The 230,686-nt window shown below is 69.0% G+C and carries 162 protein-coding genes and 2 pseudogenes (2 of these 164 running past the window's edge); 84 read left to right on the top strand and 80 right to left on the bottom strand.

What is annotated here, in order from left to right:
* The 4 genes and pseudogenes from GC106_RS20320 to GC106_RS20265 all read left to right on the top strand — a co-directional run.
* The coding region annotated (locus GC106_RS20320; protein WP_173132893.1) for a type I polyketide synthase crosses the window boundary (this coding region is incomplete at its 5' end): on the top strand, nucleotides 1-7,026 show 7,026 of its 12,549 nt. 5,523 nt of the annotated region lie to the left of the window's left edge.
* A 50-nt stretch (nucleotides 7,027-7,076) separates the two neighbouring features.
* Nucleotides 7,077-21,548, top strand: a pseudogene (locus tag GC106_RS47915) (SDR family NAD(P)-dependent oxidoreductase); the annotation flags it as partial.
* Between the two features lie 65 nt (nucleotides 21,549-21,613).
* Nucleotides 21,614-22,804 (top strand): cytochrome P450, encoded by a 1,191-nt coding sequence (locus tag GC106_RS20270; RefSeq protein ID WP_173132890.1) that lies wholly within the window; start codon nucleotides 21,614-21,616, stop codon nucleotides 22,802-22,804.
* Nucleotides 22,805-22,814: 10 nt separating this feature from the next.
* Nucleotides 22,815-24,197 (top strand): NAD(P)/FAD-dependent oxidoreductase, encoded by a 1,383-nt coding sequence (locus GC106_RS20265; RefSeq protein ID WP_173132887.1) that lies wholly within the window; start codon nucleotides 22,815-22,817, stop codon nucleotides 24,195-24,197.
* A gap of 72 nt (nucleotides 24,198-24,269) precedes the next feature.
* Here GC106_RS20265 and GC106_RS49735 read toward each other — a convergent pair.
* Nucleotides 24,270-24,707 (bottom strand): annotated as a pseudogene (locus tag GC106_RS49735) (ATP-binding protein); the annotation flags it as partial.
* A 185-nt stretch (nucleotides 24,708-24,892) separates the two neighbouring features.
* Nucleotides 24,893-25,738: a MurR/RpiR family transcriptional regulator gene (locus GC106_RS20255; protein ID WP_173132963.1), complete on the bottom strand. Its 846-nt coding sequence runs from the start codon at nucleotides 25,736-25,738 to the stop codon at nucleotides 24,893-24,895.
* Nucleotides 25,739-25,911: 173 nt separating this feature from the next.
* Here GC106_RS20255 and GC106_RS20250 point away from each other — a divergent pair, with 173 nt between their 5' ends.
* The 5 genes from GC106_RS20250 (at nucleotide 25,912) to GC106_RS20230 (ending at nucleotide 30,126) form a co-directional block, all read left to right on the top strand.
* Complete coding sequence (locus tag GC106_RS20250) at nucleotides 25,912-27,306, top strand: MFS transporter (RefSeq protein ID WP_173132884.1); 1,395 nt, start codon at nucleotides 25,912-25,914, stop codon at nucleotides 27,304-27,306.
* Nucleotides 27,303-27,734 (top strand): GAF domain-containing protein, encoded by a 432-nt coding sequence (locus tag GC106_RS20245; protein ID WP_173132881.1) that lies wholly within the window; start codon nucleotides 27,303-27,305, stop codon nucleotides 27,732-27,734. Before GC106_RS20250 ends, GC106_RS20245 begins: the two co-directional genes overlap by 4 nt.
* Nucleotides 27,731-28,948, top strand: a complete 1,218-nt coding sequence (locus GC106_RS20240) for a metal-dependent hydrolase family protein (RefSeq protein WP_173132878.1) — start codon at nucleotides 27,731-27,733, stop codon at nucleotides 28,946-28,948. Before GC106_RS20245 ends, GC106_RS20240 begins: the two co-directional genes overlap by 4 nt.
* Nucleotides 28,949-29,023: 75 nt before the next feature.
* Entirely contained in the window at nucleotides 29,024-29,719 is a 696-nt protein-coding gene (locus GC106_RS20235; protein ID WP_173132875.1) for an arsenate reductase/protein-tyrosine-phosphatase family protein, read from the top strand.
* Nucleotides 29,716-30,126, top strand: coding sequence for an arsenate reductase ArsC (locus tag GC106_RS20230; protein WP_173132873.1), 411 nt, complete (start codon nucleotides 29,716-29,718; stop codon nucleotides 30,124-30,126). Before GC106_RS20235 ends, GC106_RS20230 begins: the two co-directional genes overlap by 4 nt.
* A gap of 70 nt (nucleotides 30,127-30,196) precedes the next feature.
* On the opposite strand, the gene GC106_RS20225 is transcribed toward GC106_RS20230, so the two are convergent.
* Complete coding sequence (locus GC106_RS20225) at nucleotides 30,197-31,030, bottom strand: helix-turn-helix domain-containing GNAT family N-acetyltransferase (protein ID WP_173132871.1); 834 nt, start codon at nucleotides 31,028-31,030, stop codon at nucleotides 30,197-30,199.
* Between the two features lie 98 nt (nucleotides 31,031-31,128).
* On the opposite strand from GC106_RS20225, the gene GC106_RS20220 reads away from it, so the two are divergent.
* Nucleotides 31,129-32,424: an NAD(P)-binding domain-containing protein gene (locus GC106_RS20220; protein WP_173132869.1), complete on the top strand. Its 1,296-nt coding sequence runs from the start codon at nucleotides 31,129-31,131 to the stop codon at nucleotides 32,422-32,424.
* A 214-nt stretch (nucleotides 32,425-32,638) separates the two neighbouring features.
* On the opposite strand, the gene GC106_RS20215 is transcribed toward GC106_RS20220, so the two are convergent.
* From GC106_RS20215 to GC106_RS20200, 4 genes are all read right to left on the bottom strand, one after another.
* A complete protein-coding gene (locus GC106_RS20215; protein ID WP_173132867.1) occupies nucleotides 32,639-34,012 on the bottom strand; it encodes a glycoside hydrolase family 43 protein in 1,374 nt (457 codons plus the stop codon).
* 84 nt (nucleotides 34,013-34,096) lie between these two features.
* Nucleotides 34,097-35,068 (bottom strand): arabinan endo-1,5-alpha-L-arabinosidase, encoded by a 972-nt coding sequence (locus GC106_RS20210; RefSeq protein ID WP_173132865.1) that lies wholly within the window; start codon nucleotides 35,066-35,068, stop codon nucleotides 34,097-34,099.
* A gap of 384 nt (nucleotides 35,069-35,452) precedes the next feature.
* Nucleotides 35,453-35,713, bottom strand: a complete 261-nt coding sequence (locus GC106_RS20205; protein WP_173132863.1) for a hypothetical protein — start codon at nucleotides 35,711-35,713, stop codon at nucleotides 35,453-35,455.
* Between the two features lie 70 nt (nucleotides 35,714-35,783).
* Entirely contained in the window at nucleotides 35,784-36,443 is a 660-nt protein-coding gene (locus GC106_RS20200; protein ID WP_173132861.1) for a lytic polysaccharide monooxygenase auxiliary activity family 9 protein, read from the bottom strand.
* Between the two features lie 445 nt (nucleotides 36,444-36,888).
* On the opposite strand from GC106_RS20200, the gene GC106_RS49355 reads away from it, so the two are divergent.
* Nucleotides 36,889-38,067, top strand: coding sequence for a vanadium-dependent haloperoxidase (locus tag GC106_RS49355; protein ID WP_217280718.1), 1,179 nt, complete (start codon nucleotides 36,889-36,891; stop codon nucleotides 38,065-38,067).
* A 127-nt stretch (nucleotides 38,068-38,194) separates the two neighbouring features.
* Nucleotides 38,195-38,395, top strand: a complete 201-nt coding sequence (locus GC106_RS20190; protein WP_173132858.1) for a DUF5708 family protein — start codon at nucleotides 38,195-38,197, stop codon at nucleotides 38,393-38,395.
* Between the two features lie 52 nt (nucleotides 38,396-38,447).
* On the opposite strand, the gene GC106_RS20185 is transcribed toward GC106_RS20190, so the two are convergent.
* Together GC106_RS20185 and GC106_RS20180 are read right to left on the bottom strand one after the other, a co-directional pair.
* Nucleotides 38,448-39,752 carry an FAD-binding oxidoreductase gene (locus GC106_RS20185; protein ID WP_173132855.1) on the bottom strand — a complete coding sequence of 435 codons (1,305 nt, stop codon included), beginning with the start codon at nucleotides 39,750-39,752 and terminating at the stop codon, nucleotides 38,448-38,450.
* A gap of 20 nt (nucleotides 39,753-39,772) precedes the next feature.
* On the bottom strand, nucleotides 39,773-41,245 hold the full coding sequence (locus tag GC106_RS20180) for an MFS transporter (RefSeq protein WP_173132852.1): 1,473 nt from the start codon (nucleotides 41,243-41,245) through the stop codon (nucleotides 39,773-39,775).
* A 46-nt stretch (nucleotides 41,246-41,291) separates the two neighbouring features.
* On the opposite strand from GC106_RS20180, the gene pdxR reads away from it, so the two are divergent.
* The 3 genes from pdxR to GC106_RS20170 all read left to right on the top strand — a co-directional run bounded on the left by pdxR (nucleotide 41,292) and on the right by GC106_RS20170 (nucleotide 44,787).
* Nucleotides 41,292-42,722, top strand: a complete 1,431-nt coding sequence (gene pdxR, locus GC106_RS20175; protein WP_173132849.1) for a MocR-like pyridoxine biosynthesis transcription factor PdxR — start codon at nucleotides 41,292-41,294, stop codon at nucleotides 42,720-42,722.
* A gap of 134 nt (nucleotides 42,723-42,856) precedes the next feature.
* Nucleotides 42,857-42,988: a hypothetical protein gene (locus GC106_RS48860; RefSeq protein ID WP_281368558.1), complete on the top strand. Its 132-nt coding sequence runs from the start codon at nucleotides 42,857-42,859 to the stop codon at nucleotides 42,986-42,988.
* 683 nt (nucleotides 42,989-43,671) lie between these two features.
* On the top strand, nucleotides 43,672-44,787 hold the full coding sequence (locus GC106_RS20170; RefSeq protein ID WP_173132846.1) for a S1 family peptidase: 1,116 nt from the start codon (nucleotides 43,672-43,674) through the stop codon (nucleotides 44,785-44,787).
* 76 nt (nucleotides 44,788-44,863) lie between these two features.
* Here the strand turns inward: GC106_RS20170 and GC106_RS20165 are convergent, their stop codons facing one another.
* Nucleotides 44,864-45,100, bottom strand: a complete 237-nt coding sequence (locus GC106_RS20165) for a zinc-ribbon domain-containing protein (RefSeq protein ID WP_173132843.1) — start codon at nucleotides 45,098-45,100, stop codon at nucleotides 44,864-44,866.
* A gap of 65 nt (nucleotides 45,101-45,165) precedes the next feature.
* Nucleotides 45,166-45,621, bottom strand: coding sequence for an SRPBCC family protein (locus GC106_RS20160; protein WP_312872751.1), 456 nt, complete (start codon nucleotides 45,619-45,621; stop codon nucleotides 45,166-45,168).
* Nucleotides 45,622-45,963: 342 nt separating this feature from the next.
* Between GC106_RS20160 and GC106_RS20155 the strand changes: the two genes are divergently transcribed.
* Complete coding sequence (locus GC106_RS20155) at nucleotides 45,964-47,031, top strand: terpene synthase family protein (RefSeq protein WP_173132840.1); 1,068 nt, start codon at nucleotides 45,964-45,966, stop codon at nucleotides 47,029-47,031.
* A gap of 554 nt (nucleotides 47,032-47,585) precedes the next feature.
* Here GC106_RS20155 and GC106_RS20150 read toward each other — a convergent pair.
* Complete coding sequence (locus GC106_RS20150) at nucleotides 47,586-50,471, bottom strand: AAA family ATPase (RefSeq protein WP_173132837.1); 2,886 nt, start codon at nucleotides 50,469-50,471, stop codon at nucleotides 47,586-47,588.
* 308 nt (nucleotides 50,472-50,779) lie between these two features.
* Between GC106_RS20150 and GC106_RS20145 the strand changes: the two genes are divergently transcribed.
* The gene (locus GC106_RS20145; RefSeq protein ID WP_173132834.1) at nucleotides 50,780-51,001 is read left to right on the top strand and encodes a hypothetical protein; all 222 of its coding nucleotides are present in this window, start codon (nucleotides 50,780-50,782) and stop codon (nucleotides 50,999-51,001) included.
* 30 nt (nucleotides 51,002-51,031) lie between these two features.
* Here GC106_RS20145 and GC106_RS20140 read toward each other — a convergent pair whose 3' ends face one another.
* From GC106_RS20140 to GC106_RS20125, 4 genes are read right to left on the bottom strand one after another with little or no spacing between them, the layout of a single operon-like run.
* On the bottom strand, nucleotides 51,032-51,994 hold the full coding sequence (locus GC106_RS20140; RefSeq protein WP_173132831.1) for an NAD-dependent epimerase/dehydratase family protein: 963 nt from the start codon (nucleotides 51,992-51,994) through the stop codon (nucleotides 51,032-51,034).
* 23 nt (nucleotides 51,995-52,017) lie between these two features.
* Entirely contained in the window at nucleotides 52,018-53,280 is a 1,263-nt protein-coding gene (locus tag GC106_RS20135; protein WP_173132828.1) for a nucleotide sugar dehydrogenase, read from the bottom strand.
* A 34-nt stretch (nucleotides 53,281-53,314) separates the two neighbouring features.
* Complete coding sequence (locus GC106_RS20130; RefSeq protein ID WP_173132825.1) at nucleotides 53,315-53,995, bottom strand: PIG-L deacetylase family protein; 681 nt, start codon at nucleotides 53,993-53,995, stop codon at nucleotides 53,315-53,317.
* 45 nt (nucleotides 53,996-54,040) lie between these two features.
* Entirely contained in the window at nucleotides 54,041-54,235 is a 195-nt protein-coding gene (locus GC106_RS20125; RefSeq protein WP_173132822.1) for a hypothetical protein, read from the bottom strand.
* A 265-nt stretch (nucleotides 54,236-54,500) separates the two neighbouring features.
* Here GC106_RS20125 and GC106_RS20120 point away from each other — a divergent pair, with 265 nt between their 5' ends.
* Nucleotides 54,501-55,163, top strand: coding sequence for an O-methyltransferase (locus tag GC106_RS20120; protein WP_173132819.1), 663 nt, complete (start codon nucleotides 54,501-54,503; stop codon nucleotides 55,161-55,163).
* Between the two features lie 31 nt (nucleotides 55,164-55,194).
* Here GC106_RS20120 and GC106_RS20115 read toward each other — a convergent pair whose 3' ends face one another.
* Genes GC106_RS20115 through GC106_RS20100 form a run of 4 tightly spaced genes read right to left on the bottom strand, consistent with a single transcriptional unit; the run spans nucleotide 55,195 to nucleotide 58,559 of the window.
* Nucleotides 55,195-56,271 (bottom strand): HAD-IIIC family phosphatase, encoded by a 1,077-nt coding sequence (locus GC106_RS20115; RefSeq protein ID WP_217280741.1) that lies wholly within the window; start codon nucleotides 56,269-56,271, stop codon nucleotides 55,195-55,197.
* A 32-nt stretch (nucleotides 56,272-56,303) separates the two neighbouring features.
* Nucleotides 56,304-57,413: an acyl-CoA dehydrogenase family protein gene (locus tag GC106_RS20110; RefSeq protein WP_173132813.1), complete on the bottom strand. Its 1,110-nt coding sequence runs from the start codon at nucleotides 57,411-57,413 to the stop codon at nucleotides 56,304-56,306.
* Nucleotides 57,406-57,696 carry an acyl carrier protein gene (locus GC106_RS20105; protein WP_312872750.1) on the bottom strand — a complete coding sequence of 97 codons (291 nt, stop codon included), beginning with the start codon at nucleotides 57,694-57,696 and terminating at the stop codon, nucleotides 57,406-57,408. The genes GC106_RS20110 and GC106_RS20105 overlap by 8 nt, the downstream gene beginning before the upstream one ends.
* Nucleotides 57,693-58,559, bottom strand: coding sequence for a 3-hydroxyacyl-CoA dehydrogenase family protein (locus GC106_RS20100; RefSeq protein WP_173132810.1), 867 nt, complete (start codon nucleotides 58,557-58,559; stop codon nucleotides 57,693-57,695). The genes GC106_RS20105 and GC106_RS20100 overlap by 4 nt, the downstream gene beginning before the upstream one ends.
* 302 nt (nucleotides 58,560-58,861) lie before the next feature.
* Between GC106_RS20100 and GC106_RS20095 the strand changes: the two genes are divergently transcribed.
* From GC106_RS20095 to GC106_RS20080, 4 genes are all read left to right on the top strand, one after another.
* Nucleotides 58,862-70,114, top strand: a complete 11,253-nt coding sequence (locus GC106_RS20095; RefSeq protein ID WP_415830056.1) for a type I polyketide synthase — start codon at nucleotides 58,862-58,864, stop codon at nucleotides 70,112-70,114.
* A 76-nt stretch (nucleotides 70,115-70,190) separates the two neighbouring features.
* Nucleotides 70,191-71,168, top strand: a complete 978-nt coding sequence (locus GC106_RS20090) for a nucleotide disphospho-sugar-binding domain-containing protein (protein WP_173132804.1) — start codon at nucleotides 70,191-70,193, stop codon at nucleotides 71,166-71,168.
* Nucleotides 71,165-72,454: a cytochrome P450 family protein gene (locus tag GC106_RS20085; protein WP_173132801.1), complete on the top strand. Its 1,290-nt coding sequence runs from the start codon at nucleotides 71,165-71,167 to the stop codon at nucleotides 72,452-72,454. The genes GC106_RS20090 and GC106_RS20085 overlap by 4 nt, the downstream gene beginning before the upstream one ends.
* Nucleotides 72,451-73,734, top strand: a complete 1,284-nt coding sequence (locus GC106_RS20080; protein ID WP_246366310.1) for an activator-dependent family glycosyltransferase — start codon at nucleotides 72,451-72,453, stop codon at nucleotides 73,732-73,734. The genes GC106_RS20085 and GC106_RS20080 overlap by 4 nt, the downstream gene beginning before the upstream one ends.
* Nucleotides 73,735-74,199: 465 nt before the next feature.
* On the opposite strand, the gene GC106_RS20075 is transcribed toward GC106_RS20080, so the two are convergent.
* The 4 genes from GC106_RS20075 to GC106_RS20060 are packed head-to-tail and all read right to left on the bottom strand — an operon-like array spanning nucleotide 74,200 to nucleotide 79,041.
* Nucleotides 74,200-75,390, bottom strand: coding sequence for a DegT/DnrJ/EryC1/StrS family aminotransferase (locus tag GC106_RS20075; RefSeq protein WP_173132798.1), 1,191 nt, complete (start codon nucleotides 75,388-75,390; stop codon nucleotides 74,200-74,202).
* Between the two features lie 17 nt (nucleotides 75,391-75,407).
* Nucleotides 75,408-76,757, bottom strand: coding sequence for a lipopolysaccharide biosynthesis protein RfbH (rfbH, locus tag GC106_RS20070; RefSeq protein ID WP_173132795.1), 1,350 nt, complete (start codon nucleotides 76,755-76,757; stop codon nucleotides 75,408-75,410).
* 2 nt (nucleotides 76,758-76,759) lie between these two features.
* Nucleotides 76,760-77,746 (bottom strand): Gfo/Idh/MocA family protein, encoded by a 987-nt coding sequence (locus tag GC106_RS20065; protein WP_173132792.1) that lies wholly within the window; start codon nucleotides 77,744-77,746, stop codon nucleotides 76,760-76,762.
* Nucleotides 77,746-79,041, bottom strand: a complete 1,296-nt coding sequence (locus GC106_RS20060; protein ID WP_173132789.1) for an NDP-hexose 2,3-dehydratase family protein — start codon at nucleotides 79,039-79,041, stop codon at nucleotides 77,746-77,748. The genes GC106_RS20065 and GC106_RS20060 overlap by 1 nt, the downstream gene beginning before the upstream one ends.
* Nucleotides 79,042-79,323: 282 nt before the next feature.
* On the opposite strand from GC106_RS20060, the gene GC106_RS20055 reads away from it, so the two are divergent.
* The 3 genes from GC106_RS20055 to GC106_RS20045 all read left to right on the top strand — a co-directional run bounded on the left by GC106_RS20055 (nucleotide 79,324) and on the right by GC106_RS20045 (nucleotide 95,578).
* A complete protein-coding gene (locus GC106_RS20055) occupies nucleotides 79,324-80,298 on the top strand; it encodes a nucleotide disphospho-sugar-binding domain-containing protein (protein WP_173132786.1) in 975 nt (324 codons plus the stop codon).
* An 82-nt stretch (nucleotides 80,299-80,380) separates the two neighbouring features.
* Entirely contained in the window at nucleotides 80,381-85,249 is a 4,869-nt protein-coding gene (locus tag GC106_RS20050) for a type I polyketide synthase (protein WP_446684938.1), read from the top strand.
* On the top strand, nucleotides 85,250-95,578 hold the full coding sequence (locus tag GC106_RS20045; protein ID WP_173132780.1) for an SDR family NAD(P)-dependent oxidoreductase: 10,329 nt from the start codon (nucleotides 85,250-85,252) through the stop codon (nucleotides 95,576-95,578).
* A gap of 9 nt (nucleotides 95,579-95,587) precedes the next feature.
* On the opposite strand, the gene GC106_RS20040 is transcribed toward GC106_RS20045, so the two are convergent.
* On the bottom strand, nucleotides 95,588-96,352 hold the full coding sequence (locus GC106_RS20040; protein WP_173132777.1) for a TetR/AcrR family transcriptional regulator: 765 nt from the start codon (nucleotides 96,350-96,352) through the stop codon (nucleotides 95,588-95,590).
* Nucleotides 96,353-96,453: 101 nt separating this feature from the next.
* Here GC106_RS20040 and GC106_RS20035 point away from each other — a divergent pair, with 101 nt between their 5' ends.
* Nucleotides 96,454-97,383: an ATP-binding cassette domain-containing protein gene (locus GC106_RS20035; RefSeq protein ID WP_173132774.1), complete on the top strand. Its 930-nt coding sequence runs from the start codon at nucleotides 96,454-96,456 to the stop codon at nucleotides 97,381-97,383.
* Nucleotides 97,380-98,177 carry an ABC transporter permease gene (locus tag GC106_RS20030; RefSeq protein ID WP_173132771.1) on the top strand — a complete coding sequence of 266 codons (798 nt, stop codon included), beginning with the start codon at nucleotides 97,380-97,382 and terminating at the stop codon, nucleotides 98,175-98,177. The genes GC106_RS20035 and GC106_RS20030 overlap by 4 nt, the downstream gene beginning before the upstream one ends.
* Before the next feature lie 206 nt (nucleotides 98,178-98,383).
* Here the strand turns inward: GC106_RS20030 and GC106_RS20025 are convergent, their stop codons facing one another.
* The gene (locus GC106_RS20025) at nucleotides 98,384-99,157 is read right to left on the bottom strand and encodes a thioesterase II family protein (protein ID WP_173132769.1); all 774 of its coding nucleotides are present in this window, start codon (nucleotides 99,155-99,157) and stop codon (nucleotides 98,384-98,386) included.
* 225 nt (nucleotides 99,158-99,382) lie between these two features.
* On the opposite strand from GC106_RS20025, the gene GC106_RS20020 reads away from it, so the two are divergent.
* Nucleotides 99,383-109,732 (top strand): type I polyketide synthase, encoded by a 10,350-nt coding sequence (locus tag GC106_RS20020; RefSeq protein ID WP_312872749.1) that lies wholly within the window; start codon nucleotides 99,383-99,385, stop codon nucleotides 109,730-109,732.
* Between the two features lie 107 nt (nucleotides 109,733-109,839).
* Here GC106_RS20020 and GC106_RS20015 read toward each other — a convergent pair whose 3' ends face one another.
* Both GC106_RS20015 and GC106_RS20010 read right to left on the bottom strand, forming a co-directional pair.
* A complete protein-coding gene (locus tag GC106_RS20015; RefSeq protein ID WP_173132765.1) occupies nucleotides 109,840-111,417 on the bottom strand; it encodes an AMP-binding protein in 1,578 nt (525 codons plus the stop codon).
* A 40-nt stretch (nucleotides 111,418-111,457) separates the two neighbouring features.
* Nucleotides 111,458-111,694: an acyl carrier protein gene (locus tag GC106_RS20010; protein ID WP_173132763.1), complete on the bottom strand. Its 237-nt coding sequence runs from the start codon at nucleotides 111,692-111,694 to the stop codon at nucleotides 111,458-111,460.
* 121 nt (nucleotides 111,695-111,815) lie between these two features.
* On the opposite strand from GC106_RS20010, the gene GC106_RS20005 reads away from it, so the two are divergent.
* Genes GC106_RS20005 through GC106_RS19995 form a run of 3 tightly spaced genes read left to right on the top strand, consistent with a single transcriptional unit; the run spans nucleotide 111,816 to nucleotide 116,901 of the window.
* Complete coding sequence (locus GC106_RS20005; RefSeq protein WP_173132761.1) at nucleotides 111,816-113,360, top strand: AMP-binding protein; 1,545 nt, start codon at nucleotides 111,816-111,818, stop codon at nucleotides 113,358-113,360.
* Entirely contained in the window at nucleotides 113,357-115,708 is a 2,352-nt protein-coding gene (locus GC106_RS20000) for a penicillin acylase family protein (RefSeq protein ID WP_173132758.1), read from the top strand. Before GC106_RS20005 ends, GC106_RS20000 begins: the two co-directional genes overlap by 4 nt.
* Entirely contained in the window at nucleotides 115,705-116,901 is a 1,197-nt protein-coding gene (locus GC106_RS19995; RefSeq protein ID WP_173132755.1) for a cytochrome P450, read from the top strand. The genes GC106_RS20000 and GC106_RS19995 overlap by 4 nt, the downstream gene beginning before the upstream one ends.
* Here GC106_RS19995 and GC106_RS19990 read toward each other — a convergent pair.
* The 4 genes from GC106_RS19990 to GC106_RS19975 are packed head-to-tail and all read right to left on the bottom strand — an operon-like array spanning nucleotide 116,891 to nucleotide 121,392.
* Nucleotides 116,891-117,805 carry an ACP S-malonyltransferase gene (locus GC106_RS19990; RefSeq protein WP_173132753.1) on the bottom strand — a complete coding sequence of 305 codons (915 nt, stop codon included), beginning with the start codon at nucleotides 117,803-117,805 and terminating at the stop codon, nucleotides 116,891-116,893. The two genes, GC106_RS19995 and GC106_RS19990, sit on opposite strands and share 11 nt — an antisense overlap.
* 14 nt (nucleotides 117,806-117,819) lie before the next feature.
* Complete coding sequence (locus tag GC106_RS19985) at nucleotides 117,820-119,079, bottom strand: pyridoxal phosphate-dependent aminotransferase (RefSeq protein WP_173132750.1); 1,260 nt, start codon at nucleotides 119,077-119,079, stop codon at nucleotides 117,820-117,822.
* A gap of 19 nt (nucleotides 119,080-119,098) precedes the next feature.
* Nucleotides 119,099-120,457 (bottom strand): KamA family radical SAM protein, encoded by a 1,359-nt coding sequence (locus GC106_RS19980; RefSeq protein ID WP_173132747.1) that lies wholly within the window; start codon nucleotides 120,455-120,457, stop codon nucleotides 119,099-119,101.
* 38 nt (nucleotides 120,458-120,495) lie between these two features.
* Nucleotides 120,496-121,392, bottom strand: a complete 897-nt coding sequence (locus tag GC106_RS19975) for a proline iminopeptidase-family hydrolase (protein ID WP_173132744.1) — start codon at nucleotides 121,390-121,392, stop codon at nucleotides 120,496-120,498.
* 151 nt (nucleotides 121,393-121,543) lie between these two features.
* Here GC106_RS19975 and GC106_RS19970 point away from each other — a divergent pair, with 151 nt between their 5' ends.
* Nucleotides 121,544-122,776, top strand: coding sequence for a nucleotide disphospho-sugar-binding domain-containing protein (locus GC106_RS19970; RefSeq protein WP_173132948.1), 1,233 nt, complete (start codon nucleotides 121,544-121,546; stop codon nucleotides 122,774-122,776).
* Nucleotides 122,777-123,040: 264 nt separating this feature from the next.
* Nucleotides 123,041-124,321 (top strand): acyltransferase family protein, encoded by a 1,281-nt coding sequence (locus GC106_RS19965; RefSeq protein WP_173132741.1) that lies wholly within the window; start codon nucleotides 123,041-123,043, stop codon nucleotides 124,319-124,321.
* 46 nt (nucleotides 124,322-124,367) lie between these two features.
* Here GC106_RS19965 and GC106_RS19960 read toward each other — a convergent pair whose 3' ends face one another.
* Nucleotides 124,368-124,859, bottom strand: a complete 492-nt coding sequence (locus GC106_RS19960) for an SRPBCC domain-containing protein (RefSeq protein ID WP_173132738.1) — start codon at nucleotides 124,857-124,859, stop codon at nucleotides 124,368-124,370.
* A gap of 24 nt (nucleotides 124,860-124,883) precedes the next feature.
* A complete protein-coding gene (locus GC106_RS19955; protein WP_173132735.1) occupies nucleotides 124,884-125,816 on the bottom strand; it encodes a LysR family transcriptional regulator in 933 nt (310 codons plus the stop codon).
* Nucleotides 125,817-125,946: 130 nt separating this feature from the next.
* On the opposite strand from GC106_RS19955, the gene GC106_RS19950 reads away from it, so the two are divergent.
* The gene (locus GC106_RS19950) at nucleotides 125,947-127,176 is read left to right on the top strand and encodes an MFS transporter (RefSeq protein WP_173132732.1); all 1,230 of its coding nucleotides are present in this window, start codon (nucleotides 125,947-125,949) and stop codon (nucleotides 127,174-127,176) included.
* Nucleotides 127,177-127,379: 203 nt separating this feature from the next.
* Here the strand turns inward: GC106_RS19950 and GC106_RS19945 are convergent, their stop codons facing one another.
* A complete protein-coding gene (locus GC106_RS19945) occupies nucleotides 127,380-128,123 on the bottom strand; it encodes a helix-turn-helix transcriptional regulator (RefSeq protein WP_312872748.1) in 744 nt (247 codons plus the stop codon).
* 56 nt (nucleotides 128,124-128,179) lie between these two features.
* Here GC106_RS19945 and GC106_RS19940 point away from each other — a divergent pair, with 56 nt between their 5' ends.
* The 11 genes from GC106_RS19940 (at nucleotide 128,180) to GC106_RS19890 (ending at nucleotide 144,687) form a co-directional block, all read left to right on the top strand.
* Nucleotides 128,180-128,545: a DUF4345 domain-containing protein gene (locus GC106_RS19940; protein ID WP_173132729.1), complete on the top strand. Its 366-nt coding sequence runs from the start codon at nucleotides 128,180-128,182 to the stop codon at nucleotides 128,543-128,545.
* 350 nt (nucleotides 128,546-128,895) lie between these two features.
* Nucleotides 128,896-129,771 carry a sulfotransferase domain-containing protein gene (locus GC106_RS19935; RefSeq protein WP_173132727.1) on the top strand — a complete coding sequence of 292 codons (876 nt, stop codon included), beginning with the start codon at nucleotides 128,896-128,898 and terminating at the stop codon, nucleotides 129,769-129,771.
* A gap of 592 nt (nucleotides 129,772-130,363) precedes the next feature.
* Nucleotides 130,364-130,570, top strand: a complete 207-nt coding sequence (locus GC106_RS19930; RefSeq protein WP_173132725.1) for a thiomuracin/GE37468 family thiazolyl RiPP peptide — start codon at nucleotides 130,364-130,366, stop codon at nucleotides 130,568-130,570.
* Between the two features lie 64 nt (nucleotides 130,571-130,634).
* Nucleotides 130,635-133,280 (top strand): lantibiotic dehydratase, encoded by a 2,646-nt coding sequence (locus tag GC106_RS19925; protein ID WP_173132723.1) that lies wholly within the window; start codon nucleotides 130,635-130,637, stop codon nucleotides 133,278-133,280.
* Nucleotides 133,270-134,175 carry a thiopeptide-type bacteriocin biosynthesis protein gene (locus GC106_RS19920; protein WP_173132721.1) on the top strand — a complete coding sequence of 302 codons (906 nt, stop codon included), beginning with the start codon at nucleotides 133,270-133,272 and terminating at the stop codon, nucleotides 134,173-134,175. The genes GC106_RS19925 and GC106_RS19920 overlap by 11 nt, the downstream gene beginning before the upstream one ends.
* Before the next feature lie 3 nt (nucleotides 134,176-134,178).
* Entirely contained in the window at nucleotides 134,179-135,231 is a 1,053-nt protein-coding gene (locus GC106_RS19915) for a thiopeptide maturation pyridine synthase (RefSeq protein WP_173132718.1), read from the top strand.
* A gap of 47 nt (nucleotides 135,232-135,278) precedes the next feature.
* Nucleotides 135,279-136,610, top strand: coding sequence for a SagB family peptide dehydrogenase (locus GC106_RS49350; RefSeq protein ID WP_173132716.1), 1,332 nt, complete (start codon nucleotides 135,279-135,281; stop codon nucleotides 136,608-136,610).
* Nucleotides 136,611-136,615: 5 nt separating this feature from the next.
* The gene (locus GC106_RS19905; RefSeq protein WP_173132713.1) at nucleotides 136,616-138,409 is read left to right on the top strand and encodes a YcaO-like family protein; all 1,794 of its coding nucleotides are present in this window, start codon (nucleotides 136,616-136,618) and stop codon (nucleotides 138,407-138,409) included.
* Nucleotides 138,402-140,312: a TOMM precursor leader peptide-binding protein gene (locus tag GC106_RS19900; protein ID WP_173132710.1), complete on the top strand. Its 1,911-nt coding sequence runs from the start codon at nucleotides 138,402-138,404 to the stop codon at nucleotides 140,310-140,312. Before GC106_RS19905 ends, GC106_RS19900 begins: the two co-directional genes overlap by 8 nt.
* 154 nt (nucleotides 140,313-140,466) lie before the next feature.
* The gene (locus tag GC106_RS19895) at nucleotides 140,467-142,599 is read left to right on the top strand and encodes a GDSL-type esterase/lipase family protein (RefSeq protein ID WP_173132708.1); all 2,133 of its coding nucleotides are present in this window, start codon (nucleotides 140,467-140,469) and stop codon (nucleotides 142,597-142,599) included.
* A gap of 207 nt (nucleotides 142,600-142,806) precedes the next feature.
* The gene (locus GC106_RS19890) at nucleotides 142,807-144,687 is read left to right on the top strand and encodes a Na+/H+ antiporter (protein WP_173132706.1); all 1,881 of its coding nucleotides are present in this window, start codon (nucleotides 142,807-142,809) and stop codon (nucleotides 144,685-144,687) included.
* Between the two features lie 21 nt (nucleotides 144,688-144,708).
* On the opposite strand, the gene GC106_RS19885 is transcribed toward GC106_RS19890, so the two are convergent.
* The 3 genes from GC106_RS19885 to GC106_RS19875 are packed head-to-tail and all read right to left on the bottom strand — an operon-like array spanning nucleotide 144,709 to nucleotide 147,110.
* The gene (locus GC106_RS19885) at nucleotides 144,709-145,524 is read right to left on the bottom strand and encodes a MerR family transcriptional regulator (protein ID WP_173132704.1); all 816 of its coding nucleotides are present in this window, start codon (nucleotides 145,522-145,524) and stop codon (nucleotides 144,709-144,711) included.
* A 15-nt stretch (nucleotides 145,525-145,539) separates the two neighbouring features.
* On the bottom strand, nucleotides 145,540-146,301 hold the full coding sequence (locus GC106_RS19880; protein ID WP_173132702.1) for an ABC transporter permease: 762 nt from the start codon (nucleotides 146,299-146,301) through the stop codon (nucleotides 145,540-145,542).
* A complete protein-coding gene (locus GC106_RS19875) occupies nucleotides 146,298-147,110 on the bottom strand; it encodes an ABC transporter ATP-binding protein (RefSeq protein ID WP_173132700.1) in 813 nt (270 codons plus the stop codon). Before GC106_RS19875 ends, GC106_RS19880 begins: the two co-directional genes overlap by 4 nt.
* Before the next feature lie 224 nt (nucleotides 147,111-147,334).
* Between GC106_RS19875 and GC106_RS19870 the strand changes: the two genes are divergently transcribed.
* Nucleotides 147,335-148,132: a hydrolase gene (locus GC106_RS19870; protein WP_173132698.1), complete on the top strand. Its 798-nt coding sequence runs from the start codon at nucleotides 147,335-147,337 to the stop codon at nucleotides 148,130-148,132.
* Between the two features lie 107 nt (nucleotides 148,133-148,239).
* On the opposite strand, the gene GC106_RS19865 is transcribed toward GC106_RS19870, so the two are convergent.
* Nucleotides 148,240-148,710, bottom strand: a complete 471-nt coding sequence (locus tag GC106_RS19865; RefSeq protein ID WP_173132696.1) for a cation:proton antiporter regulatory subunit — start codon at nucleotides 148,708-148,710, stop codon at nucleotides 148,240-148,242.
* A gap of 647 nt (nucleotides 148,711-149,357) precedes the next feature.
* Here GC106_RS19865 and GC106_RS19860 point away from each other — a divergent pair.
* Complete coding sequence (locus GC106_RS19860) at nucleotides 149,358-149,522, top strand: hypothetical protein (RefSeq protein WP_173132694.1); 165 nt, start codon at nucleotides 149,358-149,360, stop codon at nucleotides 149,520-149,522.
* 18 nt (nucleotides 149,523-149,540) lie between these two features.
* Here the strand turns inward: GC106_RS19860 and GC106_RS19855 are convergent, their stop codons facing one another.
* Together GC106_RS19855 and GC106_RS19850 are read right to left on the bottom strand one after the other, a co-directional pair.
* Nucleotides 149,541-150,374, bottom strand: a complete 834-nt coding sequence (locus GC106_RS19855; RefSeq protein WP_173132692.1) for a MerR family transcriptional regulator — start codon at nucleotides 150,372-150,374, stop codon at nucleotides 149,541-149,543.
* Nucleotides 150,375-150,418: 44 nt separating this feature from the next.
* Nucleotides 150,419-151,042, bottom strand: a complete 624-nt coding sequence (locus GC106_RS19850) for a TetR/AcrR family transcriptional regulator (RefSeq protein WP_173132690.1) — start codon at nucleotides 151,040-151,042, stop codon at nucleotides 150,419-150,421.
* A 144-nt stretch (nucleotides 151,043-151,186) separates the two neighbouring features.
* On the opposite strand from GC106_RS19850, the gene GC106_RS19845 reads away from it, so the two are divergent.
* Complete coding sequence (locus GC106_RS19845) at nucleotides 151,187-151,981, top strand: SDR family oxidoreductase (RefSeq protein WP_173132688.1); 795 nt, start codon at nucleotides 151,187-151,189, stop codon at nucleotides 151,979-151,981.
* A 42-nt stretch (nucleotides 151,982-152,023) separates the two neighbouring features.
* Here the strand turns inward: GC106_RS19845 and GC106_RS19840 are convergent, their stop codons facing one another.
* Nucleotides 152,024-153,010 (bottom strand): alpha/beta hydrolase, encoded by a 987-nt coding sequence (locus GC106_RS19840; protein ID WP_173132686.1) that lies wholly within the window; start codon nucleotides 153,008-153,010, stop codon nucleotides 152,024-152,026.
* A gap of 78 nt (nucleotides 153,011-153,088) precedes the next feature.
* Entirely contained in the window at nucleotides 153,089-153,838 is a 750-nt protein-coding gene (locus GC106_RS19835; RefSeq protein WP_173132684.1) for a GntR family transcriptional regulator, read from the bottom strand.
* Between the two features lie 112 nt (nucleotides 153,839-153,950).
* Here GC106_RS19835 and GC106_RS19830 point away from each other — a divergent pair, with 112 nt between their 5' ends.
* From GC106_RS19830 to GC106_RS19810, 5 genes are all read left to right on the top strand, one after another.
* Entirely contained in the window at nucleotides 153,951-155,216 is a 1,266-nt protein-coding gene (locus GC106_RS19830) for an MFS transporter (protein ID WP_173132682.1), read from the top strand.
* A gap of 10 nt (nucleotides 155,217-155,226) precedes the next feature.
* Nucleotides 155,227-156,171, top strand: coding sequence for a phosphoglycerate dehydrogenase (locus GC106_RS19825; RefSeq protein WP_173132679.1), 945 nt, complete (start codon nucleotides 155,227-155,229; stop codon nucleotides 156,169-156,171).
* Between the two features lie 19 nt (nucleotides 156,172-156,190).
* The gene (locus GC106_RS19820) at nucleotides 156,191-157,573 is read left to right on the top strand and encodes an acyclic terpene utilization AtuA family protein (RefSeq protein WP_173132676.1); all 1,383 of its coding nucleotides are present in this window, start codon (nucleotides 156,191-156,193) and stop codon (nucleotides 157,571-157,573) included.
* The gene (locus GC106_RS19815; RefSeq protein WP_173132673.1) at nucleotides 157,566-157,907 is read left to right on the top strand and encodes a DUF4387 domain-containing protein; all 342 of its coding nucleotides are present in this window, start codon (nucleotides 157,566-157,568) and stop codon (nucleotides 157,905-157,907) included. The genes GC106_RS19820 and GC106_RS19815 overlap by 8 nt, the downstream gene beginning before the upstream one ends.
* Nucleotides 157,908-157,989: 82 nt before the next feature.
* A complete protein-coding gene (locus GC106_RS19810) occupies nucleotides 157,990-159,411 on the top strand; it encodes a DUF6351 family protein (RefSeq protein WP_217280713.1) in 1,422 nt (473 codons plus the stop codon).
* A gap of 24 nt (nucleotides 159,412-159,435) precedes the next feature.
* Here the strand turns inward: GC106_RS19810 and GC106_RS19805 are convergent, their stop codons facing one another.
* Genes GC106_RS19805 through GC106_RS19795 form a run of 3 tightly spaced genes read right to left on the bottom strand, consistent with a single transcriptional unit; the run spans nucleotide 159,436 to nucleotide 163,153 of the window.
* Nucleotides 159,436-161,598 carry a xanthine dehydrogenase family protein molybdopterin-binding subunit gene (locus tag GC106_RS19805; RefSeq protein WP_173132670.1) on the bottom strand — a complete coding sequence of 721 codons (2,163 nt, stop codon included), beginning with the start codon at nucleotides 161,596-161,598 and terminating at the stop codon, nucleotides 159,436-159,438.
* Nucleotides 161,595-162,578 carry an FAD binding domain-containing protein gene (locus tag GC106_RS19800; protein ID WP_173132667.1) on the bottom strand — a complete coding sequence of 328 codons (984 nt, stop codon included), beginning with the start codon at nucleotides 162,576-162,578 and terminating at the stop codon, nucleotides 161,595-161,597. Before GC106_RS19800 ends, GC106_RS19805 begins: the two co-directional genes overlap by 4 nt.
* Entirely contained in the window at nucleotides 162,575-163,153 is a 579-nt protein-coding gene (locus GC106_RS19795) for a (2Fe-2S)-binding protein (protein ID WP_173132664.1), read from the bottom strand. The genes GC106_RS19800 and GC106_RS19795 overlap by 4 nt, the downstream gene beginning before the upstream one ends.
* A 106-nt stretch (nucleotides 163,154-163,259) precedes the next feature.
* Here GC106_RS19795 and GC106_RS19790 point away from each other — a divergent pair, with 106 nt between their 5' ends.
* On the top strand, nucleotides 163,260-163,946 hold the full coding sequence (locus GC106_RS19790; protein WP_173132661.1) for a TetR/AcrR family transcriptional regulator: 687 nt from the start codon (nucleotides 163,260-163,262) through the stop codon (nucleotides 163,944-163,946).
* An 18-nt stretch (nucleotides 163,947-163,964) separates the two neighbouring features.
* Here the strand turns inward: GC106_RS19790 and GC106_RS19785 are convergent, their stop codons facing one another.
* The 4 genes from GC106_RS19785 to GC106_RS19770 are packed head-to-tail and all read right to left on the bottom strand — an operon-like array spanning nucleotide 163,965 to nucleotide 168,767.
* Entirely contained in the window at nucleotides 163,965-164,312 is a 348-nt protein-coding gene (locus GC106_RS19785; protein WP_173132659.1) for a hypothetical protein, read from the bottom strand.
* Nucleotides 164,309-165,172 carry a hypothetical protein gene (locus tag GC106_RS19780; RefSeq protein ID WP_173132657.1) on the bottom strand — a complete coding sequence of 288 codons (864 nt, stop codon included), beginning with the start codon at nucleotides 165,170-165,172 and terminating at the stop codon, nucleotides 164,309-164,311. The genes GC106_RS19785 and GC106_RS19780 overlap by 4 nt, the downstream gene beginning before the upstream one ends.
* Nucleotides 165,169-167,400, bottom strand: coding sequence for a hypothetical protein (locus tag GC106_RS19775; protein ID WP_173132655.1), 2,232 nt, complete (start codon nucleotides 167,398-167,400; stop codon nucleotides 165,169-165,171). The genes GC106_RS19780 and GC106_RS19775 overlap by 4 nt, the downstream gene beginning before the upstream one ends.
* On the bottom strand, nucleotides 167,397-168,767 hold the full coding sequence (locus tag GC106_RS19770) for an AfsR/SARP family transcriptional regulator (protein ID WP_173132653.1): 1,371 nt from the start codon (nucleotides 168,765-168,767) through the stop codon (nucleotides 167,397-167,399). The genes GC106_RS19775 and GC106_RS19770 overlap by 4 nt, the downstream gene beginning before the upstream one ends.
* A 166-nt stretch (nucleotides 168,768-168,933) precedes the next feature.
* Between GC106_RS19770 and GC106_RS19765 the strand changes: the two genes are divergently transcribed.
* A complete protein-coding gene (locus GC106_RS19765; RefSeq protein ID WP_173132652.1) occupies nucleotides 168,934-169,122 on the top strand; it encodes a DUF397 domain-containing protein in 189 nt (62 codons plus the stop codon).
* A 42-nt stretch (nucleotides 169,123-169,164) separates the two neighbouring features.
* Here the strand turns inward: GC106_RS19765 and GC106_RS19760 are convergent, their stop codons facing one another.
* From GC106_RS19760 to GC106_RS19730, 7 genes are all read right to left on the bottom strand, one after another.
* On the bottom strand, nucleotides 169,165-170,034 hold the full coding sequence (locus GC106_RS19760; protein WP_173132650.1) for a helix-turn-helix domain-containing protein: 870 nt from the start codon (nucleotides 170,032-170,034) through the stop codon (nucleotides 169,165-169,167).
* A gap of 243 nt (nucleotides 170,035-170,277) precedes the next feature.
* Entirely contained in the window at nucleotides 170,278-171,858 is a 1,581-nt protein-coding gene (locus tag GC106_RS19755) for a glycoside hydrolase family 13 protein (protein WP_173132647.1), read from the bottom strand.
* A gap of 21 nt (nucleotides 171,859-171,879) precedes the next feature.
* Nucleotides 171,880-174,831 carry a CBM35 domain-containing protein gene (locus GC106_RS19750; protein ID WP_173132645.1) on the bottom strand — a complete coding sequence of 984 codons (2,952 nt, stop codon included), beginning with the start codon at nucleotides 174,829-174,831 and terminating at the stop codon, nucleotides 171,880-171,882.
* Between the two features lie 24 nt (nucleotides 174,832-174,855).
* The gene (locus tag GC106_RS19745; RefSeq protein WP_173132642.1) at nucleotides 174,856-175,716 is read right to left on the bottom strand and encodes a carbohydrate ABC transporter permease; all 861 of its coding nucleotides are present in this window, start codon (nucleotides 175,714-175,716) and stop codon (nucleotides 174,856-174,858) included.
* On the bottom strand, nucleotides 175,713-176,678 hold the full coding sequence (locus GC106_RS19740) for a carbohydrate ABC transporter permease (RefSeq protein ID WP_312872747.1): 966 nt from the start codon (nucleotides 176,676-176,678) through the stop codon (nucleotides 175,713-175,715). The genes GC106_RS19745 and GC106_RS19740 overlap by 4 nt, the downstream gene beginning before the upstream one ends.
* 1 nt (nucleotide 176,679) lies before the next feature.
* Nucleotides 176,680-178,047 carry an ABC transporter substrate-binding protein gene (locus tag GC106_RS19735; RefSeq protein WP_173132640.1) on the bottom strand — a complete coding sequence of 456 codons (1,368 nt, stop codon included), beginning with the start codon at nucleotides 178,045-178,047 and terminating at the stop codon, nucleotides 176,680-176,682.
* Between the two features lie 19 nt (nucleotides 178,048-178,066).
* Complete coding sequence (locus GC106_RS19730; RefSeq protein ID WP_312872746.1) at nucleotides 178,067-179,671, bottom strand: glycoside hydrolase family 13 protein; 1,605 nt, start codon at nucleotides 179,669-179,671, stop codon at nucleotides 178,067-178,069.
* Between the two features lie 168 nt (nucleotides 179,672-179,839).
* On the opposite strand from GC106_RS19730, the gene GC106_RS19725 reads away from it, so the two are divergent.
* Nucleotides 179,840-180,853, top strand: a complete 1,014-nt coding sequence (locus GC106_RS19725) for a LacI family DNA-binding transcriptional regulator (protein WP_173132634.1) — start codon at nucleotides 179,840-179,842, stop codon at nucleotides 180,851-180,853.
* A gap of 87 nt (nucleotides 180,854-180,940) precedes the next feature.
* On the opposite strand, the gene GC106_RS19720 is transcribed toward GC106_RS19725, so the two are convergent.
* Entirely contained in the window at nucleotides 180,941-181,579 is a 639-nt protein-coding gene (locus GC106_RS19720) for a hypothetical protein (protein ID WP_173132631.1), read from the bottom strand.
* Nucleotides 181,580-181,816: 237 nt separating this feature from the next.
* Complete coding sequence (locus GC106_RS19715) at nucleotides 181,817-182,860, bottom strand: hypothetical protein (protein ID WP_173132627.1); 1,044 nt, start codon at nucleotides 182,858-182,860, stop codon at nucleotides 181,817-181,819.
* Nucleotides 182,861-183,436: 576 nt separating this feature from the next.
* On the opposite strand from GC106_RS19715, the gene GC106_RS19710 reads away from it, so the two are divergent.
* The 4 genes from GC106_RS19710 to GC106_RS19695 all read left to right on the top strand — a co-directional run bounded on the left by GC106_RS19710 (nucleotide 183,437) and on the right by GC106_RS19695 (nucleotide 186,326).
* Nucleotides 183,437-184,288 carry an LLM class flavin-dependent oxidoreductase gene (locus GC106_RS19710; RefSeq protein WP_173132624.1) on the top strand — a complete coding sequence of 284 codons (852 nt, stop codon included), beginning with the start codon at nucleotides 183,437-183,439 and terminating at the stop codon, nucleotides 184,286-184,288.
* 203 nt (nucleotides 184,289-184,491) lie between these two features.
* Nucleotides 184,492-185,205 (top strand): GAF and ANTAR domain-containing protein, encoded by a 714-nt coding sequence (locus GC106_RS19705; RefSeq protein ID WP_173132936.1) that lies wholly within the window; start codon nucleotides 184,492-184,494, stop codon nucleotides 185,203-185,205.
* 137 nt (nucleotides 185,206-185,342) lie between these two features.
* Nucleotides 185,343-185,699, top strand: coding sequence for an STAS domain-containing protein (locus GC106_RS19700; protein ID WP_173132621.1), 357 nt, complete (start codon nucleotides 185,343-185,345; stop codon nucleotides 185,697-185,699).
* A gap of 102 nt (nucleotides 185,700-185,801) precedes the next feature.
* The gene (locus GC106_RS19695) at nucleotides 185,802-186,326 is read left to right on the top strand and encodes an ATP-binding protein (RefSeq protein WP_173132617.1); all 525 of its coding nucleotides are present in this window, start codon (nucleotides 185,802-185,804) and stop codon (nucleotides 186,324-186,326) included.
* Nucleotides 186,327-186,372: 46 nt separating this feature from the next.
* Here the strand turns inward: GC106_RS19695 and GC106_RS19690 are convergent, their stop codons facing one another.
* Nucleotides 186,373-186,993 carry a hypothetical protein gene (locus GC106_RS19690; protein WP_173132615.1) on the bottom strand — a complete coding sequence of 207 codons (621 nt, stop codon included), beginning with the start codon at nucleotides 186,991-186,993 and terminating at the stop codon, nucleotides 186,373-186,375.
* A gap of 17 nt (nucleotides 186,994-187,010) precedes the next feature.
* Between GC106_RS19690 and GC106_RS19685 the strand changes: the two genes are divergently transcribed.
* Complete coding sequence (locus GC106_RS19685) at nucleotides 187,011-187,193, top strand: hypothetical protein (RefSeq protein WP_173132612.1); 183 nt, start codon at nucleotides 187,011-187,013, stop codon at nucleotides 187,191-187,193.
* Nucleotides 187,194-187,225: 32 nt separating this feature from the next.
* Here GC106_RS19685 and GC106_RS19680 read toward each other — a convergent pair whose 3' ends face one another.
* Nucleotides 187,226-187,372, bottom strand: coding sequence for a hypothetical protein (locus tag GC106_RS19680; RefSeq protein ID WP_246366304.1), 147 nt, complete (start codon nucleotides 187,370-187,372; stop codon nucleotides 187,226-187,228).
* Nucleotides 187,373-187,459: 87 nt separating this feature from the next.
* On the opposite strand from GC106_RS19680, the gene GC106_RS49730 reads away from it, so the two are divergent.
* The 5 genes from GC106_RS49730 to GC106_RS19660 all read left to right on the top strand — a co-directional run bounded on the left by GC106_RS49730 (nucleotide 187,460) and on the right by GC106_RS19660 (nucleotide 191,055).
* Nucleotides 187,460-187,561, top strand: a complete 102-nt coding sequence (locus GC106_RS49730; protein ID WP_376777755.1) for a hypothetical protein — start codon at nucleotides 187,460-187,462, stop codon at nucleotides 187,559-187,561.
* A 235-nt stretch (nucleotides 187,562-187,796) separates the two neighbouring features.
* Nucleotides 187,797-188,693, top strand: coding sequence for an endo-beta-N-acetylglucosaminidase H (locus GC106_RS19675; RefSeq protein WP_312872745.1), 897 nt, complete (start codon nucleotides 187,797-187,799; stop codon nucleotides 188,691-188,693).
* Between the two features lie 106 nt (nucleotides 188,694-188,799).
* Complete coding sequence (locus GC106_RS19670; RefSeq protein WP_173132609.1) at nucleotides 188,800-189,381, top strand: TetR/AcrR family transcriptional regulator; 582 nt, start codon at nucleotides 188,800-188,802, stop codon at nucleotides 189,379-189,381.
* Between the two features lie 73 nt (nucleotides 189,382-189,454).
* Nucleotides 189,455-190,636, top strand: a complete 1,182-nt coding sequence (locus GC106_RS19665; RefSeq protein ID WP_173132606.1) for a Cmx/CmrA family chloramphenicol efflux MFS transporter — start codon at nucleotides 189,455-189,457, stop codon at nucleotides 190,634-190,636.
* A 14-nt stretch (nucleotides 190,637-190,650) separates the two neighbouring features.
* Nucleotides 190,651-191,055: a nuclear transport factor 2 family protein gene (locus GC106_RS19660; RefSeq protein ID WP_173132603.1), complete on the top strand. Its 405-nt coding sequence runs from the start codon at nucleotides 190,651-190,653 to the stop codon at nucleotides 191,053-191,055.
* A 10-nt stretch (nucleotides 191,056-191,065) separates the two neighbouring features.
* Here the strand turns inward: GC106_RS19660 and GC106_RS19655 are convergent, their stop codons facing one another.
* Together GC106_RS19655 and GC106_RS19650 are read right to left on the bottom strand one after the other, a co-directional pair.
* Nucleotides 191,066-191,362 (bottom strand): hypothetical protein, encoded by a 297-nt coding sequence (locus GC106_RS19655; RefSeq protein WP_173132600.1) that lies wholly within the window; start codon nucleotides 191,360-191,362, stop codon nucleotides 191,066-191,068.
* A 29-nt stretch (nucleotides 191,363-191,391) separates the two neighbouring features.
* Nucleotides 191,392-192,417: a hypothetical protein gene (locus tag GC106_RS19650; RefSeq protein ID WP_173132597.1), complete on the bottom strand. Its 1,026-nt coding sequence runs from the start codon at nucleotides 192,415-192,417 to the stop codon at nucleotides 191,392-191,394.
* Nucleotides 192,418-192,495: 78 nt separating this feature from the next.
* Here GC106_RS19650 and GC106_RS19645 point away from each other — a divergent pair, with 78 nt between their 5' ends.
* Genes GC106_RS19645 through GC106_RS19635 form a run of 3 tightly spaced genes read left to right on the top strand, consistent with a single transcriptional unit; the run spans nucleotide 192,496 to nucleotide 195,498 of the window.
* Nucleotides 192,496-192,963 (top strand): (2Fe-2S)-binding protein, encoded by a 468-nt coding sequence (locus tag GC106_RS19645; protein WP_446684939.1) that lies wholly within the window; start codon nucleotides 192,496-192,498, stop codon nucleotides 192,961-192,963.
* Nucleotides 192,960-194,972, top strand: coding sequence for a xanthine dehydrogenase family protein molybdopterin-binding subunit (locus GC106_RS19640; protein WP_173132592.1), 2,013 nt, complete (start codon nucleotides 192,960-192,962; stop codon nucleotides 194,970-194,972). Before GC106_RS19645 ends, GC106_RS19640 begins: the two co-directional genes overlap by 4 nt.
* A gap of 22 nt (nucleotides 194,973-194,994) precedes the next feature.
* Nucleotides 194,995-195,498 carry a MarR family winged helix-turn-helix transcriptional regulator gene (locus tag GC106_RS19635; RefSeq protein ID WP_312872744.1) on the top strand — a complete coding sequence of 168 codons (504 nt, stop codon included), beginning with the start codon at nucleotides 194,995-194,997 and terminating at the stop codon, nucleotides 195,496-195,498.
* Nucleotides 195,499-195,505: 7 nt separating this feature from the next.
* Here the strand turns inward: GC106_RS19635 and GC106_RS19630 are convergent, their stop codons facing one another.
* Together GC106_RS19630 and GC106_RS19625 are read right to left on the bottom strand one after the other, a co-directional pair.
* Complete coding sequence (locus GC106_RS19630; RefSeq protein ID WP_173132589.1) at nucleotides 195,506-195,769, bottom strand: hypothetical protein; 264 nt, start codon at nucleotides 195,767-195,769, stop codon at nucleotides 195,506-195,508.
* The gene (locus GC106_RS19625) at nucleotides 195,769-196,563 is read right to left on the bottom strand and encodes a DUF899 family protein (RefSeq protein WP_173132586.1); all 795 of its coding nucleotides are present in this window, start codon (nucleotides 196,561-196,563) and stop codon (nucleotides 195,769-195,771) included. Before GC106_RS19625 ends, GC106_RS19630 begins: the two co-directional genes overlap by 1 nt.
* 388 nt (nucleotides 196,564-196,951) lie before the next feature.
* Between GC106_RS19625 and GC106_RS19620 the strand changes: the two genes are divergently transcribed.
* Nucleotides 196,952-197,452 (top strand): pyridoxamine 5'-phosphate oxidase family protein, encoded by a 501-nt coding sequence (locus tag GC106_RS19620; protein ID WP_173132582.1) that lies wholly within the window; start codon nucleotides 196,952-196,954, stop codon nucleotides 197,450-197,452.
* A 49-nt stretch (nucleotides 197,453-197,501) separates the two neighbouring features.
* Here the strand turns inward: GC106_RS19620 and GC106_RS19615 are convergent, their stop codons facing one another.
* Both GC106_RS19615 and GC106_RS19610 read right to left on the bottom strand, forming a co-directional pair.
* Nucleotides 197,502-198,338: a hypothetical protein gene (locus GC106_RS19615; RefSeq protein WP_173132580.1), complete on the bottom strand. Its 837-nt coding sequence runs from the start codon at nucleotides 198,336-198,338 to the stop codon at nucleotides 197,502-197,504.
* A 34-nt stretch (nucleotides 198,339-198,372) separates the two neighbouring features.
* Nucleotides 198,373-198,867 carry a SigE family RNA polymerase sigma factor gene (locus GC106_RS19610; protein ID WP_173132578.1) on the bottom strand — a complete coding sequence of 165 codons (495 nt, stop codon included), beginning with the start codon at nucleotides 198,865-198,867 and terminating at the stop codon, nucleotides 198,373-198,375.
* 229 nt (nucleotides 198,868-199,096) lie between these two features.
* On the opposite strand from GC106_RS19610, the gene GC106_RS19605 reads away from it, so the two are divergent.
* Nucleotides 199,097-202,282 carry a S8 family peptidase gene (locus tag GC106_RS19605; RefSeq protein ID WP_173132576.1) on the top strand — a complete coding sequence of 1,062 codons (3,186 nt, stop codon included), beginning with the start codon at nucleotides 199,097-199,099 and terminating at the stop codon, nucleotides 202,280-202,282.
* Between the two features lie 56 nt (nucleotides 202,283-202,338).
* On the opposite strand, the gene GC106_RS19600 is transcribed toward GC106_RS19605, so the two are convergent.
* The 4 genes from GC106_RS19600 to GC106_RS19585 all read right to left on the bottom strand — a co-directional run bounded on the left by GC106_RS19600 (nucleotide 202,339) and on the right by GC106_RS19585 (nucleotide 206,405).
* A complete protein-coding gene (locus GC106_RS19600; RefSeq protein ID WP_312872743.1) occupies nucleotides 202,339-204,120 on the bottom strand; it encodes a serine/threonine-protein kinase in 1,782 nt (593 codons plus the stop codon).
* A 95-nt stretch (nucleotides 204,121-204,215) separates the two neighbouring features.
* Complete coding sequence (locus GC106_RS19595; protein WP_312872742.1) at nucleotides 204,216-204,941, bottom strand: lysophospholipid acyltransferase family protein; 726 nt, start codon at nucleotides 204,939-204,941, stop codon at nucleotides 204,216-204,218.
* A gap of 317 nt (nucleotides 204,942-205,258) precedes the next feature.
* Nucleotides 205,259-205,762: a hypothetical protein gene (locus tag GC106_RS19590; RefSeq protein ID WP_173132574.1), complete on the bottom strand. Its 504-nt coding sequence runs from the start codon at nucleotides 205,760-205,762 to the stop codon at nucleotides 205,259-205,261.
* A gap of 193 nt (nucleotides 205,763-205,955) precedes the next feature.
* The gene (locus GC106_RS19585; protein WP_173132572.1) at nucleotides 205,956-206,405 is read right to left on the bottom strand and encodes a MarR family winged helix-turn-helix transcriptional regulator; all 450 of its coding nucleotides are present in this window, start codon (nucleotides 206,403-206,405) and stop codon (nucleotides 205,956-205,958) included.
* Between the two features lie 66 nt (nucleotides 206,406-206,471).
* Between GC106_RS19585 and GC106_RS19580 the strand changes: the two genes are divergently transcribed.
* Nucleotides 206,472-206,846 carry a VOC family protein gene (locus GC106_RS19580; protein WP_173132570.1) on the top strand — a complete coding sequence of 125 codons (375 nt, stop codon included), beginning with the start codon at nucleotides 206,472-206,474 and terminating at the stop codon, nucleotides 206,844-206,846.
* 12 nt (nucleotides 206,847-206,858) lie between these two features.
* Here GC106_RS19580 and GC106_RS19575 read toward each other — a convergent pair whose 3' ends face one another.
* From GC106_RS19575 to GC106_RS19560, 4 genes are all read right to left on the bottom strand, one after another.
* Nucleotides 206,859-207,254 carry a VOC family protein gene (locus GC106_RS19575; protein WP_173132568.1) on the bottom strand — a complete coding sequence of 132 codons (396 nt, stop codon included), beginning with the start codon at nucleotides 207,252-207,254 and terminating at the stop codon, nucleotides 206,859-206,861.
* A 264-nt stretch (nucleotides 207,255-207,518) separates the two neighbouring features.
* The gene (locus tag GC106_RS19570) at nucleotides 207,519-207,725 is read right to left on the bottom strand and encodes an NIPSNAP family containing protein (RefSeq protein WP_173132566.1); all 207 of its coding nucleotides are present in this window, start codon (nucleotides 207,723-207,725) and stop codon (nucleotides 207,519-207,521) included.
* A 104-nt stretch (nucleotides 207,726-207,829) separates the two neighbouring features.
* The gene (locus tag GC106_RS19565; protein ID WP_246366302.1) at nucleotides 207,830-208,126 is read right to left on the bottom strand and encodes a YciI family protein; all 297 of its coding nucleotides are present in this window, start codon (nucleotides 208,124-208,126) and stop codon (nucleotides 207,830-207,832) included.
* A gap of 166 nt (nucleotides 208,127-208,292) precedes the next feature.
* On the bottom strand, nucleotides 208,293-209,180 hold the full coding sequence (locus GC106_RS19560; RefSeq protein WP_173132564.1) for an NmrA family NAD(P)-binding protein: 888 nt from the start codon (nucleotides 209,178-209,180) through the stop codon (nucleotides 208,293-208,295).
* Between the two features lie 81 nt (nucleotides 209,181-209,261).
* On the opposite strand from GC106_RS19560, the gene GC106_RS19555 reads away from it, so the two are divergent.
* On the top strand, nucleotides 209,262-209,993 hold the full coding sequence (locus tag GC106_RS19555) for a TetR/AcrR family transcriptional regulator (RefSeq protein ID WP_173132562.1): 732 nt from the start codon (nucleotides 209,262-209,264) through the stop codon (nucleotides 209,991-209,993).
* A 109-nt stretch (nucleotides 209,994-210,102) separates the two neighbouring features.
* Here GC106_RS19555 and GC106_RS19550 read toward each other — a convergent pair whose 3' ends face one another.
* Nucleotides 210,103-211,260, bottom strand: coding sequence for a sensor histidine kinase (locus GC106_RS19550; protein WP_173132560.1), 1,158 nt, complete (start codon nucleotides 211,258-211,260; stop codon nucleotides 210,103-210,105).
* A 115-nt stretch (nucleotides 211,261-211,375) separates the two neighbouring features.
* On the opposite strand from GC106_RS19550, the gene GC106_RS19545 reads away from it, so the two are divergent.
* Nucleotides 211,376-213,259 (top strand): prolyl oligopeptidase family serine peptidase, encoded by a 1,884-nt coding sequence (locus GC106_RS19545; RefSeq protein WP_173132557.1) that lies wholly within the window; start codon nucleotides 211,376-211,378, stop codon nucleotides 213,257-213,259.
* Nucleotides 213,260-213,397: 138 nt separating this feature from the next.
* Here the strand turns inward: GC106_RS19545 and GC106_RS19540 are convergent, their stop codons facing one another.
* Nucleotides 213,398-213,853, bottom strand: a complete 456-nt coding sequence (locus GC106_RS19540) for a MarR family winged helix-turn-helix transcriptional regulator (protein ID WP_246366300.1) — start codon at nucleotides 213,851-213,853, stop codon at nucleotides 213,398-213,400.
* A 94-nt stretch (nucleotides 213,854-213,947) separates the two neighbouring features.
* Here GC106_RS19540 and GC106_RS19535 point away from each other — a divergent pair, with 94 nt between their 5' ends.
* The 7 genes from GC106_RS19535 to GC106_RS19505 all read left to right on the top strand — a co-directional run bounded on the left by GC106_RS19535 (nucleotide 213,948) and on the right by GC106_RS19505 (nucleotide 222,540).
* Nucleotides 213,948-214,823 (top strand): alpha/beta fold hydrolase, encoded by an 876-nt coding sequence (locus GC106_RS19535; protein WP_173132551.1) that lies wholly within the window; start codon nucleotides 213,948-213,950, stop codon nucleotides 214,821-214,823.
* A gap of 107 nt (nucleotides 214,824-214,930) precedes the next feature.
* On the top strand, nucleotides 214,931-215,923 hold the full coding sequence (locus GC106_RS19530; RefSeq protein ID WP_173132548.1) for a LacI family DNA-binding transcriptional regulator: 993 nt from the start codon (nucleotides 214,931-214,933) through the stop codon (nucleotides 215,921-215,923).
* A gap of 9 nt (nucleotides 215,924-215,932) precedes the next feature.
* Complete coding sequence (locus tag GC106_RS19525; RefSeq protein ID WP_173132545.1) at nucleotides 215,933-217,270, top strand: extracellular solute-binding protein; 1,338 nt, start codon at nucleotides 215,933-215,935, stop codon at nucleotides 217,268-217,270.
* Nucleotides 217,271-217,291: 21 nt separating this feature from the next.
* Nucleotides 217,292-218,275 (top strand): carbohydrate ABC transporter permease, encoded by a 984-nt coding sequence (locus tag GC106_RS19520; protein ID WP_173132542.1) that lies wholly within the window; start codon nucleotides 217,292-217,294, stop codon nucleotides 218,273-218,275.
* Between the two features lie 5 nt (nucleotides 218,276-218,280).
* Nucleotides 218,281-219,171 carry a carbohydrate ABC transporter permease gene (locus GC106_RS19515; RefSeq protein WP_173132539.1) on the top strand — a complete coding sequence of 297 codons (891 nt, stop codon included), beginning with the start codon at nucleotides 218,281-218,283 and terminating at the stop codon, nucleotides 219,169-219,171.
* Between the two features lie 3 nt (nucleotides 219,172-219,174).
* Nucleotides 219,175-220,683, top strand: a complete 1,509-nt coding sequence (gene arfA, locus GC106_RS19510; protein WP_173132536.1) for an arabinosylfuranosidase ArfA — start codon at nucleotides 219,175-219,177, stop codon at nucleotides 220,681-220,683.
* Nucleotides 220,684-220,878: 195 nt separating this feature from the next.
* Nucleotides 220,879-222,540: a long-chain fatty acid--CoA ligase gene (locus GC106_RS19505; protein WP_246366297.1), complete on the top strand. Its 1,662-nt coding sequence runs from the start codon at nucleotides 220,879-220,881 to the stop codon at nucleotides 222,538-222,540.
* 7 nt (nucleotides 222,541-222,547) lie between these two features.
* Here the strand turns inward: GC106_RS19505 and GC106_RS19500 are convergent, their stop codons facing one another.
* Entirely contained in the window at nucleotides 222,548-224,332 is a 1,785-nt protein-coding gene (locus GC106_RS19500) for a helix-turn-helix domain-containing protein (protein WP_173132533.1), read from the bottom strand.
* Between the two features lie 145 nt (nucleotides 224,333-224,477).
* Here GC106_RS19500 and GC106_RS19495 point away from each other — a divergent pair, with 145 nt between their 5' ends.
* Complete coding sequence (locus tag GC106_RS19495) at nucleotides 224,478-225,866, top strand: MFS transporter (RefSeq protein ID WP_173132530.1); 1,389 nt, start codon at nucleotides 224,478-224,480, stop codon at nucleotides 225,864-225,866.
* Nucleotides 225,867-225,967: 101 nt separating this feature from the next.
* Nucleotides 225,968-227,551 (top strand): tannase/feruloyl esterase family alpha/beta hydrolase, encoded by a 1,584-nt coding sequence (locus GC106_RS19490; RefSeq protein ID WP_173132919.1) that lies wholly within the window; start codon nucleotides 225,968-225,970, stop codon nucleotides 227,549-227,551.
* A gap of 9 nt (nucleotides 227,552-227,560) precedes the next feature.
* Here GC106_RS19490 and GC106_RS19485 read toward each other — a convergent pair whose 3' ends face one another.
* Entirely contained in the window at nucleotides 227,561-228,601 is a 1,041-nt protein-coding gene (locus tag GC106_RS19485; protein WP_173132526.1) for an NAD(P)-dependent alcohol dehydrogenase, read from the bottom strand.
* A gap of 96 nt (nucleotides 228,602-228,697) precedes the next feature.
* Between GC106_RS19485 and GC106_RS19480 the strand changes: the two genes are divergently transcribed.
* A complete protein-coding gene (locus GC106_RS19480; RefSeq protein WP_173132523.1) occupies nucleotides 228,698-229,294 on the top strand; it encodes a TetR/AcrR family transcriptional regulator in 597 nt (198 codons plus the stop codon).
* A gap of 103 nt (nucleotides 229,295-229,397) precedes the next feature.
* Here GC106_RS19480 and GC106_RS19475 read toward each other — a convergent pair whose 3' ends face one another.
* Nucleotides 229,398-230,686, bottom strand: the 3' portion of a protein-coding gene (locus GC106_RS19475; protein ID WP_173132521.1) for a glycoside hydrolase family 9 protein. 1,597 nt of this gene lie beyond the right edge of the window; only the last 1,289 of its 2,886 coding nucleotides appear in the window; its start codon lies beyond the right edge, outside the window — the gene reads right to left on this strand; the stop codon is at nucleotides 229,398-229,400.

Raw genomic sequence — 230,686 nt, 5'->3', positions numbered from 1 at the left:
ACCCGGTGGTTGCTCGACAACGGCGTGACCACCTTCGTCGAGCTCGGCCCCGACGGCGTTCTCACGGCAATGGTCCGGGATTGTGTGCCCGAGCCCGACGAGGTGACCGCGGTGTCGTTGATGCGGCGGGACCGCGCGGAGACCGAGACACTGCTCGGCGCCTTGGCCGAACTGCACGTACGCGGGGCCGCGGTCGACATCGCCGCGGTGATTGGTCAACGCCGTCGGGTGGCGTTGCCGACCTACCCGTTCCAGCGCCAACCGTACTGGCCGGAGTCCCGTCCGGAGTCGCCTGTGGCCGGATGGCGCTATCAAATCGGGTGGGAACCGCTGGCGGACCAGGGTGTTCCGATGTCACTGGCCGGGTGGGTGATCGTGGCTCCGCCTGGCACGGATCTCGACCGGCTGGCAGCGAAGGGCGTGCGGATCGTCGCCGAGGCCGACGCGGCTCTCCTGCGCGACGCCCGGCCAACCGGTGTGCTCGCCCTGTGTAACAGTCCAAACCAGACACTCGCGCTGATCCGGTCGCTCACCGAGGCCCAGCTGGACGTGCCGCTGTGGCTGGCCACCCGTGGCGCGGTGGCGGCGCACCGTTCCGACGGCCCCGTGGACCCGGATCAGGCGATGATCTGGGGGCTCGGCCGGGTTTTCGGCCTGGAACAGCCGCGGCGCTGGGGCGGCCTTGTCGACCTGCCGTCGACGCTGGACGACACGGCGATCGAGCGACTCACGGCCGTGCTGTCCGGGCGGGACGAGGACCAGCTCGCGATCAGGGCTTCTGGTGTCTTCGTCCGCCGACTGCGCAGGGCGGCAACCGCCGGGGCCGAGCGAACCTGGTCTCCGAGAGGCACAGTGCTGATCACCGGCGGCACGGGCGGTATCGCCAGGCACGTGGCGCGCTGGCTCGCCGGTGCGGGCGCGGAGCGCCTGGTGCTGGTCAGCCGGCACGGGACGGACCCCGAATGGGCGACGGAACTCGACATCCCGGTGACCACCGCCGCATGCGATGTCGCGGACCGCGCCGCGCTCGCGACGTTGCTGAACGGCTTGCCGGAGCTGACTGCGGTGTTCCACGCCGCGGGCGTCAGCACCTTCTCCTCGACGGTGGACACGAGCGCCGAGATGTTCACCGAAACGACCAGGGCGAAAGTACTGGGTGCGGCCAACCTGCACGAGCTGCTCCGCGACCGGGATCTCGACGCGTTCGTGCTGTTCTCGTCCGTCTCCGGAGTGTGGGGGAGCGGCGGCCAGGGTGCTTATGCCGCGGCCAACGCCTATCTGGACGCACTCGCCGAGCGACGCCGTGCCGAAGGGCTCGTCGCGACATCGATGGCGTGGGGACCGTGGGCCGGTGGCGGCATGGCCGACGAAGGTGCCGAAAACCTGTCCCGGCAGGGATTGCCCGCGATGGCGCCCGATCGGGCACTGGCGGAGCTGCGCCACGCGCTGGACCGTGACGAGACCACGGTCGTCGTGGCCGACGTGAAGTGGGCCGTGTTCGCGCCGCTGTTCACCTCGGCACGGCCGCGCCCATTGATCAGCGGCGTTCCCGAGGCCAGGCCGGTCGACGAACCCGTTGACGACCAGCCGGAGCTGCGGCGTCGGCTGTCCGAACTGTCCGGCCCGCAACGTGAGCGCGCCATGGTGGATCTCGTCCGGGACGTGCTCGCGGCGGTGCTCGGACACCGCTCGTCGGACACGATCCCAGCGGACCGTTCCCTCGGCGAGCTGGGCCTGGATTCGCTGACCTCCGTGGAGGTCCGTACCCGGCTGGCCGCTGCCACCGGCCTGCGCCTGCCCGCCACGCTGCTGTTCGACCATCCCACGCCCACAGCGTTGGCCGATCGCCTTGGCGACGAACTGTTCGGATCGTCGGCTTCGGCGGCCGGGCCGGTGGTGCCGGACGGCGCGGGCAACGCGGAGGACCCCATCGTGATCGTGGCGATGAGCTGCCGCTACCCGGGCGGGTTGGACACGCCGGACCGGTTGTGGCAGTTCGTCGAGTCCGGTGGGGACGCCATCGGTGAGTTCCCCGTCGACCGTGGCTGGGACCTGGACGACCTGTACGACCCCGATCCGGACCGCGCCGGTCGCTCCTACACGCGTCACGGTGGATTCCTGTATGACGCCGCGAACTTCGACGCGGACGTCTTCGGCATCTCGCCGCGTGAGGCGGTGGCCATGGATCCGCAACAGCGTCTCCTGCTGGAGACGACGTGGGAGGCGTTCGAACGGGCCGGTGTCCCGCCGAAATCCGCGCGGGGCAGCCGAACCGGGGTGTTCGTCGGGGCGGGGTACCAGAGCTACGCCGGGGGCGACCTGCGCCGGTCCGGAGACGGGATGGAAGGCCACCTGCTGACCGGGAACGCCACCAGTGTCGTCTCCGGCAGGCTCGCCTACACCTTCGGGCTGGAAGGACCCGCGGTCACGATCGACACGGCGTGCTCGTCCTCCTTGGTGGCGCTTCACCTCGCGGCGCAAGCGTTGCGGCAGGGCGAGTGCGACATGGCGTTGGTGGGCGGGGCCACGGTGATGGCGAGTCCGGACGCCTTCGCGGCGTTCAGCCGTCAGCGCGGGTTGGCACCAGACGGCCGGTGTAAGGCGTTCTCGTCGGCCGCCGACGGCACCGGTTGGGCCGAAGGTGTCGGCGTGCTGCTGGTGGAGCGGTTGTCGGACGCGCGGGCCAATGGCCATCCGGTGTTGGCGATCGTGCGTTCCACCGCGACCAACCAGGACGGTGCCACGAACGGGCTGACCGCGCCCAACGGGCCCGCGCAGCAACGCGTGATCCGCCAGGCGCTGGCCAACGCCGGCCTGGCACCGGCCGACGTGGACGCGGTGGAGGCACACGGAACCGGCACCAGTCTCGGCGATCCCATTGAGGCACAGGCGTTGCTGGCGACCTACGGTCAGGATCGCGAGCGGCCGCTCCTGCTGGGGTCGATCAAGTCGAACATCGGGCACACCCAGGCCGCCGCCGGCGTGGCCGGTGTGATCAAGATGGTCATGGCGATGCGGCATGGGGTGGTGCCCAAGACGTTGCACGTGGACGAGCCGACGTCGCACGTGGACTGGTCCACCGGCGCGGTGGCGCTGGCCACCGAGAACCTGTCATGGCCCCGGGCCGGGCGTCCGAGGCGCGCGGGCGTCTCGTCGTTCGGGATGAGCGGCACCAACGCACACGTCGTCATCGAGGAGCCCGACACCGCCGACGTGCCTGGCGTCGAGTCCAAGCCGGGCGCGGCGGTTCCGTGGGTCCTGTCCGGACGGACCAGCCAGGCAGTGCGCGACCAGGCCGCGCGTCTGCTGGCCCATGTCGATTCCGACCGGAACGATGTGGCGTTCACACTCGCCACCACTCGGTCGCCGTTGGACCATCGGGCGGTGCTCGTCGCGGACGAGACGGAAGAGTTGCGGCTCGGGCTGACCGCGTTGGCCGCCGGCGAGCCCGTGGCCGGAGTGGTACGCGGCGAGGCGATACCGACGGGCAAGGTGGCCTTCCTCTTCCCCGGCCAAGGCTCGCAATGGGTGGGGATGGCGCTGGACCTGCTCGACACGTCGCCGGTGTTCGCCGAACGCATGCGTGAGTGCGCGGCGGCCTTGGCGGCGCACGTCGACTGGGACCTGTTCGAGGTTCTGCGCGACCCACGGGCACTGGACCGAGTGGACGTGGTGCAGCCGGTGCTGTTCGCCGTGATGGTCTCGCTTGCCGAGGTATGGCAGGCGCACGGTGTGCGACCAGACGCCGTCGTGGGGCACAGCCAGGGCGAAATCGCGGCCGCCTGCGTGGCCGGGGCGCTGTCGTTGGCCGACGCCGCGCGGGTGGTCGCACTGCGCAGCAAAGCATTGGCCGCCTTGGCCGGTCGCGGCGGGATGGTGTCCGTGCCGCTACCGGTCGACGAAGTCCGCGGACTCGTCGACGGCCTGTCGGTCGCGGCCGTGAACGGCCCGAGTTCCACTGTGCTGTCCGGCGATCCCGGCGCGCTGGAGACCTTGTTGGCGCTCCAGGACCGCGCGAAGCGGATTCCGGTGGACTACGCGTCGCATTCGCCGCAGGTGGAGGAGATCCGGGACCGCCTGCTCACCGATCTGGCATCCGTCACCGCGCAGCACACACCGGTGTGGTTCTGTTCCACCGCAAGCGAGGAACCGGCCACATTGGACGCCGAGTACTGGTACCGAAACCTGCGGCAGACCGTCGAGTTCGAACGGGCAACCCGGGCTTTGCTCGCCGAGGGATATCGGTTCCTGATCGAGATCAGCCCGCATCCCGTCCTGGCGGTGCCCGTGCAGGAGACCATCGACTCGACGGATGCCGGCGCCGTGGTGTTCGGGTCGTTGCGCCGCGACGACGGAGGCCACCACCGGATGCTGACGTCGCTCGCCGAGGCGTACGTGCGGGGCGTGTCGGTCGACTGGCGCCCAGCGGTCTCGGCGGGTCGGCTCGTGCCGCTGCCGACCTATGCCTTCCAACGGCAGCGTTTCTGGCTGACGGGCGGTCAGGCTCCGGCCACGGGCCGTACCGACCATCCGCTCGGCTCGGTCATCACACTGGCCGACGGCGATGGTGTGCTGATGACCGGTCGGATCGCCGTGGCCACACACCCGTGGCTGGCCGATCACCGCGTACTGGGCAACGTGGTACTGCCGGGGGCTGCGTTCGTGGAGATGGCCGCGCGGGCCGGTGGTGAGGTCGGGTGCCCTGGTGTGGAGGAACTGACTCTCCAGGCGCCACTGACCGTGCCCGAGGACCAGCCGGTCGAGGTGCAGGTGTCCGTCGGCGGCCCCAACGAGGACGGCCGGCGACCGATCACCTTGCATTCCACAGTGGACGGTGGAAGCTCGTGGACCCGCCACGCGACCGGCCTTCTCGCTCCGATCGCCGGGACGCCCGGCCCGGTGGCGTGGTCGACCGAGGACGCCACTCCCATCGACACGGCCGACCTCTACCGGGATCTCGCGGACACCGGTCTTGAGTACGGGCCGTCGTTCCAAGGGCTGCGGGCGGCGTGGCGCAGCGGCGACGACGTGCTGGCCGAGGTGACGCTACCGGAAGGCGCACGCTCCGGTGGGTTCGCGATCCATCCCGCTTTATTGGACGCGGCACTGCACGCGATCGCCGTCGGCTCGCTCGGCGGCGGTTCCGGGCAGCCGATGCTGCCGTTCTCGTGGCGAGGAGTCACGTTGCACGGGCAGGGCGCCTCGTCGCTTCGGGTGCGGTTGTCGCCGACGGACGGAGGTGTTTCGCTCGCCGCCACGGACGAGTCGGACAGGGCCGTGCTGTCGGTGGAATCCTTGACGCTGCGACCCGTTTCGACCGCGGAAACACCGAGCCGGGCGCTGTGGCGGGTGGGGTGGCGAGGGCTCCCGCTGGGTGCCGGGCAGGTAGGCGACTACACCGTACGCCACACTGTGTCTGATGTGGACGGTGTAGTCACTGCGACCCACGCGACCGTGCATGAAGTCGTCGAGTTGCTGCGGGCCCACGTCGAGTCGACCGATTCGGACAGGCTGGTGCTGGTGACGCACGGCGCCGTCGCCGTCGACGAGGACGTGTCGGACCTCGTCGGCGCCGCGGTGTGGGGTCTGGTCCGCTCGGCCCAGTCCGAGCATCCCGACCGTTTCGTGCTGGTCGACACGGACAGCGCGGAGGTGCCCGCGTCGCTGCTGGACGACGTGGTCGCCTCCGGCGAGCCGCAGGTGGCGATCCGCTCCGGGAAGGCTTACGTGCCGCGTCTGGCGCGAATCACCGCCACACCGGACCGGACGGGGGAGCCGGTGTTCGGGCCGGACGGCACCGTCCTGATCACGGGTGGCACCGGCACGTTGGGACGACTGGTGGCGAGGCATCTGGTCGAGACGCACGGCGTCCGGTCGTTGGTGCTGGTGAGCCGAAGTGGCGGCGAAGCCGGTGATCTTGTGGAGGTGGACGCCGACATCAGGGTGGTCAGCTGCGACACCGCTGACCGGGAGGCACTGGCGGGTCTGCTGGCGGGCATTCCCGACCTGACCGGAGTCGTGCACGCGGCCGGTGTGCTGGCCGACGGCGTGATCACGTCGTTGACGCCGGAGCAGATCGACACCGTGCTGCGGCCGAAGGTCGACACCGCGTGGCATCTGCACGAGCTGACACGTGACCGGAAGTTGCGTGCGTTCGTGCTGTTCTCGGCGGCGGCCGGGCTGTTCGGGAGCGTCGGCCAGGGTAACTACGCGGCCGCCAACGGTTTCCTTGACGGGCTGGCGCACCACCGGCGCGCGCTCGGGCTGCCCGCCACGTCGGTGGCGTGGGGCTTCTGGGCCGAACGCAGCGGCATGACCGGTCATCTCGACGGTACGGATGTCGGCCGGATAGCCCGATCCGGTGTGGTGCCGCTGTCCTCCGCGGAAGGACTGTCGCTGTTGGACGCGATACTGGCCTTGCCTGAGCCGCTTGCGGCCGCGGTGTCGCTCGACCTGGCCGCGATGCGCGCCGGGGCAACGGTTCCACCACTGTTGCGGGACTTGATCCGGCCGGCCGCGCCTCGATCCGGCGCTCCCGATCTGGCGGGCATGTCGGGACCGGATCGGGAACGAGCCCTGCTGAACCTGGTGCGTGGTCACGCGTCAGCTGTCCTCGGCCACGCGTCCACCACCGCCGTCGATCCCGCACGCGGCTTCCTCGACTCGGGATTCGACTCGCTGACCGCCGTCGAGTTGCGCAACCGGCTGACCGCCGAGATCGGCATCCGGTTGCCCGCCACGCTGATCTTCGACTACCCGACGCCGGCCGCGCTCGCCGAGTACCTGAACGGGCGGCTGGGCACGGCGGGCGGAGATCAGGCGATCGGTGAGCTCGACCGGCTGATGGAGGCCGTCGCGCGGCTGTCGGCCGACGAACAGACCAGAACGGTGGTCGCGGACCGGCTACAGCGGTTGCTCGCCGGGCTGACGCAGGCACCAGACGACGAGTCCGTATCCACTGATGTCGTGTCGGCCAGCGACGACGAGCTGTTCGACATCCTCGACAACGAACTCGAGACGCCGTGACGCCGCCGACTCGATCTCCTGGGGGAGAGCACGTGGACACTGAACAACGGCTTCGGGAGTACCTCAAACGGGCCACAGTGGACCTGAGGCAGGCCCGGCGGCGGCTCAAGGAGGCCGAGGAACGGGCCGGTGAGCCGCTCGCGATCATCGCGATGGCGTGCCGTTATCCGGGTGGTGTCCGCTCGCCGGAGGACCTGTGGCGGCTCGTCGCCGAGGAAACCGACGCGATCGCGGGCTTTCCCACCGATCGTGGCTGGGACGTCGACGGGCTCTATGACCCGGACCCGGGCCGGGAGGGACACACCTACACGCGGCACGGTGGGTTCCTCGATGACGCCGACCGGTTCGACGCGGAGTTCTTCGGCATCTCGCCCCGCGAGGCACTGGCGATGGACCCGCAGCAGCGGCTGCTGCTGGAGATCGCGTGGGAGACGGTCGAACGCGCGGGCATCGACCCGGACTCGTTGCGCGGCAGCCAGACCGGTGTGTTCGCGGGCCTGATGGTCCAGGACTACGTCTCCCGGCTCGCGCGAACCCCGTCGGGTTTCGAGGGATATCTCGGCAACGGCAACACGGGCAGCGTGGCCTCCGGCCGGATCGCCTACACCCTCGGGCTGGAAGGGCCCGCGGTCACCATCGACACCGCGTGCTCGTCGTCCCTTGTCGCCCTGCACCTGGCCGGTCAGGCCCTGCGCCACGGCGAGTGTTCGCTCGCACTGGTGGGCGGTGTCACGGTGATGTCGTCACCGGCCCTGTTCCTGGAGTTCAGCAGGCAGCGCGGGCTGGCTCCGGACGGCCGCTGCAAGCCTTTCTCGGCGCGTGCGGACGGCACCGGATGGTCTGAGGGCGTCGGGATGTTGCTCGTGGAGCGGCTGTCCGACGCCGAGCGCAACGGGCATCACGTGCTGGCGGTGGTCCGTGGTTCCGCGGTCAACCAGGACGGCGCGAGCAGTGGGCTGACGGCGCCGAACGGGCCGGCGCAGCAGCGGGTGATCCAGCGTGCGCTCGCCAACTCCGGCCTCACCGCGGCGGACGTCGACGTGGTGGAGGCACACGGCACCGGTACCGCTCTGGGTGATCCGATCGAGGCGCAGGCGCTGCTGGCCACGTACGGGCAGGGCCGCGAACGCCCGCTGCTGCTGGGATCGTTGAAGTCGAACATCGGTCACACGCAGGCAGCCGCCGGTGTCGGCGGCGTCATCAAGATGGTCATGGCCATGCGGCACGGCGTGGTACCGCGCACGTTGCACGCCGACGAGCCGACGCCGAAGGTGGACTGGGCTGAGGGCGCGGTGTCCCTGGTGGCCGAGGCGTGCCCGTGGCCGGGGGCCGACAGCCCTCGACGTGCCGGCGTGTCGTCGTTCGGCGTGAGCGGCACGAACGCGCACGTGATCCTGGAAAGCGTTCCGGAGTACCAAGCGCCGCAGACGGAAGGCGTGCCACCGGCCGTCGTGCCGTGGCTGGTGTCCGGCCGGACCGCGCAGGGACTACGGGATCAAGCCGCGAGGCTGATGTCCATTGGGAACGTGGATACCGTGGACGTCGGGTTCTCGCTCGCGACCACCCGTGCCACGCTGGAGCACCGCGCCGTCCTGTTCGGTGACAAACCCGCCCAGCTCGAAGCCCTCGCTGCGGGACTACCCGCCACCGGCGTCGTGAGCGGCTTCGCGTCCAGCGGCCCTCGTGAGGTCGTGTTCGTGTTCCCGGGGCAAGGTTCGCAGTGGGCCGGAATGGCCGTCGAACTGCTCGGGTCGTCACCGGTGTTCGCCGGGCGCATGGCGGAGTGCGCCGAGGCGCTGGAATCCTTTGTGGACTGGAAGCTGGCGGACGTGCTCGGGGACGCTGAGGCGCTCGGTCGGGTCGATGTCGTGCAACCGGCCTTGTGGGCGGTGATGGTGTCGCTGGCCGAGTTGTGGCGTTCCCACGGCGTGCACCCCGCGGCTGTCGTGGGACACAGCCAAGGGGAGATCGCCGCGGCGTGCGTCGCCGGTGTGCTCACCGTGGCGGACGGCGCCAGGGTCGTCGCCATGCGCAGCCGTGCGTTGGCGGCGCTCGCCGGTCGGGGCGGGATGGCCTCGGTGCCGTTGCCGGTCGATGAGTTGCCGCCCGTCGACGGCCTGTCGGTGGCGGCCCTGAACGGGCCACGGTCCACTGTGGTGTCCGGCGAACCAGCCGCGCTCGAAGAACTTCTGGCCCAAGAGGAGCGGGCCAAGCGGATACCGGTGGACTACGCGTCGCATTCCGCGCAGGTCGAGCAGATCCGCGAGCGACTGCTGACCGAGTTGGCACCTGTGCGGCCGAGAAGCGGCGAGATTCCGTTTGTCTCGACGGTGACCGGCGAGCGGACCGAGAACCTGGACGCCGAGTACTGGTACCGCAACCTCCGGGAGACAGTCCGGTTCGAGCCTGTTGTCCGGGCGCTGCTGGATCACGGGGCGTTCGTCGAAGTCAGCCCGCATCCGGTGGTGACCGTCGGAATCCAGGAGACGATCGACTCCGCCGCCGGCGACACGGTCGTCCTGGGGACGCTGCGCCGCGACGAGGGTGGTCTGGAGCGGTTCCTCACCTCGCTGGCGCAGGCTCACGTGAACGGCGTGCCGGTGGACTGGCGCCCGATGTTCCCGGACGCCCGCGTGGTCGACCTGCCCACGTACGCGTTCCAACGCGAGCGGTTCTGGCTCGAACCCGCTGATCGGCACCCGTTGCTCGACGACACGGTGGAACTGGCCGAACAGGGCGGAACGTTGTTCACGGGCAGGCTGTCCCTGGATTCCCAGCCGTGGCTCGCCGATCACACCGTGAACGGCACCGTGGTGGTGCCGGGTACCGCGCTGGTCGACATGGCGGTCCTCGCCGGTGAGCGTCTTGACTGCGCTTACCTGGAGGAGTTGACGCTCGAAGCTCCGGTGGTCGTGCCCCCGCACGGTACTGTCCATTTTCAACTCTGGGTGGGAGAAGCGGACGACGACCGTCGTCAGATACGACTGCACACACGCGTGGACGACCAGCCATGGAGCCGCAACGCAACCGGCGCACTCGGTAGGAATGCTGTCGTCCCGGAGCCGATCGAATGGCCACCAGGCGAAGCTGTTCCCGTCGACGTGACCGGGCTCTACGGGCAGCTGGCCGACAACGGACTGTCGTACGGGGCCGCGTTCCAGGGATTGCGCGCCGCGTGGCGACGTGGCGACGAGGTGTTCGCCGAAATCGCGCTCCCTATCGAAATGGACGACTTCGGTGTCGTGCATCCGGCTCTGCTCGACGCGGCGCTGCACGCGATCAGCCTCGGTGACTTCGTCACCTCCGTCACGACACCGTCGCTGCCTTTCTCATGGCGTGGCGTGGCGGTCGGCAACACCACGGCGCCGGTTCTTCGAGTCAGGCTCACCCCGGCCGGTACGGACACGGTCACTGTGTCGGTCTTCGACACAGACGGCCGAGTGGTGGCGTCAGTCCAATCGCTGGCTTTGCGGCCGCTGAGCACGAACCGGCACGACTCCCTGTTCCGAGTGGACTGGACCGCCATCGGCCAATCCACTGTGGACTCAGTTGAAGTCGTCCTTCTGGAGGACGCGCTCGGCGCGCAGGACTCGCCGTCCGGTGTCGTCGTGACCGACCCTCACCTCACACCGGTGCAGGTGCTCGAACTGCTACGGATGTGGCTCGCCGACGAACGGTTCACCGGGACCAAGCTGGCGGTGCTGACCAGCGGAGCCGTCTCGATCCGGCCTGGCGAGGACGTGACCGGCCTGGCGTCCGCCCCGGTCTGGGGACTGGTGCGGTCGGCGCAGAGTGAGCATCCTGGCCGGTTCGTCCTGGTCGACGTCGACTCCACACGTGCCACGTTGGCGTCGGCACTCGCACGGGACGAACCACAGATCGCGATCCGGGACGGCGTCGCGTACGTGCCGCGACTGGTGCGGGTCACCGATCGGCTGGTGCCCGGACCGGGCACCCGGTTGGACGTGACGACCGCGGGCACCCTCGAGAACCTGGATTTCGTGCCCAGCCCGGAAGCGCCGCTGGGTTCAGGGCAGGTGCGGATCGCGGTACGGGCAGCGGGCCTGAACTTCCGCGATGTGCTGATCGGGCTCGGTGTCTACCCGGGTGACGCCGAGATGGGCGCCGAAGGCGCCGGTGTGATCACCGAGGTCGGTCCGGACGTGCCGGATCTCGCGCCCGGCGACCGGGTTTTCGGGATCTTCCCGAGGGCTTTCGCGTGTGCCGCCGTCGCTGATCACCGTACGGTGGCCCGCATTCCCGAGGGATGGTCCGACGAGCAGGCGGCGTCCGTCCCGGTCGTCTTCCTCACGGCGTACCACGCGCTGACGGACCTCGCGCGGCTGACCGAAGGGGAGTCGCTGCTGGTGCACGCGGCCTCGGGCGGTGTCGGCATGGCGGCCGTCCAGATCGCCAGGCACCTCGGCGCCGAGGTCTTCGGCACGGCCGGCCCGTCGAAGTGGTCCGCGACCACCCTGGACGACGAGCACCTCGCTTCGTCCCGTGATCTCGGCTTCGAGCGGAAGTTCCTGGCCGCCACCCGGGAACGTGGCGTCGACGTGGTGCTCAACAGCCTGGCCGGCGAGTACGTGGACGCCTCGCTGCGTCTGTTGCCTCGTGGTGGGCGGTTCGTCGAGATGGGCAAGACCGACATCAGAGACGCCGCGCAGGTGGCCGAGCGGCACCCGGGCGTGGACTACCGTGCCTTCGACCTGTTCGACGCCGGTCCCGAGCGGATCGGTCAGCTGCTCGGCGAACTGCTGGTTCTGTTCGAACGCGGCGTGTTGCGGCCGTTGCCCACCACGGTGTGGGACGTCAGCAGGGCGCCTGAGGCGTTCCGTGTCCTGGCGAAAGCCCAGCACATCGGCAAGCTGGTGCTGACCATGCCGTCCACTATGGACCCTGACGGCACGGTCCTGATCACGGGTGGCACCGGCACACTCGGCGGCCTGGTCGCCCGCCACCTGGTCACCCGCCACGGCGTCCGGCACCTGCTGCTCGTCAGCCGCACTGGTGGCGCCAACTCAGAGCTCACCGACGAGCTGACCGAACTCGGCGCCACCGTCGCCGTCGCCGCCTGTGACGTGTCCGACCGCGACGCTCTGAAGCGGGTGCTCGCCGACGTCCCCACCCAGCATCCCCTCACCGCTGTCGTGCACGCCGCGGGCGTGCTCGATGACGGCGTGATCCAGTCGCTCACCCCCGCGCATCTTGACCGAGTGATGGCGCCGAAGGCCGACGCGGCGCTGCATCTGCACGAGTTGACGCGCGATCTCGACCTGTCCGCGTTCGTACTGTTCTCCTCGGCGGCAGGCACGACCGGCAACCCCGGTCAGGGCAACTACGCGGCGGCCAACGCGTTGCTCGACGCGCTGGCACAGCATCGGCGGGCCATCGGTCTGCCCGCTGTCTCGTTGGCGTGGGGTCTGTGGGAACAGCGCAGCGGTATGACGCAGGCACTGGGCGAGGCCGATCGGCGCAGGCTTGGCAGGTCCGGCACCGTCCCGCTCTCGTCGGCAGAGGGGCTGGCGCTGTTCGACGCCGCCCTCGCGATCGGCGACCCGGTGCTGGTGCCGATGCGGCTTGACCTCGCGGCGATCAGGTCGGGATCTGAGGCAATCCCACCGCTGTTGCGTGATCTCATCAAGCGCCGTCCGGCGTCGCTCGCAGGCAGCCGGGTCACTCCTGGCTCAACGATCAGCGCCGTCCCGTCCTCGGTGCCTCGCGCGGAACGGGAACGCTCGCTGACCGAACTGGTTCGTACCCACGCGGCGGTCACCCTCGGCCACTCCTCGCCGGACGCGGTGCCAACCAAGCGCCCGTTCAAGGAACTGGGCTTCGACTCGCTGACCGCGTTGGAGCTGCGCAACCGCCTGAACGCGGCCACCGGGCTCGCGCTGCCCGCCACGCTGGTGTTCGACTACCCCACACCGGCCGCGCTGGCGGCCCATCTGATGTCCGAACTGGACGGTGCGCCGCAACCGGCGGTTCCCGCCGAGCCCGTGGCCCGTGCCGCGGACGACCCGATCGCGATCGTGGCGATGAGCTGCCGGTTCCCCGGCGGCGTCGCCACCCCGGAGGACCTGTGGCAGTTGGTGGCCGACGGGCGGGACGCGATCGGACCGTTCCCGGCAGACCGGGGCTGGGACATCGACGCCATCCACGATCCGGACCGCGGCCGGGCCGGGAAGACATACGTGCGGACCGGGGGATTCCTGCACGACGCCGCGCTGTTCGACTCGGCGTTCTTCGGTATCAACCCCAGGGAGGCGCTGGCCAGCGACCCGCAGCAGCGGCTGCTGATGGAGGCGTCGTGGGAGCTGTTCGAACGGGCGGGCATCGATCCGGAGACCCTGCGCGGCAGCAGCACCGGTGTGTACGTCGGCACCGCGTACAACGACTACGGCTCGCGTAGTTCCGCCGAGGATCTTGACGGCTACGTGGTGACCGGGAACAGCGGCAGCGTCGCGTCCGGACGGATCGCCTACTTCTTCGGGCTGGAAGGACCGGCGCTCACTGTGGACACCGCGTGCTCGTCCTCTCTGGTGGCGCTGCATCTCGCGGTGACGGCTCTGCGGCAGGGCGAGTGCAGCCTCGCCTTGGCGGGCGGGGTGATGGTCATGGCCACGCCAAGCTCGTTCATCGAGTTCAGCAGGCAGGGCGGGATGGCACCCGACGGCCGGTGCAAGGCGTTCTCCGCCGACGCCGACGGATTCGGTGCGGCCGAGGGACTGGGACTGGTGCTCGTCGAACGGTTGTCCGACGCCCGACGCAACGGCCACCCGGTGCTCGCGTTGGTGGCCGGTTCCGCGGTCAACCAGGACGGCGCCTCCAACGGCCTGACAGCGCCCAACGGTCCATCACAACGACGAGTGATCAACCAGGCGTTGGCCGGCGCGGGACTCACCACCGCGGACGTCGACGTCGTGGAGGCGCACGGCACCGGCACCACGCTCGGTGATCCGATCGAAGCCGGGGCCCTGCTGGAAACCTACGGACAGGGCCGCCCGGAGGACCGGCCAGTGTGGCTCGGGTCGGTCAAGTCCAACATCGGCCACACCCAGTTCGCCGCGGGTGCGGCCGGCGTGATCAAGATGGTGATGGCCCTCCGGCACGGGCTGCTGCCCAGGACGCTGCACGCGGACGAGCCCTCACCACACGTGGACTGGTCCTCCGGCGCCGTGCGCCTGCTCACCGAGCCGGTGCCCTGGCAGGCCAACGGTCATCCGCGCCGGGCGGGAGTGTCCTCGTTCGGTATCAGCGGGACCAACGCGCACGTGATCCTGCAAGAGCCGCCACCGTCCACTGAAGACGACCACGCCGCTGACGACCACCCCGGTGACGGCAACGTGCCGTTGCTGTTGTCGGCCAGGACACACTCGGCGCTGCGCGCCCAGGCAAGCCTTCTGCTGGAACGGCTTGCCGCCGAGCCGGGTCCGTACCTGGACGATGTGGCGTATTCGCTGGCAACGACCAGGGCGACCCTCGAACACCGTGCGGTAGTGGTGTCCGACAACCGGGACGGTTTCGCACGGGGACTGCGGGCGCTGTCGGCGGGTGAGGCGGCCGACAACCTTCGTGTCGGCCACGCGGGCGACGACGACCGTGCGGTTTTCGTGTTCCCCGGGCAGGGCGCGCAGTGGGCGGGCATGGCCGTGGAACTGCTGGACTCGTCGCCCGTGTTCGCCGCGCGGATGGCGGAGTGCGCGGACGTCGTTGAGTCCTATGTGGACTGGTCGCTGTCCGACGTGCTCCGCGGTGTTCCCGGCGCGCCGGCATTCGACCGGATCGACGTGGTGCAACCGGCGCTGTTCGCGGTGATGGTGTCACTGGCCGGCCTGTGGCGTTCGTACGGCGTCGTCCCCTCGGCGGTGGTGGGGCAGTCGCAGGGTGAGGTGGCAGCGGCCTGTGTCGCGGGTGCGTTGTCCCTTGAGGACGCGGTGCAGGTGGTGGTCCTGCGCAGCCGGCTGTTCGCCGAAGAACTGGTGGGCAAGGGCGGGTTCGCATCGGTCGCCCTGTCCGCGTCGGAGGTCGCCGCGAGAATCGCCCGGTGGGACGACCGGCTGAGCCTAGCCGGTGTCAGCGGTCCCCGTTCGGTCAATGTCGCGGGAGAGTGGCCGGCACTGCGCGAGTTCGAGGCGGAGTGCGTGGCGGACGGGATTCGCGTCCGTGTCCTGGAGGCATCGATGGCCTCGCACAGCGCCCAGGTGGAACCGCTGCGGGAAAAGCTGATGGGCCTGCTCGGTGACGTGTCGGCGCGATCGACCGACGTGCCGTTCTACTCGACGGTGACGGGCGGGGCCATCGACACGGCGGAAATGGGCGCCGAGTACTGGTTCCTGAACGCCCGCCGGCCGGTGAACTTCGAGGGCGCGGTCCGGGCACTGGTCGGCGACGGATATCGGGTCTTCGTCGAGTCGACCGCACATCCCATCCTGGCCATGGCGATGCAGCAGACCGCTGACGACATGGGCGTACCCGTGCGCACGGTGGAATCGTTGCGCCGCAACGAGGGTGGCGTGGACAGGTTCCTGTTGTCGCTGGCTGAGGCACACACGCACGGCCTGCCCGTCAGGTGGACGGAGGCCTTCGCGGGGCGACCGGTCCGCCGGGTGCCGCTCCCGACGTATCCCTTCGAACGGCGGCGGTACTGGCTCGCCGAGTCCCGATCCGCCGGAGACCTCGGCGCGGCCGGGCTGGAATCAGCGGGCCACCCGTTGCTGGGTGCGGCCGCTGAGCTCGCCGTCAACGACGGACTGCTGCTCACCGGCCAGTTGTCGGTGTCCTCGCAGCCGTGGCTCGGTGACCACCGGGTGTTCGGCACGGTTGTCGTGCCGGGCCCGGTTGTGCTGGACATGGCGTTGCACGCGGCCGGTCGGGTCGGCTGCGATCACGTTGACGAACTGACCATCCAGACTCCGCTGGCCCTGCCCGAGCAGGGCACTGTCGACGTTCAGGTGACGGTCGGCGCACCCGATGACGCGGGCCGCCGCCCGGTCGACATCCATACGCGAGGGGACGACAAATGGGTCCCGCACGCCACAGGCGTGCTGTCGGCTGGTCTGCCGTCGCCGACCCACGCGCCTTCGTGGCCGGCAGGGGAGACCGTCGAAATCGACCCCGGATCGGTGTACGAGAGCCTCTCCAGCGCCGGTCTGGACCACGGTACTGCGTTCCGCGCTTTGCGTGCGGCGCGACGAAGCGGGGACGAGACCGCCGTGGAGGTCCGTCTGCCCGAGGAGACGGCAGTCCCTGGAATGTTCGGTGTCCATCCTGTGCTGCTGGATTCCGCGCTGCACAGCGTCCTCGGCGAACCGCTGCGGCTTCCTCAGTCGTGGCAGGGCGTGTCGCTGCATGCCCGAGGCGCGTTGCCAACACGGGCACGACTGTCGCGTACCGGGACGGACACCGTGGCGTTGGTGCTCACTGACGATTCCGGCCGTCCGGTGCTGTCGATCGACGCTGTGACGCTGAAGCCACTGCCTGCGGAGCAACTGCGCGCAGCGGGCCTACGGGACTGCCTGTTCGCCCTCGACTGGACCGAGTCACCAGGCGTCGGCGATCACGCAGGAACCGTTGCGGTTTCGGTCAACACCACTGAGGACGTCGCTGCGGTGACACATCACGTGCGGGAGGTGATCCGGGATTGGCCCGCCGAATCCGGCCGGTTGGTGTTCGTGACGTACAACGCCGTCACGGACCCGGTCGCCGCCGCCGTGTGGGGAATCGTGCGGGCGGAGCATCCGGACCGCTTCGGACTCGTCGACCTCGACGGGACCGACGAGTCCCATCGCGCACTGCCTGTGGCGCTGGCCGTCCCCGAACCTGAGCTGGCGATCCGGGCCGGAACCGTTCTGGTGCCACGGCTGACTCGGATCTCCGTCCCTGCCGAGCCCGGTCTCGTGCTCGACCCGGACGGCACGGTCCTGGTCAGCGGATCGGGCCCGCTGGCCGCCATGGTGGCCAGACATCTGACGACCGTGCACGGCCTGCGGCACGTGGTGTCGGCCGACGCAGCCGGCATAGCGCGAGACAGGCCGCTGACCGCCGTCGTGCACATTCCCGGCGAGCACGACGAGACCCGCGAGTTCGAAGCACTGGTGAACCTCGACAAGCTGACGAGGGACGCCAGCCCGGCGGCCTTCGTGGTGCTCTCGTCCGCCGCGTCCGTGCTCGGCGGGAGTGCGATCGACGCATTCGCCGAAGCGGTGATCAGACGGCGTCTGGCGGACGGTCTGCCTGGGCTGCTGCTGTCCTTGGGCGGCTGGGAACCCGGCACGGACGCCCTGGCGCTGTTCGACCTGGCGCTCCGCGCCGGTGAACCGGCCCTCGTCGCGACGCGCCTGGATCGTGGCGCCTGGCGGGATCGGCCCGTTCCGGCCGTGCTCAGGGCGTTGGTGGCGCCCCAGGTCACCACTGTGGCCCCGGCCGAGGAGGACCTGACCGGTCTGGCCGGACGACTGTCCCAGTTGACGGAGGCCGACCAGATCGAGCACGTGCTGGGACTGGTCCGCGGTCAGGCCGCGGCCGTGCTCGGTTACGACTCGGCGGACGAAGTGCCGGACGGGCGCGCGTTCCGTGAGCTGGGCTTCGACTCCATGACCGCGGTGGAACTGCGCAACCGGCTGGCGACGGCCACCGGGCTGCGGTTGCCGGTGACCACCGTGTTCGACCATCCCACAGCCAAGGCGCTGGCCGACTTCCTGCTGGCCGAACTGCTCGGCGCGCCCGAGGATGTGGTGGCACCGGCGGCCGTCGCGGCCCGCACCGACGAGCCCATCGCGATCGTGTCGATGAACTGCCGGTTCCCCGGCGGTGTGAACTCGCCCGAGGAGCTGTGGTCGCTGGTCGCCGAAGGCAGGGACGCGATCACCGAGTTCCCGGACGATCGCGGGTGGGACCTGGCGGGGATCTACGACCCGGCGCCGGGCCTGCCGGGCAAGTCCTACGTCCGCCACGGCGGGTTCCTCGATGACGTCGATCTGTTCGACGCCGAGTTCTTCGGGATCAGCCCGCGCGAGGCGCAGACGATGGATCCGCAACAGCGGCTGCTGTTGCAGGCGACGTGGGAGCTGTTCGAACGCGCGGGCATCGACCCGAAGGCGTTGCGCGGCAGCCAGACAGGTGTGTTCGCGGGAACGAGCGGACAGGACTACACCGCGTTGCTGGCGACGTCCGCCGACGGCCTCGGGGACTACCTGATCACCGGCGGCTCGGCCAGCGTGCTGTCCGGGCGCCTGGCTTACGTGTTCGGGTTCGAAGGCCCGACGTTCACCGTGGACACGGCATGTTCCTCAGCACTGGTCGCACTGCATCTCGCCGGCCAGGCGCTGCGTCGCGGCGAATGTTCGCTCGCGGTGGTGGGCGCGGCCGCGGTGATGGCCACCCCGGCGGCCTTCATCGCGTTCAGCCGCCAGCAGGGCCTCGCCGCCGACGGGCGGTGCAAGGCGTTCGCCGACTCCGCCGACGGGACGGCCTGGTCCGAGGGAGTGGGCGTGCTGCTGCTCGAGCGCCTCTCGGACGCACGGCGCAACGGCCACCAAGTGCTGGCGGTGGTGCGTGGTTCCGCGGTGAACTCCGATGGTGCGTCGAACGGTCTGGCGGCACCGAATGGGCTCGCGCAGCAGCGGGTGATCCGTTCGGCGCTGGCCGACGCGGGGCTGACGGCCCAGGACGTGGACGTCGTGGAGGCCCACGGCACCGGAACGAAGCTGGGCGACCCGATCGAGGCCAACGCGCTGTTGTCCACCTACGGCAGGAACCGTGACCGGCCGCTGTGGCTCGGCTCGCTCAAGTCCAACATCGGCCACACGCAAGGGGTTTCCGGTGTCGCCGGGGTGATCAAAACAGTCATGGCCATGCGCCACCAGCTGCTGCCGAGGACCCTGCACGTCGAACCGCCATCGTCCCATGTGGACTGGTCCACGGGTGCGGTACGCCTGCTGACCGAGGCGGTGCCGTGGACGGAGAACGGCCACCCGCGCCGGGCCGGGGTGTCCTCGTTCGGCGTCAGCGGCACCAACGTGCACGTGATCATCGAGCAGTCCGCCGGCACAGTCCAGCCGGACACCGGTCCGGCCGCCGCGGCGGAGGAAGGTGCCGTCATCCCGTGGCCGTTGTCCGCGCGGTCACCGGAAGCCTTGCGGGACCAAGCACGCCGACTCATGTCCTATTTGGACAAATCGAGTGATGCGAGGCCGGTGGACGTCGGGTACTCGCTGGGCACCACGCGGGCCGCCTTCGACCACCGCGCGGTCGTGCTGGGTTGCTGTCCGGACGAGCTGCGCAGCGGGCTCGACGCGTTGGCTCAAGGAGTGCCGAACCCGCGCGTGGTGCAGGGAACCGTGGGCAGAGGACAGAAAGTGGCGTTCCTGTTCGCCGGACAGGGCAGCCAGCGAGTGGGCATGGGCCGGCAGTTGCACGCGGCGTTCCCGGAGTTCGCCGAGAAGTTCGACGAGGTCTGTGCCGCCCTGGACGCGCACGCGGGCTTCTCGGTCCGCCAGGCCGTCTTCGAGGGCCCGGCGCTGGATCAGACGATGTACGCGCAGACGGGCCTGTTCGCCGTCGAGGTCGCCATCTCCCATCTGGTCCGGTCATTCGGCATCAGCCCCGATTACCTGGTGGGCCATTCGATCGGTGAACTCGCGGCCGCGCACGTCGCCGGCGTGCTGTCGCTGGAGGACGCGTGCGTGTTGGTCGCGGCGCGTGGCCGGTTGATGCAGAACCTGCCCTCCGGCGGGATGATGGTGGCGGTCGCCGCATCCGGGTCCGAGCTCGCGGAAACGCTGGCCGGATACGGCGACCGCGTCGCGATCGCGGCGGTCAACGGCCCGTCGGCCGCCGTGCTCTCCGGCGACGAAGACGCGGTGACCGAGCTGGCCGAGCTGTGGGCACAGCGCGGTCGTAAGACCAAACGGCTGGCTACCAGTCACGCGTTCCACTCGGCCGCGATGAACCCGATGCTGGCGGAGTTCGCCCACGTCGCCGGCAAGCTGTCGTTCCGGCCACCGCGAATTCCCCTTGTGTCCACAGTCACCGGACAGCTTGCCACCGAGGAAGACCTGTGTGCGCCGGAGTACTGGGTACGACAGGTCCGGCAGACCGTGCGTTTCGCCGACGGCGTGCGGCATCTGGACGAGCGGAACGTCTCAGCCTTCCTGGACGTGGGTCCCGACGGGGCGCTGGCCGCCGCCGCGCGGGAATGCCTTTCTGGTTCAGGTACGGCATTCGTGCCTGTCCTGCGGCGTGACCGGGACGAGGTCGACGCGTTCACCACGGCCCTGGGACAGCTGCATGTGCACGGCACGGCCGTCGACTGGACTCCGGTCTTCGGCGCGCTCGGGGCCCGCAGGGTGGATCTCCCGACCTATGCCTTCCAGCTCAAGCGTTACTGGGTGACGGGAGCAAACCCGTCGACGGGGTGGGCGGGGCCGGCTCAACCGGAGTCACCCACGAACACCGTGCAGCCCCAGCCGACGGACCTGCTTGAGCTGGTGCGTGCCCAAGCAGCAGTGGTGCTCGGGCACGACACGCCAGGCGAAGTGCTCGACGACCGCGAGTTCATGCAGATGGGTCTCGACTCGCTCACCGCGGCCGAACTGGCGGGCAGGCTCGGCGCGGCCGTGGGCACGCAGGTACCGACCGTCGCGGTGTTCGACCACCGGACCCCTCGCGAGCTCGCCGAGTACCTCGGCTCGTTGTCCGCCGAGCGGGTACCGGAACAACAGCAGACGTCCACGCCGCAGTTCAACACGATGTACGGCCGCGCCATCGAACTGGGCAAGGCCAACGAGTTCATGGCGTTCCTCGACCAGGCATCCGAGTTCCGTCCCCACTTCACCGATCCGGCACAGCTCGGCGCGGTCGCGGGGCCCACGTGGATCTCCCGCTCGCGGCACGGGGACGCCCTGGTGTGCATTCCCGGTTTCATCGGCGCGACGGGCGCGCAACAGTTCGCCCGGTTCGCGGCGCCCTTCGAGGACCGGGAGATGTCCGTTCTCCAGCACCCCGGTTTCGCCGACGGAGAGCCGCTGCCCGCTGACATCGACGCGTTGATCCGGCTGCACGCCCGGACCGTGCTGGAGCACTACCGGAACCGGCGCTTCACGCTCGTCGGGCTGTCCTCGGGCGGACTGGTGGCGCAGGCCCTGGCTGGGCACCTGGAGGACCTCGGCGTCGCGCCGGCCGCCGTGGTGCTGCTGGACACCTTCGGGCCGCACATGGGCCACGTCACCGAGGACCTGGTTCCCGAGTTCGTGTCGAGGTTGTACGACATCCACGTCGACATGGGCTATGCGGCGAACGACGACTGGCTCACCGCGATGGGCCGTTACGTGGCCTTCCCATGGCAGACCCGCGACCTCGCCACACCGGTCCTGTTGGTCAGGGCCACCGAGCCGCTGATCGAGTGGAACCGGGACGACGACTGGCGAACCTCGTGGGACAGCGCGGAAAGCGTCGTCGACGTGCCCGGTGACCACTTCAGCATGATGGTCGAGCATGCCGGGACCACCGCCCGGGCGGTCGACGAATGGCTGCGCCGTGTCACGTCCTGACCGGCCGATCACCCACCATTGAGGAGCACGACATGACAGAGGCCCCGGCCACCCCGGTGACGTTGCCGACCGAGCGAAGTGGACTGTTCGATCCGCCCGCGCGGCTTGCTGAACTGCGGGAGCGGCATCCGGTCACCAGGTTGCAGTATCCCGGCGGGCACGTCGGCTGGTTGGTGACCAGCCACGCGGCGGCGAGGGCGGTGCTGACGCACCCCGCTTTCAGCGCGAGGCTGGAGCTCAAGCGCCTGCCGGTCGGGCAGCCGATCGACCCGGAGAAGGCGCAGCCGACGCCGCCGGGTTACTTCCTGGCGATGGATCCCCCCGACCACACCCGGTACCGCCGGCTGCTGGCCGGTCGCTTCACCGCGAGGCGGATGCGTGAGCTCGAGACCAAGATCGGGGACATCATCGCCGAGACGCTCGACGAGATGGCCAAGGTGGGTTCGCCGGTCGACCTGGTCCAGCACTTCGCGTTGCCGGTGCCGTCCCGGGTGATGTGCGAACTGCTCGGCGTTCCGTACGAGGACCGGGCACACTTCCAGCGCATCTCCGAGGCGCTGGTCGGCATCGAGGCGGACAAGGTCGAGCAGGCCTTCATCGAGATCAACACCTATATGTACCAACTGGTGCAGCGCAAACGCGCCGAGCCGGCGGACGACATGCTGTCCGAACTGGCGGCGCAGACGGACCTGAACGACATCGAGCTGACCAGCATCGGGTTCCTTCTGCTCGTCGCCGGGCACGAGACCAGCGCGAACATGCTCGGCACCGGGACGTTCGCGTTGCTGTGCGCACCGGACCAGCTGGCCAAGGTCAGGGCGGATCCCACGGTGATGCCCAAGGCCGTCGACGAACTCCTGCGCTACCTCAGCATCGGGCAGTTCACGACCCGCACCGCCGTCGAGGACGCGGAGATCGAGGGGCAGTCCATCAAGGCGGGCGAGGTCGTCACCGTCTCCGTCCCGGCCGCGAATCGTGACCCGAAGCAGTTCGCCGATCCCGACAAGCTGGACGTCACCCGGTCGTCCGCCGGGCACCTCAGCTTCGGGCACGGGGTGCACCAGTGCATCGGTCAGGGGCTGGCCCTGATCGAGATGCGGCTCGGGTTCACGGCACTGTTCGAACGGTTCCCCACGTTGAGCCTCGCGGTACCGGCCGAGGAGGTGCCCATGCGGGCCGACGGGCAGATCTACGGTGTGCGACGACTGCCGGTCAGTTGGTGAGGATTTCCTGATGGCATCGACACATGGCGTCGTTCTCGGTGGTGGCCTTGCCGGAATGCTCACGGCATCGGTTCTGGCACGCCACGTGGACGCGGTCACCGTCGTGGACCGGGACCATCTGCCCGACGGTCCACGGCCACGAACCGGTGTGCCGCAGGCACGGCACGCGCACCTGCTCCAGTCCGGCGGCGCCCGGATGATCGATCGCATCCTGCCGGGAACCATTGACCGCCTGATCGGCTCGGGCGCGCGGCGCATCGGCCTGCCCAGCGATGTGGTCGCGTTCTCCGCCCACGGGTGGATGCGCCGGTTCCCGGAGGTGCAGTTCATGATCTGCTGCAGCCGGGATTTGCTCGACTGGGTCGTGCGGGATCAGGCACTGGCCAACGACCGGATCTCCGTTCGCGAGAACACTGAAGTCGTGGGGTTGCACGGTGACGCGGCCAAGGTGACGGCCGCGATCGTCGAGGACCGGACGACTCGCCGGACGACCCGTCTCGACGCCGACATCGTCGTGGACACCACCGGACGGGGCTCCAAGGCGGGGAAGTGGCTGCGCGCTCTGGGTCTTCCCGACATTCGCGAGGAGACCGTGGACCCTGGGGTCACCTATGCGACGAGGGTGTTCCAAGCCCCGGCGGGCACGGTGGACCGGTTCCCGTTGGTCAACATCCAGGCCAGCCCGACGGACCCGCACCCTGCGCAGACCGCGTCGCTGCTGCCGATCGAGCAGGGCAGGTGGCTCGTCACGATCTCCGGCATGCGTGGGGCAGGGCCAACGGCCGACGAGGAGGGGTTCGTGGAGTTCGCGCGGTCGGTACGCCATCCCCTCGTCGGTGACCTCATCGCCCAGGCGCGGCCGTTGAGCCCGATCCACTTGTCGCACAGCACGAAGAACCGGCGTACGTACTTCGAACGCCTGTCCTCGTGGCCCGACGGCATCGTGGTGCTCGGTGACGCCGTCGCGACCTTCAACCCGGTGTACGGACACGGCATGTCGATCGCCGCCCACAGCGCCGCCGCGCTGCACAGACAGCTATGGCAGCGCGGCCTGGCGCCGGGGATGAGCAGGCAGGTGCAGCGGGCGATCGGGCGGGTGGTGAACACGGCCTGGACCATGGCGATCAACCAAGACATGCGCTACCCAGGGGTAGCAGGCAAACAGCAGTCCCTCGCCCGGCGGTTGCCGCAACGGTTCTTCGATCGCCTCAGCCGGACTGCCACCAGTGAGCCACAGGTCACGGCGGCGCTGCTGAACGCGTTCACCCTGTCCGAGCCGATGACCACACTGATGAACCCGGCGGTGATCCTTTCCACGCTCCGTGGCCCACGCCGGCCACCGCTGACCGAACCGACGTTGACCGCAGCCGAACTCGCCTCCTGCCATGACTGAACGCCAGGAAGTACCACCGCGTCGTTCGCGCGGCTGACGAGTTCGTGTCTCAGGCCGGGACCATCCCATCATCACCGTGGTGCCGCTCGGTGTGTGCGTCAGCCGGAACACTTCCGCCAGGCGCTCCATCATCGCCAGGCCGCGGCCGCGGAAACCGCGGTCGACCGGCGGCGGCCGCCACACGCCTTGGTCGGACACGATGACGCGGATCGACTCGGCCATGTCGGCCCAGGCGGCGAAGAGTGTCAACGTTCCCCGCGTGCCGGAGTAGGCGTGCTCCACGGCGTTGCTGATCGCTTCTTCGGTGGCCAGGACGATGTCCTGCTCCTGCGTGACCGGTAAGCCGATCCGGCGAGCCCAGTCGGTGATCGCGGACCGCGCCGCCTTGAGCTGGCCCGGCGTCGCGTCGAGCTCGGCGTACACGTGTGGCCGGGTGATGTCCGAACGGGACACGACCTCGGCGGCGAACCAGGGCAGTGTGCCGGCCCACACGTGCAGACGGGTGGACATGGGTGCGGCTCCGTGGTCGTCGGCCATCAGCATCTGGTCACCTCCGCTCCACAGGGGAGATACCCAGCGAAACTCGCCCTAACCTGTGGGCGCGGAGGCACGGTCTGACGAGGACAACCCGGTGACCGAGACGTCCGCCACATCGCTGACCGGGCCCGTGCCGGCACCGGTGACCGCGGAGCCGGTCAGGGCTGGTTTTTGCGCGTGGTCAGGCCGGGGCGCCGCTGCAACAGATCGAAGCGCGTCCACATCGCCTCGGCGGCCTCGATCGACTTGCTGGTGCGGTCCGGGTCGACAGCGGCCAGTTGGGCGACGATCGCCTGGACCAAGGCGACGCCCGCAGTCAGCGACGGGAAGAACGCGACGCCCTCAGCGGGGACCATCAGGACGTGCTCGGCCGCGCCCGCCAGGGCAGGGCTGGCGGCGTCGGTGATGGCGAACACACGGGCGCCACGGTCGTGGGCCTCGTTGGCGGCAAGCACGGTGCTCGCGTAGAGACGCCAGAAACTGATGGCGATGAGCACGTCGTCCGCCGTCATCTTCGCGGTCTGGTTGGCCAGTTCGGCGTCGCCGCCGGTGACCGCGTGCACGTCATAGCCGGCGAGCCGGGCATTGTGGGCGAACGCGATGCCGACGGCCGCGTAGCTGCCGTCGGCGATCACGACGGTCCGGCGGGCGGTGGCGACGGCGGTGGCGACCAGGGTGATCCCGGCTTCGTCGAATCGGCTCTTGAGCAGGGCCAGACTGTCGAAGTCGCGGCGGACCGAATCCGCGGCGGCCGAGCCGGTGCTGGTGTGCTCCTCGGCCACCTGGGGAGCGCTCAGTGACGAGAGGTACCGCGCCCGCAACTCCTGTTGCAGCGCGGGCCAGCCTGCGAAGCCCAGCGCCTGGGCGGTCCTGGTCACCGTGGCGACGTTGACGCCGGCGAGCTGGGCGATTTCGCCGGTGGAGCCGAACGACGCCCGCCGCGGCTGCGAGATCAGCAGCTCGAGCACCGCCGACGACCGGGGCCGCAGCCCGCGTTCGGGCATCCGGCGACGCAACCAGCTCTCCAGGCCGTCGTCGGATTCCACTTCGGGCACGTCGGCCTCGTCCTCCACGGCGTCACCGTAACGCACGGTAAGAGTATGCAACGAACATTGCAGATCAGAGTAGATGCAGTATATGTTTCGCGCACTCGACAGGGGACGACGGAGGACGCGGCATGACGCTCCTGGCACGACTCGACCGGCTTCCGCTGAGCCGGCCGCACTACAAGCTGTTGCTGATCGGTGGGCTCGGCTACACCTTCGACGGCATGGACTCGGCCGTGGTGGCCTTCCTGCTGCCCAGCGTGCGGGAGGTCTGGGGGCTGAGCAACGGCCAGCTCGGCCTGATCGGCTCGGCGACCCCGTTCGGCTTCCTCTTCGGCGCGATCGCGGCCGGCCTGCTCGGCGACCGCATCGGCCGCAAGAAGGTCATGATGTACGCGCTCGCGTTCTACGCCGTGTTCTCGGTCGTCGCGGCGTTCGCGCCCAACTACGAGGTCTTCCTCGGCGCACGGGTCCTCGCGGGTGCCGGTGCGGGCGCCGAGAGCGCGATCATCGCCCCGTTCCTGTCGGAGTTCGTCCCGGCGAAACGGCGTGGCTGGTTCATCGGCGCGCTCGCCGGGTTCTTCTCGTTCGGCTTCGTCGCCGCCGCGCTGATCGGCCGGTTCGTCGTGTCCGCATCGCCGGAGGGCTGGCGGATCGCGCAGATGCTCACCGCGGTGCCGATCGTGATGCTGCTGTGGTGGCGGCGATCCCTGCCGGAGTCACCGCGTTTCCTGCTGGCACAGGGCCGGTACGAGGAAGCCGAGCAGGTGGTCGGCAAGATCGAACGTGACGTCGAGAAGGCGACCGGCCGGTCGTTGCCCCCGGTGGCCGCGCAGGCCGCGATCCAGCCGGTCACCGAGACACCGAAGGTCAACCTCGTCACCGCGCTGAGGTTCCTCTGGAGCCGCGCGATGGCCCGCCGGACCGCGGTGATCTGGACGGTCTGGTTCGTGATCACCTTCTCGTACTACGGCTTCTTCTCGTGGATCCCGACCCTGCTGGTCGAGCGGGGGATCACGGTCACCAAGAGCTTCGAGTTCTCGATCATCATCTACCTGGCCCAGATCCCCGGTTACTTCTCGGCGGCCTGGCTGTCCGAACGGCTGGACCGCAAGCACACCATCGCGCTCTACCTGGCCGGCTCGGCGGTCAGCGCGTTCTGGCTCAGCCAGATGGACGCGCCCTGGGCGATCACCGTGGCGGGCGCGGTGTTGTCGTTCTTCCTCAACGGGACCTATGCGGGTGTCTACTCGTACACGCCAGAGGTGTTCCCGACGTGGATCCGTGCCACCGGAACCGGGTTGTCGAGCGCGTTCGGCCGGGTCGGCAGCATCCTGGCGCCGACGATCATCGGCCTGTCGGCCGCAAGCCTGGGCTTCGGCGGCGTCTTCGGCCTCACCACGGCCGTGCTGGGCGCGGGCGTGCTCTGCGTGATCGTGTTCGGCCTGTCCACGGCCGGACGCTCGCTGGAAGAACTGACCGAACGCGGTGCCCAGGCATCGACCGCGGAGGAGATGTCGAAGTGACTTCACTGTCCACAGTAGAACAAAAGGTCCGGGAAGCCGTCGGCGTGAAGCTGTTCACGGTGCTGGCATGGATTCCGGAACGCCAGGCGCTGCGGCGCGTGCACAGCAGCCATCCCAGCCGGTACCCGGTCGGTGGTGAGAAGACCGTCGAGGTCGACGGCGGCTGGCTGGAAGGGTGCATCAAGGCCCAGCGGCCCTATCTGGGCCCCGACCGCGAGGCGGTGCGCGCGATCTTCGCCGACCACGAGCTGATCGCCGAACTCGGCTGCGGCGCGGTCATCAACGTGCCCGTCGTCGACAATGGACAGACGCTGGGCGTGTTGAACATCCTCGACGCCGAGGGCAGTTACGACGAGACATCCGTCGCCAAGGTGACGTCCTTGGCCTCGCTGGCAGTGCCAGCGCTGCGTGCTGGAGGTGCACGGTGAAACAAGGGTCGCTGCTGCTGCGCAACGCCCTGCTGCTCGACCCGGCGTCGGGCGAGTACGCCGAAGGCGATCTGCTGTGCGCCGACGGCCGGATCGCGGAAACCGGCAAGGGCCTCACGGCACCGGACGTGCCCACTGTGGACGTCCGCGGGGCGGTGGTGATACCCGGTCTGATCGACGCCCATGTCCACGTCACCGCGTCGACCGCCGACCTGGGGTCACTCGCGGCCCAATCACCGTCCTATGTGGCCGCACACAGCTTCGGCATCATGAGCCGCATGCTCGACCGCGGCTTCACCACCGTCCGCGACGCCTCAGGTGCGGACTACGGCCTCGCGCAAGCCCAAGCCGAAGGCTTGGTCCGTGGCCCTCGTGTGCTGTTCTGTGGCCGTGCGCTCAGTCAGACCGGCGGTCACGGCGACAGCCGCGGCCGTGGGACGCATCGGCACGACGACCACCCCTGCTGCGCCGGCCTCGGCCGCATCGCCGACGGCGTGGACGCGGTCCGCGCCGCCGCCCGCGACGAACTCCGCAAAGGCGCCCACCACATCAAGGTGATGGCCTCCGGCGGCGTCGCCTCACCCACCGACCGGATCGACTCCACTCAGTACTCGGCGGACGAACTCCGCGCGATAGTCGAAGAAGCCACGGCAGCCAACAGGTATGTCGCCGCGCACGCCTACACGGCCCGCGCGGTCAACCGCGCACTGGAACTGGGAATCAGGTCGATCGAGCACGGCAACCTGATCGACGACCGCAGCGTGGAACTGTTCCTCGGGCACGATGCGTTCCTGGTCCCGACTCTCGTCACGTACTGGGCGCTGAAGGAGGAAGGAATCCAGTACGGGCTGCCCGAGTCCAGCTGGCGCAAGGTCGACGAAGTCCTCGGTGCCGGCCTGGCGGCCCTGGACCGAGCGGCCCAAGGCGGCGTCCGGATCGCCTTCGGCTCGGACCTTCTCGGCGGGATGCACCGTCACCAGAACCACGAGTTCCGGTTGCGTGCCGAGGTCCAGCGTCCGCTCGACATCATCAGGTCCGCCACGACGGTCGCCGCCGACCTGGTCCAGCTGTCCGGCGAGATCGGCACCCTTGCCCCCGGCGCGCACGCGGACCTGCTGGTCCTCGACGGCGACCCGCTCGCGGACATCGATGTCCTCGCCGACCCGGAACACATCCGCCACGTGGTCCAGTCCGGCACCGTGGTCACCGGGTAACCGCTTGTCGCAGGTGGAGTCGTAGCAGGCGCGTCACATTGACAGCCGAAGATTGCCTCACTCATCATTGAGTCAATGAAGGCTGAGTGGAAGTCGTCGTTGGCCGCGCGGGCCCGGGTGCATGCGGCGCTGGGGGAGCCCGCGCGGCTGGCGATCGTGGACCTGCTGCTGCTCGGCGACGCTTCGCCGAGCGAGATCGGGACCAGACTGGGCTTGGCGAGCAATCTGCTGGCACACCACATCAAGCTGCTGGAGCAGGCCGGGCTGGTCGAGCGGTCCCGGTCGGAGGGTGATCACCGGCGGACGTATCTCCGGCTCCGGCCCGAAGGTCTCGCCGTCATCGCGTCCGCGGAGCACCGGGAGACGGGCCGGGTGCTCTTCGTGTGCACCAGGAACTCCGCGCGGTCTCAGCTCGCCGCCGCGTTGTGGAAGCGGCGCAGCGAGGTTCCCGCGACATCGGCGGGTACCGACCCCGCGGCGGGAGTCCACCCCTTGGCGGCGAGTGTCGCGAAGCAACACGGCCTGTCGCTGGCACGTGCGCGTACCAGTCGAGTCGACGAAGTGTTGCAGCCGGACGATCTGGTGATCGCGGTGTGCGACAACGCACACGAAGAGCTCGGGCCTCAGGGGGAGGACCGGCTGCACTGGTCCGTGCCGGACCCGGTCCGAACCGGTACCAGTGACGCGTTCGAGCGGGCCTTGCGCGACCTCGAAAACCGCGTGGAGCGGCTCGCTCCAGTCGTACGGCAACGTCCGGAAGGTGAAACATGATCGACGGCAAACCCGTGGTGTTGTTCCTGTGTGTGCACAACGCCGGACGCAGCCAGATGGCTCTCGGCTTCTTCCAGCACCTCGCCGGTGACCGCGCCGTCGCCTGGTCCGGCGGTTCAGAGCCGGCCGACGAGGTCAACCCCGCCGCGGTCGAGACGATGGCCGAGCGTGGGATCGACATCTCCCAGCAGTTCCCGAAGCGGTGGACCGACGACACGGTCCGGGACGCCGACGTGGTCGTCACCATGGGATGCGGCGACACCTGCCCGGTCTTCCCCGGCAAGCGCTACCTCGACTGGACCCTGGCCGATCCCAAGGGGTTGAGCGCGGCCGAGGTGCGCCCCATCCGGGACGAGATCGAGCGCCGCGTCCGTGGCTTGCTGCAGGAACTTGGCCTACCGGCTTGACCAAAGCGCCCAGGTGACCTCGTGAGTGTTTAGCCGTGTTCTAACCCTGACAAACACTCACGAGGTTTGGTCAGACGGTGTCGTTGCGGCGTTCGATGAAGACGGTGTCGCGCCAGACGCCGTGGTGCTGAGCGATGCGTTCGCGTACACCGAGGGTGCGGAAGCCCGCTTGGTGGTGCAGGGCGAGGGCGGCGCGGTTCTCCGGGAAGATCGAGGTCTGCAGGGTCCAGAGCCCGGCGTCGTCGGCGGCGCAGACCTGTCGCCGGATCAGTGCCTTGCCGATCCCACGGCCGCGGTGGTCCTCGCCGACGTAGACGAAGTTCTCGGCGATGCCGGCGTAACACTCGCGAGTGGACACCGGGCTGAGCGCCGCCCAGCCCACGACCTGTCCGTCGATCTCGGCGACCCAGCGGTGATCCGGAAGCCAGCCGGCGTCCAGGGTCTTGCGGCTGGGAACCCCGGTCTCGAACGTGGCGTGGCCGGTCGCGATGCCCTCGCCGTAGATCCGGCGGACGTCTGCCCAGTCGGCCGGGTCCATGGCCCGGACGGTGACGTCCTGGGGCACGTCGGCGGGACAGCAAGGCCGTGGCGCCAGCATGCCCATCACCGCGTCGGCGGCGTGCGGTAGCCCTGTGCAGCATGAGGGATTGACCGAAACCAGCGTCGCGGTGCCTTCTTTGCGGACCCGCACGAAGCCCACCTCGGCCAGTTTGCGGACGTGGTGCGAACACGTGGACTGGCTGATGCCCAGCAGGTGGGTGAGCTCGCCGACCGTGATGGCGCCGGTCGCGGTCGCCACCGTGTGCAGCAGTTTCACCCGGGTCGGCTCGGCCAGGCAGGAGAACCACCCGGCGTAGGTGGCGGCTTCCTGCTCGGCCAGCAAGGGACGGTCCAGCGTCGTCATGCCCTAATTATCGACACAAATCGATGGTTGCGTCAATCGATCCCGGTCGATACATTCTCCTCCGTTGGATAGATGAGCTTCGATTCAAGGAGGACCCGGTGAGCGTGTTGCCGGTGGTGGTGGTCGGTGCCGGACCGATCGGGCTGGCCGCGGCGGCCCACCTGATCGAGCGGGGCCTGGAACCGTTGGTGCTGGAAGCCGGGCCGGTGGCGGGTTCGGCTGTCGCGCAGTGGAACCATGTGCGGCTGTTCTCGCGGTGGTCGGAACTGGTCGACCCCGCGGCGGCCCGGCTGCTGGAGCCGGCCGGGTGGCGGCGGCCGGACGGCGAGACGTATCCGACCGGCCGGGAATGGGCCGAGCTCTACCTGCGGCCGCTGGCCAAGGCGCTGGGCGAGCGGGTGCGGTTCGGGACGCGGGTGACCGGCGTGACCAGGCGCGGGCGTGACCGTGTCGTCGACGCGGGCCGTGACACCGAGCCGTTCACCGTCCACGCAGGAGACGAGCGCATCGAAGCCCAAGCGGTCATCGACGCCTCGGGAACGTGGACGTCGCCGAACCCGCTCGGCGGCGACGGCCTGCCCGCCGTGGGGGAGCAGGCGACTACGGCGCTCTCGTACCGGGTGCCGGATCTGGCGGACCCCGACGTGCGAGCCCGGTACGCCGGGAAGCGCGTGGCGGTGGCGGGCAGCGGGCATTCGGCGTTGACCGCACTGGTCGCGCTGACAGAGCTGCCCGGTACCAAGGTCGTATGGCTGTTGCGGCGTGGCACGGTCGGCAACGTGTTCGGTGGCGGCGAGGCCGACCAACTGCCGGCTCGGGGCGCCTTGGGGCAGCGTGCGCAGCAGGCAGCCCGCGACGGCCAGGTCGAGACCGTGACCGGTTTCCGTACCGCGTCGGTGGAGCAGACGTCGTCCGGTGTCGTGCTGACCTCCCAAGACGGCCACAAGCTGGAACCGGTCGACGAAGTGGTGGTGCTGACCGGTTTCCGGCCGGACCTCTCGTGGCTGTCGGAGGTGCGCCTCGAACTGGACGCCACGTTGCAGGCCCCGCGCGAACTGGCTCCGCTGATCGACCCGAACGTGCACTCCTGCGGCACGGTCTACCCACACGGCGTCAAAGAACTGAGCCACCCCGAGCCGAACTTCTACCTGGTGGGCATGAAGGCGTACGGCCGCGCGCCGACGTTCCTCGCGATGACCGGGTACGAGCAGGTCCGTAGTGTCGTCGCGGCCATCGCCGGGGACCGTGAGTCCGCGGAACGGGTCGAACTGACCTTGCCGGAGACCGGAGTGTGCGGTGGTGCCGGGGTCTTCGACGAGCCCGCCGAGGCGTCGGGCGGCGGGTGCTGCGGTCCGGCTGAGGCGGTGACGCTCGAACTGAGCGCGCCCAGGTGACAAGCACTTCGGCTGAGCCCGGCGCACATCAGCGTGCCGGGCTCCGCCGAAGTGCTGATCGTCCTGTGCCTCACCGAGATCACCAGTTGGGGCTTGCGCTCTACTACGCCTTCCCGGTGTTGTCCACGGCGATCGCCGCAGACACCGGATGGTCGCTTTCCGGCGCTGGCAGGGGCGTTCTCGAACAGCGTTTCCTCGGTGGAGACGATCCGGGTCAGGGGGTGACGCGGAAGGTGGCGTCCTGCCGGTCGGTGAGGCTCGACGACGAGCTGATCGGATCGATGCGCAGCAGGTAGTCGGCGTGGCGCAGGTAGTGGGTGGGGAAGTTGTGGGAGCGGAACGACGTCCATGCCGAGTCGGCCAGGCCCGCGGTCCGGTGGAACGTCGCGTCGGCGCGGAACGCCGCAGTGTTGTCGTCCGGGTCCAGCCGGAGGGCGTAGCCGCTGTGCCGTAGGTAGTGGTTGGCCACGTTCACCGACTGGAACGACACTCCGGCCGGGTCGGCGAGCCCGGCGACCATCCGCCACATCTGGTCCTGGTACGGATCGAACGGGTAGGCGTCGAGCCGGGCGATGTAGCCGGCGTGCCGGACGAACCGGTCGGGCAGGTTGGACGACTTCAGGCGCACCCAGTTCGGCACGCCCCAGCGGTTGACGACGGCGTTGTACTCCGCGTCGGTGATTCCGAGCATCGAACCGTGCTTCGCGTTCAACGGTGGCGTGTAGTCCCGCTGGTTGAGTGGCGTCCATGAGTTGGCCGCGATGTTGGACGAGCTCCAGGCGTAGTAGTCGGCGTTGACCGGGCTGAACGAGTCGGCCCAGAGCCGCCAGCCGCCCTCGTTGGTTTTGAGCAGCAGAGGCGCCTCCATGGCGTTGCCCTGCTTGAGCCCGCTCGTGTACGTGGTGAAACTGTTCGGAGCACCGGTGGTGGACCTGGCGCCGTAGGTGAGGCCGTCGGCCAGGTTCTTGTAGTACAGGTACGTGGTCGTGCCGTCGACGACGATGTCACTGTCGAGGACACCGAAGCTGGGGCTGAAGAACACCTGCGGCGCGCTCACGCTCCGGAAGTCGCTGGTGTAGTTGGCCATGAACACGTCCCGGCCGTTGTTGGCCGAATACACGATGCCGTACTGCCCTCGGGCGGCGTCCCAGAAGGCCGTTGGTGCCCAGGTGTGGGTGTTCATCGTGTGCATGCGGACGCGCCGGTAACCGGTGAACGACGTGAGATCCGTTGAGTCCCAGACGTGCAGGTACTGGCTGTTCTTGGTGAAGTCCGTGCCTTTGAGGTCGGTGGCGAGCACGACGAACGTGTTGTCCCGCTTGCGGAACACGAACGGATCACGTAAACCCATCTCACCGGCGGTCGGGGTGACCACGGGGTTGTTCTGGTTCAACGGGGTCCAGTTGAGACCATCCCGGCTCACGGCCAGGTGCAGCCCGTAGTCGGCACCGGTGAAGCTCGGCGACTCGGTGAAGTAGGCCATGAGATACGCGGTGTTGGATGCTGCCGATGCCATCCGCGGCATGGCCACGACGCCCAATGTGGACACAAGCGCCGCGCGCGCGAACGATCGGCGAGTGAAAGCCATGGTGGTCAATCCCTCCAGCTAATCCCTCGTGAGTGTTTATCAGGGTTAGAACCCCGATAAACACTCACGAGGAGGGTAGGGTCCTTAGTGGACGTATGGCCAGCCGGCCGAGTCATAGGCGAGCAGGTTGATGCCGAGCAGGGCCGCGCCGTTGTTGGCGTAGTAGTGGTAGACGAGGATGTCGCTGTCGGAGTCGGCGATCACCGCTTGATGGCCTGGGCCGTGGACACTGCCGTGACCGGCGAGGATCTCGGTGCCGCCGCCCGACGTCATCGCCGTCCCGTTGCGGTCGTGGTACGGGCCGGTCACGCTGGTGGAGCGGCCAACCATGACACGGTAGGTGCTGGACGCGCCGCGGCAGCAGTAGTCGAAGGAGACGTACTGGTAGTAGTAGGAGCCGCGTTTGACGATGACGGGCGCCTCGATCGCGCCGCCGTTGCGCCCGGCGATGGAGCGGATCGTGCTGTCGGCCCGTTTGCCCGTGGACGAGTTGAGCGCGACCAGCTTGATGCCCGACCAGAACGAGCCGAAGCTCAGCCACCACCTGCCCTGGTCGTCCACGATGAGGTTCGGGTCGATCGCGTTGAAGTTGTCGGAGGTACGCGACTCGATCACCAGTCCGCGGTCGGTCCAGGTGCCGGAGTCGCCGCTGGGACTGGTCGCCAGGAAGATCGCCGACCGGTTGGACCCGAAGGTGGAAGCCGAGTAGTACAGCCAGTATTGGCCGTTGCGGTAGGAGATGTCCGGCGCCCACAGGTTGCGGCTGCCGCCGGTGTAGGTGGTCGTCCACGGTGCGCCGTTGGGGAAGACGACACCCGCGTTGCGGAAGGCGATGCGGTCGGTCGAGGTCTTGAGGGGGATGTTGTCTCCGGTGTGGGCCACCAGGTATCCACCGGTCGATCGTTTGACGACGGTCGGGTCGTGCACGTTGATGTCGCCGGTCACCAGGCCGGGGTTGGGATACGCGGCGTCGGCCTCCGCCGTGGGTTGACCCGTCACGCTGCTGGCGAGCACGGTCGCCAACAGGCATGTGACAACGAGCCGGTATGGGGTCATTCGTGCCTCCTCGGCTGCCTCCGAGAGTGATGTTAGCGTTAACATTCCGCGGAACAGTGATCGGACGGAGCTGTGGTGCGGTTGAGCAGGGTCGCGAACGTGCGGCGCAGTCCCGCACGTGCTGTTCTCGCTGGTGACGCGGTTACCGAAATGTTTCGAACGAGTGTGGCTCTCGCGACCGGGCTTGTCAATAGCCTGGTCGCCCCTCGTGGGTCGCTTTCGGCTTCTGGCGGGAAAGCATCGACCAGCAATGTCCTTTATGGACAGGAGTGATCGATCGCGTGGCGGGTGCGGTGTCAGGCAGGTGCCCGCGACTCGTCCACTTTGGTCACCCCAGGCATCCGTGTCGTGAGTGTTTATCCGGGTTAGAACGCCGATAAACACTCACGAGGGGGTCAGCCGTTGCCGGGCAGCGTTCTGCACGTTGGCGTCGTGGTACTTCGCGCCGAGATCGAGCGCCCGTTGCGCTGTCGAGACGTCCGCGCCGCGCGTGCTGAGCGCGGTGACCGCGGCGGCGGAAGGAGTCAGCGAAGGCACGGAAAGCGCGACGCTCATCAGGGCGAGGGCGGCCTTCCCCGTCCGGCGGATGCCGTGCGCGGCTATCCGATCTCCTTTGATCGAGCGGCGATCGGTCCGTGTGGACATGAAACGACCGGCGGCCCGGCGCCACCACAGTGGGCGCCGGGCTTGTTGTGCTCCGGGAAGAGCCGGTTGGTCAGCCGAAGTTCACGTCACTGCACCACATGTAGGCCTGGTCGAGGTGCGAGGCCTGCCAGATGGTGAAGACGACGTGGTGTCCCCGGTAGCCGGACGTCTGGACGTTGAACTTGATGTCCTTGGCCGGTGCGTAACGTCCTGTCTGCATGATGAAGTCGAGGTTGCCCCAACCGAGTCGCTGGGTGGTCGGGTCGAACCCGTTCTTGCTGACGTAGACCCGGAAGTAGTCGGCACCGTGGCTGGCCTGGTCGTACAGGTGCATCTGGAAGTTGCTGCCGACGTTGGTGGTCCGCCACTTCCCGGGGTTGTTGAGCGAGTTGTTGCGCGAGAGGTTGTTGCTGCACAGCGTGCCGTCAGGGGTCGATCCCTGGAAGTTTCCGCCGAGACCGTCCCGCAGCGCGCTCATCCAGTTCCACATGGTGTCGGGGTTGGCCTGGAAGGCCTGGTAACACATGGGATCTTGTTGTTGCATGGCAGGGTTGGTGTGGTTGTTGCCCCACGATTGCCAGCACTGGTAGGCGCGGGTGGCGGGGCCGACGATGGTTCCGTGGGCCGACGCCGTCGGCGTGAAGACGAACAGGCTCGCCAACGTGGCGATGACCAATGCCAGGATTCCGCGCCGTCTGGCAACCGATCCGGAGGTGGTGCGCAAACGCATGGGTGGGGCCTCCTTCTCCGGCTGGAGAGGTATGAGCAGGGAAAATCTGGGAGCGCTCCCAGATCGGTCACAAGGTTATACGCTACCGACCGAAACTTCAATGACACATTGCGTGATCCCGTCGAAACGTCGTCGGCGCGGCGCCGGTGACCCCTTGGTCGTCGGGACGGGCGAAACTTTCGTGGAAAGCGCCCACGCCAGTGGATCCGGCAAAGTGTCCGGAAAGGACCGTCTATTTGAGACGATCGTGCGGCCGGTCATCTGGGCGCTGGCACCACCGTCGCGGTATTGCGCCTGCGGGTCGCATGGCGCTACGTTGCGTAGCGGTGTTGATGCGGTACGGATAGCCCTGGGGTTGATGATGGTCATAACTCGCCGTGTAGCGGTTTCAGCGGTCCTCGCACTGACAGCGCCACTCACGCTCGTTCCACCGGCTGCCGCTGACGTGACCTCGTCGCGGAACGCTGTCGTCGTCTGGGACATCAACGCGCAGACCGCGATCTGGGACGTCGCGCAGCAAGCGCCGCCGCAGATCGCCGGGCGCGGGTTCGCCATGGTCAGCGGCGCGGTCTACGACGCGGTGAACGCGATCGCAGGCACCCCCTATGAGCCGTACCTCGTCGCTCCGCGCGCCAGCGGCCGCGAGTCGACGGACGCCGCTGTCGGCACAGCCGCCTACCGGGTACTGGACGCTATTTTCCCGGAACAGCGGGAAAGACTTCGCGCGCAGTACGACGAGTGGCTCGCCGGCATCCCGGACGGCCCGGCGGAGCGCGGTGGCGTCCGCGTCGGCGAACAGGCCGCCGCCGCGATGATCAAGTCACGGCTGAACGACGGCGCGTTCGACCCGCGGCCCTGGACCGTCGGGACCGAGCCAGGTGAGTATCGCCCGACCCCGCCGGGCTTCGAGAACACCGGCGCCTGGGTCGGTTTCCTGAAGCCGTTCGCCATTCCGGACGCGACGATGTTCCGTACCCCAGGGCCACCGGCGGTGACAAGCCAGGCGTACACCCGCGATTTCGACGAGGTCAAACGGGTCGGTTCGGCGACGAGCACGGTCCGCACCGCGGACCAGACGGATGCGGCGCTCTGGTGGCACGACCGCCGTTCGGTCAGCTGGGGAATGAAACGCGACCTCGCCGTCACCCAGAAACTCAGTGTGCTGGAGACCGCACGCTTCTACGCGCTGGCCGACTTCACCGGCACGGACGGCGCGATCGCGTGCGCGAACGACAAGGAGTTCTGGCACTTCTGGCGGCCGATCACCGCCATCCGAACCGCCGGCACCGACGGGAACCCCGCGACCACGGCGGACCCCACCTGGACGCCGCTGGTGGTCACCCCGCCGAACCCCGACTACCCCTCCGGCCACACCTGCCGCACCGCCGCGCAAATGACGGCATACGCCCACTTCTTCGGCCGGGACAAGGTCTCCTTCAGCGCGTTCAGCGTCGACAGCGGCACCACCCGGCACTTCCGGAGCTTCTCGCAGGCCACCGCGGAGGTCGTGGAAGCCCGCATCTGGGCGGGCATCCACTTCCGCTCCGCGGACGTCGACGGCACCACTCTCGGCAAGGCCGTCGGCAAGCACATCACGAAGCGCTACTTCCAGCCACGTCGATGACGTGGCCGGGGTCGGTCGAAGGATGGAGGCGGGTCTCCTCCACCTGAAGGAGGCCAGGCGGGGCCGCACCCGGCTAGGGTCTGGTGACGATTCAGTGCGCCAGTTCCTCGTGGTGGGAAGGACTCTCATGACCCCAGCCCGTAAGACGCTCATTACCGGTTCGATCACCTTCCTGGTGGGCTTGGGGCTCTGGTTGTTCGGGCTCGACGAGGAGATCTTCATCTTCACGCCGTCCAAGATCGGCGTGGTCCTGATGATCGTCGGCGGACTGGAGACCTTGTACGGCGTCTACAAGAGCGTGCGTACCGACGACGCGGCCCGCGGTTGACCGCCAGCCCGGGGTGGCTGGCGGTCTGAACTGTCCCTTGTGGAGCCGGTCATCAACCGTGGACGGGGAAGTTGCTGCGGATGGTGTTGTGCGGGTCGTGGTGGTTCTTGAGGTGGCGCAGGCGTGCGACGGTGCCGGGGGCGAAGGCATCGGCCACGGACTCGCTCGGGTTGAGGAACGTCAACGGTTTGCGGCCGCTGACGGGCAGGGCTTCCGCGAGACCGTGTTGTCTGGCGGCGACGGCCTTGGCGGTCGCCGGGTCGCTGGGGATGCCGAACATGTAGAGGGCGTAGGGCTCGGTGAGCGGGCCGTGCGGCGTGTCGGACGGGCGGGTGAACGCGCCGCCGAGGTGCCGCAGCTGGACGCTCAGCAGCGGGGCGATGGGGTCGGCGAGCAGTGCTTTGACGGCGACGTCGTCCAGTTCGGTCAGCAGTTCCGCGCGGGAGAGTCCCGGGCCGGGGTTGGTGGGTTCGGCGGTGATGGTGCCGAGTTCGGAGACCGGCATGGTCCGCGTCGTGTCCGACAACGGCTGCGCGAGGCGATGCAGTGGGCTGAGCAGATCACGCGCTTCGCTTTCGTCGCCGAGATACGTGGCGTCGACGGCGACCATGGGGTCGGCGCCGGGGAAGTGCAGCAGATCCAGCCAAACGGTCAGCTCGTCGGGGGCGGTGGCGGTGATCTGCCGGTAGGCCTCCATGACCTCGGGTGCCCGGTCGGCTTTCCACAGGATGCGGCCGCCGTACAGGCGCGGCGCGGGATGCAGGGCCAGTTCGAGGGCGGTGACGATGGCGAAGTCCCCGCCTCCACCGCGCAGCGCCCAGAACAGCTCCCCGTCCGTTTCCGCCGTGACGTGCCGCTGCTGTCCCTCGGTGTCGACGATGTCGAAGGCGGTCACGCTGTCGGCGACCCAGCCGTGGGCGCGGCCGAACCAGCTCAGTCCGCCGCCGAGGGCGACGCCGGTGACGCTGACGATCGGGGAACTACCGGGCAGGCCGGTCAGCCCGTGCGGCGCTGTGGCGGCTTGCACCCGGCCCGACGGCACACCGGCGCCGACGTGGGCGCGGCGGCGGGCAGGGTCGATCCGTAGCGTGTCCAGCCTTCCGGTGCGCAGCAGGATCGTGCCCTCGGTGCGTCCGGTGGCCCCGTGCCCGTTCGGCTGGACGGCGACGCTCAGCCCGGCGGCGCGGGCGTGACGGACGAGCGCGGCGACATCGTCGGCGTCCGCGGCCTCGACCACCGCCACCACCGGTTGCTGCACGGCGAGGTTCCACGGGCGGCGGGCGGCGTCGAAATCGGAGTCGTTCGGCAGCAGGACGCGACCGCGGACGACAGAGCGCAGAGTGTTCACACCGTTCATGATCTTTTCCTTCACGTGATTCAGGCGGCTGTGCCGGTGTTGTGGCGACGGGTGGGGGTGAAGCCGAGGGCGGCAAGGGCGGTGAGGGCGATTCCGGCGGCCGCGACGAACACGGCCGCGCGCACTCCCTCGGTGGTGGCGGTACGCAGGGCCTCGCCGGTCAGACCGCTGGTGGCGGCGCCTGCCACGGCGACGAGGACGGCCAGGCCGACGGCGCCTCCGACCTGCTGGGTGGTCGACGCGACCGCGGAGGCCACGCCCTGCTGGTCGGCGGGAGTCGCGGCGGTGGCGGCGCCGAACATCAGCGTGTAGCCCGCGCCCTGGCCGATGCCGAGCACGATCAGGCCGGGCAGCAGCGCCAAGTAGGAGCCACCGGTGGACAGGCTCACACCGACGAGCAGTGTGCCGAGGCCGCCGACCACCAGGCTGGCGATCATGGCGGTACGGGGGCCACGCGCTGTCGCCAGCCGCCCGCCCAGTTGCGACCCGGCGACGATGGCGGCCATCGGCACCAGGAAGGCCAGGCCGGTGCGCAGCGCGTCGTAGCCGTGGACCACCTGGAAGTAGACAGTCAGGAAGTACAACAGCGTGCCGAACGTCCCCATGTACAGGAACGTGACCAGCGCACCGGTGCCGAGGTCTCGGCGGCGCAGCAGTTTCAGTGGCAGCAAGGGATCGGCACTGCGAACCTCGATGACCGCGAACGCCGCCAGGAACAGCACGCCGGCCACCGCGGCGGCCAGCACGGGCAGTGCTGTCCACCCGGACTCGGGTGCCTGCACGAGCGCGAACACCAGCAGCGCGGACCCGGCGGTCGCGGTGAGCGCCCCGGCCACGTCGAACCGGCGGCCGGTCCGCCGCGCGGTGCGGCGGGGAATCAGCGGCAGGGCCAGCAGGGCGGCGGCGCCTGCCAACGGCACGTTGACGAAGAAGACCGCCGTCCAGCCGAACGCGTCGGTCAGCACGCCTCCGAGCAGCGAACCGAGGATCATGCCGCTGCCACCGGCCGTGCCCCACACCGCGTAGGCGCGGTTGCGCTCGCGGCCTTCGGCGAACCCGGTCGAGACCAGGGCCAGTGTCGCGGGGAACAGCAACGCGCCGCCAAGCCCTTGTGCCGCGCGGGCCGCCACCAAGGGCAGTGGCGCGGTGGCCAGACCGCCGGCCAGCGACGCCACCGCGTACACCGCCAGCCCCAGCACGAACAAGCGGCGCGGGCCGAACAGATCCACGGCCCGCCCGCCCAGCAGCAGGAACCCACCGAACGCGACCGCGTAGGCGCTGACCACCCATTGCAGCGTCTGTGCCGAGAAACCGAGCGTCGAGCCGATCTGCGGCAGCGCCACGTACACGATGTTGTAGTCCAGCGAAATGATCAGCTGAGCGAAGGCCAGCAGCGCCAATGCCGCGGCCGGGCGCCGGAATCCCGTCGCGGGCCCGGCTCGGCGATCGGTGCTCGCGACGGCTGGGGCGGACAGGGTGGTCTCGTTTGTCATGGCACCACGCTATGACCCGGAAAGACCTTCGCTATGGTTCATTTCCATGGTGGATTCATGGGTCAATTTGGCGGAGCGGCTCGGCAGTGACCTGCATCTGGAACTGGCTGGTTCCGGCGGTCGCCGGTCCACGCTCATCCGGGCGCTACGGGAGGCCGTGCGGGACGGCAGACTGGCTCCGGGCACCCGGTTGCCTCCGTACCGTTCCCTCGCCGCCGACCTCGGGCTCGCGCGCAACACCGTCGCCGAGGCCTACTCCGAGCTGGTCGCCGAAGGGTGGCTGGTCGCCCGGCAAGGCTCGGGTACGCAGGTAGCGCCGCGCACTGGACCCACCCGATTTCCGCACGTGCCGGAGAAACCCGCCCACGCGGCGCCGCCGACGCACAACCTCAGGCAGGGGCAGCCCGATGCCGCGTCCTTCCCCCGCGCGGCCTGGCTGGCCGCGGCCCGCCGCGCGCTCAACGCCGCCCCCAACGAGGCCTTCGGGCCTGGTGACCCGCGCGGCCGTCACGAACTGCGCCGGGCATTGGCCGAGTACCTGACGCGTGCCCGCGGCGTGCGGACCACGCCGGAACGGATCGTGGTGTGTTCCGGCTTCGCCCATGCGCTGCGGCTGCTCTTCGGCGGCCGGGTGCTGCGTGGCCCGTTGGCTGTGGAGTCGTACGGGCTGGCTTTTCACCGTGCGATCCTCGAGGAGGCGTCCGTTCGGACGGTGCCACTTCCGCTCGACGAACGCGGTGCGCTCACCGACGAGCTGGCGAGTCTCAAAGGGGTCCGGGCGGCGCTGCTCACCCCGGCGCACCAGTTCCCGACCGGCGGCCCCCTGCACCCGCAGCGACGCGTCAGTGCGGTGGACTGGGCACGGACCCGCGATGGCCTGATCCTGGAGGACGACTACGACGGCGAGTTCCGCTACGACCGAGAACCGGTCGGCGCGGTGCAAGGGCTGGACCCGGAGCGGGTCGTCTACATCGGCTCGTTGAGCAAAAGCCTGTCACCGGCGCTACGGCTCGGTTGGCTGGTGCTGCCCGAGCACCTTGTCACGTCCGTCCTGACGGCCAAGGGGCAGCGGGAAGCCTGGGCGAGCGTGGTGGACCAGCTCACCCTCGCCGAGTTCATCGACTCCGGCCACTACGACCGGCACATCCGCCGCATGCGCCAGCATTACCGAACCCGCCGTGACCGCCTCGTCGCCGCCCTCGCCGCCAACGCCCCGCATATCGCACCCACTGGCATCGCCGCAGGACTGCACGCCGTGCTGCGCCTTCCATCCGGAACCGAGGATTCCGCGGTCACAGCGGCCGCCCGGCAGTCCATCGCCTTGGACGGGCTCGCGGCTTTCCGCCACCCCGCGGCCACCATGCCCGCCCACGACGGCCTGGTCGTCGGCTACGCGACCCCGTCAGACCACGGCTACGGACCTGCGCTGGAAGCGCTGTGCCGGATTCTCCCTCCCGCGCCTTCACCGGCCGACTGACACCGGAGGACATCGCCGCTACTGTCCCTGGGCGACCTTCAGTTCGGCGATCTGCAGGAAACCTGTGGCGGTGCCGGGTGACCGACTGGTCATGTCCAGCCTGATCCGGCTCGTTCGGACGGGGGATGAAGGTGATGGTTGTCGGTTGGTTCGACGTGGTCGCCCATTCGACGCGGGTGTCGCGTACTGGCACGAAGCGGTGGCCGTTCCAGTACGACACCTGGATCGACGCGGGCAACGAACGGGCGGCGTCGACGGTGAAGTAGGCCTGGACGCTGCCGACCGGCGTGGGGCCGAGACCAGCACGGACACCCATTCACTGGCATGCGAACGGCTTATGGCCGGTAGTAACGCGGTTGCCTGCTTGTTGTAGTAATTCGACCAGCCGCCGCTGGTGGTGTTGCCGTCGAGCATCGCGGCCGGGATCGTGTCGGCCGCTCCCGAGTAGCCGGCGTCCGCGGTCACTGCTGGGGGCGCGGCGGGGGAGACAGGCCGGGAGGCCCGCGCGGGTCGACCGCGGCCGGAGGATTCGCGTGTCCACTGTGTACAGATGTTGGTCGTCCGCGGACCACAGCTTCGGGTCCGCCCTGAAATCAACAAAGGCAAACGAGATCGTTCCGCTGGCCTGCGTCGTTGTGAACAGGCGACGCTTCGTGGTCGACTGGCGTGCAAGCGCTTTCAACCACCATAATCGCCAGGTCTGTCCACTTGGGACTTTGTAAGTGCTTGTGCGGATTGGACAACGTGCCCGGCATGGCCGCACACCATAACAATCGGTCATCAGGTGTGGTTATGGCACAAACCGACTAAAGGTGGTAGCAGGACGAAGCTCGCAGGAACACGCTGGGACACGCCGGAGTGATCCGGTGCCGGGTCACGTACAACGTGCCCGGGCCAACCCACTGACGGCGCGGTCACCCCGCGTCCCCTGCGAAAGTGAGTTGCCGGTATGCGCAAGATCGTCACTGGGCGACATCTCGTTGCCCGCTCCGCGATAACCCTGGTGGCCGGTGTCGCGGCCGCCGGTTTCCTGGTCGCCCCGACCGCCACGGCGGCCGGGATCGACGGATACGCACCGGAAGTGGCCAGGGCCGCGATCGCCGAGCTGAGTGCTCAGGAGGGCATCTCTCCCGAAGCGGTCGTCGAGATCCTGCGGACACAGGACGCCAGTGTGCGCACTCTCGACCAGGTCACCGGCCGGCTGGGTGCCCGGACCGCGGGCGGCTACCTGGACGCCAAGGGCAAGCCGGTGGTCAACGTGCTGGACGCGGCCGCGGCGGAGGACGTCCGCGCGTCCGGTGCCGAGGCGAAGCTGGTGCGGCACTCCACCGCGGCGCTGGCCTCCGCGCAGGACGCGCTGGAATCGGTGCCCGCGGTCAAGCACACCTCGATCGGGCTGGACCCGAAGACCAACCAGGTCGTGCTCAGTGTGTCGGACGTGGCGACCGGCGGTGACCTCGCCGCGCTGCTGCGCACCGCCGACCAGCTGGGCGACCGGGTACGGGTCGAGCGGGTCAGCGGTGAGATGCGGCTGGCCATCTACAACGGGGAGGCCATCACCGGCGGCGGAACCCGCTGCTCGGTCGGGTTCAACACCAACAGGGGCGGCCAGAACTACATCGTCGACGCCGGGCACTGCACCCGCGCGGTGCGCCAGTGGAACGTGGGTCCGTCCCAGGGCGCCAGCTTCCCGACCAACGACTACGGCCTGATCCTGAACACCACGGGAAGCGCGCCTGGCGCGGTCACCCTGTGGAACGGCTCGACCCAGCGGATCACCTCGCACGCGACCGCGACGGTGGGGCAGCGGATCCAGAAGAGCGGCAGCACCACGCGGCTGACCTCCGGTTCGGTGCAGCGGCTGAACGTCACGGTGAACTACGCCGAAGGATCGGTGCACCAGCTGATCCAGACCAACGCACTGGCCAACCCCGGCGACTCCGGTGGTTGCCTGTTCTCCGGAAGCGTGGGCCTGGGCATCACCTCCGGCAAGGGCAGCGGGACCTCGTACTACCAGCCGGTCGGTGAGGCGCTGGCCGCGTACGGCGTGACGCTCAACAGCTGAGAGCCGTCCGCCGGGCAGGGTCGTGGACGGAAACCGCTCATTCCGTTCACGACCCGTTTCACCGCATTCCCTCTCGTCAACCCGCCTGCCGCACCAGCCGCGTCGCCTCGTCCTTGGACACCGGGCTGGTCAGGCCGCAGAAGGTGCACTGCGTCGAGTACTTGGTCCGCACCGGGAACAGCGGCACGAAGAACAGCGTGAACTTCGTGACCGCCCTGTGCAGGGGATGCGCCCCGGAGTTCCCACATCGGGGGCACAGCAACGTCAGCATCGCCAGGACCAGCACCTTGGTCCGGAAACCGAAAATCACCACGTTCGTCGCACTCCCCGTCGGCTCGTCCTGCCTCCAGGGTTCCACATCCCCCGCGTTTCGCGGCTTCAGCCTTCGGCGAGGGCCGCGAGCCGGTCGAGTGAGGACCGGAGTTTGTCCGGTGTGGTCTCCTGAGCGCGCCGATAGCGGTTCTCGTCGGTCAGCTCAGTCCAGTCGTAGGTGTGGGTCACGCGCGTCGACGACGAGTCGACGGGTTCCAGTTCCCAACGCCACAGGTGGCCCGGGGGTTTCTGGCCCGGCTCGGCAGGCCGCCACGCGATGCGGCGCCCCTCTTCGAACTCGACGACGTGGTTCTCCCGGACAACGCCGTCGTAGGTGAGCGTCATGGTGAAAACGTCGCCGACAGCGCGGACTCGCTGTCCTGGTGACGCCTCCGCCAGGTTGTCGTTGCCATCCCAGCGGGGCTGGTGGGCCGGATCGGCGATGAGCTCGAAGATCCGCGCGGCCGGGGCCGGGATCTCGCGGGTGGCGCTGACGACGCGCTTGTCATCGTTACTGGTCACCGGAGTATCGAAGCACATCGCGCCGCGGTCGCGGTACGGGTGGAGCCGCACGTGCTCGCCACCCCGGCCGTTTGCGTGGCCGCCGGTGTGCTGAGCGTGACTGTCGTCAGGTCGTCGTGCTGATGACGATGGCGATCGCCGAGGCTCGGAGGTGACAGGCGGAACCCCACGTCCACCCGGACCGAGCACGTAACTCACTCGACCGAGTGAGCGCGATCGTGACCTGCCGTGCATGCCGACGGTAACCGGGTCGACGGAGAAGTCCATTCGGGGCACGGCATCGCGGTGGCGCTGATCGTCTACTTAGGGTGAAAGGAGCCGTTTCGACCCCCAGGGGAGACGATGACGATCACCGAGCCGGACTTCGAACCGCCGTTGTTCTACTGCCCGATCCCGTCCGCCATCAACCCGGCGGTGGACGAAGTGGAATGCCGGGCGGTGGCCTGGATCGACCACATTGGACTGTATCGGTCCGGACGGGACCGGACCCGGATTCTCGGGACCAACAGTGCCGAGTTCTACGCGCGTTTCGCACCAACGGCGGGCAGCGAAGGCCTTCTGGTCGCGGCGTTGTGGGTGTACTGGGGTTTCGCGTTCGACGACGCGTGCTGCGACAGCGGACCGCTCAGCGCCGACCCCTCGGCGTTCCTGGCGATGGCCGGGCAGTTGCAGCGGTCGATGACGAGTTCCGTCGTGCCGACTGAGCCGTTCGCCAAGGCACTGCACGACATCATGACCCGGATGCGTGCCTTCGCCACACCGACCCAGGTGCGCCGCTTCATGGACGCGCATCGCCACTGGTTGTACTCCGTGGCATGGCAGATCGGCAACCAGGCGCAAGGCCACATGCCCGCACTGGACGAATACCTGACCATGCGGCTGGGCAGCGCGGGTGGTCCGCCCACCATCGCACTGCTGGAAATCGCCAACAACCAAGAAGTCCCGGCACGCGAGATGGACTCACCGGCCGTGCAGGCGCTGACCGAGATGACGCAGCTGGTCGCCGCACTGGACAACGACCTGCACTCCTACCGCAAGGAAGTGCAGGAGGCGCACACCGATCAGAACATCGTGAATGTCCTCATGCACCAAGAACGGAGCTCGGCAGCGGAGGCGATTCGCCGCGGCGTGGAGATCCGCGATCGCATCATGGTCCGGTTCCTGCGGCTCCGCGAGCGTGTGCTCGCCGGAGCGGGTCCGGAACTGAACCGCTACCTCACCGACCTCTGCCACGCCATCCGCGGCAACATCGACTGGGCGGCAAGGGTTCCCCGTTACCTCAGCAACGGCATCCCGTCCCCGCAACCGATCACCGTCAAGGTCACCACCACCGACGAGCCGCGCGACAGCAGTCCTGAACCGCTTGCCCTGCCCAGTATCTCGCGGTGGTGGGACCCCTTCGAACGCTGAAGCGGTCAGGCGGACGCGTCACGTTCCGCCAACGCCGAAGTGGATGTCGGCGTTCCCCGACGCCGTGAACGCGGTGAGCCCTGATCTTCATCGGCTTCGTGATGTCCGCCGCACGAGCGACTTCCGTAAGGCCGGGACATGACACAGCGTGGCAGGCGGTGCGGCGGCATTGCCCGTCAGAGGGAACGGCTGGCCGGCCGATGTCCGGACTTTGTGATGTTTGAAGCCGGAACCATGTGACGTGCTGCGGATTCGTACATCCCACGGGCGGGTGCCCCGATACACCCGGAGGGGCACCGGAATCTGGCTACCTTGTTGCAGGGCGACGAGAGTCGCTTCCCGGCAAGCAGGCCAACACCACAGCGCTCAACGACAGGCATACAGGCGGGTCCGGGTGGGTATGGCCCCGGCCTCGCCTGTCCCGACCGGACTCGTCCTGAGTGGAGGGTGCGGTTCGGATCGGTGTCACGCGAGAGCGGTCCGCGAGCCCCGTCCCGGTCGGCAGGGTCTCGGGGCAGGGCTCGCGGAGCAGGGGGACAGGTCGCGTTGTCACCTCATCGTTCTTGTGTGATCAACGGGGGACGCCGCACGCGCAGCTCCTCGGCCAATGCGCTGCGGCCACTGATACCCAGCTTCCGGTATGCCCGCGTCAGGTGCTGTTCCACCGTACTGACCGTGATGAACAGCCTGTCGCCGATCTGCCGGTTGGTGTGACCGTTCGCAGCCAGTTGTGCCACCCGCAGCTCGGCCTCGCTGAGCACCGTCGAGTCGGTCGGCTCGGATTGCTCACGGCGCACCGGTTCCGCGGGTTCCTGAGTGTCCCGTGTGGACCCCGCCGTTGTGGACACTGGGCTGGGCTCGGCCGGGATGTCCTTCGTGCGCACGACGCGCGCGGACACCTGCTTGCGCTCCGGCAGCCGTGCGCCGGACACCACGGCGAAGTCCGTGCGCGGCCCCGGGATTTGCAGCTTGGCGGACGCCTTCAGGGTCCGGTTGAGCTCGAGCAGGTGGCCGGAGTCCTTGAAGCACTTCGCCGCCCGGCCCAGCAGCACCGGGATGTCCGCCGGCCTGCTCGTGACGGCCAGCACCCGCAGCGCGAGGCCACAGGCATAGGGGTCCTTGTCGAGCGACAGTTCCACCTGTTGCTTGGCCAGTTCACGGGCCATCGCCACGTTGCCGAGCTGGAGGTTCGCCTCGGCGAGGTCGCTGCGCCACGGCACGAGCGTCGGGGTGACCGCGTCCCACTTGCGCATCAGCCGCTGACACTTCTGGAAATCGTTCACCGCCGCCAGCGGCCGGCTGGTCGCCAGGTAGAAGTGACCGCGGGCGCGCAGGTACCGCATACCGCCGATCGTGTCGAACATCGCCTCGGGCACCGGACGGCGCAGCGTCCTGGCGGCGGCGTCGAACGCGCCCGCCGCCACCTCGGCCATCAGCAAGGTGGTGAGCGGGTAGCTGATCGACACGCCCCAGTTGTGCTCGCCGAGCATGTCCAGTGACGCCTTGGCGCGCTCCGCCGCAGCGGCGACGTCGGCACGCTGCAGGGCGATCCCGGCCCAGAGCGCGTCGAGCATGGCCTGCCAGGTCACCGCGCCGCGTTGCTCGGCCTCCCGGCTGAGCCGCGTGCACCAGCGTTCGGCCCGGTCGACCTCGCCACCCCGCACCAGCGCCATGATCGCCGTGGCGAGTGCCTCCAGTGCCGTGTCACCGAGACGGCAGTTCTGCAGGATGCGCTCGGCGTTGGCCGTGGTCGCCTCGGAGCCGCCCTGCCGCCACGCCTGGATGACCGTGCCCGCGGTGCGGCTCCATGGGGCGGCGTCGGCGGGCACGTCCGGCTTCTCGCCGTCCACGTCGCCGTCCATCGGCCCGAAGTGCCACTGGTAGGCCAGGTCCAGTTCGGCCTCGATCTGCGGGTCGATCGGTTCCGGCGAACTGGCCAGCACCTCGTGCGCCCGGACGAAGGTCGTCCGCGCGCCGTGCCACAGCGAGTGGCGCATCAGCGCGAAACAGCCGACTTGGTCGAGCGTGCCGTCGAAGGCCGCCTCCCGCAGCGTCGACACGTACGGCGCCACCGCGGACGGGTTGAGCCGCCAGGTGCTCCACACGAACGACTGCCGGATGGCGCGCTGTTCGTGCTCGTCGGTGGACGCGGACAACGCCAGCTCCAGGCACTTGGTGGCGAACTGGACGTTGTCGGTGACCATGGCCTGCTCGGCCGCGGACCGCAGTACCGCCGTCGACCACTCGCCGGATGCCTCGCCCGCCGCGACCAGGTGGGCGGCCACCTCGGTCGCGGACGCCGCGGCGCGGTACTTCAGCTCGGCGGCCCGGGCGTGCAGCTTGGCGCGGGCCGCCGGACGGAGCGTGTCGAGCACGGCCGACTCGGCGGCCGGATGCCGGAACCTGCAACTTGTGAGCAAGCCACCGTGATCCAGGGCAGCTAGTATGTCGTTAACGGTCTCCGAGTCGGAGCCGGTGAGTTTGGCGATCAATTCAGGGTCGCTCTGCTCGCCGAGCACCGCCACGGCGGCCGCTGTTTCGAGGAGCTGGCTGTCCGGACGATCGAGCAATGCGTACACCGCGCGGGTGTAGGCGGCGCCAACGGCGGGCTGCCCGTCCCGGTTGCCTTTCCGGTAATCGTCGACCAACGCGTTCGTCAGCATCGGATTACCGGCGCTTAATGCGTGGACGCGGCCCGGAAGATCATTGTCGACGCGCTCGTCCAGTGATTCGGCGAACATCGCACCGATTGCCTGCTCGGACATGGGCGTCAGGTGTACCGAATAGTAACAGGGTTGCCGTGAGAAAAAGCTCGTCAGCCGTAAATTCGTCGTGCGTGGAGAATTCGGCTGATTCAGCAATATGAGCAGCTTGGTCGACCGGATACGGCGCTGGAGCTGCATGAGCAGCTTCAGCGAGGTTTCGTCGGCGAACTGCAGGTCGTCGACCCCGATGACCACGGGCCGCTCCCGCGCCAGCTCGAGCAGCGAGTCGCAGACGTTGCGCACGACCTGGCCGCTGGACTGCTCGGCGTGCTGTCTTGCCTGGTCATCGCCCTGTTCGCGGCCCCAGAGCAGCAGCGTTGTGCCGACCCGATGCGGTATGTCGTGCGGTAACGAGGAGTTTGCCAGCAGTTGGTCGATGACGGCGCCGCCGATGTGCTGCTCGTCCGGCGCGCCGGTCGCGCGAAGCGTCAGGGCACCCGCCTTGACGGCGTCCTCGAGCAGGTCGTGCTGTACGGCGGTCTTTCCGCTGGCGAATCCCCCATTCACCATCACGACTCGACCGGACCCGGATGAACTGTGCGCGAATTGCTTCTGCAAATAGTCGCGCGCGTCGTGGAGGTCGATCTCTAATCGAGTGCTCCAAGGGTTGCCATACCTCAATCTACTTCCCCCAGAAGTGGCTTGAGTGTCGATCCCGGTGGTGGCAGATACCATATCAGAAGTCCTCTGTCAGCGGCCACCGTTATCGGATCGATATACACCGTGGGTTATCTCGCCCGGCATCCGGCAACCACCCGGGCGGAGGTAGGGATAGTCCTACCTGTCAATCGGGTGCGATCTCCATGTCTTTTCCGCCCGGTAACGGAGAAGCTTGGTGAACAGCGACGACAAGGTTGTGGGAGGGCTCGATGATGGTAAGCACGGCGGCGGACGTAACTCCGAGGATTTTGCCGACCGGCCACCTTAAATTGTCCTCAAGTACCACTGGTGCGCAGCTGCGTTATGGGCCGGCCGGCACCGCCATGTGGATCGCGCTCAACCAGAGCTCAGGCGACGTCGCCAAGGCCGCGGCGACGCTGGCCACGATGTGGGACGTCGACCCTGTGGCCACGTACAGCCACATGGTGACGTGGGTAGAGGACCTGTGCGACGCGGGCGTACTCGAACGTGCCACTGCCGAGGCCGCCATGACGGCGGCCTCGGCAGTGGGAACGGCGGGCCATGACGAGGCCATGACGCGCTGATGAAGCGATTGTGAACGACGGTGGGGACGCTCAGGGCAGGCGATGCTCGGCGACCACCGACCGGATGATGTCGTCGAGGGTGCGCCGCGGCCGGAAGCCGACCCGGTCGCGTGCCTTCGCGCAATCCGGGATGCGGCGCTGCATGTCTTCGAAGCCGGCGCCGTACGCCTGCTCGTACGGGACCTTCACCACCGTGCTCGACGAGTCCGTCGCCGCGATGACCTTGTGCGCGAGGTCGGCGATGCTGACCTGTTCCGAACTGCCGAGGTTGTAGACGGTGCCGTGCGCGCCCTCGTCCTCAAGGAGTGCGACGAGCGCCGGCACCACGTCGAGCACGTGACAGAAACACCTGACCTGCTGGCCGTCGCCGAACACGGTGATCGGCTCGCCGGCGAGCGCCTGCCCGACGAACCGGGGAATCACCATGCCGTAACGGCCGCTCTGCCGCGGGCCGACCGTGTTGAACAACCGCACGATCACGGTCTTGACCCCGTACTCGATCCCGTACAGGTAGGCCAGCGTCTCGTCCAGGGCCTTCGCCTCGGCGTACGACCACCGGTTCACCAGCGGTGAGCCGACGATCCGGTCGGCGTCCTCGGTGAGCCCGTCGGCGGTGTTCTTGCCGTAGATCTCGCTGGTCGACGCGACCAGGATCGGCACATCGTGCGCACGTGCCGCCTCCAGCACGGTTTCCGTGCCGTTGAGGTTGGTACGCAGGCTCTCCAGGGTCTTGCCGAGGATGGTGAACACCCCGACGGCCGCGGCCAGGTGGTAGATCGCGTCCACCCCGGCCATGCAGCTGTCCACCGCGTCCCGGTCGCACACCGATCCCCGGACGAACCGCAGCCGGGGATCGTCCGCGAACGCGGCGAGGTTGCTTTCGCTGCCGGTGCTGAGGTCGTCGAGGACGACCACCTCGTGACCGAGGCCAAGCAGGTGCTCGGTCAGGTGCGAGCCGATGAAGCCGGCACCTCCGGTGATCAGGCAGCGCACAGGTCGTGTCCTTTCAAGACGGCTCACACGGGTTGGCTGGCGTCGGCGGACTCGAACCGGTAGGTGGCGTCGACCAGCATCGGGCAGTCGGCGGTCCAGCCGTAGTCGTGTCCGGGTTGGACGGTGTGGACGAGCACGAGGTCCCAGTTCGTGCCCTGCGGCCGGACCACACTGTCCATTGTGGTGCCGTCCGGCAGGGTCACCCGGGCGATCAGCGGGTCGAAGTAGTCGACCTTCGCCCCGCGCTCGGCCAGGCCCGCGATGATCTCCAGGGCCGAAGACGACCGCACGTCCAGCACGCCGGGCTTGTACGACACGCCGACCACGAGGACGCGGATTCCGGCCATTCCCTTGCCCGCCAGTGAAAGCGCACCCTGCACGCGGTCCACCACAGTCTTGGGCCGCTCGGCGATGGCGGTCATCGCCTGGTTCACCAACGGCGCCGCGGTCCGTGTTTCGCGCAGCTGCCAGAGCAGGTAGTGCGGGTCGCACGGGATGCAGTGCCCGCCGACCCCGGGGCCGGGGTGGAAGGCCATGAACCCGTACGGTTTGGTCGCCGCGGCGTCGATCACCTCGATCGGGTCGAGCTCCAGCCCGGCGCAGATGTCGGCGAACTCGTTGGCCAGCGCGATGTTCACCGCACGGAAGGTGTTCTCGTACAGCTTGGTCATCTCGGCGACCTCGGGGGACCGCACCCGGTGGGTCTGCGACGCCAGCACCTCGATCACCTGGGCCGCCATCGCTGTGCACTGTGCGGTGACCCCGCCGAGCACCCGGGGCGTCTCCCGCTGGGTGTGCGTGACGTTGCCCGGATCGATCCGTTCCGGGCTGGAGGCCACGAAGATGTCGGTGCCGATCGTGAAACCACGATCGATCAACGGGTTCACCAGCATCCTGGCCGTGGTGCCGACGAAGCTCGTCGACGTCAGGATCAGCGTCTGACCCGGCCGCGCGTACTTCACGAGTGTGTCGCACGCCCCCTGCAACGGACCGAGGTCCGGCAACAGGTAACGGTCCACCGGCGTGGGCACGCACACCATCACCGCGTCCGCCTCGGCCAGCCTGGACAGGTCGGCGGTGAGCTCGAAACCGTCCTGCCCCAACGACTTCGCCAGCCGCAGGTGATCGGCATCGATCAGGTCGACGGCGCGTCGCCGGATCGCCGCGAGGCGATCCGGATCGCGGTCGATCCCCAGGACGCGTACTCCGCCCGCGTGCAGGCCCAACGCGGTCGGCAGGCCGACGTAGCCCATGCCGATGACCGCGACGGAGGAAATCTCCGGCATTCTCAAACCCCTTGTCGCTCGCGGTGTCCGGTCCTCAGAGGACCACTCTGAGCAGTTCGAACGCCTCGGCGTAGGCGGTCGAGACCTGCGAGCCGCGGTACTCGGCGAGCGCGCGGACGCCCCGCTCGCTGCGCGGGCTGGGCCACTGCTGCAGTTCGTCGCCATAGGCCCGCAGCGCCTCGAGCTTGCGCTCCAGGTGGGACTCGGCCAGCGGCTGCCAGCAGTTCGGCCGGAAGACCGGCAGGCCCGCGGCCTCACCGCTGTCGGTCGCGGACCGGACCTCGAAGCACCGGATCTCCCGCACGGGCCCACGGCCTGCCCGGCCGGCCACGCGGGCCGCCCGGCTCACCAGCTGGTGGTCCAGGCTCAGGTCGCTCAGGCTCGGCGCGAACACCGTGTCCGGCTCGAACTCGCGTACTTCCCGTTCGAACACCCGGTTCAGCTCCAACTGGCCCACGGTGTCCAGCCGGTTGTCGCCGTACTCGTGGACGGCCAGCCGTTCGATGCCGAGGATCTTCGCGGCCGCCTCGATCGCCGGGACGCGGTTGGTCACGCCCTGCCCGGTCTCGGATCGGGACCCGTCGTCGTCGCAGAGCACGCACAGGCTGATCCGCACGCCGTCGTCGGCCAGCTTCGCGAGCGTCCCGCCCGCGCCCAGGGTCTCGTCGTCGCCGTGGGCGGCGACGACCAATAATCTGCGTATCGTTCGGTGCATCGCGATCCTTTTCGGGTGGCAGGCCGGCAATGGTCACATCGACGATCAGTGCGGGATGGTGGTGTGCCCGCCGCGGCGCGGTGGCGCGCCCGCGCGGGTTTCGGCCAGCCGGTGTCGCGTGCTGTCCGGTGGGGCGGCTTCGCCGGCGGAGCCCGCGGTCCCGCGGTGCTCCCCGACCAGGCGGGTGTGCGTCGTGCCGGCGTCGTCGCCGAATCCCACCGGTGCTGTCGGAATACTCATGTCAAGGCAGACCTCGAACCGTGTAGCGAGTGCGTAGCCCCCAACGGCCCCGCTGGAATCCTGGTCCTGGTGGCGCCGACGACGCTCGAATCTGCCAGCGCGCGGACCGGTCGCACAACCCCTACCAATTGCAGCTTCACCTGCGGTTTGGCTGATTTCTCGGTGACCGTGCGCGCTTGTTAAGGGGGTCGGTAGGGGTGGGGTGCGCGGCGCGTCAGCTCGTAGTGTCGCCAACCAGAACTGGCTCATGACGATGGAGTTGACTGTGGCGGATCAGGTGACGGCCGGGCGTGAGCTGCTGTCCTATGTTCGGGACGTTTCGCTGCGCGAGGACGAGATCCTCGCCGGGCTGCGCGAGGAGACCGCGCAGCTGCCTGCCGGGACGGCGATGCAGGTGCTGGCCGAGGAAGGGCAGCTGCTTTCCTTGCTGGCCGGTCTGATCGGTGCGCGCACGGTGCTGGAGATCGGCACGTTCACCGGGTACAGCACGCTGTGCCTGGCCCGCGCGCTCCCACCGGGCGGCCGGGTGATCACGTGCGACATCACCCCCCGGTGGGCGAAGATCGGCCGGTCCTACTGGGAGCGGGCCGGGGTGGCCGACCGGATCGAGCTCATGGTCGGGGACGCCACGGCGACTCTCGCGCGGCTGCGCGACGAAGGCGTGACCGGCACGGTGGATCTGGCGTTCATCGACGCGGACAAGACGAACTACCCGCGCTACTACGAGGACGTCCTGCCGTTGGTGCGGCCGGGTGGCCTCATCGTCGTGGACAACACGCTGTTCTTCGGCAGGGTGGCCGACCCGGCCGCCCAGGACGCGGAAACGGCCGCCATCCGGGAGCTCAACACCTTGCTCCGGGACGACGACCGGGTCGACATCTCGATGCTGCCGTTCGCCGACGGCATCACCCTGGCCCGGAAGCGCTGACCGCGCTCCGGGCCGTCGGGGCCTTCAGGGGTCAGTGCGCCGCCGTCAACGGGCCGGCGGCGAGATCCGGGGCGGTCAAAGTCATGGTGGACGGCGGAGCCTGCCTGGCGGGAACCAGGTGGAGCAGTTCGATGTCGTCGCGGCCGTCACGGCTGACTTCGGCGACGCACGCGCACGAACTGGTCTCGTAGCCGGCGAAGCGGTAGGCCACTTCCATCATCCGGTTGCGTTCGGTGCGCCGGAAGTCGGCCACGAGGTGCACACCCGCCCGTGCCGCCTGGTCGCTGATCCAGTTCAGGATCACCGATCCGGCCCCGAAGCTGACCACCCGGCACGAGGTGGCCAGCAGCTTGAGGTTCCACACCGACGGGTGCTTTTCCAGCAGCAGCACGCCGACCGCGCCGTGCGGCCCGAACCGGTCGGACATGGTCGCGGTCAGCACCTCGTGGCGCGGGTCGTCGATCAGGGACCGCAGCACCGAGTCCGGGTAGTGCACGCCGGTGGCGTTCATCTGGCTGGTGCGCAGCGTCAGCTCCTCGACGCGGGTGATCTCCTCGTCACCTGCCCGGCCGATCCGGATGACCAGGTCCAGTGACCGGAGGAAATCCTCGTCCGGGCCGGTGAACGCGGCCTGTTCCTGTTCCCGCCGCATGTTGGCCTGGTACATCTGCCTGCGCCGGGCGGAGTCCACCGTGACGGTCGCCGGGCTGAACTCCGGCAGCCCGGTCAGCGTGAGCACGTCCTCGGCGGAGTAGCAGCGCACGGCGGGGTGGTGGTACGCGACCTCGGCTCGCTCGGCCGGCTGGTCGTCGACGAACGCGATGGTGTCGAGCGCGAATTTCAGCTGGTCGGCGATCGCCTTGACCGAGTCGGACTTGCGGCCCCAGCCGATCCGCGGCACGACGAAGTACTCGGCCACGCCGAGCTCCTCCAGCTTGCGCCAGGCGAGGTCGTGGTCGTTCTTGCTGGCCACGGACTGGAGGATGCCGCGCGAGTCCAGGGCACGGACCACGTCACGGACCGCCTCGGCGAACTCGACCTGCTCGTCCTCCAGCAGCGTCCCGTCCCACAACGTGTTGTCCAGGTCCCAGACCAGGCATTTGATCATGGTCGGCCGATCGGGCACGAGTCCTCCATGAGCTACAGGGTGGTGGTGACAGCGTGTTCGGCCAGCACCAGCTGGCAGATCTCGGTGCTGCCCTCGATGATTTCCATCAGCTTCGCGTCCCGGTACGCCCTGGCGACCACGTGCCCGTCCTGGGCGGCGGCCGACGCGAGCACCTGGACCGCGGACGCCGCGGCGGTCGCCGCGTTGCGTGAACTCACGTACTTGGCCAGCACGGCCGCGGTCGCGACTTCGGGTGATTTGCTGTCCCAGCAACGACTTGCGTGCTCGCACGCGCGGGTCGCGCCCTGTTCCGCCACGAACAGATCGGCGAGATGCCGCGCGACGAGCTGATGCCCGGTGAGCGGCGTACCGAACTGCTTGCGGGACGACGCATGCCGGACAGCCGCACGCAGGCAGGCCCGCAGAATCCCGACGCAACCCCACGCGACCGACATCCGGCCGTAGGTCAACGCGGTGGTGACCAGAAGCGATAGGGGGTGTCCGCCGCCGCCGAGCAGACTGGCGGCGGGCAGCCGGACCGAGTCGAGCCGGACGTTGGCGTGGCCCGCCGCGCGGCAGCCGAGCGGGTCGGCGATGACGTCGACGGTGACGCCTGGAGCCGAGCGCGGCACGACCACGGCGGCGGCGCTGTCCTCGTACTGGCCGAACACGACCAGCAGGTCCGCGTACCGCGCCGCGGTGATCCACTTCTTCGCGCCGTCGACGACGACGGAGTCGCCACTTCGCTGGATTCGGGTGCTCATCGCGGAAAGGTCGCTGCCGGCGTCCTGTTCGCTGAACGCCACCGCCGCGAGCTGACCGCTCGTGAGAGCGCGCAGGTGGGTGCGGCGCTGGTCCGCGTCGCCGAGCCGCGAGATCGCCCACGCGGCCATTCCCTGGGACGTCTGCACACTGCGGAGCGAACTGCAGAGACTGCCGGTGTGCGCGGTCAGCTCACCGTTTGTCGCGCTGTCGAGTCCGAGGCCGCCGTAGGACGGCTTGACCTGCGCGCACAACAACCCGCGTGCGCCAAGGTCGCGCAGCAGGTCTTCAGGAATCAGCCCGTCGAGGTCCCATCGCCCGGCGTTGCCGTCGACGAGACCGGTGATCAGGGCACGTTCGTCCGCGAGCTGGTCAGGCACTGTCGGTCGACTCGGCTTCGGCCTTCAGCCGCAGCGTCAGCGCCGTCATCTTCTCGACCGTCCGGAAGTGCTCCAGCCGCAGGTCCGGACCGGCGATCTCGATGCCGTAGGTGCCTTCGAGGTGGACCACCAGTTCGAGCGCGAACATGGACGTGGCCAGCCCGGTGCCGAAGATGTCCTGGCCGGGCGCGACGACCTGCTTCGTCTTGGCCTCGAGGAAGGCCAGCAGCCCGGCCTGGATCTGCGCCGCCAGCGCCGGCGTGGCGGCCTCGTTGATCGTCACGAGATACCTTCTCCGTAGTCGTAGAAACCCCGGCCGGACTTACGACCGAGTTCACCCGCGCGCACCTTCTCGCGCAGGAGTTCGCACGGGCTGTTCCGCTTCTCGCCCGTGCGTTCGTACAGTGCGTCGAGGGCGTCGACGAGGTTGTCGATGCCGATGAGGTCGGCCGTGCGCAGCGGTCCGGTGGGGTGACCGAGGCACCCCTGCATCAGGGTGTCGACGTCCTCCACCGTCGCCGTTCCCTCGGCGACGATCCGTGCGGCGTCGTTGATCATCGGATGCAGCAGCCGGCTGGTGACGAACCCGGGCGCGTCGCGTACCACCACGGCCTTGCGGCGCAGCGTCGTCAGCAGGGCCTGGGTCGCGGCCAGCACGGCGTCACCGGTGCGCGGGCCCCGGATCACCTCGACCATGGAGATCAGGTACGTCGGGTTCATGAAGTGCGTGCCCAGCAGGTCTTCCGGGCGCCGCACCGCCCCGGCGAGCTCGTCGATCGGGATGCCCGACGTGTTGGAGATGACCGGCGTGCCCGGACGGACCAGTTCGGACACCTCGCCGAGCACCTTGGCCTTGAGCCCGGCGTCCTCGGTGATCGCCTCGATCACCGCGTCCGCGTGCGCCAGCCCGGACATCGAGACGCTGGTGGTCAGCTCGCCCTGTGGCCGGTCGCCGGGCAGGGCGCCGAGCAACTGCGCGTGCCGCAACTGGGTGCGGATGCCGGACCGGGCCCGGTCCAGGGTCCGGGTGTCGACGTCGACCAGGTCGACGGACACACCACTGCCGAGGGCCAGTGTGGTGATTCCGGATCCCATGACTCCGGCACCCAGTACCGCGATTCGGTGGAACTGCTGATCGGTCGTCACTCGAGCTCCATGGTTCCCGGCGGGCCGATTTCCGAAATGGGTGCGCCCCGCATTCAGGGCACGAATGTGCCAGCCGCCCAATGGGCCGACAACCCCTAGCGGCTCCGGCGGGCGGCGAGCCGCCGGATGCGCTCCAGGGGTGCCGGGGGACCGGCTAGGGGTGGGTGTGCGGTGCCCGCGCTCGTAATGTGGCTCGCTGGAATACAACCAACTGACGCGGTTGAGTCGTGCGGTTTCGCCGAGATTTCCGAAAAATCGCCGGCGCGCGCGAGCGGGTCCGCGACGGCAAACGCGAGGGTTACGTGGGCATGGCTGATGACAGGCTGGTCGGCGCTTTACGTGCGTCGCTGAAGGAAACCGATCGGCTGCGCGAGCAGAACAAAAAACTCACCGACGCCGCCAGGGAACCGATCGCCATCATCGGTATGGCTTGCCGCTTCCCGGGTGGCGTGCGGTCCCCGGAGGACCTGTGGCGGCTGCTGGCCTCGGGCCAGGACGCCATCGGCGAGTTCCCCACCGACCGTGGCTGGGACCTGCGGCGGCTCTACGACCCGACCGGGCAGCGACCGGGGTCGACCTACGTGCGCGAAGGCGGTTTCCTGTACGACGCGGCGGACTTCGACGCCGACTTCTTCGGCATCGCCCCGCGCGACGCGCTGCTCATGGACCCGCAGCAGCGGCTGCTGCTGGAGACGTCGTGGGAGGTGTTCGAGCGGGCCGGCATCCCGCCGCATTCGGTGAAGGGCAAGCCGGTCGGTGTCTTCGCGGGCGTGATGTACCACAACTATCCGGGCAGCTACGGGTCTTCGGCCGTGGTGTCCGGGCGGCTCGCGTACACCTTCGGGCTGGAGGGGCCCGCGGTCACCGTGGACACCGCGTGCTCGTCCTCGCTGGTGACGATGCACCTCGCCGCCCAGGCACTGCGGCAGGGCGAGTGCAACCTCGCGCTGTCCGGTGGTGTGTCGGTGATGTCGTACCCGCGGACCTTCGTCGAGTTCAGCATCGACGGCAACCTGTCCAGCGACGGCCGGTGCCGTCCGTTCGCCGAGGCGGCCGACGGCACCGCGTGGTCGGAAGGGGCCGGAGTCCTTCTGCTGGAACGGCTTTCGGACGCGCGCCGCAACGGGCACCCGGTGCTGGCGGTCCTCAAGGGCAGCGCGGTCAACCAGGACGGCGCCTCCAACGGGATCGCCGCGCCGAACGGCCCTGCCCAGCAGCGGGTCATCCGTGCGGCGCTGGCCAACGCGCGGGTGTCGGCCGACCAGATCGACGTGGTGGAGGCACACGGCTCGTCGACCGAGCTCGGTGACCCCATCGAGGCGGACGCGCTGCTGGCCACGTACGGCAAGGAACGCCCGGCGGACCGTCCACTGTGGCTCGGCTCGGTGAAGTCGAACCTCGGCCACACCCAGGGCGCGGCCGGCGTCGCCGGTGTCATGAAGATGGTGCTGGCACTGCGCAACGGCGTGCTGCCCAAGACGTTGCACGTGGACCAGCCCAGCAAGCACGTGGACTGGTCGGTCGGCGCGATCGAGCTGCTCACCGAGCACCGCGACTGGGTCCGCAACGGACATCCGCGCCGGGCCGGGGTGTCGTCGCTCGGCCTGAGCGGTACCAACGCGCACGTCATCATCGAAGAGGCACCCGAGTCCCCAGCGGACGAGACCGAGCAGGCGCCGCGGAACGCCGGGCAGATCCCGTGGGTGTTGTCCGGCCGCAACCGTGAGTCGCTGCGTGCCCAGGCGAGCCGGCTGCTGGAGTTCCTGCGCGAACGACCGGAGGCCGATCCGGCCGACGTCGGCTGCGCGCTCGCCACCACGCGGTCCCCGCTGGAGTACCGGTCCGTGATCATCGGCGCGGACCAGGACGAACTGATGGCCGGTCTGGCCGGTGTGGCCGCCGGTGACCGAGTCGCCGGAGTGGAGCACGGGCTGGCGCGCGGCGACTCCGCCATGGCGTTCCTGTTCCCCGGTGGGGGCACGCAGCGGCTCGGCATGGGCCGGGCGCTCAGCGCGGCCTTCCCGGCGTTCGGCGCGGCGTTCGACGAGGTGTGCGCGGCGCTGGACAAGCACATGGACCGCCCGGTGCGGCCGATGATCGACGGCGACGCCGAAGCGCTGGACCGCGTGGGATACGCGATGGCCGCGCTGTTCGCGGTCGAGGTGGCGCTGTTCCGGCTGCTGGAGTCGCTTGGGATCACTCCGGACCTGCTCGCCGGGCACTCGACCGGCGAACTGACCGTCGCCCACGTCTCCGGTGTGCTCTCGTTGGCCGACGCGGCCGAGTTGGTGGCCGCACGCGGCCGGCTGATGCAGGGCCTGCCCGAGGGCGGGGCGATGGTGGCGATCAACGCGACCGAGGACGTGGTCCGGCCGTTGCTGACCGAGGGCATCGGGTTCGCGGCGGTCAACAGCCCCGGCTCGGTGGTGGTCTCCGGTGTCGCCGAGGAGGCCCACGCCCTGGCCGCGGTGTGCGCGGAACAGGGGTACCGGACGAAGCAGCTGCGGGTGAGCCACGCGGCCCACTCGCCGATGATGGAGCCGATCCTGGCGGAGTTCCGGAAGGTGGCCGAACGGCTGACCTTCCACGAGCCGAGGATTCCCGTCGTCTCCACCGTGACCGGCAGGCTCGCCGAGGGCGACGACCTGCGCTCGCCGGACTACTGGGTCCGGCACATGCGGCAGTCGGTGCGGTTCCGGGACGCCGTCGACGGGCTGCGTGCCGAAGGCGTGCGCCGGTTCGTGGAGCTGGGACCGGACGGCGCGCTGTCCTCCCTGATCCAGGAGTGCCTTGGCGCGTCGAGCGATCAGGCGAACGACCTCGTGGTGTCGGTGCTGCGCAAGGACCGGCCGGAGGAACAGGCGTTCGTCACCGCGCTGGCCCAGCTGCACGTACGCGGCTTGTCGCCGGACTGGAAGACCTTCTTCGCCGGTGCCAGGCCCACCCAGCTGCCGACGTACGCGTTCCAGCGGGAGCGGTACTGGCTGTCGGCGTCCTCAGTGGACGGTGACCCGTCGTCGCTCGGCCTTGAGCCGGTGAACCATCCGCTGCTGGCCGCGGCCACCGTGCTGGCCGGTTCGGACGGGCTGGTGCTGTCCGGGCGGCTGTCCGTCGCGACCCACCCGTGGCTCGCCGACCACGCTGTCGGCGGCACGGTCCTGTTGCCCGGCACCGCCTTTGTCGAACTCGCGATGTGCGCGGGCGACCAGATCGGCTGCCCGCGAGTGCGTGAGCTGACGCTGCACGCACCGCTCGTGCTGCCCGAGCAGACGGCGGTCCGGATCCAGCTGATCGTGGGCGCGGCCGACGACTCCGGAGCGCAGTCGATCAGCATCCACTCGCGTCTTGAGGACTCGGGCGGGCACACGCCGTGGGTGTTGCACGCCACGGGTCTGCTGACGCCGGGTGCCGGGGTGGCGCCGTTCGACCTGACCGCGTGGCCGCCTGCCGGTGCCGAACCTCTTGACGTCAACGGGATGTACGAGGAACTGGCCAGCCGCGGCTCCGCGTACGGGCCGATGTTCCAGGGCCTTCGCGCGGCCTGGCGGCAGGGTGGCGAGATCTACGCCGAGGTGAGCCTGCCGGACAACGCCCGGGCGGCGGCCGAGGACTTCGGGCTGCACCCCGCGGTGTTCGACGCGGCGCTGCACGCGATCGGGTTGGCCGCCACCGACGACGAGACCGTGTCGCTGCCGTACGCGTGGTCCGATGTGGAGCTGTTCGCGACCGGCGCCTCCGCCGTGCGTGTGCGGGTCCGGTCGTCGGACAACGGCAAGTCCTTGGAGATCGCGGACGTGGCCGGCCGGCCGGTGGCCACGGTGGGATCATTGACACTGCGGGAGATCTCCGCGGAACAGCTCGCGGCTGTCGCCCGCAGCGCGACGGATGTCACTGCCGACGCGCTGTTCGGCGTCAGCTGGACGCCTGCCGTCCTTCCGGACGTGGCCGAGCCGGCCGTGGCGGATTTCGAAACGTTGGGCGAATCCGTACCGGATGTCGCGGTACTGCGAGTCACCGGGGGACAAGGGCCCGAGGCGGCGAGGTCGGCCACGCATCGCGTGCTTGACGTTCTGCAGACCTGGTTGCGTGAGGAGCGTTTCCGCTCCGCTCGTCTGGTCGTGCTCACCAGCGGCGCTGTGGCGTTGCCCGACGAGGACGTCACCGATCTGGGCGGCGCAGCCGTGCACGGCCTCGTGCGGTCGGCCCAGTCCGAGGAGCCAGGGCGGTTCATCCTCGTCGACTCCGACGCCCCGGACGACGCGCTGAAGCTGCTGCCGGGGATCGTGGCGTTGAACGAGTCCGAGGTCGCGGTGCGGCAGGGCGTCGCTCTGGTGCCACGCCTGGGCCGGGTGACCGTGGACCAGACCCTGGCCGCCCCCAACTGGGACGGGACCGTCCTGGTGACGGGCGGCACCGGCGCTCTGGGCCGTCTCGTCGCCCGGCATCTCGCGGAAGCCCATGAGGTACGCAAGCTTCTGCTCGTCAGTCGTCGGGGCGCAGCCGCGGACGGAGCGGCCGAGCTGGTCGCCGAGCTGTCGGAGCTCGGCGCGGAGGCCGAGGTGGTGGCCTGCGACCTCGCCGACCGGCAAGCCGCCGAGCAACTGCTGGCCACCCACCAGGTGACCGCGGTGGTGCACTCCGCCGGTGTCCTGGACGACGGCGTGGTCACCTCACTGACCCCGGACCGGATCGACGCCGTACTGCGGCCCAAGGTGGACGCCGCCTGGAACCTGCACGAGCTGACCGAAGGGCTCTCGGCGTTCGTGATCTTCTCCTCGGCCGCCGGGGTGCTCGGCGCGCCGGGACAGGCCAACTACGCGGCCGCGAACGCGTTCCTGGACGCGTTGGCCGCTCATCGCCGGGCGCACGGCCAGCCCGCGCAGTCCCTCGCGTGGGGCCAGTGGGCGCAGGCAGACGGCATGGCGGGCGGTGTGGACGCGGCGGGCCGGACGGGCCTGCCCGCGATGTCGCCGCAGGAGGGCCTGGTGTTGCTGGACGCCGCGACGTCGTCACCAGAAACCGTGCTCGTACCGATGAAACTGGACATCGCGGTGCTGCGCGACGCTCCCGGCCAGGTGTCCGACATCCTGCGCGCGCTGGTGCCGTCCACCCGCAAGGCGGCCAGCGCGCCGGAGACGGACGCGAACGCCCTGCTGGGCGGGCTCATCCGGCTGCCGGTGCCTGCCCGCCGCGCCGCGCTGCTGGATCTGGTGCTCGACAGCGTCGCCGAGGTGCTCGGGCACGGCTCGAAGGACCTGATCGACGCCGACCGGGCGTTCAAGGACCTCGGGTTCGACTCGCTCACCGCCGTCGAACTGCGCAACCGGCTGGGTGCCGCGACCGGGGCACAGCTGGTGAGCACGTTGGTCTTCGACTACCCGACAGCCAACGCGCTCACCGAGCACCTGTACGACACGTTGCTCGGTGAACTGGAGGACACGGTCACACCGGAGTCCGCCGGGCGGATCGGTGCCGACGAACCGATCGCGATCGTCGGCATGGCCTGCCGTTACCCCGGTGACGTCAGCACGCCGGAAGAACTGTGGCGCCTGGTCGCCGAGGGCCGCGACGGCGCGCAGCCGTTCCCGTCCGACCGGTCATGGGACATGGACTACTGGCTCGGCCTGCTCGCCGCGGCGGGCACCAAGCCGCAGGGCGGGTTCGTGGCCAGTGCCACCGACTTCGACGCCGCGTTCTTCGGGATCAGCCCGAACGAGGCGATCATGATGGATCCGCAGCAGCGGATGCTGATGGAGACCTGCTGGGAGGCGATCGAGCGGTCCGGGATCGACCCGCTGGCGCTCAAGGGAAGCGCGACCGGTGTGTTCGCCGGGGTGATGTCCGGCGGGTACGACCCGGGGCCGCTGGGCATGCTGGAGCACAACGGTTTGTACGTCGGCACCGGCTCGCTCGCCAGCATGGTGTCCGGCCGGATCTCCTACACCTTCGGGTTCGAAGGCCCAGCCGTCTCGGTGGACACCGCCTGCTCGTCCTCCCTTGTGGCGCTGCACCTCGCGACGCAGGCACTGCGCAACGGTGACTGCTCGCTCGCGCTCGCCGGTGGCGTGTCGAACGTCGCCACACTCGAACAGTTCGCGCATTACGACGAGAACGGCACGGCTTCGGACGGTCACTGCAAGGCGTACTCGGCTTCCGCGGACGGCGTCGGCTGGGCCGAAGGCGTCGGGGTGGTCGTGCTCGAACGCCTTTCCGACGCACAGCGCAACGGCCACGAGATCCTCGCCGTGGTCCGCGGGTCGGCCGTCAACTCCGACGGCGCGTCCAACGGCCTCACCGCGCCCAACGGGCCGTCGCAGGAACGCGTGATCCGCCGGGCACTGGCCGTCGCCGGGCTGCAACCGTCCGAAGTGGACGTTGTGGAGGGGCACGGCACCGGGACCACGCTGGGTGACCCGATCGAGGCCAACGCCCTGCTGGCGACCTACGGGCAGGACCGGCCGGCCGACCGGCCGCTGTGGCTCGGCACGGTCAAGTCGAACATCGGGCACACCCAGGCCGCCGCCGGGGTGGCCGGCGTGATCAAGATGGTGCTGGCGCTACGGCACGGCGAGCTGCCGAGAAGCCGGTACGCCGAGCAGCCGACGCCGCACGTGGACTGGTCGTCGGGCAACGTCAGGCTGCTCGCCGAGACCATCCCGTGGCCGGGCAACGGGCATCCGCGCCGGGCGGGCGTTTCCTCGTTCGGCTACAGCGGCACCAACGCGCACGTGATCATCGAGCAGGCGCCCGAGGCGCAGACGGCTCCGTCACCGGCTCCGAGCGAGCGGGTGCGTGACGGGCAGCCCGCGCCGTGGCTGCTGTCCGCCCGGACCAAGGAAGCGCTGCCCACACAGGCCCGGCAACTGCTCTCGTACGTCACCGAGCACCCCGGACTCGACACGCTGGACATCGGATACTCGCTGGCCAAGCGCGAGCCGCAGTTCAGCCACCGCGCCGCGGTCGTCGGCACCGGCCGGGACGAACTGGTCGCCGCGTTGACCGCGCTCGCGGAGGAGAAGACCTCCGGTGGCGTGGTGCTCGGCACCGCACGGCCCGGCGGCAAGACCGCGTTCCTCTTTCCGGGACAGGGCACGCAGCGGCCCGGCATGGGCCGGGACCTGTACGCGGAGTTCCCGGTGTTCGCCCAGACCTTCGACGAGGTGTGCGCGCGGTTCGACCCGTACCTCGACCGGCCGCTGAAGGACGTGATGTTCGCCGAGGAGGGCTCGGTGCTGGCCCAGCTGCTGGGGCAGACCGTGTTCACCCAGGCGGCGCTGTTCACCATCGAGGTCGCCCTGTTCCGCCTGATGGAGTCCTGGGGACACCGGCCGGACTACGTGATCGGCCACTCGGTCGGCGAGCTGGCCGCGGCGTACGTGGCCGGGGTGTTCACCCTGAAGGACGCGGTCAAGCTGGTCGCCAACCGCGGCCAGCTGATGCAGGAGCTGCCCAGCGGGGCGATGCTCGCGGTGGACGCCGAGGAGGACGACGTCCGGCCGTTGCTCACCGACGGCGTCAGCATCGCGGCCATCAACGGGCCGCGGCTGGTCGTGGTGTCCGGTGAAGAAGAGGAAGTGTGGGCGGTCGCCGCCAAGTGCAAGCGGCAGGGCCGGGGCGCGATGCGCCTCGCGGTCCGGCACGCCTCGCACTCGCCGCTGGTGGACGAGATGCTGGACGAGCTGCTGGAGATCGCCGAACAGCTGACGTACGACGCGCCGCGCGTCCAGCTCGTGTCCACAGTGACCGGAGCGCTGGCCACCACGGACGAGCTGTGCGACCCGGAACACTGGGTGAACAACTGCCGCCAGCCGGTCCGGTTCCTCGACGCCGTCCGCAGCGCTGAAGCCGAAGGTGTCAACCGGTACGTGGAACTCGGCCCGGACAGCACGCTCTCCGGCATGGTGCAGCTGTGCGTGACCAAGGCGCCGGAGGACGTCACGGTCGTGCCGGCTCTGCGGTCCGGCCAGCCCGAGGTCTTCGCCGCGCACCTCGCGTCGGGCCAGATGTACGCCGCCGGATTCACCTCGGACCCGGCGCGGCTGTTCACCGGGCGGGACGTCCAGCGGGTGCCGTTGCCGCCGTACGCGTTCCACCGCAAGCGGTACTGGCCGGACATCGACATGGGCGCGATCCGCGAAGGCAGCATCGCGTCCACCGGTATCCACTCGACCGAGCACCCGCTGGTCGGCGCCTCGGTCCCGGTCGCGGGCTCCGATCAGGTCGTGCTCAGTGGCAGGCTGTCGCTGGGGACGCACGCGTGGCTGGCCGATCACGCGCTCGGCGACACGGTGCTGTTCCCCGGCTCCGGTTTCGTGGAGCTGGCCGTGCGGGCCGGTGACGAGGTCGGGTGCCGTCGCCTCGCGGATCTCACCATCGAGGCCCCGATGGTGCTGCCGTCCCGGGGCAAGGTGCAGGTTCAGGTCGTGGCCGGTGCGCCGGACGAGTCCGGTTCCCGTCCGCTGACGATCCATTCCCGGCCGGACGAGACCGACGAGCCGTGGACGCGGCACGCGAGCGGCCTGCTGACAACCGACCAGGCCCCGGAACCGGCCGGTCTCGCCGAATGGCCGCCGCCCGGTGCCGAGCCCATCGACGTGGACGGGCTGTACGAAGGGTTCGCCGAGGCAGGCATCGCCTACGGACCGGTGTTCCAGGCGCTGCGTGCCGCGTGGCGACAGGGCGACGAGGTGTACGCGGAGGTTCGTCTCGGGCAGGACGGCACGCAGCAAGCCGCCCGGTACGGCCTGCACCCGGCCGCGCTGGACGCCGCGCTGCACGCGATCGGCCTCGCCGAGAGCATCGACGTCGACTCCGGTCTGCCGTTCAGCTGGCAAGGCGTGGACCTGTACGCGACCGGCGCGAGCGAGCTTCGGGTCCGTGTCACTCCGACTGGCAGCGACACGGTGTCGCTGGTGCTGGCCGACCAGGCCGGTAACCCGGTCGCGTCGGTGGACACCCTGGTGCTGCGTTCGGCGGGCTACGGTGACGCTCCGGCCGTGCGAGCCCGGCACGAGGCGCTGTTCGGCTGGGACTGGACGCCGATCACTACCGGTGCCACGCCCGCGACCGGTCGCTGGGCAGTGGTCGGCCGGGACAACTCGACCGAACTGGTGGCAGCCCTGTGGTCGGCCGACAACGCTGTGGCCACGCACTCGGATCTGACCTCGGTGCTCGATCAGCGCCCGGTCCCCGAGGTCGTCGTGCTCGACCGGACCGGCCTCGGAAACGGGGCCACGGCGGTGCACACGGCCGTGACCGAAACGTTGGCCCAGCTCAAGGCGTGGCTGGACGCGACGCACGTCGCCGCGTCGAAGCTGCTCGTGCTGACCGAGGGCGCGGTCGCGGTCGGGGACGAGGACGTGCCGGACCTGGCGGGTGCCGCGGTGTGGGGCCTCGCGCGGTCGGCGCAGTCGGAGAACCCGGACCGGATCGTCCTCGTGGACACCGATGGTGAGTCGCACCGGACGCTGCCCGCCGTGCTGGCGAGCGGCGAACCACAGGTCGCGGTACGCGCGGGTGTTCTGCACGGCGGCAGGTTGATCAAGACGGCCGCCCACGACGGCGAGCCGGGCAGCATGTTCGACGCCAACGGAACCACGCTCGTCACCGGTGCGACCGGCGCCGTCGGCAGGCTGCTCACCAAGCACCTGGTCACCGGCCTCGGAGTACGGCACCTGCTGTTGCTGTCGCGCGGCGGCGAGGCACCTGACCTGGTCGATGAGCTGACCGAACTGGGTGCCGAGGTCACCATCGCCGCGTGTGACGTGGCCGACCGGAAGGCCCTGGCGCGCGTGCTGCGCGAGATCCCGGCCAAGCACCCGCTGACGTCGGTCGTCCACCTGGCCGCCGTGGTCCAGGACGGCACCATCGGCTCGCTCACCGAGGACAACGTGACCGCTGTGCTGCGCCCGAAGGTGGACGCGGCATGGAACCTGCACGAGTTGACCAAGGACTCCGGCCTGACCGCGTTCGTGACGTTCTCCTCGGTCGCCGGGCTGCTCGGCAACGCGGGCCAGGGCAACTACGCCGCGGCGAACACGTTCCTCGACGCGCTGGCCGCGCACCGCCGGGCGAATGGCCTGCCGGGGCAGTCGCTGGCCTGGGGCCTGTGGTCGGCGATCGGGGCGTCCACCGCCTCGGTGACCGACGCCGACCGTGCCCGGATGGCCCGCGAAGGCATGGCCGCGCTGTCCGATGTGGAGGGTGTGGAGCTGTTCGAGGCCGCCGTCGCACGGCCGGAGCCGCTTCTCGTGCCGATGCGGATCACCACGTCCGGGGCGGTCGACGCCGACCAGGTCCCGCACGTGTTCCGTGCCCTGGTGGCACCGGCGCGGCGGACCGCGGCCCGGGCGGCCGGAACCGACGTGGCCACGCTGCGCCAGCGGCTGCTCGGCCGCACGCCGGAGCAGCGCGACAAGGTGCTGCTGGAGCTCGTGCTCGATCACGCGGGCGCGCTGCTCGGATACGCCGACAACGAGACGATCGACCCGGACCGGCACTTCCTGGAGTCCGGTTTCGACTCCTTGACCGCGGTGGAACTGCGCAACCGCCTCAACGCGTCGACCGGCCTGCAACTGCCGCCGACGGTGGCCTTCGAGTTCCAGACGCCGGTGGGGCTGGCCGCGCACGTGTCCGCGCAACTCGGCGCGGTGGACAACACAGCTCCCGGCTCATCCACTGTGGACAGCAATGGTGGTGGCGACGCGGATTCGATCCCTGAGCTGTTCCGGGAGCTGGTGCGCGCCGGCCGGGTGCAGGACGGGCTCGGTCTGCTGGACTACGTCGCGAACCTGCGTCCGACGTTCTCGTCGGTCGCGGACATCGACCAGCTCCCGGTGCCGGTCCGGCTCACTGAAGGCCCGAACGCGCCGCGGCTGGTCTGCCTATGCACTCCGGCGGCGATGGGCGGCCCTTACCAGTTCGCCCGGCTGGCCATGTCGTTCCGCGGGGTGCGGGAGTTCTCGGCGCTGCCGATGCCCGGCTTCGGGACCGGTGAACGGCTGCCGGAGTCGGCCGCAGCCGTGGTCGAGGTGCTCGCCGAAAGCGTGCGCAAGGCCGTCGGGGACGAGCCGTTCGCCCTCCTGGGGTACTCGTCGTCCGGCATCCTCGCCTACGCGACGGCCGAGCTTCTCGAACGGTCGGGCAATGCCCCGGCCGGAGTCGTCCTGCTGGACACGTACACGATCGACGAGGCGCCCACCGAGGAGGAGAACCGGGAGGATCTCGCCTCGGATGTGGCCATCGGCGCGCTCGTCCGCGAGGAGTGGTACGGGCAGCGTGGTACGCGGACGTCGCTGACCGCGATGGCCCGGTACATGAGCGTGCTGGCCGACGTCGAGCTGACCGACATCGCGACACCGACCCTGCTGCTTCGCGCGGCGCAAAGGTACGTCGTCGATTCGGACACGGATGCCGCCCGGGACGACGCCTGGCAGACGACGTGGACGCACGCGAGCACCGTCGACACGGTGCCTGGCGACCACTTCACCATGGTCGAGGGCAACGCGGACACCACCGCCGCGGCCATCGCCGGATGGCTCGACACGCTCGGCTGACCGTCAGGCCGATCGGCGCAACAGGGGTCGGCCGCCCCGGGACAGGGGTGGCCGGCCACCGTCTGAGAGAGGCTTCATGCGCGTTCTTGTCACGACCGCCGCCGTGCCCGCCCGGCTGTACAACCTGGTACCGCTCGGGTGGGCCCTGCGCACCACCGGTCACGAACTATGCGTCGCCAGCCTGCCTGGCCTCGCGCCCGTGACGAAACGGAGCGGCCTGACCGCCGTGGAAACAGGCGGCGAGCCGGTGTCGGCGCCGGTGAACGACCACATGCTCGCCGATCTGGTCGAGTTCGCCAAGGTGTGGCGGCCGGACCTGGTGGTGTGGGACGCGGACACGTTCGAAGGACCGCTCGCGGCGACGTCGCTCGGCGTGCCGCACGTCCGTGTACTGTCCACGCCGGATAATGCCGGGCCGAGGTGGCAGCAGTCACGGGAGCATCCGTTCGCGGACCGGCTGGGCGAGTTCGTGCTGGGGCACGCGACGGTCGACCCCACACCCGCCTGTTTCCGCTTTCCGGTCGATGTCGGTTACCGGCCCGTTCGTTATGTGCCTTACGACGGCGTCGCGGTGTATCCCGCCTGGCTGCAGAAAAAACCACGGCGCCCGAGAGTCGCCGTCGCACTGGAGCGGCCGTCCGCCAGCACGGCCGTGTTCGCCGCCTTGGCGAACCTGGACGTCGACGTGATCGCGACGCTCGACACCCGGCGGATTCCGCCGGAGGCGCGGATCGCGGACAACATCCGGCTGCTGGACCACCTCTCGCTGAACGTCCTGCTGCCCGGGTGTTCCGCGGTGGTCCACGACGGCGACATGAAAGCGATCAGTACCGCGGTCGTGCACGGCGTACCGCAACTGGGGATGGCTGGTGACATGACCGAGATCGAGAAATGCGGCGCGGGCCTGGCGGCGGACGCGGAGTCGTTGCCGGGACAAGTCGCCAGACTGCTCGCCGACGAGTCCATCAAGGACGGTGCGGCGGCGCTGCGCGCGGAGATGCTGGGCAGGCCCAGCCCACAGGACATCGTGCCGGAACTGGTGGGGCTCGCGTGACCAGGAACCAGATCGACCCGAGACTCTTCTCCGACAGCGACCTCGCCCGGCACCTGCTCACGGTGCGCGGCGTGCACTGGATGAACGGCGACCGCGGCGTGCCTCTTGCCCTTCTCCTTCGTGCACAAGGCATCGACCCGCATTCCCTGTACGAGGCCATGCGCGGTCAACCGGCATTGCGCCAGAGCGACATCGACGTGTGGGTCACGGTCTCGCACCCGGCCGGGACCGCCATCCTGTCCGACCGGCGGCTGACCAGACGGCACGCCCGGGATGCCCGTCGCCGCAAGCGGATCTTCACCCTCGACGCCGCGACGACACCGAAACACGTGCTCGCGGTCGACGACACCACGTTCGGCCTGGACCACGACGACCACGACCGGCTGCACCAGCTCACCGACCCGGTTTTCGGCCCGGCCGCGGTGAACCTGCGCCGCGGGCAGGTCGCCGGCGTCTTCGCCGAGCGCGCCGGGGACCTCGGCGGCGAGTTCGATCTGATGACCGGCTTCGCCCGGCCGGGCGTGATCACCGCGCTCGCCGACCTGATCGGATTGCCGGTGGAGACCCGGCCGCGGTTCGCCGAACTGGTCATGGGCACCGTTCCGGTGCTGGACGCCCTGCTGTGCCCGCCGACCTTGGCGGCGACACGCCGGCTGATCGCCTCGTTCGACGGCATCAAGGCCATGCTCGTCGAACTGCTCGACGGCCGCCAGTTGGCCGACGAGGTGTTGCGCCGGGTGAACGGAACCGAACAGTCCACCGTGGACGTGCTGTCGGCCTGCCTGTTGACGATGGTGGTCGGCACCCACGTGGCCTCGAACCTGATCTGCGACACGGTCCTCGCGTTGCACCGTCGGCCGGACCAGTGGGACCTCGTGCGGGCCGACCCGTCGCTCGCCGGTGCGGCCGTGGAGGAGACCCTGCGGTACGACCCGCCGGTCCGGATCGCCAGCCGGATCGCCGGCGAGGACGCCGAGGTGGCCGGGCTCCGGGTCAACGCGGGCGATCAGGTCGTCGTGCTGCTCGACGGGGCCAACCGGGACCCCGAGGTGTTCGCCGACCCCGGCACGTTCCGGATCACCAGAACCGATCCCGCGGCGCACCTGACATTGGATGACCTGCCGACGCGGTTCGTCGCCCCGGTCGTGCGGGTGCTGGCCGCCGAGGCGACTCGTGCGCTCGTCACCGGAGTGTCCCGATTGGACATGGCAGGAGACGTGGTGCGGTACATGCGGTCGCCGGTAGCCGGTTCGATGGCGCGTTGCCCTGTGAAGGCGGGTGGATGATGCGGGTTCTGTTCACGGTGTTCGCGTCCAAGGCACACATGTACAACGTGGTGTCGCTGGCATGGGCCATGCGGGCGGCCGGTCACGAGGTCTACGTCGCCGGGCATCCGGACCTGGTCGACATGATCACGTCGACCGGACTGCCTGCCGTGGCCGTGGGCAACGCGCTGGACATGGGCGGATCCTGGCAGGGCAAGGGCACCTGGAACCAGGAGGTGCTCAGCCGTGGCCTGTCGGCGCCGCACGAGGAGCAGCTGCGCCAGGGCTGGGACCACGTGCTCGGCGAGTTCACCCTCGCATGCGGCGTCCGGTACGAGTTCCTCGCCGACCAGTCCTTTGTGGACGACATGGTGAAGTTCGCGTGCGCGTGGCAACCGGATTTGGTCGTCTGGGACGCCCTGACCTTCGCTGGGCCGATCGCCGCCATCGCCAGCGGGGCGGCGCACGCCCGGCTGCTGTTCGGGCTGGACTACGTCAACCGGCTGTACGACGACTTCCGGCAGCTGTACGACCGGCAACCGCCGGAGCAGCAGGACGATCCGTTGACCGACTGGTTCACCGGGCGGCTGTCCAGGATCGGCGTGGAGTACCAGCCGTCGATGGCGACCGAGCTGCTCACCGGCCAGTGGACCATCGACCCGATGCCGTCCTGGATGGCGTTGCCCACCAAGCTTCCCACGGTGTCGATGCGTGCCGTGCCGTACAACGGTCCCACCACCATCCCGAGCTGGGTCTACACCAGACCGGACAAACCACGGGTCTGCCTGACGCTGGGCGTGTCCATGCGGGAACTGCTCGGCGGGGCGATGGTGTCCACCGGGGAGCTGCTGACCACGTTGGCCGAACTGGACATCGAGCTGATCGCCACGCTCGACGCCAGCCAGCTCGACTCCGCCAAGATCCCCGGCAACGTCACCGTCGTGGACTTCGTACCGCTGAACGAACTGCTGCCGAGCTGTTCGGCGATCGTGCACCAGGCGGGTTTCGGCACGCACACCAACGCGGTCACGCACGGCGTGCCGAGCATCGTGATCCCGGACCCGTTCTGGGACGAAGCGGAATGCGGCAGGCTGTTCGAGCAGCGCGGCGCCGGGCTGACCTTGGCGCCCGCGGAGTTCACCCCGGAAGCCCTGCGCACGAAGCTGGCCACGATCCTCGAAGACCCGTCGTACCGGTACCACGCCGGGGAGATCCAGCAGGATCTGCTGGCCGCGCCGACACCGCACGACATCATTCCGCGACTTGAGGAGCTCACGCGGCTGAACCGAGGCCGGGCCTAGCCAGCGAGATGCCCACCTTGGCGAGCAGGGACGCCAAGGTGGGCAAGCACGCAGGAACGCCTCCACCGACCCGTGTCGACCTTTGCGGCACCCTGTGTCGACCTTTGTGGCACCCTGTGTCGACCTTCGCGGCACCCCGTGTCGACCTTCGCGGCAGCCTGAAATTCCCGTCGGGGCTTGTTCCTGGGATGCGGCGCGGTGTGACGCGGGGCCATCATCGCCGGTTGGGTGCTTCTGCGTTCACCTGTCCTCGGGCGTCGCCCTTTGCTGGGAGCCTCCCAGAGGCGGCGCGGTTTTACCCGGGTCAGGGCGGCCGAAAACTTGCCGGTGCTCCAGAGGCCCGGCGGCTGAACTTCGGGTTCGAGCATTGGCGTCCCCGGCCTACCTCTCCGAGGCCGCCTGCGCGGTTCCCGTGTCAAACCGCGCCGCCCCCAGGAACTCGCCGCGCGAACCTTGCTGGCTACGCTAGGCGAGGCTGGCGGCTCTGATGGCGGGGGCTTGTGCCACGGCCTGCCGGATGATGTCGCAGACCTGGCCTACCTCGGTCAGCGTGATCCCGGTACCCGTCGGCAGCATGACCACGCGGTCGCTGAGTGCCTCACTGTGCGGCAGGGGGAGCGGAGCGTAGGTGGCTTGGTCGTGGACGTAGGGTTCGGTGCGGTGGCAGCCCGGGTGGAAGTGGGTGCGTGCCAGCACGTTCTCCGCCAGAAGCGTCGCCACCAGTTCGTCCCGGCTCAGTCCGGCTTCCGCTTCGTCCACTTCGAACACGATGTACTGGTGGTTGACCGTGTTCTCCCGGCTCGGGCAACGCAGCTCGACGCCAGGGACACCGGCGAGACCGGCCCTGTAGTGCTCGAAACGTTCGCGGTTGACGTCGATCAGGTACGGCATGTTCTCCAGTGAGGTAATACCCATCGCCGCCGCTACCTCGGTCATCTTGGCGTTGGTGCCGATCGACGACACGTACTCGCCTTCGCCACGGCCGTAGTTGTGCATGGAACGCACTCGCTCGGCGAGCTCGTCGTCGTTGGTGACGATCGCGCCGCCTTCGAAGGAGTTGATGAACTTCGTGGCGTGGAAGCTGTAGACCTCCGCGTCCCCGAAGTTCCCGACCGGGCGGCCGAGGCGGGAGCTGCCGATGGCGTGCGCGCTGTCGTAGAACAGCCGCAGGCCGTGTGCGCCGGCCAGGTCCGCCAGTTGCTCGGTGGGTGCCGGGTGGCCCCACAGGTGCACGCCCATGATCCCGGTGGTCTTCGGGGTGATCAGCCGGGCGGCGTGGTCCGGGTCGATGTTCCCGGTGTCCTCGTCGATGTCGCAGAAGATCGGCGTGATCCCCTCCCACAACAGGGTGTGGGCCGTCGCGATGAACGTGAACGACGGCAGGATCACCTCACCGCGCAGGCCGCCGGCCCGGATCAGCACCTGCAACGCGATCGACGCGTTGCAGGTGACGATGCAGTGCTTGACGCCCGCGGTCAACGCGAGGTCGTGCTCGAACTGCTTGACCAGCGGGCCGAAGCTGGTCAGCCAGCGACGGTCGATCGCCTGCTGGATCCGCTCCATCACCTTCCGCTCGTCCGGGACGTTCGGCCGGCCGACGTGCAGGGGCTGGACGAAGAACGGTTCGCCACCCAGGATCGCGAGGTCGCGGGGCATGGTCGTGTGCACTCCTGTCACCGCTTGCTGATGAAGTCGCGGAAGGACTCGATCACGTAGTCCGTCATCTCGGCGGTGATCCCCGGGTAGACACCCACCCAGAAGGTGCGCTCGGTGACGATGTCGCTGTTGGTCAGCTCACCCGACACCCGGAAGGGCTGGTTCAGGTACGCCGGGTGACGGGTGAGGTTCCCGGCGAACAGCAGCCGGGTGCCGATCCGGCGGGACTCCAGGAAGTTCACGATCTCCGCCCGCGTGAACGGCGCGTCCTGCTCGAGCGTGACGACGAAACCGAACCAGCTCGGGTCACTGTCCGGTGTGGCCGATGGCAGCAGCAGCCAGGGCAGCCCGTCCAAGCCCTCGCGCAACCGGCGCCAGTTCGCGCGGCGTGCGGCGCCGAACTCGTCGAGCTTGGCCAGCTGGGTCAACGCGAGGGCGGCCTGGGTGTCGGTCGCCTTCAGGTTGTAGCCGATGTGCGAGAAGATGTACTTGTGGTCGTAGCCGTACGGCAAGTCGCCCATCTGGTAGGCGAACCGCTTGTGGCACGTGTCGTTCTCACCCGGCTCGCACCAGCAGTCCCGGCCCCAGTCCCGTAGTGACTCGATCACCCGCGCCAGCGCCAGGTTGTCGGTGAGCACGCAGCCGCCCTCACCCGCGGTGATGTGGTGGGCGGGGTAGAAGCTCACCGTGCTCACGTGGCCGAATCCGCCGGTCAGCTTGCCCTGGTAGGTGGTGCCGACCGCGTCGCAGTTGTCCTCGACCAGGAACATGCCGTGTTCCTCGGCGATGTCGGCGATCTCCTTGGCCGGGAACGGGTTGCCCAGCGCGTGCGCGATCATGATCGCCCGGGTGCGCGGGCCGATCGCCTCGGCGACTCGTTCCGCGGTGGTGTTGTACGTGCCCAGTTCGATGTCCACGAACACCGGCTTCAGGCCGTTCTGGACAATGGGGTTGACCGTGGTGGGGAAGCCGGCGGCGACGGTGACCACCTCGTCCCCGGGCATCAGCCGGGTGTCCTCCAGTTCCGGCTGGCACAGCGCGGAGAGCGCCAGCAGGTTGGCCGAGGAACCGGAGTTGGTCAGATGTGCCTTGCGCAGCCCGAGCTTGCGGGCGAAGAGGCGTTCGAACCTGCGTGTCGACACGCCGGCGGCGATCCGCATCTCCAGCGCGGCCTCGACCAGCGCGGCCCGGTCGTCCTCGTCGAGCACCGCGCCCGAAGGTAGGATCGGGGTGACACCGGGCTGGAACCCGCGGTACGGGCTGACTTCCTTGTCGTACTTGCGGACCAGTTCCAGGATCGCGGTCTTGGTCGCGGCGCTGGTGTCGGTGCCGGTCGACGCGGCAGAGTTGGTCGAACTGTCCGCCATGGTCACTCCAGGGGTTGGTTCACGGTTCGGACGGCATCCATCAGGGCGGCGCCGCGCACGGCGGTTTCCAGGTGTGCGTCGAGCGGGACACCGTCGCGTACCGCGGTGGTGAAGGCGTCGATGGTGTCGCGGTACTGGTGGCTGGGCGGCAGGGTGATCTGCTCGGTCCCGTCCTGGCGTTCCACCCGGATCACCGGCTGGAAGTCCGGTGGCGGCGTGAAGGCCCGTTCCAGGGTGAGCCGGCCGCGGCTGCCCCACAGCTCGTAGTGCGACCGGTAGCTGTGCTCGAAGCCGAACGTCAGATGCGCGGTCACGCCGTCACCGGCTCGCAACAGGACACTGCCTCGAACGTCCACTCCGGACACCGGGTCGCGGCGCAGGTTCGCGCCGAGCACTTCCAGCGGCTCGGCGAGGAAGAGCATGGCCGCGTGCAGCGGGTAGAACCCGGCGTCCAGCAGCGCACCGCCGCCGAGGTCCGGCCGGTACCGCACGTCCTGGGCGGACAGTGGCGGGAACGCCATGGTGCTGTTGAACACGCGCAGCTCGCCCAGTTCGCCGTTGGCCACCAGTTTGCGCACGGCGTCGTGCTGGGTGTGCTGGACGAACATCCGGTTCTCCATCAGGCAGAGGCCGGTCTCGCGGGCGAGCCCGGCGAGTTCGGCCGCCTGCTGGTGGGTGGTGGCGAGCGGCTTCTCGGCCAGCACGTGCTTGCCCGCCCGCAACGCCTTCGCGCACCACTCGTGGTGCAGTCCGGTCGGCAGCGGGATGTACACCGCCTCGATGTCGGAACGGTCGAGCAGCGCGTCGTATCCCAGCACGGTTTCGCACTCGAATCGGTCCGCGAAGCGCCGGGCTTTGTCCTTGTCACGACTGGCGACCGCGGTCACGGTGGCCGTGGCGGACTCGGCGAACGCGGGCAACGTGCGCCGCCAGGCCACGTCGGCGCAGCCCAGGACACCGAACCGGACCGGATTCGTCACCGTGGTCATCAGTGCAGTCCCAGGGTCAGGCGCATGACGCTGACCAGCGTGCGGGCCTGGATGTTGAGGTAGTTGCGGTGCGCCAGCAGACCGGAGAGCTGGTCCAGCGTCAGCCAGCGGTAGTCCTCGGGCAGGTCGTCGGGGATGCCGTCGTCCAGTTCCACCACCACGTACCGGTTCTCCGCCTGGTAGAAGCGGCCGCCTTCCTCGGACAGGATGGCGTCGTAGTGGATCCGCTCGGCGGGCGCGCGCCGGATCAGGTCGGCGAACGGCGGCTCACCGTTGGGGTAGCTGGACGGCTGGTACTGGACTGTCGGCCCGATCTCGACCACGTCGACGAACCCGGGTTCGGCACGGGCGTGCGCCAGGACGTTCAGCACGCCGTCGACGTAACGGATGACGAAGGCGACCACACCGATGCCGCAGGGCTGGAACATCGGCTGCGTCCATTGGGCGACCTCGCGGCTGGTGGCCTGCACGGACACTCCGACCACTTTGAAGTGCAGGCCCTCGTCGTGCCGGATCTCGTCAGCCGACCGGTGCCAGCCGTCCACTTCGGCCAGTGGGATCGCCTCCGTCTGCACGTTGTGCGACGCACAGATCTCGGTGAACCAGCTGCGCAGCTGGGTGTCGTCGGCTGCCTGCGCGTTACCGTTGGGCAGACAGGAAAGCACTGTCCGGGAGTCCATGTTGACCAGGTTGTTCACCCGCAGCAGTTCGCCGATCTGGTCCAGGGTGAGCCAGCAGAAGCCCTCGGCGACGGGGATCTCCTCGTCGATCTCGACCACCATGTTGCGGTTGCGCTTGCGCAGGAACCACGATCCGTGCTCGGACTGCAGCACGTCCACCAGCACCCGTCCGCCGCGGGGCTTGACGAAGTACTCCAGATAGGTCACGTCGGCGCCGTTGTGGGCCTTCGTGTAGTTGCTGCGGGTGGCCTGCACGGTGGGCGACAGCTGCAGGATGTTGATGTTGCCCGGTTCCATCTTGCACTGCATCAGGCAGTGCGGCACGCCGTTGAACCGTTTGACCAGGATGCCGAGGATGCCGATCTCGGGCTGGTTGATGATCGGCTGCGACCACTCGGGCACCGGGCCGCGCTCGGAGCGCACCCGCAGCCCTTCGACGGTGAAGAACCGGCCGGAGTCGTGCCGGATGTCACCGGTCACCGGGTCGACCCGCCACCGGTCGAACTCGTCGAACGGGATGCGCCGCACCTCGTACTTGTTCTGCCCGTCCTGCTCTGCCCACCAGGAGTGGAACCGGTCGATGCTCACAGCCGGTCCGGCGAACGTCTCTGACATCTCATCACCTCGGCGGACGGAAATGGTGTCCTCATCCGGAAGAAGTCCCGGGGGAATGGCTTGGGGCGACGAGGCCGGGAAACGGCTTCGTGGCGTGATCGCCGCCGAGCCTATGGCCGTGCCGACAACCCGGCCAACCCCTAACCAGCCCGGTCGGCGGCCTGCCGGGTGGGCCGTGCTCGGTCATCGAGCAGGCGTACCCCTACCAACGCCCGTCCTTAGGGGTCCGCTGGGCGGCGGGCCCGGGATATCGTCCGGGCGTCCGACTAGGGAAGGGTTCCGATGCGCGTTCTGCTGGCCGCGCCGCCTTCGACTGCGCGACTGCACAACCTGATGCCTTTGGCGTGGGCACTGCGCACGTCCGGGCACGAGGTGCAGATCGCCGGGCGGCCCAAGTTCACCGAGACGATCACGACGACCGGGTTCGTCGCTGTCGCCGCGGGCACTGACGGCTCGGGTGACCGGCTGGCCGGCGAGTCCGATGTGGACGATCTGACGTCCTACGCGGCGCTGTGGCGACCGAGCCTGGTGGTGTGGGACGCGCACGCCCCCGCGGGGGCTGAAGTGGCGCGGGCGGTCGGGGCGGCAAGCGTCCGGGTGCTCAACCCGTCCGACGACGACGGCCCGGCTGGTGGTCCCGTACCGGACGCGACCGTGAACTGCCTTCCCCCGTCGCTGCGAGCACCGGAGGACACCGGCCATCTGCCGGTCCGTTACGTGCATTACTCGGGACCGTCGGTGATTCCCGCGTGGCTGCGCCGCAAACCGCGCAGGCGCCGCGTGCTTGTGACCACGCAGGATGCCGCCGGGCTGTCCGGCACGGTGCTTGATCCAGCGCTGTTCGACACGGCGGCGCGGCTGAGGATTGAGCTGGTCTGCACGCTCGCCGAAGACCAGATCCCGTCCGGGACAACCATTCCCGCGAACGTCCGGTTCTTCGACGCCGTCCCGGTGGACGCGGTGTTGCCCACGTGCGCCGCGATCGTGCACGACGGCACCGCCGCGCAGGCGATGGCCGCGTTGACGAACGGCCTGCCGCAGCTGGCGGTCGGCGCTTCGGGGCTCGCCGCGCGGATCGCGGAGCACGGCGCCGGTCTCGTCGCCGGGCAAGCGGACGGACCGGCGCTCGAGAAGCTTGTGGACGACGCAAGCCTGCCGGAGAACGCGCGGCGGCTGGGCGCGGAGATGGCGGCGATGCCTTCGCCGCGAGAGCTCGTGCCGGAACTGGCACGCATCGCCGGATCGCGCGCCCGCTGACCGCGCTGCTTAAGGGGGCGTCCGGCCGGGCGCGCCGAGTTTTAGGGGTGGGTGCGGGTTCTCCCGCTGGGTAGCGTTCGGCGTGGCGCTTCGGCGTTTCGAACGGGACCTCGGGTCCGCCACGGATGACGAGCTCGTCCCCTGTCGAACCGGACGAATTGGGCATCTCGTGAACGGGGCCGCGATGGCGAACGAGGACAAGCTACGGGCATATCTCAAGCGCGCGACCGCCGATCTGCAGCAGGCACGGCAGCGGTTGCGTGAGGTCAGGGCGCGGGCGGCGGAGCCGATCGCGATCGTCGGAATGGGCTGCCGGTTCCCGGGCGGGGTCGCGTCCCCCGAGGACCTGTGGCGGCTGGTCGCCGACGGCCGGGACGCCATCGGCGAGTTCCCCGCGGACCGCGGCTGGGACGTCGAACGGCTCTACCACCCGGACTCCGGCCAGCCGGGCAAGACCTACACGCGGCATGGCGGGTTCCTTTACGACGCCGCCGAGTTCGACGCGGCCTTCTTCGGGATCAGCCCGCTGGAGGCCCGCGGAACCGACCCGCAGCAGCGGATTCTGCTCGAGGTGTCGTGGGAGGCCGTGGAACGGGCCGGGATCGCGCCGGACTCGTTGCGCGGCAGTGCCACGGGCGTGTTCGTGGGCCTGATGCATCACGACTACGCCGGTGGCCACCCGGGCGGTAGCCTGGTGTCGGGACAGATCGCGTACACCCTCGGCCTGGAAGGCCCCGCGGTGTCCATCGACACGGCGTGCTCCTCATCGCTTGTCGCCATGCACCTCGCCGCGGAGTCGTTGCGGCGCGGCGAATGCACGCTCGCGCTCGCCGGAGGCGTCGCGATCATGGGAACACCGGATCTGTTCGTCGACTTCAGCAGGCGGCGTGGCCTCGCGCCGGACGGGCGCTGCAAGGCGTTCTCCGACGACGCCGACGGGACGGCGTGGTCCGAGGGCGCGGGCGTACTGGTGCTGGAGCGGCTGTCGGACGCGCAGCGCCTGGGACACCGGGTCCTCGGCCTGGTCCGGGGCTCGGCGGTCAACCAGGACGGCGCGTCGAACGGCATCACGGCGCCGAACGGCCCGGCCCAGGTCAAGGTCATCCAGCAGGCCCTCGCCAACGCCGGTCTGACGGCGTCCGAAGTGGACGCCGTCGAGGCGCACGGCACGGGGACCGCGCTGGGTGACCCGATCGAGGCGCAGTCGTTACTCGCCACCTACGGCGTAGGCCGGTCCACGGACAGTCCACTGTGGCTGGGGTCGATCAAGTCGAACCTCGGGCACCCGCAGGCCGCGGCCGGGATCGCCGGGATCATCAAGATGGTGCAGGCCATGCGGCACGGGCAGTTGCCGAAGACGTTGCACGTCACCGAGCCGTCACGGCACGTCGATTGGTCGTCGGGCTCCGTCCGGCTGCTGACCGAGCCGGTGTCCTGGTCCGCCAACGGCCATCCCCGACGGGCGGCCGTGTCGTCGTTCGGGCTCAGCGGCACCAACGCGCACATCATCCTCGAACAGGCCGAAGAGCGGGAACTTCCCGAGCGTTCGGCAGAGCAGCCGGTGGTGCCGTTGGTGTTGTCGGGCAAGAGCGAGACGGCCCTGCGTGAGTCGGCCCGCAGGCTCGCCGACCACCTGGCGGACTCCGGTGACCGGCTCGCCGACATCGGCCTGTCGCTGGTGTCCAGCCGGTCGGCGTTCGAACGACGGGCGGTCGTGGTGGGCCGCGACCGGGCCGAGTTGACGGCCGGGTTGCGGGACGTCGCTGCCGGCCAGGGCGTGACCGGCCTGGCGGACGTGCGGACCAAGACGGTGTTCGTTTTCCCAGGCCAAGGCTCGCAGTGGCGTGGGATGGCCGCGGTGTTGCTGGACGAGTCGCCCGCGTTCGCGGAGCGGCTGGCCGCGTGCGAGGCGGCGCTGAGCCGGTACGTGGACTGGTCGGTGACGGACGTGCTGCGCGAAGCCGATGCGGCGCCGCCCGCGGATCGGGTGGACGTGGTGCAGCCGGTGCTGTGGGCGGTGATGGTGTCACTGGCGGCCGTGTGGCGAGCGCACGGTGTCGAACCTGACGTGGTGATCGGGCATTCCCAGGGCGAGATCGCGGCCGCCTGCGTCGCCGGTGCTCTGTCCTTAGAGGACGGTGCGCGCGTGGTCGCTCTGCGCAGCCTGGCGATCGGCGAGCTGCTGAACCGTCCTGGCGGGATGCTGGCGGTCGGGTTGTCCGTCCAACGGGTCGCCGACCATATGGACCGGTGGCATGACCGGGTGTCGATCGCCGCGGACAACGGCGCGAATTCAGTGGTGCTGTCCGGTGACGACGACGCCCTCGACGAACTGCGGGACCAGCTGGTGGCCGCGGGGGTGCGGGCCAAGCGCGTCCCGGTGAACTACGCGTCGCACTCCGCGCACGTGGATGCGTTGCGGGAACGCTTGTTGAACGATCTCGCACCTGTCACGCCACGGCCCGGCGAGGTGCCGATGATGTCCACGGTCACCGGCGACTGGGTCGACGGTACGGCACTGGATGCCCGGTACTGGTTCGACAACCTGCGCCATACCGTCCACTTCGGACCTGTCGTCGAACGGCTGGCCACGACCGGCCACGGCGCGTTCGTGGAGGCCAGCCCGCATCCGGTACTCACCATGAGCATCCAGGAAACCCTCGACGAGCTGGACGGCACCGCCGTGGTGACCGGGACGCTGCGCCGGGGCGAAGGCGGCCTCGGCCGGTTCGTGACTTCCGTGGCGGACCTGCACGTGCGCGGTGTATCACCGGACTGGACCACGTTCTTCCCGGCCGCCGCGCTCGTCGAGCTGCCCACGTATCCGTTCCAGCGCAACCGGTACTGGGAGACCGCCGCCGAGCCGGAGGTCGCCGCGGAGCGAGCCGAGGACGACTCGTTCTGGACGGACGTCGAACGCAACGACGCCGACGCGCTCGCCGCGAAGCTCAACGTGGATGCCGCGCGGCTGCGGGAGATCGTCCCGGCTCTGGCGGCATGGCGACACGACCGGATCGGGCAGACCCGGGCGGACTCCTGGCGCTACCGGATCTCCTGGGCGCCGCTGGCCTCGGGGTCGTTCACCAGCCTGACGGGAACCTGGCTGGTCGTGGTGCCGCCCGGTGCGCCGCACGTGGAGCCGATCCTGCGCGAGCTCACCGCACAGGGAGCCACGGTGGTCACCCTCGGAATCGACGGCATGGATTTAACGGCGTACGCGGACGACCCGCCTGCCGGCGTTTTGTCGCTGCTGGCCTTGGACGAGCGTGAGCACCCGGACCATCCGGTTCTCACGTACGCCACCGAGGGCACGGTCTTGCTGTTGCAGGCGTTGCGGGAAGCCGGGATCACCGCCCCGGTCTGGTGCGTGACCTCGCGGGCGGTCGCGGTCGACAGGTTCGAGGACGTCGACCCGGCGGCCGCCTCGCTGTGGGGGATGGGCACGGTGTTCGCGCTCGACCACCCGGACGGCTGGGGCGGCATGATCGACCTCGCCGACGCCGGGACCGGCCTGGACCGGCTGTGCCGAATCCTGGCCGAGGCCGACGAGGACCAGGTCGCGATCCGGCGGTCCGGCACGTTCGCCCGGCGGATGGTCCGTGCTCCGCTCGGCGCCGAGGTCTCGTGGCGTCCTCGCGGGACCGTGCTGGTCACCGGCGGCACGGGCGCCGTCGGGTCGCAGGTGGCGCGTTGGCTGGCGCGCAACGGGGCGGATCACGTCGTGCTCACCAGCCGCCGTGGGCGCGACGCACCCGGAACGGACAAGCTGGCGGCCGAACTGGCCGAACTCGGCGCCGAGGTGACCATCGAGTCCTGCGACGTGTCCGACGGTGCCGCTGTCGCCAAGCTGATCGGCGGGCTTCCCGGACTCACGGCCGTCCTGCACGCCGCCGGCGTGCTGACCGACGAGGCACCACTGGCCGAGCTGACATCGGCGGAATTCGCCGACGCCGTCCGCGCCAAGGTCGCCGGGGCCGTGCACCTGGACAACGCGCTGGGCGACCGGGAGCTGGACGCGTTCGTCCTGTTCGCGTCGGGCGCGGCGATCTGGGGCACCGCCGGAAAACCGGCCTACGCCACTGCGAACGCCTTCCTGGACGGCCTGGCTCAGCGCCGCCGCGTGCGAGGGCTGGCCGCGACGTCGATCGCCTGGGGGCCATGGGCCGGTGGCGGCATGGTCGACGTGGAGGCGAGCGCGCGCCTGCGCCGGATCGGGCTGGCCGACATGGACCCCGACCTGCTGGTCCGGCTGCTGGGGCAGGCGGTGGGCGGCGATGAGGGGCACCTCGTGGTCGCCGACATCGACTGGCCGACGTTCGTCCCGGTCTACACCCTCGCCCGGCACCGTCCGCTGCTGCGTGACCTGCCCGAGGTGCGGGTCGAGCCACAGTCCACTGTGGATGAAGGTGATCTGGCGGGCAGGCTGGCGGAGATGGCGGAGGGCGAGCAACGCCGGGTGCTGCTGGACCTGGTCCGCACGCACGTGGCGGTCGTGCTCGGCCACGACGGGGCGTCCGCCGTCGAACCGGGGCGAGCCTTCAAGGAGGCCGGTTTCGACTCGGTGACCGCGGTGGACCTGCGCAACCGGCTGGGTGCGGCGTGCGGCCTGAAGCTCGCGGCCACGGTCGTGTTCGACCACGTCAACCCGAAGGCACTGGCCGATCACCTGTGGACGCGGCTGTGCCAGGCGGAAACGGCCGTGCCGGTGAGCGTCGAGCTGGACCGGCTGGAAGCCAGGATCGGCGGGCTGTCCCGCGAGGAGATCGACGGCGCCCGGGTCACCGCCCGGTTGCAGGCCCTGATCGGCAAGCTGACCGAGACGCTCGGTGGCGGCAACGGCGGTGGCGCGGTCGCCGACCGGTTGATGGCCGCGACGGCCGACGACCTCTTCGACCTGATCGACAACGAACTCGGTGCGACGACCGGGCCCACGAATGGACACGAGGCGTAGATGGACAACGAAGAGAAACTCGTCGGCTATCTCAAGCGGGTCACCGCGACGCTGCACCAGACCCGCGAACGGCTGCGCGAGCTGGAGACCGCCGAGCAGGAGCCGATCGCGATCGTCTCGATGAGCTGCCGTTTCCCCGGTGGCGTCCGGTCGCCGGAGGACCTGTGGCGGGTGGTCGCCGAAGGCGTGGACACGATCGGCCCGTTCCCCACCGACCGTGGCTGGGACGCCGGCAGCCTGTTCGATGCCGACCCGGACCGGCCGGGCACCAGTTACGTCAGCCAGGGCGGGTTCGTCCACGACGCCGGTGCTTTCGACGCGGGCCTGTTCGGCATCTCGCCGCGGGAGGCGTTGGCGATCGATCCGCAGCAGCGGATGGCGCTCGAACTGGCCTGGGAGGCGGTCGAGCGGGCCGGGATCGCGCCGCACTCGTTGCGGGCAGCGGCCGTGGGTGTGTTCATCGGCAGCGGCAGCCAGGACTACTACGACGGCGTAGCGCCCACGCACATGGCCGACGTCGGCGACGACTACCTCAGCACGGGCACCGCAGGTTCGGTCATCTCCGGCCGGATCGCGTACTCGCTGGGTCTCGAAGGCCCGGCCGTCACGATCGACACGGCTTGTTCGTCGTCGCTGGTGGCGCTGCACGTGGCCTGTCAGGCGTTGCGGCAGCGGGAATGCTCGCTCGCGCTCGCCGGTGGCGTGATGGTGATGGCGACGCCTTCTCCGTTCCAGGCCTTCAGCAGGCAGCGGGGGCTCGCCCCGGACGGGCGGTGCAAGGCGTTCTCGGACGACGCGGACGGCACCGGCTGGTCGGAAGGCGCCGGGACGTTGCTGTTGGAGCGGCTGTCCGACGCGCGGCGCAACGGTCATCCCATCCTCGCGGTCGTGCGCGGCTCGGCGATCAACTCCGATGGTGCGTCCAACGGGCTCACCGCTCCGAACGGGCTTTCCCAGCAGCGGGTGATCCGGCAGGCACTGACCAACGCACAGCTTTCCCCCACCGAAGTCGACGCGGTGGAGGGCCACGGCACGGGCACCACGCTCGGTGATCCGATCGAGGCGAGCGCCCTGCTCGCCACGTACGGCGCGGACCGTCCGGCGGACCGCCCGTTGTGGCTCGGCTCGGTCAAGTCCAACATCGGGCATGCCCAGGCCGCGGCCGGGATCAGCGGCGTCATCAAGATGGTGCTGGCGATGCGGCACGGGGTGCTGCCCAGGACGTTGCACGTGTCCAGCCCGTCCGGCGAGGTCGACTGGTCGGCGGGCGCGGTCCGGCTGCTGGACCACGAGCGCCCCTGGGACCGGGCCGGACATCCCCGACGCGCCGGAGTGTCCTCGTTCGGCGTGAGCGGCACCAACGCGCACGTGATCCTCGAAGAGGCACCGGACGAGGAGCCCACGCCGGTCGAGCCGCCGAACTGGCCTGCCGACGTGGCCGTTCCGCTGCCTGTCACCGGGCAGAGCGCCGCGGCCCTGCGGGCGCAGGCCGAACGCCTCAAGTCCATTGTGGACTTTGTGGGAACGCTGGATCTCGGGTACTCGCTTGCCACCACCAGATCACCGCTGCAACACCGTGCGGTGGTCCTCGCCACGGATTCCGCCACAGCCGGCCGGGGCCTCGACGCGCTCGTCCACGGCGAACCCGGTGTGATCACCGGGTCGGTGAGCCAGGGGCTGACGGCGTTCCTGTTCTCCGGGCAGGGCGCCCAGCGCGCGGGCATGGGCCGCGAGCTGCACGGGATCTTCCCGGTCTTCGCCGAGGCCCTGGACACCGTGTGCGGCGTCTTCGACGAGCACCTCGACCGTCCGCTGCGGGACGTGGTCTTCGGAGACGGCGAACTGCTCGACCAGACGGAATACACGCAGCCCGCGTTGTTCGCCGTCGAGGTCGCGCTGTTCCGGCTGCTCGAATCCTGGGGCGTCACACCGGATCTGCTGATGGGCCACTCCATCGGCGAACTGGTCGCGGCACACGTCGCCGGAGTGCTTTCGCTGGCGGACGCGTGCGCCCTGGTCGCCGCACGCGGCAAGCTCATGCAGGCGTTGCCGTCCGGTGGCGCCATGGTCGCGGTCCAGGCGACCGAGGACGAGGTGCGCCCGCTGCTGACCGAGCGGGTGAGCATCGCGGCGATCAACGGCCCGACGTCCGTTGTCGTGTCGGGCGATGAGGACGCTGTCCTGGCGATCGCGGAGCGGTTGGGGCGTAAGAACAAACGGCTGCGCGTGTCGCACGCGTTCCACTCGCCCCGCATGGACGACATGCTCGACGAGTTCACGTCCGTGGCGAAAGGCTTGGTCTACCAGGCTCCGCGGATTCCGGTCGTGTCCAATGTGACCGGTGAACTGGCGACGGCCGACGAGCTGCGCACTCCGGAGTACTGGGTTCGGCACGTCCGCGACGCGGTCCGGTTCCGTGACGGCATGGGTGCGCTGGAGGCTGCCGGTGCGACCCGGTTCGTCGAGGTCGGGCCGGATGGCGTGCTGGCTCCGCTGGCCCGGGAATGCCTGACCGCCGAAGCCGCCGTGCTTCCCTTGCTGCGCAAGGACCGAGCCGAGGCGGGCGCCGTGCTGACGGCGTTGTCGGAGCTGTACGTGGGCGGCGTCGACCCGGACTGGGAGGCTGTGTTCGCCGGCCGGGGCGCACGGCGGATTCCGCTACCGACCTACGCGTTCCAGCACCGGCGGTACTGGCTCGAACGTCGCGGCGGGCCGGACGAGGTCGCCTCCGCCGGGCTGCACGCCGCCGGGCACCCGTTGCTGGGCGCGGCGATCACACTCGCCGGAACCGACGGTGTGGTCCTGACCGGCCGGTTGTCGGCCGGGCAGCAGCCGTGGCTCGCGGATCACGTGGTCGGCGAGGACATCATGGTGCCGGGCACCGCGTTCGTCGAACTCGCGGTGCAGGCCGGTGACCAGGTCGGATGCGGTCGCATCGAGGAGTTGACGCTGAGCAGCCCGCTCGTGCTGCCCCGCCACGGCGGTGTGCGCGTCCAGCTCACCGTGGGCGCTGCCGACGAGGTCGGATGCCGCGCTGTCACCGTGCACGCGCAGCCGGAAGACGCCCTGCCGGACGAGCCGTGGACACAACACGCCGCCGGGACACTGGCCCCGGCAACCGGCCGTCCCGGCGCCGAACTGACACCGTGGCCGCCGGAGAACGCGCAGCCGGTCGCGTTGGACGAGCTGTACGACAACTTCGCGGGTACAGGCCTGGTTTATGGCCCGGTCTTCCGTTCGCTGCACGCGGCGTGGCGCCGTGGTGACGAGATTTTCGGCGAGGTGCGCCTGCCCGAGGACGCCCCGCACGGTGCCGAGCGGTTCGGCCTGCACCCGGCCGCCCTCGACGCGGCGACCCACGCGTTGCGGGCCGCCGGGGACGGTGACGGAGGTGTCGGGCTCGTCCCGTTCTCCTGGTCAGGTGTTGAACTGCACGCCAGCGGCGCTTCGGCGCTGCGGGTGCGGTTCACCCAGACCGCACCCGAGACCTTCGCGGTGACCCTCGCGGACGCCGCCGGTGGCCCGGTCGCGTCCATCGAGTCGAACGTGTTCCGCGCCCTGGCGCCCGGGGCGGCGGCGAGTCGCCCGCTGTACCGGCTGGAGTGGCGGCCGATCCCGGCCAGGCCCGCGGAAGCCGGGCCGGAGGTCGTGCTGCTGCGCAGCGAGCGGGGCATGGACGCGCAAGCCGTCCGGACAGCGACCCGGCACGTGCTGGAGGCTGTGCAGTCCTGGTTGCTCGCCGAGGCCACCGGGCCCACCACGCTGGTGCTGCTGACCAGCGGGGCTGTCTCCGTCGACGGCGAGCCGGTGCGGGATCTCGCCGGTGCGGCGGTGTGGGGCCTGATCCGGTCGGCCCAGTCGGAGCACCCGGACCGGCTGGTGCTGCTGGACGTCGACGACATGGAAACGGTCAACGACGTGCTGCCCGCGGTGATCACGGCCGGCGAACCGCAGGTTGCGGTCCGCGATGGCGTGCCGTACGCGGCAAGGCTGGGACGCGTCAGCCCGGCCGGAGGTGCGCCGCGGTTCGGCGGCGACGCCGGGACCGGCACGGTGCTGATCACGGGCGGTTCGGGTGCGTTGGCCGGGGTGCTCGCCAGGCACCTGGTCACCGAGCACGGCGTCCGGAACCTGCTGCTGCTCAGCCGCAGCGGCGCGACACCGGACGGGTTGGCCGAGCTCGACGCGCACGTGCGGGCCATCGCCTGTGACGTCGCGGATCGGGAGGCGTTGGCCGCGGTGCTCGCCGAGATCCCGGCGGAGCACCCGTTGACTGCCGTGGTGCACACCGCCGGCGTCCTTGATGACGGCGTGCTGACCGCGCTCACTCCGGAACGGCTCGACGCGGTGCTGCGGCCGAAGGTCGACGGCGCGCTCAACCTGCACGAGCTGACTGACGGGCTCTCGGCTTTTGTGCTGTACTCCTCGGTTTCCGGCGTGCTCGGCGCGCCGGGGCAAGCCAACTACGCCGCGGCGAACGCCTTCCTGGACGCCCTCGCCACTCACCGCCGGGCCGCTGGGCAGCCCGCGTTGTCGCTGGCGTGGGGCCTGTGGAGCGAAGTCGGCGGGATGGGGGAGACGGCCAGGCACGCGGGCAGCGGAATGCTCCCGTTGTCCCCGGCGGACGGGCTCGCACTGTTCGACGCCGCGCTCGGTACGGACGACCCCACGGCCGTGACGGTCAAACTCGACTTCGGCGCGTTGCGGACGTCCGGTGCGAAGGCGTTGCAGAGCCTGGTCGGCGGCGGATCGCGCCGGGTCGCGGCCAGTGGGGCCGAACGGACCTCGTCGTCCTTCAGCGACCTGCTCGCCCAGATGCCCGCCGACGACCGCCGTGCGGCCGTGCTGGACCTGGTCCGCGCGCACACGGCCACGGTGCTCGCGCACGAGTCGGCGGCCGACATCGATCCGTCCCTGGAGTTCCACCAGCTCGGCTTCGACTCGCTGACCGCGATCGAGCTGCGCAACGGCCTGAACACCGCGACCGGGCTGCGGCTGCCGGCCACGTTGATCTTCGACTACCCGACGCCGGACGCGCTCGCCGGTCACCTGGAGGAGGAACTGTCCGGATCGCGTGGGCCGGCACCCGTCACGGTCCGGTCGAACGGTCAGGACGAGCCGATCGCGATCGTCGGGATGGCCTGCCGGTTGCCCGGCGGTGTCCGTTCGCCCGACGACCTGTGGCGGTTGCTCGCCGAAGGAGGCGACGCGATCGGCGAGTTCCCGGCCGACCGCGGCTGGAACGTCGACGGGCTGTTCGACCCGGACGGCCGTCGTCCCGGCACGAGCTACGTGCGGGAAGGCGGGTTCATCTACGACGCGGGCGAGTTCGACCCGGGCTTCTTCGGCGTCGCGCCCAAGGAAGCGCCGATGATCGACCCGCAGCAGCGGCTGCTGCTGGAGGCGGCGTGGGAGGCGCTGGAGCGGGCCGGGATCGACCCGCAGTCGTTGCGGGGCAGCAAGACCGGTGTCTACGCCGGTGTGCAGTACCACGACTACGCGGGCGCCAGCAGTTCCGGCTCGATCGTGACCGGACGGGTCGCGTACAGCCTCGGGCTCGCCGGACCTGCCGTCAGCGTGGACACGGCGTGCTCGTCATCGTTGGTGGCGCTGCACCTCGCGGCGCAGGCACTGCGGCAGGACGACTGCTCGCTGGCGCTCGCGGGCGGCGTCGCGGTGATGGCGGCGCCGGACTCCTTCGTCGAGTTCAGCCGTCAGGGCGGTCTCGCGCCGGACGGGCGGTGCAAGGCGTTCTCGGCCGACGCCGACGGCACCTCCTGGTCGGAGGGCGTCGGGCTGATCGTGCTCGAGCGTCTGTCGGACGCACAGCGCGCCGGGCATCCGATTCTCGCCGTGGTGCGGGGCAGCGCGGTGAACCAGGACGGCATGTCCAACGGGCTGACCGCGCCGAACGGTCCCGCCCAGCAGCGGGTGATCCGCCAGGCGCTGGCCGCCGCGGGCCTGACCGAGTCCGATGTGGACGCCGTCGAGGCGCACGGCACCGGGACCAAGCTCGGCGACCCGATCGAGGCACAGGCCCTGATGGCCACCTACGGCCAGGCAGACCGTCCACTGTGGATCGGTTCGGTGAAGTCGAACCTCGGTCACACCCAGGCCGCCGCCGGTGCCGCGGGCATCATCAAGATGGTGCTGGCCATGCGGCACGAGGAGCTGCCCAGGACGCTGCACGTGACCGAGCCGTCGCCGGAGGTGGACTGGTCGGCCGGCAACGTCCGGCTGCTGACCGAGGCCGTGCCGTGGCAGGCCAACGGCCACCCGCGCCGGGCTGGGATCTCGTCGTTCGGCGTCAGCGGGACCAACGCGCACGTGATCATCGAGGAGCCGCCTGCCGTGGCACCGCGACCGGAGGAAGCGGAGCCCGGCAGCGTGCCCTGGCTGATCTCCGGCCGCAGCCGGGCCGCGCTCGCCGCGCAGGCCGAGCAACTGTTGAACTACCTGAACGACGACCCCGAGCGGAACCTCGCGGACGTCGGCTACTCGCTGGCGACCGCACGGGCCGCGCTGGAGTACCGCGCGGCGGTGGTCGGCAGCCGGTACCCGGAGTTCCTGCGTGGCCTGATGGCGCTGGTCGACGGCGAGGACGCGCCCGGCGTCGTGGACGGCGTGGCCCGTTCGGGCGGCAGGACCGGATTCCTGTTCTCCGGCCAGGGTTCCCAGTGGCTGGGCATGGGCCGGGAGCTGGCCGGGCGGTTCCCGGTGTTCGCCGCCGCCCTCGACCAGGTCCTGTCCCGTTTGGACGCTGACCTGTCCGGCGTGTTGTGGGGCGACGATCCCGAAGCGTTGAACCAGACCGGTCACACCCAGCCCGCGTTGTTCGCGGTCGAGGTGGCGCTGTACCGGTTGCTGGAGTCGTGGGGGATCAAGCCGGACTTCGTGGCCGGGCACTCGATCGGCGAACTGGCCGCCGCGCACGTGGCGGGCGTGCTGTCCCTGGACGATGCCTGCACCCTGGTCACCGCGCGAGCCCAGCTGATGCAGGCGTTGCCGGCGGGAGGCGCGATGGTGGCGATCGCCGCGTCCGAGGAGCGGGTGCGGGCCGCCTTGACCGCAGGGGTGGACATCGCCGCGGTGAACGGCCCGAACTCGGTGGTCGTCTCGGGCGCGCAGGAGGCGGTCGTCGCCATGGCCGAGGGCTTCGAGCGGACCCGGCGGTTGCGGGTGTCGCACGCGTTCCATTCGTCCTCGATGGACCCGATGCTGGACGACTTCGCCCGGGTGGCGGGGAAACTGACGTTCTCACCGCCGCGTATCCCGATCGTGTCCACTGTGACCGGAGCCGCGGACGAGGACCTCTGTACGCCTGAGTACTGGGTCCGGCAGGTCCGTCAGCCGGTACGGTTCCACGACGCCATCAAGACGATGGACGCCCTCGGGGTGACCAGGTTCGTGGAGGTCGGCCCCGGCGGCACCCTCGCCGCTCTCGCCGACGAAGCCGTGGAGGACGTGGTGGTCACGCCGGTGCTGCGCAAGGACCACGCCGAGCCGGACTCGGTGCTGACCGCACTCGGCCGCCTGCACTGCGACGGTGTCAGCGTGGACTGGAAGGCCGTGTTCGGCGAGCGGCGCCTGGTCGAATTGCCGACGTACCCGTTCCAACGCCAGCGGTACTGGCTGGAGACCGTCGCCGGTGGCCTTGGCCCCGAAGAACACCCGCTGCTGGGGTCGGCGATCGACCTCGCCGACGCCGACGGCCTGCTGTTCACCGGCCGTCTCTCGGTCGGCACCCACCCGTGGCTCGCCGATCACGTGGTCGGCCGCGCGATCCTGTTCCCTGGCACCGGTCTGGTGGAGATGGCGGTCCGTGCCGGGGACGAGGTCGGCTGCGGGCTGGTGGCGGAACTGACCATCGAGGCGCCCTTGGTGGTGCCGGACCGTGCCGGTGTGCGTGTCCAGTTCGCTGTGAGCGCGCCGGACGAGACCGGCAGCCGCCGGTTCAGCGTGCACTCACGGACCGAGGATGCCGGTGAACACGTGCCGTGGACCCGGCACGCCACCGGCGTGCTGGCACCGGATGGCGGGCGGGCGTCGTTCGACCTGACCGAGTGGCCGCCGGAGCGTGCCGAGCAGGTGCCGCTGGACGGCATGTACGCCGGCCTCACCGAGCAGGGACTGGGGTACGGCCCGGCTTTCCAGGGGCTGCGCGCCGCGTGGAAGCGCGGAGACGAGACCTTCGCCGAGGTGGCCGTCCCGGCCACCGTACAGTCCGAAGTGGACAAGTACGGCATCCATCCGGCGGTGCTGGACGCCGCGCTGCACGCGATCGGCTGTGGCGGCTCCGCCGGTGACGAGCCGGTTCTGCCGTTCTCGTTCGAACGGGTGGGCCTGCACGCGGTCGGCACCGGCAACCTGCGGGTGCACGTCCGGCCAGCCGGGACCGGCACGGTGTCCCTGGACATCGCCGACACCACCGGCCAGCCAGTGCTGTCGATCGGGTCGCTGCTGCTGCGGCCGATGTCGACGGCCCAGGCCCGGCCAGCCGCCGCACCGCCCGCCGCGGACACGTTGTTCGGTGTGGACTGGCAGCGGTCCGTAGTGGACGAAGTGACCGACGTGACCGGCTGGAGCCTGCTCGGGCCGGACCGCTGGGGCCTGGCCGGCGCGCTCGGCGCCCCGATCGTCACCGGCATACCGGAAACCGGTGTGCTGCTCGTGCCCTGCGGCGGCGATGCCCACAGCGATGTCCACAGCGAGGTCCACCGGGTTCTCGGTGTGATGCAGGACTTCCTGGCCCGGCCCGGCGGCAGGCTCGTCGTGGTGACCAGGGGAGCGGTGGCGTGTGACGACGAGAACCCCGGCGACCTGGCCGGTGCCGCGGTGTCCGGGCTGGTGCGGTCGGCCCAGGCCGAGCACCCGGACCGGATCGTGCTGGTGGACCTGGACGCCGACGAAGGCATGATCGACGTGTCGATCCGGATGCTGCCCACCGCCGTGGCCACCGGTGAGCCGCAGTCGGCGCTTCGCCGCGGCATGGTCCGCGTGCCGCGCATGGTCCGGGTCGCCGCCGGTACGGGCCAACCGTGGGATTCCGAAGGCACTGTGCTGATCACGGGCGCGAGCGGTGCACTTGGCAGTGCGGTCGCCCGGCACCTGGCTGGTGAGCACGGCGTCCGCAACCTGGTCCTCGCCAGCCGCCGTGGCCCGGACGCGCCCGGCGCCGTCGAGTTGCGAGAGGAACTGACCGGGCTCGGTGCGCAGGTGGCGCTCGTCGCGTGCGACGTCGCCGACCGTGACGCCGTGGCCGCGATGCTCGCCGAGCATCCCGTCACCGCTGTAGTGCACACGGCCGGTGTACTCGACGACGGGGTGATCACGTCACTCACCCCGGACCGTGTGGACGCGGTGCTACGCCCGAAGGTGGACGCCGCGCTGAACCTGCACGAGCTGACCGAAGGGCTTTCGGCGTTCGTGCTGTTCTCCTCGGCCGCCGGTGTGCTCGGTGCCCCCGGACAGGGCAGTTACGCGGCTGCCAATGCGTTCCTCGACGCGTTGGCCGCCCGGCGCAGGGCAGCCGGGCTGGCTGGAACGTCGTTGGCGTGGGGCCTGTGGGACACCGGCGAGGACGGCATGGCGGGCAAGGCCGACACGTCGCGGCTGTCGAGCACCGGCATCGGCGCTCTGTCCACAAAGGAAGGGCTGGCGCTGCTCGACTCGGCCACCGCGCTCGGTGAGGCGCTGCTGTTGCCGATCCGAGTGGACACCCGAGCGTGGGCGGACCAGGCGGCCGACGAACTGCCCGCCTTGTTCCGCGGTCTCGTGCGGTCCCGGCGCGCGGCGCAGGACGCCCCGGTGGAGGGTCGTTCGCTGCGGGAGCGGCTGGCCGAGATGCCGCCGCACAAGCGGATGCCCACGCTGCTGGACCTGGTCCGGACACACGCGGCCGGCATCCTGGGCTACTCCGGCGCCGGGGAGATCGACCCCGACCGGCCGTTCAACGAGGTGGGCTTCGACTCGCTGTCCGCGATGGGCTTCCGCAACAAGCTCACGCTCGTCACGGGCCTGAAGCTGCCCGCCGGGATGATCTACGACTATCCCAGCCCGCGCGTCCTGGCCGAGCACCTGGGCACGGAGCTCATCCCGGCGGAGGAGACGGCTGAGGCGGTGACCGAGGACGATCTGCGTGAGATCCTGGCGTCGATTCCGGTGTCCCGGTTGCGGGACGCCGGGTTGCTGGACAGCCTGCTCGAACTCGCCGGCGTGCGGGCCGAGCAGGCAACGGCCGACGCCGGCGGGGACCAGGAGTCGATCGACGCGATGGACAGCGAGGCGCTGATCAGCATGGCGCTGGGTGGCGTGGAGGCTGTGGACTGACCGATCGGATCAGCCCTTGCGGGAGTTGACGTAGCTCTCCACGCCGTCCAGCAGGCGCTGCAGCCCGAAATCCAGACTGGGCATGATCTCGTTGTAGGGGGTGTCGCTCGGCTCGAAAGTGCCGGCCGACACCACCTTCGCGAGGGCGTGGAACCGCGTGTCGTCGACGAACCGCTTCATCGCCAGCGCGTACCCCTCACCCATCTCCTCCACCGAGCCGCCGCTGCGCTGCTGGCCCTGGGCGAGCTCGGTGGACACCCTGGCCAGGTCGCGGACCGCGCACGTGGCGAACATGACCAGGTGGACCATCTCGTCCTCGGCCAGGCCGATGTCGGAGACCAGTTCGAGCAGCGAGTTGAACCAGGTCAGCTGGTTGGGGCCGAGCGGGGGGTTGCTCACGCTGATCCGCAGCAGCCAGGGGTGTTGCGCGTACACCGACAACATGCCGCGCACCCACGCGCTGACGCCTGACCGCCAGTCCTCGCCGAGGTCGGCGGGCGGCTGGCCCAGCGCGGTGTCGTAGATGACGTCGATCAGCTGGTCCTTGCCCGGGATGTACCGGTACAGCGACATCGCCGAGTAGTCCAGTTTGCTGGCGATGCGCTGCATGGACAGCGCGTCGAGGCCTTCCTCGTCGGCGATCTCGATGGCCGTGGTGGCGATTTTCTCCACCGAGAGGCCCGGCCGGGGACCCCTACTCGGCTGGGCCCGGTCACCCCACAGCAATTCCATGCTGGTCACCTGGCCGGCCCTGCCGTTTCGCTCCGCTGGCATGGTTCTCCGTTGCTCGCCGGTTGACATCCTCTCAGCAACTGTGTATCACTTAAACGTGAGTATAGGCCATAAACAGTTCTTGGTACGGGAGGTGTGACCGGGTGGTGAGCAGTTACGCGATCGAGGCAAGAGGACTGCGTAAGTCGTTCGGTAGCGTGACGGTCCTGGAATCGATCGACCTCCGGGTCGAACGCGGCACCATGCTGGGACTGTTGGGGCCCAACGGCGCGGGCAAGACCACGACTGTCCGCATTCTGAGCACGCTGCTGAAGGCGGACGGCGGCACGGCCACCATCGAGGGCCGCGACGTCACGACCCAGGCCCGGGCGGTGCGCGGGATCATCGGGCTGACCGGCCAGGACACCGCGGTGGACGAACTGCTCACCGGGCGGGAGAACCTGGTGATGATGGGCCAGCTGTTCCGCATCAGCCGGGCCGGGGCCGAACAGCGGGCCGCTGAGCTGCTTGACCAGTTCGACCTGGTCAAGGCCGCGGACCGGCCGGCGAAGACGTACTCGGGCGGCATGCGGCGCCGGCTGGACCTCGCGGTCAGCCTGATCAACCGGCCGCCGGTGCTGTTCCTCGACGAGCCGACCACCGGCCTGGACCCCACGGCCCGGATCGCGATGTGGGAGACCATCCGCTCGCTGATGGCGGCGGGCACCACGGTCCTGCTGACCACCCAGTACCTCGAAGAGGCGGACCAGCTCGCGAACCGGATCGCCGTGATCGACCAGGGCCGGGTGGTCGCCGAGGGCACCGCGAGCGAGCTCAAGCGCCAGGTCGGCGCCGAGCGCGCCGAACTCACCGTCGACCCGGTCGACATCCAGAAGGCGCAGGCGCTGTCCGGCGGCGAGCGGGTCGACCAGCAGACCATCAGCGTGCCCGTGCACAGCGCCGGTGACGTCCGGCACCTGCTGAACCAGATGGCCGAGGCCGGGCTGGAGGTTCGGCAGATCGCCCTGCACCAGCCGACCCTCGACGACGTGTTCCGCACCCTGACCAGCAAGTCCCCGGGAGCTGTGAAATGACCCAGGCCATCGCGGCGCAGGAGCGCTCCTCGTTCGGCCACGCCCTCGCTGACTGCCGAGTGCTCATCCGCCGGAGCATGCGGCACCTCACCAGGAACGTCGACGAGATCATCCAGGCGATCGCCCTGCCGATCATGCTGTTGCTGCTGTTCCGGTACCTGTTCGGCGGCGCCATCAACACCGGCGGGCCGAGTTACGTCAACTACGTGATCGCCGGCGTCGTCGTGCTCAGCGTGGCGTTCAGCGCGACGGCCACGGCCGTGGGCGTGGCCAACGACCTGCAGAACGGCATCGTGGAACGGTTCCGTTCCATGCCGATGTTCGGCTTCTCGGTGCTGGTCGGGCACGTGGTGTCCTCGGTGCTGCGCAACGTCCTCTCGGTGATCCTGGTGGTCGGGCTCGGCATGGTGGTCGGCTTCAGGCCCACGGCGGGCATCGGCGAATGGCTCGCGGCGGCCGGACTGCTGGTGCTGTTCATGGCCGCGATCTCGTGGCTCGCCACCCTGCTCGGCGTGGTCGCGGGCGGCGTCGAGGCCGCGAGCGGCTACGCGATGATCCTGGTGTTCCTCCCGTACGCGAGCAGCGCGCTCGTGCCGTCGGAGAGCATGCCGTCAGTGCTGCGGGCATTTGTCGACTACCAGCCGTTCACGCCGGTGGTGAACGCGATCCGGTCGTTGCTGATCGGCACGCCGCTGGGCGACAACGCCTGGATGGCCCTCGTCTGGTGGGTGCCGATCCTGGTGCTGACCGCGCTGCTGACGGTCCGCGTTTTCAACCGGCGCACCCGCGGGTAGCCACGAACCACCTTCCCAGCCCCTTTCCGCCCACGGAAACCCCCCTCGCCGGGGCGGAAAGGGGCATCCTCACCGGTGGTGGCGTTCTGCTGGCGGCAGGTGGTTCATGCGCCGTCCACGCAGGTGAAACACCCTGGGATGAACGGATGAACGAGAGACGCCCGGCTGGGATACCCCGGCCGGGCGTCTCGGCAGGCTCTGGCGATTCAGCGCACCGGGGAGACAGCGGCCGACCAGGTGCCGATCTGCCCGGCGACGGTGGTGATCACGGCGTCCGCGTGGTCGTTCAGGTAGAAGTGGCCGCCGGGGAAGATCCGCATGCCGAACTCCGCCTCGGTGTGCCCGGCCCACGCCCTGGCCTCGTCGAGAGAGGCGCGTGGATCGTCGTCGCCGATCATGGTCAGGATCGGGTAGGGGATGCGGACGCCGGGGTCGCACCGGTAGGTCTCCGCGGCGGTGTAGTCGGCACGGATCGCAGGCAGGACCATCCGCACGATCTCCTCGTCACCGAGGATCTGGGCGTCAGTGCCGCTCAACAGCCGTAACTCGCCCAGGAGGCGGGTGTCGTCGAGGTTGTGCACGTTGTCGAAGCGCGTGCTGGACGGCGCACATCGGCCGGACGCGATCACGCCGAGCACCGTCATCTCCGGGCCGAGCCGCCGGGCCACCTCGAACGCCAGCGTCGCGCCCATGCTGTGCCCGAAGAGAGTCAGCGGCTTGTCGGCCCACGCCGTGAGCTGACCCGCCACGTGGTCGGCCAGTTCGGCGATGTTGTCGATGCACTTCTCCGCACGCCGGTCCTGCCGCCCCGGGTACTGGACGGCCAGTACGTCGATGTCCGGCGCCAGTGCCCTGGACACCGGAAAGAAATACGGTGCGGAGCCGCCGGCGTGCGGCAGGCACACCAGCCGCGTGCGGGCCTCCGGTGCCGGGTGAAAGCGTCGAATCCATGCGCTTGTTTCGCCGGGTGCCAGTGTCATGTTTTCCGCACCGCTCATTCTGGAGCCCTCATTCTCGCGCACACGACTGTTGCGAATTCTACGGTGAACGTGCCAGCGCCCCTCGCCGCACGCAACCCCTACCTGGCCTGGAATCCCCGCTGACCGCGGCACGCTAGGGGTGCCATGGTCAAAACGGCGTGGGTACCGTTTGCGAACGAATTGGGTGTTGCAGAAGGCCGGGGCGAGCCGTTGAGGAATTCTATTGTGGCAGGCGAAGAGAACGACCAAAAACTGCTCAGCTACCTCAAGCGCGCCACCGCCGACCTGCGCGAGGCCAAGCGCAGGCTGAGCGAGGCCGAGGAACGGGAGCGGGCTCCGATCGCCATCGTGGGCATGGCCTGCCGGTACCCGGGTGGGGTGACCTCGCCCGAGGACCTGTGGCGGCTGGTGTCCGAAGGCGCGGACGGGATCACCGGCTTCCCGGCCGATCGCGGCTGGGACGTCGACGGCTTGTACGACCCGGAGCCGGGCAAGGCCGGCAAGTCGTACGTGCGCGAGGGCGGCTTCCTGCACGACGCGGCGGACTTCGATCCGGCGTTCTTCGGCATCTCGCCGCGTGAGGCCGTGGCGATGGACCCGCAGCAGCGGCTGCTGCTGGAGGTGTGCTGGGAGGCGTTCGAACGGGCCGGTGTCGATCCGGGCTCGTTGCGCGGCACGGCCACCGGGGTGTTCGCCGGTGTCATGTACCACGACTACGGCTCGTGGATGCGCGATATTCCCGAGGAGGTCGCCGGATTCATCGGCAACGGCGTTGCGGGAAGCGTCCTGTCCGGCCGGATCGCCTACACGCTCGGCCTCGAAGGCCCTGCGGTCACTGTGGATACGGCGTGTTCGTCGTCGTTGGTGGCGTTGCACTGGGCGGTGCGGTCGTTGCGGTCGGGGGAGTGTTCGCTGGCGTTGGCCGGTGGTGTGACGGTGATGTCCACACCGGAAACGTTCATCGACTTCAGCTTGCAGCGCGGGCTGGCGGCCGACGCCCGGTGCAAGGCCTTCGCGGCCGCCGCGGACGGCACCGCGTGGGGCGAAGGCGCCGGGATTCTGCTCCTGGAACGGCTTTCCGACGCACGGCGCAACGGGCACCGGGTGCTCGGCGTCGTGCGGGGAACCGCGGTGAACCAGGACGGCGCCTCCAGCGGGCTCACCGCCCCGAACGGCCCGTCGCAACAGCGGGTGATCCGGGCAGCGCTGGCCGACGCCCGGCTCAAACCGTCCGATGTGGACGCCGTGGAGGCGCACGGCACCGGTACGACTCTCGGCGATCCGATCGAAGCACAGGCTCTCCTGGCGACGTACGGCAAGGAGCGGGAACGGCCGTTGTGGCTGGGATCGGTCAAGTCCAACCTCGGGCACACCCAGGCGGCCGCCGGTGTCGCCGGTGTGATCAAGATGGTGATGGCGATGCGGCACGGCGTGCTGCCGCGGACACTGCACGTGGACGCGCCGTCGCCACACGTGGACTGGACCGCCGGGCAGGTCGAGCTGCTGACTGACGCGGTGCCATGGGACACCGACGGCCCGCGACGGGCCGCCGTGTCGTCGTTCGGTATCAGCGGCACCAACTCGCACGTGGTCCTGGAGCAACCTCCCGTTGAGGAAAGCGTGGCGGCGCAGCGGGAACCGAGCGTCGTGCCCTGGGTGCTGTCGGGCGCGAGCGAAGGCGCGCTGCGGGGACAGGCCGCCCGGTTGCTGTCGTTCGTTGCGGATCAGGACCCGGTGGACGTCGGGTACACGCTCGCAACGTGCCGGGCGGCGTTCGACCGGCGAGCTGTGGTGGTCGGCCGGGATCTCGAGCAAATGCGTGCGGGGCTGGCGGACCTCGCCGAGGGCGACGCGCCGGTCCGTGCCGCGTTGATCGGCGGCAAGGTGGCGCTGGTGTTCCCAGGCCAGGGATCACAGTGGGTCGGGATGGGCGCACGCCTGGCCGAGGAGTCGCCCGTGTTCGCCCGGCGGCTGGCCGAGTGTGCGGCGGCGCTGGAGCCGTACGTGGACTGGTCGCTGCTGGACGTGGTGCGCGGCGCCGAGAGCCTGGACCGGGTGGACGTCGTGCAGCCGGTCTCGTTCGCCGTCATGGTGTCGCTCGCGGCGCTCTGGGATTCCTACGGCGTGCAGCCGAACGCGGTGGTGGGACACTCGCAGGGCGAGATCGCCGCCGCCGTCGTCGCGGGTGCACTGTCCCTTGAGGACGGAGCACGGGTCGTCGCGCTGCGCTCCCAGGCCATTGCCCGGACCTTGGCCGGGGCGGGCGGGATGATGTCGATCGGGCTCCCGGTCGCCGAGGTGGAGCCCAGGCTTCGGCCCGGGGTCTCGATCGCGGCCGTGAACGGCCCGAAGTCCGTTGTGGTGTCGGGTGATCCGGCCGAACTGGACGCGTTGCACGAGGAACTGTCGGCCGCTCAGGTGCGGGTCCGCCGGATCGCGGTGGACTACGCCTCGCACTCCGCGCACGTGGAGCGGCTGCGGGACGAACTGCTCGACGTCCTGGCGCCGATCACGCCGCTGGTACCGCGGATTCCGTTCCGTTCGACGGTGACGGGGCAGTGGGAGGAGCGGCTGGACGCCGAGTACTGGTACCGCAACCTGCGGCAGCGGGTGTTGTTCGCCGACACGATCGAATCGCTGGCGGGCGCGGGATTCACCGGGTTCGTCGAGTCGAGCTCGCACCCGGTGCTGACGCCCGGGATCACCGAGACACTGGACGCGCTCAAGCAGGACGGCGTGGTGACCGGGACGCTGCGCCGTGACGACGGCGGCCTGGACCGGTTCCTCCGGTCGGCCGGGGACCTGTGGGCCGGTGGCGTCGAAATCGACTGGGGCACGGCGTTTCCCGAAGACGCACGGCAGGTCGATCTGCCGACGTACGCGTTCGACCGGCAGAGGTACTGGCTGGACGACATCGGCACGGTCGGCGATGTGGCGTCGGCGGGACTGCTCGCCACCGGACACCCGTTCGTCGGTGCGGCCGTGGAGCGCGCCGACGGTGCGGGCGTGACGCTGACGGGCCGGATCGCGCTCACCACGCACCAGTGGCTCGCCGACCACGTGGTGGAAGGGCAGATCCTCTTCCCCGGCACGGGTTTTGTCGAGCTGGCGGTCCGCGCCGGTGACGAGGTCGGCCACGTTCTGCTCGAAGAACTCACCATCACCGCCCCGCTCGTGCTGCCCACTGGCGGCGCCGTGGTCGTGCAGGTCCACGTCGACGCGCCCGGTGAGGACGGCCGTCGCGGTTGCGCCATCTACTCCCGGCCGGAAGAAGCACCGACCGGCCTGCCGTGGACCAAACACGCCATCGCGACGCTCAGCCCGGGGCACACTCAGCCCGGTTTCGACTTCACGCACTGGCCGCCGTCGGAAGCCGAGCCCGTTGCGGTCACGGAATGCTACGACCAGCTCGCCCAGGCCGGACTCGAGTACGGGCCCGCGTTCCAGGGGCTGCGAGCCGCCTGGCGGCGGGGCGCGGAGACATTCGCGGAGATCACGTTGCCGGCACCGGTCCGGGACCGGGCCGGGCAGTTCGGCATCCACCCGGCACTCCTCGACGCGGCGCTGCACGCGATCGGCCTCGGGAAGGCGAGTGACGGGGCCGAGTTGCCGTTCGCGTGGCAACACGTCGAGCTGTTCGCGGCGGCGGCCACCGATCTTCGCGTGCGTGTGCTGCCCGCCGCCCGTGACGCGGTGTCCATCGAGCTCGCGGATGCCACGGGGACACCGGTGGCATCGATCGGCTCGCTGGTCCTGCGTTCGGTGAACACGGAACAACTCGCGGCAGCGGGCAGTCCGCGGCAGGACTCGTTGTTCCGGGTCGAGTGGAACACCGTGCCGCTCGACGAGGAGATGAGCGCCGAGCGGTGGGTGGTCGTAGACCCGAGGGCGACCGAGCTCGCCGACGTGCTCGCCTCGAACGTCGCCGGACTGGAGTTGGTGGCCGGCCTTGACGCGATCACCGCGGCGGACGTGGTCGTGGTGCCGTGCCGCACGGGAACCGACCCACGGACCGCACGCGAAGCGACCGCACAGGTCCTGACGACCCTGCAATCGTGGTTGTCCGACGAGCAGTTCGCGAACACCAAGCTGCTCGTCCTGACCCACGGCGCCATTGACGGCACCGACTTGGCCGGAGCGGCCGTATCAGGGCTGGTGCGCACCGCGCAGGCGGAGAACCCCGGCCGAATCCTGCTGGTCGACCACGACGAGCACGACGAGTCCGTCCGCCTGCTGCCCGCCGTGACCGGGCTCGAAGAGCCAGAGGCCGCACTGCGGGCGGGTGCCGTCAGCGTGCCCCGGCTGGCCCGGATTCACGAGACCAGCACCTCGGACGAGTGGGACCCGAACGGCACCGTCCTGATCACCGGCGCCAGCGGCACCCTGGCCGGGCTGGTCGCCCGCCATCTGGTCACCGAACTTGGTGTGCGCCATCTGTTGCTGCTCAGCCGAAGCGGCACCGGCCCCGCTGATCTCCCGTCCGACGTGCGAACGGTGGCGTGCGACGTCACCGACCGGGCAGCGCTTGCCGAGGTCCTCGCGTCGATTCCGGCCGAGCACCCGCTCACCGCCGTCGTGCACACGGCCGGTGTGCTTGACGACGGAATGATCGGCTCCCTCACGGCGGACCGGCTGGACGCCGTGATGCGCCCGAAGATCGACGCCGCCTGGCACCTGCACGAGCTCACGCAGCATCTGGACCTGGCGCAGTTTGTGCTGTTCTCGTCGTTCGCCGGGATCACCGGCAGCGCCGGGCAGGCCAATTACGCCGCCGCGAACACCTACCTCGACGCGCTCGCTCGCCACCGCAGGCGGCACGGGCTGGCCGCGCAGTCGCTCGCGTGGGGATTCTGGGCGCAGGCCAGCGGCATGACCGGCCACCTCGACGCCGCCGACCACGCCAGGATCAGCCGCGACGGGGTCACCGCACTGTCCACAGAGGACGGCCTGGCGTTGTTCGGCGCCGCGGTGTCGCAGAGCGATCCGGTCGTCGCACCCGTCCGGCTTGACCTGGCTGGTCTGCGCGCGCAAGGCGCGGACCTTCCGCCCATCTTCCGTGGCCTGGTGCCCGTCACGCGCCGTGGCGTCGCCGGCGCGCCGGCCGACGTCGACTCGTTGCGCCGCAGTCTGGCGGGATTGCCCGAAGCCGAACGTGAGCGCCAGCTGCTCAACCTGGTACGCACGCACGTCGCCGCCGTGCTCGGCCACGGCAGCGGCGACGCCATCGAGCCGAACCGGGCGTTCAAGGAACTGGGATTCGACTCACTGACCGCCGTGGAGCTGCGCAACCGGCTCAACACCGCCACCGACCTGCGGCTGCCCGCGACGCTGGTGTTCGACTACCCGTCGCCGCTCGTGCTCGCCGGATTCCTGCGGGACGAGCTGCTCGGCTCGGTCGAGAGCACGCCCGCGCCGGTCTCGGCCACCGTCAAGTCCACCGAGGATCCGATCGTGATCGTGGCGATGAGCTGCCGGTACCCCGGCGGGATCACGTCGCCGGAGGACTTGTGGCGGCTGGTCTCCGGCGGGGTGGACGCGATTTCCGGGTTCCCGCGGGATCGTGGCTGGGACGTCGACGGCGTGTACGACCCCGAGCCGGGTGTGCCGGGCAAGTCGTACGTCCGCCAGGGTGGGTTCCTCGAGGACGTGGCCGCCTTCGACCCCGGCCTGTTCGGGATCTCGCCGCGTGAGGCGCTGGAAATGGACCCGCAGCAACGGTTGCTGCTGGAGCTGTCGTGGGAGGCGTTCGAGCGCGCCGGGATCGACCCGGCCTCGCTGCGCGGCAGCCAGACCGGTGTGTTCGCCGGGCTGATGCACCACGACTACGTGGGCAGCAGCAGCGGTGGCAGCCTGGTGTCCGGCCGCATCGCGTACACCTTCGGCCTGGAAGGCCCTGCGGTCACAGTGGACACGGCGTGTTCGTCGTCTCTGGTGGCGTTGCACTGGGCGATGCGGTCACTGCGGTCTGGTGAGTGTTCGCTGGCGTTGGCCGCCGGTGTGACGGTGATGTCCACGCCGGACATCTTCGTGGACTTCAGCCAGCAGCGCGGGCTCGCCCCGGACGCGCGGTGCAAGTCGTTCGCGGCCGCGGCGGACGGTGCCGCGTGGTCCGAAGGCGCCGGAATCCTGCTGTTGGAGCGGCTGTCCGACGCGCGCCGCAACGGGCATCGGGTGCTGGGTGTCGTGCGTGGTTCGGCGGTGAACCAGGATGGTGCGTCGAACGGGATGACGGCGCCGAACGGGCCGTCGCAGCAGCGGGTGATCCGGGCAGCGCTGGCCGACGCCGGGCTCACTGTGTCCGATGTGGACGCAGTGGAGGCACACGGCACTGGCACCACGTTGGGTGATCCGATCGAGGCGCAGGCGTTGCTGGCGACCTACGGCCAGGATCGAGAAAAGCCGCTGTGGCTGGGGTCGATCAAGTCGAACCTCGGGCACGCGCAGGCCGCGGCGGGCGTCGCCGGTGTGATCAAGATGATCATGGCCATGCGGCACCGGATGCTGCCGAAGACGCTGCACGTGGACCGGCCCTCGACACACGTGGACTGGACCGAGGGAGCGGTGGAGCTGCTGACCGAGGCCGTCTCCTGGGACGCCGACCGGCCGCGCCGCGCCGGAGTGTCGTCGTTCGGGATCAGCGGCACCAACGCGCACGTGATCCTCGAAGAGCCGCCCGCTGCCGACGCGGTGGCGGAGACCGCCGATCCGCCGGTGGTGCCGTTGATCCTGTCCGGCAAGACCGAGCAGGCGGTGCTGGACCAGGCAGGGCGGTTGCTCCCGGTGGTCGACAGTGCACGGGCCGCGGACGTCAGCCGGGCGTTGACCAGGCGAACCGGGTTCGAACACCGTGCGGCGGTGACCGGAGGCGACCGTGCGGAGCTGCGAGCCGGGCTGGCCGCGCTTGCCGAAGGCCGCGAGATCGCGGGTGTGGCGCGTGGTTCGGTGTCCGGTGGCGGCGTGGGTTTTGTGTTCTCGGGTCAGGGTTCGCAGTGGGTGGGGATGGGGCGTGAGTTGTCCGGCCGGTTCGCGGTGTTCGCTGGGGCTCTGGATGACGTGTTGTCGCGTTTGGATGGTGGTTTGCGGTCGGTGATGTGGGGTGATGATGCTGAGGCGTTGAATCAGACTGGCTTCACTCAGCCTGCGTTGTTTGCGGTTGAGGTGGCGTTGTTCCGGTTGTTGGAGTCGTGGGGTGTGCGTCCGGATTGTGTTGGTGGGCATTCGATTGGTGAGATTGCGGCGGCGCATGTGGCGGGTGTGTTGTCGTTGGACGACGCCTGTGCCCTGGTGAGTGCTCGCGGCAAGTTGATGCAGGCGTTGCCCGCGGGTGGTGTGATGGTTGCTGTGCAGGCTGGTGAGTCTGAGGTTGTGCCGTTGTTGGGTGAGGGTGTGTCGATTGCGGCGGTGAACGGTCCGGTGTCGGTGGTGTTGTCTGGTGTGGAGGACGCGGTTTTGGCTGTGGTCGGGCGGTTGGGGTGTAAGTGGAAGCGGTTGCGGGTGTCGCATGCTTTTCATTCGTCGTTGATGGACCCGATGGTGGACGAGTTCCGTCGGACGGTGGAGAAGGTCGCGTTCGGTGCGCCGATGCTGCCGGTGATTGCTGCTGGAGATGTGACGAGTCCTGAGTTTTGGGTGTCGCATGTGCGGGAGCCGGTGCTGTTCATGGATACGCTCCGGCGGATGGCCGACCGGGGCGTCACGACGTTCCTGGAGATCGGGCCGGACGCGGTGCTGTCGGGCATGGGTCCGGAATGCGTGCAAGGCAAAGACGTTGCGTTCGTGCCGGTGCAGCGCCGTGATCGTGATCAGGTCCAGACGGTCGTGAGCGCGGTCGGACAAGCCTGGGCGCGCGGGGTCAACGTGGACTGGGCCGCCCTGGTGCCGGGCACCGGGCTGGCGGACCTGCCGACCTACCCGTTCCAGCACCGCCGCTACTGGCTCGAACCAGCACCCAGCGCGGGTGACGTGACGTCGTCGGGACAGGATGCCGCGGACCACCCGATGCTCGCGGCCGTGGTGCATTCGCCCGAGGCCGACACAGTCACCCTGACTGGACAACTGTCCGTACGCAACCAGCCATGGCTCGCCGAGCACCGGTTGGGCGGCTCAGTCATCCTGCCCGGTGCCGCGTTCGTGGAACTCGTGATCCGCGCGGGTGACGAAGTCCAGTGCCCCCGCGTTGACGAACTCACGCTCGAAGCGCCGCTTTCGCTCACCGACCGCGAAGCTGTGCGGCTCCAGGTGGTCGTCGGCGAGCCAGACGCGCAAGCTCGCCGTGCCGTGACCGTGTACGCCCGCGCCGAGCGCGAGCAGACATGGACCAAACACGCGAGCGGATTCCTTGCGCCCCAGGCGACGCCCGCTCCCGCCCTCACGTGGCCACCGGAGGACGCCACACCCGTCGAGATCGGCGAACTGTACGAACTTCTCGCCGGTCAGGGCTACGACTACGGCCCGCTCTTCACCGGGTTGCGTGCCGTGTGGCGACGTGGCGAGGAGATCTTCGCCGAGGTCGGTCTGCCCGAGAACGCGACCACGACCGGGTTCGGCATCCATCCCGCCCTGCTGGACGCCACGCTGCACCCGGCCGAACTGTTCGCCGAGGACAACGAGCTGACGATGCCGTTCGCCTGGCGCGGAGTCACCCTGCACGCGACCGGTGCCACCCAGTTGCGGGTCCGGCTCACCGGCTCCGGCGCCACCAGCCGCTCGATCACCGCGACCGACCCGGCCGGTGCCCCGGTGATCACTGTGGACGAACTCGTGGTGCGCCCCGTCGACAACCGGGTCAGCACTCGCGACCTGTTCACGGTCGACCTGATCCCGGTGCCAGGTGGGCAGGCAGCTGAGGAGCGATGGGCGGTCATCGGCGACGCGCCCCTGGACTCGCCCGCCTATCCGAACCTGTCCTCGCTGCTCACCGATCCGTGTCCCGACAAGGTGTTGTACTTCCCTTCGCCCACTGTGGACGATGTGGTCACCGCAGTGCATTCGGTGACCGCGGACGTTTTGGCGTTGCTCACCGAATGGCTTGCCGATGACCGCTGTGCCTCCGCGACACTGGTCGTGGTCACCGGGCGATCCGAGCTGATCGACGGAGCCGTCACCGGCCTCGTTCGTGCCGCGCAGGCCGAGAACCCCGGCCGGATCGTGCTCGTGCACCTCGAAGGTGACGCCTACGCCGAGTTGCCTGCCGCACTGAGCTCCGGCGAACCGGAACTGCACGTGCGACCCGGCGAACTGCGCGCCCCGCGGCTCACTCCGGCGACAGGAAGCGGTCGGCCGCTCGAACCGGGCGACACGGTTCTGATCACCGGAGGTACGGGCGGGCTCGGCGCCGCGGTCGCCCGGCACCTCGCGGCGCGGCCCGGCGTCCGCAAACTCGTGCTGGTCAGCCGCCGTGGCCCGGCCGTGTCGGGCGCGGACCGGCTCGTCTCCGAGCTCACCGAGCTCGGTACCGAGGCGGTAGTGGTGGCATGCGACGTCGCCGACCGTTACGCCGTCGCCAAACTGTTGGCCGAGCACCCGGTGAGCGGTGTCGTTCACGCGGCGGGCGTTGTCGACGACGGCCTGATCGGGTCGCTGACACCCGAGCGGCTCGACGCCGTCCTGCGACCGAAGGTCGACGCCGCCTGGAACCTGCACGAGCTCGTCGGCGAGGTCTCGATGTTCGCGCTGTTCTCGTCCGCCGCGGGCACGTTCGACGGCGCCGGACAGGGCAACTACGCGGCCGCCAACGGCTTCCTCGACGCACTGGCCACTCACCGGCGCGCCCTCGGGCTGCCCGCGACATCCCTCCCGTGGGGGCTGTGGGCGGAGCGCACGGGCATGGCGGGCGCGCTCGATGAGGCGGACCTGCGACGGATGAGCCGCGCGGGCATGAAGGCGTTGTCCACAGAGGACGGACTGGCGTTGTTCGACGCCGCCTTGGGCCTGGATGCCGCCGTGGTGTTGCCGATGCGACTGGACACCGCCGTGATCGACCAGCCCGCGCCCGCGATGTTGCGAGGCCTGGTGCGCAGCACGCCGCAGCGCCGGACCGCGGCCGCGGAGCCGGTCGAGGTGCCGTTGTCCGAGCGCCTCACGGCGTTGCAGGCCAAGGAACGTGCCCCGTACCTGCTGGAGCTCGTGCGCACCCACGTCGCCATCGTGCTCGGTCACGACGGGCCGCGTGCCATCGAACCGACTCGTGGTTTCGTGGAACTCGGCGTGGACTCACTCGCCGCGCTCGAACTGCGCAACCGGCTCGCCAAGGTGGCCGAGATCCGCCTGCCGGCGACGCTCACGTACGACTACCCGACCCCGGCCGCCATCGCCGGTCTCCTGCTGGAGGAACTGGTCGACGAGCAGGCCTCACCGCTGGACGAGGAGCTGTCGGCGATCGAGGCAGCCCTCACCGCCGCCCAGCCGGGCGACGACCAGCACACGAAGATCCTGGCCCGGCTGCGTGTGATGACCGCGAAGTGGACCGACGGGGCGGACACGCCGTCCAACGAGGAATGGCTCGAATCCGCCAGCGCCGACGAACTGTTCGACATCCTCGACAGCGAATTCGAAACCCCCACCAACCCCTCGTGAGTGTTTGTCAGGGTTAGAACCCTGATAAACACTCACGAGGTTTGACCTGGGCAGACTGATGCGGTGGCCACATGGATGTGGCCACCGCATCGATTACGTTTACCGGGTCAGGCGACTACTTCGGCGAGGGCGGCCCGGTCCACCTTGCCGTTCACGGTGACCGGCAGCTCGTCCAGCACGCGGATCTCCCGCGGCACCATGTAGTCCGGCAGTGCCTCCATGCAGAACGCCGCCAGCTCCAGCTCGTCGACGGACTCCACGTCCTGCGCCAGCACGACGAACACCGCGAGTGCCGGATCGACGTCCGCGGGCAGCAGCAGCGCGCAGGCCGCCGCGACGCCGGGGAACTGCGCCACGCGCCGCTCCACTTCGGCCAGTTCGACGCGGTTGCCGCGGATCTTGACCAGGGAGTCGGCGCGGCCGACGAAGTACAGTTCGCCGCCCTCGCCACGGTAGGCGAGGTCGCCGGTGCGGTACACCGTCTGGCCGGTCAGCGGATTGGTCGGGTCAGGCACCAGTGCCTTCGCCGTCGCCGCCGGGTCGCCCCAGTACGCCGTGAACAGTGCGGAGCTGCGCAGGTAGATGTTGCCGACCACGCCGGGTTCGGCGACGTGCCGGTTGTCGTCGTCGAGCAGCATCATCTCGGCGCCGGGGTGGGCGAATCCGATGGACAGCCGCTCCATGTCCGCCGGGATCGGGCGGGGCACGTCGGTGAACGAGGACGCGACCGACTCGGTGCTGCCGAAGCAGTTCACGATCCGCGCCGCCGGCAGCAGGCCCTGCAGCTGACGCAACTCCGGCAACGGGAACGGCTCGCCGGAGAACAACACGCCACGGATCTGCTCGCCGAGCTCACCCAGCTGCTCGGGCTCGTGCTTCAGCACCGAACGCCAGATCGACGGCACGCCGTTCACCTGGGTCGCTCCGGTGTCACGCAGGAACTTCACGAACCGCCGTGGCCAGCGCAGCAGGGGCCGCGGCACCGGTACCACCGTCGCGCCGCTGCCCAGCGCGAGGCCGATGTCGAGCAGGGAGAAGTCGAAGTGGAACGGCGAGGTGGTGGCGACACGGCTCTCCGGCCCGACGATGCCGTGCTGCAGCATGCCCCGGTAGAACGCGAGGATGCCGCGGTGGCTCATCACCACGCCCTTGGGCCGCCCGGTGGTGCCCGACGTGAAGACCATGTACGCCGGATCGGCCGAGACGATCTCGCGGCGGAACTGCCCGCGGGGCTGGGGCGCACGGTCGATGGTCACGCCGTCCGGCCCGAACCGTCCGGTGCCGACCTCGGCCGGGATGCCGTCCCGGCGGCCGTCGTCCGGCTGCAGGTAGAGCGCGGGACCGGTCGCCTCGATGATCGACAGCAGCCGTTGCGCCGGGATCTCCGGGCTGACCGGAACGAACGGCAGGCCCAGCGACGAGCACGCCAGGAACGTCGCGATCGCCGACGGCGAGGTGTTCGATTCCAGGATGATCCGGTCGCCCATGTCCAGGCCCAGCTCGCCCAGGGTCCGCACGCATTCCTCGACCCGGCGCTGGAGTTGCCGGTAGGAGATCGTCCCGGCCTCGTTGCCCGCGAATTCGACGACCGCCGCCTTGTCCGGGGTCAGCCGTGCGCCGAGCAGAAGGAATTCATGCAACGTCTCGACGGAATTGTGCGCCCGCGCGAATACTTCACGGCTCATGTCCGCGTCACCCCTATCCAGCCCTTCATCACCCGCACCCCTACCTGACCGACTCGAGCGTCCGCCACAACCGGCCGGGCGTCTCGAAGTTCTCCAGCGTCAGCGCGTCGTCGGCGAGCCGGACCTGGTACAGCTTCTCCACCGAGGAGAGCACCTCCACCATGGCCAGCGAGTCCAGCCCCAGTTCACGCAGCGGTGTGTGCTCGTCGAGCGGTTCGTCCGCGGCCAGATAGGGCAGGTGGCCGCGCAGCAACTCTTCGAACTGGTCGTCCCACATGGTCACTCCGGAATCAGAATCAAGGGTTGCCATCACGGCCGGCACGCCCGATTGTCGACTTCGGTTAGCGCACCAGGTTTCCTCGCCGCTCAACAACCCCTAATCCACACGGAGGTCCGGCATGGACGACACGCACGGGCTGCATGCACGATTTCTCCGCGGCTTGGCGAAGGCGCCGGACGGTGTCGCGGTGCGGGCGGGGCGCGAGGCCATCACCTACCGGCGAATGCACGAGCAGGCGCTGTTGTGGGGCGGCGCGCTGGCCCGGTCCACGTCCCCCGCCGTGGGCGTCCTCGCCACCAAGGGCATCACCGCGTACACGGGAATCCTCGCGACGCTCTACGCGGGTGCGACTGTCGTGCCGTTGCGACCGGATTTCCCCGCGGCCCGCACCCGCCAGATGCTGGACGCGTCCGGTGCCACCACGATGGTGGTCGACCACAAAGGACAGTCGCTGCTGGCGGACGTGCTCGGTGACCGCGATGACTTCACGGTGATCTCCCCTGAGACCGCGGTGCCCGAGCGGGACGCGCTGGACGAGCCCGCCCACGTCAAACCCGGTGACACCGCATACATCCTGTTCACGTCCGGGTCGACCGGGCGCCCCAAGGGCGTGGTCCTCGGCCATGGAGGCATGGATCACTACTTCCGGCTGCAGGACGAGCGCTACGACTTCACCCCGGACGACGTGTTCTCGCAGGCGTTCGACCTGAACTTCGACTGTTCGGTGTTCGACATGTTCTGCGCGTGGAACGCGGGCGCCACTGTGGTGCCGATCCCCGCGCAGGCCTACCGGGAACTGCCCGACTTCCTTGCCGAGCAACGGATGTCGGTATGGTTTTCCACGCCGAGCGTGATCGATCTGATCCGGCGGATGGGTAGTCTCACCGACCACGCGATGCCCGGCCTGCGGTGGAGTTTCTTCGCCGGGGAGGCGCTCAAGTGCCGTGACGCCGACGACTGGCTACGGGCCGCATCAGGTTCGACGCTGGAAAACCTCTACGGCCCCACGGAACTGACCATTACGGTGGCCGCGCACCGATGGTCCGAAAAGCACTCCCCGGGCAACGCGATCAACGGGGTCGCGCCGATCGGCGCCGTGCACGACGGCCATGACTACCTACTGCTGGACGACGACGGACAATCCACCGAGACCGAAGGAGAGCTGGCCGTCGCCGGACCGCAACTCGCGGCCGGGTATCTGGACCCGCGCGACGAACAAGGCCGGTTCTTCGAGCGCGACGGGCAACGCTGGTATCGCACCGGTGATCGCGTCCGGCGGCTCCGCGACGGCGAGCTTGGTTACCTGGGCCGCCGCGACTCGCAGATCCAGGTGCAAGGCTGGCGGGTCGAACCGGCCGAGGTCGAACACGCGCTGCGCGAGTGCGGCGTGGCGGACGCGGTGGTCGTCGGCGTGACCGCCGGCGGCAGTACCGAGCTGGTCGCGTTCTACACCGGCGACCGGATGGCGACCGTCGAACTGGTCCGGCGGCTGCGCAAGCTGCTGCCGGACGGCGTGCTGCCCAAGCGTTACCACCACCTGACCGAGTTCCCGTTGAACTCCAACCGGAAGGTCGACCGGTTGCGGCTGACCACCCAGGCCGCGGAACACGGCCAAGCTAGGGGTGTGGCAGCCCAGCCCACGCGCGATAGCTTGCCGGCATGAGGCCGCGTTGGAAGTTATTGGTCGTCGCGGCTGTGCTTTCCGCGTCGGCGTCCGTGACAGTGCCGATGACAGTGTCCGCCGACCAAGCAATCGTCGTGCCCGGACTGCGGCAGCCAGTCACCATGACCGTCGACAAATGGGGTGTGCCGCACATCTTCGCGGCCAACACCAGTGATCTGTTCCTGGCCCAGGGGTTCAACGCCGCACGGGACCGGCTGTTCCAGATCGACACCTGGCGGCGGCGTGGCCTCGGCCGGCTCAGCGAGGTGCTCGGCCCCGGCTACGCCGAGCAGGACCGGGCCGCCCGGCTGTTCCTGTACCGCGGCGACATGGCGGCGGAATGGGCGAGCTACGGCCCGGAGGCGCGATCCGCGGCCACCCGGTTCGCGGCGGGCATCAACGCGTACGTCGACTGGCTCGACCGGAACCCGGCCGCCCTGCCGGAGGAGTTCCGCCAGCTCGGCTACCGGCCCGCACGCTGGAACCCCGAGGACGTGGTCCGCATCCGCACCCACGCGATCGGCAACAACCTGGGGTCGGAGGTCTCCCGCGCCAAGCTCGTGTGCAGCGGCGGGCCGGACGTCAGCAGGTACTTCCGCAAGCTCGAACCGGAGCACACGGCACGAGTGCCGGACGGGCTCGACCCGTGCGCGATCCCCGATGACGTCATCCAGGTCTACAACCTCGCCACGGCGCCGGTGACGTTCGCCAACGGCAGGATGGAAACGTTGCCGGAGCGGTTGAAAACGCTGACCGGCAGCAACGCGTGGGCCGTTTCACCGGAAAGGACGGCGACCGGCAGGCCGATCCTCGCCGGTGACCCGCACCGCGAGAACTACATGGCGCCCGCGAACCGGTACATCGCGCACCTCTCCGCACCCGGCCTCAACATCATCGGCGCGGGCGAACCGTGGAACCCGGGCATCAGCATGGGGCACAACGGGAGCATCGCGTTCGGGCTGACCAACCTGCCGACCGACCAGACCGACTTGTACGTCTACGAGCTCGACCCCGACGACCCCACCCGGTACCGCTACCGCGACGGCTGGGAGCGGATGAAGACCATCACCGAGGACGTCCCGGTGGCGGGCGGCTCACCGCGCAGGACCGAATTGTCGTACACCCGGCACGGTCCGGTCGTCAAGATCGACGGAAACCGCGCCTACGCGGTGCGTACAGTGTGGACACAGCCGGGCACGTCGCCGTACCTCGGCAGCCTCAATTTCCAGCGGGCCACCAACTTCGGCGCCTTCGCGCACGCCATGCGGGTCTGGAAGACGCCGAGCTCGAACCTGGTCTACGCGGACACGCGAGGCGACATCGGCTGGGTTCCCGGCGCGATCATCCCCCGGCGGACCGGTTACGACGGCCTGCTCCCGGTGCCCGGAGACGGACGATACGAGTGGAACGGCTTCCACGGCGCCCTGCCGCTCTCGTACAACCCGCAGACCTTCGTCTCGGCCAACGACTACAACTTCCCGCCCGGCCACCCGGCCCTGCCCGGCTACGAATGGGCGGAGGACTACCGCAAGAAGCGGATCGACGAGGTCCTTGCCCAGCGGCCGGTCACCATCCAGGACACCGTGACCCTGCAGAACGACGAGAAGTCCCGCGTCGCCACGATGTTGCTGCCGTACCTCACGAAGCTCAGCTCGACTGACCCGACGACCGGCAAGGCGCTGGCGCTGCTGCGTTCGTATGACGGCGTCACCAGCAAGGACTCCGCGGCGGCCGCGCTGTTCGAAACCTGGCTGATGCGGTTCCTGCACCCGGCTTGGGCGCACGCCGTGCTGCCCGCACCGGTCGCCGACGAGCTGGTCGCGGCCAGCTTCGACCCGGACTTCCGGATCGTCGCCGACTCCTTCGCCCACCCGGACGGCTGGTTCGGCCGGAACGGCGCCGCGGCCAGGGACAAGCTGCTGCTGGACACCGTCACCCAGGCCTATCAGGACGTCAGCTCGAAACTCGGCGCCGACCCCGGCACCTGGCGGTGGGGCGCGATGCACATCCACATGTTCATGCACCCGCTCGGCGGCCCGAACGTGGGCCCGGTCGAGAAGGGCGGCTCGTTCCACACCGTGCGCACGTCGTTCTACTACTACGCCGTGTTCCCTTCGGCCGAGGTCCTCGGCCCGACCTTCAAGATGGCCCTGGACGTCGGCGCCTGGGACAACTCGCGCGCGATCAACGCGCCCGGTCAGTCCGGCGACCAGCGCAGCCCGCACTACCGCGACCTTGCCCAGTCGTGGACCGAAGGCGGGACGTTCCCGTTGCTCTACGGCAAAGAAGCCATCGACAAGAACGCGCGGAGCACGATCCAGCTCAAGCCGCACCAGGAGAACCGATGACTGTCCCGACGCGAGTCCGCGACTACCCGTTCGAGATGCGGGAGACCAGCGTCTCGTCGCTGTACGCGAAGCTGCGCGACACCGAACCGATGAGCCGGGTGCAGATGCCCTTCGGTGAGGAGGCCTGGCTGGCCACGCGGTACGCCGACGTCAAGCTCGTGATGACCGATCCGCGGTTCAGCCGGGCGATCGCGCAGGGCCTCGACCAGCCGCGGCTGCGCAGGCAGTCGACCGGCGACGGCATCATGGGCATGGACCCGCCCGACCACACGCGGCTGCGCCGCCTGGTCGGCAAGGCCTTCACCGCCCGCCGGATGGAGCAGATGCGCGCCGGCGTGCGTTCGCTGGCCGCCCGGCTGATCGACGACATGATCGCCAACGGCGGGTCCGCCGACCTGGTGGAGGACTTCGCGCGGCTGCTGCCGGTGAACGTGATCTGCGACCTGCTCGGGGTGCCGTTCGCCGACCGGCACGTCTTCCGGCGGTGGACCGAGGGCGTCACCAACGACGAGACCGCCAAGGCGGACGTGCTGTTCGAGATCGGCGGCGAGCTCGACGACTACATGGCCGCGCTGGTCGCGCAGCGCCGCAAGGAGCCGACGGACGACCTGCTCGGTGCCCTCGTGTACGCGCGCGACAACGGCGACAAGCTCAGCGACAACGAGCTGATCGTGCTCGCCGGGGCCGGGCTGCTCACCGGTGGCGTGGAGACCGTGGCCGCGGCGCTGCCCAGTTTCGTGTTCACCCTGCTCACCGAGCCCGGGCTGATCGACCAGCTGCGCCGGGACCCGGAGTTGATGCCGACCGCGGTGGAGGAGTTGCTGCGGTACGTGCCGATCAACACCGCGGCCATGTTCGCCAGGTACGCCCTTGAGGACGTGTGGTTCGGCGACACGCTGGTGCGGACCGGTGACCCGGTGCTGGCCGCGTTGCACGCGGCCAACCGTGATCCGGAGGTTTTCGAGAACCCGGAGAGCATCGACCTGACGCGCAAGAACAACCCGCACCTGACGTTCGGGCACGGGCCGCACCACTGCATCGGGGCTCAGCTGGCCCGGATGGAGCTGCGGGAGTCGTTGAGCGAGCTGCTGACCCGGTTCCCCGGGCTGCGCCTGGCCGGCGGCCCGCAGAGCGTCGAATGGAAGTACGGCGTGATCGTCCGCGGCCCCTCCCGGTTGCGCATCACCTGGTAGGCCGGGGCGGGCGCATCGCCAGCCGCAGGTCGACCGGCGTGACGTCGAAGTTGCGGGTCGTGCAGGGGACACGGCCGAACAGGCTGTCCTGTCCGGACACGTACACGGTCTGGACATCCAGCCCCAACAACGTGTCCACCACCTCAGGCCACTGCACGGCCCGCACGAAACCGTCCAGCAGCATCGTGCGTACGCCGTCGCCGGTCTTGCGGACCGAGCCGTCCTGGTCGGCGACCACCGGGATCACCGGGTCGGCGAACTCCAGTTCGCCGAACAGGTCCGTTTCGACGCGGTCACGCAGCGGGGCGAACGTGCTCGAGTGCATCGGCGGGTCCATTGTGTACAGCGGGAGACCACCGGCCGCGCGGATTCGCCGCTGTAGCCAGTCCAGGCGCTCTTCGCGCAGCGACACCATGTAGAAGTCGTGGTCGATGTGGCAGGAGATCTCGTGCCAGTCGTCCAGTTCGGCCAGGATCTCCTTGAGGCTTTCCCGTGGGGTGCGCGCGAACGAGTGCGTCACGATCCCGGGCAGGTCCTCGGTGAAGAACCTGGTCTCGTACTCGGAGAGCTTCGCGGTCAGCCACACCGCGTCGCGGAAGGTCAGCGAGCCCGAGTACGTCGCCGCGGCCTTCCCGCCGAAGCTCGGGCCGGCGCAGAACCGGGCGGCCATGCCCAGGTTCTCCTCGGCCCAGCGCGCGAGGGCCAGGCACGTCACCAGGAACGCGACCTGCGCCGCCTCGGAGTAGTCGCTCTCGCTGACGCGGTAACGGTCGATCACGTTGTACCCGACGGTGTCCGAGGCCTGCCCGGCCATCTCCCGGGCCACCGGGTTGATCAGCAGGAACTTGCCCACGTCGGCGAAGACCTGGGGTCCCATGCCGGGGAAGACGATCGCGGTGCTCATCAGCCGGACTCCTTTCAGCCCGCGGCCAGCTTGGTGAAGCCGCGCTCGATGTCGGCGAGCGCTTCGGCGATGTGGGGCAGCTTCAGCGGGTCCTCGGCCCGCAGGGCGGCCCACTGCCCGCCCCGGGTCCGGCCGTAGAGCATGCTGGTCGCGGCCCGGAACCGGAGGGCACGCGGATCGTCACCGAAGTGGACACCGGCGAGCACGGCGATGCCGAGTTCCTCGATCAGGTGGCGCTGCAACGACTCGCCGTCCGTCACGCCAAGGCGGGCCAATGATTCCCGCAGCGGAGCGAAGTCCGGGTAGACGTAGAACCCGCCGGTCGGCGGACGGCACTGCGCGCCCGCGGCCACAACGATGTCGTACACCGCTTTGGCGACCGTGCCGTGCAGCCGTGCGCTGGCGCGCAGGTGCGCGCACACCTCGGGCGGTTCGCTGAACGCGTACTCGGCGACCGCCTGCATCGGACCGGCCAATGTGGACCATATCTCGCTGGCGACCGAGGCGACGTCGTCGCGCATCCGCTCGCCCCCAGGCCCTTCGGGGAAGCGCACAACGCCGATCCGCCAGCCGCCGAGCGCGAGGCTCTTGCTCAGCCCGGTCACCACGATGGTGCGATGCGGGACGACCTCCGCGGGGCTGAGGTACGGCATCGCCGGATCGTGCGGGATGTCGCGGTAGATCTCGTCGGAGACCAGCAGCAGGTCCTCGTCCTCGGCGACCGCGCAGATCGCCCGGATGATCTCCGGTGGCGCGGTCGTCCCGGTGGGATTGTCCGGCGACGTCAGCACGACGATGCGGGGATCGTGACCGAGCGCCCGTGCGGCGCGGATGGTCTCGCGCATCGCGTCCGGATCGGGCACCCCACCGCATTCCGGCGGGATCGGCACGCCGAACGCGCGCTTGCCCGCGAGTGTCGCCTGTGGACCGTAGGTCACCCAGCATGGCTGGGGCAGCAGCACGTCGCCGGGGTGGACCATGTCCAGCGCCAGCAGCAACGGCTTGCTGCCGGGCGCCACGACCACCTGGTGCGCCTCGGTCGGCAGGCCGCGCCGGGCGAAGTACCCTGCCACCGCCGCCCTGACCCCGGCGTCGCCGACGACCGGGCCGTAGGCGTTGCGGTCGGTCCCTGCGGCCAGCCGGTCGGCCAACGGGGGGAACACGGGCAGGCGCGACTCGCCGAACCCGAGGTGCACGATCCGTTCGCCCTCGGCCTGGCGCCGTGCGACAAGCTGGTCGAGGGCGAGATTCGGGGAGACCTTCCGGCGGCCCATCGCGGGTCCTTCCGTGACGTCAGTGGGTGGTGCCGGACAGGGCCGGCTTCTGCGCGCCGATCGCGCCGGTGATCGCCGCCGCGATGTCGGCGGGGGCTGACGGGTCCAGTTCGAGCTGGTCCAGCCACGCCGCGGTGCTGGAGAACCGGGCCCGGAACGGCCTGCCCACCAGTTCCGGATCGCGGGCCTGCAGCATCCGCAACTGGAAGAGCCGTCCCCGCGGGGTGTCCTCGACCCCTTCCACCATGACCTTTCCCGGCGTCGCGGACATCACCGGACCGCGCACGGTCCGGGCAAGCCCAGGCAGGGTCCGGTAGGCCGTGCGGAAGATCTCCAGGCCGGTGGCCAACGGGACTTCGAAGTAGTGCCGTGGGCCGGTGTCCCGTTCCACGAACATGTAGTACGGCACCGCGCCCGCGGCGAGCTCGGCCCGCCACATGTCGGCCCAGACCCGGGGATCGTCGTTGACGTGCGCGATCAGCGGCGCCTGGCAGTAGATCAGCGCCCCGGTGGCCCGGATGCGGGCGAGCGCCTTGCGCGCGATGTCGGTCTCCAGCTCACGGGGGTGGCTGAAGTGCGCCATCACGGCCAGGTTGCGGCCGGACGCGACCACCTGCTCGAACAGCCGCAGCACGTCGTCGGCGTCCGCGTCGGTGACGAACCGGTGCGGCCAGTACGCGACGGACTTGGTGCCGATCCGGATGGTCTGCACGGTGTCCACCGCCAGGATCGGCTCCAGGTGGCTACGCAACCGCTCGGTGGACATCACCATCGGGTCGCCGCCGGTGATCAGCACGTCCGACACGGCCGGATGGCCGCGCAGGTACCGGACGAGCAGTTCCGGTCCGGGCGCGGCGAACCGGAGGTCCGCGTCCCCGATGAACTGCGCCCACCGGAAGCAGTACGTGCAGTAGGCGTGGCAGGTCTGGCCCTGCTGCGGGAAGTACAGCACGGTTTCCCGGTACTTGTGTTGCATGCCAGGCAGTTCCGTACCGGCCAGCTCGGGCACGTTCAGCTGCTTCTGCCCGGACGGGTGCGGGTTGAGCTCGGCCCGGATCCGGCTGACCTCCGCGGCGATCTCCCGCCTGGTGCCGCGCCGCCCGGACAGCTCGATCAGCTTTCGCTCGTCGTCCGGCTTGAGCATTCCCCGTTGCGGGAACACCAGCTGGAACAGGGGATCCTCCGGGATCCGGTGCCAGTCGACCAAAGTGGACAGCACGTAGTCGTTGACGCGGAAAGGCAACACCTGCGAGACCGCGCGGACCGCTTCGAGAGCGTCGGCGGGCAGGCCGTACCGCGCGGCGACCTCACCGATGTGCTGCGGGCCGATCGTGCGGAACCGGGTGGCTTCGGCAGAGTTCAGGACCCCCAGTGACATGACTTCGAGCCTAGACTCCAGCCCGGTCCGCACAACCCCTAGAGCGTGCCGAGGAACTCGACCAGTGTGGCGTGGAACCGTTCCGGCTCCTCAAGGTGCGGCATGTGACTGGATTCCGGGAAGATCTCCCACCGCACATCCGGGATGCGTTCGGCGAACGGCCGCACGGTGACCGGCGTCGCCTCGTCGTACTCGCCCGAGATCACCAAGGTCGGCACGGCGATGTCCGGCAGGCAGTCCACGACGGAATAGTCCTTGAGCGTACCGATCACATGGAACTCACTCGGCCCGTTCATCGCGTGGTAGACGGTCGGATCGTCGGAGATCTCCATGGTGGTGGCGAGATATTCCTTGGGCCACGGCTGGATCCGGCACACGTGCCGGTCGTTGAACACGCGGACCGCGTCGTGGTACTCCTTGCTGTCCGTGGTCCCAGCGGCTTCGTGCTTGCGCAGCGTCGCGTCCACTTCGGGCGGCAACCCGGCGCGCAGCACCGCCATTTCCTGGCGCCACAGCGGGTACGAGGCGGGGGAGTCGGCGATCACCAGGCCGCGCAAGCCGTCCGGCCGGTTCGCGGCGTGTCGCGCGGCCAGCACGCCACCCCAGGAATGCCCGACGAGCACGTAGTCGTCGGCGATTCCCAGCTGCCGCACCAGGTTGTCCAGCTCGTCGAGGAACAGCGGGACAGTCCAGAAGTCAGGGCCCGCGTCCGGGAGATGGGTGGAGCCGCCGCTGCCGAGCTGGTCGTAGTGCACGACCGGCCAGCCCGCGTCGTGCAACGAACACAGGTTCAGCAGGTAGTCGTGCGTGCTGCCCGGTCCGCCGTGCACGACGACCACGGCCGGCCGTCGTCCGTCCGGTCTGCCGGTCATCCGGTACCACGTGCGATGTTCGCGGAATGCGATCCGCCCCTTGGTGGTGGGCGCCACGGCCATGCTCACCACCCTGTGTCTAGCGCCGGGCAGGGAGGCGCACCAGCCCTTAAGGGGTCGTCCACCCCTATTCTCTGATCCGGGGGACTTCGGCGGCGTGCGCCGGCGCTACCGTGGCGACCACGTCCGAGTATTGGAGAGTCACGTGCGCGTCATGCTGATCGTCTTCCCGACCAGAACACATGTCTACAGCATGGCACCGGTCGGCTGGGCACTGCGCGCAGCCGGGCACGAGGTGCGCTATGTCGGCCCTCGCAATCCGTCGGAGGTCGAGCCGTTCCTGGAGACCGGCCTGGACGCGATGTGGTTCGGCGACGACGTGGACATCGCCCGCGAACGGAAACTCGGCGACACGGGCTCGTCCAACGCGATGGACGACGACTTCAAGCTGTCGGAAACCCGGCAGGAACGCTACACCGCGGAGTACGTGCGCGCCGTGCACGAGATGTGGGTGGACGTGTTCCGCTGGATCACTCCCGACTCACTGCTGGACGAGCTGCTGTCGTTCGCCAAGCAATGGCAACCGGATCTGGTGGTCTGGGACCCGCTGATGTACGCGGGCCCGCTCGTTGCCCACGTGGTCGGTGCTGCCCATGTCCGCATGCTGTACGCGGCCGACCAGACCGCGCGGATCAGCTTCCAGTACCAGGAACTCGGCGAGCGGCGCGATCCGTTGGTGGAGTGGATGTCCGGCTGGCTGGGCAAGCACGGCCGCGAGTTCGACGAGACGCTGCGCTTCGGGATGGCCACCATCGACCCGTCCCCGTCCTGCATTCGCTACGACCTCGACGTGAACTACATCCCGGTGCGCTTCGTCCCGGTGAACCGGCCGCTGCCGATTCCCCGGTGGGTGGTGGAGGAACCGGCGCGGCCTCGGGTCTGCCTGACGCTGGGCGTGTCGAACCGGCAGGTGCACGGCCGCGAGGAGGCCTCGGTGCTGGATCTCCTCGATGGCCTGGGCGAGCTGGACATCGAGGTCATCGCCACGCTGAGCGCCGACCAACTGGCCTCAGTGGACAGAGTGCCCGCCAACGTGCGAGCCGTCGACTTCATCCCGATGAACGAGGCACTGGCGAGCTGCTCGGCGATCGTGCACCAGGGCGGCGGCGCGACCGTGGGCAACGCTGTCGTCAACGGCGTACCGCAGCTCATCGTCCCCGGTACCACCTGGAGTGAACGGGCTTCCGCGCTCGCCCAGGAGGAACGTGGCTACGGCCTGCTGCTCGACCTGGCCGACCTGACCGCTTCGTCGGTCCGGTCCGGCGTCGAGCGCCTGATCACCGAGCCGTCGTTCGCCCGGTGTGCGGCCGAAGTGCGGCAGGAGATGCTCGACACCCCAACGCTTTCGGACATCGTGCCGGATCTGGAGGCGCTCGCCTCGCGCTGAACCACCCACCGACAGGCTCGTCCGCGAACCGTCGTTCAGTTCACTGTGGACGGCTCGCGGACGGGCCTGTCCATGCGCGTGCCCGGCGACGGGCGGGATGCCCCTATTTCGCCCCTATTGTCCACATCAGGGGTCCGCAGCGGGTTTTCCGCCGCGTTACCGTCCGACTGCAGCGGATTTCGCCGACGTTCACCTTTTGACCGGCCGGTCGTCCCGGAGAGTCCGTGCGCGCTTCCCCAGTGACCGACGCAGGAACGGACCAACATGCTGACCACACCACACCAGGAGCAACCGGCGCCCGCGCGGGTACTGCCTTCGCTGACCGGGCTGCGCGCGATAGCGGCCTTTCTCGTCTTCGGTCTGCACTTCATGGCGCTACGCCTGTCCACTCCGGTGGGCTCGGCGCAACCGGAGGGGTCCGACGCGGTCATCGGGATGATCTTCGGCAGTGGCGGGGCCGGTGTCGTGGCCTTCTTCATCCTCAGCGGTTTTGTGCTCACCTGGTCCACTCCGGCCGACCAGCCGGCCGGCCGGTTCTGGTGGCGCCGGTTCGCCAAGATCTACCCGGCGTGCCTGGTCAGCATCCTGGCCGGGTTTGTCCTCTTCGGCCTGCTGATCGGGGCCTGGCCGGACTGGAAGGTGCTGGTGGCGCAGGTGTTGCTGATCCAGGCGTGGCTGCCGGACCAGGCGTACACGCTGAACATCAACCCGGTCACCTGGTCGCTGAGCGTGGAGGTGTTCTTCTACCTGGTGTTCCCCGCGTTGATGCTGATGCTGGCGCGCGCGTCGAAGCGGGCACTGTGGTGGACGGCGGCGGGGTCGGTCGTGGCCACGTTCGTGCTGCCCTACCTGATCAGCGCGAACTTCGACTTCCGCCAGCCGGAGCCGCCGCTGCTGGTGCCGCTGGTGGGTTTCCCGAACGGCTTCAGCTACTGGTTCACCACCTCGTTCCCGCTCATGCGGCTGTTCGAGTTCGTGCTCGGCATCACCATCGCGCTGCTGGTGCGCAAGGGCGTGCGGTTTCCGGTCAACGTGCCGGTGGCGTTGTCGCTCAGCGTGGCCGCGCTGGCGGTGAGCCCGATGCTGCCCGGGATGCTCGGTTCGACGGCGATCGTGATGATCCCGTTCGGGCTGCTCATCGCGGCGCTGGCCAACGCGGATCTCGCCGGTGCCTGGAGCCCGTTGCGGTCCGCGGTGATGGTGTTCCTCGGCAAGATCTCGTACTGCTTCTACCTGGTGCACATCTTCTTCATCGTGTTCAGCATGAGCTACGTGCCGGGGCCGACCGGGGCGATGGACCTGCCCCGGGAGTGGCTGGCCGGGATCGGCGTGATCGACAGCCCGGTCGTCGGACTGCCGGCCTGGGCCAACGTGGCGGTGTTCCTGCTGTACCTGGGTCTGTCGGTGCTTGCCGCGTGGGTGCTGTACACCGTGGTCGAGGTCCCGGCCACGCGGGCGCTGCGCAACGTCCGCCGTCGTCGTGATGAGCGGCCCACGCCGACTCCGGAACCGGAACCGGAACTGGCGGTACGCCCCGTCGGGTGAACCGCCCCGTGCCAACGCGCTCGGTCAGCGCCTGCTGGCCGGGCGTTCAGGCGTGGGAGGTCCGTGCGGCGATCTCGGCCAGGTGGTGCAACGAGTTGGTGAGGTGGTCCGGGCCGAAGGGCGGGAACCGCAGGTACTCCCGGATGGACGGCGGTACCGCCGACCAGTCGTAGGTGAGCGTGACCTCGGTCTGCGACGGGCCAAGGGGCCTGAGGTCGTAACGCCACAGCCAACCGCCGAACTCCAGCCGACCGTCGTCCGTCTCGTACCCCGTCAGCCAGCCGATGGCGCGCGGCGGATCGAACACCCGGACCTTGTTGGCCGTCGTGTAGCCCTTATCCGGGTGATCGTCGTGGTGCATCGACATCCGGAAGACCTGGCCGACCTCGGTCAGCGGCGCGAGGTCGGCGGCTTGCTGGACCCAGCCGGTGCCGTCGATCGCGGCATGGGTCGCCGGGTCCGCCAGCACCGCGAACACCTTCGTCGCGGGCACGGCGAAAGTCAGGGTGGCGCTCACGTTCTCGTCCACAGTGTGCACGCATTTCACCATGTCATCTTCGCCTCAGCGTGCCCAGTCCGGTGTCCAGATGTCCTCGCCGAGCGTCGCCCGATACCGCGTTTCGAGGTAGTCGAGGAAATCGGCGAGGACGGGGTGTGGATTGTCCGCTCGCCAGATCACCGAGAGCGGGTAGACCGGGGTCGGGTTCACCACAGGAATCCTGCGCAGGTCGTAGCTTTCCGGCCAGAGGTAGCGCGAACCTTCGCCGACGAACATGGCGAGCCGGGTCGAGTCCGCGAGTTCCGCGAGGAGTGCCTCGATGCCGAACATCGGCCCGACCGTGTCGATGGTGAGTCCGAACGCCTTCGCCAGATCGTCGTAGTAACCGATTGGCTCGGGGTCGGACATTCCGGGCATCCAGATCGGGTGATCGGTGAGCTCGGCCGGGGTCACGGTCCTGGCGTCGGCCAACGGGTGCCGTGGGCCGACGAGCAGTTCGTGCCGGTCGTCGACGACGCGTGACGACCGGAGTCCGGCCGGGACTGTGCGGGCGGTGGCTCGCAGGGATCGGAAGGTGGCGTCCAGGGTGCCTGCGCTGACTTCGGCCAGCGCCGCCGTGGCGTCGGCGTTGGTCAGCGCGACGACGTCGAGTTCGATGCCGGGGTGCTGCTGGTAGAAGGCCTGAAGGATGTTGGAGGGCGCGATCCTGCGGCTGACGACGTCGATCCGCAAGGGCCTGCGGCCGGGCGTCACGGCCGCGGTGACGCGCTCGGCGGCGCGGAGAAGCTCCCGTGCGTGCGGGAGCAGTGCCTGCCCGTCGACGGTGAGCCGGACGCCCCTGGCGGTCCGCGCGAACAGCACCACCCCGAGTTTCCGCTCCAGGTTGGCGACCCGTTTTGAGGCGGCCTGCTGGGTGATTCCCAGCTCGTCGGCGGCGGCCTGGAACTGACCGGCCTCGGTCACGGCGACGAAGGTACGAACCGCATCGACATCCACGACGCAGAACGTAACCGTACAACGTGGAGTTGTGACACGCCGCTCGATCCGTTGTTGGCGGTGGCGGCCGCCTTCCGGCTTGGATCTCGCGGACAACAGCGGGTTGTCCGGGAACAGGGGAGCGGGGCGAATGCCGGTTTCGCGGCGGAAGGTGAACTTGGGCCGGTCGTTCGGGTGGTTGTGGACCGCCTACGCCGTCAGCGCCTACGGAACAGGGCTGGGGTTCGGGGCGTTCTCGGTCGTCGCGATCACGGTCCTGAACGCAGGCTCGGCGGAAGTGGCGGCCCTGTCGTCATCCGGGCTGGTGATCGGCGCGCTGCTGGCGATCCCGCTCGGGCCATGGATGGAGTTCCGCGCCAAGCGGCCGGTCATGATCACGATGGACGTGATCCGCTCCGCGGCATTGGTCTCGGTACCACTCGCGTACGCGTTCGGTGCGTTGTCCTTCGCGCAGCTCCTGGTGGTCTCCGTGGTCACCGCGGCGGCCAAGATCGCGTTCACAGCCGCCAGCGGCGCCTACCTGAGGACCATCGTTCCCGCTGACGGCCTTCTGGTGGCCACCAGTCGTTTCGAGTCCACCACCTGGTCGGCCACGATCGTCGGCCCGCCACTGGGCGGCGCCGCCATCGGGGTGCTGGGGCCGGTGACGACGGTGGTGATGGATGCCGTGAGCTACCTCCTCTCGGCACTGAGCATCGCGGCGATCAGACAACCGGAGCCGCCACCGAGCCCGCGGCAGACGTCAGCACGCCGGTGGAGCGACCTCGTCGAAGGGTGGCGTTACATCCTCGCCCACCACACGCTGCGCCGGTTCTTCCTCAACGTCATGCTGGTCAACGGACTGATCTCGGCAACCGAGCCGCTGCTGTCGGTGCTGATGCTCTCGGATCTGGGCTTCCCCGTGTGGCAGTACGGGCTGGCGTTCGCTGTTCCGTGTATCGGCGGGCTGATCGGGTCACGACTCGCCCGTCGCATCGCGTCGCGTTGTGGCGAACAGACAGTGCTGCGGGTTTTCGGCGTGTCGCGCGCCTGCTGGCCGCTGGGGCTCGCGTTCATCCAGCCAGGGCTGCCTGGGCTGGTGATCGTGATGGCCACCCAGCTCGGACTGATCATCTGCATGAGCGTCTTCAATCCCGTCCTCGCCGCCTACCGGTTGGCCGGCACCGATGCCGGCCGGCACGCCCGAATGCTCACGGCCTGGTCGATCACCAGCAGCATCAGCATCGCCGTGATCACGATGTTGTGGGGGCTCCTGGCGCAGGTCACCAGCCCGCGTGCGGCCATCGCCCTGGCAGGGGTGCTGCTTCTCGCCACGCCGTTCCTGCTGCCGCGGCGTATCACTACGTCGCAACCGGTTTGATCCGCGCGACCCAAGGCAACGGCGCGGTCGTCCTCGCGGCTCGTCGACGGAAATCCGCGTCGGAGGATTGTCAGTCTGCTCGGCGGGTATTCATCCGGCCATGTGGATCGCATTGGTGACGCCGTTGATGATCATGTTAGTGGTGCTGGGCATGGAACGCCTCGAAGCGCCTGGGCCCCGGAGCCGCACCCGGTCCTGACCGGCTACCCGGCGGCTTCCGCTGACCGTTGGGTGACGATGCGGGTGCCGACGGCGAGCAGCGTGCTCGCGGTCAGCCCGAACATGGTGCGGAAGGTGTCGCTGAAGTGGTTGGCCGAGGCGAAGCCTGCGTCAGTGGCGGCTGTGGTGAGATTCGCGCCGGTGCTGATGGCCGCGGCGACCCGGGTCATGCGTGTCCACATGCGGTAGCGACGCAGGGTTGTCCCCGCGTTTTCGGTGAACAGGTGCAGGAACCGCGACGTGGAGAGGTGCGTCTTGGCTGCGAGCGTCGCCGCACTGAGATCAGGATCTGCTCGTAGCGCGCGCATCGCCGCACGGATTCGCTCGTCGAGCTTCGTTTCCGTGGTCAGCCGTAATGGGGCTGGTGCGGTGCGAACGGACTGGATCAGCGCACGCTCGTCCCGGTGGTTGTATGCGACGGTCTTGGTACGGACCGCCATGAGTTCCCGGGCGTTGTTCGACAGTGAGTAGCTGAACAGCATTCGGCCGGTTCTCGCGATGATTTGATGCCGGGTCCGAGCCGGGATGAACGCGCTCCGCACGCGCTGTTCGCCGATGTCGGCCGCGTGCAGTTCGAAGGGCGCGTCGATGCCCAGCGCGAAACAGTGCACCGAGCCCGAATGCGGGCCGAGGTCGAAGGACGGGCCCAGATAGGTCGCCTGCCCCGGCTGGATCCACAGCGTCGGCTGTTCGGGACAGCAGGTTTCCGGAAGCGGTCGATCGTCCACGACCGTGATGATCGCATCATGGGAAAAGCCGGGCGAAACACGACGCGGGGGCGGACATGGCAAGCGCGGTGATCATCGTGATCGGTGTCTTCTTTCTGGGGATGGGCGGGTACGCGCTGGCAATGCCCGCCGCGCTGGCCCGTCCTTTCCGGATCCGCGCCGACCACCCGGAGGCGAGGTCGGAGATCCGCGCGGTCTATGGCGGGTTCGGGATCGCCGTCGCAGCCGCGCTGGCGCTCGCTGCCGTCGACGTCAACGGAATCCGCACCGGCGTGGTCATCACGGTCGGCCTCGCGTTGACAGGGATGGCGTTCGGCCGGGTCGTGTCCCGGCTGCTCGACACGCCGACCGGTTTCTACCCGATCTGGTTCTACTTCGTCGTCGAGGCAGGCGCCGCCGGACTACTGTTCGTCGCCGCCTGAACGGCTGTCGAAGAGGATCGAATCGAGCAGGACCATGCCCAGCGAGGCGATCCACGGCGTTTGCCGCGAGCCGGGCCACTTGGCGAGCTACTACCAGGAGACAGCGACCAGGCCCGGCCACCTTCTCGGCGAGAACCTCAGTGAACGCATCAGGTGCCTGCCGTGTGACCTGTTGCGCTTGCGAAATTTTCCACGACGTTCGCGCCCGGCCAGGTCCTCGAAGAGATCCGGCCGCGGCACTTTCCTGGTGGCCGGCCTGCCACCGGCGTGGCATCCTGAAACGCGTCCAGCGCGGACGAGCCGGCAGTCGGAGAGCTGAGATGGCTGATTTGCGGCGGTATCGAACGATTGTGTCCGACAGCGCCCTGTGGGCCGACTTCCGGATCCGCGACGGGGACGTCGTAATCAGCACCCCGGCGAAGTGCGGCACCACCTGGATGCAGATGCTGTGCGGGTTGCTGATCTTGGACACCGCGGACTTCGGCCGCCCGCTCACCGAGCTCTCGCCATGGCTGGACGCGGTGACGTTCGACACCGCCGCGATTCTGGCCGAGCTGGAGAGCCAGCAGCACCGGCGCTTCGTCAAGACGCACACGCCGCTCGACGGCTTGCCGTTCGAGGCGGGGGTGACGTACGTCTGCGTCGCGCGTGATCCGCGCGATGCCATGCTGTCCTTCGAAAACGCCGTCGCCAACATGCATCCTGACGCCGTGGCGTCGGCCGGTCTCCCTCCCGAAGTCAGCCAGCCACCCTCACCGGATCCGCTTGAGCGGTTCTGGTTGTGGGCCGAGGCGGACTTCGCCCCCGAATCGGCCACGTTCGGGGTGACGCTGGCCAACCTGGTCCACCACGTACGGACGTTCTGGGAACGCCGCGACGACCCGCGGGTGGCGCTGTTCCACTACGCGGACCTCAAGGCCGATCTGCCTGGCCAGTTGCGGCGTCTCGCCACCGCGCTGTCGATCGAGGCCAGTCCGCGGCGGATCGACCACCTCGCCGCCGCGGCGACCTTCGACCGCATGCGCGAGCGGGCCGACGAACTGGCTCCCGGCGTCGACGCGAACCTGTGGCGGAACAACAAGGACTTCTTCCGGTCCGGCACCAGCGGCAAGTGGCTGGACCTGCTCGACCCGGCGGCCATCGAGCGCTACACCCGCCGGGTGGCCGAGCTCGCGCCCCCGGAACTGGCCGAGTGGCTCCACACAGGGTGGTCGGGGCGTCGCTGAAGACCTCGCTCCACCGGGCGAAAACGGGCCCACACCAAGGAAGTCGGCTCCGGACCTCGGCAGGCACGTGTCGCACCACCACGCGAGCAAGACGTTGACCCGGCTGGAGTTCGTCACGCTCAAAAGCCGTGCCGAGCCCCGAAGTCGTGAACCTGAACATCGACGACATCGCATGGCTACGCTCGCGCCACACAGTCTAATTAGGACCAGTGGACGTTGTCGTCCGCTCGCGGCGCCGGTGGTTCAGCCGCGCATGATTCCTCCCAGTCCGGTGGTCCCCGCAAGCGATCCCAGCATCCGCGGCGGTGCGGGGCAATCCCTTTCAGCGGTGCCTGAAACCTGAGTTCACCACTGGATATCCGGTCCCGCCCGGCTTCCCGTGCCCGCCTTGACAGTTGATCTGAGTTGTGGGGAGTATCGAAGAGCCTCCTGGAGTTGCCCGGCAACCGGGTGAGGGCACCGCGGAGGTTGTCAGGGGGAGTCATGTGGGGGCTTTGTCTGCGGTCGTGCTTGCCGGGGAAGGGGGCGGTTCGCCATGGACTCCGACGTCCTCGCTGAGCTCCCTTCGCTGATACCGATGAGGAGAACCGGAATGAGCACTTCCCGACGGTTGGACTTCGATCTCGAGAATCTTCCGATGGACGTGTTCGACATTGTGGACAGTGGCTTGACGGTCGAGTCGCTGACCGCGGGACACGGCATGGCGGAGAACGGCGCGTCGTGTTCCGCGCCTGGCGGTGGCTGCTCGGGCTGCAGCGGAACCACGTGGGACTGCTGCTGTTCCTGCGGTACCGACTGAGCGAAGTCGATCAGGCCGGGCCGTCCGCCGGACGGCCCGGCCCCTTGCCGGCCGAGGAGGACGGTTGCACATCACGTTGCCCACCGGCGCGCGTGTGGACGGTTCGTTCGTGGTGCGCACCGCCGGGTTGCCGGCGAACGCCTTGCGGCAGTTGCGTTTCGCGGAATCCTTCGCGTTGGTCGACCGGCTTGCCGGAGACCGTGCGTGGTTGCACGCCGAGGGAAACGCGCTGGCCGACGAGCTGCACGCGATCATCGGGACCGCTGGCGACGCCGACAGACCACGACTGGTAGGTCTGCGCCGCGCGTTGCACCGGGTACGGCCACCGTCTGGCCGCGAATGGAACGAACAGATCGTCGCCGCGCTACCCGCCGACGTTGTCGACCGGGTACGCGAGTGGATCGTGACGCTGAGGACGGTGCAACGGGTAGCCACAGCGCTGCCGGACGTTTTTGTCGCCGAACTCGCCGCCAAGGACCTCGAACTGCGTGCCGTCGCCGCGCGGCCACAGTTCCAACGGGCGCTGGCGCACGCGAGCCCGGCGCTGTCGGGTGAACTGTCGAAGTGGCTGTCGGGCCGGCGGCGCCCGCAGCGGCAGTCGCTGATCAGGCTGGCCAAGTACGTGGCCAGGGCGGTGGCCAAGACCAGCCCGCTGAGTACGTTCACTGTCAGCGGATTGGGCACCTGGTCCGAAGCCGACGACGACACACGTCAGAAGCCGGAAGGCGCCGTGGTGGGCGTCACCGAACTGGACGGCGGGCTGCTGCATCTGCTGACGCGTGGGCTGCGTAATGATCCGAGGTTGTCGGCGGCGATGCCTGTGCGTGCCAACCCGAGCATCACCCTGCACGACGATCGTGTGATGTTCGTCGGCACGACGGCCCGTGAGCCGGTGGTCTCCGTGCCGGCCGCCCCCGTGATCCGGGAAACCCTGCGAATCCTCGGCGACCGGACTGTCCCGGCCGCGGATCTGGTCGCCGAGCTGACCGAGGAAAGCGCCGAGACGCCGCGTGTCGAGCGGTTCGTCGACGGTCTGGTGGACGCCGGTCTGCTGGAGCGACTGGTCCCGCTGCCCGATCTCGCGCCGGACCCGTTGGGAGACCTGGCGGCCTGGCTGTCACGGGGTGGCGAGCCCGGGACCGAGCTCGCGGCCGCCGCCACCGGTGTGCGCACCCTGATGGGGGAAGCCATTTCCGTCGAGGACGTCGACGGAAACCAGGCCCGGCTCAGCGAACTGCACCGGGCAGTCGGCGAGCTCGCCGGCCTCGCGGGTCTGGACTCGCCGCAGACCCGTGAGCGGTACCAGTTCCGCGACAACGCGGTCTACCGCGGAACCGTCGTGGTGGAGCCGATCTCGCGCTGGCGCACCGCACTGTCCGATTTGGACGTCGTGCGGCGCTGGACGGGTGCCTTCGACGTCGCGATGCCATGGCGGCTGGCGCTGGGCACGTACTGCGGCGAACGGTTCGGGCCAGGCAGCGAGATCCCGTTCCTCCTGCTGCACCGCGCGATCCACGAGGAACGGACCCGCGGCGAGGGAGCCGAACGGACGCTGGCGGCCGAGGCGGTCGCGTCGATGGCGGCCAACGCCCTGGTCATGTTGCCCACCGAGCTGGTGAAAAGCCCGTTGCCACGCCTGCGGGAGCTGGTCGCGATCCGCCGCGAGGCGGGCGAGGCGATGCGCGGCCACGATCCGGACGACGGCGTGATCCGGGTGGACGGCGGTGCGGTCGCCGAACTGGTCGCACGCTGGCCGGAGTGGGTGATGCCGCCGGGTTCGCTCGGCTGCTACGTGCAGGCCATCCCGGACGGGGAGGCGGTTCGGCTCGTGCTCAACGTGGCGCAGACCGGTTACGGACGCGGCCGTAGCCGTGTGCGCCAGATCATCACCCAGGCGGGAGAAGTGGCGCCGCCTGACGGCTCCTGGCTGTCACCTGGAGGCGAACCTGTGCTCGCCGAGGTGCGCGGTGCGTTCGCCTCGTCGGCCAACCGCCGTCCGCCGAGCCTTCCCTATGAGATCGACTATCCAGGCGTGGTCAGCGACCGGCCGTCCGCCGAGCGGATCCGGCTGGGCGAGCTTGTCGTGGTGCACGACCCGCGCACCGACCTGGTGCGGCTGGTCTGGAAGCGTCGGGGAGTGCAGGTGCGGCCGGTGCACCTGGGCATGATGTCCGACGTCATGCTGCCGCCGGCGGCGCGACTGCTCACCTACACCTTCGGTGCGGCCCACTATCTGCACACGACGGCGCTGTCGATGCTGTCGCCGATCGTGGAGTCGGTGGGGGAACGGCAGGTCGTCGCCCGGCCGCGGGTCGAGGTCGGCCGGGTCGTGCTGCAGCGGGCGCGGTGGGTGGCGCGGGAGGACGCGGTACCCAGGCGCGACAAGGGCGAGACTGACGCGAACTACTGGGTGCGGGTGACCGGCTGGCTGCGTACCAACGGAATTCCGCTGAGGTGCTTCGTCCAGATGCGTACCGACGAGGGGCCAAGGGCAGGAAATCCGTTCTCCTGGGGTTTCAGCAAATCACGCAAGCCCGTTTATGTCGACTTCGCCAACTGGTATCTGGTCGCGGTGTTCGAGCGGATGCTGGCGGGCGCGGGCAACGTCGTGGTGTTCGCGGAGGCGTTACCGGACCCGGAGGAAGCCGAATCCCATGTCACCGAGTACCTCGTCGAGCTCTCCGAACCGGAGCACCGCGATGCCGGATAACGCGTGGGTGAGCGGACATGCCTTCTACCACGGTGACCTGGACCGGCTGCTGCTCGACGTGACCGCGCCGCTGGTCGCCGAGCTGACCGGCGCCGGACTGGCCACGCATCACTTCTTCCTCCGCTACTGGGCCGGTGGACCGCACCTGCGGCTGCGTGTGCTGCCGGCCGGCGAATCCGCCGCCGAGGTGCGGCGCCTGATGCTCGAACGTTTCGAGAAGTACTTCGCCGAAAATCCCGCGGCCGAACGGATGACGGCCGACGAGTACTCGGAGACCGCGCGTTGGTTGTCCGCCGTGGAGAACGCGCCGTACCCGGCGGAGATGTATCCGAACAACTCGCTGTCGTTCTTCCCGTACGAGCGCGAACACGCCAAGTACGGCCACGGCGGGACCATCGAGGCCGTGGAGCGTCATTTCGCCGAATCCAGCCGGATCGTGCTTGATTTCCTGGCTACGGAGCCGACGGCCGATCACCGCAGCACGGCCGCGGCCGCGATGATGCCGCTGGCGTGGTTCGCTGCCGTGGACGACCCGGCGCTGGTGGCCGAGTGGACGCGCGATTTCCCGCTGTTGACCGGCCAACCTGAACCCGCCGAAGCCACCGAGGAGCAACGAGCGCGGCTCGTCGAGTTGACCAAACGCATGTACGTACTTGCCCGGGAGTGGCGAGGCATCGACGGCGACGGGATGCTGCTGCGGTGGGCACGATCGGTCGGCACGCTGTCCGGCGAACTGGAGAACACCGGTGTCGCCCAGTCCCGGCGGGTGTTCCGGGTGCTCAACAGTTGCGCCCATCTGGTGTGCAACCGGCTGGGCGTATCGCTGGCGGAGGAGGACGTCCTGCGCCGCCGCGCCGCGCAGGCGGTCGGGCAGCTCGCCGCGGGAAGGGGCTGAGCAGTGGACTGGCACACCATCCACGTCTACTACCACGACGACGACAAGGACGCGCTGATCCTGGAGGCGGTGCGGCCGTTGTTCGACAAGCTGGCCGGGCAGGTCGGCGCGCTGTCGTGGACACGGCACTGGCGGCAAGGTCCGCACCTCAGGCTGAACGTGCGGGCTGACCAGGACACCGTGCACCGTTCCGTGTTCCCGGCGGCTCAGCGGATCGTCGGCGGCTGGCTGGAGCGCAACCCGTCCACCCGGCGGCTCGATCCGCTTGAGGTGCTGGCGGATCATCGCAGGCTCGCCGAGGCGGAGAACGAGCGCGGTCCGCTGACACCGTGGCCTGCCAACAACTCCTTGCGCCTGGGCCACTACGACCGGCGAGTGGAGGTGCTCGGCAACGAGGCGATGGCCGGCCTGCTCGCCGACTTCTACGCCGACACGACGCCGATCTCGTTCCGGATGACCGAACGGTCCGGTCGGGGGCAGCGGCTCATGCTCGCGTTCGACCTGATCGTCGCGGCAGTGCACGGATTGTCCACTGTGGGCATCAAGGACGGGTTCGTCGCACTGCGCTCGCACGCGGAGGCGTTCCTGAACGGACGTCCCGAGAACGCGATGCTGCGCGACGGCTGGGACCGGCACTACCGCCTGCACTCGGCCACGCTCGCCGCTCGGCTGGCCGGAGTCGTGGCGACCGTCGACGGCTCGCCTGAGGCCGTTCCGTTCGTACGGGAGTGGGTCGATCTGTTGCGGCGCTATCGGAGCCGAGCCGAGGACTTGGTGGCCCGGTACGAGTTCTCCCTGCCGCCGCTGGACTCCGGTGCGAATTCCCGTCTGAGCACGGCGAGCCCGTTCCACGCCGCGCTGGTAGCCGGTTCGAGATGGGCACGCCTGCGCGACTCGACCGCGTTCGCACTGTCCCGGCTGCTGATCAACTACACGTACCTCCAGCTGACCAGGCTCGGGGTTCCGGCGGGGCAGCGGTTCCTGATGTGCCACCTGGCCGCGAACACCGTGGAGGACCAGTACGACGTGTCCGCGCTGGAACTGGCCGCGCTGTGAACACTGCCGTTGAGCGACTGTATGGACTGCGTCCCGGCGTTTACAGCGTGACCGGCGAGCAGCAGACGGTGACGTTGCTGCGTTTTCAGCACTGGCCGGAAAGCGTGTCGCTCGGCCAGTTGGGCGACGACGGCCGGGCCGCGCTGCGCCTGCTGGCCGAGCGGCCTTGCGCCGTAGCCGACCTTCCCGGCAGCGAGTCCCCCGAGGTGAAGACTCTGCTGGCGACGCTGCACGCCGATGGCTGGCTGGTGACGACCGTGTGCTGGGCCGGCCGGTCGCTGTATACCGTGCAGCCACTTCGGTCATCGCCTGACGTGCCTGCCACGGACGAAGCGGTTGTACTGTCCCGCTTTACCGTCCTGCACCGGGAAGGCGATGACCTGGTTGTGGAGTCACCGCTGGCGACGGCGACCGTGCGGGTACACGATCGGGCGGTGTCGGCTGTGCTCGCCGCGCTGGTGAGCACCGCCGCGGTCAATGCCGTCCACAGTGGACTGCCTGATCACCTCGTGACTCAGCTACTGGCGGACCTGCGGAGCGCCGGGCTGGCCGTACCAGCCGATGACGCCGAGGACGAGCCTCGGCTGCGCCAATGGCGGCCGCACGAGCTGTGGTTCCATGGGAGGTCCCGGCAGGGCAACGGCGGGTACGCGGGCATGGGGTACGGCCGGACAAAGTGGGCCAAGGGAACCTTCGACCCGACACCCGCGCGCCACGACCCTTATCCCGGTCCGGCCGTCGAGTTGTCCCGGCCCAACCTGGATGACCTGCGCCACAACGATCCTCCGCTGACCGCGGTGGTGGAGGACAGGCGCAGCCGACGCAATCACGACGACGATCACCCGATCACCGCGGAGCAACTCGGTGAGCTGCTGTATCGCTGCTCGGGTGTCCGCGGGGCCTTTGAGGCCGATGGTGTCGAGCACCTCAAGCTGCCGTACCCCGCCGGTGGATCGGTCTACGAACTGGAGCTGTACCCAGTGGTGCGGCTGGCTTCCGGGCTGAATCCCGGCATGTACCACTACGACCGGCACGAGCACCGGCTGCGGCTGGTCCGTGAGCCGGGCCCCGAGGTGGCGCGGCTGCTGCGGTCCGCGGCGCTGTCGGCGAGCGCGGAGCGTCCGCCTCAGGTGCTGATCGTGCTCGCGGCCCGGTTCGGCCGATTGATGTACACCTACGAGGAGCTGCCGTACGCGTTGGTGCTCAAACACGTCGGAGTGCTCTACCAGACCATGTATCTGGCAGCCACCGCCATGGGGCTGGCCGCCTGTGGGCTCGGCGGCGGCGATGCGGCGGCCTTCACCGAGGCGACCGGCCTGGACCACGCCACGGAAAGCAGCGTGGGGGAGTTCATGCTCGGCAGCCGGCTTGAGGAGTGATCAGGATGCGTCCACTGCTGCGACCTGACGTCTACCTGGCCGAGTCCGAGGACGGGGCCTATCTGCTGACCCATCGCGGTCCCGTCCGGCTCACCGGACACTCGGTGCACCGGTTCATCGAGCGGCTGACGCCCTATCTGGACGGTTCACACACCCTCGACGAGCTGACCGCTGGTCTCGCCGCGGAGCGTGCCGAGGCGGTGCGCAAGCTGGTCGGGATGCTGCGGGATCGCGACGTCGTGCGTGACATGAGTCCGGCCGCATCGGTGGTGGACGCTTCGTCGGCCCGGCCGGAGATCACTTACCTCGGATACTTCGACGATGATCCCGGCCGGGCATTCGAGAGGTATCAGGGCATGCGGGCGCTGGTGCTGGGTGAAGGCCCGGTGGCGTCCGCTGTTGTCCATGCGGCGGCGCGGTCCGGGCTGTCCCATGTCGTCAGATCGTCCACTATGGGTGGTGCACTCGTGGACGGCGTGGACCTGGTTCTGCACGTTGCCACCGAGTTCAGCGACGCCGAACGGCTCGAACAGTGGCACCACGGTTGGCGCGCGCAGGTCGTACTCCGCGGCGCTCACGCCTGGCTCGGCGTCGCCGGACCGGGACAGACCGAGCTGTGGGGCTCGGCTCGGCGGCGCTTGGCCGCGTGGCACCGGGCAGAGCCCGACGGCCGGGGACTGGGGACAGCGGCCATCACTGCCGTGGCCGCCCGGTTGGTGCACGGCACCTTCCGGGCCGTCACCGGACTGGACGAGCCACGGTCAGATCGGCTCACCGGAATTGACCTGTCTACTTTGGAGGATCAAACGCACGCGGTCGTCCCGCATCCGCTGGCGCGACCAGTTGTTCCGACCACCCCGGACATCACCGTCGCCGACGTCGATCCAGAGATGTTCTCCCGGCAGGCAGCCGTGTGCACCGACGACGTCATCGGGTTACTCGGTGAGCCGAGCGAGCGCGATCTGGCGCAGATCCCGTTGCGTGTCTGTGAGATCACGGTGTCCGACCCGGTGGGCCTGCTCGGCGCCGATGCGCTTGCGCCGGTGGTCACCGGGGTCGGCCTGGACTTCGCCACAGCGCGCTATCGTGCGGCTCTGCGTGCGTTCGCCTGCTACGGGTCCCTGATGGTGGACCGTCGACGGGTGCGGGACGGGTGCGTGACGGGGTACGCGCTGGAGTCCATGGACCCGGTTTTGGTGCCTGTTTCGCTCGCTTTTCCCGTACTGGACGGCGCGGCGGTTCCGTACGAGCCGCCCATCGGGGTCGCTGCCGGTTACAGCTGGCTTGAGGCGGTCGAGGCCGGGCTCGCCGGATACTGCCGGCAGTTGACCATGACCGAGCAGCAGCCGCCTCGACTGATCGACCTCGCCGCAGTGCCGCTTGACGGCCCGGGCAACCGATACCGGGCCATGCTCGCGGCCATTGGCCACCCCGTGACGGTTTACGACATCACCGGCTCACTCGGCGTACCGACCTTGCTGTGTCACCTGGACGATCGACCAGTTGCCTGTGCTTCCAGGTTGGACGCTCTCGCGGCGCTCACCGACACGCTCGAACAGGCCGTTCTCCACTACCAGGCGACGGAGAACGGTCAGACCGGGTATGCCCCGCCGCCAGCTCCCGTTCTGCCGACACGGGACGGCCCTGTGGCCCCGCTGCCTGCCTCGGTTGACCTGACGACGGCCGTCCGGGCGTTGATCGGCCTCGGTCACCGTCCGGTCGCGGTCCCGCTCGACCACGACCAGGAAGCGCACGAGATCCTGCCCCACACGTTCCGGGTGGTACTGCTCGATGACTGACACAATGATCAACGCGCCTGTTACCGTGCACGGCGTTGGGCTGCTGGCAACGGCGATCGCGGCCCGCCTCGACGGTGTTGTCAGCCCGGTGCTCGTTGTCGCCAGCGACGGCTGGGACACCCGTGAGTACCCCGAGATCCGGGCGCGGGCGACGGCGTGGCTACCTGTGCGCACCGAGTTGGGGCGGGTGGTGGTCGGCCCAGTCGAGCTACCGGGTGTGCCGGGTTGCGTGCGGTGCGCGGACTTGCGCCGCGGACGGGCGCGTGAGGATGCCGCGGAACACGACTCGGTGCTGAGCCGACACGGTCAGGCGCTGGCCGATCGGGCGTCGGCGTGGCTGACGAACCTGGCCGCCGATCTCGTCGCGGAGCTGGTCGCCGAGGAGATCAAGACCTTTGCCACGGAACCGGAATCGGCCAGGACACGCAACGCGATGGTCTACGTCGACCTGGAAACACTGAGCGTGCGGGTACACCGTTTCCTGCCCGAGCCGCTATGCCCTGACTGCGGCGACCTTCCGGACGACAGCGAGTCCTCGGCTTGGATCTCCCTGACGCCCCAGACCAAACTCGCCCCGGACATCTACCGGGTGCGTGCGGTCGGCCGGGAGTTCGACGCGCTCAAAGAGACCTATGTGGACGGCGAGACCGGTCTGATCAGGTCGCTGACCCGCGGCACCGAGGGCGGGCTGATGGTCGCCGCCGCCAGGCTGGGCCTGCGGGATGGTGTGGTGGAGGGCGGTTACGGGCGCACCCGCAACTACCAGAGCAGCCAGCTCATCGCGGTCCTGGAAGGGCTGGAGCGTTACGGTGGGGGACGGCCAGGCGGCCGGCGCACGGCCGTGCAAGCCAGTTATTCCGAGATTCAGGACAGCGCCGTGGATCCCCGCACGTTCGGGCTCCACAGCGCCGAGTCCTATGATCGGCCGGAGTTCCGTTACCGTCCGTTCGATCCGGACACGTCATATCGTTGGGTGTGGGGCTATTCCTTCGCACGCCGCGCTCCCGTCCTCGTGCCTGAGACGTTGGCCTACTACCGGATGCACCGCGCCAGTCCGCACCCTCCGTTCGTCTACGAGATCTCCAACGGCTGCGCGCTGGGCAGTTGCCTGGAGGAAGCCATCCTGTACGGAATCCTGGAGGTGGCCGAGCGAGACGCGTTCCTGATGACCTGGTACGCCCGCATGCCGGTGCCGCGCATCGACCTCGACTCCGCCCGGGACCGGACGATCCCGCTGATCGTCGAGGCGATGCGGGCGGAGACCGGCTACCGGCTGATGGCGTTCGACACCACCCTGGAGCAAGCAATCCCTTGCGTGTGGGTGATGGCCGTGAACCCGGCCGACGACGGCCGTCCCAAGATCGTGTGCGCGGCCGGTTCCCATCTCGATCCCGAACGCGCCGCCGAGAACGCGATCAGCGAGCTCGGCCCCATCCTCACCAACCTCATCCACCGCTACGAGCACCAGCGCGACGAGGCTGCCGCGTTGGCCGCCGACTCCACACGTGTCACCGTGATGGCCGACCACGCCTTGCTCTACGCGCACCCGGACACGTTCTCCCGTCTGGACTTCCTCACGAACTCAGGCACCACCCGGGCATTCGCGGACCTTCCGGCGCCCACTGCCTTCGGCAACCCGGACCTGCGCGACGACCTCACCGAGCTGATCAACCGATACCTGATGACGGACATGGACGTCATCGTGGTCGACCAGACCACGCCCGAGCACCGGGCTGGTGGCTTCAGCTGCGTGAAAGTCCTCATCCCAGGCGCCTTGCCGATGACGTTCGGCCACGCCAATCGGCGTACCGAGAACCTGCCCCGGCTGCACACTGTGCCCCACCGTCTCGGCTACCGGTCAGGCGTCATCGACATCAATCCCCACCCTCATCCGTTCCCCTAGCCTCGGCACGAGTTCCACGACGCGTCGCGTCGTCAAAAGCGCGGCGCTGGACGCATCAAGCCGGTTCAGCAAGCGGAATTTTCCACTGACCGCGGCCGGTGTCCGTCGGCGAGTATCCGCAGTCACCTACTCCGATCCGATGGAGGTGCGTTTGATGCGTGCTCGTGACCATGGTCGTGCCTACGGGCGGATCCTGGCGCTCGGTGCCGCACTGGCGGTGGTCTGCTCAGCCGCGACCGGAACCGCCGGTGCCCAGCCGTCGGCAGAGCAGCAACAGCAACAGCGGGTGCTCAAGATCGTGGTGGTGGGCGACTCGTACTCGTCCGGGGAGGGCATCCACGTCATCGACCCGGCCGGGGAGCGACCGGAAGGCAACAGTTACATCGACGCCCGGGACCCGCGGCACCAGTCGACGCTGAGCGCGGCCGCGCAGGCGGCGGCCCGGTTGCAGGAGGCGAACCCGGGCGTGCAGGTGGAACTGAGCATCGTGGCGTCGTCCGGGGCGACCACGACCGACGTGTTCAACACCCAGCGCAAGGACCCGTTGGAGCCGACTCCCGGCAACCGGCCGCAGGACGGCGCCGACATGCGAACCTGGTACGACTCGAACGACATGGCCGTCAACTTCCCGCAGATCAGCCAGATTCCCGCGGACGCCGACGCCGTGATCGTGGGGCTCGGTGGCAACGACGCGTTCTTCGGCCCGCTGGTCGAGGCGTACGTCTACGACTACGCGGTCAAGGCTGGCCAGCTGCGAAACCAGGCGAACAAGTTGCTGGACTCCACGCAACCCGACCAGGTCTACCGGGACCAGGCCAAGGGCATCCCGGGCCGGGCACCCACCCTGGTCGCCCGGTTGCTGCAGGTGGTGCAGGCGATCAAGGACCGGGCGCCGGGCGCCAAGGTGATCCTGCAGACCTATCCGGTCGCGGTCGATCCGGAGAAGTGGTCGGCGGGAGACATGCTGCGCCAGCGCGACATGGTGGCGATGAGGGACTTCGCCACGCAACTGAACAACGCGATCAAACACGCCGCCAAGGTGTGCGGATGCGCCTCGGTCGCCGACGTCTCGCAGGCGTTGCAGGGTCGCGAGCTCAACACCCCGGACCCCGGCATCAACAGCGTCTTCACAGGACTCTGGGGCGACGCGACCCAGTGGTCGAAGAACGAACCGGTGCACCCGAACGTCAAGGGCGCGGGCCTGATGGCGGACCCCCTCGCGCAGGCGCTGGCCGGCGACCTCGGACTGACGGCACCGCAGCCGCGCAAGGACCGGCAGACCGACACGAGCAAGATCAGGCTCAAGCACACGCCCGCGCCCGACACCGACAACGACGGCGTGGCCGACTACCTGGACAAGGACTGGGACGGCGACGGTGTCCCCAACACGAAGGACCGCAAGCCCAACACCCCGGACGCACCCGGATCCGGCCAGCAGAGCAGCCCACAGCCCGGAGCGGGATCGACGCCTCCCGCCGTGATCGTTCCACCACGCCCCATCCCGCAGTCGGCGCCCGGGCAGCGCGATCCCGCACCGCTTCAGCCGATCGACCAGCGGGGCACGGATTCCCGGCCACGCCCGATCCCGATCAGTGACAACCCGGGGTCGCGCCGACCGGACACCGGACCACAACCACCGGCTTCGCCCACCCCGACCCAAACCGCTCAGCCGCCGACCAGGCCGCTACCGCCGAGGCAACCCACGCCGCCGCAGCCCACGCCGCAACCAGCCGCGCCACCGCCACAGTCGGCCCCGCCTCGGACCGGGTCGGAACCGCCGAGACAGCCCATCCCGCCGCAGACGGCTCAGCCGCCGACCGGGCCGCAATCGCCGAGGCAACCCGCACCACCGCGGTCGGCAGCGCCTCCGGCGCAGAGCTCCCAGCCAGCCGTGAACCCGCCTTCCGGATCGGGGCGGAAGCCCAAGGGCGGCGCCGCGTCCCGGCAGGCGGTCCCTTCGGCAACGATGCGGTCGCCGAAAATGCCGTCGGTTCCGAAGCCGCCGTCCACGCCGAAGTTCGACCCCAATTTCGGCCCGAAGGGCAGTCCTGGAGCCTCGCAGCTCGGCGGTGGGCTGCTCGGCGTGACCCCGCCTCCGCCACCGACCGTGCCGGGACTCACGCCACCGCCGGGGAGCAAGACACCGCTGGGCGGCGGCAAACCGGCTGGAACTGCGACACCGCCGCTCCCGTCCAGGGCGCCGGCTCCGCCGGGTGGTGCGGGCACGCCACCGCTTCCGTCCAGGGCACCCACGCCACCCCCGGCGCACCCGGCGCTGACGTCCTGATTCCCCAGGCGCTACCAACGGGTCCGGCCCACAACGGCCGGACCCGTTCGTGGTCGGGTGCCGTGGCGCGGTCCTCAAGGGACTGTCCACCGCCTGCGCCCGATCCGGGGCAGTGACCGGAGTCACCGCGCCGCCGGAACAGTCCATCCGCGATCAGGCCATGTAACTTTTCAGCGGACCTGACTGCTCCGAGACGAGGACTCCTGAGTGCACATCGCGGTGGAGATTGTGGCGTTGGTGGTGGCCGTCCTAGCGGTCACGGCGATCGCCAGGCGGCTGGCGTTGTCCGAGCCGCTGTGCCTGATCGCGGTCGGGATCGGACTGTCGTTCATCCCGGGCATGCCGGCCTACGAACTCCATCCGGAGGTCGTGCTGGTCGGGCTGCTGCCGCCGCTGCTGTACTCGGCGTCGATCCAGACGTCCCTGCTGGACTTCCGGCGGCTGCGTGCGCCGATCATCACGCTGTCGGTCGGTCTTGTGCTGTTCACGGCGCTGGGTGTGGGTCTGGTGGCGTGGCTGGTCATCCCCGGGCTGCCGCTGGCGGCGGCGATCGCGCTGGGCGCCGTCGTCGCCCCACCTGATGCCGTCGCGGCGAGCGCCGTCGCCCGCCGGGTGGCCATGCCCCGCAAGCTCGTGCGGCTGCTCGAAGGCGAAAGCCTGTTCAACGACGCCGCCGCGCTGGTCGCCCTGCGGACCGCGATCGCGGCGATCGCCGGTTCCGTGGCGCTGTGGGAGGTCGGGCTCGACTTCCTGATCGCTCTGGTGGGCGGCGGTGTGGCCGGCGTGCTGGTGGGCGTGGCCGCGTCCTACACGCGCTCCAAGATCACCGACACCGTCACGGACACCGCGCTGTCGTTCGCGATCCCGTTCGTGGCGTACATCCTGGCCGAGATCGTGCACGGTTCGGGCGTGCTGGCCGTGGTCATCGCCGGGCTGATCATCGGGCACAAGGCGCCGACCATCATGTCCAGCTCGTCCCGGGTGGCCAGCAGGCACAACTGGCGGACCGTGCAGTTCCTGCTGGAGAACACCGTCTTCCTGCTGATCGGGCTGCAGCTGCGGCGGATCGTGGACGAGGTGCGGGACACCGGGCTGTCGCTGGGCATGCTCGTGGTGATCTGCGTGGCCGTGCTCGCCGCGACGATCGTCACCCGGATCCTCTGGATGGCCGGGATCGGCACCCTGAAACGGGTCAACCGCGCCCTGGGCCTGACCAAATCCAGCCACGTCTGGCCCTGGCGCTACTCAGCGGTCATCGCCTGGGCGGGCATGCGCGGTGTGGTGACGCTCGCCGCGGCGTTCGTCCTGCCCCTGGACACCCCACAACGGTCGGTGCTCGTGCTCGCGGCGTTCGTGGTCGTGGCCGGAACGCTCGCTCTGCAGGGCATGACGTTGCCCGGCCTGGTCCGCAGGCTACGGCTGCCTGGCCCGGACCCGGCCGAGGACGCCCTGCAGGAAGCGGCCCTGCTCAACGACATGACCAGGGGCGCACTGTCTAAACTGGAGGATATCCGGCGCCCCGGGGACCCGCAGGAGGTCGTGGACCGTCTCCGCGCCCGCCTGCAGGACCGGACCGACTCGGCCTGGGAACAGCTCGGCAGGCAGAACCCGAACGCGGACACACCGAGTGACGCGTACCGTCGCCTCCGGCTGGAGCTGCTCGCGATCGAACGGCAGGAGTGCCTGCGTGCCCGTGACAGCGGCACCACGGACGACATCGTGCTGCGCCGCGTGCTCGATCGCCTCGACATCGAGGAGTCGATGCTCGACCGCGACGACGAGGAGCTTCCGGAGACGGGCCGGGAACTCAGCACCCCCGCGGCCACGGCGCGCTCGTGCAAGCACCTCGACCACGAGTGGAAGGAAGTCCGGCCCAGCTCCGCGGACACGTGCGAGGCGTGCGTCGCCGAGGGCACCACCTGGGTTCACCTGAGGATGTGCCTGAAGTGTGGCAACGTCGCCTGTTGCGACTCCTCCCCGAGAAAGCACGCGACCCAGCACTTCCACGACACCAGGCACCCGGTCATGCGCAGTCACGAGCCGGGCGAGAACTGGCGATGGTGTTTCGTCGACAGCCAACCCGGCTGACACCGCGTGGCCGGACGTCTTTCACGAGCCGTCATCATCCGTGATGTTCGGTTGATGAACGGATTCCGGCTGGGGGCCGAGTCTGTCGGCAGGCACTCGCTCGATGTTCGTCCACCCTTGCCAGCCCCGCTCCGCCAGGATCGCCATGATCCGCCTGGCGCCCGGTGCGGACTCGGTCACGGTCGCGTCGAGCAGGGCGGCGAACTGGTCGTCGGCGCCGGTCTCGCCGTTTCGCAGGGCACGAATCCGCAGGCGTTCCAGGATGTCGGAGATCTCGACGATCCGCGGATCGTCGGCGGGCCAGTCGAGTAGCTCGGTGAGGAAGCCGTAGAGCTTCACCATGTCGGGGTCGTCCAACTGCTCGTGCTTCCGGGCCATCACGAAGTCGATCAGGTGCGGCACCTGGGCGGCGACCATGATCCAGGCATCCCGCTCCAACTCGATGTACCGCTCCTGGACGCCGAGACCGCGTAGCCGGTCGAGGTAGCTCACCACGCTGCGCGGGAGCGCCAGGTGATCTCCGGCGGCGAGCTTGGCGAGCCGTCCGCGGGTGTCCTTCAGCCGCCGGATTTCGGCGCGCAGGTTCCTGTCGATCTCCTGGACGCCGCCGGCGAACTCGGCCGGGTCCGCGTCCAGGAGTTGCTGCACCCGGGCCAGCGGCACGCCGGCCTCGGCCAGGGTGCGGATCCGGATCAGCCGTACCACCGCGGCCGGGCCGTAGGTCCGGTAACCGGAATGGTCGCGCTGGGGCTCCGGCAGCAGCCCGACCTTGTGGTAGTGGCGTACCGCCCGCACCGTCACCCCGGCGTACGCCGCCAGCTGGCTGATGGTGAGCATGGCTCTCAGCCTGCCTCAGGCGATCTTCCGGCGATAGGCGGCCATCGCGAAGCCGTACGCCACGACAAGGATGCCGGCGCACCACGCGAGCGCGATCCCGATGTCGTCGCCGACCGGTTGCCGGGCGAACAGGTCACGGATCGTGTCGACGATCGAGGTCACCGGCTGGTTCTCGGCGAACCAGCGCACTGGGCCTGGCATTGTCGCGGTGGGCACGAACGCCGAACTGAGGAACGGCAGGAAGATGAGCGGGTAGGAGAACGCGCCTCCGCCCTCCGCCGACTTGGCGGTCAGACCGGCGATCACGGCGATCCACGTCAGCGCCAGGGTGAACAGGAGCAGGATGCCCGCGACCGCCAGCCAGGCCAGGATTCCCGCGCCCGAGCGGAAACCCATGAGCAGCGCGACGGCTACGACCAGCAGCAGCGAGATCAGGTTGGCGACCAGCGAGGTCAGTACGTGCGCCCACAGCACGCCCGACCGCGCGATCGGCATGGACTGGAATCGCTCGAAGATCCCGGTCCTCATGTCGATGAAGAGCCGCAGCGCGGTGTAGGCGACGCCGGACCCGATCGTGATGAGCAGAATGCCGGGCAGCATGTAGTCGACGTACTGGACCGGACCGGTGTCGATCGCGCCGCCGAACACGTAGACGAACATCAGCATCATGGCGACAGGGGTGATCGCAGTGGTGATGATGGTGTCCACGCTCCGGGTGACATGGCGCAGGGTCCGTCCCGTGAGCACGGCGGTGTCGCCGAAGAAGTAGGTGGTCATCCGTGGTTTCCCTGGTTGCTCGTGCCGGTGACGTGGCGGATGTGGTCGTTGCCGACGATCGCCAGGAAGACCTCCTCCAGAGTCGGCTGTTTTTCGACGTACTCGGCCTTGGCGGGCGGCAGCAACCGCTTGAGCTCGGCGAGGGTGCCGTTGGCGATGATCCGGCCCTGGTGCAGGATCGCGATCCGGTCGGCGAGTTGTTCGGCCTCGTCCAGGTGCTGCGTGGTCAGCAGCACCGTCGTGCCGTGCCCGGCGAGCTCCTTGACCGTCTGCCACACCTCCATGCGCCCCTCCGGGTCGAGCCCGGCAGTCGGCTCGTCCAGGAAGATCACCGGCGGATCGCCGAGGAGACTCATCGCGATGTCCAGGCGCCGGCGCATCCCACCGGAATACGTCGACGCCCTGCGCGTGGCCGCGTCGGCGAGGGAGAAACGCCTCAGCAGGTCGTCCGCGACCGCGCCGGGAGCCTTCAGATGCCGCAACCGGGCGACGAGAACAAGATTCTCCCGTCCACTGAGGACACCGTCGACGGCCGCGAACTGCCCGGTGAGGCTGATGGACTCCCGCACGTTCGCCGGTCGCGTGGCGACGTCGAACCCGTTGACGACGGCTGTGCCCGCGTCGGCCTTCAGGAGCGTGGCGAGGATACGTATGGTCGTGGTTTTGCCTGATCCGTTGGAACCGAGCAGGGCGAAAATGCTGCCCCGTGCCACGTCGAAGTCCACACCTCGCAGCACTTCCAGCTCCCCGTACGCCTTCTCCAAGCCCTGCACACGAATTGCCGGACCGGCGGTCGATTCGGCCGTCATGACAGGCGTCCCATCGCGCGCCGAGGTTCTTCATCGGACATGGTTTGCCTCCTTCGTGCCAGCAGGATGGAGGGTTGACCCAGCGTCAAGGTCAAGCGCGATCACCGTCCGGCCGTCGGGCAGTGACTGCGCTGAAGCGGTTGCCAAGTGATGTCGAGGCGGTTACAGTCTGCACTGGGAGCGCTCCCAGAACGGCAAAGTCGCCCAGTCCTCAGGAGAAGCGCATGCGCCGGAAGACGAGCGGTGTTGTGACGGCCGTGGTCACGCTGGCAACGGCCGCGGCAGTGGTGAACCCCGTCAGCGGACACGCCGCCGTGCCCGCGACACCGCTGGTGCCCGCTTCCTGCCCGAGTGGCGCGTTCTGTGACGGCTTCGAGAACCAGACCGGGCCGGCGCCTGCCGGTGACTGGTCGGTGGTCTTCCCGAACTGTCAGGGAACCGGCACGGCGACCGTCGACAGTTCGACCGCGTACAGCGGCAGCAAGTCGGTGCGGATCGACGGCCGCGCGGGCTACTGCAACCACGTGTTCCTCAAGACGACCAAGGGGATGACGGCATCCGGCCTGTACGCACGGTTGTACGTGCGGCACACCACCGCCCTGCCGGACGCGCACGTCACCTTCGCGGCGCTGAAGGACACCGCGGACGGCGGCAAGGACCTGCGGATGGGCGGCCAGAACCGTGCCCTGCAATGGAACCGCGAGTCCGACGACGCCACGTTGCCCGAACAGAGCCCGGCAGGGGTCGCGCAGAGCGTTCCGCTGCCGGTGAACCAATGGACGTGCGTGGAGTTCGGGATCACCGGCGCCGAACTGCAGACCTGGATCAACGGCGCGGATGTGCCGGGCCTGCATGTGGACGCGACGCCCACACCGGACATCGACGCGCAATGGCTCCGCCGGAGCGGGTGGCGGCCCGCTCCGGCGGACCTCCGGCTCGGCTGGGAGAGTTACGGCAGCGGTGACGACACCCTCTGGTTCGACGACGTCGCGATCGCGCCGTCACGGATCGGCTGCTCCTGACCGGAAGCCGCAGGTCACCCCTCGTGAGTGTTTATCGGTGTTAGAACACGGATAAACACTCACGAGGGGTACGCTGGGGGTTTGGCGGCGAACGGCCACCACACCGCTCATCCGTGCGTGAGGATCTCGGCGGCGGCTTCGAGTCCCGCGGTGGTGCCGACCACCACGGCGAGGTCGCCGTTCTCGAAGACGAACTCGGGGCCGGGGGAGGCGTGGACCGCGCCGGACCGCAGCACCGCGACGATGGACGCACCGGTGCGGGTGCGCAGTGCCGTGTCGCCGAGCACACGGTTGGCGAACGCGGTGACGGACAGCTGGTGAGTGGTGATTCCGTTGACGTCATGGTGTTCCTCGCTGAGGTGCACCACCAGTTGCGGTCCGCCCAGCAGGCCCGCCAACGTCGCCGCTTCGTCCGGCGCGAGCGGTATCGAGGCGCCGGTGTCAGGATCGTCCTGTTTGGTGACGACGAGGTCGACCTTGCCGTCCCGGTGCGCGATCACGCCGATCCGGCGGCCCGCGCGGATGGCGAAGTCCTGACGGGTCCCTGTTCCGGGCAGCGGAGTCACCTCAACGTTCACAACAAGCACCTTATAGGGGACATGACCGTCCCGGACGGCTTCGCGCCGATCCGTGTTCGGCGCCGAAACCCGAGAAGTCAGAGTACGCACGTAAGCTGGGGGCGCTTTGTAGTTTCGTACGACGGGAGCTGAGCGGTGCGGGCAGCGGCGAGGGTGAGCCGGTTCAGGCTCCTGCTCGTCTTGCTGCTGGTACTGACCGGAGTGAGCGCGCCCACAGTGCCGGGCGCCGGCCAGGAGAATCCCGATCGGCACGCGGCATCGGCGATCAGCGTTTCGGTGTCAGCGGCTCTGCCGGATTACGAAGTCCTGCACGACCGGCCGCGCGGGTCGGTGACGACAGGCCAAATTTCGCTCCAGACGTGGTCGGACACGTGGTGGGCCGTCTGCCTGCCCGCGAGCGATGGGGTTGCCCCGCCTGGACGTCTGTCCGTGAGAAACGCCCGCAGCGTAGCGACGGTGGCGTCGGCGCACGCACCGCGGTCCAGCCGCGCGCCGCCGACCGAGCTGGCCTGAAAGATCCACATCGGACGGTAGGCACCCGCGCCGTCCGAATCCTCTTCTCTCGCACTGTGTCCGGGAGGGCTTCGCCGTGCCCTGGTGGCGGTCGGCGACGTCCTGGCACAGCTCTGACTTTCGAAGGACGAGACATGTCTGTTGTGGTGCTGGTGTTGTTCCTCGCCGCTGTCGCGGCTGCGATCGGGTTGCTGGTCGCGATGTCCGTCAAGGACAAGCCGCTGTACGGTGGGATCGCGGTCGGCATTCTGACCGGCCCGGGAACCGTTCTGGCTTTCCTCTACATGGCCGCGAGCTGACCGTCTGCGCTCGCCGGCTCACCTGGCCACGTCGAGCTCGCAGATCGCCACGGTGGTCTCCACGCCGTCGTCGTACAGGACCTGGCGGATCCGGGAGAAGTCGATGAAGGCACCCTCCAGGGGATATGAGACCAGGCGTGAGAGCGCGCTGCCGTACTTGGCCATCGAACTCCTGCCGGGGACCAGGATGGACAGTTCGGTCCGCGCTTCGAAGGTCTGCACCTCGACGTCGCCGGGCAGGGCCGCGAGCGCTTCTTCGTCCGCGGTGACCGGAACCTTCACCAGCCAGTGTGGTCCCGTGGTGGTGCGGTTCCGGTTCTTCTGCTCAGCGGTTTCGATGGCCGGGGCTCGCCATGGCGTTCCCGACACGACGGCTCCGCACGACCGCACAGTCTCGATGACCTGCTGAACTGTCGCGGACATGGCGGCATCGGCCTGGTCCCAGTCGTACTCGTCGTGCCCGGCCGAAGGACCGGGAACGAGTTTGGACACCACGGTCATCCGCGGTACGTGCCGGACACGGGCCTCAGGCCATGAGGTGAGCAGTTCGCGCGCGTCCCTGATCGCCTCGTCCTGGGCCTCTCGCTGGCGCTGCACCTCGGCGATGTGCTGCTGCAACAGGACGTTGGCGGTGTCCGGTTCGTCGAGGGCACGCCGGACCAGCTTGACGCTCATGCCCGTGCTGCGCAGAACGGTGATCAGCATGGCTCGTTCGATCTGGTCGAACGTGTACGAGCGGTAGCCGGTCTGCTCGTTGACGGCGGCGGGCACCAGCAGGCCCTCGGAGTGGTAGAACCGCAGCGTCTGCGGCGACAGGCAGCACATCTCGCTGAAATCGCTGATGGACAACATGAGACAAGGTTCGCCTTTGCGGTAACTACAAGGTCAAGTCCGGATCAGTCACCGGCCAGCGACGGCCGGACGAGCAGCCCGTTGGTGGTGTCCGTGCCGCCCAGAGCGCCGATCACCGTCCCGACGAGCAGGTTGATCCTCGCTTCGACCTCGCTGCCGGCGTGCAGTGCGGTCAGGGTCGGGGAGTCGGCCGACAGGTCGTTGACTTCGTGCAGCAGAGCCAGATACACCCGGCGGCACCAGACCGGATCAGCCGAGGTGATCACTCCGGCGTCTCGCAGGCGTTCGAAGAGTAAATCCACCCCGGCGAGGACTTCGGGCGTGATGGCCGCGTCGAGCTGAATGGCGAACCGGTGACAGAGCTTGAGGTCGAAGATGGTCTCGGTGAGTCGCTGCAACGCCACCAGGGGCGGCGCGGTCGCCACCCGTGTCTCGGCGAGGGCGCGCAGGTAGCGCTCGTTGAGGTGAGCGGCCAGAGCGTCCAGCAGTGCGGTGCGCGAGGAGAACCGTCGGTGGACGGTGGCGCGAGCGACTCCCGCGGCGTCGGCGATGCGTTCCAGCGGCGCGTTGGGGTCCTCGGCCAGCACGTCCTCCGCGGCCTCGAGGATTCGGGCCGTGCTGCGCTCGGCGTCCGCCCGGACCCGCCGCGACGGGCCACCACTGCTCATGCCCAACCTCCTTGCCCGATGGCTCCAACCCTACAAGTCCTGGGCCTTCCGCTGATAAATGAGTCACGAGTGACTCACCTGTTGACTTAAATGAGACTATGATGTCTCATGTAGGGGTCAGACCTTGGGAAACAGGAGCACAACATGGATCTTCAGCTCGCCGGCAAGCGTGTCCTCGTCACGGGAGCGAGCAAGGGCATCGGTCTCGCGATCGTTCGGGCGTTCCAGGCGGAGGGGGCGTCGGTGGCCGCGACCGCCCGGCGCACCACGCCCGAACTCGAATCCACGGGAGCCGCGTTCTTCGCCGCCGACCTCGCCACCAAGGACGGCCCGCGGCAGCTCGTCGAGGCGGTGCTCGCCAGCACGGGCGGCCTCGACGTCCTGGTCAACAACGCCGGTGGCGGCGAGATGCCGGACGGCGTGCTCACCGACACGTTCAACGGCGGGGACGAGGTCTGGGCGGCCGCGTTCGACCTCAACCTCTCCGCGGCGGTGCGGGTCACCAGGGCCGCGCTGCCCGCCCTCGTCGCCACCGGGAACGCCGCCGTGGTCAACATCAGCTCCGACAGCGCACGACGGGTGGCAACGGACACGCCGCTGCCCTACATCGCCGCGAAGGCCGCCCTGAACGCCTTCTCCCGAGTGCTCGCCGAGCGAGTGGCCGCGTCCGGTGTCCGTGTCAACGTCGTGTCGCCGTCCGCCACGCGCACAGACATCCTGACGAGCAAGGACGGATACGCCGCGCGTGTGGCGGACAGCTTGGGCATCGACCACGACACCCTGCTGATGAACATGCCGAAGCAGCTGGGGATGCTCACCGAGACCCTGATCGACCCCGCGGAGATCGCCCGCGCGGTCGTGCTCATGGCCTCCCCGGCGATGCCGAGCACGATCGGGGCGAACTGGGCCATCGACGCGGGCGCCACCAAGGTCGCCTGAGCCGGGAACACGGACGTCCACACTGGACGGACAGCCGAGGAGTCAGTGCGGCTGTCCATGAAGTGCCCGGCGCAGCGCGTCCCGCCGGTATCCACGGATTCGCACGCTCAGTTCGGCGTCGGGCGCGAGGCTGTCGCCGCCGTGGATACCGCCGGGATAGACGTGCAACTCGACCGGAACGCCCGCCCATGACAGCCTGCGCGCGAAGTCGACCGCCTCGTCCCGCAGCAGATCCAGGTCGCCGACGTCGATGTACGCCGGGGGCAGGCCCGCGAGGTCGCGGGCGCGGGCCGGGGCGGCGTACGGCGAAATCCGGTCCGTACCGAAGTCCTGGCCGAGCCACGCCTGCCAGGACTGGATGTTCGCCTCGCGACTCCATCCGCCGAACCCGGTGTTGACCGTGGCGGAAGGGGTCGACGACAGGTCGTCCAGCATGGGGGAGACGAGCATCTGGTGGGCGATGGCCGGCCCGCCGCGGTCGCGCGCCAGCAGGGCCACGGCCGCGGCCAGGCAACCACCCGCACTGGTGCCGTAGAGAGCGATCCGGCCGGGATCGATGCCGAGTCGCCGGTGCCTGCCCGCGATCCCGGCCAGTCCCGCGTAACAGTCGTCGAGTGCGGCGGGGTAAGGGTTTTCGGGTGCGAGCCGGTACTCGACCGCGACGACGACGCAGCCGGTCGCCTGGGCGAGCCTGGCGATCTTGGCATGATCACCGGCGACACTGCCCGCCACCATGCCTCCACCGTGGATGTAGTAGACGCAGGGCGCCGGCCGGGTTGTCGTGCGGGGCCGGTACACACGCAGCAACACCGGCTCGCCCTGGGGCTGCGCGCCGTCCGCGATTGACAGGTCGCGCACGTCGACGTCGTCGGGGATGGCCGGTCCGGCGCGCTGCGCGGTCAGTTCGGCCTGCCTGCGGCGGCGCTCGGGGATGTCGGTGATACCGCTGAGGCCGTCAGGGCCGAGCAGTTGCCGGTAGTGCTCGAGGCGCTCCCGGATCTGAGGGTCGATGCGCTCACTGATGTCCACGGATGGTGCCTCTTCCGCAAAGCCTGATTTTCGGCGTCGACGACTTCGTTCCCTCTGGTTGCCGAAACCGTGGTCGCTTCAGGACTGGGCGGCGGAGGATGCCGTTGCCGCCTCGGTCGTGGGTGCGGCCAGCAGATCTGCCAGTCCGCCACGGGCGTCCTCGATGACGAGCGCCTCGGCCCGCACCGAGTCGCCCGCCCGCAGCGCCCGGACGAGCGCACGGTGGCTGCCGTAGCGGTCCAGGCCGAACGTGTCGTTCGCACCGATCAGCTCGATCAGCCTGGCCCGCCGCTCCGGCCAGGAGAACACCCGGGTCTGACCGAGCAGGCGCACGAGAACCGGGTTGTGCGCGCACGACTCGACGACCTCGTTGAAGCGCTGCATCGCGTCGAGTAACCGGTCCAGGTGCCGCGCCACGTCCTGCCCGGCCTGCTTGCGTTGCTTGATGACGATCAGCAGGTCGTCGGTCTCGTCGAGAATGGCGTCGAGCTGGTCCAGCTGCGCCGGGGACGCGTGCCGCGCGGCGAAACGGGCCACCATGCCGCGGAGGGCCACCTCGACCTCGGCGAGGTCCTGGATCGCGGCGTCGCGGAAGGCCGCCACCTGCACCGTCCGCGGTCCGGTCCGTTCGAGCAGGCCGTCCTGTTCCAGGCGCCGGATGGCCTCGCGCACCGGCGTCGGGCTGACCGACAGCCGCTCGGCGAGCCCGCGTTCGGTGACCTTCTGCCCCGGCGGCAACTCGCCGGTGGTGATCGCGTCGCGGATGGCGCGGTACGCGCGGTCGGCCAGCGTGTCGGCCGCCAGGCCCTTCAACGTCTCACTCGCCATGGCACCACTCTAGTGGCAATGGCAAACAGCTAATGAAACGCTTGACATTCTTGCTATAGCAAAAGTACCTTGGCGGTCGCCGCACGGGCGGCGGTGACAGGGAAGGTGCCGAATGACGACGACGTCGAGCGCACAACGAGCGCGAACGGGCCGGATCACGTTCTTCGTGGCCCTGGTGGTCTTCGCGCAGGAGTCGACGTGGAACCTCTACGACGCACAGGTTCCGCCGTTGCTCCGTGAGCACATCGGCAGTGCCGCGGTTGTCGGTCTGCTGATGGGGATGGACAACGTGCTCGGCATCTTCATCCAGCCGTGGATGGGCAACCGGTCGGACCGCACCCGCACCTCCTGGGGCAGGCGTATCCCGTATCTCGTCGTCGGCATGCCGTTGGCTGCGCTGCTGTTCCTCACCATCCCGCACGTCGCGGCCTCGCTGCCGCTGCTGGCCCTGGTGATGTTCGGCTACGCGCTGGTCGCGAACTCGTTCAAGCCGATCGCCGAATCCCTGCTCCCGGACTTCGTCCCGCCCGAGCGGCGAAGCCGCGCCAACGCCGTCGTCAAGATCGCGTCGAGTCTCACCGTGATGGTCGCCGCGCTGATCAGCATCTTCCTGATCGACGACTATCCGAAGTTGTCGTTCGCGATCCCCGCGCTGCTGATGGTGGTGTCCTTGGCCGTGATCGCCGCGAAGGTGCGGGACAGCCGGTCGCCTGCCTATCAGAACACGATCAAGGAAGAACGCGGTACGGCAGTGCGTGGCGTGCGGGTGCGGGACACGGTGCTCGACATCGTCAGGGACAGGGACCGCAGCAGGTTGCTGCTCATCGTGTCGATCCTCCTCTTTGGCGGTGCGTGGGCCGCCTCACGGGCGCTCATGACGCCGTACGGCATGGAGGTGCTGGACATGTCCCGCGGCGAGGCGGGCGGGCTGACCCTGCCCAGCGGAGTGGCCTTCATCGTGGCCGCCTACCCGGTGGCGAGGCTCGCCGAGCGCTTCGGCCGGCTACGGGTGATGACGGTCGGGATGACGGTGTTCGCGGCCGGAATGGTGATCGGCACCGTGGTGCGGACGCCGACCGGCGCCGTCGTCGGCCTCTGCGTGGCGGCCGCGGGCGCGTCCTCGTTCCTGGTCAACGCGGTTGTCGTGCTGTGGAACCTCGCCCCGTCCGACCGCGTGGTCGGGACCTACACCGGGCTGTACACCGTCGGCTGGGTGAGTGGCGGCTTCCTCGGACCGGCACTGGTCGGCGGCATGGTCGACCTGACGAGCTGGTCGCTGCTGCTGCTCAACGTCGCCATCGTCGCGATGCTCGCCGTGCTGGTGGTCGCGCGCGTCAGTGCGTTGCAGCGACGTTCTCCCTCCGATCGTGTGCTGTGAGGGAGAAGACGTGCCTCGCGTCCTGATCACGACGGACTACCTGCGTCCCGGTGACGAGGTCGACCTGTTCTTGCGACGGTCCGGGCTCCAGACCGTGCACCTGCCCATGGCCGGTCGGCGTGATCCCGCCGAACTCGCCGCGGCGCTCGCGGGGATCGATGGGGCCTTGGTGGCCAACGAACCGCTGACAGCAGACGTTCTGGCCCGCGCGCCACAGCTGCGGGCCATCGTCCGGACAGGCGTGGGCTACGACTCGATCGATGTCGCCGCCGCGGCCCGGCTCGGGATCACCGTGAGCAACCTGCCCGGTATCAACGCCAACGCCGTGGCGGAGTACACCGTCGGCCTGCTGCTCGCGGGAGCCCGGCGTCTCGTGCAATCCGCACAAGGCGTGGCAGAAGGACACTGGCCACGCGAGGACGGACACGAACTGCGCGGCGCAACGCTCGGACTGATCGGCTACGGGGCATCGGCACGGGCGGTGGTGCCATTGGCATCCGCGTTCGGCATGCGCGTCGTCTGCACCACCAACGTGCCGGCACAGCTGCGCAGCGACCCCGCCGTCCAGTTCATGGCGCTGCCGGAATTACTGGCCACGTCCGACTACGTCTCGGTGCACACCGCGCTCACCGAGCGGACCCGCGGCTTGCTGGACGAATCGGCGTTCAAGCAGATGAAGCCGACGGCGTTGCTGATCAACACCGCACGCGGCCCCATCGTTGACGAGGACGCACTCGTCGCGGCCGTACAGGCGGGAGAAATCGCGGGCGCCGCACTCGACGTCGTGGGCGAGGAGCCGCTCCCGCCCAGCAGTCCGCTACGCGGTGTGGACGGCATCGTCGTCTACTCCCACATGGCAGGGCAGACGGCGCAGGCACGAGCCGCCGCGGGCCGCCGTGGGGCCGAGGAACTCGTGGCGGCGCTGGACGGCCGGCCACGGTTCGCAGTGAACTGAAACGCACAGAAAGAGGACCATGCACAGCCAACGGGTCAAGTCGGTCCGGATCCTGTCGCCGAGCGGCATGCTCGGCGCCGGGTGGGACCACGCGACGGTCGAGCGCGGTATCGCACTGGGTGCCGACGTCATCAGCATCGACGGCGGGTCCACGGACTCGGGTCCTTACTACCTCGGGACGGCGACGCCCAAGACGACGGCCAAGGCGGTGGCCCGCGACCTGCGCAGCCTGCTGACGGCCGCGTCCGGCGCGGGCATACCCGTGATCGTGGGCTCCTGCGGCACGAGCGGCACCGACAGCGGCGTCGACTGGGTCGCCGGGATCGCCGCCGAGGTGATGGCCGAGGAAGGCCTGGACCTGAAGGTCGCGAGGATCTACAGCGAGCAGGACGCGGCCGACCTGAAGGAACACCTCGACGCGGGCCGGATCCACCCGCTGCCACCGCTGGGGGAGTTACGGGCCGGGACACTCGAGAGCTGCACCCACATCGTCGGGGTGATGGGGCACGAACCGATCGTCGAGGCGCTCCGCGCCGGTGCCCAGGTCGTGTTCGCCGGCCGGGCCACCGACACCGCGGTGGCCGCCGCGTACCCGCTCATGGTGGGGATGCCCGCCGGGCCCACGTGGCACGCCGCCAAGATCGTCGAGTGCGGCGGTCAGTGCACGAGCAACCCGCGCGCGGGCGGGGTCCTCGCCACCATCGACGCCGACGGTTTCACCATCGAGCCGCTCGACCCCACGGTGTCGTGCACGCCGATGTCGGTGGCCGCCCACATGCTCTACGAGACCGCGAACCCGTTCGAGATGCGAGAGCCCGACGGCACGCTCGACGTCCGCGACGCGCGCTACACCGCGGTCGACGACCGGATCGTCCGCGTCGAGGGGTCGAAGTTCCACGTCGCGGACCAGTACACGATCAAACTGGAAGGCGCCCGGATCACCGGCTACGAGACCATGTCGTTCTCGGCGGTCCGGGACCCGGTCGTCCTCGCGGACATCGACGCGTGGGCGGACCTGATGCGCACGATGATCAAGCAGCGGGTGGCCGAGACAGTGGGGCTGGCGGACGACGAGTACGCCTTCGATCTGCGCCTCTACGGCCACAACGCGGTGCTGGGCGACCTGGAGCCGGAGAGCGGGCCGCCGCGTGAGGTGGGCGTCATGCTGCTCGTCAACGCGCCCGACCAGGCGACCGCCACGGCAGTCGCCAAGGTCGCCAACCCGCTGATGCTGCACCTGCCGACGCCGGGGATGGACTACCTGCCGAGCTTCGCGTTCGCGACCTCGCCCGCCGAGGTCGAACGTGGCGCGGCGTACGAGTTCGTACTCAACCACGTCGTGGACTGCGCCAGCCCCACGAGCCTGTTCCGCACCGAGACGGGGGAGAAGAACCGTGCCTGAGACCACCCTCGCGGACCTCGCCCACGAGGTCCGTTCCAAGAACGCCGGCCCGTTCTGGGTCACCATGGAGCTCTTCATGCGCGACGCCGAGGGGTACCGGATCGCCGCGGACGAGTCGTTCCTCAACGAGCGCGTGATCGCGGAGCTGTACCGGGTCGAGCGGAGCACGGTCCAGCTGTTCCGCATCCCGGCGCTCAACGTCGTGAAGATCTCCTTCCCCCGCCCGGTCAGCCAGGGATCGTTGCGGGACCGCGACATCCACGCGGGACAGCACCACGTCCCCCTCGCCCGCCTCCGCATACCGGGGCGCGCGGGCTCGTCGACGGTGAGCTGACGGTGTCCTCGTACGGACCCGTCCGCGACGCGTCGTGGACCTCAAGAGAGTGCTCATGATCAGCCTCCCGGAAGGTAGTTCCTTGACGAAATCCGGTCAGTCGACTCTCCGTTGGCGCCGTCAGGTGGTGCTCGGTGCGTTACTCGCCACCGCTTTGGTGGGCACGCCCGGGCACGCGAGCACAACGCGACCACAGGTGACCGCGTGTCCGGCCGGCTTGGCAGGCAAGGCCACCTGTTACACCGGCCAGGACACCAGCGGCGCCTACTACACGATCGCGATACCGAAGCGCTGGAACCGATCGCTCGTCGTCCACGCCCACGGCGGGCCCGCCGCGTCCTACGATCCCTCAACCACCACAGAGGACTTGGCCGAGTGGTCGGTGATGGTCCACGAGGGATACGCCTGGGCCGGCTCCTCGTACCGCCGCGGCGGTTATGGGGTCAGGATGGCCGCCGCGGACACGGAGAACGTGCGCCGCCTGTTCGTCGACCGTTTCGGCCGGCCCGACCGTACCTACCTGCATGGCCAGTCCTTCGGTGGCAACGTCGCCGCCAAGGTCGCCGAGACCTACGGCAGAAAGGGCGGCGCCTACGACGGAGTCCTGCTGACCAGCGGTCTGCTGGCCGGTGGCTCCCGCGGCTACAACCACCGCGTGGATCTGCGTGTGGTCTACCAGTACTACTGCCGCAACCTCCCTCGCCCGACGGAGCCCCAGTACCCGTTGTGGCAAGGGCTGCCCCGGGACTCCACGCTGACACCAGACGACGTGCTCGACCGTCTCCAGGAGTGCACCGGCATCGCCTCCGAACCGGCCGCGCGAACTCCGTCACAGCAACGCAGTCTGGACGACATCGCCGCCGTCACAAGGATTCCGGAACGTTCGCTGCCGACGCACTTGCAGTACGCGACCTTCCTGTTCCAGGACATCGTGTGGAACCGGCTTGGTGGCCGTAACCCGTTCAGCAACGAGGGTGTGCGCTACACGGGCTCACACGACGACAGGGCCCTCAACGCGGGCGCGGCACGCTTCTCGGCCGACCCCACCGCACGCCGTGACCTCTCCTACGACAGCGACCTTACCGGCCAAGTCTCCCTTCCGATCCTTACTCTGCACGCCATCGACGACCCGTCGGTCTTCGTGGAACACGAGGCCGCCTACCACGCCACTATCCACAGTGGACGGCAGGACGGCCGTCTCGTGCAGACATTCACCAGGGAATCCGAGCACGACGAGCTGAGTGTGTCCGAGTACGCCACATCCATCGCCGCCCTCGACACATGGGTACGCACCGGCCGGAAGCCGACCCCGCACTCGATCGCGAACTTATGCGGAACGTTCGACAACACGTATGGCGGCGGGTGTTTCTACGATCCTGCGTACCGTCCCTCCTCGTATTTCACACGCGTTCGGTCCCGGCCGGGCGATGTCACGTGGCCGGCCATGACGGCGGCCCAAGAGCGTACGTGGAGCCGGATCGCCGGCGTGGGAATCGCCTTCTGACCACAAAAGGCGACGTCGACGCGGTCACAGCAGCTTGTCCTGGGTGAACGGGACGTCGCGCAGGCGGCGGCCGGTGGCGTGGAAGATCGCGTTGCTGATCGCGGCGGGTACCCCGGTTCCCGGCGTCTCGCCGAAGCCGCGGGCGCCGAGTGCGGTGCTGTCCTCCGCCGGGCGGTCCACGAAGAACGACTCCACCGAAGGGGTGTCCGCGCAGACCGGCACCAGGTAGGTGGACAGGTTCGGGTTGACCACCCGCGCCGTGTTGCGGTCCACCACCGTGTGCTCCATCAGCGCGAAGCCGATGCCCCACGTCACGCCGCCGATCACCTGCCCGTGGGCGGTCCGGTGGTTGAGCACCCGGCCCGGGTCGTAGGCGGCGACCACCCGGCTCACTCGCAACGCGGCGAGGCGCGGGTCGAACCGGACCTCCACGAACACCGCACCGTGCGAGCGTCCACCCGTGTTCTGCTTGCTGCCGGTGACCTCGACGGGACGGCCGTGGCGGGACATGACGCCGTGGTACGTGTCCCTGCGGCCGCGGTCACCGCGGGGGAACAGGTACCCGCGCTCGGCCACGACGTCCTGCGCGGGCACGCCGTGCAGCGGGGAGCGCGGGTCGGCGACGGCGAGCGCGATCACGGCGTCACGTGCGCTTTGTGCCGCGTGGGACGCCGGGCCGATCACGCTGGCCATCGTGGCCGACGCCGCGGACAGGGACGCCGGGGGATACGTCGTGTCGCCCAGCAGCGTCGTGACGTGCTCGATCGGCATGCCGAGCCCGTCGGCGACGACCTGGGTGATCACCGTGTAGGTGCCGGTCCCGATCTCCTGGGTCGCGGCCCGCAGGGTCGCCCGGCCGTCGACGCCGACGGTGAGTCCCGCGCTGGACGGGAACACGGAGTACGTGTGCGTCTCGGTGGCCACGCCCCAGCCGACGTACTCGTTCCCGTCCCGCATGGACCGCGGCCGGGGATCGCGCCGGGCCCAGCCGAACGCCTTCGCCGCCATCCGGTAGCACTCCTGGAGGTGATTGCCGGTGTTGCCGGTGGCCGGGAGGTTGCGTATCCGGAGTTCCACCGGGTCGATGCCCAGCTCATGGGCCAGTTCGTCCATCGCGGTCTCGAGTCCGAAGTGGGCGGTCGTCTCCGGTGATCGCATGTAGCTCGACGACGGCAGATCCAGCCGTATGCCCATTTGCCGCACGTGCACGTTCGGACAGGCGTAGAGGTTGAGCGTGGAATCGCTGGTGTTGAAGATGCTTTCCTCAGTACGGGTCAGCTGTCCGGTGCTGGTGTCGACGATGGCCGTCAGCACACCCTGCCGGGTGGCGCCGATCCGCAGGCTTCGGCGGTACTCGGCGCGGTGGCCGTTCATGGTGAACATCTGTGCCCGGGTCAGCACGACCTTGACCGGCCTGCCGATCGCCCGTGCGGCCGCCGCGTTGATCAGCGTGTGCGGCCAGGTCGGGCCCTTGGCGCCGAAACCGCCGCCCAGGTAGGGCGAGATGATCCGGACGTCCTCCAGCCGCACGCCGAACCCCTCGAACGCCTTCGCCACGACGCCGCGGGTGAAGATGATCCCCTGCGCGCTTTCGTACAGCGTCAGCGAATTACCGTTCCAGACGGCGGTGCTGGTGTGCGGCTCGATCGGGTTGTGGTGCATCGTCGGGCTGGTGTAGTCCTGCTCGATCCGCACCTCGGCGGCCTTGAGCGCCGCGGCGGCGTCACCGCGGGTGAACTCGTTGGGCCTGTCCCGGAACGGGCGCGGCAGGAACGCCTCGCCGAGCGCGTCGGCGAGGTGCGCGGTCGGCCGCTCGGCGCGGTAGCGCACGCGCACGTGGTTCGCCGCCTCCTGCGCCTGTTCCAGGGTTTCGGCCACCACGTAGGCGACTGGTTGTCCATTGTGGTGGATCCGGGCATCCTGCAACGGCAGGAAACCCTTGAGGAACGGGAAGGACGGCAGTGTCAGCCGCGGCATGTCCCGATGGGTGTAGACCGCGACGACGCCGGGCTGCGCCAGCGCCGCGCTCGTGTCGATTTCGGTGATCTCCCCACGGGCCACCGTGCTGAGCACCAGGTGGCCGTGCAGCACACCGGTGACTTCGTTGTCCGCGGCGTAGCGGGCCGCGCCGGTGACCTTCGCCCGGCCGTCCACCCGCGCCACACCTCGGCCGACCAACCCGGTCATCGGACGCCTCCCAGTTCGCTGAGGACGCGTGCCAGCGCACGCTGTACGAGCTCGACCTTGAATCTGTTGTCGTTGTGCGGTTTGGCGTCCCGGACCAGGACGCGGCCCGCTTCGGCGATCGTCGTCTCGGTCAGCGGCCGGCCGCGTAACACCGCCTCGGCCCTGGTGTCCCGCCAGGGGCGGGTGCCGATGCCGCCGAACGCCAGCCGCGCGTCCCGCACGGTGCGGCCGGTCATCTGCAGCGCCGCCGCCACCGACACGACGGCGAACTCGAAGGTGGCCCGGTCACGCAGCTTCAGGTAGCGCGACTGCGCGGCGAGGGAGGTGCGCGGAACGTCCACCCGGGTGATCAGCTCCCCGGGGCGCAGCGCGACTTCGCGTTCCGGAGTGCTCCCGGGCAGCAGGTAGAAGTCGGCGATGGGCACGGCCCGGGCGCCGTCCGGACCGAGCAGGTGCACCGTCGCGTCCAACGCGGTCAGCGCCACCGCCAGGTCCGACGGGTGCGTGGCGATGCAGTGGTCGCTGCCACCGAGGATCGCGTGCCCCCTGTTGTACCCGGTGATCGCCGGGCACCCGCTCCCGGGGACACGCTTGTTGCACGCCGAGCCCGCGTCCCGGAAGTACCCGCACCTGGTGCGCTGCAACAGGTTCCCGCCGATCGCGGCCATATTGCGCACCTGCGGGGACGCCGAGGCGAGCAGCGCCTCCGACAGCACCGGGGACTCCCGGCGTACAAGGGGATGCTCGGCCACGTGGCGCATCCTGGCCAGCGCGCCGATGCGCAGCGCCTGACGGTCGACAGCGATCCCGGCGAGGTCGAGCCGGTTGATGTCCACCAGGTGATCGTGGGCCTGCGCGCCGTCCCGCATCAGGTTCAGCAGGTCCGTGCCGCCCGACACGAACGTCGAGTTCCTTGTGCCCGCGGCGATCCGCACCGCGTCCTCCGGAGTTCTCGCGACCGTGTAGCCGAAGTTCCTCATCGTGGTGTCTCCTTCGCGGCGTCGGCGACGGCGGCCACGATGTTCTGGTACGCCGCACAGCGGCAGAGGTTGCCGCTCATCCACTCGCGGATCTCCGCCTCGGAACCCGTGTGGCCCTCGTTGATGCAGGCCACGGCGGACATGATCTGGCCGGGGGTGCAGGCGCCGCACTGGAACGCGTCGCGCCGGATGAACGCCTCCTGCACCGGGTGCAGTTCCTCACCCCGGGCGAGCCCTTCGACCGTGGTGATCTCGGCGCCCTGCCGCATCACGGCCAAGGTCAGGCAGGACTTGATGCGTTCGCCGTCGACCAGGACCGTGCACGCGCCGCACTCGCCCCGGTCGCAGCCCTTCTTGGTGCCGGTCAGGCCGAGCCGTTCGCGCAGCGCGTCGAGCAGCGTCACCCTCGGCTCGACGGCGACACGGTGCCGCTGCCCGTTCACCGACAGGGTGATCTCCGAGGTCCCGCCGTCGTCGGCGATGGCCGGGGCGGACGTGAGGTGGGTGACCGCCGTGGCCGCGGCGGTGGATTTGAGGACGGTGCGGCGAGTGTACGCCGATCTCTGAGGTGTCACCGAAGTCTCCTGCCAGTTGGCTAGCTTCGTTACAGGCCGCTCTATACCGTCGTTAGGTATATAACACCCTTAAAGCGAAAACAAGGGAGTCTTATACTCTTGCTATATGAGCGACACCCGGCAGGAGATCCTCGCCGCCACCGCCGCACTGCTGGAGCAGGTCGGCGCCGAGCAGGTCTCGATCAGGGACGTGTGCCAGGCGGCCGGAGTCACCGCGCCGACCGTCTACCACCACTTCGGCGACAAGAAGGAACTGCTCGAAGCCGTGGCGGCGGAGGGCTTCAGGCGCTATCTCGCCACCAAGCGCACCCGCAGGCCCTCCGCGGACCCGCTCGCGGATCTGCGCCGGGGCTGGGCGGACCACATCGGGTTCGGCCTGCAGCACCCGGCCTTCTACCGCCTGATGTACGGCACGCCGAACGCCGAGGAACGACCCTCGGCCCAGGAAGGCCACCGCCTCCTCGTCGGCATCCTCGACCGGCTGGCCGAGGCAGGGCGGCTCCGTATGCCCCCGGAACAGGCCGCCGCGATGATCCACACCGCCAGTGTCGGCACCACCCTCCGCCTGCTCTCCACCCAGAAAAACCCCTGGGCCGAGGGCTTGGCCGACCGGATGCGCGACGCCGTGTTCAACGCCGTCCTCCGCCAGCCCGAACAGTCCGGCAACGACGAGCCCGCCGTGGCCGAACTGGCGCGTGCCCTGCTGGCGACCCTGTCCGTGGGCCGCGCGGCCGGGTTGACCCCGGGAGAACACGGCATCCTGCTGGAACTACTGGCGAAACTCGCCCCGTGACACACAGTGCTGACCTTGTCAGACGAGCAGAAAACCCACCGTCACGGCCACACCGAGCACCGCCACCATGCCTACGGATATGCCGCGCAGACCGTTGGCGACACCGTTGAGTACGTAGCCGACGAACCGATACGCGAGCATCGCGATCCATCCGACAGCCGCGCTGTAGTCGTAGGCGAGCCGGGATGGGACACGATGTTCGCGCCGACGTGAGGTGCTGATGCGGTACTCCGGCCAGATCAACACCGCCGCACAGAGCACCACCGCCGTCTGGATCGTCTTGGCCAGTGCGCGCAGGACCTGCGGCGCACACCACCGGATCACCACGCACGACACCACGAAGGCAAGCAGCGTGTTCGCGATCATGGTTCGTCCGGCTTCGCCTCGAACGTCAGCCGGCGGGTCTCGTCCTCTCCGGTCAGGACCTTGTTGGTGGAGTTGCGTGCCCACTGCAGGATGACCCGGACCTGGTCCTCGATCAGCCATCGGTCGATCGCGTCGGACTTCAGCAACTCGGTGGCGAAGTCGAACACGGCCCGCCTGCTGTCGTCCTTCTCCTTGATCAGCATTTCCACGACCGTCCTGACCTCCTCCGGCTTCGTGGCAAGGTGCAGGGCGAACTGGTTGAAGTCACCGTTCACGATGATCTGCCGGAAGAAGTCCACCTTGCGCGTGGTCATCGCCTGCTCGATGCTGAGCTCGTCCATGGCCAGCCGGACGTACACCGTCACCGACAGGCCGAACCTGCCGCCGAGATCCTGTTTGTTGAGGACCTCGTTGGCCGCGATCTCCGCCTGTTCGGTGTCCTCGATCAGGTGATCACGGGTGACCGACCGCAGTTCGTGCAGCAACGAGGGGGTGAGCGTCCGGCGTACGTCACGGATACCCGATTTGACCACTGTGGACGGATCGGTCACCTGCCACACGAGGTCCATGGTCGCGCGGAAGGACATCTTGTCACCCCGGCTCGGCGGCGAGGCTTCGATCCTGACGACATGCACGCCGAGGTCCACGTTGTACACGGTCCTGATGCCGCTGAAGAGCAGTTCGCCCGTCGTCCGCTGCCTCTCTGGCCCGTACTCCACATACGCGCCGGACTGTTTCATGCAGACCTGGGCGATGTTGGCGTCGATCGGCGGCCGCCAGAAGAGGAACTCGAACCACTTGATCCTGTGCTCGTCGACGATCGGACCGGTGATCTCCCGGGGTGGTGAACTCGGTGTCACGATGCCTCCTTCCGTAGGGCCGCCTCGATCTGGCCGGCGGTTCCGGCGTCGAGCGGATCGGCCCAGTCACGGCGCAACCGGGTGAGCAGATAGCGCAACCTGTCCGCGTCTGTCGCGTTGTGCACGAGCGTCGGCACGAAATCGACGAACGCCGTCATGCAGGCCGGGCTCGCCTCCGCGGCGCGGACCCACTGGCCGAACAGGGTTCTCGCGACGTAGTCGCTTCTGCGCCCGCGCAGTGCCCACCGCAGCAGGCCGGCGATCTGCTCACGCAGGTCTGGTTCCTCGTCCTGCAGAACAAGCAGGAGCGGCCACCTCTCCCTGCTGCGCGGCACGTGTTTCAGCCCGTTCGTGGAAGTCAGCACGGGACCGGCGTCGTAACCTCGCCACCGGATCAGGTGCCGCAACGCCCACCACGCCAGCGCTCGAAGACTCTGCCGGTCACTGGCCGACCATTCGGCGAGCTGCCGCAGGACCGGCCGGGACTGCCCGAACGCCAGTAGATTGGCCAGGCTGTAGGACGCCATGTGCATGAGCGACTGGTCGTGGTCGTCGGTGAAAACGTCCGACTGTTCGGACTGGGTTCCCAGGACGCGGAGCTCTTCCAGCGTCCGGTCGATCGTGGCCGCGCCGAGGTGGTAGCCCAGCACAGCGGCGGCGGTCAGTTTCTGCCGTGGCGTGCCGTTGCGACGCCAGTAGCTGATGCGGTCCCGTAAAGCGTCGGCGATTCGCTCGTCCCTCGCCGCTTGGTCCAGCGCCAGCGCGGCCACGTGCGCCTTGCGGGCCGCTCTCGACGGAGTGCGCAGCAGCGGCAGGATCAGCTTTGTGTAGGCGTTGTGCAGATCCAACGAACAGAAGAGCCCGATGGCTTTCGCCGCCCGGACCCAGATCTCCGGTCTGGCGTCCTCACTCAGGTCCAGCAGCCACTTGGCGATGGCGTCACGCAGGTTGTTGTGGTTCTGCCACACGTAACTCAGGACCACCGCACGGTAGCGGTCGTCGCAGTACCGTGTCTGGCTGGCCGGGATCGCATGGGAACCGAACGGCAGTGGCCCTTCGAACAGTTCCGCCCGGCACACCGGCAGCGTCCTGGCGTGGTCGTCGCCGAACAGCGAAAGCTTCTTCGCGTCCTCATCGTCGTCCGATGTCAACGACTTGAGGTGACGGACCAGGTCACTGCCCTGTTCGACGACCATGGTGTACGGAGACTCGTTGAAGACCGCCAGCGCGATCCGGAACGCACCCAGCCGCAGCGGGCCTTCCAGGTGGTCCGCGTCGGTGCTGGCCAGGACGGTGAACCACTCCGCGACCTGCCTGCCGACGGCCTCGGTCGCCATCGCCTCGACTTCCTCCAGCGTGAGCTGCCCGTGACCGTGCGCAACGAGCAGCTTGGCCATGTCGGCGATCTCGGCGGGCTGCGGGGCGGGGCCGAGAGCCCTGCGCATCCGCGGCGTGCCGGCCAGTTCGATCAGCCGTGCCTCCAGGCCGTCTTCGTCGTCCAGGTCGATCTCCTTGTCGATGTGCGCCGCGAGGAGTTTGTCCTTGTCCGGCGGACGGTGCGGGATCGCGTAGTCGGCCAGGTCACGCCGGTGGCCGTCGAGCTCGGCGATCACGACGCACCAGCTGCCACTCGCCCGGACCAGGTCCCTGACCTTGTTGAGCACGGGCTCGGTCAGCGACGCCGCTGAGTTCGCGTCGAGTTCGAGGACGTATCCCCATCCTTCGGTGAAGTCGTCGTTGGTGAGGGACTTGGCGTCCTGCCCGTCGTCGAACCGGGCGACCCTGCCGTCGGCCAGGGCGTCGAGCAGGACGATCGCGGTCGTCTGCCTGCCCGACCCCGGATAGCCGTGGAGGACGAGGAGCCGATGGTCGCGCAGCATCGCTGCCATCTCGTCGTACCTGTCGACTGCGACGTAACGCGAGCAGATGTAGTCCAGGTAGTCCTCGCGGACAGCCGCTGATTTGACCGTCCCGGACCGGCCGAAGGCGTAGTGCACGTCTCCGATGTGCAGGTGGCGGATGGGCGTGCGGACGAACCGCATCGGTCCGTCGGTCCGGAAGTAGTCCCGGTCGTAGAACTCCGAGAACCCTCGCCGATCCGGGCCGAACGGATCCTCGCTCTCGTTGACGTGCTCGGTCGACTTCTTCCCGGTGTCGGCTGCCTTCTCGGCGGGTTCGGATGCCTGCTGGTCCGGCGCGCCGGCCTCGGCGGCTTCTTCGTCGCTCATGCCGTTCGCCACTGACTATTGTTGATCACGGCCGCGGTGACCTGGCTCCCGACCGGCGAGTTGTTGAACGTCACCGTGTGCCCCGCCGAAGCGACCGCACGCCCAGATGCCCGGTGGTGATTGGCAGTGTGCTTGTGACGTGTCCGATCGTCCTGCAGGACACGGATCCATTCGTCGTTCTCACCGACGCGGTCGAACTTGTCCAGATCGACTCTTCGTCCACCCGCCAAACCGTCGAGGTGGCGCACGTCGTTCGCCAACGTGATCACCAGACGACCCCGTGCGGCTCCGGCCAGCGCCGCAAGTGCACTCGGCGAGTGGGCGAGTTCTCGTGCGTTTCCCGCCCCTGTCAGGGAGATGCCGACCGAAGCCTGGTGGTCGACGGTCTCCGCGAGCCTGGCCATCCACACGCCGATGACCCGTTTCCGTTCCACATCCGCCGGCACAACGCAGATCACGCAGTCGTCCTCGATCCGGACCGGGCAGTCGACATCCTTGTGCGTGAACACACTGGCGACCGCGTCCCTGATCTCCTCCGGTTTTCCGCTGTCCGGTCGCACCGCGACGGTCAGCTGGGCCTTGTTGTCCACAGTGGATCCTCCAATCAGGTCGCCAAGGGGGAAGCCGCCGCCGGTCGCGGTCAGGCCATCGTTGAGCATGCGGGTGTACAGGTCGTTCATCTCCCTGGGCAACGACAAGCCGTGCTCACGGAGATTCTCCTGGTACTGCTGAAAAGTGGCGGACGCCTCGGGCCGTCGGCCATCGAGCCACAGCGCGGCGATCAACAGCGCGGTGAGCTTCATGTCCCCAGCGTGTTCCGGGAACAGCGCGAGCAACTCGCCAACGCGCTCCCGGCAGCGCCCGAGCCGTAGCTCCACCTGGTAAAAGCGCACCATCGCGTGGCGACGGGCCTCCTTCATCGCCGTTCTGAAGCCTTCGATCCGCCCGCTCGCGAAGCCCGCCAGAGGCTCGCCCGCACAGAGTCGCAGCGCTTCGGCCAGCAGGGCCGAGGCATGTGCGTCGTCGTTCTTCGGCGCCGAGATCAGGTGGTCGACCAGGTGGACATCCACCGATGTGGGCGGGATGTCCAGCCGCCACAACCCGTTCCTGTTCTGCACCACGTTGTCGAAACCGAGCTTGGCCAACTCGCGGCGCAGCGCGCGAGCGAGGTGGTGCAGTTCGTTCGCCGCGCTTTCCGGTGGCTCGTCCCAGATCCATTCACACAGGGACTCTCTGGCTGTCCAGCCCCGTTTGGCGGCGAGCAGCGCGACAAGCATGCGCTGCTCGCGCGCCCGGCGGAGGTCGATCGACACTCCGTTCAGTTCGGCTGAAAGCCCGCCCCACAGCCGGAAGACCGGTTCGACCATCTTTCATCCTTCGCTGTCGCGACGGCGCTGGTGCCGTCCGGAGTCAAATCCCAGTCCAAAACCAGTGCTGTCCCGGTCCTGTCCCATCGGCTGTCCCAGTGGGCCCGCCGAACCTGATCGCACCGCGGAGCCATCAGGGCTCCCGATGGATCAGAAAGAGATCGAAATGGAACCCCATGCGTTCACGAAGAGCTCGTTCAGCGAACACAAGGAGTGTGTCGAGGTCGCCATGACCGGCTCCGGTGTCATCGTCCGGGACAGCAAGAACCCGGCAGGTCCGAGGCTGTGGTTCTCCCACGCGGAGTGGACCGCTTTCCTCTACGGCGTGCTGGCCGGTGAATTCGGCCTGATGTGACGTCCTCCGCCGGGCGGGATACAGCCGTTTCCCGCTCGGCGGTCATGTGACCGTCGAACGCACCTCGTGCGCCAGCTTTGCCAGATACCGCTGTGCTTCGTCATCGAAGATCGCCATTTCGCACACCAGTGCCCAGCGTTTCTCGTAGAGCGCGACGTCGCTCGGGTCGTTCACCGTCACAGCGGCGTGGATCATCTCGACCGTCACGAACGGGAGATGTTCCTCGTCCGCCGGGTCGTAGATCGCGAACCCGTGGGACACGGTCGTCGATGCCCGTGTTCCGCGGGGGACCAGGCCGATCGACACGTTGCCGAGTGTCGCGATGGACGCGATGCGATCCCATTGGGCGAGCAACACGTTCACCGGTCCCGGCTGCCACCGCAGCGCGGCGTCGGTGATGAGGAACTCGAACTGCCTGTCCTCGTCGAACACCAGTCGTTGCCGATGCAGTCGCGCGGCAACAGCCGCGCTCAGATCCTCCTTCACGTAGGGCGGTTCGGCCATGCCGAGCAGGCGGCGTGCGTAGTCGGCTGTCTGCAACAAGCCTGGCACCACGGCCACCTGCAGAGTCCGGATCGTCCGTGCGCCGGACTCCTGCTGCTCGACCTCGTCCTGCAGGTGCCCGGCGCCGGACAACAGTTCACGCCAGGGCTGTATCTCGGTGAAGGCGTTGGTGGTCAAGAAGACCAGCCGCGCCATGGTCTCCTCCGGGGCGTGCAGCGCCCGCGCCCATTCGGTCACCTCGGGCAGGGTGGGCAGGGCCTGTCCCGATTCGATCCGGGAGATCTTGGACTGGCTGACCGGGATCAGCTTCGCCAGTTCACGCCCGGACATCCCGGAGAGATCGCGGAGCCGGCGCAGTTCCGCGGCCAAGCGCATGCGCCCGGTCACGACTCTCTCGGTCGGCTCCATGACAGCCCCTTGATGCAAAATGATCCATTATGATTCATTCGCATCAAGCACTGAAGCAGCTCAAAAGACGGCTGTCAAGCGGCTGCTTGGCGGACGGTGGAACAGAAGCGATCCACTTTGAGTCAGGACAACCCATGCGACAGGAATATGATCGACGCGGTGGTGTTGTCGGCCAAAAGATCAAAATGGCTTCGGGGGATGGGAATCGCGGCGCGAAATGATCTACTCCCGCCGAACGCCGCATCAACTTCGCCGGGTCGGCCGGGGGTCGTGCCGGGACCACCAAATTGTGGTGTCGGGGTCGACTTGCTGGTGCACGGGCATGCTGCTCAGCAGGACGTCACCTTCGATGTCCAGTGGTACGGGCCGGTCGCCCATGTTCGTCAGGCAATGGAACACGGCGTCCTCGGCTTGTCGTTCGAAATGCAGCACGGGTTCGCCCGGCGCTGACACCCAGCGGAGGTTGTCCGCGCCGCCCAGGGCAGGGTGTGCACGCCGGATGGCCAGCGCCTGCCGGTACATCTCAAGAGTGGAGCCGGGTACGCCGGTCTGTGCGGCCGCGGTGAACGTGCCCCACGAGTTCGGTTGCGGGAGCCAGGTTTCGGCGCCGGGTGGGGAGAAACCGTAGGGCGGTTCTGTGCCGTGCCACGGGATCGGCACACGGCAGCCGTCGCGGAAGCCGTCTTTCCCTGCCGTGCGGTGGAATGCCGGATCACGGCGGACGTGATCCGGCAGGTCACGCACCTCGGGCAGGCCCAACTCCTCACCTTGGTAGAGGTAAGCCGAGCCGGGCAGGGCGAGCATCAGCAGCGTGGCTGCACGACCTCTGCGCAGGGCGTCACGGTCGTCGGCGTTCGCGTGCAGGCGTGTGGTGTGCCGGACGACGTCGTGATTGGACAGTACCCAGGTCGTCGGTGCGCCGACCGCTCGCATGGCGGCCAGCGAGGAATCGATGATCTCCCGTTGTACCGCCGGGTTCCACGGGCTGGTCAGGTGATGGAAGTTGAAGGCCTGGTGCAGTTCGTCCGGCCGGACGTACTGCGCGGTCCGCGCCAGAGTCGGTCCCCACGCCTCCGCGACACCGACCGCTTCGTATTCGTCGAGCAGCAGCCGCCAATCGCGGTAGATCTCGTGCACGCCGTCCTGGTCCCAGAACGGCGCGCTGGTGAGGTCCAGGAGCTGCGCCTTGTCACCGTGATCCGGCAGCCCGTCGGCTTTGACCAGGCCATGCGCGACATCGACCCGGACACCGTCGACACCGCGGTCCAGCCAGAACCGCAGGATCGACCGGAACTCCGCGGCCACCGCCGGATGGTCCCAGTTGAAATCGGGCTGCTCGGGAGCGAACAGGTGGAGGTACCAGTCGCCGTCCGGCGTCTGGGTCCACGCGGGACCGCCGAACAGCGACTGCCAGTCGTTGGGCGGCCCGCCGTCACGGCCGCGCCGGAAGTGGTAGCGCTCGCGGCACGGACCGCCGGCGAGTGCGTCCTGGAACCACGGGTGCTGGTCGGACGAGTGATTGGGCACGATGTCCACCAGCACCCGCAGCCCCAGGGCATGCGCGTCCTCGATCAGCGCCTCGGCGTCCGCGAGGCTGCCGAGAGCGGGATCGACGGCACGGTAGTCGGCCACGTCGTACCCACCGTCTGCCTGCGGCGAGGCATAGAACGGCGACAACCACACAGCGTCGACGCCAAGGTCTCGCAGATACGGCAGGCGAGCACGGACACCGTTGAGGTCACCGACGCCATCGCCGTCAGAATCCGCGAAACTACGCGGGTAGAGCTGGTAGATCACCGCGTCACGCCACCACGACTGTCCCATCGATCCCCTCTTGGAAGCTCGTCACCAACCGGAGTTGCCTGCTCCGCGTTGGATGGTGAACCCGTTCTCGTTGACCATCGGCATGCTGCCCGTGCCCTTCACACCGGCGACCGTCACACCGTCGAAGCGGCCGGTGCCGGAGACCTGGAAGTGCATGCCGTGCGAGTTGGCGTTGGACACCGTTCCCGCGCCGTCGTCGAACACGTCGGTGGCGCCGCCCGTGCCGTTGATCCTCACATTGGTGAGCGTCACGTTGCTGATCACCTTCTGCCAACTGAACAGCAGACCGTGGTACGAGCTGTCGTCGATCTGCAGGTCACGCAACGCGATCGCGCCAGTGATGTCGGCGCGTTCGGCGAACAGCCACACGGCACCGGTGTGGTTGTGCCAGTCCCAGTTGTGCGTGCCGGTGCGCGTGAACGTGTTGCGCTGCAACACTGTCGTGCCACCGAAGGGACGGGAGGCGTGCCAGGTGGACACCATGACGCCGCCGCCGTTGAACACGGTGTCGGCGATGACGCTGTCTTCGATCCGGTTGTCGTCGCCGCCGTAGATCGCGCCGCCGTTGGCCAGGATCGGCAGGCTGATCGTGTTGAACGCGAACACACTCCGGCTGACCGTGCCGCCGTTGGGGTCGTCCCAGGACCACATCGCCATCGCGTCGTCGCCGGTGTTGCGGAACGTGCTCTGCTCGATGCGTACGTTGGTGGAGTTGCCGTTGACGTTCACGCCGTCGGCCATGGTGTTGCGTACGCGCAGACCTGCCGCGTACAGGCCGTCGCCGCCCTTGACCCACATGCCGACCTTGGCATGGTTGGTGGCCACGTTGAAGATCACCGAACCAGTGCCGAACTGCCCGTCGAGGAACGCGTCGGAGTTCGGCGCGGTGTCAGGGTCCCGCGTGGTCACGTCGCCGTCGAACGTGAAGTCCGTCAGCCGGGTGCCGCCGCCGTTCGGAGCGAAGCCGCCACGACGGTTGACGCCCTGCAAGACCGTATGCCACATGCCCGCACCACGGATGTCGACACCGTTGAACGTCACCAGCGAGCCGATGGTGAACGTGCCAGCCGGAATCCACACGCCTTTCACAGTCGTACCCTGCGCCGCGGAGATCGCCGCACGCAAGGCGTCGGTGTCGTCGACGCCATCGTTCGCACGGGCGCCGTGCGCGGTGATGGCGACGTATCCGGCAGGGGACTGGCGTGCCGGGTCGGCAACCTCGGCGTCGATGAGGTCGACCGTGATGTAGTCCGTCGCGGTGGTCTGCTTGGCGAGCCGGAGAACCGTGCCCGCCGGATAGGCCTGCGGCAGGAGAATCCGTGCGTCGTCGAAGAACCGATGTGGACGTTCGCCGCCAGGAGCGCCGTTGAACGGATACGGGCCGTACATCCAGGAGTACTTGGACGACAACGAGAGGTCCGCGACCTTGGCGCCGTTCGCGAGCACGGCCAGCGGTGCGGTCACGCCGGTTCCGGCGGCGTTGTCCGGGATGCTGGCTCGGACGGTGATCGCGTTGGCGGGTTTGGTCAGGGTCACCTGGACGTACTGAGTGGTGCCGGTGAGCTTGACCGCGCTGCGGCCGGACGCCTCGGCGACATCGGTCGTGTATTTGCGGCCCGGGGCGAGTTTCGTGCCGTTGGTGGTGCCGGATTCCGCTTCGTAGGTCGTGTACGGCACGGTCGCGCCACGCGCGGCCAGTCCGGCGGTCCCGGACAGCACCAGGTTGTCCAGCTGCACGCCGCCGCTGTCACCGCCGTCGACGTGGAAGCCGATGATGTTGAGACCACTGCGCAAGTCCACCGACTGGGCCGTGGTCTGCCACTGTGTACCCGAGGGAAGTGACAACTGCCGCAGCTTCAGACTGTTGGCGTACAGGGAAAGGGTGCGTGCCGTGCCGGAGTCGTTGCGGAATCGCAGCGTCATCGTGGCGGCTCCGGCCGCCGTCTGGTTGACCGAACGGATGACTCGCGCGCCAGCACCGAGTCCGGTCACCGAGCCGGTCCCGGTCGCCCCGGAAGGTGAGGTGGTGACGCTTGCCCCACCGGCGAGGAAACCTCTCTCCAGTTCGTAGGTCCCAGGCTCGACGGGTGGCACGGTCGTTGTCGGGGTGACCTTGATGCTGTCGAGATTGACGTTGCCGTTGTCGTTGCCGCCGTACGAGATGACGATCGTGTTCGGCCCGTCCTTCGTGGTGATCGCGGCGACCGCGGTGTCCCATGTGGTCCACGAAGCGGTCGCGGGCAGCGACAGCTGCTGCACCGATCCGTTGACGGACAAAGACATGGTCCTAGTGGAGCCGGTGCCGTTGGCGAAGCGAACGGCGAGTTCCGCGTCGCCAGGCGTGCCGGTGACGGTGAAGCTCGCGGCAGCGCTGCCCCGGTTGGCATCGACGAACCCGCCGACATAGCCGGAACCGGTGTACCCGGAGTGCTCGGATTCGACGCGCGCCCCACCGGCCAGCGCGGCGCTTTCGGCTTCCACCGTGCCGGGCGCGGAGGCAGGCACCTGATCGACGATGAGGCTGTCGAGGTTGACGTTGCCGTTGTCGTTGCTGCCGTACGAGAACGAGATGGTGTTGGAGCCTGCGTTCAGGGTGACGGTCTGCCGCACGGTGCCCCACGTGGTCCAGCCGGCCGTGGCGGGCAGGGAAATCTGCCGTGCACTGCCGTTGACGGTCAACGTGAGGGTGCGCGTGGACCCTGTGCCGTTGGCGTACCGCAGAGTCAGGTCATTGGCACCGGCGGTTGTGGCGCTGGTGGTGAACCGTGTGGTCGCGTTGCCGCGGTTGGCGTCCACGAAACCGCCCACGTACCCGCTGCCGGTGAATCCGGTGTGCTCGGACTCGACCCGCGCACCGCCCGACAGTGCCGCGGACTCCGCTTCGAGCGTGACCGGAGCCGCTTCACTTGGGGCGACCGCCAGGCCACCGGCGAGCAGGGCCGCGAGGGCGGCCACTGATAACTTGCGCAACATCGTTGTTGCCTCCTGGAGGGGTGGTCAGCCTTTGATCGCGCCTTCCAGCGCGCCGCCGCGCAGGAAAAGCCGTTGGAAGATCAAAAAGAGCGCGACCGGGATGACGGTCGAGATGGCCAGCGCGGCGAGGAACACGTCCAGCTCCACGTAGCGTTGCAGCGCGGGCAGCCGTACCGACAACGGCTGCACCGCCGGGTCCGGCAGGACCAGCAGCGGCCAGAGGAAGTCCTTCCAGCTGGCCACCACGGCGAACACCGACACCACGCCGATGATCGGCCGCGAGAGCGGCAGCACCACCGACCAGAAGATCCGCACCGGCCCGGCACCGTCCACCCTGGCCGCCTCGACCATCTCACGCGGCAGCCCGGCGAAGAACCGTTGCACCAGAACGACGTTGAACGCGCTCGCACCGGACGGCAGCCACACGGCCCAGAACGTGTTGATCATCCCGGCGTCGACCACCGTCAGGTAGAGCGGCACAAGCAGCACGATGGACGGTACGAACAGGGTGCCCAGCACTACTCCGGTGACGAGCCCGCCGTACCGAGGCCGCAACACCGCCAGCGCGTACCCGGCGGTCGTCGCGACGATGATCTGCACCGCCCAAGATCCGGCCGCGAGCACCACGGTGTTGAGGAAATGCTTGTCGATCTCCACGCGTGTCCAGGCCGTGACCAGATTCGCGAAGTCGAAACCGTTCGGGAACACTGACAACGGCGTGCGCAGTGTGTCCTGCGTCGGGGTGATGGCCGCCTTGGCCAGCCACAGCACGGGTCCCAGACCGGTCAGCAGCAGACCGCCGAGCAACAACACCTGTAACGTTCGCAACACGACCCGGATGCGCGCGGTCGCCCATTCCGACGGCGAGACAATGCCACGGCTCATGAACCGCTCCAGGACTTCGTCAGCCGGAAGTACACCACGGAGAACACGGCCAGTGCCGCGGCGAGCATGATGCTCAACGCGGTCGCCGCGCCGTAGTCGCCGCCCAGGCTGTTGGCGAACGCGTAGTCGTAGATCAACAGCAGCAGGGTGGTGGTGGAGTTCGCCGGGCCGCCGCCGGTGAACAGGAACGGTTCCAGGAACACCTGTGCCGTGCCGATGATCTGCAGGATGAACGTCACGAGCAGCACGGTGCGCAGCCGCGGCAACGTCACGTGCCACACCTTGCGCCAGATGCCCGCCCCGTCGATCTCCGCCGCCTCGTACAGGTCCGCGGGAACACCGGCCAGCGCGGCGAGGTAGATGATCACCGTGCCCCCGGCCGCGGCCCAGGTCGCCTCCAGCACCAGGGCGGGCATGGCGCTGCCCTGGTCCTGCAGCCACTGCCACGGGCCGAGCCCCACCCAGCCCAGCACGGTGTTGAACACGCCGCTCGGGCTGGCGTCGTAGAAGAACTTCCACAGCAGCACCGCCACCACCGGCGGCACGACCACGGGCAGATACGCCAGAGCGCTGAACAGTCCCCGGCGAGCACGGACCTCGCTGATCAGGACCGCGACGACCAGCGGGATCGGGTAGCCGAACAGCAACGCCAGGAAGGCGAACCACAGGGTGTTCTCCAGCGCGGTCCACAACAGAGGGTCGGTCAGCACCTGGACGAAGTTGTCCAGCCCGACGAACTCCGCCGGCCCGACGAGGTTCGTGCGCTGGAAGCTCATCACCACCGACTGCACGATCGGGGCCCACGAGAACACGCCGAAGACGATCAGCAACGGCAGCAGGAACAGCAAGGTGCTCAACCCGCCCCGCCGGACCCAGGAGACCGGGCTGCGGCGGCGCGAGGCGGATCCGGGCTCGCGCGGCGCCGTGGCGGGCGCCGCGCGCACGGGCGACTGCACGGCCACGTCAGCTCCGGCCGATCTGGTTCTGCACGTCGGCGTCGGCCTTGGCCAGCAACGCCGCGACGTCGGCGGACTGGTCGGTCAGCACGGTCTGCACGGTCGTGTCGAGGATCTTGTAGACGTCCTGGGTCGACCGGGTCGGTTCGGTGAGCAACGGCTGGTCGAACATCTTGTCGGTGTACGGCTTCATCTGGGCCAGCGGGATGTTGACGTACGGCTTCGTCCACTGCTGGGCCTTGTCGTACGTGGCGCGGTCCACGACCGGCAGCGTGGGAACACCGACCGGCTGCTTGGTCTCCGCGAGGGTCTTGGCATCGGCGACCGCGGCCTGCTCGTCGGTCAGCTTGCCCATGTAGTAGAAGTCGATCCACTTCACCGCGGCGTCCTTGCTGCGGTCGCCGATCTTCGGGCTCACGACCGCGAGTGTGCCGCCGCCGAGCACACCGGCCTGTGGCTTGTCCGCCAGCGGCAGCGCGGCCACGCCGTAGTCCTCGGGCTTGAGGCCGTTCTGCGTGACGAGGTTGCCGTAGTTGCCGCCGCCGGAGACGTACATCCCGATCCGGCCGGCCGCGAAGTCCTGGTTGATGCCCGCCCAGTCGTAGAGGAAGTTCGCGCCCATGCTGTTGTCCTGCCAGCGCATCGCGCGCAGGGTGTTGAGCACCTCGGCCATCTCCGGGGTGTCGATGGTGGCCTCGGCCTTGTCACCGTCGACCTTCTCGGTACGGCCGCCGAACGCGTAGTCCAAAGTGGTCAGGATCCAGCCGCCGGTGTTGCCCTGCGTCATTGTCGCGTAACCCGCCTGGCCGGTGCGTTCGGTGATCTGCTTGGCCGCGGTGCGCACCTCCGCCCATGTCGTCGGCGGCTTGTCCGGGTCCAGACCGGCCTGCCGGAACAACGTCCGGTTGTAGTGCAGCGCCTGTCCATAGGCCGCGATGGGCACTGCCCACTGCTTGCCGTCGGCGGCCTGTCCGGCCTTGGCCACGTTGGGGTTGAGCGCTCCCGCGTACGGCAGTTTGGCCACCTGCTCGCTGACGTCCGCGATCTGCTTGCGTTCGATCAGTCCCCGGCCGTCGGTGAACGGCACCGTGAACACGTCCGGCACGGTCCCGCCGGCCAGTTGCGCCGTGAACGTGGCCGCGGTCCAGGTGTACTCCTGGGTGCGGACGTCCACAGTGGGATTGGCCTGCTCGAACTGCTCGGCCCGCTTGGTGAAGGCGTCGACCGCGGCCTTCTCCAGGCCCGCGTCGATGGCGACGGTGATGACGACCTTGCCGTCGGTGCCGACCTGGTCTTCCGGGCTGGACCCGCAGGCGGACAGGGCGAACGGCACAACGAGCGCGGTGGTCAGGATTCTGATGCGGGAGGACTTCATCGTCTGGCTCCAGAGTGGATCACGCCCGCAGCCAGGCGGCTGCGTCTGCGGGTAGGTGGTCACCATCGACAGTCGTGCTGGCCAGCAGCACCTCGCGGTGGTCAGGCAGGGGCAGTGGCTCGTCGCCGAGGTTGACGACGCAGAGCACATCATCGCGGCGGAAGGCGAGCACGTCCTCGCGGCTGTCCAGCAGGTCGAAGGACTCGCCGCGCAGGCCGGGCTCGGACCGGCGCAGCGCCAGCGCCCGCCGGTAGAGGGAGAGCATCGAGCCAGGGTCGCCGGTTTGTGCTTCCACGGACCGCTCATTCCAGCCAGCGGGTTGGGGAAGCCACGGTTGAGCGTCCGATGTGTCCGGTCCGAACCCGCAGGACGAGCCCGTACGGGTCCACGGGATCGGCACGCGGCAGCCGTCCCGGCCCGGGTCCACGCCACCGGACCGGAAGTGCATCGGGTCCTGCAACACGTCGAGCGGCAGATCCTCCACTTCGGGCAGTCCCAGTTCGTCACCCTGGTAGATGTACAGCGCTCCGGGCAGCGCGGCGGTCAGCAACGCCGCGGCACGTGCCCGCCGCTCGCCCAGCGCGAGGTCGGTGGGCGTGCCGAACCGTTTGTCGGCGAAGCTGAACCCGCTTTCCGCCCGGCCGTAGCGGGTGACCGGCCGGGTGACGTCGTGGTTGGACAACACCCAGGTGGCCGGCGCCGCGACCGGGGCGTGCGCGTCCAAGGTGGACTGGATCGAGTCGCGGAACTCCTTGGCGTCCCACGGCCGGCTCATGAAGTCGAAGTTGAACGCGGAGTGCATCTCGTCGGACCGCAGGTAGCGCGCGAACCGGTGCCGGTCGTCCAGCCAGATCTCGCCGACGAGCACGCGCGGCTCGGCGTAGGAGTCGGCGATAGCCCGCCACGAGCGGTAGATGTCGTGCAGTCCGTCCCGGTCGACGAACGGGTGCTCGCCTGGCCCGAAGGTCTCCGGCACCTCGGGCAGGGCCGGGTCCTTCACCGGCATCGTGGCCGAGTCCACCCGGATGCCCGCCACGCCGCGGTCGAACCAGAACCGCAGCACGTCCTCGTGTTCGCGCCGGACGTCCGGGTGGTTCCAGTTCAGATCCGGCTGCTGCGGGGCGAACAGGTGCAGGTACCACTGGCCGTCCGGCACACGGGTCCAGGTGCGGCCGGAGAAACTCGAGGTCCAGTCCGTGGGCGGCAGCTCGCCGTGCTCGCCCCGGCCGTCGCGGAACCAGAACCGTTCCCGCTCCGGCGATCCAGGTCCGGCGGCCACCGCCTGCCGGAACCAGACGTGCTGGTCGGAGACGTGGTTGGGCACGACGTCGACGATCGTGCGGATGCCCATTTCCTTCGCCTCGCCGATCAGCGCCTCGGCGTCGGCGAGCGTGCCGAACTGCGGGTCGATCGCCCGGTAGTCCGCCACGTCGTACCCACCGTCCGCGAGCGGCGAGGCGTACCAGGGGGTGAACCAGATGGCGTCCACACCCAGGTCACGCAGGTACGGCAGGCGAGCGCGGACGCCGTTGAGGTCGCCCGTGCCGTCGCCGTCGGAATCGGCGAAGCTGCGCGGATAGATCTGGTAGATCACCGCGTCGCGCCACCACCGCGCTTCTGTCACCGGTTTTCCTTCCATGCAGCCTTCAGCCGGCGATGAACTGGTCAATCGCCGCAGATGAGAGTAGGTTTAGCGCTATATCTCCGTTGGGTTGGGACAGTAAACCTCCCGGTCGCGGGGTGTCAACGCCGGGACGCATCTACGCTGGATGACGTCGGAAGGGACTCACGTATGCGGGTGACGCTGAAGGACATCGCCGATGCGGCCGGGGTGAGCATCATGACCGTGTCCAACGTGATCAACGGACGGCACGCCCGCGTCTCGGCCGAGACCACCGCCCGGATCCAGCGGATCGTGGGTCAGCTCGGCTACGTGCCCAACGGTCAGGCCCGCAGCCTCGCGGCGCAGACGTCCCAGCTGATCGGGCTGCTCGTGCCCGCTGGTCACGGGAGCCTGGCGATCACCCCGCACCACGCCGAGTTCCTGGGCCAGGCGGAACGACAGCTGCGCCGGCACGGATACCACCTGATGCTGCGCGGAATCGCCGAGCCTCGTGAGGTCGCGGAGGCGCTGCGGTCGTGGAGCCTGGACGGCGCGATCCTGCTGGGATTCCTCGACGAGGACATCGACCGCCTGGACCGCAGGACGATCGGCAGCATCCCCGTTCTCGCGATCGACAGCTACTCGGCGAATCCGCTCACCATCGGTGTCCGCTCCGACGACGTCACCGGAGCGCGCCTGGCGGCCGAGCACCTGCTTTCGCTGGGCCACAAGAACATCGTCTTCGCGGGCCCGACCGTCCACAACGCGGGTGTCGTGCACGAACGCTTCCTGGGCTTCCAACAGGCCCTGCACCAGGCCGGAATCCCCGATCCGGCCGTCGAGACGGCCGACACCACCCACGCCGACGGCGTCACCCTGGGCCGCCGCCTGCTCGACACCCATCCCCACGCCACCGCGGTCTTCGCCACCGCCGACATCCTCGCCATCGGCATCATGGAAGGCCTCACCGAAGCCGGTGTGCCGGTGCCCCAACGAGTTTCCGTGGTCGGCTTCGACAATCTGGACATCAGCTCGTACACCACACCCAAGCTCACCACAGTCGCCCAGGACATCACCGGCAAGGCCGTCGAGGCGGTAACCCGCCTGCTGGCCATCGCCGAGAACGGCGAACACCCGTCAGCACCGGCGGTTCTCGACGTCGAGCTGATATCACGAATGTCCACCGCGGCCGCCGCGTCGTAGCGGATCGAGGTTTCCCGCTGGGTGTATCGGCCAACGGGAAACCCGGAGCTGGTGGAACGTCGCCGAACCGGTGTCACAGGCGAGGCATCAGCTCAGCAGCCGCCGCCACCAGGAGTCGATCACCTTGCCCGCTTCCGGCCGCGGGAACGGGTGGTCGGGCAAGCGGATCCATGCCATCAGGTCCGTTTCCTTCACGGTCACGCGGGACGGAAGGAACGTGTCCGGAGCGGCCGCGGGCACATGCCGGACGATGTCGTCGTAGAACCGGTCCGAGACGATCATCGCCAGCAGGCCGGTCGACGTCCCGAGAACCTCCTTCAGAATCGGTGCGTCGATCAGCCGGAACGCCCGGGTGACCGAACCGCCCGTGACGCCGTACCGGTCGAAGAGCACCTCCCCGGCGTCGATGGCCAGCCGCAGCCGGATCCGCGCCAGGTCGGCCGACTTCGCATTGTGCTCCCGGATCGCCGCGACCAGCCGGCTGGGGAACTGGTCGATCAGGCGGCACTTCGGCACCACGGGATCGACCAGCAGCAGAATCCCGTCGCCGCGATCGTCGCGGGTGTAGTGCTCGCTGAGGATTCCGGCTTCGGTCAACGCCTTCTCGGTGATCTCGTAGAGCCCTTCCCGGACCGCCCGCTGGTGCACAATCGTCCGCGAGGGGTCGCCGAACTTCTCCACGTCGATCAGGACAATCGCTCGGTGTACGGACGAAAGCAGATGCATGGGCCTCACCCCGTCCCAAAGCAGTAGCCAACGCTTAATGTGAGTAGTAGGCGCCGCGCCGCCAGGGCAAGTCAATCGAGATCACGAAGACCGGTGCGCGTTTACCATTCCGTGCTGCCGGGACACATCCACTCTTCCCGCCGAGCTGCCTGGTTCCGTCCGGGTTCGCCCACAATCGCCCAGCCGTGGACAGGGGAAAGGGCCGGGCTCGCGCACCGGCCCTTCCCGTCGGGTCTGTCATTCCTCGCCCATTGATCCCCTTTCGGGCCATCGCCAGGAAACGCCGTACTTGAGTCCGAACCTGCAGTCGGTGAACACCTGCTCCGCGTAACCGAGACGGTTGACCGCGAGGTATCGCGAAGATCCTCGTGGTGGCGGTGTCATGAACTCGACTTCGTCCCCACCGGCGAAACTCCAGATGTCATCGGGTGACGTGCCGGGATCGAACTGTACTCGATAGAGCAACAGCTTCACGCCGGCAGACGCTACGTTGTGATAAAAGAGCGTCTCGGTCTCCTTTGTGGAGTGAATCACCACCTTGTATGCGAAGAACACGCTTTCGCCCTGTTTGAGCGGCTGTGGAAGTTCCAGTTTGGACACCAGAATGCCGCGACCCATGTGCCGGGAATCGACCTTGCGGCAGTTGAGCAGAGGTACGACCTCGCAGCTGTCAGCGCTGCGATCGGAGAAGTACCAGCCTCGCGCGTTGACCCGGTCGAACCCGTCCCGGTGCGACACGAGCCAGCGGGACGTGGTCATTTCGGTCGCCAGCTTGCCGCGCAGGCGCCACGCCACCTCGATGCGGTCGAACGAGTGGTCGGGCACGGTGCCGTGGTCGGCCACCGGCGACCCGTTGCGGTAGGTGTTCCATTGTTCCGGGGAATCGTTCAGTTCCCCGATCTTCAGCGGCAGGATGTCGGCCAGTGCGTTGACGGCACTGCGCCACCAGGCGCGCACCGTGTCGGCATGGACGGCCCGTTTCTCGGCCAGCGCGGCCTGCCGGGCCATCGCCGATCTTCCCCGGACGGGTGAACCGTCGAGATTCAACGTCACCCGTGCCGCGGTTCGTGCCTTTTCGCCGCGCAGATCCGCGACGACATCGACGATCAATTTGTACAGCATGCGGGTGGAGTCCGTGACCGACCACTCCGGCAAACGAGCCATCAGGGCGAGCAACCTGGTCGATTCCAGCTTCGCCGGGGTCAGTCCCTCGTCCCTGGCGACACCCTGCAGCTCATTTCTGAGCTCTTCGTGTGACGAGCGTACATCCACCTCGATCACGTTCCTCCACCGCCTCGCGGCCCCCGCGCGTGATTGAGCGTCTGAAATGATAGCCGTTTCGACGCCATGGTGAAGGGCGGTGTTCGCACGTCAGCCCATCGACATATCCACGCGAGAACTTTCCACTCGATGAGGTGTCGTCCGGCGCCCGATCGGGTTAATCGCCTTCAACCCGTTGGCCCATATCCAGCGGTCCGCGGCACCGGTAGTTGCCAATATTCGGATCACGCGCCGAGTTGGTTTCGCAGGGGACACGGCCTGATGGATCATGTCATCGAATATCAAGATTCTCAAGCGCGTCACCGTGAACCGTCGTGGGCGGCGCGAACGCGATTCATTCCGGCATGTCGGGGGCGAGCGGTGATCAACGGCGCCGCCGAACTCGCTTCCTCGCGAGTTTCCTCTCCACTGTGGACTGCCTGGGCGATGTGGTGATCCATTCCTGTGGCCCGGCATGGCCACGCGCACTCACGGTTGGCGACTTCGCGCCATCAAAAGCGCCCAGTCCCGGCACGCGAGCGCGGTAAGTTCGTTACTTACCGAACCGTGCGTCACCAGCCAGGAGGATTCCATCTCATGAAAATCGGCATCGGGCTGCCCAACCAGGTGCGCGACGTCCGGCCACACGTCATTCCCGAATGGGCCGCGCGCGCCGAGGATGCCGGTTTTTCGACGCTCGGCACAGTCGGCCGGCTGGCGTACCCCGGCGTGATGGACACGGTCGCGCTGGCCGCCGCGGCGGGCGCGACGAAGAGCATCGGTCTGATCAGCAACATCCTGATCGGGCCGGCGTGGCCGGCCACCCTGCTGGCCAAGGAGATCGCGGCCATCGACGGAGTCTCCGGCGGGCGGCTGACGCTGGGCGTCGGCGTGGGTGTGCGTCCCGACGACTTCGTGGCCGACGGACTGGGCATCTCAGGGCGCGGCAAGCGGATGGACGCCGACCTCGAGACCTACCGTGAGGTCTGGAACGGTGCACCGGTCGGGGGCGGTGACAACCCGGCGGTGCCGCCTGGCACCCGTCAGGTTCCCTTGCTGTTCGGCGGAATGTCACCGGCCGCGTACGCCCGGATGGCTCGCTGGGGGCAGGGCTACATCGCAGGCTCGGTCCCGGCCGCGATGGCCGGCCAGTTCTTCGACGCCGCTCGGGACGCATGGCGGCAGCAGGGCCGCGAGGGTGAGCCATGGCTGGTCGGCATCGCGTACTTCGCGTTGACCGACCCGGACACCGGCCGTCGCAAGGTCGCCGACTACTACGCCGGTTCCGGTGACTTCGTCGACATAGTCGTCGGTTCCATGAGCGCCACGCCGGAGGCCGTACGCAGCACCACGAAGGCGTTCAGCGACCTCGGTGTCGACGAGTTCATCCTCAACCCGACCACCGACGAACTCGACGACATCAGCAAGCTCGCGGACATCGTGCTCTGACATCACCTTGGGGGCGTCGCGAGTGGACCGGCGACGCCCCTGAATCCACGAGGACGCGCCGGGAACTGCCTGTTTCTCACCGCCGTCCGCTGCTACGTGTGAGATTCTCGGACTGACGTACCGGCTGGGCATCGAACGCGGTGTGGCGGACAGTCGTGCGGGCCGGTATAGGTATGTCGAGCCGGCCGAGTGGAGCGTGCATGATGGCTGATTTGCTGGACGAGGTCACTGACGCGATGTCGGCTCTGACCGCCGCGTTGGAGAACAGATCCGACACGTCGCAGATGCTGGACGCGGTGTGTGCCGAGGCCGTCCGGGTGGTGCCTGGCGCGGACATGGCAAGTGTCACGGTCGTCGAGAACCAGGGCGCGCGGACAGCCGCCTTCACCGACCGGCGTGCCGTCGAGATCGACAAGGTCCAGTACGAGGCCGCGGACGGTCCGTGCCTGCGTGCCGCGGCGACCGGGGAGATCGTGCGGGTGTCGCTTCGGACGGCGAGGGCGTTGTGGCCGGACTTCGTCGCCACCGCCCAGCGGATGGGGGTGGGCAGCCATCTCGCCGCGCCGTTGTCCGTCGACGAGCAGTTGTCGGGTGCGATCAACCTTTTCGGGTTCGGTGACCACGGCTTCGAGGAGATCGACTCCCAGTTGCTGGCGCTGTACACCACGATCGTGACGTTCGGGCTGAGAACCACCCGTCGCTACCGGGAAACCTGTGAGCTGGCCGGGCACCTCGAGGTCGCGATGCGTTCGCGGGCGGTGATCGAGCAGGCGAAGGGCATTCTGATGGCCAGCCACGGCATCGGCGAGGAGGAGGCGATCCGGCGACTGGTCGCCGAGTCGCAGGACACGAACACCAAGCTTCGCCAGATCGCGGCCGATCTCGTTCGCAGGGCGTCGGCGTCGCATTCACCCTGACGGTGGTGAGAGGTAGTGCCGGTGATGTCACTGGGCTACCGTGGGAGGAGTCGTCAGGTCCTGGCGGGTGTGCACCAGGCCCCGTTCGCAAACGGCGGATGTCGGGATGCCGAAGACGACGGAAGGCGGTACCAGGCATGTCCACAGGTACCCAGACAATCCTTTCGTGCCGGGTCGAGCAGCACGGGGACGCCACCGTCGTCCGTGTCGCCGGCGAGATCGATCGGTGGACCGAGGACGACTTCGCCCAAGCGGTCGACGAATCGATGCGCGGCCGGCCGACGCGGCTGACGGTGGATCTGCGGGACGTGACGTTCATGGGGACGTCCGGGCTGCGCGTGCTGGTGGAAGCCCAGCACGAGACGCAACGCATGCGTATCGTCCTGGGTGTGGTGCCCGGCCGTGGAGTGGCCCGCCGCAGCCTGGAGATCACCGGGCTCGACCAGATGCTCAGAGTGTTTCCCACGGTGGCCGAGGCGCTCGCGCGAGCGTAATCTCAACCACCTGTTTGTGCCTTCGCTCATGCTCACGGGGTAGTCGCGGGTGCCTCACGGGCCGGGCGTCCTGCCATCCGTCGCTGTGAGGACCACACGAGCATGCTCGACGACACCGAGGCCGAGGTTTCCAGATCGACCGCTGCCCTGCACGCCTGGGCGGAACAACTGCCTGAACCGGTGTGCGAGGCGGTGATGAGTGCCGACGCGGCCTCGCCAGTGCTGTTTCGCGCTGTTCCCGCGGTCCGGCACGAGCTCTCGCCGCTGCGCGCCGCCGTGACGGAGTGGGCGCAAGGCTTCGGATTCGACCGCGACACACTGGCCGATCTGGTCCTCGCGGTCGACGAAGCCGTCACCAACGCCATCGAGCACGGCTACCGGAACCAGCCCGCCGGCATCGTCCGGTTCTTCGCCGGGCACAGCCCGGTGGAGAAGGCGGTGAACGTGGTGGTCGCCGACAGTGGTTCGTGGCGTCCACCGCCGTCCGAGCCAGGCGTCCGCGGCCGCGGGCTGTCGATCATCCGAGCTGTCACCGACCGTTTCGACTTGCACCACGGCGAACACGGCACTGTCGCGTTGCTGAGCTGGAAACTTCCCGGGGAAGGCGCTGGCGGTCCGGCCGGCTGAGCGGGCGGACCGCCGAGATCGGGCATCTCCGCAACCGGTCCAGCCGTCACGGCACTCGGACGGCGATCTCCTCACCCAGCCGCGCGCCGTCCAGCAGTTCGAGATCGTCGCCGCTCCAGAACCGGCCCGGGTCGTACCAGTTCGGCCGGCGAGCGGGCAGCAGGCCCATCGCCTCGTAGGTCAGGGCGACGATCTCCGCGCAGAACGCCGTCTCCAAAGGGGCTGCGCGCTGGCGGCTGGGCAACCGGCCTCGCAGCCAGCGGCCGGCGAGACGCGCGGTGGACGGGAACGGGGTGCCGTCCAGCCGGGCGATCGTGCGCAGCACCGCGTCTTCCATCTCACGGGTGATCTCGTGGTCGAGCTGCCGCAACCAGACCCGTTGCCGGTACTTGGCCGACCACGTGGTGACCGCGTCGCGCAGGTCGTGCAACTGGGCGCCGCGCTGGTGCGTCCCGCTCCACATGTCCGGCAGCGAACGGCCCAGTTCCGCGTGCCACATCAGCGGCGGGAGATCCTCGATCACCACCGCCATGCCGACGTGGTTGACCGGGCTGTTGGTGGTCACCCGGATCGCGCGGTCCGCCGGTGAGCTGCCGCGGAACACCCACACGTCGCCGGTCCGGGTCAGGTGCACGGCCTCGTCGAGGCTGATCGAGCTGTCAGGCACGGCTGTAGGCTACGCAGATGCGGCTGTGGAAGATCCTGGGCGTCGCCGGTTTCCTCGGTGTCGCGGCCACTGGCGTGGTCATCGCCCGTGCCGAGCGGCGGCGACGCGCCTACACCCCGGAGGAGATCAGGCTCCGCCTGCACGAGCGTGCGGCCGAAGCCCAGGAGCCGGGTCGCCCGGGCAGCGGCGGGATGAGCTGAAGCCGTTGTCGGCGCCGGGATGCCGAGCCCGGTCAGGACAGTGAAGCCGCGGCGGTCGCGCGGACGACCAGATCGCGGAGATAGCGGTGCTCAGGGTCCTTGTCGTACATCGGGTGCCACCACATCGCATCCAGCAGCGGGCTCACCTCGAACGGACACGGCAGCGCACGGACTCCCACGTCCGCCGGATACGGTCGGCCAGCCGTCGTTGCAGGAGCGCGACCCGTTTCGCAGCCACGGCAGCTTTCCTGTACGACTGCGCGGGAATGCTGAGTTCGTGGCTGCAGGACGTCGCCGCGGAACAACTCGACGACGGCACAGTCCCGTTCCCTACGGCCTTGCCAAGGCGAGTTGGCAGCTCGACCTGACCGTCCCGCCGAACACGACCGCCGAGGTCCGTCTTCCCGGACCGGCACCAGAGGTGGTGGGGTCCGGTCACCATTCCCGCCGAATCAGTCACGCAACAGATTTGGACGCCTGCGTTTCACCTCGACGGACAACTCACCGGACAGGCATGTCGCGACACGTGGACGATGGGTCTTCGCGGCTGGTTCGCTGGCTGGGATGACCCTGCCAACCCCAGTCGACGGGAGTTGATCAACGGTGTCCAGATTTCGTCAGATCGGTGCGCTCGTAGCGGCGGTCGCCCTGATGGCCGGTGGAATGCCGGCCACGGCCGGCGCGTCGGGCGCGCTCGCGAAGACCGGCCCGGTCTCCGTGGCGTACGTCGAGGTGAACAACCACAGCATGCTCAACGTGGGCAAGTACACGCTGGCCAACGGCAGCGGTAACGTGTTCGACATCGGAGTGATCTTCGCTGCCAACATCAACTACGACGTCGAGCGGAAGTCGGCGTACCTGTACTTCAACCCGAACGTGCAGCGCGTGCTGGACAACGTGGCCACGCAGGTGCGTCCGCTGCAGGCCAAGGGGATCAAGGTGACGCTGTCGATCCTGGGCAACCACCAGGGCGCGGGGTTCGCCAACTTCCCGTCCAAACAGGCGGCCGAGGCCTTCGCCAAGCAGTTGTCCGACACGGTGGCCAAGTACGGCTTGGACGGCATCGACTTCGACGACGAGTACGCCGAATACGGCAGGAACGGCACCGGCCAGCCCAACGCGAGTTCCTTCGTCTACCTCGTCACGGCGTTGCGTGCGGCGATGCCCGGCAAACTCATCACGTTGTACAACATCGGCCCGTCGGCGTCTCGCCTGTCGTACGGGGGCGTCAACATCGGGCCGATGTTCGACTACGCCTGGAACCCGTACTACGGCTCGTGGGGCGTGCCGAACGTGGGCCTTCCCAAGGTCAGGCTTTCCCCTGCGGCCGTCCACATCGGCGTGACGCCCAGCAGCACGGCAGCCAGTCTTGCCAGGCGAACGGTGAGTGAGGGCTACGGCGTGTACCTGACCTACGACCTGGGCGCGTCCGACGCGCACACGTACATCTCCGCCTTCACCAGAGAGCTTTACGGCACCGACGCCCGCTACACCGGCTAAATCACCCCCTCACCCCCTCGTGAGTGTTTATCAGGGTTAGAACACCGATAAACACTCACGAGGGGGGTTTTGGACTGGACGATCTAAAACCTGGTATGGTCGTCGCGTGGGCAGGCCCAAGGAGTTCGACGAGCGCGCCGCGATCGGGCGTGCGATGGAGGCGTTCTGGGAGCGCGGCTACGAAGGCACGTCGACCCAAGCCCTCTGCGAGGCCACGGGCCTGGGGCGCAGCAGTATCTACAACACGTTCACCAGCAAGCATGAACTGTTCGTTCGCGCGTTGGACCACTACGCCGAGCGCGGACAGCGGGACAGGGCAGAGTTGCTCGAGTCCTGCGAGACCGGGATCGAGTGTTTCCGGGCCCTGTTCGCGTACACCATCGACGATGACATCCAAGGTCGCCGAGGTTGCCTGGTGGTCAACACCGTCGCCGAGTTCGGTGACCGCGATCCGGAGATCAGCGCCCGGATCGACGCGGACACCCGACGGCACGTGAGCCTGCTGACCGCGTGCGCGGCGGAAGGTCAGCGGGACGGCACGATCGACACCGCGCATCGGCCTGGAGACATCGCCGAATTCGCGCACAGCACTGTCACCGGCCTCCGGCTGATGTCGCGCCGTGGTGCTGAGCGGGCCGCCATGGAGGCGGTCGCCGAACTCGCCCTGACCGCGATCGCCGCCAGGTAACCCTCGCGGACACGATCGCGACTGCGGCTGCCCCTATTTTGGACTGATCAATGCAAAACTGGAGGGAAATCCCATGCCGTTGGCAGTGTGGATACTGGGACTGAGCGTCTTCGCGCTCGGCACGTCCGAGTTCATGATCAGCGGTCTGCTCCCGGGAATGGCCGCCGACCTCGGCGTCAGCATCCCCCAGGCGGGACTGCTCATCTCCGCCTTCGCGATCGGCATGGTCGTCGGCGCTCCGCTGCTGGCCATCGCGACGCTCCGCGTGCCCCGGCGGGCGACGCTGCTGGGCCTGCTCGTCGCCTTCGGGATCTCCCACGTCGTGGGCGCGCTGGCCTCCGGATACGCGCTGCTGTTCGCCACGCGCGTCACCAGCGCCGTCGCCTGCGCAGGGTTCTGGGCGGTCGCGGCCGCCACCGCCATCGCTCTGGTGCCGACGCAGCGACGAGGCCGTGCGCTCGCGATCCTTGTCGGTGGGCTCACCGTGGCGAACATCGCCGGAGTCCCCGCAGGCACGTTCCTCGGCCAGCACGCGGGCTGGCGCGCGGCGTTCTGGGCGGTCACGGCACTGACCGTCATCGCACTGGTCGGCGTGCTCGCCCTCGTGCCCGAAACGCAGAACGGTAGTGACAAGACCGACGTCGCCACCGAACTGCGGCTCTACCGCGGTGGCCGGTTCTGGCTCGCTCTCGGCGTGATCGCTCTGGCCCAGGCCATGGTCTTCGCGACCTTCAGCTACCTGGCCCCGCTGCTGACCGAAGTCACCGGCCTGCCCGAGGGCTGGGTGCCCGGCGTGCTCTCGCTGTTCGGTCTGGGAGCGCTCGTCGGCATCACGGCGGGCGGACGGCTTGCCGACGCGAAACCGTTCCTGACGCTCTACGGCGGTATCGCCGTCGCCGTGTTCGCTCTGGTGCTGCTGGCCGTCGCCGGATCGGTGCCGCTGGTCGCGATCTCGGCGGTGTTCCTGTTCGGGGTCGCGGGCTTCGGCATCAACCCGGCACTCAACGTGCGCGCGTTCGCGGTGGCGGGCAACGCCCCGACCCTCGTCGGCGCGAGCACAACGGCCGCCTTCAACGTCGGCAACACCCTCGGCCCCTGGCTCGGCGGTGAGGCCATCGACGCCCGGCTCGGTTACCCCAGCGTGGCATGGGTGAGCGTCGGACTCGGTGTCGCCGCCGTGCTCGCCCTCACCCTCGCGGCGGGCGTCCACCGCGCCGACAACTCCCGGTTGGTCCGGGAAACCGTCACCCAGTAAGGAGAGGAGAAACCGTGTCCGAACGAACGCGAGCCGCCGTCACCGAGTACTTCCGCCGACTGTCCACAGGGGATCGTGACAGCGTCGTCGAGCTCTTCGCCGAGGATGTGCGCTGGGACATTCCCGGCGCGACCGAACTCGTCCCCTGGCTTGGTTCCCGCCGCGACCGGGCGGAGATCCGCGAGTTCTTCGACCAACTCGACCAGGGCCTGATCCCCGGCCGGTTCGAGCTTGAGCGGCTGCACGCCGACGGCCCGCACGCTGTCGCGATCGGCCGGCTGCGCGCGACCATCCGCGCCACCGGCAAGGTCATCGACTCGGCCTTCACCATCCAGTTCGAGGTGGACGAGGACGGTCTGATCAGCGAATACTTGTTGCTGGAGGACTCCTGGCAGATCGCGAACGCCGTCCGGCCCTGAACCACGGCGGTCAACGGGTCTCGCTGCTGTCGCGGCGCTCCATCATGGTGTCGGGAGCGGATTCCGGGATCTCCGTGCGGATCTCGGAATCGCGCAGCACTTCCCGGGCCTGGGCCTCGGGATCGGCGCTGCCCGCCGCCTCCTCCTCGGGGAGCAGCGTGGCCCGGGTGGCGGTTCGCTCGTCGATGCCGGTGCGGCGGTCGAACTCTCGCGGCCGGTTGAGGTCATGCTCCTCGCGAAGGCGTTCTTCCTCGTCGGCGGACAGTTCGGTGGCGCCGAGGTCCAGCGGTTCGTCATGATCCTTCACACCGTTGCGATACCCAGGCGGCCACCCCGCTACACCGTCGTCGACGTAGGTGACCGCTCAGGATCGGTACGCCTGGAGGCACGGAACAGGCGTGCGATCCGTAGGCCGAGCCAGAGCAGTCCCGCGAGTGCGGCGACGAGCAGGTAGTCGATGGCCGGAATCCGGACGACCTGATCGACCTGGGTGATCGAGCGGGTGGCGTACACGGCGAGAACGGCGGCGACGTAGCACCCTGCCAGCACCCATCGTGTCGCTCGGGACAGTCCCAGCCCGTGCATCTGGGTGATCACGAACACGCCGAGGAACCCGAAGAGGAACATCGGCCACTGGCCGTCCGGGCCGGAGGTCATCACGGCCACCAGGGTGCCGTGCACGACGACCATCAGTTCGAGCGTGCCGGTCCACCACCGGTTGGTGTGTGCCCTGGTCATGAACAGACTGCCCTGCAACAACAACAGGAACATGTAGAGGAAGCCGATCAGGTGACCGCTGGTCGTCTCCATCGGGTGGTACCAGAACGTGTAGATCGCCGCCCAGCTGAACAGATAACCGTGGTACCGGCGGGCGAAGCGGACCACGTCCGCCGAGATCGGCGCGGGACGGCCGAAAGCCAGGCCGCGGCGCTGGTTCTCCATCAGCAGCACCGCGACCAGCAGCAGGACCACCGAACCCTGCGAGCTGAAGATCGACACGTCCTGGGCGAGGCCGTCGTAGAACACGTGTGTCTGGACCAGGTGCAGGCCGATGAAGCCCAGGTTGGCCCCGAGCGCGATGACGTTCACGTGGTGCAGGCCGTTGGTGTAGCGTCGGACGTTGCGTTGTGCGTACCAGATCAGGACCCACACGGTGACCTGGTGCGCGAAGTAGCCCGTCCACGCGGATGCCCGTGTCCAGACGGTCGGATCAGGCAGTTTCCAGTAGTACCACGCGGCGCCTTGGTCGGGCCGCAGGTCGATGTCCCGTAGCCACAGGCCGGTCAGCCACACCAGTCCGGTCAGTGCCGCGCAGCCGAGCACCCCGATGAGAAGTGTCCGCCGCGCGGACTTGTTCAGCATGCTGACGATTATGCGGTGGTCGCGGTAGGGTGGACAAGCAAGAAGTTCAGCGGGCTGAACGATTCGCGAAAGGTGCACGTGGCGATGCATCGGTTACGCGTCAACGGGATCGAGTACGACGTCGACGTCCCCGGCGGTACCCCGCTGTTGTGGGCGTTGCGGGACGAACTGGGGCTCACCGGGGCGAAGTACGGCTGCGGGATCGGCGCGTGCGGGGCGTGCACGTCCTTAGTGGACGACCGGGCGGTTCGCACGTGCGTCAGCACCGTCGCCGAGCAGGCAGGCCGGCGCGTGACCACGGTGGAAGGACTGCCGGTGGATCACCCGGTGCGGCGGGCCTGGATCGCCATGGACGTCGCTCAATGCGGGTACTGCCAGCCTGGTCAGATGATGGCCGCGGTGCACCTGCTGCGGTCGAACCCGGATCCCACGGACGCGCAGATCGACGAGGCGTTGCGCGACAACGTGTGCCGCTGTGGCACCTACCATCGGATTCGCGCTGCCGTCCGGCTTGCCGCGCGACTGGGCCGGGAGGCCGCTGAATGATCACTCGACGAGGTTTCCTGGCCGCCACGGCGTTCGTGGTGAGCGTCCCGATGCCGGTGTCGGCGGCTGCGCGGGACCTGCGGCCCAACGTGTTCGTGCGGCTGACCTCCGATGGCGAGATCACGGTGACCGTGCCACGGCCGGACACCGGGCAGGGAGCCCGGACAGCGGCCGTGTTGCTGGTCGCGGAAGAACTTTCGGTCGACCCGGACCGTGTCGTGGTGGAGCAGGCGCCGGGTGACACCGCGAAGTACGGTCCGCAGATGGTGGCCGGCTCGTCGTCGGTCCAGCAGATGTTCCAACCGCTACGGACCGCTGGGGCGACGGCTCGGTGCCTGCTCGTCGCCGCCGCGGCCGCCCGATGGGGTGTTCCGTCGGGGGAGTGCCAAGCCCGGGACGGTTTTGTCGTGCATCCGTCGCGTGGCCGGCTCGCCTATGCCGATCTGGTCGCCGATGCCGCCGCGATCGATCCGGCCTCCGTGCCCGTGACGCTGAAACCCCCTCGTGAATGGCGTGTGCTCGGCAGGCCGCGAGTCCGTGTCGACGTCCACGACGTCACGTCCGGCAAGGCCAAGTTCGGCATCGACGTCAGCGAGCCGCGCACGGCGGTCGCTGTCGTCGCTCGGCCGCCATGGCTCGGCGCGACCGTCGCGTCGATCGATGACGCCGCCGCGCGTGCGGTCGAAGGCGTTGTGGCTGTTGTACCGCTTGACTCGGCAGGAGTCGCCGTCGTGGCCAACAGGACAGCGGCCGCGTTGGCGGGTCGTGCGGCATTGCGGGTGACGTGGACCGGCGGGAACACGGCAGCCGACAGCCGCGACTGGCTCACCGAGCTTGGCCAGGCCTTGCCGGCGCCGCCCACGGCTCCCGGAACCGTCGCACTGCAAGCAACCTACCGGCTTCCGCTGCTGGCACACGCGCCCATGGAACCGCACAACGCCACCGCTTCCCTTACCGCGGACGGGAAACTGACCGTCTGGGCGCCGACCCAGGACCCGGGCGGGACCCGCGAACGGCTGGCGCAGATCCTGCGTCTGCCGCTCGGCGACGTGTCGGTTTTCGCCACCCTGGCCGGTGGTGGCTTCGGCCGCCGGGCCGAGTTCGACGTCGTGCTGGAGGCCGTCACCTGCTCACGGGCTGTCCAGCGCCCGGTGAAGGTGTTGTGGACACGGGACGACGACATGCGTCACGACTCCTACCGGCCGATGTCGGTCCATCGGCTCAGTGCGGTGGTCGGCCCGACCGGCCTGCCGACGTGGCGTTCGCACGAGGTCGCGACCTGGCCGCTGACCGTCGTGCCGTTCTTCAACGATCCGGCGCTGGTGCGGGCCAGCGGTGACCACTTCCCGTACCGGGTGCCGGGGGAGGTGTCGATCGCGTTGCGGCCCGCGCCGCTGCGTACGGGCTTCTGGCGCGCTGTCTACGCGGGCCAGTTCGGGTACGCCGAAGAGTGTTTCCTCTCCGCGCTCGCCGCCCGGGCGAAGATCGACCAGGTCGCCTTCCGGCAACGACTGCTGCCGCCGGACTCCCGGCTGGTGCCGTTGCTGCGCCAGGCGGCCCGGGCGCACTGCCGTCCCGGGCACCATCGCGGAGTCGCGTGCCACGTCGACTACGACTCCGCGATCGCGGTGGTCGCCGACGTCGGCGTGCGTGCGGGACGGCCGACCGTCGAGCGAGTCACCGCCGCGGTCGACGTCGGTGTCGCGGTGCACCCCTCCGGTGTTCGGGCACAGGTGGAAGGCGGGGTGATGGATGCGGTGTCGACAGTGCTGGGTGCTCAGATCACCGTCCGGGAGGGCCGGGTCGTCGAGTCGTCCTTCCGTGACTACCGGTGGGCGCGGATCGACGAGGCACCGGACATCGACGTGATCATTGCCGCTTCCGACCGGCCGCCCGGTGGTCTCGGCGAGCTCGCGTACCCGCCCGCCGCCGCGGCGATCGCGTCAGCGGTGGCGTCGGCGACGGGCCGTGCGGTCACCGGGATGCCGGTGACCGGCGAGGTCGGATAACCGCTGGTGGCAAGATTGCGGCGTGGCAGCAGGTGATCGGCACCAGGTAGTCGGCGACGCGGACGAGATGCGCGCCGACGTGAGGTCGTGGCCGACTGGGCGGTTGTTGTCCGTGGCCGCGCGTGTCGTCGAGGGCAGGTTCACCGATTTCCTCGCCTCCCACGACCTCACCCACGCCGGGCTGATCGCCCTGCACCACCTGACTGACCGGCCACGGGCGCAACGGGAACTCGCGGTGCTGTGCCGGGTGACCGACCAGACCATCAGCCGCACCCTCAACCACCTGGAACGAGTCGCGTACATCCGGCGCAGGCCGGACGCCGGCGACCGCAGGCGCATCCTGGCCACGATCACGGCCAAGGGACGCAAGGTCCTCGCCAAGGCGCGCCGGGAGGAGCGGGAGTCGGACCTGCTGCTCGGCGCCATCGACGACTACGACAACTTCCGCGACCAGTTGCTCAAGCTGATCCTGCTGGCCGGGCCCGAACCGAGCGAGGATTCGCGCATGACAACGGATCGGCGTTGACCTGGCGTCAGCCGCGGACCAGTTCGGGCCGGGGACGTAGTCCTGCCCAGGCGAGCGCGATCACCGCCGCGGTGACCGCGACGTCGACGACCAGTGCCACGCGGATGCCGGTGAGCAGGTCCGCCTGGCTCGCCGCGACCGCGCCGAGGATCGGTGCGCCGACGGTGAGGCCGACCTGCTGGGTCAGCGTGGTGAGCCCGGTGGCCAGCCCTTGGTCGGCGTCGGGCAGTCCGGAGGTCGCGGTCGCCATGAACGCCACGATCGCGGCCATCACGGCTCGCTTCGACCACAGCAGCCGTGCGGTGTTGTGGCACTTCCCGGCTGGCTGGACGGCGTGCTGGTGAGGACGTCGGAGCGTCCGGCTGCCAGCCGTGACCACTGAGCGATGGGACGCCCGTTGAGCCGCGTGACGTGACCTTCGCCGACTCCCCACTGCTGTGGCCAGCCGGCGGGGGAGTCCTCCCACGGTTCCTGGCGTCCGTACACAGTGAGGTCCATCAGCGCGTAGCTGTAGTCCATCTCCTCCACGCCACGGCGGGTCGTCCAGTAGGTTTCGAAGACACGGTCACCGTCGCGCACGTAGCACACCAGGTGCATCAGACCGATCTGGCGGCCGACGAGAAGCGCGTCGAGTGAGTTCTGCGCCGAGTACCACGGGAAATCCCAGCCCATGAAGTCGCGGTAGCGGCTGCTTTCGTCGTACGGCCCCTGGCAGAAGACCGCGTAGGTGATGTCACGCGAGTGCAGGTAGGACAGTTCCGCGATCTGGGTGGCGCACCACGTGCAGCCTTCGCATTGCTCCGGCGCGGGATTGCCCGGATACCACATGAAGTAGTAGGCGATGAGCTGCCGGCGCCCTTCGAACGCGTCGAGCAGGGTCACCGGTCCGCCGGGCCCAGTCAGTTCGAGGCCCGAGTCCACCTCGACCATGGGCAGGCGCCGCCGGGCCGCGGCGATCGCGTCGCCCTCCCTGGTGTGTGCCTTCTCCCGGACTCGCAGCGCGTCTATTTCGGCTTGCCAGGTCGCGCGGTCGACCACTGGTGGCAGGTTGCGTGTGTCGTTCATCTTCCTGTCTCCCGTCGAGTATTGCAACCGACTGGTTGCGACTTTATGGCAACCGATGGGTTGCGTCAAGACGCTCGCGACGGCACGAGCCGGTGGTTGGGGGCCTGTGGTGGCGAGTGGACTTCACCGCACGATGAAAGGGTTGACCGGCGTGCGCCCTCGTGAAGATCATCCTGGCGGCACCGGTTCACCGCGGCCGGTGTGTCCACTGTGACATTGGGGGCTCATGTTCAAGCATGCGTGGAAGGCCGTTGGCACGGTCTCCCTGGCCGCGGAGACCGGCCACTCCCACCGAACTCCACCGTGTCGTCGCGCCCGGCACCGATGAGTTTTCTTCCCGGGGCCAGTCGGTGACAGTGAAGTCGTTCGCCGAGACGAGGAGGAAGCGATGACACCGATCGGGCGGCACGTGGCGGAGTTCAGCGAGCCGGGCAGCACCGCCGTCCCCTGGGCCGACGTGGACCGGGTGTTGCGTGAGTCGGAGATGTTCTGGCTGTCCACCGTGCGGCGGGACGGCCGCCCGCACGTGGCGCCGCTGCCCGCGATGTGGCTGGACGGCAAGTTGCACTTCTGCACCGGGGCGCACGAGCAGAAGGCCCGCAACATCGAGTCGAATCCCCAGTGCGTGCTGACCACTGGCACGAACACCTACCGGTCCGGCCTCGACGTGATCGTCGAGGGCACCGTGGCGCCGGTCGGCGACGAGCCGACGCTGACCCGGCTGGCGCGGATGTGGCTGGACAAGCTGGACTGGCCGTTCGAAGTGGTGGACGGTCAGTTCCGCGACCCCGGAACCGAGGACCACCGGGCGATCGTGCTGGCCTTGACGCCCGCGAAGGTGCTCGCGTTCGCCAAGGCCCCGTACAGTCAGACCCGCTACACGTTCTGAGCTCCCGGGCACGGGCCACCGGTCTGAGAGTCCATTGTGGAACGTGGACTCACTGCGGTTTGAGGCGTGGATCGACGGCCACAGCGGCCAGTTGCCGGCCGGTCATCGGCATCACGTCCAGTGCGGGGCGGCCGGACCGGGCGACCTTGGCGCTCTGCATGACGAACACCACGGTGCCGTCCGCGTGGCGATATCCGGCCCACTGGGCGGGTGGAAGGCGGTCCCCGGCCGGGTAGGTGATGTCGGCCACCGCGACCTTCTTGCCGTCGACGGTCACCTCGGTGCAGTGGGCCAGGGCCGCATCCCAGGCCACCGGGCTCAGCGCGCAGCCTTCCCCGGTCGTTTCCCAGCCTCGCGAGTAGACCGTGGCCAGCAGCTCACCGACACCTTCGCCCTTGGTCAGCGGGGTGCCCGCGGCGTAGTTCCACACCTCGGTGCCGTTGACCACTCCGGCCGACATGGCTGTGTGGCTCTTCAACGTCCGGTCGGCGTAGTCGTCGACGCCCTTGAGGTCGTCCGGTGTCCCGTACCCGGCCGGTGCCAGATCGTCCAATGTGGCCGCCAATGCCACGCCACGGTCGTAGTGTGGACCGGCGGTCGCCGTCGCGTTGGTGCGTCCGGTGGGCGACGACGCAGGCTTGTCCTGCACCGTAGGCAGTTGTGCGCCGCCGACCGGTACGCCGCCGTCGCGGCCTTGCGGCGGGGCGAGCACAGCCACCCCGACCGCCACGATCGCGACCACCGCCGCGCTCCCGGCACTCGCCCGTATCGCACGATGCCGTTTGAGGGCTTGCCGCCCAGCCGTCAGCACGGGCTCGTCCCTCATCGGCGGCGGTGCCACCGACACGGCCCGGTCCATCGCTGCCCGCAGTTCTCGCTCATCCATCCCTTGCACTCCTTGTCCCGCGAAACCCGGCTGTTCACGCACTGGTGGCCGGCACCAGCGAGCGCATCGCGGCGAGGCCGCGAGACAGCTGGCTCTTGACCGTGCCCGTGCTGCACCCCATCGCCTTCGCTGTGTCCTCGACGGACAGGTCCTCCCAGATCCGCAGCACCAGGGCGGCCCGCTGGCGCGGCGCGATCGCGGCGAGCGCCCCGGCCAGCACCATGCGGTTCTCGACGCCGTCGTCCGGTTCGGACAGAGGCCGGTCCGCGACTTCGGCCGTCGGCCGTTCGCGCCGGAAGAACCCGCGCCGCGTCTCGTCCAGGAACGTCCGCACCAGGATCTGCCGTGCGTACGAATCCAGCTTCTCCTCGTGGCCGACCCGGTGCCACACCACATACAGCTTCACGAACGCGGTCTGCACGAGATCCTCGGCGCGGTGCCAGTCACCACACAACAGGAACGCGGTCGCGCGCATCGCTCCCGATCTGGCGGCGAAGTACGCCGCGAACCGGTCGTCGCGTTCGTTCATCGAGTCCCTTCCTGCCGACGTCCACGGGGTAGATACGCCATGTCCCCGCCGGAAGGTTGCGTCCCTCCGGAATCTCCCGCCCGGCGCACTTGATCGCGGCCGGGTTGCAACCCGGAGAGGGGGACATGGCGTGTCTTGCTCCGCGACACGCGGGATGGTCCCGCGCCCACCGGTGCACCGCGCGCCGGGGGAGACGTCGACCCACGACAACATCCTGTGGAGATGGTTGATGCGAAGCAGACGAGCCCTGTCCGGGCTGCTGGCCCTCGTCATGGCGGCGGCGGTGTCAGCAGCGCCGAGCGTGGCTGCCGGCCCGGTGGTGGCCGCGCCGCTCGGTGCCGCCAGCGCGACCGTGACGTTGCTGACCGGGGACACGATCACCGTCAGCGGCAGGCGCGTTGTGGACGTGCGGCCCGCGCCAGGCCGGGAACGCTTGTTATTCGAGTCCTACACCGACGAACGGGGTGACCTCAACGTCATACCGGAGGACGCGCAAGACCTGTTGCAGAAAGGCACGCTCGACCCACGGCTGTTCAACGTCACCGACCTGATCGCCGCCGGTCTCGACGACGCGTCGGCCGACCGCCTGCCGCTGATCGTCGACTACGCCGGGACGGCGCCACGCAGTGCCGCCGCCCACGTCACCCGGGAACTGCCCGCGGTGAGCGCGACAGCCGTCTCGGTGGCCCGTTCCGCCGCGTACTGGCCGGTGGCACGGACAGCCGACCGCGTATGGCTCGACGGACGCGTCCGGGTCGCTCTGGAGCACTCGGTGCCGCAGGTCGGCGCGCCGACGGCGTGGAAAGCGGGCCACACCGGCGCGGGTACCAAGGTCGCCGTCCTGGACACCGGGATCGACGCCACACACCCGGATCTCGCCGGTGCCGTGGCGGACGCTCGCGACTTCACCGGTGGTGACAACCCGGACGACCGGCACGGGCACGGCACGCACGTCGCGTCGATCGTCACCGGCGAGCACGCCCGGTACCGGGGAGTCGCGCCGGACACCAGGATTCTCAACGCGAAGGTCATGGGCGACGACGGCTTCGGCCACGAGTCGGCGATCATCGAAGGCATGCAGTGGGCGGCGAACCAGGGCGCCGACGTGGTCAACATGAGCATCAGCGGCGACCCCAGTGACGGCACGGACCCGTTGTCGCAGGCGGTGAACAGGCTCACCGCCGAAACCGGGACGTTGTTCGTCGTCGCCGCGGGCAACTATGGCTATGTGGGACTGCCGGGCGCCGCGGACGCGGCACTGACCGTCGGCGCGGTCGACCGCACCGACACCCTGGCCGAATTCTCCGGCCGCGGACCTCGCTTCGGGGACAGTGCGGTGAAACCGGACATCACCGCGCCGGGCGTCGACATCACCGCGGCGCGTGCCGCGCAAAGCACCTACGGTGAGCCCGGTCAGAGCCACATCCCGATGTCCGGCACGTCCATGGCGGCTCCGCACGTCGCGGGCGCGGCCGCGATCCTCGCCGGGCAGCACCCGGACTGGACCGCGGAGCGGCTCAAGGCCACGCTCATGGGCAGCGCCACCGCGAAGGACGGGCTGACGGTCTTCGAGCAGGGCGCGGGCCGGGTCGATCTCGGCAAGGCGGTCGCGTCGACCACGTCAGCCTCGCCCGCGAGCCTGAACTTCGGCCTGGTGCGGTGGCCGTACCAGGACACGGACGCGATCACCAAGACCCTCACCTACACCAACCAGGGCACCGCACCGGTCACCTTCACCCTCGCGGCCGACATCAAGAACGAGGACGGTTCTCCCGCGCCGCAGGGCATGTTCACCATCACCCCGGCCTTGGTGACCGTCCCCGCCGGTGGCCAGACCGCCGTCACCGTGACCGCCGACGTCGGGGTGAACGGACCCGCTGGCGCTTTCTCAGGCACCATCACCGCGACGGCAGGCGCCACCGTGGTGCGTACGCCCATCGCGGTGCACCGCGAGGTCGAGAGCTACGACGTCGACCTGAGCGCGATCGCCCACGACGGCACGCCCAGCGTCGACTACCGCTACCGGTTCGTCCCGATCAACGAAGAGACGGTCTACAAGGCGTTCGTCACCGGGCCCACCACGGTTCGGCTGCCTGCCGGTGAGTACACCTACACCGGCTTCGTCCGGGACAGCGCGACCGGGCGCCGGGCGTACGTCGTCGAACCGACGTTCACGGTCAGCGGGAACACCTCGCTGGTCTTCGACGCCCGCGAGGCGGTGCCCGTCGACATCACCGTGGACGACCCGTCCGCCCGGGACGTCTACACCCAGCTCGACTTCGAGCGCACGACCAACACCCAGTTCGGCCTCACCGGTGAGTCGGTGTGGGAGTTCGCCGGGGAGCTGCACCGGCTGACCGTGCGGCCGTCGACCACCAGCCACAAGGACTTCACCTTCACCATGCAGACCACGAAGGCGAAGTGGAACGGTCAGTCGTTCGACGGCAGCCCGTACCTGTACCACCTCAAGCACACCGACCACGCCATCCCGAGGACACCAAGGTGGCATGACCGGACGGGCGACCTCGCGAAGGTCCAGTCCGAGCACGCGAGCACCACACCGGGTTCGACAGGCGTCCGTGACCGGGTGGCCATCCCGCTGCCCGGCACCCTGACGGAGTACTACACACCGGACGTGCCCTGGGCGTTCCGTACCTTCACCGAGAAGATCGGCGACGAGTGGCTCTCGTTTCTCACCCAGTACAAGCCGATGGTGTTCCCCCGCGGGAAGATTACGACCGTCCGCTGGAACCACGGCGTGTTCTCCCCGTCCCTGTCCGACGGCGGCCCCGGGTCCACGGCGTTCCGGGGGATGGACCAGCTGCACTTCCAGATCTCCCCGCTGTCCGACCAGGAACCTGGCCGCGCGGGCGAGCTCGCGCTGACCGGTCGCACGCAACTGCTGCGCGACGGTGAGGTCATCGGCGAAAGCGAGCAGGCGACCCACGGTGTGTTCGAGGTCGGCCCGGAACGGGCCCAGTACACCGCCCGCACCACCGCGGACCGCTCCGCCTACGCGGGCCTGACCACCCGTTACGAGGCAGAATGGACGTTCAGTTCGCAACGCGGCGAGCGGCCCACCGAGGCGACCTTTCTGCCGCTGCTCGCCGTGCGGTTCACACCGGACCTCGACAACCGCAACGCCGCACCGGCCGGCAGGCCCTTCAGGATTCCGGTGTCGGTACAGCGCAACGGCAGCACCACCCCGGGCAACGTCTCCACGCCGGCCGTCGAAGTTTCTTATGACGACGGTAAAACGTGGACGGCGGCGAGGGTCCACCGTGACCGTACCCAGTGGACAGTCACAGTCCACCACCCGGCCGGCGCGAAGTTCGTCTCGCTGCGCTCAGCCGTCAACGACCCCGACGGCAACGCACACCGCCAGACCATCATCCGCGCCTACGCCCTGAAATAGCCGCGACACCGAGCACGGGGAGTTCGGCAGGCCCGAACTCCCCGTGCCGTGGTCGCTTAGCGCGGCTCACGGGCGGTGCGGCGCACCACGTCCTTGACGAAGTCCAGGGTGGGACTGCCCGCCTCGGCCAGCACACGCTCGGCGTTGAAGTTCCAGGCGAACAGGCGGAGCCCGGTGAGCTCGGCGATCGACTCCTCCGTCAGCAGTGCCCGCATGTCCTGGTCGACGACGTCGCCCGGAGTGTCCTTGTTGCCGTAGGCGGCCACCATGACCGGGCCGTACTCGCCGAGGATGCGGACGGTTCGCCGTACCTGCTCGATGTTGCCGTCCGGCTGCTTGGCCAGCACGGACTGGAAGTCCGATGCCCGCAGCACGTCGGCGAACTGGGCGAACATCGACCGGCCGCCGGCTGTCGCCGGGTCGTCCTTGTTGGCCTGCCACCCGTCCCAGCCCAGCGCGACGCGCGCGTTGGGCGCCTCCTCCTGGATGATCTGGCGGACCTCGAGGTAGCGGTCCTTCAACGCCTTGTAGTACGCCGTGGTCTGGGCGTCGATGGCGTACGCGCCGTCGTGGCACGCGAACTTGTTGACCTCCTGGAACATCGTGACGTACAAGGGTGGGCCGTCGGCCTGGCCGGCGAAGATGCGCGCGAGAGTGCGCATATGCCGGGGGAAGTCGACGGACAGCGGGTGTGACCGGCCGCAGCCGGCGCCGTACTTGGTCTCGACCGGGACCTCGGGATCGTCGACGTCCCAGTCCGACACGATCACATGCAGGGCGTAGCCCTGCCGGTAGGCATCCGCCACCATGGTGTCGCGCCAGCCCGCCAGTTTCGTCAGATCGCCCGGCTTGTGGTAGTTCGTGGTGAGCATCCGGACCGGAGTCTCGCGCACCAGTTCGGTCGCCAGCGCCGAATTGATCTGGTCGCCGACGCCGTATAGCAGCGCTGCGCGGCCGTCGGCCGGCGGACCGGGCACCTGGCGGCGGGACGCGATGTCCGGCGCCGGGGCTGTGCTGTCCGGCGTGCGCTCCGATCCGGACGAGGTGATCAAGAACGCGACGGCCAGGACCACGACCACGGTAAGGCTGACAGCCACGAGCAGCCCGCCTTTGGAAACCCGCGGCCCGTTGGCTGCTGCCTGGAGGAGTTGAGCGGTCTTCTCCGCGGACGGCCGGTGGGCCGGATCCGGGTCGGTCAGGGTGGACAGGACGCCGGCAAGGCGTCCGACCGGCTGTGGGTGCCCTTCGACCGCGGCGGACAGCGTCACGCCCAGCGAATACAGGTCCGACGCGGGCGTCGCGGCGTAGCCCGTGAGTACCTCAGGGGCCACGTAGCCGGGAGTCCCGGCGGTTCGCGCGGTCCCGGTCAGCGTGACCTGCTCCCACGCCGCGATGCCGAGGTCGGTCAGCTTCGCCGTCCCGTCGTCGGTGACGAGGATGTTGGCAGGCGTGACATCCCGGTGCACCATGCCCTTCGCGTGCATGACGGACAGCGCGGCGGCGATCTGCGCGCCGATGCGGGCCACGCGGTCCGGTGCCATCGGCCCGTCAGCCCGGCAGATCTCGGCCAGGCTGCGTGCCGGCAGGTACTCCATGACCAGCCATCGCTGGTCGCCTTCGACCACCACGTCGAAGACGGAGATCACGTGGGGGTGGTGCAGCCCTGCGCCGATCCGAGCCTCACGGCGGGTCTCCTCGCCGTCACCCGTGCTGGTCTGTTTGAGCGCCACCACCCGGCGCAGCTCAAGGTCGGTGGCCCGCCAGACCTTGCCCATGCCGCCGGCTCCGACCGCGTCCTCGATCCGGTACCTGCCGGCGATGACCTCTCCGGTACGCACCGCTCCAGACTAGTGACTGTCCGCAGTTGAAGCACTCCCGATCACACACGGCGGTGGCATCGTCCACGATTCTGCGAGCACCACCTGTGACCAGCTCACCGGACGTCGCGAGCCGCGGCCTCTTCGGGAGTGGGGGCGCTTCCGCCGAGGTGGGCGGGTAGCCACCACGGGGCCTCGCCGGGCTTCGGCGTGTCCGGGTAGTCGCGTTGGGCCTGGTCGAGCAGCGCGGTCATCCGGGCACGCAGGTCCTGGGTGAGCGCGTCCTGGTCGTCCTGTGGGGCTGGCTGGAACGGTTCGCCCACGCGGATGAGCACCGGGACGTGCCGCTGGGTGAGGTTTTTCGGCCGGCCCTTGGTCCAGAGGCGCTGGCTGCCCCACACGGTCACCGGGATGACCGGCACGCCCGCTTCCGCGGCCATCCGCACCGCGCCGGTCTTGATCCCCTTCACGGTGAACGACTGGCTGATGGTCGCTTCGGGGAACACGCCGACCACCTCACCGGCTCGCAGCGCGGACACCGCTTGCCGGTAGGAGGCCTGACCCGCGTCACGGTCGACGGAGATGTGACGCATTCCGCGCATCAGCGGCCCGGCGACGCGGTTGGCGAAGATCTCCCGCTTGGCCATGAACCGGGTCCTGCGGCCGGCAGGCAGCCCGGCCAGCCCGCAGAAGATGAAGTCGAGGTAGCTGACGTGCGTGCACGCGAGCACCGCGCCGCCACTGGCCGGGATGTGCTCGCTGCCCTGCACGTCCAGCTTCAGGTCGAGCACACGGAACAGGGTCTTGCAGGCCAGGATGACCGGCGGATACACCAGTTCCACGGGGCTCCATTCGTCGACGCGTCCGTTTTGCGTGATACCAACCCCATAATCCCAGGCTGGAGCGCTCCATGCTGGCCGGAACGATGTGGCACCGAGCACTAGGCCGTGTTTCAAATGCCCGATCGCGATAGCCGGGCCGGATGCGGCCCCTGACGCCACCGCGGGACCGCCCAAAGACAACCAGTATTCGCGGCGATCCCGCGGCGACGCCAGGAACCGCCCCGATCCCGACTCTCATCGACCGGGACATTCGAAACACGACCTAGCCGCGAGAGTCCCCACACGTGATGGGAGCCGACGACCGGCATCACTGCCGATCACGTCAGGGGCAGCCACTCGACCGCGCGGAAGTCGCCGCGCTCGACGGTCTCGAACGGTGCCATGCCAACACATTCCGGAACCGACTCCAGGCTGCCTGGATCGAACAGCCAGCTGTAGCCGAGGCGGTCGTGACGGCCGTGGTCGTAGACCGTGAAGCCTCGGCGCACGTCGTGAAACGCCGGCTGGCTCGACTCGGTGATCACACCGGTGGCGATCGCGACCGGGCCGCCGACGATGAGGCAGTCGATCCGTCCGCGGGCCCAGAACGCGTCATGCTGAATGGTGAAGGTGCCGCGGGCGTCCTTGGACAGACCGTGCGCGTCGAAAGTGAACCGCACGTATTGCCCGTCGGAACGGTGGAGGGTGCCTGAACCCACCAGGCTGGGTTCGGTTGGTTTTGCCGCCACGGGTTTCGCCGCCGCAGGCATCACCAGCCCCAATGCGGCGATCGCCACTCCGGCGACGGCTATTCTGATGGTGCGTCGAAACAACCTGTTCACGGTGTGTCTCCCTCGTCACTGGTCACGGCAGATCCGCGATCACTATGCGGTTTTGTGGCGTTCTGCCGCCTCCATCGCTGGAGGGATCGCGTGCGCCGGGAGAGGGATTCACCGAGAAAGGGCCGGCGCCACTGGGTGATCCCTGAGTGGGGCCGCCGGTACACACTGGCCCGTTCCCGTAGCTCAAGTACTTTTACCCGTCCTCAACAGTGTTGAGAGCGTTGGCGCAGGCGGTGAGGTCCTGGCGTAGCCGTTCGGCGCCGCTGGCGGGCAGGGCGTGGAGCATTCGGCGTTCGACCTCCGCGATGGCGCGGCTGGCCTGGGAGAGCAGGCGGGCGCCTTGGTCGGTCAACTGGGTGGGCAGTGCTCGTCCGTGGGGTGCGGTGGACGGGCGGGCGAGCAGACCGCGGTCTTGGAGTCCTTGCAGGACGGTGTGCATGGACTGCCGGGTGACGAAGGCGCCGCGGGCCAGTTCGGCGGCGGACAGGCCTGGGCGTTGTCCGAGCAGTTCGAGGCAGGCGTACTGCGGCACGTTCAGGCCCAGCGGTCGCAGGGCGGCGTCCATTGCGGACCGCAGGGCCGCGGCGGCCTGTTTGAGGGCGTAGCCGACAGAGGAGTCCAGGTCCACTCGCTCTTGCGTCATGTCAGGAGTCTGACATATGGTCTGCATGTCAGGAACCTGACATGCAGACAGGAGAACGAGAATCCTATGGCCACCGTGACCGGACCAGACTTCATCGCCCTTCAGGTGCGCGACGTGGACGCGGCCGCAGCGTTCTACGAGACGCACCTCGGACTGCGCCGCGCCCCGGCGAGCCCGCCGGGCGCGGTCGTGTTCGCCACCGTCCCCGTGCCGTTCGCGGTGCGCACACCGCTGCCTGGCGTCGACCTGGACGCGGCCGCACCGCGACCGGGAGCGGGCGTGGCGTTGTGGCTGCACGCCGACGACGCCCAACAACTGCACGACCACCTGACCGGGGCCGGAGTGTCGATCTTGTCCGCGCCTGTCGACGGTCCGTTCGGGCGGACTTTCACCTTCGCCGATCCCGACGGATACGCCGTCACGATCCACGACCGCGCCTGACGCGTTGACGGGTCAGGACCCGGTGACCGGAGAGGCGATTCCGACGAGGACGCCGTAGGGGTCTCTGACATACGAGACCACCTGACCCCAGGCGGTGTCGTGCGGCTCGGCCAGGGCGGTGGCACCCGCCGCGACCGCGCGGGCGAAGCCGCCGGCGACGTCATCGGTGATGAAGGTGAACTCGAGCCCAGGCGGCGGCATGGCAGGGTCGAGGGCGGCATAGGGGACTGGCACTGCCTGTGCCCCCAGTCCGTGGCTGGTGAAGGCAAGCGCCGTGCCGCCGGTGTCGAGCTGGGCGAAATCGCCCGACTCGTGAACGAACGCGCGGGCGAGCCCGAAAGCCCGCTCGTAGAAGTCAACAGCTTGCACCACGTCCGAGACGTACACGATGGCGTAACCGAACCTCATTGTGACTCCTGGAAGATCCGTACGGAATTCGGTCCGAGACCATCACGGAGCCGGCGCCGTGGTCTTGAACGGATCGGACATCGCAGTATCGATCACCGAGGTGATCGATACTGCGACAACCAGGCGACTCGGGCTCCGGCGCACCACAGCGTCACCGGGACGGTCCCCTGACCGAGACAGGCAGAAGCGTCGGGATGTCTCCGCAGATGCCTTGAGTCGATCGATGAGAGTTTGCACGTCGATGTCCCACGTGCCGCTCGAAGCTCACCACACAGCCGTGACCACCCGAATGTCGGTCTCCACAAGGTAATCCTCCGGATTCAGCCCGATCGCCTCTCGTCTCGGCGACGCCCAGTACTGAGAATTGCGCTCCGCGAACGATTCCGGCCCGTCGTAGGAGATCACCCACACGAACCGGCTGCGTTCCCGATCCAGCCACGCGCCCTGAATCTCGAACCCGAACTCCAACATCCGTTGCCTGCTCCGGGCGGGTCTTCCGGTAGGAAAGCCGATGTGGTGGCGCGGGTGCATCCAGTGATTCCGCGCCAACACATGAGGTTGCGAAGGCTTGCCATTCAGCCCTGTGGTGCTTCTTGCAGTGCGCGGACCTCGACCCTGCTTCGCAGCGCACGCGAGGCCTGCTTGGCCCATTCGATCGCGACGTCGTCGTTTTCGGCCTCGATGATCCAGAAGCCGCCGAGGTACTCCTTGGCCTCGACGAACGGGCCTGGGGTGAGTACGGGGCTGTCACCGGAGTAGTCCACCGTGGTCGCGGTCGACGGCGGGTGCAGACCGCCGCTGCGGCCGTCGCGCGCGTTTGTCAGCAGGCGTTGAATCCGCGCTAGCTCGACGTCCCTTCCCACCAGCGACATGCGGTCACCCTAGATGGGCGGTGCGAACCCGGTTCCTGCGCCAGTTCAGGGTGAACCCGGCAACCTCCCGGCGGGGGACCTCGAGCCACGTGGTCCACCCAGGCCGCCTTCTACCGGCGTGAACATCCGGTCAGGCGCTGATCGAGCGGTGGCAGGTGTGGGTGAATCACATCGACGGACGAGGGGGAGCGCTAGCTCTGGGTGATGGTCCCCTTAGGATTCGACGTAGCGGTGTGGCTTGGCGCTGGAGGATGTTCCCGAGTGCGGGCCCGGTGGTGGTGAACTCTCCGCGGCGTGCTGCGCGAAACATGCCGATCAGCATCTCGGCACGGTCCGCGGGTACGCCGTTGCCGGTGAGTGTGGCGGCCCATTCGGCGTCGTCGGCGACGACGCGTCGGATGGTGCGTCCGGTGAGTTCGGTGAGGATGCGGGCGATGTCGTCGAGGTCGAGCGCGTCCGGTCCGGTCAGCGGCGGAGTCGGACCGTCGAACCGGCGCTCGTCGGCGAGGATGATCGCCGCCGCTTCGGCGAGGTCGGCGTGCGCGGTCCAGGACACGGGGCCGTCGGCCGGTGCGACGAGTTCGCCGGTCTCCAGCGCCTGGCCGAGCATGAGCTGGACGGTGCTGGCGTAGAACCCGTTGCGGAGGGACGTGAAGGGGGTACCGGTCTTCGACAGGTAGCGCTCGGTGGCAGCGTGGTCCAGCATCGGCGGGAAGAGCGAACTGTCCGCGGCGCCTTGATGACTGGTGTAGAGGATGCGCCTGGCACCGGCATCGATCGCGACGTCGATCGCCGTGACGTGCTGAGCGATGGCTGCCTCGCCCGTCTGGGTCGACGAGACGATGAGCACCTGCGTGGCGCCCTCGAACGCCTCTGCGAGGGAGTGCGGATCGGTGAAGTCGCCGCGCCGCACGCGTACTCCGCGTGCGGCCAGCTCGCCGGCACGGGTGGTGTCGCGGACGCTGACGCCGACCCGGTCAGCCGGTACCCGCTCAAGCAGCCGATCGATGACCTGGGAGCCGAGCTGGCCGGTGCCGCCGGTGATGATGATCATTTTTACCCTCCGTACCGTTGTTAACGAGGATACTATCAGCGTTAGCAACGCGGATAGCAAGAGTGAGTTATCATTGGAAACATGGCGGAGGTGGGGAGCGCGGGCAGGCTCAGGACGCGAGCGGCCATCGTGGAGGTCGCGGCACAGCTTTTGCACGAGCAGGGCGCACACGCGGTCACGACACGCGCGGTCGCGCAGGCGGCCGGCATGCAGGCGCCGACCATCTATCGGTTCTTCGAGGACAAGGACGCGCTGCTCGACGCCGTCGCCGAGCACGTCTTCGCCACCTATGTCGCCGGAAAGACGTCGGTCGAGGACAGCGGCGACCCGATCGCGGACCTTCGGGCCGGGTGGGACACGCACATCGGGTTCGGTCTCGCCAACGCGGCGCTGTTCGGTCTGCTCACCGATCCCCGCCGTGAGACCCGCTCATCGGCAGCGGCAGCCGGACTCGAGGTCCTGCGCGCTCGGGTGCACCGTGTCGCGGCGACCGGCCGGCTCCGGGTCGCAGAGCGACGCGCCGTCGAACTCATCCACGCCGCCGGCACCGGCGCCGTGCTCACGCTGTTGTCCATCCCGCCGGAAGACCGGGACCTCGGCCTCGCCGACGCGATGTACGAAGCGGTGATGCGATCGATCCTCACCGATGTGCCGCCGCTTCCCGAGGACGGTACGACCGCGGCAGCTGTCGCATTCCGCGCGATCGCTCCGACGCTGCCGATGCTCACCAACGCCGAACGCGCCCTGCTGTCCGAATGGCTGGACCGGGCCGGCGACGCCCCAACCAGCGCGACGCGCAACGGCGAAGTTTGACGAGGCGCTGGTAGGTCGTGTCGAAGGCTCGACACATGTCAGCCACCAGGTCCCCACGTAGTCCTATTCGGACGGTCGTGCGTCGTCGCAGATCAACACCCGAGGATCATCAGCCCACTCCGGTGGTGGCGCGCAGCGGCAGACGAGCGCGTACCGACCAGCCGTGGCCCGGGGCCGGGCCGGCACGCAGTTCGCCGCCGAGCAGCCGGGCACGTTCCCGCATGCCGGCGAGACCGAGCCCGGTGCCCGCTTCGGCCTCGTTCCGGCCGTCGTCGGTGATCTCTAGCTGTAATTCGTCCATGGTGTACTGAATGGATACTTGCGCGGTGGCGGTTCCCGCGTGGCGCAAGGTGTTCGTGAGTGCCTCTTGGACGATCCGGTATGCCGCGAGGTCGACCGGTACGGGCAGGTGCACCGGGTCGCCCGTGACCGACATGTGGACGGACAGGCCGGATGAGCGCATCCGGTCGGCGAGCGTGGGCAGCTCGCGCAGGGTGGCCTGAGGTGGTGTGGCGGGTTCACCGTTGCCGCGCAGGGATTCCAGCAGCGTTCTGGTCTCGGCCATGCCGTCCCGGCCGACCTGTTCGATCTCGGTGAGTGCCTCGATCGCGTCCTCTGGCCGGTCCTTCGCCGCGCGGCGTGCCCCGCCGGCCAGCACCACCATCCCGCTTATCGTGTGCGCCAGCATGTCGTGTAGTTCTCTGGCGATCCAGGTTCGTTCCTCGGCGACCGCCTGCCGGGCCACGGCGTCGCGTTCCCGTTCCAGCCGTGCGGTGCGCTCCTCCAGTGCGGCCAGATAGGCCCGCCGGGTGCGGTGATAGGTGCCGAGCAGCCACGCGGTTGCCAGGTAGGCGATCGCGAGCATGATGGGCGCGACGAATGGGTACTGCGCCTTGTTGTCGCTCGCCCCCACAAGGTAGACCAACAGCAGCGCCGTTGCGAGCACGACACTGCCGCCAACCACCGGCACCAGACGCGGTGCGGCGTAGGCTGGCACGCCGTACAGTGCGATCCATGTGATCAAGAGCAGCGGACCGCTGGCGTCCATATGGGACACGATGGTGAGCGCGAGGGCCGTTCCGGAAAGGACACACACCGCTATCGGAAACCGACGTCGCCAGACCAGCAGAAGACAGCCGGCCACGATGGCGCCGAGCGCCGCCGGTTGCTCCAGCCACGGCCAGTGCAGTGCGATCAGCACGCCGGCGACCGCCGCGGCGAGTGCGGTGTCGGCCACCCGCTCCGGGTACCGGTTGAGTTTCCGCATGGCTCCCAAGCTAGCCGGTCGACCCCGGTTGACTCCGCGATCACCGCGGGTTGACGCACGTCTGGTACGCCAGTCCGATGCGCGCCAGCCAGGTTCGTTCCTAGCCTCCGGAGTCATGGGACAACGAACGAGATACGTGACGATCGCCGTTGTCGCGGTGGTGTTGGGCACCGTGACAACCGCAGGCTCCGTGCTGGCACAGCCGCAGCGGCCGATGGACGTCCGGGATGTCGTCGAAGTGCGGCAGATCCAGGACATCCAGGTCTCGCCGGACGGCCGGCAGGCGGCGGCGGTGGTCGCCGAGCCGTCGGTCGCCGCGAACAAGGTCACCAGCAGGGTGCTGGTGCTGGACATGGCCGCGTCGCAGAAGGTGCGCGAGGTGGCCTCGCTCAGCGGTGCCGCCGAACGGATCACCGACCTGCGTTGGCGCCCGGACGGCCGTTCGCTGACATATCTCGCCCCGCATGACGGCGTCGACGAGGTGTGGACCGTGCCGGCCCAGGGCGGCAGGGCGCAGCGACTGTTCGCGGCGCCGGGACCGGCGATCCCGGTGGGTGGAGCCCGTGCGCTGCGGGGCGGTGTTATCCCACCGCACCAGGCGAAGGTGCTGCGGCACGAATGGTCGCCGACCGGGCGGCACCTGGCGTTCACGGTGCCGCTGCCGCCGGGCGAGCACACCCTCGACGGGGTTCCCGTCGACGACCGGACGACCTTGGAGGGCATCGGAACCGGCAGCTACTACCCGCCGCGGGTCGGCGTCTGGCTGTGGGACGTGACCAACGGGCGGCCGCGCGCACTCGTCGAGGTGGAAATGGGCCGGGCCACCTATGGACCGGAGCTGTTCTGGTCGCCGGACGGCACCCGGCTCGCCGTCAGCGGCAGTTCCCTGACAGTGCTGGACATCGGCTCGGGCGCCACCCGAATCCTCGACGAGAACTGGTATCCGGCTCGGGCCGTGTCCTGGACCGCGGACAGCCGCCGAGTGGTTGTGTCCACTGGCCAGCAGCTGACTGGAATCGCCGTCGACGGAAGCGGATCGCAGCCGCTGGCGAAGCTGCCTGCGGGGAGCCTGACGGCCATCTGGACGTCCCCGGACCGGGTCGTGGCCGCCATATCCGACGGTACGAACGAGGCGGTCTACGCGGGCAAGCCGGGTAGCACGCTGGCCAGGATGTCGCCGGAGAACATCGACCTCTCGGGCTGTGCTTTCGACCACAGCCGCCAAGACGCGATGTGTGTGCGCCAAACGAACTCCTCGGCCCCGAGACTGGCGGTGCTGCGAGCCGACGGCACTCTGCGCGACGGCTACGACCCGAACCACGACATGCACGACCGTGCCGTCCAGGCGCCGGTCGCCGCGACGTGGACCAACGCCAAGGGGCAGATCGCGACGGGCTACCGGATCGTGCCCAATGGGTGTGGGGATGGCCGTCGCTGCCCGGCGATCGTGATCACCCATGGCTACGACGCGATGAACAAGTTCATGTGGCAGGGCCACGAATGGGACTACCCGTCACAGGTGTTCGCGGCCAAGGGCTACGTCGTGCTGCTGGTCAACGAACCGCGCGTGCCGGGTGGCCCCGTCGACCCGCGGGACACCGTGTCCACAATGGAGTCAGCAGTGCGGCACGCCGTCGACCGGGGCGAGGTCGACCCTGGCCGGGTCGGCATCGCCGGCTACAGCCGTGGAGCACAGATCACCCAGCGGGCACTGGCCATCTCAACGGTGTTCAAAGCGGGGTCGTCCGGAGATGGCGGGGACGGCGGACCCGGCGGACCCGGCGACGGGGTCGGCGACGCCATCAAGGCACCGTTGCTCGCCCAGACCACCGAGGCAGTCGGCATGCTGCTCTTCCCGGTCTTCAAGCGGCTACGGGCACGCGGCATCCCCGCCGAGATGGTGCTGTTTCCTGACGAGACGCACATTTTCCACCAGCCACGGCACCGAGAAGCGGCCATGCGGCAGAACCTGGACTGGTTCGGCAGGCACCTGGGCTGAGGCGAACCGACTGATGTGGTGGGGGACTCGTGCCAAGGTGACCATCCGCCATCCGGACAGATCGCCGGATCGTCGTGGCCGCCGAGATCCCGATGCCGCGCTGACCGGGCTGGCGTCAGCTCGACGGGCTTCGCGGGATCAGTCCTGGAGGTCCTCGGCGGTGAACGAGCGGCGCTCGGTGAGCTGGGCCAGGTGTGTTTCCAGGGTTTCGAGCTGCTCGGGTCCTATTCGGGCTGCCCAGCGGCTGCGCACCTTGTCGAACAGTGCGCCACCGATGGTCATCAGCTCGTGGCCTCGGGGGGTAACCCGGACGCGCTTGCGGCGTGCGTCGTTCGGGTCGGGCTCGCGGTTGACGTAGCCGAACGCCTCCAACGTGGCGATGGTCTGCGCGGCGGCCTGCTTGGTGACCGACAGCCGGCGACCGAGCTCGGAGGCAGTGTCCGCACCCGCGTCCACGGCGCGCAAGGCGAACTCGTGCACAGGGCGAACACCTTCGTGGCCGCGCTTCGCGAGCTCCACGGTCACCTCGTCGACCATTGTGTGGAACCCGCCGAGCAGCAGAAGCGCGAGCTCGGCGCCGCTGGACCGCGCCATAAGGCCGATCATACGACGCTCGTCACAATGGACAAGCAACTTGTCCACCTCTACGGTTGGACAAGTTGCTTGTCTATCTGTTGGAAGGAACTCCATGGATCGCCCTGGCTCCACCATCCCCGGCGTCGACCACCACCGTGTCAACCTCGACGGCACCGAGCTGCACTACGTGGCCGCGGGCACCGCCGGGTCTCCCGTACTGCTGGTGCACGGCTTTCCGGAGACCTGGTGGGTCTTCCACAAGCTGATCCCCCTGCTGAGCGAGCACCACCAGGTGTTCGCTGTGGACCTGCGCGGGTTCGGCGACTCCACCACCGCCACTCCGGAGCACGACAGCGCGACCTCGGCGAAGGATCTCGGCGACGTGATCGCACGGCTGGACGTCGGGCCCGTTCACCTGGTCGGCCAGGACATCAGCGGCCCCACGACGTTCCGCGTCGCCGCGACCCACCCCGAACTCGTCCGCAGCTACACCGGGATAGAGACCGCACTCCCGGGATACGGCGCCGAGATGCTCGCCGACGTCGCCCACGGCGGCGCCTGGCACATCGGCGTCCTCGCCGCTCCTGGCATCCCGGAAATGCTTCTCGCCGGACGCGAACGCGCGTTCCTCACCGACTACGCGATTCCGTCCCTCTCCGCGAGCCCCGACGCGTTCACCGACGCCGACATCGACGAACTCGTCCGCTCCTACGCGCGACCCGGCGCGTTCGCCGGCGCCGCCGGTCTGTACCGGTCCCTGCTCTCGGAGGGCGAAGAACTTCGCAAGCTCGCGGCTCGCAAGCTGGACATGCCGGTACTCGCGGTGGCGGGCTCCTCGGGAGACTTCACACCCGCGACGTTGCGGCAGGTCGCCACCAACGTGACCGCGGTACGAATCGAGGGGATCGGGCACTACGTCGCGATGGAAGCCCCCGACCGGCTCGCGGCCGCCCTCCGATCGTTCTACGCGGACATCGACCGGACCTGAGGCCCCGCCGGTGCCGCCCCGGAACGCTCGGTCAGTGCTTGACCGTCGAGGACCCGCCGGGGCACAGTAGGCGAACGTTCGCTCATCGAGGAGGTTCGTCCGTGTACGTGTCGCTCAAAGATGTCGCGGCACGTGCGGGCGTGAGCTTCCAGACGGCGAGCAAGGTGCTCAACGGTCACTCCAGGGTGGCGTCGCCGAGCACTCGCGAGCGCATTCAGCGTGCCGCCGCCGAGCTCGGTTACGTGCCCAACGCGATGGCCCGTGGTCTGGTCCGGCAGGCATCGGTCACCATCGGTGTGCTCGCGGACGACTTCTCCGACCAGGCGGTCTCGCAGTTCGTGCTGGCCGCGCAGCGTGCCGCGGCCAGCCATGGCCACGGCGCGCTCATCAGCAGTGTGCACGCCGACATCGACGCGGAGCTGGCTGTTCGCAAGCTGTTGGAGTACCGGGTCGACGGGATCCTGGTGGCGGCGCCGTCGCTGGAGGACGAGCCGCAGCTCGGTGACGCGCTGCGCGGTCCGTTGCCCGTGGTGAGCATCAACCGGATCCACGGCGGCGGTGTGCCGTTGATCGGGTCTGATCACGCGTTGACCGGGACGCTGGCGGCCCAGCACCTGCTGGACCTCGGTCACCGGCGAATCGGCACGGTGATCGGTCCCCGGGGACGGCAGGTGGTGCGGCGCCGGACACGGGGGTTCCGGGACACGCTCCGGGCCGCGGGCCGGCCACTGCCCGAACGGCGGATCGCCGAGGCGGACTGGACCTACGACGGTGGCTGGGCGGCGACACATCGGCTGCTGGACACCGATCCGGCGATCACGGCCGTCTTCGTGCAGAACGACGTCATGGCCATGGGCGCGCTCAAGGCGCTGCACGAGCGCGGCCTGCGACTGCCCGCCGACTGTTCCGTCGTGGGCTGCGACGACCTGTCCTTCGCCGCCTACCTCGTGCCGCCGTTGACCACTGTGCGCATCCCGTTCGAGGAAACCGGCGAACGGGCGGCGACCCTGCTGCTCGACCGCATCGGCGGAAAGCAGATCCCCACGCGAAACCTGCTGCCTGTCGAACTTGTCGTCCGTGAGTCCACTACGTCCCCTTAGGACGGTGACATGACCGGTCCCCCCTTACCCCGATCAGCGTTCACCCGGCGCGACCTGCTCAAGGCGACGTTGCTGGGAGCAGTCACGACGGCCGGCTGTTCCTCGGTCGGCGCGGGCTTGCTCAACACGCCCCCCGGCGCAGGCACGGTTTCGTACTGGAACCTGTTCGGCGGTGGTGACGGCGTCCGGATGCTGCAGATGGAAGACGGGTACCGCAAGGCGAACCCGCACATCGAGCTGCGGTCGATCACGCTCGCGTGGGGCAACCCGTACTACACGAAGCTCGCACTTGCCACGGTCGGCGACCGGCCGCCCGACGTCGCGGCGTCGCACCTGACCCGGATGAAGACGTTGGTGCGGGCGAACCTGCTGCAGGAACTGAATCCCGAGGACCTGGAACGGCACGGCATGACGGCCGACAAGTTCGCCCCGCGGGCTTGGGAGGCGGGCCTGGTCGACGGGAAGATCTACGCGATCCCGATCGACACGCACCCGTTCGTGTTGTTCTACAACACGAAGATCTGCGAGCAGGCCGGCCTGCTCGACGCCGAGGGCAACCTCAGGCCGATCGAGGGCCCGGACGCGTTCCAGGACGCCCTGAGCAAGGTCAAACAGGTCACGGGACGTGACGGCGCGACGCACGCCGTCACGTCCCCTTCCTCCGCGCCGTGGCGGATCTTCCAGACCCTGTACTCCCAACTGGGCGGCGAGGTGCTGGCCGACGACGGCACCCGGATCGTGCTGGACGACGCCAAGGCCAAACAGGTACTCGACTACCTGCGAGTACTCACCGTCGATAAAGGACTCATGCCGGCCAGCGTCGACTACCAGGGCTCGATCGCGCTGTTCGCCAGTGGTGCCGCCGGGTTCCACCTGAACGGCGAGTGGGAGATCAGCACGTTCCAGACCGCCAAGCTGCCCTTCAGCATGACGTTGGTGCCCAACATCTTCGGCGGCCCGTACGCCGTGCAGGCCGACTCGCACACCCTGGTGCTGCCGGTGCGGCCCGACCAGGACCGGGCCGCGCTCGACCGCGCGCTCGGTTTCGTCCGGTCGATGCTCGACCAGAGCCTCACCTGGGCGCAGGGCGGTCATGTGCCGACGTGGCAACCGGTCGCCACCAGTGCGGCGTACCGGGAACTCACTCCGCAGTCCCAGTACGCGTCAGCCGCCGCGTCCGCCGTCTACGACCCGGCCGGCTGGTACTCCGGTTCCGGTTCGAACTTCGAGACCATCGTCGGCTCGGCGGTCGGCGCCGTCGTGACCGGCGAGATGTCCTCAGTGGACGCGATCGCGCAGATGCGCTCCCAGCTGGCCGTTCTGGCTGCTACCGCGTCACCGGTGTGACCCGTAACGAGGAGGTCGGCCATGGCCAGCACCGAGATCACCGGTCCAGCCGGAACTGTCGCCCCGGCGAGGACCGAACCACGCACCACTGGCCGGAGGCGTTCGCCGAGCGGCACGAAGCGTGAGAACAGGTTGTCCGGGCACGGGTGGCCAGGGCTGCTGTTCCTCGCCCCGTTCCTGGTGATGTACCTGCTGTTCATCGTCGGACCGGCCGTCTACGGCCTGGTGATGAGCTTCTTCCACACCAGCATGGTCTCTCCGGGGCTCGGCGAGTTCGCCGGCTTCGGCAACTACGCCGAGGCCCTGTCCAGCAGCGACTTCTGGTCGGCGCTGTGGCAGACGATCTGGTTCACGATCCTCACCACGCCGCCGCTCATCGCGCTCGCCCTGGTGTTCGCGCTGCTGGCCGAGCGGGCCCGCCGGGCGCGGTGGTTCTTCCGGCTGGCGTTCTTCCTGCCCTACATCCTGCCATCGGCGGTCGTCGCGCTCATCTGGATCTGGATGTACACGCCGGAGCTCGGCCTGCTCAGCCGCGCGGTGACGTCACTGGGCTTCGCCGAACCCGACTGGCTCGGCGATCCCGACTTCGCGATGGTGTCACTGGCCATCACCACGGTGTGGTGGACGCTCGGCTTCAACTTCGTGCTGTACCTCGCCGGTCTGCAGGAGATCCCGCGTGAGCTGTACGAGGCGTCGTCCATCGACGGCGCGGGACCGTGGCAGCAGATCCGCCTGATCACCGTGCCCCTGCTGGCGCGCACCACGTCGCTGGTCGTGGTGCTCCAGGTCATCGCCTCGCTGAAGGTGTTCGACCAGATGTACATCATGACCCAGGGCGGTCCGAACTACGCGACCCGTTCGCTGCTGCAGTACGTCTTCGACGTCGGGTTCACCGACTTCCGCAGCGGCGCCGCGGCGGCCGCGTCCACGCTGTTCTTCGTCGTGGTGCTCGCGGTGTCCGCCTTCTGGCTCGTCATGACCCGTCGCCAGGAACCGGAGCTGTAGGGACAATGGCCATCACGACGCACAAGGATCTCCAGCCGCTGACCTCCACGCAGGCACAGCGCTACGCGGCCTCCGCCGACCGCCGCATGCGCCTTTTCAACCGGTGCTGCACCGGGGTGCTCATCGCGTTCGCCCTGCTGTGGCTCGTGCCGCTGGCGTGGGCGCTCGACACCGCACTGAAACCCAACGGCGAGACCATCGACCCGACCTGGGTCATCGAGAACCCCACTCTCGCGTCGTTCCGGGCGTTGCTGGCCCAGGGCGACATCCTCAACTGGTACGCCGCGAGCTTCATCACCTCCTCGCTCGCGGCCGCGGGGACGGTGATCACCGCCAGCCTGGCCGCCTACGCGTTGTCCCGGATGCGGTTCCGGTTCCGGTTGCTGGCGTTCTGGTTCATCCTGATCGGGATCATGATCCCCCGGCAGGTGCTGATCGTGCCGCAGTTCCGCGAGCTGGGCAGTGTCGACCTGTTGAACACGTACTGGGCGGTGATCCTGCCGTCGATCCCCACCGCGATCGCGGTGTTCGTCTTCAAGCAGTTCTTCGACGGCATCCCCAAGGACCTCGACGAGGCGGCCCGCATCGACGGCGCGGGTTTCTTCCACACCTACCGGCGGATCGTGATGCCGCTCGCGCGTCCGGCCGTGTCGGCGGTGGCGATCTTCAGCTTCGTCTGGGCGTGGAACGACCTGCTGTGGCCGTTGCTCGCGCTGACCAACCCGCAGATCATGACGATCCCGGTCGGTCTGGCGACCGTGCAGGGTACGTACGGGATCCGTTACGCCGACACGATGGCTTCAGCCGTGCTCGGCGCGCTGCCGCTGGTGCTGGTCTTCCTGCTGTTCCAGCGCCGCATCGTCGAAGGAATCGCCGGCACCGGCCTGAAAGGGTAGTCCATGCAGCATGCCGCACTGACCATCGACCCCGCGTTCCGTATCGCCGAAGTGGACCCACGGCTCTACGGGTCCTTCGTGGAACACATGGGCCGGTGTGTCTACACCGGAATCTACGAGCCGGGCCACGCCACCGCGGACGGCGACGGATTCCGGGGCGACGTCGCCGAACTGGTCAGGGAACTCAACCCGCCGATCCTGCGCTACCCGGGCGGCAACTTCGTGTCCGGCTACACCTGGGAGGACGGCATCGGCCCGCGGGAGAACCGGCCGGCCCGGCTGGATCTCGCGTGGCGATCGGTGGAGACCAACCAGGTCGGCGTCGACGAGTTCGTGAAGTGGGCCCGCCAGGTGGGCAGCGAGCCGATGATGGCGGTCAACCTCGGCACCCGCGGCATCGACGCGGCGGTGAACCTCGTCGAGTACACCAATCTCCCAGGCGGCACCTACTGGTCGGACTTGCGCCGCGCCAACGGAACCAGCGAGCCGCACGGCATCAAACTGTGGTGCCTCGGCAACGAGCTGGACGGGCCGTGGCAGATCGGCCACAAGACCGCGGCGGAGTACGCCCGGCTCGCAGCCGAGACAGCGAGGGCGATGCGCCGGGTCGACCCGTCGATCGAACTGGTCGCGTGTGGCAGTTCGCACCAACGGATGCCCACGTTCGGCACGTGGGAGGCAACCGTGCTCAGCGAGACGTACGACCTGGTCGACTACGTCTCGCTGCACAGTTACTACGAACAACGCGGCGACGACCGGGGCAGTTTCCTGGCCAGCGGGACGAACATGGACCGGTTCATCGAGTCGGTGATCGCCACGTGCGACCACGTCCGTGGCGTGGGACAGCACAAGAAGCGCGTCAACCTCGCCTTCGACGAGTGGAACGTCTGGTACCAGAAGAGGTTCGTCGGCTCGGACAACCTCGACGTGGCCACACACCCGCGCCTGATCGAGGACGAGTACTCGGTGGTGGACGCGGTCGTGGTCGGCAGCCTGCTGATCTCCTTGCTGCGCCACGCCGACCGGGTGAAGATCGCCTGTCTCGCCCAGCTCGTCAACGTCATCGCGCCGATCCGGTCCGAACCGGACGGTCCGGTCTGGCGGCAGACCACGTTCCACCCGTACGCGCTGACATCCCGTCACGGGCGCGGCGTCGTGCTGCGGGTCGAGCCGATCGGGCCCACCTACGAGACCTCGTGGATGGGGGAGGTCCCCGTCGTCGACGCCACCGCCGTCCACGACGAGGAAACCGGTGTGGTGACGCTGTTCGCGGTCAACCGTGATCAGCACGAACCGGTAGCACTCGACATCGACATACGGTCGCTGCCCAGCCTTGCGCTCGGCGCGCACGTGGCACTGTTCGACGAAGATCCCGACGCGACGAACACCGTCGACCAGCCGGACCGGGTCACCCCGACCCGGCTGGCCGACGTGAAGAGGGCCGACGGAACGATCACCGCCGTGCTGCCCGCCCTGTCCTGGAACATGATCCAGCTGCGAACCGCCCCCTAGACCCCCTCGTGAGCGTTTATCAGTGTTCTAACCCTGATAAACGCTCACGAGGGGGTTTGGGCGCGGAGTGGAAGGAATTGCCGCCGTGACAGGCGAATGAGTGGAAGGTTCGCACCTCTTGCCCGTCTCGGGCCGCACTTAGGGTGACTTGCGGCGAGAAGCCGATCACGCCAAGTCGACCGAAAGAGACGAGCCATGCCTGATCAGTCCCGCGTCGCGATCGTCTCCGAGGGAACCGGGGTCATGGACGGGCTGATGCAGCCACGGCCGCTGACCATCGCGCACATCTTGGAGCGCGCCGAACGGCTCTATGCGCACAAGCCAGTGGTGACGGCTGGAGCCGAGCGGGTCACGTACGCCGACGTGGCCCGTGGCACCCGGCGCCTGGCCACCGCGCTCGACTCCCTCGGTGTCCCGGTCGGCGCCCGTGTCGGCACGTTCGCGAGCAACACCCGCCGCCACCTGGAGCTCTATCTCGCGGCGCCGGTCACCAAACGGGTGCTGCACTCGATCAACATCCGGCTCTCGCCGGAGCACCTGGAGTACATCGTCAACCACGCCGAGGACGACGTGGTGTTCGTCGACCGTGGGCTGCTCCCGCGGATCTGGCCGAGCGTCGACCGGATGCCGAAGGTTCGGTACTGGGTGGTGCTGCCCGACGACAGCGGCGCGGCAATCCCGGCCGACCCCCGCGTCCTGGACTACGACGAGCTGATCGCCGGTCATGACCCGTTCCCCGGCTCGTTCGAGGACACGTTCACGCTCGCGGACGAGAACCTGGCCTCCGGCCTCTGCTACACCTCCGGCACGACCGGACCGCCCAAGGGCGTGCTCTACAGCCACCGGTCGACGATCCTGCACTGCCTGGGGACGCTCGCGGCCGGTTTCATCGGCCTGAGCGAGAGCGACGTCGTGATGCCGATCGTGCCCATGTTCCACGCCAACGCCTGGGGCCTTCCCTATGGCGCGATGATGGCGGGCGCGGCATTGGTGCTTCCTGGCGCGTCCGCGGATCCAGGTCACCTGTTGCGGTTGATGGAGACCGAGCGGGTGACTGTCGCCGGAGCCGTGCCCACGGTGTGGACGAGCTTGGCCCCGGAATTGGGGGCATACGACTTGAGCGCCACCCGGTTCCTGCTCGGCGGCGGCTCCGCCATCGCCCCGGCGTTGTCCGAGACCTACCGCGCCACGATCGGCGTACCGATCACCCACTCATGGGGGATGACGGAGATCAGCCCGGTCGGCGCGATCGGCGGAACCCGCACCCAGCACCGGGACGCGACCGCGGCGGAGCAGGTGGCCGTGCGGGCCGCCCAGGGCCAGCCCGTGCCGCTCGTGAACCTGCGGATCGTCGATGTCGACACGGGCCGGGAACTGCCGCGTGACGGCCGCGCGGTCGGTGAGCTTCAGGTAGCGGGCCCGTGGGTGGCGGGTGGCTACTTCCGGGTGGACGCGAGTGACAGCTTCACCGACGACGGCTGGCTGCGCACCGGTGATCTGGCCACCATCGACGCCGACGGCTACCTGCGACTCGTGGACCGGATGAAGGACCTGATCAAGTCCGGCGGCGAGTGGATCTCGTCGGTCGAACTCGAGACCGCCTTCGCCTCGCACCCCGATGTCGTCGAAGTCGCCGTGATCGCCCGCCCGGACCCGCGGTGGATGGAGCGGCCCGTCGCCTACGTCGTCCTGCGCGACGGCAGCGCCACCACGGCGGACGAGCTCTTGCAGCACATCACGCCGATGGTCGCCAAGTGGTGGCTGCCCGACGAAGTCGTCTTCATGACCGCGCTGCCCAAGACCGGCACCGGCAAGCTGTCGAAGAGCGCCCTGCGGGACTCGATGCACATCGCCTGAGTCGTGATCACGGCGCGATCGTCCTGAGCTGGTACAGCCGAAGTCCGAGTTGCAGCTCCAGGTCGCTTTCATGGCGCCAGTCGAAGCCGAGGACGTCGCTGGCGCGGTCCAGTCGCTTGAGCAGCGTGTTGACGTGCACGTGCAACGCACGGGCGGTCGCCGCGACGTTGGCGCGGTGGACGTAGTAGGCACTGAGGGTTTCGACGAGATCAGTGCCGCGGCGCTGGTCGTAGTCGATGAGCGCGCCGATGGAGTCGTCGATGAAACGGTCGAGCTCGCGGACCCGTTCGGTGTCGAAGATCATGGCGTAGAGGGCGTACCGGCCCGTGGTGGCGCCCACGTCGGTGTGCCCGATCGCTCGCATCACCGCGCCGCAGCGACTGGCCAACGAGAAGGCGCGTGACCAGTCGTGATTGACCGCCCGTTCCCCGACGACGGCGACGGCGCCGCCCAGCGCGCGACGCAGTCGGCGGTGAACCTCCTCGACGGTCTGGTCGTCGTCCACGCTGGGCACGATCATGGTTGCCCTGCCCAGGTGTTCACCGGCCAGCCCGGAGCAGTCCCGGGCGATGTCGTGCAGGTGACGCGCGAGAGCGGTCGGCGACAACGTGGACGAGTCCGCGACGAGGACCAGATCCAGACGGTCGGCGTCGATGTTGCGGGCTCGCGTCCGGGCGCGTTGCGCGGGGCTGATCCCCGGGCTGCCGACCATGAGCTCGGTCAGGAGCTCTCCGCTCAGCCGCTCGCTGGCCTCGGCGACGGCCCGCTCCTTGAGGATGAGCAGCCCCAGGATGTGGGTGGCCCGCTCAAGGGTGCGCAGGTCCATGTCGTCGGAGACGCCGTGGTCGGCGGCTGCCTGCCGGCTCCACGCCAGCGCGCCGAGATAACTGTCGCCTGCCTGGATCGGAGCCACACTATGGGTGACTCCGGCGGCGTCGACCGAGGTCGTGCAGCGGCCTGTGCGGTGTGCGTTCCTCACCGCGTCGCCCAGTTCGAATTCCGGGGGAGTGCGGAACGTGCTCGACGCCGAATCCCGGCGCACGAGAGCGGCATCGGTCGTGTCGAGCAGTGTGACGCTCCCGCCCAGTTGGTCGGCCAGAAGCTGCGTGACGTCGTCCGGTGTCCCGCCCTGGAGCACGACTTCGGTCAGCGCCTCGTGGATCGCCTGTGCTCGTTCCACGACAGCCACGTGTTCCTCGATCTTGCGGTACGCGATCCGTAAGTCCCGCAAGGCAGTCCGGCTCGCCTCGTAGAGCCGGGCATTGTCGAGGGCGACCGCGGCGTGGTCGGCGAACGCGCTCAGCAACGCGATCTCGCCGGCGTGGAAGGACCGTTCCGAGCGGTTCGCGGCGAACAGGGCCCCCACCACTTCACCGCGGATCATCAGGGGCACACCGAGAAGCGCGACGAGTGCCTCGGTGGCGGCCAGGCGGTCGAAGTTCGGATCGTGGTCGATGGCGGTCGAGGCGGTGTAGTCGCGTACCCACTGCGGGCTGCGGGTGGCCAGGATCTTGCCGCCCAAGCCCACAGTGGCCGGTATCCCCGCGGTGAGGAACGACGCGGAGATCGTTCCTTCCGAGGCTCGGGCCGACAGCCTGCCGTCCGAGACCAAAGAGAGGTAGGTGAAATCCGTGCCGATCAGATCATGGGCGTGGTGGACGATCGACTGCAGTACGTCGTCGAGCTCGCCCAGTGCGGTGAGTGACTTGGCCGTCGCGTACAACGACGCCAGCTCACGCTGCCGGCGCCTGAGCGCGTGCGACTCTGCTTCGCCTCCCGGGTCGTTGGCCACAGTGCCATCCCTCCTAGGGCATCAGGTGGCGGAAAACACCACCGAACCGACGTGAGGCGTGTGTGATGCAGACCTCAGCGACAGGGTAACGCCGCCCTACCATGGCCGTCATCACTTGCCTGTCCCACCAACGAAGGCGGCACGTATGGCAACCCCGCTCGCTCAACCCGACGAACAGTCCGGCCAGTCCGGCGCCGCCTCGTCCCCGGCCCGGCGCCGAGGCTTCCGCAAGCTGCTGACCGTGGGGCTGATCGGCAGTTCGATCGAGTGGTACGACTTCTTCCTCTACGGAACCGCGGCCGCACTGGTGTTCCCGAAGGTGTTCTTTCCGCAGTCGTCGGCCCTGACCGGGACCCTGCTGGCCTTCAGCACGTTCTGGGCCGGTTTCGTGGCGCGCCCGATCGGCGGTGTGCTCGCCGGGCACTTCGGCGACAAGTACGGGCGCAAGCCGGTCGTCGTCACCTGTCTGGCGCTCATGGGGGCCGCGACGTTCCTGATCGGCTGCCTGCCCAGCGCCTCGGCGGTGGGCGCGCTGGCGCCGATCCTGTTGGTCACGCTGCGGTTCCTCCAGGGGCTCGCGGCCGGCGGCCAGTGGGGCGGCATCATGCTGCTGCTCACCGAGTCGGCCAGCCCCAAACGGCGCGGCTTCGCCGGAACCTTCGGGCAGACCAGCGTTTTCGTCGCCGTGATCATCTCGAACCTGATCTTCGTCGCGGCCAGCGGCCTGATGCCCGACGACGCCTTCCTCAGCTGGGGCTGGCGAATTCCCTTCCTGGTCAGCATCGTGATGTTCCTGGTGGTCCTGTACATCCAGTCCAAAGTGGAGGACACGCCGGAGTTCCGCGAGCTGCAGCGCGAGGTGTCGCGGCCGGAGCGCGCGGTGGTCCGGGCCCCGCTGGCGAACGTCGTGCGGACCAAGTGGGGGACGATCCTGCTCGGCTGCGGGATTCTCTCGGCCACCAACAGCCTTTTCTACGTCAGCATCTCCGGCCTGCTGAACTACGGCACCACTTCGCTCAAGCTCGACCGTGACCCTTTGCTCGCGGTCGTGCTGCTCAGCTCCGTGGCGATGCTCGCGGTGCTGCCGTGGGCCGGTCACATGTCCGACAAGGTGGGGCGCCGGCCACTGATCCTCATCGGTGGTCTGGGCGTCGCCGTCTGGGCGTTCCCGTACTTCCAGCTCGTCGACTCGGGGTCACTGCCGCTGATCTTCGTCGCCGTGGTCGTGGGTTTCACGTTCCAGTGCCTCACGTACGGCCCGATCGCGAGCTTCCTCGGCGAGCTGTTCGCGCCCAACGTCCGCTACTCGGGCGCATCGCTGTCCTACCAGCTCTCCGCGATCATCATCAGCGGCGGGACGCCGTTCCTCATGACAGCACTGATCGCGGAGACCGGGAGCACCATTCCCGTCGCGATCTACATCATGGCCATGGGACTGATCACCTTCGCCAGCGCGTGGTTCCTGCCTGAGACGAACACCGCCGAGATCCGCCAGGACCCGCGGGCCATCCCGGGCACGCACCTCTACCGCTGACTTCGTGCCTTGTGAGATCCAGAGAAGAGGCTAGCGTGAACAGCACATCACCGAGGGCTCGCCGGCTCGCCGTGCCGGCGGCCCTGGTTCTGGTGGCAGGCATGGCTTTCGGGCCCGGAGTCGCCACCGCATCACCGTCGACCGTGCCGGCGTGCGCCGGGCTGGACCAGATGAGGATTCCGGCCTCGGTCATGAGCCTGCCCACGACTGGCGGCCGCGTTACGTCGGCCTCGGTCAAGACCGGCGTTGTCAGCGGCAGGACGATCGAGTACTGCCAGGCCGATGCCGACATCTTTCCCGTCGATCCGTCCGCGCCGGCCATCAAGATGCGGGTCGCCCTGCCGCACGGCTGGAATCGCAAGGCGTTGATGTTCGGTGGCGGTGGCTACAACGGAACCATTCCCGACCTGACGATGAACGTGCCGTTCGGGCCCGCGGATCAGCCCGCGCCGTTGGCCCGGCGATACGTGACGTTCGCCAGCGACTCCGGCCACCAGCACGGTCCGGCAGCCGTCCCGTCGTTGGACGGGTCGTTCGGGATGAACGACGAGGCCGTGCGCAATTTCGCCGCCGGTGACGCACTCAAGAAGACACGCGACGCGAGCCTGTTCCTCATCTGGCACGCCTACCGGACGAACCCCGCCGAGGTCTACTTCTCAGGAGGCTCGACAGGCGGCCGGGAAGCCCTCGTCGTCGCCCAACGGTGGCCACGGGCGTTCGACGGTGTGATCTCCGCTTACCCCGCCTGGAACAACCTCGCCGAGATCCTGGACCTCGGATACCTGGCGCACGTGTTGTCCCGTCCCGGTGCTTTCCCCGGACCCGCGAAGCAGACGCTGCTGTACGACAGCGTCATCAACGCGTGTGACGGTCTGGACGGTGTCAAGGACAAGGTCATCTCCAACCCTCGCGGCTGTCATTTCGATCCGCACGTGCTCCGCTGCCCGGACGGTGCCGACACCGGTCCGGCCTGCCTGTCCGATCCGCAGATCAAGGCCGTGACCGCGATGTCCACCCCGTTCCGGTGGCCGTACCGGATCGCCAGCGGAGAGACCGGGTATCCGGGCTTCCCGTTCCTCTCGGGAGCGGACATGCGGACTCCGTTCCTCGGCTTCGGCTCGACCGCGCCGGCCAATCCCATGCCGGCGACGAGCGGCTACGGAATGCAGTACTGGGAACAGTGGGTCAAGTACTTCCTGACCCGGGACCCGAACCACAACTCGCTGGACGTGGATCCCCGGCAGCCCGGCAAGTGGCTCGACCGGATCAGCCACCTGTCCACGATCCAGGACCGCAACAACGTCGATCTCCGCCCGTTCGCCCGCGCGGGCGGCAAGCTGATCATGCTCCACGGCGCGGCGGACGAGCTGGTCTCACACCGCTCGACGAACGAGTACTACCAGCGGGTGCGAGACCTGCTGGGAACTGAGGTGACCCGTTCTTTCATGCGGTACTACCTCGTGCCCGGGGCGAACCACGCGAACTTCGGCGCACCGGCGTTCGCCGCCGGCTGGGACTCGCTCTCGGCACTCGAACGCTGGGTCGAGAAAGGACAGTCGCCGGTGAGTCCGGTCGTGGCCGACGTCAACCACAACCGCACCCGTCCACTGTGCGAGTACCCGGCCTGGCCCAGGTATCGCGCGGGCGAGCCGGACAGCGCCTCGAGCTTCGTCTGCACGCGTTGACGGTGCGGTCTACGACAGGTCGGCCATGTCGAGAACGAAGCGGTAGCGGACGTCGTTGCGTGCCAAGCGGTCGAGGGCTTCGTTCACCCGTGCCGACGGCACGAGCTCGATGTCGGCGGTGACGTTGTGCTCGGCGCAGAACTCCAGCATGGCCGCGGTTTCGGAGCGGCCGCCGCTGCCCGCGGAGCTGAGCTTCTTGCGCCCGGTCAGCAGATCGAGGGTCTGCACGGTGACCGGGCCCAGGTACCCGACCTGGCTGAGGGTTCCGTCAAGGGCGACCAGCTTCACATAAGGGCTGATGTCGTGCGGCACGGCGATGGTGTCGATGACCACGTCGAACCGGTCCCGTGCCGCGGACATCTGTCGTTCGTCCGTGGACGTGATCAGATTGGCGCCGAAGCGGCGCGCGTCGTCGGCCTTGTCGGCTGAGCGGCTGATGACCGTGGTGTCCGCGCCGAGCGCGACGGCGAGTTTGACCGCGAGGTGGCCGAGGCCGCCGAGCCCGGCCACCGCGACACGGGTGCCAGGACCGGCACCGAGTGCCCGTAGTGGCTCCCAGACGGTGATTCCGGCGCACAGGAGCGGAGCCGCGGCCGCGGGATCGAGCCCGGTGGGCAGCGGGTAGGTGAACCGGTCGCGGACGACGTACTCGCGGGAGTAGCCGCCCAGCGTGGTGGTTCCGTCGTGGCGGTCGGTGCCGCCGTAGGTCAGCGTCGGGAACTCGTGGCAGAAGTTCTCCTGGCCGCGCAGGCACATGGCGCACTTGCCGCAGGAGTCGACGATGTTGCCGACCGCGACGGCGTCGCCGACGGCGAACCGGGTGACATCGGGCCCGATATCGGTCACCACACCGGTGAACTCGTGGCCTGGGATCAGTGGCGTGTCGCGGTCGGCGGGGTGGGTGTGGAGGGCGTGCAGATCGGAATGGCAGACGCCGCAGTAGTCCACGCGTACCGCGACGTCGTCGGCTCGCAGTTCCCGCCGTTCGAACGACACTCGCCGTAACGTGGTCTCGCCGCGGTCGGCCTGCCAGCCCACGGTGGTTTTCATGCGACTCCTTCGCAAACAGACTGTTCGGTCTATTTGGAGCGTAACCGTCCACCCTCTCTGAGGCAAACCGACTGGTCTGTTGTTATCGTGCTCGGTATGGCCCAGACGCCTCTGACGCCGCAGACTTCGCGTGGTGCCGCCACCCGGCAGCGGATTCTGGACGTGGCGACCCAGGAGTTCGCCGAGTACGGCATCGCCGGGGCGCGAATCGAGCGGATCGTGGCGGCGGCACGCACCAACAAAGCCCAGCTCTACGCCTATTTCGGCAGCAAGGAAGGCCTGTTCGACGCGATCTTCTCCGGCTCACTGGAGCGGATCATGACCGTCGTCCCGATCAACGCGACCGACCTCGCGGACTGGGCCGTCCGGCTGTACGACGAGTACCTGCGTCGCCCCGACCTGATCCGGCTGGCCACGTGGGCACGTCTGGAACGACGTCCGGTCGGTCATCTCGTCGATGACGCGAACCGGCTCGATGACGCCAAGCTCCGCGCCATCGCCGGCGCGCAAGCCGCGGGCATCGTCCGGGACGGCGATCCGTTCGACCTGATGGCCATGGTCATCGCGATGTCCATGGCGTGGTCGCCAGTCAGCAACGTCTACGCCGCCAGCGAGCAGGAACCGCCGGAACTGCACGAGCGGCGGCGAGCCCTGCTCCGCGACAGCGTTCGGCGGGTCGTGACCCCCGGCTGAATCAGATGGTCCGAGAAGTGGGAGAGCGGCTGGTCCGCACAGCCTGGCTGTGCGGACCAGCCGCTCGGGTATCGATGTCGGCGGTGTTCCGGGTGCTGCCAGGTCAGCCCTTCGAGCAGGCCTGACCGTTCACGGTGAAGCCGGTCGGCTCCGCGTGCGGCGCGGTCGACGAGGCGTTGAACCCGGTCTGCACCGAGCCGCCGGCCGGCACGCGGCCGTTCCACGACATGGAGGTGGCGGTCACCGCGGCCGCGGTCTGCGTCCAGGTGGCCGACCAGCCATGCGTGACCTTCTGGTTGCCGGGCCAGGTGAATCCGAGTGTCCAGGAACTCCACTCAGCGCTGCTGGTGTTGGTGATCGTGACGGTCGCGGACAGGCCGTTGCTCCACCCGTTGGCCTGATAGGTGATCTTGCAGGACGTCTGGCCGTCCGATGTGGTCGTCACCGAGACCGTGCCGGAGAGCGCGGACGTGAGCCCGGCGCCGTTACGTGCCTTGACGGCGAGCCGGTACGTGGTGTTCGGGCTCAGTCCGGTCAACGTCGCGGAGGTGCCGGTGACGGTGGTGACCACGCGCTGCGTGTCGCCTTCGATGGAGATGACGTCGTAGCCTCGGACGCCGCTTTCCGAGTCGCTCGACGCGGTCCAGTTCAGCGTCACGCCCGTGCCGGTGACGCCGGACGCGACCGGAGTGCCCGGCGTGGTCGGGGGAGTGTTGTCCGGCGGGACCGAGGGGCCCGACTTCTCCGCCGCCCAGTTGGCGATCCACGCCAGCGCCGAGTTCCAGTTGACCGTGACCTCGTTGAGCGAGTACGCCTCGATGTGGTCCACGAAGCACTTCTGCGGCTTGCAGCCCTGGAGCAGGCGTGTGGCGACGGGGTCCTGCAGCGCGCTGTTCGGGCCGCCGGACAGCGCCCCTGGTGGCGCGATGGGCAGCGTCTGGTCGAGTTGGTTGGCCCAATGCCGGTGGTGCACGTTCTTCACCGGCTGCTCGCCGTACCCGCTGACGTAGGAGTAGCTCACCGGGTTGCGGCCCAACAGGTAGTGCATCGCCTGGAACACGCCCTCGCGGTACTTGGCCGCGCCGGTGAAGTCGTGCGCCAGCGCGAGCACCGACGCGTTGTTGGCGATCAGGCCGTTCGAGCCCCACACGTACGTGCCGTCCGGCTCCCGGTACGGCGCGGGGTAGCCCTGCGAGGCCATCTGGTTCAGGTGCTTGTCCGCCGTGGCCACGAAGGCCGCCTTGATCGCGGCGACGTCCTGTGCCGGAAGGCCGTTGGGCACCAACGCGAGCGTGATGTCGCCCAGCGGACCGGTGGCGCCCCAGTCGTAACCGCGGTCGTTGAGCGACTGTCCCTTGTAGAGGGACGAGCCGGTCACGTCCGCGCGGTAGG

It is taken from the genome of Kibdelosporangium persicum (assembly GCF_013280595.1).
Lineage (GTDB): Bacteria > Actinomycetota > Actinomycetes > Mycobacteriales > Pseudonocardiaceae > Kibdelosporangium > Kibdelosporangium persicum.
The sequence above is the reverse complement of the archived record's forward strand: the minus strand, read 5'-3'. Positions and strand labels throughout refer to the sequence as shown.

What these genes read in the sequence shown, in the direction of transcription:
- GC106_RS19640 (WP_173132592.1), top strand. Translation starts at nt 192,960, where the DNA reads ATGATCACTCGACGAGGTTTCCTGGCCGCCACGGCGTTCGTGGTGAGC.
- GC106_RS20005 (WP_173132761.1), top strand. Translation starts at nt 111,816, where the DNA reads ATGGACGACACGCACGGGCTGCATGCACGATTTCTCCGCGGCTTGGCG.
- GC106_RS19930 (WP_173132725.1), top strand. Translation starts at nt 130,364, where the DNA reads ATGAGCACTTCCCGACGGTTGGACTTCGATCTCGAGAATCTTCCGATG.
- GC106_RS19480 (WP_173132523.1), top strand. Translation starts at nt 228,698, where the DNA reads ATGGCCCAGACGCCTCTGACGCCGCAGACTTCGCGTGGTGCCGCCACC.
- GC106_RS20250 (WP_173132884.1), top strand. Translation starts at nt 25,912, where the DNA reads ATGACGCTCCTGGCACGACTCGACCGGCTTCCGCTGAGCCGGCCGCAC.
- pdxR (WP_173132849.1), top strand. Translation starts at nt 41,292, where the DNA reads ATGGTGGATTCATGGGTCAATTTGGCGGAGCGGCTCGGCAGTGACCTG.
- GC106_RS19650 (WP_173132597.1), bottom strand. Translation starts at nt 192,417, where the DNA reads ATGCTGAACAAGTCCGCGCGGCGGACACTTCTCATCGGGGTGCTCGGC.
- GC106_RS20015 (WP_173132765.1), bottom strand. Translation starts at nt 111,417, where the DNA reads ATGAGCCGTGAAGTATTCGCGCGGGCGCACAATTCCGTCGAGACGTTG.
- GC106_RS20135 (WP_173132828.1), bottom strand. Translation starts at nt 53,280, where the DNA reads ATGCCGGAGATTTCCTCCGTCGCGGTCATCGGCATGGGCTACGTCGGC.
- GC106_RS48860 (WP_281368558.1), top strand. Translation starts at nt 42,857, where the DNA reads ATGGTTGTCGGTTGGTTCGACGTGGTCGCCCATTCGACGCGGGTGTCG.
- GC106_RS19860 (WP_173132694.1), top strand. Translation starts at nt 149,358, where the DNA reads ATGTCTGTTGTGGTGCTGGTGTTGTTCCTCGCCGCTGTCGCGGCTGCG.
- GC106_RS19855 (WP_173132692.1), bottom strand. Translation starts at nt 150,374, where the DNA reads ATGTTGTCCATCAGCGATTTCAGCGAGATGTGCTGCCTGTCGCCGCAG.
- GC106_RS19705 (WP_173132936.1), top strand. Translation starts at nt 184,492, where the DNA reads ATGGCTGATTTGCTGGACGAGGTCACTGACGCGATGTCGGCTCTGACC.
- GC106_RS20025 (WP_173132769.1), bottom strand. Translation starts at nt 99,157, where the DNA reads ATGACACTGGCACCCGGCGAAACAAGCGCATGGATTCGACGCTTTCAC.
- GC106_RS19985 (WP_173132750.1), bottom strand. Translation starts at nt 119,079, where the DNA reads ATGGGCCGCCGGAAGGTCTCCCCGAATCTCGCCCTCGACCAGCTTGTC.
- GC106_RS19540 (WP_246366300.1), bottom strand. Translation starts at nt 213,853, where the DNA reads ATGGCGCGGTCCAGCGGCGCCGAGCTCGCGCTTCTGCTGCTCGGCGGG.
- GC106_RS19685 (WP_173132612.1), top strand. Translation starts at nt 187,011, where the DNA reads ATGCGGCTGTGGAAGATCCTGGGCGTCGCCGGTTTCCTCGGTGTCGCG.
- GC106_RS19750 (WP_173132645.1), bottom strand. Translation starts at nt 174,831, where the DNA reads ATGTTGCGCAAGTTATCAGTGGCCGCCCTCGCGGCCCTGCTCGCCGGT.
- GC106_RS19765 (WP_173132652.1), top strand. Translation starts at nt 168,934, where the DNA reads ATGGAACCCCATGCGTTCACGAAGAGCTCGTTCAGCGAACACAAGGAG.
- GC106_RS20115 (WP_217280741.1), bottom strand. Translation starts at nt 56,271, where the DNA reads ATGATCAAATGCCTGGTCTGGGACCTGGACAACACGTTGTGGGACGGG.
- GC106_RS19975 (WP_173132744.1), bottom strand. Translation starts at nt 121,392, where the DNA reads ATGGCCGTGGCGCCCACCACCAAGGGGCGGATCGCATTCCGCGAACAT.
- GC106_RS20205 (WP_173132863.1), bottom strand. Translation starts at nt 35,713, where the DNA reads ATGTCCACACGGACCGATCGCCGCTCGATCAAAGGAGATCGGATAGCC.
- GC106_RS20010 (WP_173132763.1), bottom strand. Translation starts at nt 111,694, where the DNA reads ATGTGGGACGACCAGTTCGAAGAGTTGCTGCGCGGCCACCTGCCCTAT.
- GC106_RS20030 (WP_173132771.1), top strand. Translation starts at nt 97,380, where the DNA reads ATGACCCAGGCCATCGCGGCGCAGGAGCGCTCCTCGTTCGGCCACGCC.
- GC106_RS19940 (WP_173132729.1), top strand. Translation starts at nt 128,180, where the DNA reads ATGGCAAGCGCGGTGATCATCGTGATCGGTGTCTTCTTTCTGGGGATG.
- GC106_RS19770 (WP_173132653.1), bottom strand. Translation starts at nt 168,767, where the DNA reads ATGGTCGAACCGGTCTTCCGGCTGTGGGGCGGGCTTTCAGCCGAACTG.
- GC106_RS19785 (WP_173132659.1), bottom strand. Translation starts at nt 164,312, where the DNA reads ATGATCGCGAACACGCTGCTTGCCTTCGTGGTGTCGTGCGTGGTGATC.
- GC106_RS20265 (WP_173132887.1), top strand. Translation starts at nt 22,815, where the DNA reads ATGGCATCGACACATGGCGTCGTTCTCGGTGGTGGCCTTGCCGGAATG.
- GC106_RS19555 (WP_173132562.1), top strand. Translation starts at nt 209,262, where the DNA reads ATGGCGGAGGTGGGGAGCGCGGGCAGGCTCAGGACGCGAGCGGCCATC.
- GC106_RS20170 (WP_173132846.1), top strand. Translation starts at nt 43,672, where the DNA reads ATGCGCAAGATCGTCACTGGGCGACATCTCGTTGCCCGCTCCGCGATA.
- GC106_RS49730 (WP_376777755.1), top strand. Translation starts at nt 187,460, where the DNA reads ATGCTGAGTTCGTGGCTGCAGGACGTCGCCGCGGAACAACTCGACGAC.
- GC106_RS19725 (WP_173132634.1), top strand. Translation starts at nt 179,840, where the DNA reads ATGCGGGTGACGCTGAAGGACATCGCCGATGCGGCCGGGGTGAGCATC.
- GC106_RS19900 (WP_173132710.1), top strand. Translation starts at nt 138,402, where the DNA reads ATGACTGACACAATGATCAACGCGCCTGTTACCGTGCACGGCGTTGGG.
- GC106_RS19495 (WP_173132530.1), top strand. Translation starts at nt 224,478, where the DNA reads ATGGCAACCCCGCTCGCTCAACCCGACGAACAGTCCGGCCAGTCCGGC.
- rfbH (WP_173132795.1), bottom strand. Translation starts at nt 76,757, where the DNA reads ATGGCGGACAGTTCGACCAACTCTGCCGCGTCGACCGGCACCGACACC.
- GC106_RS19490 (WP_173132919.1), top strand. Translation starts at nt 225,968, where the DNA reads ATGGCTTTCGGGCCCGGAGTCGCCACCGCATCACCGTCGACCGTGCCG.
- GC106_RS19615 (WP_173132580.1), bottom strand. Translation starts at nt 198,338, where the DNA reads ATGGATGAGCGAGAACTGCGGGCAGCGATGGACCGGGCCGTGTCGGTG.
- GC106_RS19970 (WP_173132948.1), top strand. Translation starts at nt 121,544, where the DNA reads ATGCTGATCGTCTTCCCGACCAGAACACATGTCTACAGCATGGCACCG.
- GC106_RS19875 (WP_173132700.1), bottom strand. Translation starts at nt 147,110, where the DNA reads ATGACGGCCGAATCGACCGCCGGTCCGGCAATTCGTGTGCAGGGCTTG.
- arfA (WP_173132536.1), top strand. Translation starts at nt 219,175, where the DNA reads ATGCAGCATGCCGCACTGACCATCGACCCCGCGTTCCGTATCGCCGAA.
- GC106_RS19720 (WP_173132631.1), bottom strand. Translation starts at nt 181,579, where the DNA reads ATGCATCTGCTTTCGTCCGTACACCGAGCGATTGTCCTGATCGACGTG.
- GC106_RS20000 (WP_173132758.1), top strand. Translation starts at nt 113,357, where the DNA reads ATGAGGCCGCGTTGGAAGTTATTGGTCGTCGCGGCTGTGCTTTCCGCG.
- GC106_RS19625 (WP_173132586.1), bottom strand. Translation starts at nt 196,563, where the DNA reads ATGAACGACACACGCAACCTGCCACCAGTGGTCGACCGCGCGACCTGG.
- GC106_RS19565 (WP_246366302.1), bottom strand. Translation starts at nt 208,126, where the DNA reads ATGTCGCTGGTGGGAAGGGACGTCGAGCTAGCGCGGATTCAACGCCTG.
- GC106_RS20225 (WP_173132871.1), bottom strand. Translation starts at nt 31,030, where the DNA reads ATGACGACGCTGGACCGTCCCTTGCTGGCCGAGCAGGAAGCCGCCACC.
- GC106_RS20235 (WP_173132875.1), top strand. Translation starts at nt 29,024, where the DNA reads ATGAAGGCTGAGTGGAAGTCGTCGTTGGCCGCGCGGGCCCGGGTGCAT.
- GC106_RS19800 (WP_173132667.1), bottom strand. Translation starts at nt 162,578, where the DNA reads ATGAGGAACTTCGGCTACACGGTCGCGAGAACTCCGGAGGACGCGGTG.
- GC106_RS20210 (WP_173132865.1), bottom strand. Translation starts at nt 35,068, where the DNA reads ATGACCCCATACCGGCTCGTTGTCACATGCCTGTTGGCGACCGTGCTC.
- GC106_RS19870 (WP_173132698.1), top strand. Translation starts at nt 147,335, where the DNA reads ATGCGCCGGAAGACGAGCGGTGTTGTGACGGCCGTGGTCACGCTGGCA.
- GC106_RS19535 (WP_173132551.1), top strand. Translation starts at nt 213,948, where the DNA reads ATGGATCGCCCTGGCTCCACCATCCCCGGCGTCGACCACCACCGTGTC.
- GC106_RS19575 (WP_173132568.1), bottom strand. Translation starts at nt 207,254, where the DNA reads ATGAGGTTCGGTTACGCCATCGTGTACGTCTCGGACGTGGTGCAAGCT.
- GC106_RS19990 (WP_173132753.1), bottom strand. Translation starts at nt 117,805, where the DNA reads ATGAGCACCGCGATCGTCTTCCCCGGCATGGGACCCCAGGTCTTCGCC.
- GC106_RS20040 (WP_173132777.1), bottom strand. Translation starts at nt 96,352, where the DNA reads ATGCCAGCGGAGCGAAACGGCAGGGCCGGCCAGGTGACCAGCATGGAA.
- GC106_RS19695 (WP_173132617.1), top strand. Translation starts at nt 185,802, where the DNA reads ATGCTCGACGACACCGAGGCCGAGGTTTCCAGATCGACCGCTGCCCTG.
- GC106_RS19630 (WP_173132589.1), bottom strand. Translation starts at nt 195,769, where the DNA reads ATGGCCGCGATCGTGGCGTTCATGGCGACCGCGACCTCCGGACTGCCC.
- GC106_RS19550 (WP_173132560.1), bottom strand. Translation starts at nt 211,260, where the DNA reads ATGCGGAAACTCAACCGGTACCCGGAGCGGGTGGCCGACACCGCACTC.
- GC106_RS20215 (WP_173132867.1), bottom strand. Translation starts at nt 34,012, where the DNA reads ATGGCTTTCACTCGCCGATCGTTCGCGCGCGCGGCGCTTGTGTCCACA.
- GC106_RS19545 (WP_173132557.1), top strand. Translation starts at nt 211,376, where the DNA reads ATGGGACAACGAACGAGATACGTGACGATCGCCGTTGTCGCGGTGGTG.
- GC106_RS20125 (WP_173132822.1), bottom strand. Translation starts at nt 54,235, where the DNA reads ATGAGTATTCCGACAGCACCGGTGGGATTCGGCGACGACGCCGGCACG.
- GC106_RS19850 (WP_173132690.1), bottom strand. Translation starts at nt 151,042, where the DNA reads ATGAGCAGTGGTGGCCCGTCGCGGCGGGTCCGGGCGGACGCCGAGCGC.
- GC106_RS19710 (WP_173132624.1), top strand. Translation starts at nt 183,437, where the DNA reads ATGAAAATCGGCATCGGGCTGCCCAACCAGGTGCGCGACGTCCGGCCA.
- GC106_RS20200 (WP_173132861.1), bottom strand. Translation starts at nt 36,443, where the DNA reads ATGCGTTTGCGCACCACCTCCGGATCGGTTGCCAGACGGCGCGGAATC.
- GC106_RS19620 (WP_173132582.1), top strand. Translation starts at nt 196,952, where the DNA reads ATGACACCGATCGGGCGGCACGTGGCGGAGTTCAGCGAGCCGGGCAGC.
- GC106_RS19605 (WP_173132576.1), top strand. Translation starts at nt 199,097, where the DNA reads ATGCGAAGCAGACGAGCCCTGTCCGGGCTGCTGGCCCTCGTCATGGCG.
- GC106_RS19830 (WP_173132682.1), top strand. Translation starts at nt 153,951, where the DNA reads ATGACGACGACGTCGAGCGCACAACGAGCGCGAACGGGCCGGATCACG.
- GC106_RS19665 (WP_173132606.1), top strand. Translation starts at nt 189,455, where the DNA reads ATGCCGTTGGCAGTGTGGATACTGGGACTGAGCGTCTTCGCGCTCGGC.
- GC106_RS19755 (WP_173132647.1), bottom strand. Translation starts at nt 171,858, where the DNA reads ATGGGACAGTCGTGGTGGCGTGACGCGGTGATCTACCAGCTCTACCCG.
- GC106_RS19950 (WP_173132732.1), top strand. Translation starts at nt 125,947, where the DNA reads ATGCCGGTTTCGCGGCGGAAGGTGAACTTGGGCCGGTCGTTCGGGTGG.
- GC106_RS19610 (WP_173132578.1), bottom strand. Translation starts at nt 198,867, where the DNA reads ATGAACGAACGCGACGACCGGTTCGCGGCGTACTTCGCCGCCAGATCG.
- GC106_RS19700 (WP_173132621.1), top strand. Translation starts at nt 185,343, where the DNA reads ATGTCCACAGGTACCCAGACAATCCTTTCGTGCCGGGTCGAGCAGCAC.
- GC106_RS20055 (WP_173132786.1), top strand. Translation starts at nt 79,324, where the DNA reads ATGCGCGTTCTGCTGGCCGCGCCGCCTTCGACTGCGCGACTGCACAAC.
- GC106_RS19905 (WP_173132713.1), top strand. Translation starts at nt 136,616, where the DNA reads ATGCGTCCACTGCTGCGACCTGACGTCTACCTGGCCGAGTCCGAGGAC.
- GC106_RS19980 (WP_173132747.1), bottom strand. Translation starts at nt 120,457, where the DNA reads ATGTCACTGGGGGTCCTGAACTCTGCCGAAGCCACCCGGTTCCGCACG.
- GC106_RS19965 (WP_173132741.1), top strand. Translation starts at nt 123,041, where the DNA reads ATGCTGACCACACCACACCAGGAGCAACCGGCGCCCGCGCGGGTACTG.
- GC106_RS19745 (WP_173132642.1), bottom strand. Translation starts at nt 175,716, where the DNA reads ATGAGCCGTGGCATTGTCTCGCCGTCGGAATGGGCGACCGCGCGCATC.
- GC106_RS20090 (WP_173132804.1), top strand. Translation starts at nt 70,191, where the DNA reads ATGCGCGTTCTTGTCACGACCGCCGCCGTGCCCGCCCGGCTGTACAAC.
- GC106_RS19525 (WP_173132545.1), top strand. Translation starts at nt 215,933, where the DNA reads ATGACCGGTCCCCCCTTACCCCGATCAGCGTTCACCCGGCGCGACCTG.
- GC106_RS20180 (WP_173132852.1), bottom strand. Translation starts at nt 41,245, where the DNA reads ATGACAAACGAGACCACCCTGTCCGCCCCAGCCGTCGCGAGCACCGAT.
- GC106_RS20155 (WP_173132840.1), top strand. Translation starts at nt 45,964, where the DNA reads ATGACGATCACCGAGCCGGACTTCGAACCGCCGTTGTTCTACTGCCCG.
- GC106_RS20145 (WP_173132834.1), top strand. Translation starts at nt 50,780, where the DNA reads ATGTGGATCGCGCTCAACCAGAGCTCAGGCGACGTCGCCAAGGCCGCG.
- GC106_RS19775 (WP_173132655.1), bottom strand. Translation starts at nt 167,400, where the DNA reads ATGAGCGACGAAGAAGCCGCCGAGGCCGGCGCGCCGGACCAGCAGGCA.
- GC106_RS20130 (WP_173132825.1), bottom strand. Translation starts at nt 53,995, where the DNA reads ATGCACCGAACGATACGCAGATTATTGGTCGTCGCCGCCCACGGCGAC.
- GC106_RS20255 (WP_173132963.1), bottom strand. Translation starts at nt 25,738, where the DNA reads ATGCCCGAACGCGGGCTGCGGCCCCGGTCGTCGGCGGTGCTCGAGCTG.
- GC106_RS19835 (WP_173132684.1), bottom strand. Translation starts at nt 153,838, where the DNA reads ATGGCGAGTGAGACGTTGAAGGGCCTGGCGGCCGACACGCTGGCCGAC.
- GC106_RS19580 (WP_173132570.1), top strand. Translation starts at nt 206,472, where the DNA reads ATGGCCACCGTGACCGGACCAGACTTCATCGCCCTTCAGGTGCGCGAC.
- GC106_RS20080 (WP_246366310.1), top strand. Translation starts at nt 72,451, where the DNA reads ATGATGCGGGTTCTGTTCACGGTGTTCGCGTCCAAGGCACACATGTAC.
- GC106_RS20150 (WP_173132837.1), bottom strand. Translation starts at nt 50,471, where the DNA reads ATGGTATCTGCCACCACCGGGATCGACACTCAAGCCACTTCTGGGGGA.
- GC106_RS19790 (WP_173132661.1), top strand. Translation starts at nt 163,260, where the DNA reads ATGAGCGACACCCGGCAGGAGATCCTCGCCGCCACCGCCGCACTGCTG.
- GC106_RS19560 (WP_173132564.1), bottom strand. Translation starts at nt 209,180, where the DNA reads ATGATCATCATCACCGGCGGCACCGGCCAGCTCGGCTCCCAGGTCATC.
- GC106_RS20230 (WP_173132873.1), top strand. Translation starts at nt 29,716, where the DNA reads ATGATCGACGGCAAACCCGTGGTGTTGTTCCTGTGTGTGCACAACGCC.
- GC106_RS20060 (WP_173132789.1), bottom strand. Translation starts at nt 79,041, where the DNA reads ATGTCAGAGACGTTCGCCGGACCGGCTGTGAGCATCGACCGGTTCCAC.
- GC106_RS19515 (WP_173132539.1), top strand. Translation starts at nt 218,281, where the DNA reads ATGGCCATCACGACGCACAAGGATCTCCAGCCGCTGACCTCCACGCAG.
- GC106_RS19820 (WP_173132676.1), top strand. Translation starts at nt 156,191, where the DNA reads ATGCACAGCCAACGGGTCAAGTCGGTCCGGATCCTGTCGCCGAGCGGC.
- GC106_RS19845 (WP_173132688.1), top strand. Translation starts at nt 151,187, where the DNA reads ATGGATCTTCAGCTCGCCGGCAAGCGTGTCCTCGTCACGGGAGCGAGC.
- GC106_RS20190 (WP_173132858.1), top strand. Translation starts at nt 38,195, where the DNA reads ATGACCCCAGCCCGTAAGACGCTCATTACCGGTTCGATCACCTTCCTG.
- GC106_RS19805 (WP_173132670.1), bottom strand. Translation starts at nt 161,598, where the DNA reads ATGACCGGGTTGGTCGGCCGAGGTGTGGCGCGGGTGGACGGCCGGGCG.
- GC106_RS19760 (WP_173132650.1), bottom strand. Translation starts at nt 170,034, where the DNA reads ATGGAGCCGACCGAGAGAGTCGTGACCGGGCGCATGCGCTTGGCCGCG.
- GC106_RS20065 (WP_173132792.1), bottom strand. Translation starts at nt 77,746, where the DNA reads ATGACCACGGTGACGAATCCGGTCCGGTTCGGTGTCCTGGGCTGCGCC.
- GC106_RS19880 (WP_173132702.1), bottom strand. Translation starts at nt 146,301, where the DNA reads ATGACCACCTACTTCTTCGGCGACACCGCCGTGCTCACGGGACGGACC.
- GC106_RS20075 (WP_173132798.1), bottom strand. Translation starts at nt 75,390, where the DNA reads ATGCCCCGCGACCTCGCGATCCTGGGTGGCGAACCGTTCTTCGTCCAG.
- GC106_RS19585 (WP_173132572.1), bottom strand. Translation starts at nt 206,405, where the DNA reads ATGACGCAAGAGCGAGTGGACCTGGACTCCTCTGTCGGCTACGCCCTC.
- GC106_RS19895 (WP_173132708.1), top strand. Translation starts at nt 140,467, where the DNA reads ATGCGTGCTCGTGACCATGGTCGTGCCTACGGGCGGATCCTGGCGCTC.
- GC106_RS19505 (WP_246366297.1), top strand. Translation starts at nt 220,879, where the DNA reads ATGCCTGATCAGTCCCGCGTCGCGATCGTCTCCGAGGGAACCGGGGTC.
- GC106_RS19520 (WP_173132542.1), top strand. Translation starts at nt 217,292, where the DNA reads ATGGCCAGCACCGAGATCACCGGTCCAGCCGGAACTGTCGCCCCGGCG.
- GC106_RS19995 (WP_173132755.1), top strand. Translation starts at nt 115,705, where the DNA reads ATGACTGTCCCGACGCGAGTCCGCGACTACCCGTTCGAGATGCGGGAG.
- GC106_RS19920 (WP_173132721.1), top strand. Translation starts at nt 133,270, where the DNA reads ATGCCGGATAACGCGTGGGTGAGCGGACATGCCTTCTACCACGGTGAC.
- GC106_RS20185 (WP_173132855.1), bottom strand. Translation starts at nt 39,752, where the DNA reads ATGAACGGTGTGAACACTCTGCGCTCTGTCGTCCGCGGTCGCGTCCTG.
- GC106_RS19735 (WP_173132640.1), bottom strand. Translation starts at nt 178,047, where the DNA reads ATGAAGTCCTCCCGCATCAGAATCCTGACCACCGCGCTCGTTGTGCCG.
- GC106_RS19485 (WP_173132526.1), bottom strand. Translation starts at nt 228,601, where the DNA reads ATGAAAACCACCGTGGGCTGGCAGGCCGACCGCGGCGAGACCACGTTA.
- GC106_RS20270 (WP_173132890.1), top strand. Translation starts at nt 21,614, where the DNA reads ATGACAGAGGCCCCGGCCACCCCGGTGACGTTGCCGACCGAGCGAAGT.
- GC106_RS19570 (WP_173132566.1), bottom strand. Translation starts at nt 207,725, where the DNA reads ATGTTGGAGTTCGGGTTCGAGATTCAGGGCGCGTGGCTGGATCGGGAA.
- GC106_RS20045 (WP_173132780.1), top strand. Translation starts at nt 85,250, where the DNA reads ATGGACAACGAAGAGAAACTCGTCGGCTATCTCAAGCGGGTCACCGCG.
- GC106_RS19885 (WP_173132704.1), bottom strand. Translation starts at nt 145,524, where the DNA reads ATGCTCACCATCAGCCAGCTGGCGGCGTACGCCGGGGTGACGGTGCGG.